Genomic DNA, 228,734 nt, shown 5'->3' with positions numbered 1-228,734 from the left:
AGCAAAGGGCTTAGCCACATGCCAAGCCCTTCGGTGGTTTCTCAGGTTGAGCAGCTTAGTTGCGCAGACGTGGTGCCTGCAACTGCTGGCGAATAGACTCCGCCAGTTCGTCCAGCGATGGCTGTTCTGGATGCGCCTCCTGGGGCTCACTTGCCAGTTGCGCTTCCGCCAGATAAGTGTGAACTGGTTGACCCGCCTCATCTTCCATCACCACGTGATACCAGGGAGCGAGTCGTAACGCGTCATTTGCCCCAATTTCGTCCGCTTTTGGTTGTTCCAGCGAGTACTCTGGGTCGATATCAATAACAACACCCAAATACCCTAGCAGTTTATGACGAACCTGCTGTCCGATACCGAATTTGCTGGCAATCATGATGACCTCCTGAGAAACAGTGCCTACTCTCGATATGAGGGCAAAACAGCGTATTTCAAGTTACATCACCCGACACGCAAAACCTTTCAAATATAAACCCTCAGGATAAGTCGCGATAACCGGATGGTCAGCAGCCTGTCGGAACTGCTCTATAAATTGTACATCACACCCGGCATCTACAGCGGCATCGGCCAAAATTTTCTGGAACAAATCGGTTGGCATCAGGCCTGAGCAGGAGAAACTGAGCAGAATTCCGCCGGGGTTAAGCAGTTGTATCGCTAACATATTAATGTCTTTGTAACCGCGGCAGGCACTGGCCAACTGATTCTTGTTTTCAACAAACTTGGGAGGATCCATAATGATTAAGTCGAATTTTTCACCTTGCGCGCGGTAGTTACGCAGCAGTTGGAATACGTCATCACGGATAAATTCGGCTTTGCTCAGATCTAATTGGTTCAGTTCGATGTTCTGCTTGGCGATATCTAACGCGGCCTGCGAAGTATCCACGCTAATGACTTGCTTACAACCGCCCATCAAAGCTGAAACTGCGAAAGCGCCGGTATAGGAGAAACAGTTCAGGACGCGGCGGCCAGCAGAATAGTGGCGTGCGGCAAGGCGACTGTCGCGCTGGTCGAGATAGAAGCCCGTCTTGTGACCGTGTTCAATATCTACCAGCAGTTTCATACCGTGTTCGGTGATCGGCAGTAGGGCAGGAGGCAAATTGCCAAGAACCGGGCCCTGTGCCAACGGCAACCCTTCTTTCTTGCGCACTGAAACGTCAGAACGATCATAGATAGCACAGTCGGGATAGCAGTGTTGCAACGCCGAGAGCAGTGCGGCACGTTGGTATTCAGCCCCTGCAGAGAGTAACTGTAGAACCAGGAAGTTTTGGAAGCGGTCGATGGTGATCCCCGGCATGCCGTCAGATTCCCCGGCAATCAGACGATAGCTGTCCAAACCGTCACGTTTCGCCAACCAGTCACGCCAATTTTGGGCCTGCTGCAGGCGGCGAATAAAGAACGCTATGTCGATCTCTTCGTCCTGCTGGAAGCTCCAGACACGGGCACGAATTTGTGATTCTGGTGAATAGGCACCACGCGCCAACCATTTCCCCTGGCTGTCGTGGATATCAATGGTTTCACCAGAAAGAACTTTGCCTTCAATACGTTGAACAGCACCAGAGAAGACCCATGGGTGGCGACGGAGTAAGGACTTTTCACGTCCTTTGGCGAGAAACAAGCGCATAATTTTTACCGTTTAAAATCAATCATTTAAAACTAACAGGTCACTATTAGTCACTATTAGGTCATAATTACAGGGGTAGTTCCATCCACTCGCTACCCCTTGAGTCTTGGTAACGAGCTGTCATTTCTGCAGATTTATGCCCAAGAAGCCGCTGGGCAAACTTCCCCCCGCGCAATTCAGTATGCAGTCGAGCGGAAAGGCTTCTAATCTCATGGAATGATGGCGGATCACCCGCCCACGACAAGCCAAACAGTTTACGCGATTTCATGAAATAATCCGACCATTGTTCCTTCCACTGCTCAAGTAGGCCATGCGAGTTGGATCGCTCTATTGCAACTTAACCGTATCAGGTTTGTTTAGCTAACCTGTGATACTAAGTACCGCGGACTTTCATGTGAGAAGAAGGGAACATAAGCCAACCAAGCGTTGCAGTGATAACTGCTGCCAAAGAGTCTTACAAAACTAGAAAGGCGGCTCCTATTTTTTAACCGCTTACTGGTTTATCAGGCCTAAAAGGAAAACGCATGACATTGCTTAAATATATAATTATTTCAATTATTTGCTTAATATCCTCGCTATTTTTCTACGCAAAGGCAAAGGAAGTTTTTTGCCAAGAAGTATCATTTTATCTTGACCCAACGCTCAAGTGCGGAACTCTTGAGTGGTGATAGGTTATTGAAACAGATTGCGATAGATAGAATCGTATTTGCTGCGGCCATAATTAGGTATGCTACCAAACAGAGAATAAAGGTGACGCTCTGAGCCTATGTGCAGAAAATATCATCAGTAAAATCAAAGAGTAGCGGAATATGACACAGGTTTGTACTGTCGCGTACGTTTATGGTGTAGTGCAGGGCGTTGGGTTTCGCTATAACACCCAGCATAAAGCAACGGCGTTAGGGGTGACGGGGTATGCCCGCAACTTGGACGATGGCAGTGTAGAAGTACTTGCCTGCGGTGAGCAAGAGGCAGTTGATCGTTTAGTTGAATGGCTAAAGGAGGGTGGGCCCCGCAGTGCACGCGTTGACCGCGTGCTGGTAGAACCGCGGGGACCGGCAGAGCATAAAGGATTCAGTATCCGCTACTAGCGGTTAAATACATTTGACCGGTTTTGGCAGCCCGGCAATTTTCGTTGCCTGCTTGGCTGGGCCTTTGGGAAACAGACGATACAGATATCGGCTATTGCCTTTCTCTTCGCCATACTTTTGTGCCATTGCTTTTACCAACATTCGAATGGCCGGTGATGTATTAAACTCCTGATAGAAAGCACGTACAAATTTCACAACTTCCCAGTGTGCTTCGCTGAGTTCAATCTCTTCTTGAGCTGCCAGCAAAGGTGCCAATCCTTCGTGCCAATCGGCACTGTTTTTCAGATAGCCCTGAGCATCGGTCTCGATGGTCTGCCCTTCAAACTCCAACATATTGCCTCGATAACGGGTAATTCATTGCAGGCAGTAGTTTAGCAAACTTTTATCCAGGCAAAAATAAAGCACCTTAATCAGTTGATGTTCAACTTTTGGGGTGCATTTTATTTACGTCTGTGAGTTGTTAGCCTAGAAATCAGTTGCTGCGGGCGAAGCCCAGAATACTCAACAGGCTGATAAACATATTGTACAGGGACACATACAGGCTGACGGTTGCACGGATATAGTTGGTTTCACCACCATGAATGATGTTACTGGTTTCCCACAGAATCGCACCAGCAGAGAACAGTATAAACAGTGCGCTAATTGCCAGATGCAACGCCGGGATCTGCAGGAACAGGTTGGCGATAACGGCGACCAGCAGAACGACAAAACCGGCCATCATCATTCCGGACAGGAAAGACATGTCCTTACGAGTGGTAAGCACATAGGCTGAACAGCAGAAGAAGACAACGGCTGTTCCTCCCAGAGCCACCATAATCAGATCGCCAGCACCGGCATTAAGGAATGAGCTCAGGATTGGGCCGAGGGCATAGCCCATAAAACCTGTGAAAGCGAAAGCAGCCAGAATACCGGCAGGGCTATTTGCCAACTTATGCGTCAGGAACATCAGCCCATAGAAACCGACCAGCATCAACAACAACCCTGGCGCAGGCAGGCCCAGCATGGTACTGGCTGTAGCTGTCAATGCAGAGAAGGCCAATGTCAGTGAAAGCAGGAAATAGGTATTACGCAATACTTTGTGTGTACTTAGTAACGAGTCACGCGAAGTGGATGAGACGACAATGCGGTCCATAATGATCTCTCTTATCAGGTCATCACAATAATGATCATGATGATAGGCAGCATAGTGATTTGATTAAAGATTGTTTACCAATCTTTACCCTATGAGATGATTGCATAATTGGTAAACATCATTCGGTGTTTTCTTCAGCGAATGGTTGCTGTGTGCCTGTTTTTCGCTCGGTTGAACAGTTTCAGGCTTTACAAGCGGATCGGCTGTGTTTATAGTTCGCTTCGTTGCGGAGGGGTGGCCGAGTGGCTGAAGGCAACGGTCTTGAAAACCGTCGACGGGAAACCGTTCCAGAGTTCGAATCTCTGCTCCTCCGCCATTTCTTCCTTGATGTTGTTTATTCAGGTTTTTTTCCCCAAGAATTCCAATTGCTACACACAGATGTTACACAGGGCTTTCTTATGTGCACTCATCTGGTTAAACGTGGTTCTCGATACTACTTCCGTCGTCGCATTCCTTTATCTCTAATCCCTCATTTCCAACGTACAGAAATCGTCAAGGCTCTAGGTACGTCTAATCGCCCCGAAGCGGAAAGATTGGCCCGGTTAGAAGGTTGCCGCTGGGACAACGAATTCGCTCGTCTGCAAGGTGAGGCCATCCAGGCATTACCAGAATACAAAATCATCCAGGCCACGGGGCCAAAACTCACAGATCTCTACCAGCAGTGGCTATCCAGCGGTGAAAAAGCACCGAAGACCCGTAATCTTTACCTGAGGGCATTGGAGCGGTTCGCCGCTATCGTTGGCAAGGAGCATGTATCCGTCATTGGTAGAACGGATTGCAGGGCCTTTCGGGATGCTCTTAAGGAGCAGGGATTAAGTGTCGGAACGGTAAACAGCTACTTGGCCTCGTTGAGCAGCTTGTTTACCTTGGCGATTGATAATGATCTGCTGGAACGTAATCCGGTAGAAGGGCTCAGCCTGAAAGAAGATAAGCGGGCCAAAGAGAAGCGATTACCGTTTGACGAGGTATCACTCAAAAAAGTCTTCACTTCCCCGGTGTTCAAAGGTGATAGGCCGAAGGCTGGGGCCGGAGAGGCGTCCTACTGGCTACCACTGTTAGCACTCTATACTGGTGCCCGACTGGAGGAGATTGGCCAGCTACACCCGTCTGACGTCCATCAGGAGACTTACCAAGACGGTTCCGCCTGGGTGATAGAAATTAATGACCGGCAGGAAGGGCAGCACCTCAAGAATGCAGGTAGCCGCCGTCGGATACCGGTACATCCTGAACTGATTAAGCTCGGCTTCATCGATTTTGCCAAGAAGCAGAAGGGTGCTCGGGTCTTCCACCAGCTAAAAGCTGACGTATTTGGTACCCTAGCGGGTAACTGGTCAAAGTGGTTTGGTCGCTACCTCCGTAATGTCTGTGGCGTTACCGATAAGAGAATGGTATTCCACTCGTTTCGTCACACTTTCAAGGACATGTGTCGACTGGCCGGTATCGATGAGGCTGTGCATGATGCTCTTACCGGCCACTCTTCAATCTCTGTTTCTCGTAACTACGGTGGGTTAAACTACCCGCTGGGGCCGCTTGTTGATGCGGTGGAGAATCTAAAAGGTATATACAAATATGGAAACTAAATATTATCCCCTTGAACTTTTTGAACGATTAGAAGATGAGTTGAGAGAAACAGAGGCAAGTCTTCGTTCTGAGTTAAAAATGAGATTTCGCCAATTGCAATTTTTCAATGGATGTTATCCTAAAGTTGAGTTTTTTGACTATTTGGAAAAAAGTCCAAAATTGAAAAGGCAAGAATTTAAACCTACCAATGGTAGCGAAAATGCAAATTTAGATGGCCTTATTGCTACTCTTTATGAAATACACATTAGGATACAGTATATAGCTAGAAAGTATCTGCTAAATAACTGGCAGATGCCCAAGCATTTGCGGGTGTACTTAGTTGATATGATGGAAGGATTATCGAGTCCCGGCTTGTTTCAGCTATATGAGTCTAAAAAGAGGAACCCAGAAAAAGAGGCAATTGAGAAGTACATCGTATTCCGTGTCATGCTATGTGAATACTTGGGGATACCCCAAGAAAGCAAAGAGGGAAACGTGTTTGAAGATATATGTGATGAAGTGAAATGGACCCATAATTATTCAAAGTTAAAAAATGCTAGCTTAGCGAAAAAGAAATATTTAGATAACAAAACGCTAGGTATGCCACTACACGAGTTTATTTTGGAGTACCTCAATGAATGGGAGTTGTATAGGAATTATCTCATAAATAATAAGAAGGATGGGAGAAGATTGCGGGATCTATCCACACTCATCGCGTCTTTGCACACCGATCCTGATATTTTGAGTAAAGTCAAGGCTAGAAAATAAGTTTAGAAGCACTCCTTACTCATCAGTGCATCTCCTATAGAGTTTATCTCGCCAGCATGATTAACCATCTGGTCACAGATGAAATTGGAGATTTGATATGTTTAAGTATGAAAAATCAATGAGTAAGGTTAGTGTTAACGGCGGTCAAAACTGCAAAGAGATCTATCCTCCACTGAGATTAAAGTCGATTAGCAAGGCTGTGTATGAAACGCAGCCATCAATCTCTCATGGTGAGGTTTTCGAGATGTGTTGTGCTTATAATCAACCATTATCGCAGTTTAACTTCACTTCTGATCTGGAGTGGTCTTATGAATTACATGCAGATGTATCTGATTATGTTCATCAGATGAAGCAAAGAAATGAAGGACAAACTGTATATTTTACTTCTGGTTATACCACTTTAGTTAACTGTAGCAACAGCAGCACATTAGTTGTTGAAGGATATTCTGGTGGTGGGTTCGATACGTTGACTATTCACTCTGAAACTCCTAAAGGGATAATTATTATGAATCAACGCTTTGACCCTAAAGTTGATATTTTAAATAAATTTTTCTGGGAGGAGTTTAAACGACTTGAGAATATATCAGGATATGTCAAATACTCCCAGAGAGATGGTACATATCGTATCGATGAGTACTACGATGACAGAGTCATACGTGTTGTATTTGACCCATGGGGCGTGATAAGCGAAATTTATATTAGTATCAATGACCCTGTTTTTGATGGAAGTAACATAATAATTAAGTGATATCAGTTAAACAATAAATTATTAGGCTTCACCCATTAGGGGGAAGTCACTGGTCCCCCTTTGCTCTGAAGCCTAGCTAGGAGCAAAAATGAATATAGATGAACACAACGAAAAAGCGTTTGAGGAAATATTACAACTTGCGAAAGATAATAATATCGCAGCAGAGGATGCTGAACTTAAATACTTGGATTCAGAATATCCCCGGTTCAAGGATTCTTTAGACAAGAAAGGTGGTACAAGCGGCTATATTAAAAAATTATCTGATGAAGAAGGTAAGATTCACTGGATAATAGCAAAAAGCTATCATGAAGAGTTAGGTGAGATCATTTGGCGTAGTGATGGCCTAAATTCGTTATCGACAGAGAAGCAGGAGGAGAAGGTAGATGAATTAAAAAAGTTAAAAAGCCAACGAGATGAAGAATTGCAAATCCAGTTGGCGGAAAATAGGTTAGCCTTGGGTGAACTCCTTAAGACGCTCACTAGTGCCTCGGAACAGCACCCGTACTTGATAAAGAAACAGGTATCAAGTCATGGCATATTAATGCGTGGCAATGAGCTGGTGATCCCTCTCCATGAATATAAAGGGGAGTTAATTACCGCTCAACGCATCAGGCCTGATGGGACAAAGCGTTTCTTTAAAAATTGTGGTAAAAAAGGTGCCTGCTACGTTATTCCTGGCGATAACAGCACCATACTGATTGCTGAAGGATTCGCTACGACAGCATCCTGTTTCGAAGCTACCGGCTACACCTGCATTATGGCTATCGACAGTGGCAATTTACCTGAGGTTGCCAGGAGGGTTCGCTCTAAGACGGATGTACCGATAGTAATTGTTGCTGACAACGACAAATACAAGGAGAAAAATGCTGGGGTTGATGCCGCAGAGAAGGCTGTAAAGTTGGTTGGCGGTGCCATTTTCATCCCAGAATTTCAAGATGAAACTACAGAGCCGACCGATGCAAACGATCTGGCACTGTTGGAAGGAACGGATGAACTCAAGCGTCAACTAGAACCGGTTATCACTCATGCTCGAATGGGGATACCACCGGGTTACTTTTTTGCTAATGGTTGGCTATGCCAGAAACGGGAAACTGAAAAAGGGGAGTATGTAGTACAAATCAGTTCGGCACTTTATCCGGTAGCTTTATCCCGAGATAAGTTTAATGAAGAGTGGGGATTGGTTCTCAAGTTTGCTGATTTAGACCAGCATGAGCATGTCTTTGCGTTACCGAGGTCGGCTCTGGTCAAAGATCCATCGGCAGTTTTGGAGCCACTAGCATCCCGCGGGTTGCAATATGATCCCAATGAAAGCAAGGCATTAATTGGCTTTATATCTACGGTTCAACCGATAGACCGGGCTCGAAATGTGTCGCAGACGGGTTGGTACGGTGATGTTTTTGTTCTGCCCGATGAAGCTATCGGTGCTAGTTCTGAAACGGTTATTTATCAATCAATGTCGAGGGCTCCTGCAGGCTATGAGCAATCCGGTACACTGGAAGAGTGGCAACAGGAAATATCATCCCACTGTGTAGGAAATAGTCGGCTGATTTTGATGGTTGCAGCGGCATTTGCTGGCCCTTTGTTGGAGTTAAATCAGTCACTGGAGTCTGGCGGCTTTCACATTCGTAGTGAAAGTAGCAGAGGTAAGACGACGGCATTGAGGCTCTGCAAGTCGGTCTGGGGGGCGGCTGATAAGCTTGTGACGTGGCGGGCAACTTCCAATGGTTTAGAAGGCGTTGCCGTTGCCCACAACGATTCGACGTTGCCTATTGATGAGTTGGGGCAGATGGCGGATGAGAATCCAACGGAAGCGGCTAATTCGGTTTATATGATGGGTAATGGCTCTAGCAAGCAGAGAGCCGATCGAGGAGGGAAAGCTGCGAAGTTGAGAACATGGCGGCTCATCTTTGTTTCGGCAGGGGAGGTTTCTTTGTCGAACCTGATGCGGCAGGGCGGGCGGCAAGTCAGAGCAGGACAAGAAGTTCGCTTTATCGACATCCCGGCGGACGCAGGGAAAGGATTGGGCCTCTTCGAAGAACTGCACGGTTACCCCGACGCTGCCAGTTTTGCCGAAATGCTGAATACCAATAGTAAAACTTACTATGGTACAGCGGCCCGTGCTTTCTTGGCTCAGGTAGCGTCGGACAAGGTTGGTTTTGCTCATAAGCTGAAGGTGTTAATGGCTGAATTCTTGCGGTTAGTGCCAGAAGGTGCCGACGGGCAGATCAAACGGTCTGCCAATCGGTTTGCTCTGGTGGCAGCAGCAGGGGAGTTAGCCTCAGATGTCACTGGATGGCCCGAAGGTGAGTCGTTCCGTTGTGTTAAGCTCTGCTTCGACGCTTGGCTAGTTGAACGTGGAGAAGGCTCGCATGAGTCCACCCAGGCAATCGAGGCTGTTAGGGGGCAGTTGTTGAAGTGGGGTGACTCGCGTTTTGGGCAAAACCTCAATGGTCCGACTTGGGGAATAAAGACGGACCAAGATTTTTGGGTTTACCCAGAGTCCTTCAAAACAGATCTCTGTCATGGTTTGGATCATCGTAATGTTGCTAAAGTGTTACATGAAAAAGGTTTTTTACCGAGTTCTGCCGCCGTAAACAAGCGGATACAAGGGGAGAAAACTCGACGGGTCTACCCAATCTCAGGGGCGATACTAGGCCGCAGCGAGCCAGAACCTGAAACTGTGTTTGAGGAGGTGCCATTTAAGGTATAACCCATCGGGAGCTTCGGCTCCCTTTGTTACGCTTGTAACGAAATTGAAAATAAATCGTAACAGAAAAAACGTTGAGTTGACGGCTTGTGGCGCTGTTACGAGTGTTACTTCTAAAAACAACCTATATCTACACCGTCTGGCTGACAGGATTCAAAATCAGTCAGAAAGCGTTTAAAATACAACCAGATAGGAACCCACGCCTCAGTGGCTGGCCCTTTTGCTTTGAACACTAATTTTCCTGTATTGATTTTCAGCCCTGAATTCGCCCTTGCCGTCAAAATCACCACTGACATCGATAGTTTGAGTAAACACCGTAGGTTGCACCTTGGGCGTGTTGCCACAGGCCAGCAATCTTGGCGGTAGTGGGAGCTATCTAATTGGTTCTGACGGTAAGACCAGAGATATAAAATTCATCCTATTCGACAAGGGTAGGTCATTGATTCTTTTTAGAAGTATCAATCGTAACAGCGTCACAAGCCGTCAACTCAACGATTTTCTGTTACGCTCCCCTTTTCGGGTTTCGTCACAAAGTAACACCGATACCATGCCAACCTTCCCGGCAAACGCTCTAACCAGCCACTGGCAAGGAGTAGCCTCAGATGCCTCTTGGCGGTCCTCTGGCTGATGTCGCAGTGGTTGGCTAGCCGCAGGGATACGGAGCAAGGGTAAGGCCGTATGATCCCGTTATCGGCCATCCTGCTCAACTCCCAGCAACTCCGTTTAATACCGTTGGGTAATAATTCGAACTGGTTCATTTACGATCCTCATTATTCTCTCTGCCAAGTATCTGGCTTCGTAGTCATGCAGTTGCTGCACGAACAGGCCCCTAGGCGTCTTGCAGTTCAGGCCAGCAGAGTTGAAGCCCTCGGTCAGTCTTTTCAGCTTTTCAATTTTTTTCTTCTGGCAACTCGCTAAAGGCCAGATCTACGGCGGATTCTTCGCCGTCTTCAATAATAATTAAGTCCATGGTTCCTCCGGGTGACATCTTTTGTCACTATCTTTATTTTACACTTACTTTCCAGCCTAATGTATATGTTACGGGAAATAATCATAAACTGATTCGCTATCATAAATTTGATATTTGATAGTATCAAGAAAAGGTCCTGATACTATCAGGATATATTATTCAGCATTTACACTCATGGAGTCTTTTCTGATTAATTCCTCCTCAGTTATGCCAAGTGTAACTAAATCTTTTCTACATAGTTGAGAAATGTAGCTGCTGGTGTCAACTCCTGACTCATTTAACAAGTCCAGAGTTTCATCCAAGGATGTTTTATATGTATCGAGATTACTTGTTAAGATACTGTCTACATTTTTAGTTTCATATATTTTTTTTAGGCTTCTTTTGGCAAGCTCTGGTTCAGTTACATTTACTTGATTGTCACAGGGGGTAGTAACTCCCGAAGGATCATGCAAAGGGCGAATGTCTTTTTTAAACGACAGGCACATCGACATCATATCATTACTGGATGTGTCATCAATATCATATCGTAAAATACTCAACAACTTACCGGAACACTCACATGCTACAGCTAACCCAAATAGCCATTTAACAAATCCTATGACTACAATATTGATATGGTCGTTTTCGGTAATATTGGCAGTGCTTATTATTTTATTAGTGGTGGGTTCATGGATCTCATTATAGTACTTTATAAATTCATCTTTAAAATCAGCGTCTTGAAGATTTCTATCTAACAATTTACTAAGCCTTTCGAAAGCTTCAGCAGAGTTAGTATTTTTAGCAGTTCGCGTTGTGATGAAAAGAAGCCAGTTTCCAGATGAAGTTTTTAGTTGATAGTTAAGTAGGTTCTTGATTGCATCTAAGCGCTTCATGTCAAGCAATTTTGATATTACTGAGTCACAAAAGTCTAAATTAATGACATCGAAAGGACCATTTTTTTTGATGTTCTGCATAGCAGTTGGATTCACGTGGTGTAGTTCATCAAAGTCATGGAGGCCAATAGATGAACTTTTCACAACAAGCCCGTTATCAATATCTAACACTTGTGATAACTGTACTTGAGCTTTACTCCAAGAGTTATTTGAATTGTTGATACCATAAAAGAAGAATGATTTATTATGTGCCTTCAATTTAGACAAGAAAAATCGTATATCTAATAACCGTTCGCCAGGCAAGCCAAAATATCGTAAAGGAATTAAAGCTATCTGTTGAGGCTGATCCTGAATTAAATGCCTCTCGATAAGATTCCACCACTGGCATTTTCTAATCCACTGTTTTCTTGGTTTTTCCCAAGGAGATAGCTCAAAGTTACATATAGGTAAAGCCGCAAATTCAGAGGAAATTCCAAAATCATCCTGATTAGGACTAAAATCGTCAAATTGATTAGACATTTATTATTCCTCCGTGCTTAAGACTTTAACAATTGCTTGGAATAACTCTGACTGCCTTTGTTGTGTCAAATTATCAAGCAGATCGAACAATCCTAAAACTTGTATAATTGCTCTGGTTTTTTGTTCAGTATATTGAATGGATATACTTCTAGACTTACTGCTTTCAGACCAAGAGCTAAAGTCACTTTTTTTAATGAATAGCGTACCTGAATTGTCATTATTGAATTGTACGTTGTCTTCACTAATATTTACTGGAATTATGTCATCGATGTCCTTCTTTACGATTATAGATACATCTTTTACTATTCTATCAAGATTTCCAGAAAATGTTGCGTTCTTTTCATCTTTATTGCTAGATGTTACGGAGCGTTTTATTTCTTTATATTTACCAATAACCTGACGAAGAGCCTCATGAAGCCAACGTGTTATTATTTGATAGTGAGGATGTGAAATATTGAATGATTCCCTATCGATGTTCAGGGCTGAGTCTAAACCTTGCCTAACAAAAATTTCAATAGTTAATTGTCCTTTTATTACATGTTCAGCCACTTGATATTTCATGAAGTTAGAGTCAAAAAGTACTCCAGAAGCATTATGTATCCTTAATATTACGCCATTATGTTCACGAGGAATTACACGAGGACACCATAAAATATATGCCTCAAAGGCTAAGTCTCCACCGGAGTCAGTTTTTGATATTTTAGATAGATCAGGATTTGCAGAACCAATAAAAAGAATGGGTTTTTTGACTGCTGCATGTGTTGATGGGATATTACTGAATTTTATAGGTCTAAATAACTGAATTCCATCTATTCTTACATTAAATCCCGTAGAAGTGACAGGTGTTTTTAACGAGAATTTCTCAGATATAGACTCATTTGGTAGCAGAATTATTTCCTCAGCTTTGCCTTTTGGTAGGTTACTAATCTTATAAACTGATGGGTAATCATTACCTGTAAGCAAGAACGGATGTATTTCTATGTAGTCGATAGGAACGGAAAGACTGAGAGTCCAGATCATATTTAGATAATTATCTAAATCTGTTTCCAATCTCGGAGCAACTGTAGTTGCAGCTCTTTGTACTATTGAACTATAAAGTTTTGCAAATTTATCTTTAGGTTCGTCATTATCTGACCACGGAATTGACGGATCCCTAAATATTTCGGAATCATCAATGTTATGGCTACAACCAATATGGAAGGATGGCGTATCAACTAATGTTTTTGTTTTAGTGGTCGTTGGTTCATCTGATTCAATTGACGATTCCTGCATCCAAACTTCTACACTTTTTAACTGATCTCTAGCACTTTTCTTTATATTTTTTAAAATTATATCAGTACCATGAGCTAAAGTATTTTCTGTATGCTCAGTTCTTATTTTTACTTGACCAGTTTCGAAACTGCTCCCCCTCTTTTCATATTCATCAAGCTGTTGCTCTGAGTAGTTATTTAGAAATACATCTGCAATTAAGTAGTAATCTGTATTTCTCTGCTTTGTAACTATCGTGAATTCCCTTGTAAGTTGGGCAACACTAAATAAACCTATGCCAATTTTCCCGATTAATTTTCTTTTTTTGATTGGGCTTCTAGTTACATCTTGATTATCAGTTATTCCTGTTACTCGTCTAGAACTATTGTTCTTGACGCTTCCTCCAATATGATAAATAAGGTTTGTCAATGACTCAACTGACATTCCATTTCCGTCATCACGGATGATCATATTTGAGAATCTTGGAACATCTGTTTGTATTTCGACATTTTCAGCGTCAGCATCATATGCATTAGATATCAGCTCTCTCAACGCTGATGCTGGTTGTCTGTATATTCCATCAGTTACACGAGCCAATACTTTTTCGTCAGTCGACAATGCCGCCTCAGTAACTTCTCCTTTCTTTAATTTATCATTTATATCCTTTATTAAATTTTCTGTTTCCTGATATTTTAAGTGAGGCCTATTCTCGGGAATTTCTTGACTCATGGGTGCTCTCCTATGCTTATTGTTACCCTATAGTTTCTGCATTAATTAGAAAGTGCAAGTTTGCCTTTGACTTTTTAATGTCATTTAAACGGGATAAAACAATTTTTCCTATAGCTTCAGACAACAGTGGTGGAACCGCATTTCCAATTTGAGTGTATCTAGGACAGTCTTGAGTTCTCTGTTTTCCACCTGTCGTGTATTTTCCCGTAAAATGAAACCAGTCAGGGAAGGATTGTAGTCTTGCATTCTCGCGTGCAGTTAAAATTCTGGCTTCTGAATAATGTAATATATCGTCAGGTAAGGTGGTAACTGTCGGAGAAGGGGTGGTTGCGGATAAAACAGTCAAAGAATGTTTTTTTGATCCTAGACTTTCTCGTTCTGCCTTAGATAAGCATCTTCCTGGGCGGCAAATATCATGAACTGACTTGAAATAGTTGACTGTCTCTATTTTATGCTTTGGTAGCCTGAGACTATTCATTCGGCTATTATTAAAGTCAGCATGCATCAATGATTGATAAAATGTAGGCTTACATGGGAATGCGTAATCTATTTCATAATATCCACTTAATCCAGAATCGATATTCTCGATGAGTACTCTGCCTTCTGTCTCAAGATCTGAAAGTGCATCTTTAGCAGATGTTTTCTGATTGACATCGAAGCCTTTATATTTTAAAAAATCAGCTTTAGAATTTTCTAGAGACTTAAATAAATCACATGGCTCAATTTCATCACATCTAAGTTCACAAATCATTATGAATCTATTTCGGGTTTGCGGAACACCAAAATCAGCACAATTAATGAGCCCAGAATAAACGTTATATCCTAAAGACTCTAATTTTTCTTCTATGTATTTGGCGTAAGAAGTTTTACAGTTTTTATTGATTATATCCCGACCTTTTTCAAAGCACATGTTAAAGCCAGATACATTTTCAATAACTAAAAACTGTGGTTGAATCAAATCAACCATCCGTAAATACTGTTCCGTCATTGCATTACGGGGATCCGACGGGTTTCTTTTACCAGCAGTGGAAAACCCTTGGCACGGAGGGCCTCCTACTATTAGCTCAACCTTTCCATTTAGCTTCATGAGTTGATGCGAGTAGTTTTCGAGCAAAAATTCACAGCTCATAGATTTTTTATGCAGCCACTCAGGCCAATCAAACTGGAATTTATCTCCATCGACTAGGTTTAAACGCAGGGTTTCGAAAGCTAACGGGCTCTTTTCAACTGCAAAAAGTCCTGTCCATCCAGAGTATAAGAGGCCTAGTGAGAGGCCGCCGCAACCAGCAAAAAGATCAATGAATCGGGATGGAGTGGACATTTTAACCTCAAATTACTCTATAATTTCAACTGGTTACTTGTAATCATGTTAAGCAAGAAACAGTAACGATGCCACATGCCAGAACATTTTAAGAATATTGTTTCATATTGTACACATCCTTTACATAGTTACTATATCTCAGATGGTTAGAGGTTGGTTAAGTATGCTGGTGAAAATTTAAGCGATTTGCTAGGTGCTCATTTGTAATATATATCCGCTGTCTGTCAAATGGTCATATTAATGACTTGATTGTTATTATAACGAAGGTAGCAAAGCTTTATCTCTCTTATACCTTTGTGCCGATTCAATATTGGCTCTCTTTACCGGTACAAGAAACGTGCAGATCAACTTAGGAGAAAATCATGCACGATCGAATTATTAATAAAGCCAGAGAGATATTAACTCAACGGCTGTATCGCTCAGAGTCATTATTGTCATCTAAAGAAACTGAAAGCTTTCTTGCTCTGAAGCTGGGTGAAAGAGGGCAGGAGGTATTCTCCGTCATTTTTCTGAATAATCAGAATCAGGTGATCCAGTATCAGGAGATGTTCTTCGGCACTATCAGGGAAACCAGCGTCTACCCCAGAGAAATTGCCAGGAAGGCTTTGAAGTTGAATGCTGCTGCCATTATCTGTTCCCATAATCATCCTTCTGGTAATCCTGAACCGTCTCAGGCTGACAGGGCAATTACTGACAGGATTCGTGAGGTAATGGGGCTGGTGGAGGTTCAATTATTGGATCATATCGTTGTTGGTGGCGGTAAAACAGTATCTTTTGCTGAAAGGGGTTGGCTATGAAATGTTCACTGCCATTACAGAAAGGCTTTATTGCTATTCTGGAAAAGTACCGTAAGCCTGTCGACGAATTAATCTTGAACTTCCGTTCACCGGATTACTCGCCGGAAGGGGGATATCGGCCAGTAGAGATCCGGTTATTTGGTGATACCTTGGATTATGTCACCGAGTTTGCTTATTTCGGTCTGTATCCTGAGTTGGAAAAATCACTGGATTTCGATTTCGGTCAAGGGGCAGGGTTTCAACCGTTTACCGGCTATAGCGATATTCGCCGCTACGGTGAACTATTCCAACTCTGGCAGAAGAACTTCATTGCCTATTACCGTGCTGGTGTCTATCGGGTGACATCATGAATTGGGGAATGTTACTGCTTGAAGCCCTACTGGCCGGGGTAGCCGCCTTTGTCACTGTATTCTTCCGGGGACTGATGGCCCACTATGTACCTGAAGATTACGGTCTTTGAGATCCCCCAAATTATCACTTCATTGTTCACATCTTAATCAGGTTGTCTCGACCTGTCATCGTCAGGGCCTTTCTCAAACGGGAGGCCTGATTTCTTAATAAGCACTAGGCAAGTGCAATAGACCAAGGTCATGTGACGCCCGAAAAAGACGGTGATTTTACCAGTCAATTAAGCGGGTTTCAGCATTTTGACCGGTTCAGTCAGTGTACCTTGCCCTATTGACCATAGGAGGCCTTATGGCTCGGGTTGGATATGCACGGGTCAGCACCATTGGGCAAAGCCTGGAAGCTCAGCTCAAGGCGCTACAGGACTGTGAGAAGGTCTTCCAGGAAACCATCAGTGGTTCGAAAGATGATCGCTCACAGTTGAAGTCGATGCTTGAATTCGTGCGGGAAGGTGACACGGTTGTTGTCACCAAGTTGGACCGGTTAGCCAGGAACACTCGACACTTATTGGAGATTGCCGAATTCCTACAACGTAAGCGGGTATCACTGAAGATTTTGAACTTAGGGATCGACACGTCAACACCAACGGGAAAATTGATGCTGACCATGATAGGAGCAATAGCAACGTTCGAACGGGAACTGATGCTGGAGCGCCAGGCGGAAGGCATCGCAATCGCTAAAGCAAAGGGGAAATACAAGGGCAGGAAGCCTACAGCGATGGCTAAAGAAGATGAGGTGCTGGTATTACTGAATGAAGGTTTGCCGAAGGCTGAAGCTGCAAGGCGTGTTGGCATCAGTATCTCCAGCGTTCAGAGAATATTACGGAGACAGTAGAGGGAATTATGTTGAGGTTGATATTTTTCATTATCGTAATGATTCCAGCAATAAGTAGTGCCCAAGTGATAAATAGAGGTTTCATTTGTTCAAAAACATCATTGCTTCTCCATCTTGATACTGAGCTTCCTTCAAGTTCATATATAATGTTGAATGATGAAAGGTTAGCACTTGATGAAGTCGAAGAAGATGGTGATGCAAACTTAATGAAATTCGTCTTGGTGTCAAAAGGTAAAAAAGTTACAGAGGTTATACTGAATATACAAGGTTCCGGCAAGGTGTATATACGTGACTTTAAAAATAATAGTTGGGAGCCTTGTGTACAGTAGTGAAGGTACTATTCAAAGTCGTGATGGAAGCATTATGTTTATCTGATATAACGAGGGGTAAATGAGAGTTTCAATTGATAGAACCAATGGAATAACTCTGGTAATAATACTTGTATTGAATATCATTCTGATAACGGTGTTATTCAATGGTTCCACTGAGTTAATGATGTGTGCGATCACAACTTTAGTTGGGGCACTATTAGGGATGACAGGGCGGATTATTTATGAGAGTGTGATATTTAGAGATATAGTGTTAGAAAGAACCAATTGTACATTACTACCAGTTCTATCAGGCTGGGCATTAATTGTAGTGGCTAAAACTAACATTGGTGGTCTGAATGAAATGCTGTTGGTGCTCTCTACGTCGCTTGCAATAGGAATTGCTGGTGCTTGCCTGAATAAGAACATGTCATTACCTGATGATGATGCTCTATATTTCGGTATTGTACTTTTGGTTATGTCAGTAGTTGCCATGACTTACAGATTGAGCATTCCTGAATACTATTGGTATGCCTGGATGGGAATAATTATTGCTATGACGTCATTAAGTGGTGTCCTGATTAAAGGTTATATTGTTAAAAGGTTTGGGGATAACAATGCAGAAAGCTAAAGATCCTGCCCTTGCGGCTATTCTGTCGTTCATCATCTGTGGTAGTGGCCAGATTTATAACGGCGATGTTACCAAAGGGTTATTCTGTTCGTAGTAGCCTGTATCTGTGGGCTAATATTTCTACCTCTGGTATTGATTCCAGCGGTCTATGCAACATTTGATGCCTATAACTCTGCTAAGTTGAGGAATGGAGACGTGGAAATTGAGGAACAAAGAAACAAGGATTATATTGACGTTGCTGACTTTACCGAAAAGCTAAAAAGACTATCATCTTTTCTCAATGCTGGCATGATTAGCCAAGAAGAGTTTGAGGACAGAAAGAAGAATCTGCTTGCTGATATCTGTATGAAGAAACTACAGGAAGACCCTCTGGACTTTCTTGCAGCTTTGGTGCCATTGAAGCAAGGAGAGATATTAACTGATGATGATATCTCAGTGATTAAAAAATTAGTATAAACTAGCGGGTCACTTCGGTGGCCCGTTAAAATTACAGTATGAAAATCCTAACCTGTATTTCCACTCTAATTTTATGTCTGCTCAGCATACAAGCTTGGTTGCTTGATGATAGTACCTTGGTGTTGATACTGAGGGTTTTGCCTGTAATTATTCTACTGACGGCGGCAGTAGGTTATATTATCTGTTTGTTACTTCGTTACGAAACTAAAAAGTGAACCGTAACAGCGAACTCTTTGGTATTTAAAGGGTGTTACGCTGTTACGATTGTTATTTTATTAAATCACTATAAAGAATTATCAATGATTGTTTTCTTCCTCTGTGATATTTCCTCGGTAATATGTCGTGCTAATTTCTGGCATAAGTGACTTTCTTTTATTGGTGTTAAAAATTCGAAGGTTGAGGTCTTTAAAGTGTGTAGATAGCAACTTTGAACTATTATAAGCTGGTTGGTGGGCGTGGATTAATAATGACTCTATTGCATCTAATATGTTTTTATCAATAGGTGCATATTTTTCTATCTCCCACATTTTCTCCCAGCTTTCAAAGATTCCACATGATCCAACAAATATTTTTACGGACTCACATTCAAATGAATATCTATTGCTATGCTGCCAGAGTCTATTGGTCATATTTTTTGTCTTACCAATGTACAAGAGTACATCTCTACCATAACATGGATGGTCACCATAAATTTGATATAAACAGTGACCTTCATGAATTATACGGTTATCGCCTTTTTTACTTTTAAATTCATCTATAGTATAAGGCCCCTCCCAATAAATATCATATATTGTGCTGTTTGACATAGTATCACTCCTTGATTATGCTATTATTTAGCTACTTTATAATCTTATTACTTTCAGACTGCCTATTGGTAAACACACAGTCTACCTATGCGTTTTTGTCCTGCTTGTAATAGTAATGCTACTATATATTTTACAAAGTGATACTACACGCAGTGATCCCTCAGAAAGACGGTGAGTACATCTTTGGGTGGGGTCACTTTGCATTCAGACAATAACCATCCAACGGCACCACGATGGTATGTACCATGATGTGAAACATGGTTCAGCATATCTATTGCTTTCATCTTTCCTTGCCCGCCATCAACAAATGTAAAGCGAATGATCCTAGAGAGGGAAAAGTCGTCCAAATTTTCGATATAACTTATGAACCATTCGTCACAGGATAACATTTTGTCCATCAACTTTTGGCATGATGGTGTCTCTGGGGTGTTTAAGGCTGTGTACCCATGAGCTAACCCTGTTAAATTTGCCTTAAAAATCTCATCCACGACATGAATGTGGTTCATCAAGCGGAGCATCAAGTGATGATTCTTGGGGGAGGCTAAAACATCAACTTTAGAGATAGCTTGAAGAGTCTCAGTGTCTGCCCATTTTTTAAACCTAAACAGTTGAATAAGGGTGTCTGCCTGGGGCATGTTTAAAACCTGTAAAAATTTAGTTAATGCATCATACATCTAGACGCATAAAGTATGCTACTTCGATATTTTGGGAAGGTGTTTTTTATCAGTAACAATTGTAACAGCGTTGCAGCCCGTCACATCAAGGTTCTCGGCGTTACGGTATGAAGCCACTTGTCGTAACAGCGTAACAAAATCAATAGGGTAGGATTAAAAGATGCTCTTGGCGGGTCTGCTGGCATCTTGTAGACTGATTACGGGTGCTACACACAGGCTATCCGTGTGTAGCAAAATCGGATTAACAATTTGCATCTGTGAGTGGGTTTCAAGTAGCGAGAATAGAAAGGCAACCGGTTGATTACCGGAGGAATATCCGAGTGAAAGGGTTTTAAACCGTCGACGGGAAACCGTTCCAGAGTTCGAATCTCTGCTCCTCCGCCATTTATTCCTCTAGTAATGTCTCCTAAAGTCTACAAAACCCACAGCCAGCAAGGCTTAAAGAAGAAATTCACTATCCCCTCGTCTACTGAAATCTACCTAAATCTACTCAGGGTTATGCATAGTTTTGTGTATAGTTTTCTGTTCTACAGGCGTTCTACACATCCGTTAGGAAAACTATACACATACCGCCGCTTTCCGACCTCCAAATCAAGCGTTCCAAGTCTGAAGCCAAGACTTACAGCATAACGGACGGGTTTGGCTTATCACTCATCATTGAACCCAATTGCTCTAGAGCTTGGCGTTTCCGCTATCGCTTTGCCGGAAAGGCGAAGATGATTTCCTTGGGACATACCCCTTGGTTTCCCTAGTCGATCAGACAGAACGCCAATGTCGGATATTCCCAACTGGCGGGCAATAAACCAATGTACGTTAACCTGTGCAGTTGTCAGATCACTTTATTCAGTTAAGTGCCAAAATCGGTAGCTGACCAGATGTTGCCATGACCCATCAGTGTTCAATGAGTCAATGTAGGCTGGGTCAGACATTTTCGCTTAAGTCCTGAAACCTCGGGCGACCGCTCAGTTCTAAGTTGCCGCGGTAAAACGGCGCGCATTCTGTGGTCAATGTTAGTGAAGGGAACGGAATATCGACCTGGAACTACCCATTGAGACGAGCTCAAAGGGCGCTTCTGGGTCAGTAAAGATAAAAATCAGTCCGGCAGTTGCAAGGTAACAAATACATTTCAAGGCTTTGTAATATACGGTTTGAGTGATTTTCAGACCAGGCGCGAGCCACCTCTTCCAGCGTATTATTCACCTTTCTGGCCTGTTGCATGTTTCGGCCCAATCCGACCATCGATTACGGTTTTAACCGATCACTGATTACGGTCTTATCCGATCAAATTTGGTCTTTCGCCGAAATCGATGATCTTGATCCCGTAATCGATGCTTCTGAATCCGAAACCCAGCGTTTTCTGTTGATAAATCAATAGGTCGACTACCAGAAGCTTCCTTTACCTCCGCAGCATCACATTCGGAATGGTGACACTTTGAAACAAGCTATCATTACTACCTCCTATTACTGCCGCGCGCTCTCTCTTTTTTGCCGTCATGCCAGAACAGTCGACACTCATTTGTGATCCAGCCTAAAAAATCAACCATTGTCCCGTTCGAGGAGGTTTACGTCGGCGTTGAGGGTGATTAGTATCTTAAAATATAAATAAGAACACTGTTCTATAATGTAGAACAAAATAATTAATGATGCTATTCACACCGCGCAACCTAAGGAGATCTCATGCCGCAAACTGTTAATTTTTCGGGGATAATTCCGCCTGTTTCGACTATTTTCACTTCAGATGGTCAACTCGACAAACAAGGAACTGCAGCACTTATTGATGACCTGATTGCTGCAGAAGTCGATGGGCTTTTCTTCTTGGGCAGTGGAGGGGAGTTCTCGCAGCTCTCCGCTAAAGAGCGCAAAGAGATCGCCGAATTTGCCGTGTGCCATGTTAATCGGCGTGTACCTGTATTGATTGGCACCGGAGGCACCAACGCCAGGGAGACGTTGCATCTGAGCCAGCACGCTGAAGCTAGCGGGGCGGATGGCATTGTGGTGATTAATCCTTACTACTGGAAAGTCTCGGAACAGAATCTGATCGATTATTACCAGCAGGTGGCTGATAGTGTGACGTTGCCGGTGATGCTCTATAACTTTCCAGCGCTGACAGGGCAGGATCTGACACCTTCGTTGGTTAAACGGCTGGCTGATACCCGTGAAAACATTGTCGGAATTAAAGATACTATCGACTCGATCGCCCACCTGCGAGCGATGATCATTACGGTGAAGTCTGCCCACCCTAATTTCTGTGTGCTAAGTGGTTTTGACGATCATTTGTTCAACACGTTACTGCTTGGTGGTGACGGTGCTATCTCCGCCAGCAGTAATTTTGCTCCACAGCTCTCAGTATTGTTGCTGCGAGCTTACCGCTCGGGTGATCTTGATCTGGCAGCAAAATACCACCAGACACTGCTGCAAATTCCACAGATCTATCAGTTCGACACACCCTTTGTGAATGTTATTAAAGAGGCCATCGTACTCTGCGGTAGAGAGATTTCTACATGGACATTACCGCCCTCACGGCCACTGGCGCCGCAATCCCGTGCGCGGTTAAAACAGCTCCTTGAGCAACTTGAATTGTGTTGATGGGGAAAACTGACTATGTCACTTGAGAACCTGTTTACCGCCCAGGATGACTATTTTTATGCTATCCGCACCCATGCGTCTGGTCCCGAGGGTGCATTACCGTTGACACCGCAAATGCTGATGGAATCGCCCAGCGGTAATCTGTTCGGTTTAACACAAAACGCGGGTATGGGCTGGGATGCCAACAAACTTACCGGGAAAGAGATGCTGCTGTTGGGAACCATGGGGGGGATCCGTCACTCAGATGGTCGGCCTATCGCTCTTGGCTACCACACTGGGCATTGGGAAATAGGGTTGCTGATGTCAGCCGCTGCTAAAGAGGTCACGCGGCTTGGTGGCATTCCCTTTGCCGGGTTTGTCAGCGACCCCTGCGATGGGCGCTCACAGGGCACCCATGGCATGTTTGACTCTTTACCTTTTCGCAATGATGCCGCGATTGTGTTCCGCCGTCTTATTCGTTCATTACCCACGTGCCGGGCGGTCATCGGGGTCGCGACCTGTGATAAAGGATTGCCAGCCACTCTGATCGCACTGGCTTCAATGCACCACTTGCCCACCATACTGGTACCGGGTGGGGTGACGCTGCCTCCCACTGTAGGTGAAGACGCCGGTAAGGTTCAAACCATAGGTGCCCGCTATGCCAATCACGAACTCTCACTTGAGGAAGCCGCTGAACTGGGGTGTCGGGCCTGTGCTTCACCGGGTGGTGGTTGCCAGTTTTTGGGCACTGCCGGGACGTCTCAGGTTGTTGCTGAAGCGCTGGGGCTGGCTTTACCTCACTCGGCGTTAGCGCCATCTGGTCAGGAGGTGTGGCTGGAGATTGCGCGTCAGTCTGTCCGCGCGGTCTCCGCCTTGGATGAAAAAGGGATCACCACGCGTGATATTCTGACGGACATGGCTATCGAAAATGCCATGGTGGTGCACGCCGCTTTTGGTGGCTCGACCAATCTACTGTTGCATATTCCGGCAATTGCCCACGCTGCGGGTTGTAAACTTCCCGATGTAGAACACTGGACGCGGATAAACCGTAAAGTCCCGCGTCTGGTTAGCGTTTTGCCCAATGGCCCGGAATATCATCCTACCGTACGCGCCTTCCTGGCAGGTGGCGTTCCTGAGGTGATGTTACACCTGCGAGAACTGGGCTTATTGCATGAAGAGGTCATGACCGTAACGGGGAAAACTCTGGGTGAAAACCTGGACTGGTGGGCCACGTCAAAACGGCGACAAAAATTCCGCCAATGCCTGAGGGATCAGGATGGGGTCAGCCCTGATGATGTGATTATGTCGCCAGGATTGGCCAAAGCCAAAGGGTTGACGCCGACCATCGCTTTCCCAGTTGGCAACATTGCGCCTGAAGGCTCGGTGATTAAAGCGACTTCAATTGATGCGACGGTGGTGGACAAAGACGGTGTTTACCGCCATACCGGTAGAGCTCGGGTGTTTGTAGCAGAAAAACTGGCGATCAATGCGATTAAGAATGGTGACATTCAATCGGGCGATATTATGGTAGTGATCGGTGGCGGGCCATCAGGAACCGGCATGGAAGAGACATATCAGCTCACTTCTGCATTGAAACATCTCTCTTGGGGGAAAACGGTCTCGCTGATAACCGATGCCCGTTTTTCTGGCGTCTCGACCGGAGCATGTCTGGGGCATATCGCCCCAGAAGCATTGGCAGGCGGGCCAATTGGCAAGCTGCGCGATAATGACATGATTGAAATTATTGTCGATCGGTTGACCCTCAGTGGCAGTGTAAACTTTATCGGCAGTGAAACTCAGCGTGTCACGCCTGACGAAGGGCGTGAAATTCTGGCGGCGCGTCCGCCGCATCCGGCCCTGCATGCACATGATTTCTTACCCGACGATACCCGGTTATGGGCAGCATTGCAGGCGGTCAGCGGAGGAACCTGGAAGGGATGTATTTATGATACCGATAAAATTATTGAGGTCATTAATGCTGGGAAAAAAGCGCTGGGTATTTAAGTGTAGATTGGCTGCGTAATTTATTATCGGGTATTATTGCCCGGTAATAAACTCATTTCTCAATCAGAGAGTTTTCGACTTATTGAAAACTCTGCTTTTTTACATCTGAATATTTTAAGTAATATTGCATGAGTTATCTAAAGTATTCAAGTGTTGGTGTTATCACAAAAACTAAAAATCATAATTATCAAATTAAATATTGTCATTGTTGAAGTTTGCCTGAAATTCCTATTATTGCATCGTCAAATAGATAATGAGTAAAAGCACTACCAAGGGTTTTTTACAAAGTGCTGGCTGTTACGTTTTCTCATTTTGTAGATACCTCCGTTGACATTCAATGCCACATCATAAGTGGGGGGTTAGAAATGCAATTAACCATGAAAGATAAAATCGGCTATGGGTTGGGTGATACCGCCTGCGGTTTTGTCTGGCAGGCGACAATGTTTTTATTGGCCTATTTCTACACAGATGTTTTTGGACTTTCAGCAGGGATTATGGGAACGCTGTTCCTCGTTTCCCGGATTTTGGATGCAGTCACCGACCCGTTGATGGGATTACTCGTTGACAGAACGCGTACGCGTCATGGGCAGTTCCGTCCCTACTTGTTATGGGGAGCAATTCCTTTTGGCGTAGTTTGTGTTCTGACTTTTTATACGCCTGATTTTTCACAACAGGGAAAAATAATCTATGCATCAATTACTTATATATTGTTAACGCTAGTTTATACTTTCGTTAACGTGCCATATTGCGCTATGCCTGGTGTACTAACGGCAGATCCCAAAGAACGACATGCGTTGCAATCCTGGCGTTTCTTCCTCGCAGCAGCAGGTTCGCTGGCGATTAGCGGAGTAGCCTTACCATTGGTCTCTATTATTGGCAAAGGGAACGAACAGGTCGGTTATTTCGGTGCTATGGGCGTATTGGGTTTAAGTGGCGTCGTATTACTTCTCATCTGTTTTTTTAATACCAAAGAACGCTACCAATTTGAGGTTCAACCAAATTCATCGGTGTCAAAAGACCTTAAGTTACTGTTAGGTAATACCCAATGGCGAATAATGTGTGTGTTCAAAATGATGGCAACTTGTTCTAACGTGGTGCGCGGCGGGGCTACTCTTTATTTTGTCAAATATGTTATGGACCATCCTGAGCTTGCCACGCAATTTTTGTTATACGGCAGTATAGCCGCCATGCTGGGTTCGCTGTGCTCTTCACGGCTTTTAGGCCGTTTCGATCGCGTTACATCATTTAAAGGAATTATTGTTATTTATTCATTGCTTAGCATACTGATATTTTTGACCCCAATAGAAAATATAGCCATGATCTTCGCGTTGAATATTGTGTTCCTGTTTGTCTTTAATACCACCACACCATTGCAATGGTTAATGGCGTCAGACGTGGTCGATTATGAAGAGAGCCGGAGTGGGCGTCGTCTTGATGGTCTGGTGTTTTCAACCTATCTGTTCAGCCTGAAAATAGGCCTCGCCCTGGGGGGAGCACTTGTTGGCTGGATCCTGGCGTTTGTGAACTATTCTGCCAGCAATACCGTCCAGCCCGACAACGTATTATTCACCATCAAAATACTGTTCTGCATTGTGCCGGTCGTGCTGTATGTGGGGATGTTCATCATGCTCTCCTTCTACAAACTGACCAGCCAGCGGGTGGAAGAGATAAGCCAGGAACTCTTAAGAGGCCGGGCGCGGAAAGAAGAAGAGCGTCTGGTTGCTGCTACGGCGACATCGAACTAAGGGAGACATGCTATGTATCAGATTCAAAACCCGATCTTAACTGGATTTAACCCCGATCCTTCATTGTGTCGGCAGGGGGAAGACTATTACATTGCTACTTCGACTTTCGAATGGTTCCCTGGTGTCAGAATTTACCATTCACGGGATCTTAAGCACTGGTCGCTGGTCAGTTGCCCTCTCGACCGCGTCTCGATGTTGGATATGAAGGGCAATCCCGATTCCGGTGGCATTTGGGCCCCTTGCCTGAGCTATGCGGATGGCCTGTTCTGGCTGCTATACACCGATGTGAAGGTTGTGGACTCTCCGTGGAAAAACGGTCGCAATTATCTGGTGACCGCTCCATCGATTGAAGGGCCGTGGAGTGAGCCCATCTCGATGGGGAATGGTGGTTTTGACCCGTCGTTGTTTCATGACGATGATGGGCGAAAATACTACATTTATCGCCCGTGGGGGCCGCGTCATCACAGCGATCCACACTGCACGATAGTGTTACAGGAATATTTTCCGCAGCGGCAGGCGCTGTCCCCTGAGCGAAAAACTCTGTTCACCGGTACAGCCCTGCGCTATACCGAAGGCGCACATCTCTATCGGCAAGGCGGTTATTACTATTTGATGGTAGCTGAAGGGGGAACCAGCTACGAGCATGCCGTAGTGGTGCTGCGCTCGCGAACCATTGATGGCCCATACGAATTGCACCCGGACGTTACCATGATGACCAGTTGGCATCTTCCGGAAAACCCATTGCAGAAGAGTGGCCACGGCTCATTGCTGGAAACGCACACCGGCGAGTGGTACATGGCCTATCTCACCAGCAGACCGCAGCGCTTACCTGGCGTGCCACTGCTTGCTTCCGGTGGGCGCGGATATTGTTCATTGGGCCGGGAAACCGGAATTGCACGGATCTACTGGCGCGATGACTGGCCGTGGGTTGAGGGGGGGAAACAGGCCGCAGTAACGGTTGCTGGCCCGCAAATGAAAGAGCAGGAAGCGGTAGTGGAAGCGTGCTGGTGTGACGATTTCGATTCTGCTGTGTTGAATCCTCACCTGCAGACGTTGCGCATTCCTTTTGATGAACAGCTGGGTTCTCTCACCGTGCGTAAAGGATTTCTGCGCCTGTACGGCAATGATTCTCTGATCTCCACCTTTACCCAGTCTACCGTTGCCCGTCGCTGGCAGCATTTTGCCTTCCGCGCCGAGACGTGCATGCAGTTTTCCCCGCAACATTTTCAGCAAAGTGCGGGTTTAACCTGTTATTACAACACCAAAAACTGGACTTACTGTTTTGTTGACCGGGAAGAGGGGGTTGGAAGAACGCTCAAGATAACGCAGTTGGATCGCAACGTACCCAGTTGGCCACTGCACGAAACGCCAGTTCTTGTACCTGAGGATGTTGAGACAGTTTGGCTAAGGGTAGACGTGGAGCCGCTTCACTATGGCTATAGTTATTCGTTTGATGGTGAGCACTGGCAACCGATCCCGTTGCGGTTTGAGTCATGGAAGCTTTCAGACGATTACATCGCCGGGCGAGGCTTCTTTACCGGGGCGTTTGTCGGCTTACATTGCGAAGACATCAGCGGAGACGGTTGTTACGCGGATTTTGACTACTTCAGTTACCAACCAGCGGCTGAACAATAACCTGTTGCCGGATGGGCTATCTTGGTGATGTACCGGGATAGCCCAGTTCGAGCGATAGCTGGTATCCCGTCTCTTGAAGTAGTTGACGATAATGCATCAGTTCACTGTCATTCACCCGCGAGATCAGCGTAGACAGGCTCAGGGCGGCAATGACTTTTCCTTCGTGATCCCAAACGGGTACCGCAACGCAGCGCACACCCGGTTCATTCTCTTCGTTATCGATGGCGTAATGCTGCTGACGGACCTGAACCAGCGTTTCCAGCAATGCAGCTCGCGATTGGAGGGTCGCTTGGGTATACAGGGTATAGTCATAGTCCAGTAGTAAAGAATCACGCTCTGCATCGTTCAGCCAGGCAATCAATACTTTACCCATTGCGGTGGAGTGAATGGGCAATCGCCGCCCAATGCGTGAATAAGCGATTGCCGCCTGCTTCCCTTCAATTTTTTCAATATAAACACCTTCGCCTCCTTCCAGGATCCCCAAATGTGTGGTTTGCCCCGTTTTTAGCGAAAGGTCGGTAAGCCAACCTTTGGCCTTTTGCCGAATATCCATCGATGCGACAACGAAGTAGCCACGCTCGACCAGTTTCATACCAAGACGGTATTTTTCATTTTCGCGATTCTGGTCGATATAACCGTGCAACTGCAATGTTTTGAGAATTGAGTGTAGGGTACTTTTACTCAGCCCCATCAGCTTGCTGATCTCGGTGATTTTTAGCTCTGTCGTCTGTTCATTAAAAAGATCCAGGATCTTCAAAGCGCGTTCAATGGATTGAATTATTGGCATATGGGATCCTGTATTCGGTAAAATAATTCACGTTAAAGTACTATTTTTATTGTAAAAAATCAATTTAACCTATTTACACTGCCAGTGTGAAATGCTGGCAGGTAGCGACGGGGCTTTAGCTGCGGCTGCATGCTTGAGGCATCATTTTACTTCCGTCAGGGGAGATCCGTATTTTTGCATTATGCCAAGTGATCCCTCAGGAAAACGGTGAGCACATCTTTGGGGGGATCTCAGCGAGTGGAACGCGTTGTGTGATATCTGCTTTTGCGATACTTACGCTGGGATAACGGTTTAACACGCCCTTTACTTGAACAAAAAACGTTCATAGCACTGCCCTGATAGTGATCCTTTTGCTAAAAATTTAGCGAGTTGGAGGTAAAAACTTGAGCTCTGTCGCGAAAAAAAGATAACAACATGCTTTAATGAAACGATGTTTTATTATTTGTGGTATTTTGTTTTTCCTGCTTAGTTAAGAGGGGTTTATAAGTGGGTGTGATGGGTGGGATATTTCTTACCTAGTGGTTGCCGGTAAAACCATATTTTTATTTTCACTTTTAAATAGGTGTGAAAAAACGTTTTTTTGAGAATGCGATAATATTTCGTAGGGTTTTTTATTCTATTAAAAAAGTACTCTGATGTTGTTGTGCTGTTAATTTTACTTTTAACCTTTTTCTAAAAATTTGTTATTACGTCTCGCCCTGAATAATTTGCGTTGCAGGTAGAAAGTTATGGCGCGCGGATTGGAAGGTAACGGATATAAAAGAAGAGGGCTCTTAGTGCGTGATAGTCATCATACAGGAGGTTGCATGTTTTATTCTTTACCCAAACCAAGTCTGACTCTCGGTGCCGTTGTGGTTCTCAGTGGCTTACTGATGGGATGTGATAACGCTTCAAACAGTGATAACGTTTCGAACAACAGTAACTCTTCGAATAGCAATAACTCTCCGAACAACAATAACGGCTCGGACAACAATAACACTCCAGATAACAACAATACTTCGGGTGGTGGCGACAACAACGTTGTAGATCGTTCTAAGGCACCGCAGAAGGTGCAGGTGCCCACTCTGGCCTTCGATGAGGGCAGTGTGGTTTTAGTCTGGGAAAAACCGGAGCAATATAGCGATATCAAAGATTACAACGTTTACGTGAACGGCCAACTGATTGGCAGCGCTAATGCCAATCACGATCTGCACTCACCAGCCAAACCTTATATTGATAATTTTTATCAGCATATCGACAGCGAAGATTGGCACACCAAGATTGGTCTGCATAACTTTACGGTGACCGGCTTAACACCAGCAACCGAATACAGTTTCACCGTCCGTGCAGTTTATGCCGATGGTAAAGAGTCGGTAGACAGCGAAACTGTGAAACAGCAAACCACGGCCAAGCCCTATCTTATTGACGTAAAAGACTTTGGGGCAAAAGGCGATGGGGCGACGCTGGATACGGCTGCGATCCAGAGTGCCATCGATGCTTGTACGCTTGAGCGCTATTCTCAGGGCTGTAAAGTGCAACTGACTGAAGGCATATACAAATCCGGGGCGTTGTTCCTGCACAGCAACATGACCTTTGAAGTGGCCGAAAATGCCGTGCTGCTGGGTTCTGCCGATGCGGCTGACTATCCGTTGGAAAAGGGGTATACCTTGTATCCTTATACCTCACCAGCACCGCTGCCAAAACGCCCGCCATCGCTGTTGAACGTATTGGAAGCGAAAGATCAAGGCAGCACCCATGCGGGGACTTTTGAAAATATCCGTATCGTGGGTAAAGGCACTATCGATGGCAATGGCTGGACGCGTGGCATCAGTGCGGGCGGTGTAGATGAGATCGCCGATGAAGTCGGCAATAAATTGCCGCAGTACCGCGCCAGTAAAGAAGACAAAGTTCACAACGACGGTATTCTGGCGAAGTCTCAGGTTGCGGTTGCCGTGGATGAGGGGATGTCGTTGACAGAGGCGTACAAAAACCGCCGTTCCAGCCTGATGACCCTGCGCGGTATCCGTAATTTGTACGTTGATGGCCTGACAATCCTCAACCCGGCGTTCCACGGTGTGATGGTGCTGGAGTCTGAGAACGTGGTGATGAATGCGTTATCGCACACCACCTTTGATGCCAACAACGCCGACGGTATTGAGTTCGGTAATAGCCAGAATGTGATGGTATTCAATAACTTCTTTGATACCGGCGATGACTGCGTCAACTTTGCCGCGGGCTTTGGTGCTGGCGTGCAGGAGTTTTCTCAGAAAGCGCAGAGCGGTGCCTGGATCTTCAATAACTATTTCCGTAACGGCCATGGTGCGGTGGTGGCGGGGAGTCATACCGGTGCATGGATTGAAAAGATCCGTGCAGAAGATAATGTGATGTACCTCACTTTTGTCGGCCTGCGTATGAAGAGCCGCCCTTACTATGGCGGTGGTGCGCGTGACGTGTTGTTCCGTGATAATGCGATGGTAGCAATTAACGAACAGCCGTTTGTTTTCACCATTAAATATGCTGCTGATGTTAATGACACAGTGCCCGCCAGCGAGCCTGCACAGTTCCGCGACGTGACGGTGAAGAACGTGACGATCGACGGAACTAGCAAGAAAAACAGTATTCTGGTTGACGGCATGACTGTTGCCGAGATGGAGAGCGCTTACGGTTTTGCTTTTGAGCGCGATGCTTTCCATCGTGGGTTACATTTCGAAAATGTGAAATTCAAGAATACCAAAGCGACAGATATCTCATTTCTGAGAGATAGCCAGTTCAATCAGGTGGTATTCGAAAACGTGCCAGCGGCATGGAAATTCATGCAGGCACAAGCTATCATCTTGAAAGACAGCGCTAACGATGATGTGGTTAACGTCTCTGGGGATGAAGTGATAACGCTTGAAGCCGCGACTGAGTAGTGAAGGTTATCCCCGTGCTTTTGGCGCGGGGTTTAATCCGACTAAATCACGTTGCTACTCGGATTCTTTCCTTGGTCCGTGATTAGGCGATGGCCTGGCCAAGCATAGGCGAAGGTGCAAAACTGCCTATCGTAACAAAATCAATGGATACTCAATTTCGTTACAGGCTAGCACCAAACGTTCTGCTCCACGCTCCAGCAAGGCTGTCGCCAATTCCTGTAGCAGTTCGTTATCCCCTGTTTTACGGGCGAAAACAGCGTCCTAAGTTCCAATTCATTCGGTAATTACTGGTTCCTTTGCTCTTGTGCAGTGCCCGCTCAAAGACTCATTTACAGAAGCCGGGTTGATATTGATAAACCCAGTTAGTTTTCATCATACTCTCAGGTGCAGCCCATTTATTCATGTCAGAAATTGTGCTCATTATTTTTTCTGCACCACTTAACGATTCGGCAGAAAATTTACCCGTAGGTTCGGTAATTTTGTAAGATAGCTCAACTATTACCGGTTTGGTTTCATCAGTTACATACCAGATTGATAAATCAAATTTAAATGACTGACCATCTAATTTCAGTTCGGGCCCTTCAAATGAATGTTCAATGATAGAAAGGTTGCTGACTTTAGCTAATGCTCCTGTCTGTTTGAAATTTAGCTCTAAATCAGGGAAAAGCTTATCGAGTGACTCAATAGAGTCAAGAGGCTCAGTACCCACTGTCTGTTTGGTGGAAATTGAATACACCACTTTACCTGGAACGATATCAGTTTCAACCTTGCTTGATGAATCAGGGGAGGCCCCTGCCAAGGTAACACCCTCTAATTCAGCCAAAGTATTGGTGCGGCGCTTCATCATTATTTCACGCTTGCTGCTTTTTACCTGAATACGTTCACGAACCACATAGTTATCAGCCTTTAATTTACACGTTCCTGGCGTGTCATAAAACGAAACAAGACGCACTTTATCGGCTTTAAATTCTTTCTTAACGGTATCCGCTAAGCCTTGTTTTTTTAGCTCTGTGTTGAAATCATTCAAAAAGTTTTCGGTTTGATTTTTAGCTTGATCTTTACCACCAGAGAAATGAGCTGGATCGAGCAATATTTTATATTCGCGACTCTCTATCAGCGGTTCAGCTTGCACCATGCCAACAAAGAGTGCAGGTAATAAAATCGGAGTAATTAATGTCTTTACATGCATAACAACAGCTCCTTTATTGTTAAGACTAACTAAATTAATATGCACTCGAGCGTGTTTGGCGTATATACCCTTCATACTTCAAGTTGCTTGGGTGTTGGCCGCGCTTACTCACCCCAGTCACATAGTTATCTATGCTCCTGGGGCCTCGCAAGCTTGCCGCGTTACTCGGCCCAAAATTGGGCCTCGCCCCTACGGGGCCAGCGCAAGCGCTGTTCAAAAACGCATTGTGTTTTTGTCAAGCAACTCGAATTTTTTTGGGTATAGATCCTCGTTGTTGCTTTCTTATACTGTGAAATAATCAGCTTGATATTAATTTAAATTCTATTAGCTCATTAAGGAAAGATTATGTCAATATGCTTTTTTATTGTATTTTAAAATAAAAGGCATAAGATATCTTTATAAGTTGATTTTTAAATTAAATGCTTTTCCATCAGAGAGATAAATTCCGCTATTCAATTCGGCTATTTTTGGTGCTAACCGTTGATAGATAATATTCTACTTTTTCATGGCAATATCGACGGAAATAATAATGGTCGCCATGTTTTTTATTCTGATGGGCTTTACCTTGCACGATTGAAAACTGATTGTATCACTCTGGTTCTGTGGTATCTGGCTTAAGCAGTCAGGTCGGTATGCCCGAATACCTCTTATCAGCGTCGCCGTTGCTGAAGCCACCTAAGGGAACCCACGATCAGTATCGTGCCCCATGATTTAGCGCCTGATTGTTTGCCAGTGGCAGTAAGCCATTGACGATAGTTTCCTCTATCCACGCGCTACCAATGACTCGCTGGGGTAAGAGTGCAGGCATTAACAAATGTAGGCTGTTCACTAATAGAGTTAAAAAAATTAATATTATTTAATCAAATAACATTAATGACTTATATTTTTTTATCAGTAGTTACACTGTGGCTTATTAAACCGTTTTACACACCTAAAAAACCCCAATAATCGATATTATTATCTAATTTAAGTTGTTTTTGTGGAGTATTTGGCTATGTTGCTATTTTATATAGAGTAAAGTTCCAACTTGGGGTTTATTGAACTGCCAGACTGGCGTTTTAAAAGTAAAACTATTTAAAATCATTGTGTTAAGTTTGTTTTTTTGCTCTAGGCATATTATTGACAATAGCGGGTTATTAATGAATATTAACGAGGCTCAGATATAGACTAACGATGAAGGGATGGCTCTGTTACTGTTTTATCTGTGAATGATAGTCACGCGAAGGTGAGCGTTTTTTATGTATACTCGTCATACTTCAAGCTGCATGGGTGTTGGCTTTCCTCGCTCACCCCAGTCACTTACTTGAGTAAGCTCCTGGGGATTCACTGCGTTGCCGCCTTCATGCAACTCGAATTATTTAGAGTATATTGATTATTTTTAGCGAGTGTAATGGGGCTACCAGAGAGCTCCAATTTATCGCATTCTTATCTGCCGTATATGCTCTTAATCATGCAAGTTGCACAACAAAAGCGCCATGCGTTTTTGGACAGCACGGGTGTTGGCCCCGAAGGGGGACAGCCCAGACTTGGACCGAGTAACACGGCAACGATCAGGAGCGAACTGAGTAACAAGCCAACGCATGTGCAGCTTGAAGTATGACGAGTATACCTACTGGTAAAGTCATTACGAGTACTTTAAGGATATCCTTATATAACATGGACGAAAGATTTGGATAATACACCCTCATTGAGTTAGGTGCAGACGGATTGAAACGTTAATACTGCATTATGCCCAATATCATTAAATCCGCTAAGAATTAATGAAAACACCAGAGGCGATCATTTTATGGTCCCCTATGGGGAAATTGCTTTCTGTTTTTTTAATTAACGAATAACAGAAAGTATTAAGAGAAAATACACATTTATTTAAATATGAAAGACTATACACAAAGGAATAGTACAATGCGTAAAGCAATCTCCACCTTGACTCCTGCTGCTCTGCTGTTAATTGTTGCGGCAGGAAGTGCTCAAGCTGCGTCTAACGCTCAATTAACCGTCACGGCTAACGTAGTTGCTGCCACCTGCGACGTTTCTCTGTCTACCAATAGCCTTGATTTGGGTAACTATACAGCGACCCAATTTACCGGTGTTGCAACCCCTATTCCTGCCAGCCAGAAAACCTTCACCGTGGGTTTGAATAACTGCCAGATACCTCTACAGGCTGCCGATACAGCCAATCTGGTGGTCAGTGGTCAAACGCTGGGGGGCAATCCTAACCTGTTTAACTCCACCGGAACTAACACCGGCATCATGTTGAATGAGTTAGCTACGCCAAATACTTTCATCACCAGCGGTCAGAAATTAACGGTAGCTACTGCAGGTGGAACGCCAGCAGCGAGCGATTTCAATACTAAAACGTTAAGCCTGCAGGCTGGTTTGGCCTCAACCACTACCACAGGCATAAGCCTTGGTGGCGTTAACGCACCAATCCTGTTCAGCTTTTCTTATAACTAAGCGTTTTTACAGGCAGTTCTGCTGCCTCAGACTGCTGACAAACCCCCGTTATTAGGGAGAGCGTGCCGATGGGGTCGTAACGGCGTAAGCCGTCGGAGCGCCCCTCGGTGCGCTAGGCCCGAGTATCTCGGGTCAGAAGGCGACTTTTTCATCAACCTCAGGCAGTTCTGCTGCCTGTTTTTTTCCACCAGGAGTAAGTCAATGAAGCGTCTGAACCTGTTTTTTCTCTCGATGATGGCGCTGCTGTCCTGTTCGTCAGCGGCACTGGCGGATGGTTTCGGTATCAATGCCACGCGGTTGATCTACCCGCAGGGGGCGGACAGTATCTCGGTCTCGGTGCGGAATACCCAACCTACCATACCCTATCTGGTTCAGGTCTCCCTCAGCCAGAGTGCAGAGAGCCGCGACTCAACACCTTTTATGGTGACACCGCCGGTTTTTCGCTTGGAACCCAAAAGCGTGAATCAGATCCGCATTGCCGGTAATGGCGTGGCGTTACCCAAAGATCGCGAGTCAGTTTTTTATTTTAAAGCCACCGCCATTCCTGCCAGTAAAGGGCCAACGGCCAAGCAGTCGAATACCGGAGTACAGGCGGCGGTGCAATTTGGGGTAGGGAATATCATCAAAATGTTTTATCGCCCAGAAGGCTTGCCATCAACCTCTACCGAAGCACAGCAAGGGTTGCAATTTTCCCGGGAGAACAATGGGCTGAGGGTTAATAACCCATCACCGTATTTTGTCAGTCTGGCTGGCATCAAATTTGGCGGTCAAGACCTCAAGTTGGATTCGCCTGCTGCGTTGATGATTGCGCCATTTGATTCTCATGTATATCCCACCTCGGTGAGAAGCGGGGCTATTGAGTGGCAAACGATTAACGATCAGGGTGGCGTCGATGAATTTAAACACGCTCTGCCATAGGGCGATGGTATTAGCCGTTCTTACGCTGTTCAGCCTGGGAGCACAAGCGGTGACATTAAATTTTTCCGCTTCGATTGTGCAGGGTACCTGCACGTTGAGCCTCGACAAAAGCGTGCTGCCTCTGGGTGAGGTACCGCAAGCAAGCTTGCGCAGCGGTGTGCTGACCAACCTACAGCCTTTTACCCTGAGGGCGGAAAATTGCGTGGGAGTTACCGGTAATGCGCAGCAACCTGGAATTGCTCTGCTAGGGGCTGGAGCGACCCAGGATGGTAAGTGGTTATTTCGTAGCAGTGATTCTACTGCAGGGGGTGCAGGAGTGATGGTGGTGCAGGGGGCAACTTCGCCAAGTTACGCCGCAACGGAGGTTAAATCCGGTGACTTTTTCCCGTTGGCGGCAGTGGGGCAAGCGCCTACCGATCAAGCATTGCCGTTTTTTGCTGGCGTCAGTTGTGGTGGCAGCGCGGGTTGTGCCACGGCCAGACCAGGAGCGGTGACAGCCAACTTGATGTTTGTTTTTGCTTATCGCTGAGGGAGCTATGCCACGCTCATATTTTTCACTTATCCCCCTGCTGCTAATGGTTTTTTCAGCAGGAGCAACGATGGAGGCAACCCGTGGTGGTGTCAGTTTAAGTCAGACGCGTGTGATTTTTTCCGCCACTGATAAAGCGCAAACCATCGCGGTAAAAAATACTGGGGCGAAAAATTACCTGATCCAAAGCCGCGTTCAGTCTGAGCTGAATAATGACCGAGTAGCTCCCTTTGTGGTAACGCCGCCGTTATTTAAATTAGGCCCTGAGAGTAACCAGTTGTTGCGGATCCTCAAACAGGATCACCCATTGCCAAGCGATCGTGAGTCACTGTTTTATCTTTCAGTGTCGGCGATACCGGCGCAATCCGAGCCGATTACCAATGAAGCCCGTTTATCGATGGGGTTCCAGTTTGTTATCAAACTGTTCTATCGACCAGAAGGGCTGAAGATTACGCCAGATAACGCTTATTGCCGAATGAGAGTGGCCCCTACGTCGAAAGGGGTGCGCATTGAGAATCCAACACCTTATTTTCTCTCATTGGCTGATTTGAAGTTTGATCACACCGTCATCGATTTGGATGTTCAGCCTTCAATGATTGCACCGATGAACAGTGAAGTTTATCCGGTAAGCAAGCCGGTCAGGCAGGTGTATTGGCAGGCGATTAATGACTTCGGTGGATTGTCTGGGCAGTGCCAACAGGCAATGCCAGCCAAGCAGGAACAATCAAAATGAAACGACCGATTCGAACCGTGATGCTGTTTATTTGCTGCCTGTTGTCGCTGTTTGGCGCCAAGGCCGCAGTGCCTGGTTCCACAGGGATCTCCTTTCATGTACTGCGGGTGATTTACCCAGAGAGTGAGCAGAAGGGCGTGACGTTAACCGTAAATAACAAAAGTGCTGCTCCTTACCTGATGCAGTCCTGGATCCGGCCAGTCGATCCCAATAATGGGGATGTTGACCTGAGTTACAACGGGCAACAGAAGATGCCTTTTATTGTTACACCGCCGCTGGCTCGTTTAGAGGCCAACAGCGAACTGACCCTGCGTATTCGGCGCAATGGTGAACTGCTGCCGAACGATCGTGAGTCAGTGTTTTTTATCTCTATGAAGGCGATCCCGGCGAAGCAAGAAACCAGCGAACGGGAACCTGCGGGCCAGATGGCACTCACCGTCGTGAGCAATATGAAGCTTTTCTATCGCCCGGCAGGTTTGGCCAAGCGGGCAGTGGCCGATGTGGCCTCGCAACTGCGATTTCACCGTGAAGGGGACAGGTTGCTGGTGGAAAACCCGACACCCTACTGGCTGACCTTTTCGCAACTGAAGGTTGGCAGCATCGAGCTGGGGAAACCCGCATTGCGCCTGATGGTACCGCCTAAAGGGCAACAACGTTATTCATTGCCTAGCGGTGCCGTAGGCACCGTGGCGTGGAAATTGATTGATGAAGATGGGTGGGATACCCCAATTCAACGACAGACTTTGTGATTTTTCTTGTTATTAGGGGCGTACGGCCGATGGACAGAATAATAATGAAGAGACGCCTTAATAACTCAGCAGTATTTCCAACGCTGGCAGGCACTTTGTTAATGATTGGCTCTTTACCCGTTGAAGCGCGTGACTATTTCGACCCAGCGCTGCTGGCTTTGGGGGGCGACCAGTCCGTAATCAGCGATCTGAGTTCCTATGAAACCACGGGTAGTGTACCCGAAGGGCGTTATCTGGTTTCGCTATGGGTGAATCAGGTTGATCAAGGGCAGCAGACCATGGTGTTTAAAAAGAATACTCAAGGGATAATCCAACCTGAATTGACACCGGCTTTGTTGAACAAACTGGGGGTTAATACTTCGGCATTACCCCAATTTAACGGCCTGGCGGATGAGGTTCCAGTTAATGATTTGACCACGCTGATCCCTGATGCTCAGGTGCATTTTGACCTGGCACAACTGCGTCTTGATCTCAGCATTCCGCAGATAGCCATGCAGCAGAATGCCAGAGGCTATGTTGATCCCGCGCAGTGGGACGATGGGGTTCCTGCCATGCTCATGAACTACAGTCTGAGCGGCAGCCGCAGTTGGCAAAGCGCCCAGCCAGGTATGGGCAGCAGTGAGCAAACCAATCTGTTTGCCAATCTGCGCGGCGGGTTGAACTGGCAGGCATGGCGTCTGCGCAGCGACATGGCTTACATCCGTAACGGCAACAGCAGTGATTCGATATCGCAAAGCACCCAGAGCACCCGCTTTAGCAACACCTACTTGCTGCGAGACATCCGTGCATGGCGTTCAGAGATACTGGCTGGTGAAAGTAGCACTGGGAATGAGGTGTTTGACAGTGTTCCCTTTCGCGGCATCAAGCTTAATTCCAGCGAAGAGATGTTGCCCGGTAGCCAACGCGGTTTTGCCCCGGAGATCTCAGGGATTGCACAGACGAATGCACGTATCACTGTGAGCCAGAATGGCAGTGTGGTCTATCAAACCTATGTTGCACCAGGGCCTTTTCGTATCGATGACCTGTATCAGACGGGGCAGGGTGGCGATATGACGGTGAGCATCACCGAAGCTGACGGCAGTGTGCGTACTCAAACGGTCGCGCTCTCTTCCTTACCCGTGATGCAACGCCCTGGCGCGCTCAAATATGAGTTCACTACCGGGCGCTACAACGGTGGAATTACCCAAGGATCACGCGAAGCGACCTTTGGCTTGGGCACTTTTATGTATGGCTTGCCGCAGAACGTCACCCTTTATGGCGGGGGGCTGATAGCGGAAGACTATGTTTCTCTGGCGGCAGGGGCTGGAGCTTCATTGGGTGCGTTGGGGGCGCTATCGGCTGACGTGACAACGTCCAGCGCCAAACTGAAGGATACGAATGGCAGGCAGCAAGGCGAATCCTATCGGCTGCGTTATGGCAAAAGTCTGTTGAGTACCGGAACGTCGGTCGATCTCACCGCTTACCGTTATTCAACCCGCAACTACTACAGTTTTGCAGATTTCAATAATCATGGTTTTCAGCTTAATGAGGGGCAGGTGCCGTGGTCTTTGGAACGCCAGCGCTCTAACTTTCAGGTGCGACTCAGCCAACAGTTGGGGGCGCAGGGGGCTTTGTATCTGTCTGCCTCACGTAACGACTTTTGGGGCAACGATCGCGTGAACAATAACGTTTCGGCGGGTTACAACGGCAGTTTTCGCGGCGTGAGCTACGGGCTTGCCTACAGCATTGACCGAATCAAGGGGAATGACAGCTGGCCGGAGAATCGCCAGTTATCGTTCAACATGCAGGTGCCCTTTAGCCTGTTCAACTCCAGCCCGGCGCTGAACCACAGCTATGCCAATTATCAGATGACGCATAACAATCAGGGGGATGTGCAACAGCAGGTGGGGATCAGCGGTAACGCGATGGACGATCGGCTTGCTTACAGCGCCATGCAAGGGTGGTCGAACAGCGAAAGCAGCGATAATGGAACGCTGAACGCCGGGTATCAGGGGACTAAGGGCCAGGCAAACATAGGTTACAGCTACGGCAGCGCGTTCCGTTCGCTGAATCTCAGCGGCAACGGCAGCGTGGTGATACATCCGCAAGGCGTAACGCTGGGGCAAATGCTGGGGAATTCCGTCGCGGTGGTCAATGCGCCAAGCGCGGGCGATGTCGAAGTGATGAACGGAAACGTGCGCACCGATAGTCGCGGTTTTGCACTGGTGCCTTATCTATCGAACTACCAGAGCAACAATATCAGCCTGAACCCGGCAACCTTGCCTGACGATGTGGAGATAGTGCACTCCAGTCTCAACGTCTATCCCACTAAAGGCGCAGTGGTGATGGCCAAGTTCGATACGCGGGTGGGCTATCAAGCGCTGGTGACATTACAGCGGGGCAAGACCAGCATCCCGTTTGGCACGCTAGTAACGCTTGAGGGCGGTGCAGCGGGTGAGAATAACACCGGTATCGTCGGTGAGGCGGGGCAGGTCTACCTGAGCGGTTTACCGCAAACGGGCCAACTGAGGGCGAAATGGGGCAATGAGGCGAGCCAACAATGCCGTGCAGCGTTCAGCTTTACCGAGCAGACGTCCACCCCGGTACGCCAGTTAACGGCGCGCTGCGAGAATAGCTGATAGGAACGAGATTAATGAAAACAGAACATCAAACCTTTTGGCGTGTTGCCAATAAACTGAGCCTACTGGCGCTATTAGCAATATTGACAGGTAAATTTGCCCAGGCTGAAACCATTACTATTGGTAAAGGCAGCGGTATTGTGTGGGAAGGAATGCCGTTTAATGTAACAAATAGGGTTCCTACGACAACGCCCAACTTTCCGAATCCCGATTTATACGCTTATAGCAGCGTGGCATATATTGTGCCTACAGGCGTCACAACGTCTCAATGTATACCAGAAAGTGCGCTGACGGTGATAGCAGGGTATAAGGCTTTCAAAATAGCACCCGGCGTTGGAATAATACCCAGAGCAACAATTTCTGCTGACTATGTATTGGCTAACGGTAACCCGGAAACGCTCAGTGGAACGATTGGCTTGCCCAGTACGCAAGGAAATACATCCGGCGGGGCGATAATCACCAATCCGTTAATGGGCGGAAGTTGGTGTTTAGCACCGAGAATGTCAAGTGTGGCTAATTTTTACAAACCCAGTACCTATATCAATGCCACGGCCACCGGCACCTGGGTAATGGTGGCCGATGGAACACAAAAAAAGCAGGACAATATTTCACTCACTAATGTAAATTTCACCACTTCTGGAAATGGTTACGTCGGTTTTTCTCCAATATTTGCCAGGAATATGACGCTGCGTATTTCGACATTGGAATGTACAGTGAATACGCCCGTGCAGATTAATTTTGGTGCGGTAGCCAAAAATATTCAGAGCGGTGCTGAGCTAGGTTCGCAGACCAACGTGTTGACGACTTATTGTTCGCAAGACAGTGCATCTGAAATCAATGCCAATATCAATGTGCAATTTAGGGCGCTAACCGGTTTGTATCAAGGATCGCCAACGCGTTTGTCGCTAAGCCAGGGCGGCGGCTATATTACGGGCGAAATTGATCGTGGCGTGACGGGCAGTGGCAGCTGTACGGGCAGCAACGGTGTGCCGTTTGATAATACCCTGCTCAAGATTGGTAATATTACCAGTGCGCAGACGACACAAAATACCACTAACCAGATCACCTGGCGATTATGTTCGGGGGGGAGCAGCTTGCCGGTCGGCAACGTGGACGCTTCTGCCGAAATGTTGGTGACTTTTAACTGACCTATACACTAAATAATTCGATTTGCTTGTAGGCGGCAAGCACTGGAGACCCCAGGAGCATAGCCCACTATGTGACTGGGGCAACAGGGCACAGCCAACACCCAAGCAACTTGAAGTATGAAGTGTATAAGTAAATTATTAAACCTTGGATATTACACAATGAAAATACTTATAGTGGATAATGATAAAATTTTCTCAGAAGGACTTAAGCATGTTTTGATTGAATACTTTGGCAGTAAAAGCATTCGGGTTAAGTTCGAAGAAACTGTTAATATAAACACGAATTACTCTATGGCGTTTATTTCCAGTGATAAACTGGCACAATACCGCTGTGCTGACACCATGATAAATTCTGATGTGGTATTTATTATTCAGTCGAGCATGGTGCCAACACGTGACGTGCATAATGCCAGAGTGCAGTATATTCAACGCAATCAGTCTGCCAATACTATTCTCAGCCAGATAGATATGATGTACGCGCAGCCGGTACTTCAATACGGCATTGAATCGATTAGGCCTTTGACTAAACGTGAAACAGCGGTGTTATCCTATTACTCCAGAGGATTAACCAATGTTCAGATTGGGCAGATACTTGGCATTAATCAAAAGACGGTAAGTACACATAAAACCAAAGCTATGACCAAGTTAAACTTAAAACATAAAGGTGACTTCAGATGCTGGCTAGTCGCCCACCCTAGAGAAAAGGCATGAATATACTCATCATACTTCAAGTTGCGTGCTGGTGGCTGTCGGTCTTGTCGCCAGCGTATAACTTGAATTTTCAGAGTATACGATTGTTGAATTACGCGATTAAATATAATATCCGTTTAACCCAGGCTGGGTTTAATTATTTCGTTTTTGCTAATATAGAATAATATGAAGTATATCATTAATGCCAGATTAGTATTTGATAGCGATAACAGAACGCTGTTTTTGCAAGAGTCGCCGGAGCAGAGCATAGAAATAGGCTTTACTTCATCTAGGCTACTTGTTGAGATGCTTGAAAACATTGCCGGTGTGGACCGTGAATACCTGTTGGAAACCGTATGGTCTAACCATGGGTTAAGGCCATCGAATAATAATCTCAATAATCAGATCAGCCTGTTAAGAAAGAGTATTTCCAGCCTTACCGCGTATGACGATCTGATCATTACGCTGCCAAAAAAAGGCTTTATGATTAACAAGAGGTACGTGATTGACGTCGAGAGTGATAAGCCTGTGAAAGCCCCTCGTGTGAAGTGGAGAAAAAACGGTCAAGCGAGCACCTTTTCCATCTCATTCTGGATACTTTCAATCATGGTCATCGTTTTGACTTCTTTACTTGGCTATGTTGTCTCTCATGAGCACTCATCTATTTTCGGGCTTTGCTGAAGAAAACATACTCAATGCGAGTTATCCTGAAAAATGTGCGCACAGCCTAGCTTAGGTTGAGGCAATTTCAGACCCTATGAATTATTATTTAACAAACGAACCTTGCATTCCGTTTTGACAGGTCTTCCACTTGAGAGGTAGCCGAATTCTATGCTGGAAACACCGTTTAGTCGGATCGCGCACACTTCTCGTAGGCAAAACTGGGTGCTACTGGGCCTTATTGCGCTGGCTATCGTTCTGGCTGCGGGTTTCTATTGGGGCACGCAGCGCATCATTAAGCAGGAAGTCAATCGATTCACTCTCGATTTCTCTACGCTGGTGGGCTATGCCCATGAACAAGAGATTTTCCTGCGTCAACTCCGTAACCAAAACGGACAGTTGTATTATCTTTCCGTACCGCGTGTGAACAGCTTTAAGCAAATCCCCACTTCGTCAGAGTGGGGAGGCCGTCTGTTTGAAGGCCGCGAGTCCAGCGTCGATATGCCTTTCTCGTTATTCTGTGATAAAGAAGCGGATTGTCCTAAAGCACCCGGTATGCTGTTTGCGCTAGGGAGCTATCTTGTCGATTTTTACTCCTCGTTCTGGGCCTCGTCCTATTTTCCTGCTGCTGCCGTATTCTTCGTTAATGAAGGGGACGGAATCAGCGTCAGCGTTCCGGCAGTAAACGTCAGCGCGGGTTATGAACCGATCAATATGCAGACTTACCGCGCCGTGACTGACGCTGTGCGCAAGCGGCTGCGTAGTGCTTCCATGAATGACTGCCAGCAAGAGACAGGGGAAAAGGCAGCCAGTAGCGATATCGTCTGGTTCAGGGAGGCGTCGTTACCCGACCAACTGATTGGGCTCATTCCCGCCGGATTTCCCCCCAATATCTGGAAGGGTTCTCGCAAGGGGCCAAAGACGTGCATTTATGCAGCCACATTATTAAGTCGTTCGCGAATAGGTGTGCTAGAGAGAAACGTCAATCCGGGGCCGCGCCATCAGTTTTGGCTGCAACGTTTCGACCAGGTCTGGCTGAGCCATAAAGAGCATGGTTTACTGATGGGGCAAGGTAGCGTCCCGGATTTTGAACAACCAGGGCTGCACTATACCCTGAAGGGTGTGGTGTTCAAGATCGAGGACCAAAGCGGTAAATGGGCTGGCTACTATTTTGCCAGCTATGCTGGCTTCTTCCAGGAGAATCTGTGGTTACCGATTAGTGCGATGTTCCTGTTGTTTATCAGTACGTTGGGTGGTTTGGCCTATACGCGCTGGTATAACCGCCGTGTCATCATTCCGGCTCAAGTGGCTCAGCGTGAGATCGTTGAAAGTGACGCCTTTAATCGCACCTTGATCCAGACCGCCCCGGTTGCCTTGTGCCTGATTTCCCGCGCCGATGGCCACTTGATGTTTGGCAACGCGCTGGCATTGGATTGGTTAGGTGCCACCGTCGGTCAGGAATTACCTCCTTCGGCCGCCACAACCAGTCTGTTGAGCCAAGTGCTGGTGGCCGAACACTCTGGGGCAATAGAACAACTTGAAGTGGCCGGAGGAAAAACACTTTACGTTGCCTATGCACCAACCCGTTACATGCAACAAGACGTGATCTTATGCGCTTTTGCCGATGTCAGTGCCCATGCGGAAATAGAGCGCCAGCTTGCACGCGCCAAGGCAGTTGCAGACGAAGCCAGCGCGGCCAAATCCACCTTCCTGGCGACAATGAGTCACGAAATTCGCACACCACTTTACGGGGCTCTCGGCACTTTAGAACTGTTGGCGATGACTCAACTGGATCACCAACAGCGTCAATACGTGGATCGGATCGACGATGCGTCGCAAATGCTGCTGCAACTGATCAGCGATATTCTCGACATTAGCAAGATTGAAGCAGGGCAACTGCAGCTGGAGATGGCCGAGTTTAATCCGCGCGAGTTGGTGCAAAATATTACCGGTACCTTTGCTGCTATGGCTTATCGCAAAGGTTTGCTGCTGTTCTCGACGGTTGCTACAGATGTGCCTGCGCTGGTCGTTGGCGATGCAGCGAGGATCAGGCAGATCATGAGCAATCTCATTAATAATGCGATCAAATTTACCGAGTCTGGCCATGTGATCGTCCGGCTTCGCCTGGTTGCAGGGTTATCAACTGAAACCCGCCTGCAATTGGAAGTGTGTGATAGCGGAATTGGCATCTCCAGTGCACAGCAGGAAAAGCTGTTTACCCCGTTTTACTTGGCTGATGCCAGTCAGAGCTCATTAGGAGGGGCCGGTTTGGGCCTCTCTATCTGTAAACGCCTGGCAGACCTGATGGGGATGGATATCCATGTTAACAGTGAACCGCAACGCGGAAGCCAATTCTATCTGACCCTGGCACTGAAACTGGCGGTAACTCCGCCGGCAGCTGAACCGCAATTGCAAGGTGCCACCCTGTGGGTACGCACGCCTCATCCAGAACTAACCCAAAATCTTTGCGCCTGGCTACGGCACTGGGGGGCTCAGGCTTCGCCGCTGGCAACACCTATGCTGCCGGTTGATCCGCAGGATATTCTGTTGGATGTGCAGCAGCAGAGTCAGAGTGCTTCCGTCGATTGGCCAGGGCGTATCTTGGGTGGAACCTTGGCTGGTGAGATGACCAGCCATTGCTATATCGATGCATACAGCCTGAGCAGTATCGGGTTTGGTGTCGAAAGTCTGCTTCATGGCCAGCCGCTGAGCGAAATGCGTGAAGCGCTACTGCCACAATTCAAGGCTCGTATTCTGGTTGCCGAAGATAACCCGATCAATCAGGTTACGTTGCAGGGGCAACTCGAGCTGCTTGGTTGTGAGGTTACCGTGGCGGGAGATGGTGAAGAGGCACTGGCTCTTTGGGATATCAGTCCACATGACCTGGTATTGACCGACGTGAACATGCCTTACCTGAATGGCTATGAGCTTGCCCGCAGCCTGCGTAGTGAGGGGGTAGCCATTCCGATCATTGGGGTAACTGCCAACGCGATGCTGGATGAGGAAAAACGTTGTGTTCAAGCTGGTATGGATGCCTGGCTGGTGAAACCGATTGAGTTGCGAACGCTGGTGGAAATCTTACGCAAATTTGCACCCGTGAGCGATGCGCTATCCGAAGCGGCTAATGATAACTATGTGGCACATCATAAGCCAAATGTCCTCGATAAACACCGCGATATCTTCCTGAAGAGTATGCAGGACGATCTGATCGAATTGGAACTCGGCGTGGCTCAGAGTGATGCCGATCGGGTTGGTACCGCCCTGCATCGTATGCGGGGAGCGTTAGTGTTGGCGCAACGCCGGAAATTGGCTTCAACTATGGAAGTGCTTGAGATAGCTATGCAGACACATGGCTTGGACCAACAAGGAAAAGACAGTTTGGCCGTGATTGTGGCTGAGCTTCGTCAGTTTTTAACCAGCATTGAATTAAGCTCATAAAAAGGGGATAACACCGTGGAAAAACTCCGGGTAGTTCTTGTGGATGACCATCAGGTCGTACTGGCAGGGTTGAAAGATTACCTGCAAGATGGCTTCAATATTGAGGTGGTTGCCACCTTTGCCACTACCTCGGAGCTAGTTAGCTTCACCAAAGCCAATCCGCCAGATGTGATAATTACCGATTACAATATGCCCAACGACGAAGTACACAAAGACGGCTTACGTTTTGTTGATTATCTGGTCCGGACTTTCCCGCAGGTTAAGCTATTGGTCCTGACGATGATTTCCAATCCGATGATCGTCTCTGCGCTTTACGATGCAGGTGTTGCAGGCGTGGTGTTCAAGCAGGATCCACTTAGTGAGGTACGTGCTGCACTACAAGCTATACGTGCCAACATTCGTTACTATCCCCCATCATTTCAGAGCGACGGGCGCCGTGATGAGCGTGAGATATTTTTGCAACAACGTATCAATAGCCTCTCCCCAAGAGAGTTTGAAGTGCTACGTTATTTCGTTGAGGGAAAATCCATCGCACAGATTGCCGAACAGCTTAACCGCAGTGCTAAAACCGTGAGCCTGCAAAAAAATTCGGCAATGCGTAAGTTAAACGTTGAGAGTAACCAGGAACTGATCCGTTTCTGCGTTGGTAACCATATTTTTGACTGAAAGGTAAACATAGAACCCTGTTTAATCATAGAACAGGCCGGTGATATCAGTGACACTTGCGCCTGGAATTGAGGGGGGTACCTCTCATATGTTATTTTTGGTTTATTAATCTATTTTTTATGAATAAATAGATTTAAATATCTAAATGTTGGTTTTTTATCAGTGTTATTGGTTTTTTATATTGAGTTGTTTTTCACTGACTTTACTGTTTTATGGTTTTGTTACTTTTATATTGTTTTTAGTATTTTTAAATTGATTTTTTATTTAACTTAAACAGGGCTATCCAAGAGTGTATGCTTGATTAATAAGGGTTTCTGTTAGATTATGTTTTCGCAGATAGGACCCTGGTGTTATTTTTAACCTAATGATTTATTTTAATTTATGTTGTTAAGAGAGTTTCGTTAATATCGTGCTAACTTATTATTCAGTATGGAAAACATTAAAAATTAATAAATCCTTTATCAGTTCTTCAATGTTCATATCCCTGATGAAATGATAGGTGAAAAATGAAGTATATAATCAATGAAGTGTTAAGGTTTGACGCGGAAGAGGGCGTATTATTTTCTGTAGAGAATAATATGACAATTGAAATGAGTGCTATTGCAGTGCGTTTACTTTCAGCGCTTTTGGAGAATAGCTCTGGTGTTACTCGAGAGTATTTATTGAGTGCCGTATGGTCAGATCATGGGTTAATAGCATCGAACAATAATCTTAATAATCACATCAGTCTATTGAGAAAAAGCCTGGATGAGATCGCCGGGATGGGTGATCTGATAAAAACATTACCCAAGAAAGGGTTTGTTATCAATAAGACTTATAAAATAGAAACGCTAACTGAACGCGAGAGTGAGCCGGATGATATTACGCAACCTACTAATACCACTCCCAAGAGGGGGGCAAAAATAAATAAAAAGAGCGGCATTGTTTTTTTGATGCTCATGTTTATTTCAATTTCTTCTCTTTATAGTAAAGAAATTTATTATTCACTTTTTTCTGTTAAGGCTGAAAGGATATATAAGTACAAAAGATGTGCATTGAGAACACTGCAGGAAATTCCGAGGAATAATAAAAAGAAAGTAATATCAATGGTGATTGAAACAATAAAAAAAAACGAGGTGGATTGTGATAATGATAACTACGACATATTTTTCTACCTCAGTGGAAAAGAGCAAAGAAAAAACGAATTCAAAATGTTCTCTTTGTGCAGAACTGATAGTGATGGGTATTACTCATCCTGCTACAGCATCAAAATGGTCTCTAGCAGTGATAGTTCAAGCTGTCGGCGTGTTGGTTCCGCGTACTCACTTCAATCGTCTAATTCTGCAGGTGACTGCAGGGTGGTTGCATTCTTGCTTTCTATTAACTCGAGGCATTTAGGGTATAGCTAAAATGAAGAGGAAATGGACTTACTCTCTTGTCACCATTTTTTTATTTTCCGTTTTTGGTTTTTATTTTCTTATAACAAAAAAAGGTAATAATCAATTTTTTAAATGTAATGCCGAGATCCATTTTGAGATTTCAAAAAATAAAAGCCTGATTGAAGCTAATACATCGCTATTATTGGCAAGCAACAAGGTTGCCATTCTAGATGTAAAAGGAATAATTACCAAACAGGGTATGGATTTTAATGTGGAACGTAAGGTTTATTTTAATTACTCCCGGGAATCAGAGGGTGGTTATTATTACTTTGAAATTCTAAAAGAAGAGGATTATGCCCTTGAAAACAGTGCATCGGATGAGTTATTTAACGAAGTGATGTTTGGTAATAAAAAGAGTTTCTATATGTCAATTACCCCAGTAGGGAGCGGCGGGTTCGAGCTCAGTGAGATGCTCTTCCCGGTTGCAATATGCTATACCACAAGAACATGACTACTCCCCACCGTAAATAAACTGAACCCCAAAAGATGATGCAGCCTGGGGATAGTTCAGATTGGGTGAGAGTTTGCAGGGTATTTACCAGGCTGTGTTCGCAGCCTATGCCTGCCTTCGCAGGCCAACCGCTTGCGGTCTGTAATCGATATCAGTATTACCTGAAAGGCGGCGAAGCATTGGCCAATATATCCTGCAAAAACGTGGCCACCGCGCGAATTCGTGCAGAGGCCCGCAGATCGGTATGGGTGACCAACCAAAGCTCCTCGGAAAAAACTTTTTCAACAGGGACAACTTCAACCAGTGTGTTATCTGCGCGCGCGATAAAGCAGGGCAGTACTGCTAGGCCAATACCGGCTCTGACAGCAGCATACTGTGCAGCAACACTGGTGGTCACCAGCGCCGGGTTGTGGTCATAATGCTGTTTTTCTAGCCACTGCGCAGTGGGTAAATGGGCGTAGGCTTTATCCCAGATAATGAAAGCTCTGCCGCTAAGAGGATCCTCGGCTATTGCAGGATGGCGGTTAAGGTAGTCGGCACTGCCATAGATAGCCGAAGCCATAGAGCCAAGTTTCTGGATCACTAGATTGCCATACTGCGGGCGTATCAGGCGCAGAGCGAGGTCGGCTTCATAGCGCTGTAGATCCGCCATACCAATACCGGTGATGATTTCGAGCTGTAGCTTGGGGTATTGCTCAAGCAATCGCGGTAACGCAGGCATGATCAGATGCACAGCCAGTGTTTCTGCCGTGGCCAGTCTGACGACACCCGAAGTATTGGCGTCCAGTGCCGCAGCCCTTTTTGCCAGAGCCAGCATACTCTCTTCAATCACTTCAGCCTGACGCAGCACATCACGCCCATGGTCGGTCAGAAAATAGCCGGTAGCATGCCGCACAAAAAGGTGGGCACCAAGACTGTTTTCCAGCGTCGCAATCCGTCTGGCGACCGTTGATGGGCTAACTTCAAGCGCCTGTGCCGCGCCGCTCAAACTGGCGGTGCGGGCAACGCTGATAAAGTAGCGCAGATCATTCCAATCCATATCTTCCATTTTTAGAAAACCTCTTGCCATTTATGTCTGTAGTTTTTCAAAAATAAAATAGAAATAATCATATCAACATAAACACCTGCTGCCGATTGAAACACGCGCTGTGCAGCTTTCTCTATTTATTCATCAGGAAATACGATTATGACAATGGTGCCAACAATATCTCACACTGCCTTATCGCCAGTCGAACTGGTCGGCAACTACTTCGCCGCTTTCGCAACTGGCGACATCGAGGCCGCCCTTAAACTGATGACTGAAGATGTCGTCTGGCATATCGACGGCAGCACCCAGGTATCGACGGTAGGCTTATTGCGCGGCCACGCGGGCGTCCGCTCGTGGCTGGGGTCTTTTCCACAGAATTTTCAGCCACAGGCCTTTGCTATACGGCAACTTATTGAATCAGCAGACACGGTTGTCGCACATGGATACTTCAGGCATAGCGTGATCTCTACTGGCAACGCTTTCAGCGGTGATTTTGTCATCCTTTTCACCATTCGTGATGGTTTGATTGCGCGTTACCAGATTTTTGAGGACTCTGCAGCACTATCGCGGGCATTTGACCCTGACAGTGGCTGGCAAAAGCAGCGTGTACGTCTGAAGGGTGTTGAGTATGCCTATTCAGATAGGGGGAATGGCCCGGTAGTGATGTTCAGCCATGGGTTATTTGTTGACCGCACTTTTTTTGAGGCGCAGGTTGCCGCGCTGGAAAAACATTATCGTTGCATCGTGTTAGACATGCCTGGCCATAGCGAAAGTGGCTTCGAGCCGCAGGGGTGGGGTCTTGATAGCATCGCAGAAGATCTGGCGCTGATGATAGAGGAATTGTCGCTGGGGCAGGTAACATTCATCGGTCATAGCCAGGGGGGAATGGTAGGAATGCGTTTGGCTGCTCGTCATCCCGAACTGATTTCACGTCTGATCCTCATTGGCAGCAGCGCTCGCGCTGAATATCCGCAACGTGTCCCCAACTGGCAGGCGCTGCGGCATACTCTTTTACAGGGTAGCGATGCAGAGCGGACCAGCGCATTTAAAAAAGTTCAATGCCTGGTCTGCGCGCCAGAATGGTTAAGCGCGAATGATAAATTGTTGGCTGAGGAATTGGCAATCATGCTGGCACATGATCGTATGGGCCTTACTTTGGCGCTTGATGCTGCAACCATTTCACGTCAGGATTGCAGACCTTTGCTGGCTGGCATCCAAGCACCCACTCTCGTAATCTGCGGAGATAGGGATATAGCAACACCGTTCGAACTCAGCCAGGAGATCGCCGAAGCGATCCCTGCTTCCCGCTTGGAAATCATGGCAGGCATCGGGCATCATCCGCCACTCGAAGCGCCTCAGGCGTTGTCTTTACTGATCGCGGAATTTTTGCAAAGCGCACTGTAGGGAGTGTTTGTGGCTGAAGAAAAGATCGCTATACGATCTTTTCTTTATCTCAATACGTTTTCCAAGGGAGATATTGATTGAAAATTGTGCTTATGAGACACGGAAAACCTCTAATCAACCAGCAGGGTAGACTGAATGCTGCAGAGTTCGGGGCTTGGGTTGAAAAGTATAATGTTGCTGGTATCGATACGAAATATCCGCCGCTACCGTCGGCAATTGAGCAAATCAGTGAATCTGCATTTATCGTTTGTAGTGACTTGGTACGTTCGTTGGAGTCGACGAAAATTTTGGGTGCCGAGCGTATAGATGAGTGTGCGTCTTTATTCCGCGAGATGGATATGCCCCATGCAGCCTGGCGCTTGCCGAAACTCTCTATACCACTGTGGACGGCATTTTTTAGGCTGGCCTGGGTATTGGGATACTCTGCCAATGTGGAGTCGTTCAAAGCGGGCAGGCAACGTGCACAATGTTGTGCCGAGCATTTGGTCAGTATGGCTTCGACTCATGGCTCCGTGTTGTTTGTTGGGCACGGCTCATTAAACTGGCTAATTGCCAAATATCTAACAAAAATGGGCTGGCAGAGTTCGGGAAAGTCGCTCAGAAATTATTGGCAACATACGGTTTTCACTGCCAATACGATCCCCTGAGTCGCCGTATTGAACGCAGCTAAAATGTGGTCAATGAGGGAGCAGGCACTGGCTGAGATTTCTCATTAACCACAGAGAAGCACAAATTAATATTTATAGTGGTGCAACACCAGTAGGATAACAGTTGTAGCTCATTTTATGGATAAATGCGCCCGCGCGAGAAGTTTGTATATCACCTTTGCTGGTAACGCCCATAATTTTGCCTGTACACCGCCCAGTTACATAATCGAAGAAGAATACCGAGCAGACTGGCATGATTTTGTCTCTGAAAGTAAAAACATACATGTCTTCTTCAAACTTGTAGCAAGTGGCGTAGTCCATGTCACCATAACCAAACTGCTCACCCCGCAAGTTTTGCCAGGCATAACGCTCTGAGTTGACATAGAAGTGTTCGTAATAATGGTTAGGACTATAAACGTTGAGCGTTCTGTAACCGATGAGCTCACGGGTCGGTTCCGGTTCGATCCCAGTTACAGGCCCCCCAAGAATGTAGCCTGCCTGAAAGTGTTGTACCAACCGAGAGCGACCACTGAGCTGCTCCTCCAGTAACAGCGTACTGCGTATCGCTAATACTCGTCGGGTCGCTGAATTTAATATCAACGTCAAACTCTCGTTCGGCATATCACTGAATTGTATGTCGAAGAAATAATGATCTTCTGAGGTGCAAACCTCTTCATAAGGATCACAACCCTGTTCGCCTTTATAGCGCCAGTTGACCAGCGTCTGATTTTGATTTCCTTGAATGAATTGTAATGCCATAACGAAGCCATCTGCGTATTCAATGGCCACTTCTTGCGTTAACCAGTCTTGCGTATTGGGTAATCTGTTGGTGTCGATGCCTTCGGCAAAGTCATCGTAATTCTTCCAACCGGGTTCAGCATTTTGACTTAGTAGGTCTTTTTCTTCTGCTGCTGACATATCCATATTCCTTTTTGTTGGGTGCCTAGGCTGTGTCCCTTAATTGCCCGTGGTGCCGTCGCAGACCCAAAAGCCCGTTATCAAGGCGTAGGGTGAAGGGCAGAGTGGCCCTCTGTTCAAACCCGACTTTACTTCGAACGGGCTTTTGGGGCGCGACCCAACGGGCTGGGGCCATTTGCGCGCATTGCGGCGTTGTTCGCCGCTTATTTGGTCCACCAAACCTCGCGGCTCACGCCTTGCCCTGTGCGCAAATGACCGCCAGCGGCGCTCGCGTACAATTAAGGGACACAGCCTAGTTACTCAGTATTTAAATGTAATACCGGGGCGGTCACGGAATCAAAAGCCCCCGATCAAGCGGCGGCATCTGCTGAAGCATGGCAATGCAAGGGTGCGATTTAGCTGTGTGCCTCTTTTTCTAGCCGAATGATTATGAACATGCTGTTGCGTTTTTCATCGTTGGCATGGTTCGCCAAACCTTATGGCTTACGTCTGTCTGACGTACCAGCGGCACTCAGGTATAACGGGTTGCTGTTGTCTTACATAAATCGTTAATATATTATCGATTCGGTTAACTTAATTTAGTCCCGCCTCTGTTGTCAACATGGCAGCAACAAGATAGCTCATTAATTTCAACATAATGATAAACTTGGATATTCATATAAATGCGAAGATTTTAAGTGGAGTAATATTCTTAGTTCATGTTTTTATTAATATTTATGTATGTCTGTTTTGGTTTTTAATGCTTGATTCATGTCACATAATTTGAAGTATTATCCCAATGTTAATTTTATTAATCTATTAACAACTTTTTGGCAGGGGTAATAAAACCGATGGCGGGTGTTATCTTGCTAAATTGGGGAGGAGAGGCAGATCCCCAGATTGTCGTGCTTCAGGGGCTCTGCTTTGTTAATGGTGATACCAGTACCTGTTACGTAGCGACCCTCCTCACTGGCAAGCCAGGCGACGAGCCCTGCTATATCACGTGGTTCAGCATAATGTGGGATAGACATTTTACTGCGCTGCATATCCGCAAAATCACCCTTCGCGGGGTTCATGTCGGTATCTGTCGAGCCAGGGTGAATGATGTTAGCGGTAATGCCACGCTACCGTATCTGCGTGTGACTCAGTGGCGCAAAAATGAGCCAGTGCCAACATGTTGAACTTTGGCTGAGGACTGAGATGCAAAAAAGCCAACTCAAAAATCGGCTGGAGGAAAGCAACAACTTGCACATGTATAGCAGCAAATGTCAGTTTATTACTTAGGGATCTACACTGACTAGGCGTCAACAGCAAGGGAAATCCCAAGGGGAAAATCCCTTAAAAACAGAAAAAAATCATGTTGGTAACCCAGTAAATATGCATATTCTTTCGGGGGCTAGACGTTCCCATAACTGATTTACAGCTGTAGAGTAAACCTTAATTTTCAAGAGCGCTTTGTCCGGCGATGTCGTGATGAAGATAAAAAGCAAACAGGGATAACAAAAGTGGAAGTCGGACTGCAAAACGGCAGCTTGTTCAATGATAACCCCATACTGCATGCTACCTGGCTGTACTATCAGGAAGGAAAAAGTCAAAGCGAAGTCGCCGATTTAATGGGCGTGTCGAGAGTGACCGTAGTTAAGTACCTGCAAGCAGCGAGAGAGAGTGGTCTGGTACAGATTAGTCTTGACGTAAATGTCTTCGGGGCGATAGATGCTTCTTTGCGCATCCGCGAAAAATTTGGTCTGCATCGGGTTATTATTGTGCCCGATGGTGAGCATGTGGGTAAACGCAATGATAGACAACTGATGCAGGAGCGGCTTTCACGTGCTGGCGGTATGTATCTTAACCAGGTAATAGAAAATAATGATGTGCTCGGCGTTGCCTGGGGAAGAACTATCCACCAGATGAGCAAAACCATGACGCCGAAATCGTGTAAGAACGTTACGGTTGTTCAGATGCTGGGATCTATGCCTTCACAACCCGATCTCACTATTATCGAATCCTCTTCCCAAATTGCTTATAAGCTCTCTGGTCGGGTCGCGTCATTACATGTGCCAGCAGTGGTTTCCAGTGCCAGGCTGGCGATGGAGCTACAGGCCGAACCTATCATACGAGCTAATTTTGATGTACTAACTCAATGTACCAAGGCATTTTTCGTTGTTGGTAACGCGCTGGATGAAAACCCGCTTATTCGCGTCGGTGTGTTAAGTAAAAAAGAGATGCAGGCCTATCGCGATTTAGGGGCTGTGGGTGTGATTTGCGGGCGGTTTTACGATAAAAATGGCATGCCGGTTGTGGCCGATGTTGATCAACGCATATTGGGAATTAGCCTTGCCCAGTTGCGGCTAATTGAACGCAAAATTTTCCTGGCCGGTGGGGAGCAGGGATACGTTGCTACGTTGGGTGCACTGCTTGGCGGCTATGTTACAGACCTGATTATTGATGAAGGCACCGCAGAGTTTTTACTGGCTTGCGAATTGGCAACATCCTGACGGTTGCCCCACCGCAAGGGTGGGGCCGAATGTTTACTGGTTGGCAGCGATGATCAGGCCAATACCGACAATATATGAGACAAACATGGTAAATATCAGTTTATTGGTGCCTGCAGGGGCATGGGCAAATTCGCGCCAGATAAAGACACCCCAGATGACGGCTATCATGGTTGCACCTTGCCCGAGGCCATAGGAAATAGCATATCCTGCCTGGCCGGAGGCAATCAGGCTAAAGCCTAGGCCAACACACCAGATAACCCCACCAATACCGCCGCAGATGTGATCCCTGAAACTGCCCGAAAAGTACATTTTCCCGCTGACGGCCTCGCCGGTTATCGGCTTTTTCATCACCAGCGTGTTGAAAACAAAGTTGGATAAGAACAGCCCTAGAGCGAACAACACCAGTGCTGAATAGGGTGTCAACAGGCCGGTAACCGGTTCACTGAAGTTATCGGACATTGACGCAGCCAGAAAGCGGAAAAACCAACCCATAATGATCCCCGCCAGGATTGCGGTGATCAGCCCCTTGTTTCTACGGGATTTGTCAGACTCCTGCGTAACACGGCCGTAGGCGATGGCGGTCAAGATAATGGCGACAACAATACAGGCCACGCCCAGGAAAAGGATTTGTGCATCCCCCTGAGGGTTACCGATATAAGTAGTGATAACGCCAAGTGCCAGAGCCAGTCCTACACCTACTGGAAAGGCAACCGCCATACCGGCCAGGTTGATTGAGGCAACCAGCAGAATATTCGAAATATTAAAGATGACACCGGCAAGCAATGCGGCGAACAGGCTACCGGTATCCGCCTGTTGAATATCCACTATAAAACTGCGGCCAGACTCTCCCATCGACCCGAGAGTAAAAGCGAAAAGCAGAGAGCACAATAAAAGACCAATCGAATAATCCCAGTAGAAAAGCGGAAATGCCCAGTTTTTATTGCTGACGAGTTTAGTGGTATTTGCCCACGATCCCCAACAAATCATGGTGATGAAACACATGATTATTGCAACGGTATAAGATTCCACGATAAACATAAATAACTCCTTGTGGTAGCTATTAAGTATTTCTTCTATATAAGACACTACGGTAAATGCCAATAGTTCCTGGTGGTGGTCGCAATAATTCTCTATGGATAAAATCTGTAATATCTACTAATTAAGGTGGTTGGCGTGTCTTTATAGAAGCTTTAAATGCTTACTTCTCGGTTTTTAAACCGTAATTTTTAAACTTCTCGATTACTCTGTTCATTTCATCAGTTGCCAGCACTGGCGGATCGTAGTGTAACCCACCTATTTTTAAATAGAGTTCGGCGAGCGTTTCAGTTTCACCGGCAAGCCACAGCGCCTTCTCCAGATTAATTTCCATTACCAGCATGCCATGATGCTGCATTAATAGGGATTTACTTTCTTTTATTCCTAAAAATACGCTTTCTGCCAGTTCTTTTGTCCCAAATGTATCATAGGGAATACACGGGATATGATCGCAACCGGTTACCGCCACCATATAATGAATTGCTGGAATGGCGTGATTCATTATTGCTACCGCTGTCGAATTGACGGCGTGAGTGTGGATCACCGCATTGAGCTCAGGCCTGGCCCGGTAGCAAGCCAGATGAAATAACCACTCAGTTGATGGTGTTTTTCCCGGTTCAGGTATGCCATTCCCATCTACATACACAATCATTTCTGTTGTAAGTTTGACATAAGGAATACCGCTGGGGGTGATCAGCATACCATCCCTATAACGGGTGCTGACATTTCCTGAAGTGCCCTGATTTAGGCCAGAGGCATTCATTTCCAGACAGGTATCAATAATGCTTTGCGCTAACCAATTTCTTTCCATCTGAGATCCTTACGGCAGTGGGGCCCCACTGCCGGTCTGTCATGCGAAGTTCGATTTCAGGTCAGCAAACATATCGGCCAACGCAGCTTCACTGGCGGCACACACGCCCCGTTCGGTGATCAAACCGGTGATGTATCTGGCAGGAGTGACATCAAAGGCATAATTGCCGCATCTAGTGCCCTCCGGTACCGTATTGACCCAACTCAGTTCACCCTGCGGGTTAATACCGTAAACATGCGATTGTTCTTTTCCGCTGCGTTGTTCGATAGGGATTTCCTTTAATCCGTCCTTAATCGTCCAGTCGATGGTAGGGGAAGGTAAGGCCACGTAGAACGGCACATTATTATCGTGGGCCGCCAGCGCTTTCAGATAGGTACCAATTTTATTGCAGACATCGCCAGTGGCGGTGGTGCGATCGGTACCCACGATGCACAGATCGACTTCACCGTGTTGCATCAAATGCCCGCCAGCGTTATCGGCAATCAGCGTGTGTGGTACTCCATGTGAACCCAGCTCAAAGGCAGTTAGCCCACCCTGGTTACGTGGCCGCGTTTCATCTACCCAAACGTGAACGTTAATACCCGACTCATGTGCTTTGTAGATCGGGGAAAGTGCTGTACCCCAGTCCACTGTCGCGAGCCAGCCTGCATTGCAATGCGTCAGAATATTCACCACGCTGCCCGCGGGTTTCTTCTGCGCGATAGTGCGAATAATATCGGCTCCGTTTTGCCCGATTTTTTCGCACAGGCCAACATCTTCGTCAGCAATTTCAGCCGCCAGGCTCCAAGCTATTTTCCTACGTTCTGCTGGCGGTGTGTTCTGCAATATAGCCAGCGTTCTATCCAGGGACCACTTGAGATTAATGGCCGTAGGACGGGTTTTGATCAGCAGGCTATAGCAGCGCTGCAGGTTTTCATCACAGGTGTCTGTTTTCATGCCTAATGCCATGCCGTAAGCTGCGAGCACGCCAATCAGAGGTGCGCCACGTACCCACATTTCCTTGATTGCCGTTGCTGCCATTTCAACGGTAGTAAGCGCTACCACCTCAAATTTAAAAGGAAGCTTGGTCTGATCGATGATTTCTACCGCTTCTCCATTATCGGAAACCCAGACCGTCCGGTAGTGTTTACCATTAATATTCATAATTCCCTCTTAACGAGTTTTAGCGAACTGGCCTACAGAAGACATGCTGCCAAATAGGCGAGCGTTAACGATAAGTTCGCGCGCCATAGCCAGAGCGCGGCGTTCGCACTGCGCACGTAAATCAGCATCATTTATCAGTTTAAAATCTGCTACACCGGCAAAACCAATAATTCGGCGGTTCATTTCCATACCAGCATTGACCAGGGTGTCTTCAAAGAGCGTGGCGAAGAATTGCGACTGTGCTTCTTCCCGTGCATCGTGACCCAGATAGTGCTGATAGATTTCAGAAGGCCAGGCTTCGCCCTGTGTTTTTTCATTCCATAGCTGCCGGAAATGGGTGACAAAAACAGCCCAGGTTTCCTCCATCTGGTCGATTAGCCAGTGCTGGTATTCTTCGCAGGCCTCTGCGGTGGCATCCCAGCCGGGGCGAGAGAAGAAAGAGAGCAACAGATTGCCAATATAGTTGCCGATATCGAAAGCCATCGGTCCCATAAAGCCAAATTCAGGATCGATAACTTTGGTATCGCTTTCCGTCACCATAATTGAGCCAGAGTGCAAATCGCCATGTAATAGCGCCTGCGCTTCAGTCATAAACTTGAATTTGTAACGCATCGCGACCTGGATCATTTCCTTGTCGTGCCAGACTTTCTCCATGTCAGCGTCAAGTTGAGGTGACGTCCAGTCATTCCGCTCTGCAGGGTAGTACGGCTCGGTGAAAATCAGATCTTCAGTAATTTTGCATAGCTCATGATTAAGGGAAAACTCAGCGGTGAGTGCTTTCTTCTCCTCTGCAGGCATCCCGATATCAGAAGTATGAAAAAGGGTTCTGGCGATAAACGTGCCGACATCTCGTGCGAGGTTCGGGAATTTTTTACCGGCAATCAACTCCTTACGCAGGATAACGTGCGGCGTCAGGTATTCCATAGCAAAAACGGCCATTTCCTGGTCGTAGAAATAGACCTCGGGCACCAGATTGTGACCGGCGAACTGCGCTTCATGACACAACACGTTGTATTCGAAGCCAGCGCGGGTCAGGGATAATGGCCAACCTTCCCCTCCGGCTCGAAGCCAGGGCAGGGCCTGCTTAACAATGATGGTTTTCGCTGAGCCTGATACAACAAAGACCATGTTCAGGTTTCCATCGCCAACTTCTGTCACCTGCCATTGTTCTGGCATCCCTCCCAGGTTGAGCTCTGGGGGAAGTTTTTTGGCGAGATAGCCGGACAATGTTTCACTTGTCTGTGGTTTATAACCTGCGGGTATAGCATTCGACATGGTGGATCTCCTTTCTATTCGCAAGAGTTTTGATAATCCAACTCGTTTTCCGTCTTTACATGTGTCTACTATAATATTACATGTGTAAAGTATAGTGTGACATGTGTTCGGTTTTTGGATTATCACTGGAAATATTTGAAAGGGTGCTTGCAAGCATGCCAAATGAATTCAGGTCGCAGTACCAAGTGTACGGACGTTTGATTAGCTTAAAAGTTGACCTGATATACCATATGTCGCCGCTGCGCAGCGACACATGGTATGGACAGTTTTGAAAACCATTGGCATGGTGCTTATGCGTGCCGATCGGCGATGGAAGTAAAGCAGTTGTTATCAAGTGTTCTTTGTAATTATCATTTGTTTGGCGGGGGTGATGAAATGGCGGCTAATGCTAATGTTGGGGATGAACTGAACATGCCGAAACTGACTATCAACCATTTTGGATGGGTTTAGCGCAGAGCTTGGCATTATGTCTTGAAATTTGGTTTAGGGGGTTTTAGGAATTTCTGCGGGAGCTAATTAAGCAGGCCTCTATGAGGCTTTAGATATACTGATACTCAAAAATGCTGCATGCAACAGGGAAGACCCAATTGCTATATAACAAGTTTAATTTTGATTATCTATGGTATTCGTTGGAATATCACAGAATTAAATTGGCTCCTCTGACTGGACTCGAACCAGTGACATACGGATTAACAGTCCGCCGTTCTACCGACTGAACTACAGAGGAATCGTGTGAACGGGCTGAATAATAGCGGGGTGTGGGGGGGAAGTCAAAGGGGGATTACGCATTCTGCGACTGTTTGCTTACAGAATGCGCAACCTGTTGAGTTTTTGACAAATTTAGGCTGCTGGCAGGGGTTTTAGGCGCAACGGATAGGGTAGTCATCAGAATGCCTTCATGCATATTTAAGCTCCTGCAATCGCCTCTAATATGCTGGACTGAGTGAAATGAGTGTTCACACTGTGCCATAAATGCGCTGAGCACCCTGGAAAGGTGAATAAATCCCCGCCCCAGTTACAGAACGGGTACATTCCTTTGCGTTACTCGTCGGCCAGCACGAACATACCGAACGGGTGGATTTGCAGATAGTAACTATCCCCGGGTTCCGGCTGCAGTTGGGTGGCGTTTACCTGCAACAGCAATGACTGATCGTGCCAGTCAACCTGCACTTCATATTGTGGCCCCATATAAGCCACCTTACTGATGGTGCAGCGTTGGCTGGGTTCTCCCTGCTGGCTGAGGGTGATCGCCTCCGGCCTGACGCCGACTGTACACTCGATTAAACCAGGGGCAAATCCCTGTGGGCGTGGTATCGGGTAACCAAAGATCTCAACGCCACTGCTGGTAATTTTCGCCGGGAAGATATTGGCATCGCCCATAAAACCGGCCATAAAGCGTGAAGCTGGGTAGCGATATAGCACCTGCGGAGAGTCGATCTGCATGATCTTACCCTTGTTCATCACCAATACGGTGTCCGAAACCGCAAAGGCTTCGCTCTGATCGTGGGTAACATACAGCGAGGTGATATTGAACTTTTGCTGCAACTCGCGGATCTTCTCACGCATGCTGCGGCGCAGGTTGGCATCCAGGTTGCTGAGCGGTTCGTCGAATAACAACACCTTAGGCTTGAGAATTAACGCACGTGCTAAAGCAACACGTTGCTGCTGGCCCCCGGAGATCTGATCGACATAGCGCTCCTCAAACCCCTCCAGATCCACCAGCGTCAACGCTTCGCGCACCCGATCGCGGATCTCTGCCTTGGGTCTGCCCAGCATCTTCAGGCCGTAACCGATGTTTTCCCCCAACGACATATGCGGGAATAGAGCATAAGACTGGAACACCATGCAGATATCCCGTTGCTGAATGGAGCGGTCGGTCACATCTTCTCCATCGATAAAGATCTGCCCGCTGCTGGGTTTTTCCAGCCCGGCCACCAGGCGCAGTACCGTAGTTTTGCCGCAGCCGGAAGGGCCAAGCAGTGTCACCATATCCCCGCGAGGGATCGCTAGGCTGAGGTTTTCAATCACGGTATTGTTGCCAAAACGCTTGGCGATATTTTTCAGTTCAACAAAGTGTTTCTTGTCTTGCATGTTAGACATGTTGTTCATCCTTATCCGCCTCTCAGGCCGCATTCCGGGCTTTGGAACGCGCCACTCGCGCCTCCCCAACCAGGGCATCAAACAGGAAAATAATCGCCAGCATCACCACTATCAGGATTGAACCGTAGGCGATGGCTACGCCGTATTCGCCATCTTCGACCCGGTTAAGGATGTAGGAAGTGGCGACGCGGGTATCTGGCGTGACCAGGAAAATAATAGCGCTGACGGTGGTCATGGCGCGTACGAAGCTATAGACCAGCGCCGAAAGGATCGCTGGGCGCAGCAACGGCAGCAGGATATACAGCACGGTACGTAACGAACCGGCACGCAGGCTCAGTGAGGCTTCATCCAGCGATTTGTCCAGTTGCCCCAAACCGGCGATACCCGCACGGATCCCCACCGGCACGTTACGCATCACCATCGAGATAATCACGATAGCCGCCGTGCCCGTCAGATAAACCGGCGCGCTGTTGAACGCCAGGATGTAAGAAACACCGGCAACCGTGCCAGGTACCGCAAAACACAGCATGGTGCTGAATTCGATCACCTTTTTGCCGTGGAACTGCTGGCGAACCACAATGTAGGCGATCAGCAGACCAAAGATGGCGGTGATCGGTGCGGCTATCCCGGCATACAGCAAGGTGTCGAGCAGAGAAGGCCATGCGCCGTCGCTAAAGCCTTGGCCGAACAGTTTGCTGAAGTTATCCAGCGTCAGGGTATAGTCCACGCCCCAGTTGACGGTAAAACTGCCATAGAAAATGCTGCCGTAGAGCAGAATGTTGAAGGCGATCCAGACATACAGCATCAGTGACACTCCCCATACCAGGGTCACCGGCAGCGGTTGTACATCGCCCCGGTTGGATTTACCTGAAATGGTGACGTAGGAGCGTTTGCCGATCCACATGTACTGCACGCAGAATACCAGCAATGAGAACAGCAGCAGGATCACCCCCAGCGTACTGGCCGCCTGGTAATCAAGCTGCGCACCGGTAATGTAGAAGTAGATCTGCGTAGCCAGAACGTCGAAGTTGCCGCCCAATACCAGTGGGTTACTGAAGTCGGCCAGTGATTGCACGATAACAATCAGGAACGAGTTGGCCAGCGCCGGTTTCAGCAACGGCAAAAAGACCTGGGTAAAGGTCTGGAAGCGGTTGGCACGTAGGGTATAAGAGGCCTCTTCCAACGAAGGATGGATGGTCTTGATGGCCCCGTCGAGGATCATAAATGACATCGGGGTAAAGGCCAGTACTTGCGCCAGCCAGATACCGGTAAAGCCATACAGCCAGTTGGTATTGGTCAGGCCGAACCAGGTCACCATAAATTCGGTAACGTAGCCGGAGCGGCCCATCATCAGGGTGACGCCCAAGCCGACCACAAAAGGTGGCGTTACGATGGGCAGGATCGAGAAAATGCGGCCAATCAGCGCGGAGCGTTGAGCAATACGCGTGGTGTAAATAGCCAGTACCATGCCAAAAAAGGTACAGCCGATACCTACCGCCACACACAGCAAGATGGAGTTGCCGATCACCTGCAGAATATGCGCTTGCCCCAGCGTTTGCATAAATTGCAGTGGCGCAAAACCGCCAGCCTCATCGGTGAACATGGGAATAAAAATGGCGATACTGGGGTAAATGATAAACAGGGTGATCAGGGCAATCACCGCGACCAGCGAACCCAGAACAAAACGGTCACCTCCCAGCCAATCCATGCGTGAGAGCGCAAACGTGATCACTGCCCCCAATGCCATCAGTAACGGTAGGGTAGCGAATCCCATTCCGGTGTCGGTTACGGCAGCGCTGATAAATACCAACAATGCGCAGGCTAAGGCGTAGCCTGCATCGAACAGGTGGCGGGTGCGCTGCTCGCGGCCTGCGGCTACCGCTGGGCGCACTGCCAGTAACAGCGGTGCGGCAAACCAGAGCAACGCTAAGCCAGAATGCGACCAGCCGTAGGCGGCCAGGAGTTCTTCACGGGTGGCCTCCAACAGCCCGTAATCCAGGCTGTAGGACGGCAACAGGATGAAACCGGCTAGCGCCAGTAGCAACCAATAGAAAATAGGATCCCGCCTCTGCGCAGTGCGCAAGGCAATGGTTTCAGACATGATGTTCCCCGGAATTGACTAAATATCAATCGGGCGTGTTAAACACGCCCGGAGTTTGCCCAATGGGATCAGTTGCCCATCTTCACATCGTTAACCCACTTGGAAATTAGCTTTTTACGCATGTCGGATGAACCGTAGGTATCCATGTCGTAATTGATCAGTTTCAGTTGATCCAGCTTCAGCGAGTTAGGTGAGGTTTCTGCCGTGGTGTTGGTCAGGATCTGGTAAGACTGACCTTTCTTCCAAGCCAGTTCCTGAGCCTCTTTTGATAGTGCCCAGTCAACAAACAGCTTGGCGTTTTCCAGATTGCGGGCGTTTTTGATAATACTGATGCCGCCAATTTCATAGCCGGAACCTTCACAAGGGGAAATTAGCGTCAGCGGTGCGCCTTTTTCTTTCTCTAGCGAGTAGTCGTGCAGGAAGCCGATGCCGATGGTGATTTCACCGCGTGCGGCGTTGCGCGCCGGGGCGATGCCGGATTTGGTGTACTGCGAGATATTGCCATTTAGCTGTTTCAGGTAATCAAAGGCAGCATCTTCACCCCATAGTTGAGCGAAGGTGGCTAACGCTGTGTAGGCGGTGCCTGAACTCTGCGGATCGGCGATCTGGATCTCCCCTTTGTAGATTGGGTTGGTCAAATCTTTCCAGCACTTCGGCTCAGGCAGGTTTTTCTCTTTCAGGCGTTGGGTGTTGACGCCAAAACCGAGAATGCCAATGTAGACCGCAGAAGAGTAGTTGCCTTTACGCTTTGCCGGATCGCGGAACTGCGGCATGATCTGGTCCAGATTTGGCGAAGCGTATGCTTCCAGCAGGTCCATTTCACCAGCCTGAGATTGTGGATCCAATGTGCCGCCATACCAGACATCGGCCTGCGGGTTTTTCTTTTCGGCTTCCAGCTTAGCCAGCGTGCTGCCGGAGCCGTTGCGGATAAAGCTGGTTTTAACGTCGTATTTCTCCCCAAAGGCTTTGGCTTCTTCTTCACACATCGCATTGGTGGCGCTGCAATAAATCACCAGTCGTCCTTTGGCCTGGGCGCTACCGGCCAGTGTGGCCAGCGCCAGGGTGGTCGCCAGTAAGGTGTTCAGAGGTGTCAGTTTCATGATGATGTCCTTTTGTTGTTGTCTTTGTAGGTAAAACGAACTCGAGCGATCCCTTTGCTGTGCGGCAAGCGGTGTCTGTCAAACATTCTGCGCGCTATTGCCGTATCTGCCCCGCCATCAACAGGGGCATCAGTAGTAAGCCAACGCAGGTAGCGGCCAGCGTCAGTAGGGCAAAAAAACCGTACCAACCGTAATGCTGTAACACTTGCGCCAGCGGCCAACCTGCTAACGCCGCCCCCAGATAGGCGAACAGGCCGAGAAATCCGGTGACCGTACCTGCCGCATCCTTGTGGCAGTGCTCAGTCGCGGCGAGGCCGATCAACATCTGCGGGCCGAAAACAAAAAAGCCGAGGCTGAAAAAACAGGCCGTAAGCAAGCCATAGTGGTGTAATGGGGCCAGCCACAGCGCCGTCATCGCCAAAAACAGCCCGATGGAAAACAGTAGGATCATCGGGGCACGCAGGCCACGGAACAGCAGATCAGAACCCCAGCCAGCAAACAGCGCACCTAACAACCCGCCCAATTCAAAAACCGACAGCGTAGCGTTGGCTCTCATCAAGTTGACGCCGTGGCTTTCTGCCAGCCAGATGTTGCCCCAATCGTTCAGGGCAATGCGTATCAGATACACCAGAATGTAGGAAACGCCGAGCAACCAGATGGTTGGGTTGCGCAAAATGGTGTCATACAAAATACGCCGCATCGGCATTGGCGGGCTCTGTTGCTCCTGCCACAGTTCCAGCGGGTCGCGCCGCCAATGCCCCACGCTGGGTAGCCCCTGTTGCTGTGGCTTGCCGCACAGTTGCCTACACAGCCACAGCCCGATTAACATCCCAATGATCCCCGGTAGCAGCAGGGCCGCTTTCCAGCCGTAGTGCGAGGCCATAAAACCCGACAGCAGTGGGACTAATGCGCCCCCCAGGCTGATCGAGGTATTCCAGCCTCCCCACCATAAACCACGCTCGTTACGCGAGTACCAACTGGTGAGGATCTTGGCGCAGGGCGGCCATCCCCAGCCCTGAAAAAATCCGTTCAGTGTCCAGACCACCAGCAGAGCGGTCAGAGAGTGACAAAAGGCAAACAGAATGTTCAGCACGCCGGTAATAAACAGGCCGACACCCATAAACCAGCGCACCTGACTGCGGTCGCTGACGATGCCGGAAACAAACTTCGAGCCGCCATACGCCAGATAGAACAGGGTGCCGAGCAGGCCGATATCGCCTTTATCCAGCCCCAGTTCGAACTGCATCACCGGCATGGCATAACTGACGCTCTTGCGTGTCAGATAAAACGCACCGTAGCCGACGATCATCGAAAACATCAGGCGGGGCCGCCAATAGCGGTAACGGGCGCTGACTTGTTCTGCTGTAAACGTGACCAATGTATAGGGTCCTCCGGTCGATGGATGCAGTGTAGGGAGTGAATAACAGGAAGGGATGAGACAAGGCTTTAGACACCTAAGACTTATTCCTAGTCAGGGGAGGGTTTTGTTCAGTTTTGTGGGCAGATTAACAATTATGCGGGTGCCGTTACGCCGCTGAAGCAGCCAATCACCCCCGAGGGCACGTACTCGCTCTTCAATACCACGCAAACCGAATCCGGCGGCGGGCTGCTGCGGAATGCCCTGACCATCGTCACGCACTTCAAGAGTAATCATTTGGTTGGCTTGCGTCAGGCTCAGACGCACGTGGCTGGCACAGGCGTGTTTGCTGATATTGTTAAGCAATTCCTGTGCGACACGATAGAGCGTAATCACCAGAGTTTCATCGTCTGGGGTGGCAGGCAGACGGTAGTCGAGACGAAAGTCGATCCCCTGCTCGGTGAACGAAAACTCTTCGGCCAGATGACTAAGTGCTTTATCCAAGGCCATCTCATCCAGTACCGGCGGGCGCAGTTGCCGTAACAACGAACGGGTTGTCTGGTGGATGCGCTGTGAAAGCGAATCGATTTGCTCGGCAGCCTGGCGGGTTGCTGTAGCCGTGGCGCTGCGGCTGACCAGCATCGCCTGGATCTGAATCGCGGTGATGTTCTGGCCGATTTCATCATGCAACTCACGGGCGATGGCTTTACGCACCTCTTCCTCGGTACCCACTAATCGCTCCATCAAATGCCGCTTGGCTACCAGTTCTTGCTCCAACTGTTGGCGGTAACTCTGTAGCTTCTGCGCCAGTTGCTGTTGGCGGCTGATGGCAATCCCTAATCCGATCCCCAGCAGCGCTTGAGTGGAGAGGAACAGCTCCAACTCACGCAGATCCTGAAAGGCTCCACCCGCCTGCCGCGTAAGAGTGATCATCACGCTGCCAAACAGCGCCGCCAAAACTCCGCCTTGCCAGCCAAACAGATAAGCCATGATGACGTTGGGCAGAAAGATAAAAATCAGCAGCAGGCGTTCCATTTCAGGTGCAATCGCCACCTGCACGCAGATAGCGATGGTGAAGAACAGTGAACACCAGAGCAGCAACGATGTTCGCAATGGTGGGGCAGGCGACAGAGGAGTCTGCAGCGCGGAAGCCTGTTGCTGCTTCAGGTAGGTGTAAATCAGATAGATGAAAGGCACAGGCAATATGCCACCGGTAAAGGCGGTCAACAGCGTTTGGCTGACAGGGACGGTTAGCCAAGGTCCGGCCAGCAGCCCACAAAGCAGGGCATTGGCGCTGATGGCGGCCAGTAACAGTGACAAGCGCTGCCAGTAGAGGTGATAACGATACCAGAGTCGCTGACTACACCAGGCGGGTAACAGGCTTAACCAGGGTAATACCAGCAATAAGTAGTCGCTCAGCAGCTGTTGGCGATACAACCAGATTAGCGTGGCACTTTCAGCCATAAGCAGTGTAGGCCAGTAGCGCTTTGGCAACAGGATCAACAGCGCTAGGCGTAACCCCTGTGGTAGCAGCAGTACGGCTTGCTGACCATCGTGGCTCAGGTACAGGCTAATGGTCCAAAGCGCTAGCCAACTGAGTGTGAAAAACAGCGCCAGAAACAGCGAGAGCGCCAGACGGCGCAGCCTCAAACCCACCCTTTAGCTCCCAGCAAGCAACTGATGCTGCAAGGCGAAGTGCACCAGTTCAACGGTGGTGGTGCATTGGAGTTTGCCAAGAATATTGGCACGGTGCACCTGCACGGTCTTGTGGCTCAACGTCAACTGTTGGGCGATGGTTTTTACGCTCAAGCCATTAACCAGTAAATCGAAAATCTCTTTTTCACGTGGGGTAAGTACTTGCAGCTCTTTGGGGAGCTGTTGCGTGTGACGCAAGGCTCGTAGTGCATCGGCGCATAGATAAAGCCCACCGCTGCTGACGGCTCGCACTGCCTGTACCAGCTCATGCGGACCACAGCGTTTTGTCAGATAGCCGCCGGCTCCAGCATCGATAGCGCTTTGCACAAAGGCGTTGGTGTCATAAATACTGAGGATGATGGCGCGAAACGTCGGGCGCTGTTGGCGTAAGCGCTGGAGCAGGCTAAGGCCACTTTCACCCGGCATCGAGATATCCAGCACCGCAACATCAATCGGATCCCGCAGCAAATGCGGCCATGCCTGCACTGCCGAATCGAACTGACCGACAATACGGATATCGTTTTCCAGCGACAGTAATTGAGCAAAACCAGAACGGACCACCACGTGGTCATCTATCAGCGCAACGTTGATCATAAACCTGTAACAAAATAGAGAAATTCCCCGCATCATGCGCAGGAAAAGGCCTATGGGCAACTGTTGCGCCGCAAAATGGAAGGGAGTTAACAGTTCGAGAATAAAAAGGCGCGTAGTAGGTGAATTTGCCGTCAACCGCCGCTCGCAGAACGATAAATCCGCTGCGGTCTGCCCACTTTGCCGTAAATAATCTCCGCAATCAGCTGATTGTTGGCAGCGAAAAACTCCAGGTAACGCCGCGCAGTGGTGCGGCTGAGACCAATTTGTTGCGCTACGCTCTCAGCCGTATGACGAATCTGAGGGTCTTCGAACAAGGTACGTATCTTCATTAGCGTCAATTCATCAATACCGGTAGGTAAGGGAGCCCGATCGCCGCCACGGGCGTAAGTATTGAACATTTCATCGATGCGGCGCTGGCTGAGCCGGGCTTTGTCTTTCAATGCTTCGCGCCGCTGGCTGAAGCGCAACAGGGTTTGCGCCAGACGATCATAGGCTAACGGCTTGATTAAATAATCAAATACGCCGTAGCGCAGCGCCTCGGCGACGGTGTCCATATCGCTGGCAGCGGTAATAAACACAATGCCGCCCTGGTAGCCACTGAGCGTCAGCTCTCGCAGTAATTCGATACCCTGACCATCAGGCAGGAAGTTATCCAGCAGGATAAGATCGGGTTTGAAACGGTCTGTCATGGTGCGGGCCTGGGCCAGAGTGCCCGCCAGCCAGATTTGGCGGCAGCCGCCATTTTGTTTGATAAATTCCGCATGCATTTCTGCCAGCGGTGTCTCATCTTCAACAATCAAAATATTAAGCCATTCCAATTTAACTCTCCATCGTGGAATAGTTGCGTTAAGGAACTGTAAACGAGATGACTATTTTATTAAAGCAGGTAGCGATAATAAATATGATAAAAATAATTAAGTAAATAAAAACCATAAAACAACTTATTAACTTCAGGGTGTTTGTGAAATAGGTCAATAATTGGCGGTTTTTTTCTGTTTACCATAATGCCATTAATCTTTATCTGATGTTTGTATCCATTTCAAATTGTGGTTTTGAATATCATATTTATTTCGATGTTAATTGTGGTGGCCATTTGTACATTAATTGTTGCCAATAAGTTATTTCAGAGAGAGTGTCATGTTAGGCAATAGCGTATTTAATCGCGTTAAACGTTCGGATCATAAGAATATAGCGGCTATTAATGCTTTCTTACGAAGTAACGATCTGAATATAGACACTACGGTCGAAGTTTTTATTACCGTCACGCAGAATGAACAATTAGTCGCCTGTGGAGGGATCGCTGAGAATATTATTAAATGTGTAGCCATCAGCCCCCAAATGCGTGGTGAAGGATTAGCGCTGTCTTTGGCGACCGAATTGGTCAATCTGGCCTATGAGCGCCATCATACTCAGCTGTTTATTTATACTAAAGTGCAGAATGAACCCTTATTTCGCCAATGCGGCTTTTATCCTATTGCCCATGTGCCTGGGATTGTGGTGCTGATGGAAAATAGCCCTTGCCGCCTGAAACGCTATGCTGCACAGCTGGCAAAGTTGCGCCAGCCTGGTAACAGAATTGGCAGCATTGTGATGAATGCCAACCCATTTACCCGTGGGCACCAATATCTGGTGCGTCAGGCCGCAGCACAATGCGATTGGCTGCATCTGTTTCTGGTTAAAGAAAACACCTCACGCTTTCCCTATGAAGATCGCCGCGAACTGGTGCTGAAAGGCACAGAGGGGATAGCCAACCTGACGGTGCATGAGGGCTCACAATACGTTATCTCCCGCGCCACATTCCCTTGTTATTTTATTAAAGAGCAGGGGGTTGCGGATGACTGTTACACCGAGATCGACCTGAAAATCTTTCGTCAATATCTGGCCCCCGCTTTAGGAGTGACGCATCGATTTGTCGGCACAGAGCCGTTCTGTGCCGTAACGGCAAAATACAACCGCGACATGCGTTACTGGCTGGAAACCCCGGCACTCTCCAGCCCACCGATCGAACTGGTGGAAATTGATCGGCTGCAATATCAGGGCACAGCGATTTCCGCCTCTTGGGTACGCAAGTTACTGGCTGCCGGAGATTTCCATGCGGCAGCTCCCTTGGTGCCAAAAGATACCCTTTATTACCTGCAAGATCGGCAGGCTCTGCGCCGAACAAAACCGACGCAGCAAGAATTTGAGTCCGCACAATCAGGTGAAAGATGAAAATAATCCGAGAAGCAATGGCTGGCACGCTGGAATCCAGCGATGTGATGGTGCGCATCGCACCAGCAGAAGGCCCGCAACACGACCTGCTGATTGCCAGCAGTGTGGAAAAACAGTTTGGTGAGGCCATCAGAAATACCCTGCTCGAAGTATTGCAGCACTACAAGGTGCCGCCGGTACAGGTGATTGTTGACGATAAAGGTGCGCTGGACTGCGTACTGCGTGCCCGGCTGGAAACTGCGCTGATGCGCGCCAGCGAAACCGCCACACTGCCGTGGGAGGAACGCCGTGAAAACGCTGAATAAATGCCGTATGCGCCGCAGCATGCTGTTTGTTCCGGGGGCCAATGCCGCCATGGTCAGCAATGCCTTTATCTACCGGGCCGATGCGCTGATGTTCGATCTGGAGGATTCGGTGATCCTGCGTGAGAAAGATGCGGCCCGGCGTCTGGTCTATCACGCGCTGCAACATCCGTTGTATCAGGAAGTGGAAACCATCGTGCGGGTGAACGCGCTGGATTCGGCCTACGGGTTGGCAGATTTACAGGCGGTAGTGCGCGGGGGTGCCGATATTGTCCGCTTACCGAAAACCGACAGCGCGCAGGACGTTATTGATATGGAACGCGAGATTGCGACCATTGAACGTGACTGTGGTCGCCCGGTTGGCAGTACCGGTCTATTGGCGGCTATCGAATCCGCTCAGGGTATCACCAACGCAGTGGCAATCGCCCACGCCTCACCACGGTTAATCGGTATTGCGCTGGGGGCTGAAGACTATGTACGCAACCTGCGTACTGAACGCTCGCCGGAAGGTATCGAGCTACTGTTCGCTCGCTGTTCATTGCTACAGGCGGCTCGTGCTGCGGGGATCCAGGCGTTTGATACTGTCTATTCCGACGCCAACAACGAAGCGGGTTTCCTGCAAGAAGCCGCCCTGATCAAACAACTGGGTTTTGACGGTAAATCCTTGATTAACCCACGTCAGATTGAATTGCTGCACAACTTGTATGCGCCAACCGGCAAAGAGGTAGCCCACGCTCAACGGGTGGTGGATGCCGCCGAAGCAGCGGAAAAAGAGGGGCGCGGCGTGGTCTCGCTGAACGGCAAGATGGTTGACAGCCCGGTGATTGAACGGGCTCGGTTGGTACTGCAACGCGCAGCGCTCTCCGGCATACGTGAAGAATCCAACCACAGCGAGGAAGCATAATGAAACGCCAACAACGCCTGATGACATTAAATAATCACGCCGATGTGCGGCTTTATCAGGATGCTTCAAAAGCCAATCTGCAGGCGCGTAAACCGCGCGATATCAAGTGCTGTGATTCGCTGCAAGAGGCGATCCGCCGCAGTGGCCTGCAGGATGGCATGACCATCTCTTTCCACCATGCTTTTCGTGGTGGCGATCTGACACTCAATCAGGTGATGGATGCCGTGGCGGCAATGGGGTTCCGCAACCTGACGCTGGCCTCCAGCTCTTTGACCGATTGCCATGCGCCACTGGTCGGCCATATCCGCAATGGGGTAGTCAGCCGTATTTACACCTCAGGCCTGCGTGGGCCGCTGGCGGATGCGGTCTCCCGTGGCCTGTTGAAAGAGCCAGTACAGGTTCACTCGCACGGGGGCCGCGTTCAACTGATTGAGTCAGGTGAACTGCAGATTGATGTCGCCTTCCTGGGGGTGCCGAGCTGCGATGAGTTTGGTAATGCCAATGGCTATAGCGGTGAAGCCTGCTGCGGTTCTCTGGGTTATGCCAAGGTGGATGCGGCAACGGCACGTAACGTGGTGCTGCTGACAGAGGCGATCGTCCCTTATCCCCATAATCCCGCCAGCCTGGCTCAGGATCAGGTCGATCTGATCGTGCAGTTGGAACGGGTAGGGGATGCCGACAAGATCGGTGCCGATGCGACGCGTATGACCTCGAATCCCCGCGAGTTGCTGATTGCCCGCCGTGCCGCTGAAGTGATTGTCGGCTCCGGCTACTTTACCGAAGGGTTCTCCCTGCAAACAGGAACCGGTGGTGCCTCACTGGCGGTAACGCGTTTCCTGGAAGACAAGATGCGTGCCCGTGGCGTTCGCGCCGGTTTCGCTCTTGGTGGTATTACCTCAACCATGGTGGATCTGCATGAAAAGGGGCTGATTGGCAAACTGCTGGACGTACAGAGTTTTGATCGCGCCGCAGCCACGTCATTAGCACGTAACCCCAACCATATTGAGATCAGCGCAAATCAGTATGCCAATTTTAATTCTAAAGGCGCGTCGGTAGACCGTCTGGACGTAGTGGTGCTGAGCGCGTTGGAAATTGACACTGGTTTTAACGTCAACGTGTTGACCGGATCGGATGGCGTGATCCGAGGTGCCTCTGGTGGCCACTGCGATACGGCGGCAGCGGCAAGATTAGCCATTATCGTTGCACCGCTGGTGCGTGGGCGCATCCCGACGCTGGTGGAACAGGTCACGACCTGCGTTACCCCGGGTTCGAGTATCGACATTCTGGTTACCGATCACGGTATTGCCGTTAACCCGGCGCGCCCTGAGCTGGCTCAGCGGTTACGCGAAGCGGGGCTGGAGGTGGTCAGCATTCAATGGCTGCGTGAACGCGCACTGTTGCTGACCGGTGAGCCGCAGCCCATTGCCTTTACTGACAATGTGGTTGCCGTGGTCCGCTATCGCGATGGTTCGGTGATCGACGTCGTCCACCAGGTTGCGGAGTAACGCTATGCAGCACATTGACCCCGAATTGGCCGCCAGCCGCGCCGTAAGTTTGCCGGAACTGCTTTCCAGCCGTGAATGCCGGCAGGCACGGCAACAGGCGTGGCTGGCGCGCCATCCCACAACGCTATTGGTGTTGACGTTGGTAGTACCTGGGGCGGTGAAAGATAGCCCATTGACCCGCCAGATTTTCAACCTGGGGTGGCATGCCTTGCAGCAAATGCATCGCCAGCAGGGCTGGCACTGCTTGCAGGCAGAGACAATAGCGCTGCCTACCGGTTGTGAGGGCTTTCTGTCACTGCAAGCGGAAGCCCACCAGGTAAAAGACGCGGCTATCCAGTTGGAAATAGGGCAGCCGCTTGGTCGCCTGTGGGACATCGATGTACTTACCCCGCAGGGGCATATTTTATCGCGACATGAAATCGGCTTACCTGAACGCCGCTGCCTGCTGTGTGCTCAACCGGCCAAACTCTGCGCTCGCCAGCGCAGCCATAGCACCGAACAACTGCTCGGCGAAATGGAAAGGATGCTCAATGCTGCGCTCTCATCGTGATTGTCAGCTTTTGGCAACCCCACCGGTCTGCCAGCAGTTTGCTCGCGATGCGTTTCGGGCGCTATTGGTCGAGGTCAACCTCACCCCGAAGCCGGGGTTGGTTGATCGCTACAACAACGGTGCCCACCGCGACATGAATATTGGCCATTTCTACCGCAGCGCACGGGCAATCGATCTGTGGCTTCCCCAGTTTATCCGCCAAGGTATGGCCGATGCCGTTTTGCCGGTTGACCGGCAACTTTCGCGCCTGCGCCCGTTCGGCATGGCCTGTGAGAAACAGATGTTCCATGCAACCGGAGGCGTGAATACCCACAAGGGTAGCGTGTTCTCCCTTGGGCTGTTGTGCAGCGCTATTGGCCGATTGCAGCAGCAACAACGTGAGATCAATGCGCACAGTCTGTGCCACGAGGTGGCGCAGATGTGCAGTGGGCTGGTCGATCGTGAACTGAGGCATAACAACGCCGGGCAAACTGCCGGGCAGCGCTTATTTAGCGAGTTTGGCCTCAGTGGAGCGCGTGGTGAGGCCGAGTCAGGCTTTCAACGGGTACTTAACGGAGCGCTGCCATTGTATTGCCAAAGAATGGCCGATGGGGCCGGTGAGCAGGTGGCATTGATGGACAGCCTGCTTTGGTTGATGGCGCATAACGACGACACCAACGTGGCATCGCGAGGTGGCATTAAGGGGCTGCGCTGGCTGCAGCACTATGCCCAGCAATTATTGACGCTGGGTGGTTCGGGGGGAGCTCAGGGTATCGCACGCTTGCGGCAGTTCGATGCCGCTTGCATCGCCCGCAACCTGAGCCCGGGCGGTAGTGCCGATCTATTGATAGTCACCTGGCTGTTGGCGCAGTTGCCACCATCGGGTGCTTAGAAAAATAACAATGCCTTTAGGAGATGTGTTGATGTCCGAAACCAAAGAAAAAATCTGGAAAGCACTCGCCCCGTTGGTGGTGCTTGCAGTCATTTTATTGATTCCGACGCCGGAAGGCATGCCACCTCAGGCATGGCGCTATTTTGCGATCTTCGTGGCGATGATTGTCGGTATGATCCTGGAGCCGATCCCGGCCACCGCAATCAGCTTTATCGCTGTTACCGTCAGCGTTCTCAGTTCCAATTGGGTGTTGTTTGGTGCCCAGGAGTTGGCCGACCCTACCTTCAAAGCCGGTAAAGAGGCTCTGAAATGGGGATTGGCCGGTTTCTCGAGTACCACGGTCTGGCTGGTGTTTGGTGCCTTTATCTTTGCACTGGGTTATGAAGCCACAGGATTGGGGCGGCGCATTGCGCTGTTTCTGGTGAAATTCATGGGCAAACGGACGCTAACGCTAGGTTATGCGGTGGTGATCATCGATATCCTGCTGGCACCCTTTACCCCATCAAACACCGCGCGTACCGGGGGAACCGTGTTCCCGGTGGTGAAAAACCTGCCGCCGCTGTTTGACTCGTTCCCTAACGATCCCTCTTCGCGCCGCATTGGTGGTTATCTGATGTGGATGATGGTGGTTGGGACCAGCATCAGTTCCTCAATGTTTGTGACCGGTGCTGCGCCAAACGTGCTGGGTATTGAATTCGTAAGCAAGATTGCCGGCGTGCATATCAGCTGGATGCAGTGGTTTCTGGCCTTCTTGCCGGTTGGTTTGCTGTTGCTGATTATTGCACCGTTGATTTCCTACTATCTGTATAAGCCGGGTGTGACCCACAGCAGCGAGGTGGCCAGTTGGGCCAACACGGCGTTAGGGGAGATGGGTAAGCTAACCCGTAAAGAATACACCCTGATCGGTTTGGTATTGCTCAGCCTCGCACTATGGGTGTTTGGTGGCAAGTTGGTGGACGCAACTGCCGTGTGTTTGCTGGCGGTGTCGTTGATGTTGGCGCTGCATGTGGTGAGTTGGAAAGACATTACCAAATACTCCAGCGCCTGGAATACCTTGGTTAACCTGGCAACATTGGTCGTGATGGCCAGCGGCCTGACTCGGTCAGGATTTATCGACTGGTTTGCCAACACCATGAGTACGCATCTGGACGGTTTTTCGCCAAAAATGACCGTGATCCTGTTGGTGCTGGTGTTTTACTATGCGCACTACCTGTTTGCCAGCCTGTCGGCGCACACGGCCACCATGTTGCCGGTGATCCTGGCGGTTGGTAAAGGTTTACCGGGTGTGCCAATGGAACACCTTTCCATCTTGTTAGTGCTGTCTATCGGTATCATGGGTGTGCTGACACCTTATGCCACTGGCCCAGGTGTGATCATCTACGGCTGCGGCTATGTGAAATCCAAAGACTATTGGCGGCTTGGCGGTATCCTCGGTGTGGTTTACATCGCCGCGCTGTTGCTGATTGGTTGGCCAATTCTTAGCCTGTGGTATTAAGTTAATCGGCGGCCATCCCAGGGGGGCCGCTTTGCAGTCCTTAGCCGTGACACCCATCACACACTTTCCTCCCGAATGCCGCCATCATGCGTTGGCGAACGTTAACCTATTAAAAATAATCATTTTCCTGGAGCTTCTGCGGATGAGAATAAAAACGTTACTACTGTGTCTACCGCTGTTATTCAGCGGCGCGGCGCTGGCTGATAATGAAGGGTATCAACTGGAGCAAGTGTTGGTGATGAGCCGCCACAACCTGCGTGCACCGCTGGCAAACAATGGCAGTGTGCTGGCACAATCCACCCCGAAAGCCTGGCCACAGTGGGAGACACCGGGTGGACTGCTGACCACCAAAGGCGGGGTGCTGGAAGTGTATATGGGCCACTATTTTAACGCCTGGTTAAAACAGACCGGCTTATTGCCAGAGGAAGGATGCCCAGCCAATGACAGTGTCTATGTGTATGCCAACAGTCTACAGCGCACCGTAGCGACCGCGCAGTTCTTTACCAGCGGCGCCTTCCCTGGATGTGATATTCCTGTCCATCATCAAGACAAAATGGGGGAAATGGATCCCACGTTTAACCCGATTATTACCGATAACAGCGAAGCCTTTAATCAACAGGCGCTGAGTGCTATGAACGCCAAATTAGCTTCTCTGAAGCTGGATGGCGCTTACAAGCAACTGGCGCAGATTATCGACTACAAAGATTCTGCCGCCTGTAAAACAGATAAACATTGTGATCTAACCGCCGAGCCGAGCAAGATGAGTGCCGTGCCGGGGAAAGAGCCGGGCGTTTCAGGGCCGCTGAAGGTAGGGAACTCGTTGGTAGATGCGTTTATGTTGCAATATTACCAAGGCTTCCCAATGAAAGACGTAGCCTGGGGCAAGATCGTCACGCCGCACCAGTGGCAGCAGTTAGCTCTGCTGAAAGACGGCTATCAGGATTCCTTGTTTACCTCGTCGATCATTGCCCAGAACGTAGCTAAACCTTTGCTGACTTACATTAACTCAGCGTTGGTCGGTGAACGCAAAGCAGACACGCCAAAACTGACCGTGCTGGTGGGGCATGACTCCAATATCGCTTCACTGCTTTCAGCCATGAAATTCAAGCCTTACCAGTTGCCGAATCAGTATGAGAAAACCCCGATTGGTGGCAAGCTGGTATTCCAGCGCTGGCACGACGGCAAGGGGGAGCGCGATCTGCTGAAGATTGAGTACATTTATCAATCTACCGAGCAATTACGTAATGCAGATCCGCTTACGCTACAGGAACCGCCGCAGCGGGTTACGCTGGCATTGGAAGGTTGCCCAGTTGATAAAGACGGTTTTTGTGCCTGGAAGGATTTTGAAAAAGCCATGAAGGAAATTCTGTAACAACCTAGGCTGTGCCCCTCAAATGACCGCCAGCGGCGCTCGCGTGCAAATGAGGGACACAGCCTAATACCGTAGGGACGGTATCCTCCGTCTCTACGGCTATATATACTGAGCTATCAGCTTCTTAACCTCGGACGAAACGTGCTCTCTCCTTTTGTTACCCACGTTGAAATTATCCCTGTATCTGCTTTCTCTGGAGTGATTGCGCAATGCCACTTCTCTGTGGCGGATTATCAAGACGATCTGTTTGCCCTGGCCGGGTACTATTTTCCTGAACACTTGGCATCTGCGGTGGCAAAAAGACGAGCTGAATATCTGGCTGGCCGTTTTTTGGCTCGGCAAGTATTGGCATCATTCGGGCACCAGAATTTCATCCTGCTGCGAGGCGAGGATCGTGCGCCAATATGGCCAAACGGTATCGCCGGAGCAATCAGCCATAACCTTGATACGGCACTCTGTGCTGCGCAGTTTGACCATGGAACCACAGGTGTGGGTATTGATGTCGAGACACAAATGCCACCCAAACGAGCGGAAGAGTTGTGGAGTGGTATTGTTGACGACGCCGAGTGCCTGTGGTTACGCCAGCAGCCGCAATCTTTCAATCTGTTACTAACGCTGGTTTTCTCCGCTAAGGAGAGCTTGTTCAAAGCGCTTTATCCGCAGGTACGCTGCTACTTTGACTTTCTGGATGCGAGGATAGTTGCGCTGGACATGCAGCAATGTACCTTCGAGCTGGAGTTAAAGAAAACACTGACGCTATGCTACCAGGCAGGGCAGTGCTTCACAGGGCGATTTTGGCAAAAGGGTGACAACGTCACAACATTAATTCACTTTTAAGACGGTGTACTTGCTTTCCTTCGCGACAACAAATGTTTCGCGCCTTCCAACATCAGCAATACTACAGCCAGCCAAATGGGAATATAGGTTAGCCATTGGTTGTGGTTGATAGTTTCACCCAGCAGCAGGGCAACGATCACCAGCAACACGGGTTCCACATAGCTCAGCAAACCAAACAGGCTCAACGGCAGCATACGGCTGGCCAAGATATAACATACCAGCGCCAATGCGCTGATAATCCCCAGCAGCGGGATCTGCAGATACAGTAATGGCTTGGTCGTCAAGGCCACCAATGGTTCGGGTCCCCCAAGAGCAAACAGAATAGCGACAGGTAACATCAATGCCAATTCACACCATAATCCGCCCAGATTATCGGTTCCCAACTGACGGCGTAAAATAAAGTAAACCGGGTAGCCGAGGGCGACCACCAGCGTCGGCCAGGAAACCCCACCTACCTGAATAAGCTCGTTGCCAACACCAACCAATGCACACATGGCGGCCAGTTTTTGCAGCAAAGACAGGCGATCGCGGAAAAATACGCGTCCTGAAAGCACCATGGTTAAAGGCAACAGGAAATAACCGAGAGAAACATCCAGCGCCTTGCCGTGAAGAGGTGCCCACAGGAATAGCCAGAGCTGTACGCCCAGTATGGTAGTGGTAAGCAGCAAAAACATGACATGCAGTGGGCGCTGTCTGAGCCAGAACAGCATATCTCTGACCCGCTGCCAATCCCCTGAAAAAAGCATAAACAGCGTCAGGAAGGGCAGCGTCAGCAAAGTGCGCCAGCCGTAGATTTCTTCCCCGTCGAGTGGGGTGAGCATTGAGGTGTAGTAATACATCACGCCAAACAGAAACGAGGCAATGATGGAAAGAGTGATGCCCTTGATCACGAGCGATCCTGGTTATGGATAAAGTTCTTTGCGGCTACTGTAGTGAAGTTTTCTTGCGATAACAATGTAATACACCGGACTGTACAATTTTCACCTAACGGTTAAAATTATATCTGTTTATTTATACAGGTTTTGGGTAATGACGATCGATTTGTTTGAGGATCTACCGCAGCCGCCTTGGCGCGAAGAGATTGCTCCGGGCGCGGTGGTAATGCATGGCTTTGTCCGTGAGCACGCTGCCGCTTTACTGGCTGCGGTTAACAGCGTGGTGGTTCAGGTTCCTTGGCGGCACATGACAACGCCCGGTGGCTTCACCATGTCGGTGGCGATGAGCTGGTGTGGCAATGGCTGGAACAGTGACAGCAACGGCTACCGATATTCGCAGCGTGATCCTGGCAACGGGAAACAGTGGCCTGCCATACCCGATATCCTGATGGCATTGGCTGATGAAGCCGCCCTACAGGCCGGATTTGGCCACTTCGTTCCCGACGCTTGTTTGATCAACCGTTACGATCCGGGCAGCAGGCTTTCGCTGCATCAGGATAAAGATGAATGTGATTTTACTGCACCTATCGTTTCAGTGTCGTTGGGGCTACCGGCCATCTTTCAGTTCGGGGGTTTGCAACGCAATGACAAAACTAAACGCATTCCCTTGGCACATGGTGACGTTGTGGTCTGGGGCGGCCCGTCGCGCTTGTGTTACCACGGCATTATGCCAGTGAAAGAAGGTTACCATTCGCTGGTGGGATCGCACCGCATTAATATCACCTTACGCAAGGCATTCTAACGCAGGTTGCTGGCCAGGGCAGGCCACCAGATAATCGATAAATACCCGCAGCTTGGCAGGTAAATATTGCGTAGGGGTATACAGCAGCCACAGATCGCCGCAGTAGCTACTGAGAAAATCCCACTCAGGCAACACCTGCACGATTTCGCCGCTCTCCAGCTCCGGCCGGGGGAAGGGCGCATAACTTTTGCATCAGGCACACAGGCGAAAGTGCTGGAACAAGAGTATCTGCAGAATGAACTGAATAACTTAATCACTGCTGATTTGCCGCGAGTGCCACTTGCGGTCATTTGCGTGCAGGGTAAGGTGTGTTATTAAGAAAAATCCGAATGCAATGCTCCCCATTATCCTATACATCCATTTTTTAAGTTGCAGGCAACCAACGCCGCGGCAGTTATATTTAGTTGGGCAATTACTGCGTCTTTTTATCTTGCATTTTCAGACGTTATAAATTAACTGCACTAGGATACTGATGTGTTTCTCACCGGCCAGCTATAGGTAGAACTGAGAATAAAATAAATCATTTAGGCTTTCACAAAAGCTGAACTGCATACATACTTGCAAAAAAGAGTATGTTTTTGAAACTCTCACATACGCCAGTGAGTAACAGCAACGATATCTTATAAAATCATGAAGTTATCACAGAATAGTGAGTTGCGTTTTTCTGGCTAAGCAAGGGAGAATCGTTATGAACGAAAAGAAAACCATTGTTCTTGTTGAGGATGATACTGGCCTTGCAACGCTGATTCGTGATTTTTTAATTAATCATATGTTTGAGGTTATCGTGGTCAGCGATGGCAATGCAGCAGTGGAGTGTATCCGGCAGCATAATCCACACTTGGTACTGCTGGATATCATGTTGCCTGGAAAAAGCGGTATGGATATTTGTAAGGAGATCAGAGAGTTCTATCATGGTCCTGTCATCATGTTAACCGCGTTGGGGGATAGCCTTGATCAGGTTCTGGGATTAGAGCTTGGTTCCGATGATTACATTGTTAAACCGGTTGAACCCAGAGTTTTGTTGGCACGGATCAGGGCACAACTACGTCGCGTTAATAAACCTGTTGAAGCGGAAAGCAAAACGGTTGCCAACCCAGTCCTGGACCTAGGGCAACTGGTTATTTCCCCGGATTCTCGAACGGTTTTTCTCTACCAGCAAGAAATTCCTATGACAACTGCAGAATTTGACCTGTTAATGCTGCTGGCCAAAGATGCAGGCAAGGTGTTGACCCGCGATCAACTGTTGATGGCTCTGAAAGGCATTGATTTTGATGGGCTGGATCGTACGATAGATATTCACATATCCCGGTTGCGTAGAAAGTTGGATGATAATACCGAACACCCGAGTAAAATAAAAACAGTCAGGGGAAAGGGATATCTTCTTAACCGCGATGGCTGGCAAGAATAGAACAATTTGGGCATTTGAATATGAAGATAAAAAGCTGGCCTAAAATAGTGATGTTCCTGAAGTTCTACTTATTTTGCCTGCTATTTGGTTCGGGTGTCTATGCTATTATTGATTATGTAAAAATACGCACTTTAGAATCGTTAACCGCTCAGGCACGTTATGAAATCATTCGTGATTCCGCTAATTTGTTAGAAAGAAAATATCTTTTATATAGAGATGCCGATATAGATGCTAAGTTCAATGCGTTAAGCGAATACTCTATTTACTCATTAAGAATAGAAAATGTTTTGAAACTACAAGAAATACTTCCGCCCGAAAAATATGCCAGAATGCTTACAGGTGAGACGGTCTTGCTTGATAATGATGTTGCGTTTAAAAAAATAGAAGGAACTAACAAAGTACTCTCTTTTAATGTAAGGGATTTTAATATCGACTCTTCCAAGAGTAAAGGCGCTATCCGACATCGCGTGTATATTAATGGCATGATATGGCTTTCCCTACTACTTGCTATATTCTGCTACACTTGGTTGAATCCTATCTGGCGTGACGTTAAAAAAGTGCGTGAAAAAGCCTTGCTCCTGAGCGCCGGGGACCTTAGCGCGAGAGTGGGAAAGGCTTCCTCTACTGTATTTCATCCGATAGCTTCGGCGTTGGACGAAATGGCAGATAAAATCAAGGACGCAACTTTGATGCGCCGAGCGATGACAAACACCATGGCTCATGAATTACGTACACCGATTGCCAGAATACGCTTTCACCTTCATAACTATCTTGAAACGACGGATGATAATAAAAAAGAGCTGATAATAGATAATATCTATCAGGAGATTCACGATGTAGAGTCATTGATTGACACTGCGTTGAGTTATGCCAGCGTGGAAAATTATAATAAAATTCTATCACCACAGAAACAGTATATATCAACCTGGTTTGATGAAAAAATAAATGGTGAGCTAACGGGAAGTAGGAGCATAATATTTATAAAGAATTATGGCAGCGATTTAGGATGGGTTTATATGGATATGAACCTGATGGCTCACGTGTTGAGTAACCTACTAGGGAATGCTAAAAAATATGCTAAAAGTACGATTAGAGTGAGTGTGAAACGCACCGAAGATATGCTTACTTTCTCTGTCGAAGATGATGGTAAAGGTGTCGCAACAGAGGATTTAGACAATGTTTTTAAACCCTTTTATAGAGGGAAAGGGAATAAGAAACTGGGGATAAGAGGTTTTGGTCTGGGGTTGACGATTGTGGATAAAATCGTTTCCTTACATCGGGGATATGTCTATGTGACAACGTCCGAACTAGGGGGGGCGTGTTTTACGGTTGAAGTGCCTTGTGATTACCAGCAGTAATTTTACAATTAGAAATATCAGCTACAAAACGCAACATAGGTGCATCAAAATACAACCAATAAATAACCAAATCTACCGCCTAGAAGCAGTTTGAACCCGTAGCATAAGGGCACAAATCAGCAATAGGAAGCAAATGGTGAGAACAAGAAAGTATTTGAATGAAGATGAAGTGAAGCGTTTGCTGGCTAGTGTTTCACAAGGGGATAATTACTATCGCGATAAATGCATGATCTTGATGTGCTATATCCATGGTTTCCGCGTGAGTGAGTTGACTGCGCTGAAACTCTCTGACATCGACCTGGTCAACAGAAAGGTTCACATCAACAGGTTAAAAAACGGTTTCTCAGTTCAACATCCGTTACACGATAGCGAAATCGAGTTGATCAAAGCCTGGCTTGCCCAGCGTTCAACTTATCTAAATGCCGATAGCGAGTGGCTATTTCTTTCCCGTCATGGGACTCGCATCTCGCGCCAAAGGTTCTACAGAGCGATTAAAGGTTTTGGTGAGGCGGCTGGAATTAGTGTTGTCGTGACGCCGCACATGTTACGTCACTCTTGCGGTTATGCGCTGGCAGAACAGGGGGTGGATACCCGTTTGATTCAAGATTATCTCGGGCATAAAAATATTCGTCATACTGTGCTTTATACCGCCAGCAATGCTGCCAGGTTCAAGACAATTGTATTTTAAACACCAGCAGTACCGGAGCAATTGACAGCATACTTCTGTTGTCAACAGGATCAGGTTATCAGCAGCCTTCGGCCCATATACTCGAAGTCCGGCATACTTTTGCTCGTTTCAAGCCTGCAACATAAGGAGCTTTCCGTATAATATAGTTATACTGACTTTTTAGCGGATGACGCAGCGTGAATTGGAACCGTTCAATGAATGAGATGACTTCCAGCAGGAAGCCGCAGTGGGCTCGTTTCAGGTGTTTAACTGCTATTGGTACCAATATGAGCCGTGGAATAGCCATTCTGGTACTGGCTAATACCCTTGGTGGTTGCGCGCGCGTTGCTGCACCTTCTTTTTCGCTGTTGGGCTCATATTTTCCTTCCTGGCTGGCATGCGCCTTTATCGGTGTGATTGCAGCGGTGATAACGCGGGTGGTGTTTATTCGCGTTAGTATCGATGAGGTGCTGCCATGGCGATTATTTGTTTATGTCTGCCTAGCGCTTACTGTGGCATTTGTCTGTTCTCTATTACTGTTTGCGCGGTGAATAATGAATAAATTACTCAGCGGTGTGAACAAACGTAAACTGGCATTAATTGTCTCGGGGTTGGTGATCCTTGCCGCAGCGATAACAGGGTGGCTTTCAGTGCGGCAGACGACGCTGAATCCATTGTCTGAAGATGCGGTACTTGGAGCCAGCGTGGTACATATAGCCAGTTCGGTTCCAGGGCGGATTACTTCATTAAATGTGCAGGAGAACAGTAAAGTCAGCAAGGGCGACCTGCTGTTTACTATTGAACCCGATCTCTATCGTCTTCGAGTGGAACAGGCGCGTGCCGAGGTGAAAATTGCCGAGGCTGCGTTGGATACGCAAAATAGAACGGTCGTTGCAGAACAATCCAATGCAGCGGTGACCAATCAGCAGATTGTTCGGGCACAGGCCAATCTCAAATTAGCCACACAGACGCTGTCAAGGTTACAGCCTTTGCTAGCTAAAGGGTACGTGACGGCACAACAGGTAGATGATGCTGCAACGGCTAAACACGATGCCGAAATCAGCTTAAAACAGGCATTGAAGCAGTCTTCTGCTGCAGAGGCTTTGGTCAGCAGCACGGCAGCGGCAGAAGCATTACTCGCCGCGCGCCGCGCCGCCCTGGCGATTGCAGAGCGTGAGCTGGCAAATACCGAAGTTCGAGCCCCGAATGATGGCCGGGTTGTCGGCCTTACCGTATCTGCAGGAGAGTTTGTTATATCCGATCAGGCAGTTTTTACGCTGATCAATACTGAACACTGGCATGCCTCAGCATTTTTCCGTGAGACGGAGTTGGACAATATCAAAGTGGGTAATTGTGCCACCGTTTATGTGATGGCTTCACCCAAGCGCGCAATTCAGGGGCGGGTTGAAGGCGTCGGCTGGGGCGTCAGTACTGAGGATTTGTTGAATATTCCGCGCGGTTTGCCTTATGTACCGAAGTCGTTGAATTGGGTTCGTGTGGTTCAACGCTTTCCGGTGCGCATCAGCCTGGATAATCCACCAGAAGATTTGATGCGTGTAGGAGCAACCGCAGTGGTTGTAGTCCGAAATGACCACGACTGCTGAAAGCAGGTTTGGCGGCATGATCCGCCAGGCAAAAGCGGATTTGGTTTTTTTCCCTGGCAGATTCGCTATGGCCTGGCGCGTTGCGGCACTCTGTGCGCTTATGACACTGGTTGCCATGGTTTATGGGATCCCGGAGTCTGCGATCAGCTGCTATCTGATTCTTTTCGTCATGAAGCCGGATGCGGTAGAAAGCATGGTAATGGCTATTGCGGTCACCATCCTGGTGACACTGGTTGTCGGGCTGGTTTTTCTCCTTATACATTTCACGCTGGATGCTGCCCCGCTGCGTATCGCCACTCTGATAATCAGCTCGTTTCTATTCCTCTATTTAGGCTCTGCGAGCAAACTTGGCCCGGTGGCGAGTATTGTTGCGCTGGTCATCGCTTTTGTGATGACGTTACTTAGCGATGTTCCTCTGGGCGAGGTAGCCACGCGGGGGCTGCTCTATGCCTGGCTAATGGCCGTTTCCCCGATGTTATTGATCATCGGGTTTAATCTTTTCCTTGGCCGCGCACCACAGCGGTTACTGCGCGTTACTCTTTCCGAACGGTTATTGGTTGCCGCAGAAGCGTTGCGGCAACTCGATGCCAGCAACCTGAGCAAGATCGGCGAACAGTTGCAGGAAGGGCAAAGCGAACATCGGAAACGGGCGCTTTTTGTCCGTATTTTTCATCTGCGCCCCGTTGCAGAAGCTAAATGGCTGGAAAGTGCCGTACAAAGTAGCTACCGATTGTTGCTGGCAGTCTCGGCTTTGCCCTCCACCACGCCGGAGAAGGTGAGATTAGAACTTGCCGCCTATTGTACTGAAGCTGCGCGGCTGGTTGCCGCAGGGCAGCTTGCTGCTGAACCACATTTCACCTTCAGGTATGAAAGTGATGTGGTTGAAGAAATCAGAAACACGTTGGTTGCTTTGGCTTGCCCGGATCCTGATCAGGATCCTGAACGCCCAAAAACCTCATTCTTTGCTGCCGATGCATTTACTAATCCTGTCCATCAGCGTTTTGCATTAAAAACGACGATTGCTGCCCTGTGTTGCTATCTGATTTATACCGCATTGGACTGGCAGGGTATCCATACTGCATTGATTACTTGTTATGTTGCGGCCTTGGGCACTACCGGCGAAACGGTGCATAAACTGGTGCTACGGATCGTTGGCTGCTTGTTAGGAGCCTTGATGGGTGTGCTGGCGATTGTTTTCATTATTCCGCATATTGCTGGTATTGGTGAGCTGATGGCTCTGGTTTTTGGCGGAGCGCTGGTGGCGGCATGGGTTTCGTGTGGCAATGAGCGCATTTCTTATGCTGGGGTACAGGTCGGGCTGGCTTTTCTACTCACGGTTTTACAGGGCTTTGGGCCAAGTACTGATATGAACGTCGCATCTGATCGGGTGATCGGTATTCTACTGGGCAATCTGGTGGTGTATTTGATCTTCACCCGCCTGTGGCCGGTCGCCATTGTGCAGTCTGTACGCATGCGTATCGGCACTGCCTTGACGGGGTTGGCAAACCTCGCGGCGCTGTCATTGGGTGCTCGGTCAGCCGCTCTGAGGGAGGCAACAGCCATTGAGGCAGAGATCACTCTGGCACGGCAAGAACTGGCACTTGTTCCCTTTGAACCGGCACAATTAAGGCCCAGTGCGGATGAACGCGCGCGCCTAAAGGCAATATTGGAAGATGTAGAAAAATTGTGTATCAGTCTCTTTATACCAACTGAAAAGCTGGCGTCTGATGTTGAAAAACTTCGCCGTCTTTCGATAGAGGGAGGGAGTAGTTTGGTATCCGACGGGCAATACCCTGAGCAAGAATCTTCGCCGGATGATCTGACTGTTCAGCAGCGTATAAAACGACTTGAGGCATTACTGGGAACTTGAAGAGATGATGAAGCTCGCTGCAGCCAAAATATGCCTTACTTGTACGGTGATAAGCCTATGCACCATGATTGCGGGTTGTGCCACCGATCGTTTAGATCTTGCACCTGCATCCTATTCCGAACCTTGGCGATCTGGTGCGAATGTTGCCGCCGCCGCTGATTTTTCTGTACCGCCTAATCCAGCCGTGGCTGAAATTGCGCAACCACCGCAAATAAACCGTGCGCATATTTACTCGCTTCCTGAGTTGATTGATATAGCCCAGAATCAGAACCCTGATACACGAATTGCCTGGCAGCAGGCTCGACAGGCTGCGCTCGCGGTAGGAATGGGGGAGGCGGTATTTTTACCGATGATCTCGGCAAGTGTTATTGGCGGCTACCAAAGTACCAGAGCGTCATTGCCTTACTCTGTCGGCAGCATCAATGATGTTAGTACAACGGGGAGTGCTGTCGTTCCCGCTCTGGCATTGCAGTGGCTGCTGTTTGACTTCGGGCAACGAAGCGCGTTGCTTGACGCAGCGAAACAAGTCTCTTTCGCTGCTAACGTGACGTTTAATGGTATGCACCAGAAGTTGATCTACGATGTTACACGCACTTACTTCCAGTATGGTGCGGCGCAAACCCAGACACGGATAGCGCAACAGACGCTACAAAATAGTCTGAAGATTCAGGATGCAGCTGAGCAACGCCGGAAAAATGGTATTGCCACGGTGGTTGAGGTTGCTCTGGCGCAACAGCAGGTTGCACAGTCTGAGTTGCGCCTTGTGACTGCCAAAGGCAGCGAACGCGATGCCTATCAGGCCCTGCTTGGCGCAATGGGAGTTTCGCCTTCATTGGCTATCAAGGTGGACTATGTTGATGATCGTACTCTGCCGGAGGTCGCTAGCTTGCCTACGGAGAAGATGATCCGGCTGGCCCTTTCGCAACGCCCCGATGTGCTTGCCAGCTACGCCGCGGCTAAAGCTGCTACGGCAGGTATCAAAGCCGCTGAAGCTGATTTCTTGCCGAAGGTCTATCTTGCCGGTGCTGTTGCAGGTGGCGATGGACGTTTTGATGTTCAGGGATTACCGGGGATCAGCCAGCAGACTTCATCTTCCAGCATTTTGCTCGGTGTTAGCGTGCCGCTCTACGACGGTGGCATACGCGCTGCACGCGTCAAAGAAGCGGAGTCGCGTGCGGCCGTTGCGGCAGAAGGGTTCAAGAAAACGCAAGAATTGGCTGTGCGTGAAATTGTGGTAGCAGCCGATACATTGAGTTCGGCACTGGAGGCTAACCGTGCGGCATTAAAGCTGGTTAAAACGTCACTAATTGCTTACGACGCCGCACTGGAATCATATCGCAATGGCGTCGGTACCATCACGGTGGCCAATGAGGCGGCAAACGGTTTGTTGAACGCCCAACAAATGAGCACTGATGCGCATGCCGCGTCTTTGGTCGCTGCGGCCAATCTGGCTTTTGTTATGGGGAAAATGACGAACTCTTCAGAGTCGTTTACGCAAACTCGAATAGATCCCCTGATGATAGATAATATACAGCCGCCTAACTGAAGTATTACCGGCACCGTCAAAAGCCTCATTGGAGCATAATACTATTCCCAATTGACTGAATTGATTAGATTATATGCAGAGTAGTCAAGTATTGAGCAAACAAGCGCAACTTTGCGGGCAACGAAAATTTTTTAGTTGCCAACCTTTTTTAATTAGTACATAATCCCGCACATCGAAAGCACGGGTGGGTTGGAAATATAAGTGTTTTCAGAGAGATAGAGCTCAAATAAGTGCATGTCTCATAAAAGAATTTAGTAAAGCTGGTAATTACGAGCTTAAGCCTGAAAAGGTAAACAGAATTAAGGCGCGTTAACAAAGCGGTTATGTAGCGGATTGCAAATCCGTCTAGTCCGGTTCGACTCCGGAACGCGCCTCCAACTTTCCCGAGCCCGGGTGGTGAAATCGGTAGACACAAGGGATTTAAAATCCCTCGGCTTATGGCTGTGCGGGTTCAAGTCCCGCCCCGGGTACCACATTGATTTATAAAGAATTATTGACCGCCTTAACGGCGGTTTTTTTGTGCTCTAAATCACGTTTCAGAACATTTTCAGAAGATGATTTCAGAAGATAAAATCTGGAATCAGCATAGAAATTCATTTTTTCTGATTACCTACCACTGGCACAATCTTAACTTTCCTGTCGTAAATAGCCGTTTGGCTCGAATTCTTGTGGCCGGAAATCGCCTGTTTTTCACTGAGTGAACCTTCTAAATCTGAAATGCCTTTTGCCTTCAAATCATGAAATGTGAAATCAATGTCGAGGCTAGGATCGGCAGCTTTGGCCGCTAACTTTGCGTTGCGCCATTTTGAGTTAAACCCGTCACGCGTGTAGCGGCTGCCGTTATGCTGGTGTATTACGTAGACGCTAGCTATACCGTTTGAAATGGGTACCGCGTCAGCCAGTGCCACGGCAGCGCGCAGCCTGTCAGACCATGCTTTGATCTGCTTGGCTCCCGTTTTACCCTGGCAGATATAGATCCCGGTTTCTAGAATCTGGTCGCGGGTTAACGCAAGCACGTCGCTTTGTCTGGCACAGCAGAGATAAGCCAGCTCCATTACTGCACGAACAATATCTGGAGCAACGGCGTAAACAGCGGCGTATTCGGCGTCCGTGATGTAGCGTTCCCGGCTCTTTTCCTTGTATTGCCGAACCCCCTTACACGGATTCCCCTTCACGTATCCGCGTTCATAACCCCAACCAAAAACCCGCGACATAAACGTTTTTTCTCTGTTAGCCTGCGTCTTGCTTTTTAATCCCCGTTTATCCATATATCGACGAACATGTTCTGGTTTAATATCATCGGGCCGCACATCGCCAAATACCGGCATTAATTTATTCGCGTACTTGTGATAATCCTTCTGGGTTTCAAATGCCAAGTCGGTAAATTCTGCAGATGTTAGGAACCGATTCGCCAACGTATTAAAAGTTTCATCATCCTTCTGTTGCTCGATATATTTTTCATATGCTGCCCATACAGCAGACTGAGCGCAATCGAGGGCACATAGCCTTATCACACGGCCATTATTATGTTTGAATTCATAAGCAGAGCGGCCGCGATAAACTCGCGGCGGCATCCAGTGATCAGCGGGGTTTTTTCTTTTACCGGCCATTACATTGCCTCGAAATTAGGCTCTTTCGGGGCCGGTTTCTGTGGTTCGTTGCGGTATTTGACAGGGTTTAAGAAATGCCCCCAAGTGGTTTTTGGGTGACCGTCCGGGCGCTCAATGAAAAATATCCCGGCACGGCGCAGAGCCTCACACTGCTTAGATTTATAATGATGACCGGTCAGTTCGATCATCTCCTCCTTGGTGATTATGTCGTGGTCGTTTCGCATTTTGGTCTTTCCTCGGTTTCATCACTCTGGCGATTGCGTCGTCGGTCACACGACACGCCCGGGTGATATCGTCTTCACTAAGTTGTTTTTTCCGTACGCTTGCGGATAAACGGCCTATCTTGATATCGAAATCTGAGAGTAGGCGCGCGCCTGGCTTCCATGGCTGCATTGTGGTTTCCCGGTTATTGAGTGGGTAGCCACAATGCAGGTGAAGGGCGGTTATTTCTGATTAGGCTTAATCAACTTTGGTGGCGGTGTGCCGCTGATCTTCACATCAGCCGGCAGCTCGTATTCAACATCACAGCGACGATCGGTGCGGATGGTACCGGTGCGCCCATCTGGCAGCGTGATGTATGCAGGTTCGCCACGCTTCTGGTTTCGTCTTAACATGGGTTACCTCACCATTAACGTACGTTCGCCGATCTCAATGTGCGCGCCCTTGACGTCCACGCCGTTCTCGAGTGCTTCCTTGATAGCTTTTTTATCCGGAGCTACCAGGGTTTGCACGGCTACCAGATCATCAGGTAACAAATCGACATTATCGATCACCACATTGGCGCGCCCTTTGGCCGCTGTGAACGTATTGCTTGTGGTCTTAAGCTTGTCCTGACCGGATGCCAGCAGGCACGTCAGCACATATTGGCGAATGGATTTGGCGCGGTTCTCGAACGATCGCTTACGATCCGCCAGGCGCTTAACTTCCTCATCAACGGTTTTTGCCAACCCTTCGAGATTACGCACGTAGGTATAGGCGGCATCCAGCTTATCGCCTAATGCGCCCTCGATACCCTCCAGCGTATCGGCGATCATTTCCGGCGTCAGTTCTTCGGAGGTTTCAACCAACTGTTGCAGTTTGGCGTAATCAGATGCTAATGCGATTGCTGTAATGCTCATTGCGCGTTCTCCTCGGATTTAGACAGGGTGGCGATACGTTCATCTTTCAGAGTGGTTAAGCGGCGCAGGCGTCCGGCCAGATACTTGGCGTGTTCCATATCGCCTTTGGCTTCGGCTGCTTTGCGGTGGGTTTCAACCTCGCGAGCGATTGAGGCGTGTACTTTAGCGGCCTCGTTAACGGTAACCGCGCTACTAATAGTTTCCGCAACCTTGGCAAGCTTCTCGTCCAACTCCTCGCGCAACCGAGTAACATCCTCGGCTTTATCGCTTGCGTTACGTATAGCGAATTCAGTGGCGTTCTCTTCTCTGTACTCAGCCAGATCATGCCACCCAAGGAATACGTCAGCAGAGAAGCCCAACATAGACAGGGATTTTTTGATCGCATCTGTGAGGCTTTTTTTCATGACTTCACTGTCAGCCATGAAACCGCGCTTGGTTTTGTATATGTACGGCGTCGCACCGTACGCATTAAGGAACCCTTTCTTGCCGTTTAGCACATACCAAAACTCGATCTGCAAGCTGTGGTTTTGTTCGCACAGGATTGATCCGTCAGCGTCACGTAGAATATGGTTACCGACAATTTTACCGCCCTCAAAAACCGCCTCAGACATTGGCGCGCCGGTAAACATTTTTTCTTCAACGATGGTGTATCCCCAACCGGTGCCAATAGGACCGAAAACCTCGGTTGCTCGCATGAACATGTATTCACTGTTGATACTGGTACCGATGAATCCTGCACCCTCGATAGGTTTCGTGTAGCGCGGATCCGTGCGCATTACTCGCTTCCAGATATCAAGGTTCGCCTGCGCTTCTTTTGGCTGTTCGGCTATTGTCTGTTCAACCTGTGCAGCACGCTGCTGGAAATCATCGGCTTTTAACTGATCAACTAGTCCGTTAGCATCGGCCAGCGTTTTTTCAGCACGCTGCAGGTGTTCTGATTTACCGCCTGTATCTGTGCCGTATACGCCATAACCCAACTGATCCAGGGTTTCTTTTGACTGCTGCGCTACTTCATCGGTTATTGGGGCAGTGGTGGCCGCTTCTTGTTTTTCAAGCTCATTTGAGGCGGCGTTGGGTTGTTCGCCGGCCAAACCATCAACAGAGAACTTACCGCCGCCGAGATTTTTTACTGCTGTCTGCGATTGCGTTTGGTTTACCTGCTGGCCATAGTCAGCCAGTTCTGGACATGCAGGGTTACCCGCCAGGCGTAATTTAACAAAATGCAGTCGTGCCTGATCGTCATTGAACATTTCCAGATTTTTGAGACCATCAGCAATAATTGCGTGACGTGTATCTGTATCAACGTCGAGAATGCCAGTAATGACGCGAAAGGTTTTATCAACGCCACGCCATAAAGGATCGCGCGATTCCATCATCTCTTTCGCGTTTCTCACGTCAGAGGGTTTTGCGCTCAGCGGATGCACGCCCATTATTGACAGCATTGTGTGCATGCTTAGCGTTGTGTAATTCATCGGATCGTTGTTACTTTCGCTTCTGGCGCGGCTGCTTTTCACCAACTTTTCGCGGTCGCCTGGATTGCTCACCCATTTAGCTATGAACTCATCAATCTCCTGTTCTGTTGGATTTTGGTTTTCAAAATGAGCAAAGATACCAAGCAGTAAATTATTTATCCCTTCCGGATGCATTTTGGAAACTTGGCTTACCGCGCACATTGCGTTGATGATAGTAGCCAGTCCGGTTTCGTCCTCGGTTTCGCCAGGATTATCAAGATAGTCGCGGATTGTAGATAGGCCGCTTTCATCAATTGGATTCAGACCGAACAGCGCTATAGCAACCACTCGTTCTTTGTCTCCAAGATGCATCAAATCAATTTTCGCCGCTGGAGGTGCGGTTGTTTCTTCAACAGCTTCACGCGGCTGCCAGCATTTACCATCAAACTCGTTATCGATAGCAAACTGCTCATCAAAAACACCGAGAGCAGGGCGAGGGCATCCGGGGGTATCTTCAACAATTTTGGGGTTAAAGAAGTTATCACCGGCAGCAGGATAAGCCTCCCACAGTTTGCCAATAAATATACCTTCAGCGGCTTTTTTGTTTGGGGCTTTGTCAGCGTAGACAAGAGGTACGGCACCATTTTTTTGTGCCGATTTTTTTGGCTCGAATAAGCCAATAAATACGGGTGCAGTCATTATTGGTCTTTCCTATGGTTATTTAGCGCTGGTCAGGCGCTGTTTTGCTATCTGGCAATAAGCCAGCGACAATACGTTCAGCGGTTTCTTTTGCATCTTCGAGCGTCGCTAGTTCAACTTCTAATGCCTGTTTTTGGCAAAGTACGATTTCGCGTATAAGCTCTTTATCCAAAGATAAGTAATAGTCATTGCCTCTTTCTGATTCTGCAAAAACACCGCCACGGCGAAAATTGCTTTCGGTAATTGAGAGGATGTTTTTAGCTGAATTTAATTTTTCGCGAATACTTTTGATTCTTTCTAAAAGTGTTTTTATGTCCATGGTCTTTCCTTTTGGTCAGGTGCGGTTAATAAGGCAGTTCATGTTCATCAACTGGTGAATGCTCGATACAAAGCAACTGCTGAATTTTGTCGTCAATAACGGATTGCTGACGGTGTGATTCAGCCGCGATACGTTCTTTTTGAGCGCGCAGGGCATCAACCTGTTTGCCGATCACATCAATCGGTTCAGGTTCGATTACTTCAATGCTGATAACGCGAGTTTCAAGAAGAACGTACACATCTGAAATATTGGTCAGATCCGCAGATGAAATAACGTAAGGTAATTCAGCTTGAGAGGGCAGAGGGCGCGTAAGCGCGTGGATGTACAGCTTGACTGGTATCTGTAGTGCTTTCATAGCAACTCCGATATAATTGTTTGGCCGATGTGCGCAAGCATGTTGGTCTTTCCTTGGCACGGGGTTGGTCCCTCGTGCCACTGATAAGTGGGTTGGTCCCCACTTGTCCATCTCCCCGGGATGTAAAACCGGGGTAACTAGCCCGCCTTGAGCGGGCTTTTTACTGCTTAAAATTAGGTGCCGGTTACGTTATCCGGCGCCGTTTCGCTTGGTCAGAGCTAGCGGCCGTATAGCGCCCTGGTGAGGCACATTGGTCTTTCCATTTGAAACTGCTTTATCTCTGGTTCCTTCGCCAGTCTGTAAAACAGACCGCCTCCCCTAAAAGCCGTTTCAAATGGTTGCCGGTTACGCTTTCCGGCGTCGCTTTACCTTTTCAGGAGTTACGACCGTATGCTACGAGGCGTAACGTTTGGGCTGCTGTGGCTTGGTAATCATGGACTTTATGCACCCGGCGATAAGAGGTCGGTTCTCCGTCGCCACAACATCCCGAATTCATTTAACGCTTTGGTACTACCTGATAATCACGCCCTGTTTTACGGGCATAATCCTCGGCTTCTTTGCGGGTTGGGTAGGTATTACCGTTTACCCATATTCCGCACTGGCGATACTGGATTTGAAAACTTTTTGCTGCTTTTTTGGTGGCTCTCATAGCTCTCCCCTCTGTGTTCTTTCACACCGTCAGAACTTGTTTATCTGAACAACCGCTGCATGTTTCTGCGCTGTTGATGGAAATGAGCTTAACTAAAGGTAAGTAACTGGTCAATAAAAAATACTTGCAATAAGTTAAGTTAATTGCAGGTAGTTAAGTAATGCATTGATAAATGGGTTATTTTTTCTTTGAATTTTTTCTGGCTAAAAGTAATTCCTCAAACAAAGCATTGAAGCCATCGACCTTAAGCTCAAGGTCTGACAGGTGCCTATCTTTCTCAGATTCGGGAAGAGAATCAAATAGTTCCAATAACTTTGTTTGTCGATCATCCAGCTCTACAGGTAAATCGCTGGCCGGAAGAGGGGCTTGATCTTCATCACCATAAAGTAACCAAGTTGGGGTACATCTTAGTGCCTTACTCAAGCGAAAGAGATTTTTACCCTTAGGCTCAGTGTCGCCATTCTCCCATTTGAACACAGTGACGTGTGAAACCTTCACAGCATCTGCAAGCTTCTGCTGTGAAATGTTTAATTCTATTCTGCGCAATCTAATGCGGTCACTAAGTGCGGTCATGTTCATCGGGTTAATATAAATTAATTTGACTTAGCTTTTGTTAAGTTGTAATTTCCAAACAAACGTTAACCATTGGAGGTGAATGTGCTCAAAGAAGAGGCAATAAAATTCTTTGGCAGCAAAACCAAGCTAGCCAAAGCGGCGGGAGTATCTCAGGCATCTGTATCTCGATGGGGGGAAATCATCCCCGAACGTCGGGCTGCACGTTTGGCAGATATTACCCATGGAGCCCTTAAGTACGACCGCACGCTCTACAGCGATGAGCAGCAACCAGGTATAGCCTAAGGCTGTTCACACCAAAAATCTGATTACGCGTAATCAACTTTTCGAGCGACAGGAGACGCGAAGAAGTGGACATCGAAAAACTGAAAGACGAGATCGCCCAATGGGCGGCAGAACGTGGGCAGGAACATGTAGCCATTGAGATCAGCAAGCAATGGTTGCTTTACGGTACCGGTACTAAAACTGTTCGCCTGTACCCAATCGAAGATAACGGCGTTGCAGATTGGCGCGCTATCAATACCAACCGCCAGGCTATTTTCCGCTGGCTGCGTGGCGAGTCGAAAGCATCTGAGGCAAAGATCCGCGAACTGGCTGACGCAATGGCCGCAGCACTGCCCGTAGAGCGACGCGCAAGGTTAAATGGGGAATCTGTACAGTACTTACTATCCGTGGCCATCCGTGAGTTTGCAGCCGCGATAATCGCGATCTTGCTGGGGGCCAGTGATATGCATCAGCAGATCGCCGGAGCGCTGCACGCTTTACAGAACACACAACGCCTGACCAGCGTTTGATAACCAACCGGCTTAGGAAAGACCAATATGTTGAACTCTATCGACAGGATCACATGGCGTAACGGGTACCGGTTAAACGGTGATCCTGCGACGCTGGAAGATATCGAACCCATTTTCGAAGGGCGGCGGGTTGCAGCCCTATCCATTTGGGAGCAATACGAGCAGAGCAAGGAAGCATTGCGCGGACTCATATTAACGCCGGAGCAGTACCAGGAAGCCTGCCGCCAGATTGCGGAAGCGCTGGGGGTGTAATCATGGAACTTTTACGATTGCTTGATCGGCCTATCGCCTTTCAGCGTAGTTTCGTACGCATTGGCGCTGGCGTTACTGGGGCTTTATTGCTATCTCAACTCGTCTATTGGACAAATCGCGCCGAGAACGAGGAAGGTTGGGTATACAAAACCCAGGAAGAATGGGAAGAAGAAACCGGGCTTTCCCGTTACGAGCAAGAGGGCGCACGGAAGAAATTACGTAGCCTTGGACTGTTGTTGGAACGTAAACAAGGCCTGCCTGCAAAGCTGTTTTACCGTATTGACATACCCGTTTTATATCAGTTACTTGGCGTCACATCCTTGGATGGGGAATTTCCGCATACTAGCATGGGGAAAAACAGCAAACCTGTCAGTGGAAAACCCGCAAACATTCATACAGAGACTACTACAGATATACCCCCTAACCCCCAAGGGGGAGGTGAGGCCAAAATTTCTGAGCCTGTCCATAATTCTGTGTAACTGCCAACCTATTAAAGGTGACCGTCTAAGCGGTCACCGAACTCGATAATAAAACGACTCATCGCCAACCGCCAGTTCTGGATCGGCATACTCCATTTTTTCGACGCCGCCTGGATGGCCAGATAAATCACTTTTCTCACTGAGTCATCTGTCGGGAACACTTTACGTTTCTTTATCGCCTGACGGATCACGCTGTTCAGCGATTCTATGGCGTTGGTCGTGTAGATCGCTTTGCGGATATCCGCGGGATAACCGAAGAACGTGTTGAGATTTTCCCAGTGAGTACGCCAACTCTTGCTGATTTGCGGGTATTTTTCATCCCACACACCCGCGAACTTGTCCAACGCCATCAGTGCCGCTTCCTCTGTCGGGGCCTGATACACCGTTTTCAACCCGCTGGTGACCGCTTTGTAGTCTTTCCACGACACGTACTTCAGGCTGTTACGCACCATGTGGATAATGCACAACTGGATGTGGGTTTGCGGATAGACGCTGTTTATCGCCTCTGGGAAGCCCTTCAGGCCGTCTACACAGGCAATCAGGATGTCCTGAAGCCCCCGATTTTTTAGCTCGGTCAACACGTTAAGCCAGAACTTGGCCCCTTCATTTTCTGCCAGCCACATGCCCAGAAGTTCTTTCTGACCCTCGGTATTGATGCCCAAGGCAAGGAACACGGCCTTGTTGATGACGCTGCCATTTTGACGCACCTTCACCACGATACAGTCAAGGTAAACAATGGGATACAGTGAGTCCAGTGGCCGGTTTTGCCACTCGGTAACCTGCTCTTTAACGGCATCGGTGACTTTGGATATCAGCGTGGGCGACACGTCGGCATCGTACATCTCCTTGAACGTGGCGACGATTTCCCTCGTCGTCATCCCTTTGGCATATAAGGATAAAATCTGGCTGTCCATCTGCGTGATACGCGTCTGGTTTTTCTTTATCAGTTGGGGCTCAAAGGAGCCTTCACGGTCACGGGGTGTATTCAGTTCGAACTCACCATCATCAGTGAGCAACGTTTTAGACGAGTAACCGTTACGGGTATTCGAGCCTTTTTTAGGGGTATTTTTTTCATGACCGAGGTGGTCAGTCAGCTCGGCATTCAAGGCAGTTTCGACGGTGAGCTTGGTCAACATACGAGAAAACGCATTGAGATCGGCTTCTGTTTTAATGCCTTTGGCCAGCTCAGCAGCGAGTGCCTTAAGTTTCTTTTCGTCCATAATTTGCCTGTCTCCATTGTCAGGAAGAACATATCAAAAACAGGCAATTACACAATTTAAATTACAGTCTCAAATTTCTTTTGGTGATGTAGTAATGGCGTTCAATGAAATTCTTGGTGATCGACTGCCTAAGGTTCAACAACTCAACGACAAGCGGAAACGCCAGATCAAGAAACTGGTGGCGGAGCTTCACGAACCCACCATTGAAGCTGTTAGAGCCTATTTCGAAACCTTTTCAGAATCAGCCAACTCGTTTTATTTTGGCGATAACAAGCGCGGGTGGCGTGCAAGTTTTGATTACCTCCTGCGTTCTGACACGCTGACTAAAACCCGAGAGGGGGCGCTATGACTCCCCAGGAATTGGAGTCCGCAGTATTGAGCGGCTTACTTGTCGGGGGCGCAACACCTGATGCGCTGGACGTGATCGCCACTATGCCGGAAGAAGCATTCAGCATCCGTTTTTTGCGTGATACGTACATCGAAATCAAAAAGCAGGCGCTGACGTACGGTGTGATCGATGTTGTTCTAATCAGCGAGGCTATGGGCGGTGATAGCCTAGCTTCACTGGTAGAAATCAGCCGAACCCCAGGAACGTTAGCCAACCTGAAAGGCTTTGCAACTCTGGCCATAAAGGGATGGCGTAGCCGTGAAATGGCCGCACTGCTGCAAAGCGGTGCCGATGGCATCCGAAGCGCTCGCAATCAGGAACAGCGCGATCAGGTTATTCAGGAATCAGTTTCCAAGCTGATCGAGATGACAGCCGACAGTGGCGGTGTGATGCCTGTGCACCTGGGCGAACTGCTGAGTAGCTACATGGATGTTCTCGATAAGCGGATGAGTGGCGAGGCTGGCTCTCGTAACCTGTATACCGGCATTCAAGAACTGGATGCTATTACCGGTGGTTTTAACCCGCAAGATCTCGTTGTTATCGCTGGGCGACCCGGTACCGGTAAAACGGAGTTCGCTTTAAAAGTGATTGAGGGGGCAACCCGTAACGGTGCTGGCGCGTTGGTTTTCAGCATGGAAATGGCAGCCATGCAGATGGTAGAACGCTCGGTTGCCGGAGCTGGCAACCTTTCAGTATCAAAACTACGTAATCCGAACGCGTTATGTGATGAGGATTGGGCCCGCATCCATAGCGCCTTAGAAATATTGAATAACCGCGATATCTGGATCGTTGACGCTACCGATTTAACCATCGATCAGATACGCGCAGTTGCAGAAACCCACAAACGCCGGTATCCGCATCTTGGCGTTGTGATGGTTGATTATATTGGCCTTATCGCCAAGCCTAAGGCAGAACGTAACGACCTTGCCGTTGGCCACATATCCCGCAGCCTAAAAACTATGGCCATGCGAACAAAAACCCCCGTACTCGCACTAAGCCAACTATCGCGAAAAGTTGATGAACGCCCTATAACGGCGCGCCGCCCGGTTATGTCCGATCTCAGTGAGTCCGGACGCATAGAGCAGGATGCAGATCGGATCATCATGCTGTATCGCGATGGTATTTATAACCCCAATGGCCCGGCTGCACGTTTCGCGGAAATCATTCTTGGTAAAAACCGATTCGGACCAAACGGCGTGGTTTATCAGGAGTTTAAAAACGGCCACTTTGTGCCGGTTGATCAGTTAGTGGCCCAAGAAGCAACACGCATGCACCAGGAGACGCAGCAACAGCAACCAAAGCAAAAACCGTACTCAACCAAGAAATTCTAACCGCGCCTGACCAGCGCTAAATAACCATAGGAAAGACCAATATGCATACTGAAATTGTTTTCGCTAAATCCCCGCACGTTATCGATGATGGCTGTGACCACAGCGCGCTGATTATTTGGCGTATGAATGCAAATGCGCGGGCCTGCACACGTTCGGCGTTTGTCCCTGCACCAGTGCCGGTTCAGGTCGTAGCGCCAAAGTTCGATTTAAATGCCTACAAGGGCAAAGCCGCAGATAAGAAAAAAGCCAAGAAAGAGGGTTTCCCCGCTGAAAAGCTGGTGGCTATCATGCTCGGTAATACCTTATCTCATTCCAGCATACTGGCTGCCCTTGATGCGCAAATCCCTGACCACGGATTAACAAGGCATGTTCTGCAGGCCAGAATCACCGCAATGCTGAAATCCCCCCACTGCGAAATTACGCGCCACGAAAAACCGGTACCGGAATTTACCCTAACCCGCGTTGAACCGCAGTTTTACCTTAACTCGAAACGCGCCGCCAAAGTTCTGAGGTAACCCATGGCCGGGCAATCGGATTACCTCCCGCCCGGCTTACCGTTCAATCGCGGAGCCTGGCCGCAGGAATATCGGGATCTTGAAAATCTCGACCTGCGCGCCAGTGGCTTAATCAAAGACCTGTATGAGCGGAAGGTGACCCGCACAGTCGTCGAAGAAGCGATTAAAGCGGTACCGGAAAACTACCGGGAGCATTTCAGAGCACGCCTGAATTACTGGCGTGAACGGAAAGAGAATAGGGGGATTTCATGAGGAAATTATCAATCGGGGTATGGGTGTTTTTAGGGTGCCACATAGTGGCGCTGGTGGGCTGTGTAGTTACATTGGTGGTGATTCTATGAGCATGGACAATTTAAAAATACTGATAGAGCAGGCGCAGGGCAAATCAGCTAATCACTTTTGGCTTGCAACCGGTAAGCGGCCGACAGATGTGATTGTTGAGCTGGCAACGGCACTGGAAGAGGCACAACGCGAACTTATCAAGCCTCTAAGTATTGGTGAACTGATACAGCGTTTGGAAGAGCAGACGGGGGAAAAGTGGTCGAACATCCCCGCCATTCCTGTGGCTTATACGTTGCGGTTTAAAAATGATGATGGGACTCCAGAGTCGCGGATAAATACTAATACGACATTTTCAAACAAAGAAGCTGCTCAGAAATACTCGCCGGGAGGTCGGTATAAAGCCGGCACTGATGGAAAAATTGAATGGATACGCGACAAAGCGTTAGATCCTGATGTGGTTGAACTCTACTCGCAAGAGTACGTAGCCACATTGCTGGCAGCGTTAAAGCTGGAACAAGAGCAATCAGCATACTACGAGCGGTATATGTGGCATTTCCATGGAATAGCCGAATCTGAAAGCCAACGCGCAGAGGCCGCAGAGCAGCGACTACAGCAGCCAATCAATTTGCCAGATCGTTACTCTGTCGATTGCGGCGTGGTTTGTGACCCTAACGGGGATTGGCTCTCTCTCAGTGACGTTATCGCAGCACTGAAGGAGCAAGGCTTCACGGTTGAGGGGGAGTGATATGCCTAATCCTATCGGAAGAATCAAAGCTACTAAAAACGCTGGCACTGAAATTATGCATTCAGGTAGTCAAAAAGTGATGTATCGAATGGATGCCAAGCTCAACGTGTTTGACGCTGAAATGCTGCGGCAAATGACTGATATGGCGTACAGCGCCGGGATGGAGGCTGGAGAGCGAAAATTACAGTCCGAGCTGAAGCAGTTGTTGGGGATCGAGGTCGAGGAGGGGTGATGCAGACAGAAATCAAAGCTCCTGCCATACGTTACCACGGCGGCAAGTTTCGGCTGGCAAAATGGATTACAGGTTTTTTCCCCCCACACCGTTGTTATGTGGAGCCATATGGCGGCGCAGCGTCAGTATTACTGCGCAAACCGCGTTCGCATGCTGAGGTTTATAACGATCTCGATGGTGAGATCGTTAACTTGTTCCGTGTATTACGTGATCCGCTTGATAATCATCGACTCCGTACGCTTTGCGCGCTGACACCGTATAGCCGGGATGAATTTAACCTGGCCTATGAGCCAACGGAAAACCGGATTGAAAAAGCACGTCGATTAGTTGTTCGCGCGACGATGGGGTTCGGTTCCGCTGCTGCTACCGCTGACAATAAAACGGGGTTTCGCTCAGATACAAAACGCGAGTATTCGACAGCACAACAAATATGGGCCTCATACCCGGATAACCTGGCGGCAATTGGTGAACGGCTGATAAGCGTTCTAATTGAGAACCGGCCAGCTCTACAGGTGATTAACGATCACGACTCCGAAAAAACTCTGCATTACATCGATCCGCCGTATTTGCCGCAAACCCGGCACCGTTGGCGCAGAACTGGCTATGCGTATCGGTTCGAAATGACAGAACAGGAGCACATCGAATTACTCGAGCCGGTCGGAAAAGTTAAAGGCATGGTAATCATCTCAGGGTACGACAGCGAACTATACAACGACATACTCACGGGGTGGAGGAAGGAAACCAAAATAGCACAGGTAAGTGCAGGTACTGGCGGAACGTCTAAGAGAACAGAATGCCTTTGGATAAGCCCTAATTGCAAAGAACAGGAGCGTGCAGCATGAGCATATGGCCAACAGAAGTAACTCAGTGCGCATCCTCAGTAATCCCTGTTCACAAACTGACACCGGAGCGCCAAGCGGCGCTCTTATCAGAAATGAACGATATGTTCCTCCGGCGAATGCATCCAACAGAGATTCAGCAAGCTGCGCATAAATGGGCACGACGGCAAGAAATCGAGGTGGCTAGGCCAGATACTGAGAATGGACTGGTTGTCGTTGGGTTTGCCGGGGGCGGTGGTAGTTGCGAGGGCATCAAACGGGCGCTGGGATATGCGCCACATATCGCAATGAATCACAATAAAGTTGCGATGGCTATGCATGCCATGAATCATCCTGAAACCCTGCACTATCCAGAGGATATTTTCAGCGTCGATCCTGTAGCGTCTACCGGGGGAATACCTGTCTTGTTGGGTTGGTTTTCTCCTGACTGTCGCGATTTTTCAAAAGCAAAAGGTGGAACCCCGGTACAAAAAGAAATCAGAGGTTTGGCCTGGGTGGTGCTGCGTTGGGCATTGGCAGTGCGCCCCCGCGTATTGATGATGGAGAACGTTGAAGAATTTAGGATGTGGGGGCCGTTGATCGAACGTGCAGGCAAATACTACCCAGACCCAGATCGTCGCGGGGAGACTTTCCAAGGTTTTATCGGGATGCTGGGGAGCGGTATTCCTGCAGATCACCCGGCGCTAAAGGAGTGTTGCGAATTTTTGGATATTGATATCAACAGTCCTGATGCCGGTCGGCTGGTTGCAGGGCTTGGTTACAACGTCGATCACCGGGAGCGTAAAGCGTATATGTCCGGTGCGCCGACCATCCGTAAGCGTTTGTATATCATCGCCCGTTGCGACGGTCGGCCGGTGGTATGGCCTGAAGCAAAATATGGCGATCCAAAATCAGATGCGGTGAAATCCGGTAAGCTGAAACCGTGGAGAACGGCGGCTGATTGCATTGACTGGACACAGCCGACACGTTCAATTTTGGGACGAAAAAAACCGCTGGCAGATAATACGTTGCGACGCATAGTGCGTGGCCTGCAGCGTTACGTAATCGATAATCCTGAACCATACATTGTCCGTATTGGGCAAACCGGCTTCGGTGGAGATCGTCTTTCATACCCTACAGAACAACCACTCACAACGGTAACAAGCAAAGCTGAGCATCTATTGTTGGAACCGTTCGCAGTGAAATGTAACCACACGAGTAACCGCACAAGTTACGACTGTTTCCGTGGGCAATCACTCCATGATCCGTTACAGACAATAACCCAATCTCATGGTTTCAGCGTGGCGGCTCCGGTGGTGGTCCGGCAATTTGGCAATAGCACTGGGCACCCGGTAGACGATCCGCTCGGAACAGTCACCGCTGGTGGGGGTGGAAAAAGTCAGCTTATGTCTGGGGTACTGGTCGGGGCTGGTGGTCCAAAATATTCAGGCAAACCGCGTGCTGTTGATATGCCAATGATCACCTTGCCGGCAACATCCCATACAGCACTTGCTGCAGTTAACATGGTTAAGCACTACGGTGGAAATTATGATGGTCCAGGTCTAGGTGTAGATGAGCCATTCCACACTGTGACGCAGGTCGATCACCATGCACTTTGCTCATCACACTTAGTTCTTCTGCGAGGTTCTTGCAAAGATGGGCGGCTGAGTACTGAACCCGCACCGACAATAATGGCTGCTGGGCAACATATCGGCCACGTCCAAGCTTTTTTACAGAAGTATTATGGCACAGAGACTGGCGGGATCGACATTGACGCCCCGATGCATACAATTCCAACGCGTGACCGATTTGGATTGGTAGAAGCGCAATGTGATTTCGAGCCGTTGACGGACGAGCAACGGTACAATGCATGGTGCGTTGCAAGGCTTGTGGATGAGTACAGCGATCTGCCGAATGACTCGCACCTGTTCCCAGAACCTAGGCGGCAGTATATCCGCGTAGGTGATTACGTCATTGTCGATCTCTGCATGCGTATGCTAACCCCACGTGAGCTATACAACGCTCAGGGATTCCCACCGGACTACATCATTGACCGTGATCCAGATGGCAAACGTATATCACAAAAGGACCAGGTAGCCCGTTGTGGAAACGCTGTGTGCCCGACAGAAGCATGTGATTTGGTGCGGGCAAATCTGCCAGAGTTGTGTGTATTGCAGATGGCTGCATAAACAAACCTCATGGACGAGGTTAACAAGTTCAATCATGTGGTTACATTCAAGATCAAATATTTCTAAAGTAACGATTGATCAACAGCATAGATGTTGTTACTGTTTTTATATACAGTACGTTTGCGGTGATGTTCGGTGAAACCGTTCGATAACATATAACTGATCTATATATCCTATTTATTAAGGCGTTGAAACAGGACTTAGCTTTAGTAGCGAGCAGGGAAGAGAGGGATTATAAATCTGATTTATCGGGGTTTGCTCATGGTTGGTATGACAGATGCTATAAAAACACTCCCTGCCGATTGTTACGTTGCTATTCGAATCGTTGATAACAAAGTTATTGGTATTAGGGATATCAAAGAAAATGAGTTCATTTTAACGTTTAAGGCATTGATTGAGTTGCAAAAAATGGCAGGTTATAAAGTTGTGTCGCCCGATGGTGATGAGTTATAATTAATAGGCTGGGCTGAACACCCAGCCGCATTAAATCTGAACAACTGCTGCGCCAATAGGGGATAACTAATGGCGCATTATTCATTTGTAAAATCAGCAGGTGGTTTACTGGTACCGGCAACACCGGATGCCAGGGATTTCCTGAAATCAAAAGTCAAGTTCGGTGCGGTCCTATATGCTGATTTCAAGCAGGTTCGTAACCCAGCATTTCACCGTAAATTTTTCTCCCTCCTCAATCTTGGCTTTCATTACTGGCAACCAACAGGCGGGACAATATCGCCAGCCGATAAAGAACTCATTCGCGGTTACGTTAAATTTCTGGCGTATTATGCAGGTAGTGAAGAATCTCTGCAGGCTGCAGCCGATGAGTATTTACAGGATATAGCACTAGACCGCTCCGCAAATATCAGCATTACAAAATCATTCGAAGCATTTCGTTCCTGGGCAACCATTGAAGCCGGTCATTACCTATCCCATTACATGCCTGATGGCTCAATCCGAAAAGAGCCAAAAAGCATTTCATTCGCAAAGATGGACGATATCGAATTCGCCGAGCTCTACAAAGCTACTATCGATGTACTGTGGAACTTCATTCTTTGCCGTACGTTCTCCACACCACAAGAAGCGGAAAACGCCGCATCCCAGCTTATGGAGTATGCATGATGGCTAATTTACTCAAAGAAGCCAAAGGGCGCGACTGTCAGATCCGTTTGCCTGGTGTATGCAATTTCAATCCTGAAACCACCGTTTCGGCGCACTACCGCATGGCCGGTACATGCGGTACTGGGATTAAACCTGATGATTCGCAAGCTGCATGGGCATGTAGCTGTTGCCATGATGCCATCGATGGCCGATTAAAAACCGAATATGACCGTGAAACTCTGCGTCTTTACCACGCTGAGGGTGTATTCCGCACGCAAGCAATTTTGAGAAGTGAAGGAAAGTTATGATGCGTGACATTTATAAGATCTTATCGCGCTGGGGCGTGTGGGCACGTGAAGACAGTGGTATTGATTATTCAACTATAGCAGCTGGTTTCAAAGGGTTACTGCCGCCTAAATCCAGTGGTAAGCAGTCGTGTTCTGATGATGATGGACTGTTGATTGATGGCTGTGTGGCCAGGCTGAAGAAGTACAAACCCGATGAGTACGATCTGATCGTGCTGCATCATATTTACGGCTTATCATTGCGCCAGATAGCCAAGATGCGTAAATGTTCAGATGGAACTATCCGGAAGGAAATGCAGACGGCTGAAGGGTTTGTAGGGGGATGTTTGGCAATGTTGGATGTGGAACTCAGTTTCGATTAACTAGATCAGAGACTAATGGGCGGTACTGTTCCCTGTATCGCTCAATATAATATCAAGATCGTCAAAACTTCCAGGCAAAGGCCAGCGTGATTTTATTGCATCAGTGCTTATCGTCATAGATAACCAATACAGAAAAAGTATACATGGTTGAGAAAATATGTGCCTTGCTTCAGATCTTTGCTTTATTTTTATTATTATATATTTCTTGTTGTTAACTAAAATTGATATTTTATTTATAGACTCTCCGTCATAACAGTCTCTGAATTCATCTAATAAGAGATAGTTTATTTTTAAATCGCAATTCAAATAGTGGCTTCCGATTTTTTCTTTAAATAAGACTGCAAGATCAGAAAGGAAGTCATTTCTAAATTTATTTACATTGGTTAACATTACCATCGTGTTACAAAATAACTCATCAGTGGTTTCCATAAGCGCCATGCTTCTTGCTATTTGTCTTTCAGCCGCTTTTGGGACTTCTCCTACTGGCTTGTAAACACTATCGTGGACTAATTCAGCATAAGCATGCTGCAGTAAAGTTCTTATTTGAACTTCGCAGCAAATATTTTTGTTTATATTAACATCATTGTAAATAAAATCTTTAATAGGCCGAATTTCATAATGTTTTGATTGATAATCAAAGAGTTTAGGGTTTTTATCTATTTCAGAAAGATAATCTTTTGACAATGATGCTTTCCACTCTACAGATGATTCCACCATCGAGCTGATAACTTCAATATGGCTAGAAAGCAATACGACAAATCTAACCCCAACAAGATCAGTCATTTGGCTAACTGGGTCTTCATAACCCTTCCGGCTTACTTTCCCAAGCGCTGAGGAAACTGTTTTGACTCTATGAATTGCAGGAATCTTCAAAAACATACAAGCTTCATCTTTGCCTAGTTTTTGAGTGATTTTTTCATTGATTTTTGAGCTAACAAAGGTACCCCAAGCAGCAAAAGCTGCTTGGTTTTCAATTAAATACCTTTCAAACTCATCTTGTTCCATCATTCTTGGCTCTTCAATTTGCCTTTAATTTTCAAAATAGTGAAATTATTATCGTCTGATTCTTCAAATTGGACAAGGTCTTTCATTTTATCCGGTGGAACAGAGACCCATACGTCACTGCTGAATACTAATTTATTTCTTCTTTTTAACTTTGCTTGGATATACTCAATGTCTTTTGAAACTGCATGCTGAGGGAACTTTGTCAACCTCATGAAATCTAAGTACTTATCTTTTAGGTCTTCTGGTAAATGTTCTTTTGAAAAATCGGATGTGCTTATTATTGCTTTCTTGGAGCGTAGTTCACTCCTTAATGCTTCGTGTAATTCTAATTTTGAATCATCATCTAATAAGGCAGTATTGATGAATTTTTTAGTGTTTTCAAAAAAATCCTGTGTTAATTTTTTTGATGATTTCTCAATGCTCATGCCAAGAAAAGTAGAGTAAAAATACCCTGCTGCTTTACTGCTTTCAGTTGATGACATTAAATGATCAAATAAGAAGGCTCGATGATTTTCTACTAATTGTCCTGTACTGCTTGATACTACTTGAGCGAGAAAGCCAATTTTATAAAATCGTTGTGAAGGTGTAAGTAAAAGCTCTGCAATATATTCTATTGTTATTTGTTCACTGGTTTCATTAGTTCGGAATCCATTCTGCGTCTCTGCTTTAATTGCGGCGATGAAGGGTAATGCATCATCTCCAACTCTACCACTGATAACCGCCAGCAAACCACCTGGAGCATTTGAGCTAAACTGACTAAGGGTTAGTTTATTAGCCAAGCGCTGCGTAACTGCAATGAATGTTTGCTCATCCGAATGAAGTATTGATGAAGCTAATGAAAAGAAGCTATCAGCATCACTGTCACGAATGGACATTTCTAAACCATGTGACTTGTTGGCCAATGCTTCAGTAATGCGAAGCTGCAGCGTATCCATTGCATCTTGCTTAAAGTGAATAACCTTATTGCTAAGCTTAGCTGGTGTCATCTGTTTGTCGGCAGTTTTAGGTAAGATCTTGTGAGCAATAACACGTTCGATCATTAGACCTTCAAAAGAGAAAGCAGAGATAGACATATTTATTCCTTTGTATGCTGTGTATCCATGAGAGTACAAAAAAAACAATTAAATTTCATTAATGCGTACGCAAATATTGTTGTATTGTGATAAGTGTAGTTACGCAGTCGGTAGCTTATCCACTTAAAAAGCCTCGTTTCGATTGGGTTTTGTTTTTTCTGGGGCCGAGCGGCTTGTTACTGTTGTGTAACATCAACAACAAGGACGTAAATATGAGTAACGAAGACACAGTACAAAACTTTGAAGAACGCGTTGATGCCCTAGCTGAAGAAATCCTGATGCGCTACGTGATGGATGGCATGGCAGCTAAGGAAGAGGTTAAGCAGCTCTTAATAGAGTTTGCAGAAAACGAGAGAAGTAAGACCCACTAAGCAGAATCAAATGAGCATTAGCAGCTTGGCATGGACCAAGACTGCTAATGTGGTATGAACCATAGATAGAACATGCAAACCACGAATAAAAACAAGTAAATACTTGACCAAAAAATCACTCTTTTGTTTTGCTTTATTGCACCATATAAAAGTGCCAATGCTCCGGGACCTGCAATGAACGGCCAAAGTATCATCGAATAAATCATCCAAGATCCAATGTCGTATGGGTTAAATGAAAAATCCATATATCACCTGTAAACAGCATTGATTTTTGGCATTGTCTCGGTTTTTTGAACGACATACAAACACAACTTAGCCTGGCAGATGCCGGGCTTTTTCATTTCTAGCGCCCAACGGGTTAAGGATATATGCAAATGCCTGCAAAGAACCCAGACGTCTGGGCAATCATTTTCGCGTGGCTGCTATCTGTAAAAGAACAGGGCATCGCCGCAACGTTGGCCGGTGTAATGGCGTGGTTGCGCGGCAGGTATGAAGGCGAGGGTAAGTTAAAGTCCCTGCTCGATTCCCTTATGTGCTCAATTTTTGGATGGTTCGTTAAGGATGGATTGACGCTGATAGGACTGAATGCCGATTGGGCCTATCTCTCCAGCGTCGTTATTGGGTTCCTTGGAACCAAGTATTTTGGCAAGCGCCTTAGATACATCGCTGACAAGAAAACAGGGGCGATAAAATGAACATTAGTAACAAAGGAATTTCACTGATAAAAGGCTTTGAAAAACTGGAACTGAAAGCCTATCCCGATCCTGCAACTGGCGGCAAGCCTTGGACTATCGGCTGGGGCCACACGAAAGGGGTTAAGCCCGGTGACCGGATCACAGAACAGCAGGCCGAACAATTTTTTCACGAAGATTTGGCTGTATTTGAGTTGACCGTTAACTCTGCGATTAAGGTCCCCATGACACAAAACCAATTCGACGCGATGGTCGCATTGGCTTTCAACATTGGTGGCCCCAGTTTCGCAACATCCACGCTGGTGAAAAAGTTTAATGCTGGCGATGTTCGCGGTGCTGCTGATGAGTTTCCTCGGTGGAAGTTTGCAAATTGCAAAGTGAAGAACGGATTGATCAAGCGACGAGCTGCCGAACGGGAGTTATTCCTCTCATGAGCAAATATGGATTAATTGTTGCGTTGCTTGTGGCTATCTGCCTCGGCTGGTATGTGTCTTCGCTGTTAGATGATTTGGATAAAGTCCAACAGGAAAACAAAACGTTGACCCAATCACTGCGTATTCAGTCCGACCTACAAATCCGTGCTAACGCAATTGACATGTCGCGAACGCGAGAACTAAGAGATGCTAAGAGTAAAATTGATGATTTGCAGCGTGCTGTCGCTGATGGTGTTAAGCGGTTGCACATCAACGCCACCTGTAAAGCCCCAACAGCTACCACCACCGGCAGCGTGGCTGATGGAACCCGCGCCCGACTTACTGACGCCGCTCAACGGTATTATTTTACCCTCCGACACAGAATAGAAACTGCACACAGCCAGATAGCTGGACTGCAAGATTATATTCGTGATGTCTGTTTGGCTAGGTGAGCATTACAGATGGCTCCATAAATAGTGCAAAAAATAGGCTGGGTTGCAATAATTGTACTTCTGTAATTGTGATAAACTATTGCCACATACACAAATTGAGATAATGATTATGGAAAGTACCGATGTTGCATTTTGGTCTATGGTAGGAACAGGCATTTCAGCAGTGGCAACTGCAGTAGGGGTAATAGTAGCGATATGCACATTATTCTCATGGCGCAAACAATATATTGAAACCTTGAAAGATAATTTCATTTCCTCATTGGTTAACTACTCCACAAGCCTAACTTATTTGCCGAAAAAGATAGACCAAACAAGCAGCGCTGCTATTGCAAGTTGTGCATACATTTCAGAACGCTTTCATATATGCCAAAAAGAATGGACCCTTTTAGAAAGAACTATGAGTAAAAGTAAAAAATATAGTGAGTATATTTCAAAGTGGCGTGGTGAATTGCACGATTTTATTGATGTGCATAATAAATACATATATGGCGAGTGTGAAAAAGAGTTACTGAAAAAATTTACCCAAGAGATGTATCAAAGAAAGAGAGAGTAATTAAATGTAATGTATTACACCAAAGGTAAAGCAATCGATAACTTAAACCTGCATTGTCAAAGCCATTAACAGAGTTGCTTTGACAATGTGTTATACTCATCAGAGTTTTGGATAAATGATTCGAGCGAATAATTCGGGCTATTCTACTGCAGAACAAATAGACAAAGTGTATACCGAACTGATTACTTCTTTTTTTATGTTCGTGTGGTAGCAATGTGCTGAAATGAAAATATGAGATCTGATTGACTTAATAAATTACCATATAAATAAATTCAATATATATGGCTGTATAGCCCATCAATAGATGGGCTGTTTTTTACAGCTAATCACGCATGAATTTTTCTCGTTGGTAATCTTGAAAGTTTACTTCTTCCCTACAAGATTCGCACAAGATTGCCTCATGTTCGCTAAATTCTTCATAGGCTTCCGAAAGCTCGCTCCCCTCTAGTGTGTTTGGGCAGTCATGGTGAAATCCACCCGGGTCAGTATAACCGTCACATTCGTGAGACATAAATGGTTCAAGAACTTTTTTTTGAGCAGCTGAAAGTGAGGAAAATCCTTTATCAATAGCTCGTTGCGCAATTCCAGAAACCTTTGCTTCTTCATTATGGAAAGTATCATTTCCAATAAGAGTGGCTAGCAGTTTTTCTTCATCACCCATAAAACCTCCTTTTAATATGAGTAATTAGTATGGCAGAAAGTCAATGCAGCGCCATTTGTCATGCGTTTGGTAGATCACAAAAATGAATGAAATAATAATGAAAGTACATTAATTAGGTGCTGCATTTTCACTTGTTAAAAATAAGTAAAAAATTAGATATTTTTAACCAAAAAATGTAATTTAAATGTATTTGAAAAATATAACTTGTGTACCAATAAAAGATACGATCTTTAATCTAACTCTAAGTAGTTATTGAGATTTTTCCTTAAAAACTTCGACTTTAGTTTTTGCCAATCACAGAGCAGCTTCCCGAGCGAGGCTGCTGCGTAATGCGCATGTAAAGCCGCCGGCAACTCCCATCGTCCACCTAGGGCACTGGTTGTCAGTGGCTTTTTTTATTTTCTTCTGCCTTTTCGAGTTGGCCATGCAGGAATTCAGCACAAACGATCTGTTTTTGAATGTGGCGGTTAAAAATTTCTCGGGGTCAGTATCGAAGAGGCTAGCAGAAAATTCTATTAGGAAGGTGGGCGACCGTCAGTAGCTGCGAACTACTGACAGCCATTCATACCCACAGATCGTCATGATGAGTACGAACCAAGGCCCACTTGCTCTCGAGAGCAGTGCCATATTATTGGATCCTCAGAAATGACCACAGGAAAATATCAAAAAAACCTTTCAATCGTTTATAAATCACTCAAATCGTTGGTGGTTTACGCGAAAAATGCTAGGACACACTCAGAGGAGCAGATAGAAAAAATCGTCGCGAGCATAAAAGAGTTCGGGTGGACTAACCCGATCTTGCTCGATGAAGCCGGAGAGGTGATCGCCGGGCATGGCCGCATTCTGGCGGCGGAAAAAATCGGCTTTGACCCGGTCCCCACCATCACCTTATCCGGTCTGACAGATGCAGAGAAAAAAGCCTACCGGTTGGCAGACAACAAATTGCCGCTCCATGCTGGATGGGATGAGGAATTATTAAAGCTGGAGTTAAGCGATTTGCTGGACAACGGTTTTGACATTGACCTGACTGGATTTACTGAAACTGAGATTGATGCACTGCTTGATGATGTTTCAGAAATCAACTTTGAGCGTGAAGAGGACGCTGCCGGGGTTAATATCAGCTATTTGTCTTTTAGTAGAAAGCGCATCCCGCTGACGGAAATTGAAGAAGCAGGCTTGTTGAATGCCCTGAATGATTATGTTGATGAAAACGGCTCATACTTCGGCTTCGTGTCTTCCCTAATCGGAGGCGACGACGATGCTTGAACTAAATTATGACATCACAAATCTTCATGGCGCCAAATATAACCCTCGCCACATCGATGATACTGACCTGCAGTTACTTGCTGAGAGCATTCGCACCCTTGGGCTCGTAAAGCCGCTTATTGCTCGCGGGAATTTGCTGGTGGCCGGTCACCAACGGACAAAGGCACTGAGAGTCAATGGTGTAACCACAGCTGCTGTGTACCAGCTACCCAGAGAGACCAATATTTACGATGAGATCCGTTTTAACCAGTTACATAACGGTACGGATATGGATTCAGGGGATGAGGATTGCTGGATCGACGGTCTGTCTGGAAAATCCGGTTTCGTGATAGTTGATGCGTGCCAGATTACCGGAAATATGCGTGCACGTATGGCTTATATCCGCCGAGAAATCAGCGAGATGATCATGAAATACGGGCCGTGGGGTGGCTGCGTTGCAACTGAATCCGGAGAAGTGATCCACTGTGCGCAATATGCCCTTGCCTCTAAAGGGACAAAATCACCCCTGACGGTTTTTGTCATCCCTAACAGCGAAAAGGCTCGTTATAAAAAATACCTTGATCGGCAGTATGGGGTATTCAGCTACGGCCACCTTGAGAAAAAAACCTACGTTCAAACGTACGCACAAATGATGCGATTGAGGGAAGGGAGCAGGAAAGACAATCGTTCAAAACTCTATGAAACGCTTGTCATGCCATACCTTTCGAATCACGCAAACGGCAAAAAATTACGGGGTATCGATTTCGGCTCCGGCCAGGGCGATTACGCCAATTTTTTACGCGGTAAGGGTTTCAACATCCTCGATCTCGAATTGTTTCGACGTCGTGGTGCTGGGAACGTCATAGATCGGCGGAGCGTTCACCGAATGATTGACGCAATGTGCCTGTCACTCAGAAATCATGGTCTGTTTGATTACGTAGTCTGTGACAGCGTACTAAACAGCGTTGATAGCTTAGAGGCCGAACGCTCGGTTATGACTTTTATCAAGGGACTATGTAAACCTGGCGGCCAGGTGTTTTTTTCCGGTCGAAGATTAGAGTTTGAGCAAGCCTCATTGCGGTTGATGAAAGCGGGTTCAAAAAAATCCAAAGTTTATTTTCTCGACCAAGATAACTTCACCGCGAAGTACCGAAAGGGAAATTGGTTCTATCAGCATTTCCACAGCGCAGCAGACGTAAAGCTGTTGGCAAAGAACCATGCGCTGAAAATCGTTCACCACGCAAACACCGGGTCATCATTCCAGGTGCAAGCAACCTCAGAGCAAGTACCATCCCGAGAAAGTCTATCTCAAGCAATACGGTACGAATTCGAGTTGATACTGCCAGATGGGGAGCCACTGGGCAGATCTCCTGATGTGATAGAGGCTTTCTGGTCGCGGGGTGAATATGGAAAAGCTTGATTACTCGAAAATCGAAGCGCTTGCCGCACGCCGCTTAACCGAGCAGCAAATTGCCGATGTGATGAATATCTCGTTAGACCAACTGAAAAAGGACCGAAACCAAATCTCCCGATTCAGAGAGGCGATCAGAAAGGGACGGGCAAAAGGTGAAGCTGAATTAAGAGGTGCGCTATACAAGCGTGCCAGAACCGGGGACATACAGGCTTACAGCGAATTGCTGAGGCGGGAGAAACAACAGGGTAACGACTGATGAAAAAACCGGACTGGGAGGCTATCAGGCGTGAGTATGAAACTGATGGACTGTCAGCCCGGAAGTTAGCGGAAAAGTACGGCATCAGTCATACCGCCATCAATCAGAAGGCAAAGGCCGAAGGTTGGAAAAAGCCGGCAAAAGTTGCCACCGAAAAAGTTTCCAAATCTGCGAAAGGTGGAAACAAAAAAGTGGAAACCCGGAAGGTGGAAACCAGACCGGTTAGCCAAGCGCGCAAATCAGTCGGCGAGGCGGAAAAACTGACACTGGTGGAGACAGGTTTAGGCTTCGAACCCGCTCAGTTCGGGCTTTCTGACCAGCAGGCGCTTTTTGTTTACTGGTATATAAGAACGAATAGCAGGGTAGAAGCCTATCGCCGCGCCGGATACCAGTGTGAGGGTAAAAACGCTTATTTTGGTGCATCGCAGATATACAGAAATATACAGGTTTCAAAAGCTATCCGGGAAATGCAAAAACGTCTTCGACAGCGTTACACCGCCGACATGGATGAGATTGTCGATCAACTGGTGGCAATAACCCGCGCAGATCCAAATGTGCTTTCTCAATATCGTCGGCTTAATTGCCGTCATTGCTGGGGTGAGAACCATCTTTATCAGTGGCGAGATATTCGGGAATTCGACATCGCTGCAGAAAAAAACATGAAGGACGGGAAAGCGGAACCTGAATATGGAGGTTTGGGATTTGTTGATAATGCGGATCCTAACCCGGATTGCCCCCGCTGCCATGGTGAAGGGGTAGGGGAAGCATTCTTCGCCGATACGCGTGATCTGCATGGTCCTGAATCCCACTATTTCCTGGGGGTGAAAGAGAACAAGTTCGGCATTGAAATCCTGACCGAAGATAAAAAAGCCGCCCGGCAAATGCTGATCCACTTGTTAGCCCCACCGCATTCAGGGGGGGCTAAAAGTGACCGTCCTCCTGCCAAAAACTACACCCCGGAAGATTATCGCAGCGCGGCCAAATCATTGGATGACGAATTCAAGGATCTTGATTAATGAGAATACTCGAATGGGAGGATCTCGATTTTCCTGCGCGGGTAGCATTGAAAGCAAAATCTGAAAAAAGCTTCCTGAATTTTACCCGGTTGCAGTTCGAACTCCAGACCGCGCAGCGCATGATGATCAACTGGCATCATCGCCTGATGGCCTCGAAAATCGATGATTTAATTAATGGGGAGTTGCGGCCACGTAATCTGATAGTCAACATCCCTCCAGGTGGTACGAAGACGGAGTTCTTCTCTATCCATCTGCCAGCCTACGTCAATATGCTGGTACAGACGGGGCGACTGCGCCGCTTCCGCAACCTGAATATTTCCTTCGCGGATACGCTAGTTAAACGCAATTCCCGGCGCACTCGCGATCTGATCTCGAGCCGGGAATATCAGGAGTTCTGGCCGTGCAGCTTTGGTGTCAACCAGGCGGAAGAATGGGAGATTGTTGATCACCGTGGACGCTCGATTGGCCAAACCGTTTCCCGGTCGAGCGGTGGGCAAATTACCGGGGGGCGTGGCGGTTACCCAGGCTCTGATTTTTCCGGCTTCGTCTGTCTGGATGATTACAATAAACCCGATGACATGTTTTCGGCATCGCGTCGGGAGGCGGCAAATCGGCTGCTGGTCAATACCATACGCTCACGTCGTGGTGATAAGTCTAAAGACCACCCAACGCCGTTCGTCAGTATTCAACAGCGTTTGCACCTCAAGGATGCCACCGGCTTTATGCTGGCCGGGGGGATGGGGGTAGATTTCCATCACGTTGAAATCCCCGCGCTGGTCAGCGAAGAATTTATTGAGGCGTTGGCAGAGCCTTGGCGTTCAATGTGCTGGGCGCAGGTCAAAGACACCGAAAACGTGCTGGTGAATGGTGTCCGCTATTGGTCGTATTGGCCCGAGAACGAGTACATCGGTGACCTGCTGAAGCTGTGGGAAAGCGACGAGTACACGTTCTGGAGCCAGTACATGCAACGGCCCCGCGCTTTGACGGGTGGGCTGATTGATACCGGCTGGTTCAAGCGTTATGAAACCCTGCCCATCCTGACGCACCGGGCCATCTATGTGGATACCAACTCAGGGAAAGTGGAGGACTATAACGACTATACGGTTTTCTCGCTGGTGGGCGTTGATCGAGCCAAAAACCTGTTCATCATCGATAGCGTACGTGGGCGCTGGGACCCGGAAGATTTACTGCAGCAAGCCTGTACGCTGTGGGAGAAATGGAAACCGTACAACCCACGACAGCCCGCCCCATTGCGCCATATGGCTATCGAAGACAAGCAGGCAGGGCAAGGCCTGATCACCACACTGAAAAAACGCAAAAGCATCCCAATTTTGGAGATCCCTCGCGGCGCTGGGCAGAACAAGCTGATCCGCTGCCTGAACGTTATCCCACAAATCAAGACCGGCACGGTTTACGTTCCGGCCATCCTGGCTGATGACGGCAGAAAAATCACACATGTGAAGTATCACGATGGTCGGATAGCTGCGCCCACGGATTGGGTACTGCCGGCACTGGCTGAGTGTGCCGATTTCTCTGCGGACGACAGCCACGCACATGATGACATGTTGGATACCTTCATGGACGCGATAGACATTGAACTGATTTCTTCCTTGGCAATATCGGAAAAAGACTGGATATAAAAAATGACAAAACGGTCACTACCAGATGTTGGCGGCAAGCCACGCATTCGACTCACAGCTGATGGGTTAGCAAACGTTATGACCGGGATGGGAACCGAACGGGACCGTCGAACATATGGCCGGTTCATGATTGGCACCCTGCAAGACTTTGCGGAAATGGAATCCGCGTACATTGAAAACTGGGTAGCGCGTGCGATTGTGGATTTCCCCGTTGAGGATGCAACGCGGGAATGGCGAAATTTCTCAACGGATGACGCCAAGCGGTTGCAGGAAGCGGAGAAAAGATTCTGCATTCAGGCCATTACGCAAGAAGCCTTTAAATGGGCCGGTGTTTATGGCGGTGCCGGTGTCTTGATGATCACCGACCAGGATTTGGCAAAACCGTTAAACATCAAAAAAATAAAAAAGGGCTCACTGAAAAAACTCAAGGTACTGGATCGCATGTTGATCAGCGGCCAGAACTACAACGTGACGGACATAATGGCTGATAACTACATGCGGCCTGAAATATTCCGCGTCAATGGTGGCCAACAGGATATTCACCACAGCCATTTTGTCATTGCCCCCGGTGCCGCACTTCCGTTACGCCTGCGCCTGATTAATGGCGGCTGGGATGATAGCCAATTGCGTCGGTGCCTGGAGGACATCAAAGACTCTGTTTCTGCCAAGGGCGGAATTGCCTCGTTAATTCTTGAAGCCAACGTAGACACCATCAGCCGCCAAAACCTGAGTAATGACCTTTCATCTGGCGACATGGATGAGGCCATTGCCAAGCGCTACCGGCTTTTCGGCATGATGAAGTCACTTTTCCGTCTGGCCCTGCTGGATTCTAACGAGGTATTCGAGCGCAAGCCCATCACGTTTGGTGGCCTGGGGGAAATCCTCTCTGTGCTGATGGAATGGACCTCAGGCGCATCAGGGATCCCCATGACGCGGCTTTTTGGTGTGCAGGCGAAAGGCTTGGGTGACTCAGGTCAGGGGGACATGAACAACTACAACAACAGTATTCGGGGGCAACAAAACACAAAATTCCGGCCTTTCCTCACCAAACTGGATGCGGTGTGGATCCGTTCAACGCTGGGCGCGATGCCCGAGGGCTTCGATTTTGAGTTTTCACCGCTGGCGCAGCCCACAGACAGCGAACTCCACGACCAACGTCTGGCAGACGCTCAGGCTGATGACCTGCGTTTGCAGCAGCGCGTCATTCTCCCTTCTCAGGTTGCGCGAAAATTGATGGATCAAGGACTCTATGGCATCAACGAATCTGATATTACCCGCATCGAAAATGATGAACGGGCAGAACAGGAAGGAGACTATCGTTTCCGGATGGGACAAGCTGAAGGCAAGGATGGCGACGATACCGCAGCACCGACGTCAACCGATCCGGCCAGTGGCACAGAATAGGGATTTAGAAAAATTCTATAACGGCCAGCTGCGCGGCTTAATTCGCTTGATGGCCAGCTCGGTGGAGTCGGCATTAATTCCGGTTCTGCGACGCCACTACACCGCTGACAGCTTTCTTACCGATTTGATTAAAGTTGCCCTTCAGCAGGCTGCCGAGCAGTTTTTTTCCTCCACCCTCGGGGACCAGTACCGCCGCCTGGCACAAACGGTGGTCAGCCGTGCGGACTCTGAATCGTCAGAAGCCTTTGTTGAGCAGATTAACCGTGCGATTGGCATCGATATGTCGCAACTGATGACGCGGGAAAGCCTGGGGGATTACTTCGACGCTTCGGTAGAAAGCAACGTTGCCCTTATTCGATCGCTGACCTCTGATTATTTCGATGATATTCAGCGTGAGGTGATGGACAGCATTCTGCGTGGCGACAGTGTGACAACGCTGACGCGTAACCTGCAACACGTCACAGGGGCCACCTACCGACGTGCCGAACTGATTGCGGTCGATCAAACGGTAAAGATCCGCAGTGATATTACCGGTCGTCGCCAGCAGTCCGCAGGTATCACCCGGTTTCGCTGGTCAACATCGCAAGACAGTCGCGTGAGCGGTAACCCGGTAGGCAAATACCCCAGCGCCAAAATCAAGTGCTTTGTTATTGCGCGTGCTGATGTGGGCTATGGCCCCGGCGTTTATCTCTGGTCACGTGGTGCGCAATTCAACGGCGAAACCGGTCTTTATCCCGGTCGTGCGCACATCCGATGCCGCTGCGGCGCAATTCCCCAAATCCAGGGGCTTGATTACCAATAGGACATTCAATGCGGATCACTCTCCATGATCGGCAGTCCTTTCCTATTAACACCCAACGCATCATCACTGAGAACGGTTATTTACGGGTACCGGGGCGGGTCGCTCGCTGCGGTGTCCAGCAATACCTTGCCTCCGAGCTTGGGCTAAAGGACAGGGCGCCAAACAGTATCGTTAACGTCTATCGGCCCCCGGAAGAAGTATTTTCCCCGGCCAGTCTGGCGAGCTATGACAATTCTGATGTCACCGAAGAACACCCTGACGATCTCGTGGATTCCACCACCTTTAAACAGGTGTCAGTGGGACATGCGATATCGCCCGGACAGCGTGACGAAGAGGATGAAAATTTTGTTGTCGTTGACCTGCTGATAAAAGCGCAGGAGGCCATCGACAGCATTAATCGCGGTAAGGCCGAACTCTCTGCAGGTTATACGGCTGAATACGTCAATCGCCCCGGCATTGCCCCGGACGGCACCCCTTACGAGTTCGTGCAAACGAATATCACCATCAACCACATCGCCCTTTGTGACCAGGCACGCGCCGGTCACCTTGCACGATTGTTTGACACTAAAACCACGGAGAACCCCCCCATGCCAAAAGTAACGTTGGACAGTGGCGTCAAAGTTGAAGTTGCCGATGAGGCGGCGCAAACGCTGATCCAGACCACTATCGACAGCCTGAGGAAGCGCGTCAAGGATGCCGAAGAGGAAGCCAAAAAGGCGGAAGAAGAAAAAGAGGCGGCAGAAGCCAAGGCGGACGCCAAAGATGAGGAGATCGAGGAACTCAAAGAAAAAACCTCTGAAGATGCGATTTCACGCCGTTTGAACGAGGTGATTTCAGCGATGGATTCAGCGGTGAAAATTGCCGGTAAGGAATTTACCAGCGACGCCGTTGAGCCGATGACCATCAAGCGGGAAGCCCTCGATGCGGCCGGTATCAAGTGCAAGAAATACGCCTCATGGGATAAAGCGCCGGATGCCTATGTCAGCGCCTATTTTGACGCGGAAGAGGAGCGCAAAGACACCGAGGATGAAGAGGAGGACGAAGAGCGCCAAGAGGCCCAAGACTCCGTGCGCCGTCTGGGTGGCGAACTGGGCAAGAAATTGAAGGTCGGGGATGCCGAGGCGCAGCGTATTGCTTCACGCCAAGCGTTCCTGGACAAACGTTATGGCAGGACAAAAGAGGGTAACCAGTAATGGCAATTGCGCAGAGTGATTTCACGTTATTTCGTGGCCGTGGCTATGAGGGGCAGATTTCAACCATCGAATTGGCCGAGGTCAAGTCCCGCATCGTGACGGTCGATTTTATCCCGTATGGGCGCGCGGTGGTCCGTGGTGCCGAAAAGCGTTCTTGTGCCCCCGTATCTGCCACCAGCAAGCCGGGCGACATTATCGGCTTTACCGTGCGCTCTATGGCAGAGGCCAGCCCAACACCGCCGAATGTGAATGGCGAATATGCCACCGGCTACCCAGTTGACCATGTGGCGTCGATCCTGCGCAGCGGCCCGATGTACGCCCTGTGTGTTGATGGCGCCAAGGCCGGGGAAGCGGTCGTGGTGATCACCAAGGCGGGGGAAAACCTCGGACGGCTCACGGCGAAGGTGGAGGGGGTAAAACTCGATTTCGTTAAATGGGTGGATGACGTGATTGCCGGGGAAATTGGCGAAATCCAGACCGACGGCGTTTTAGCCGCCAGCTAACGACCTGTTTTATATTTTTCAAACTAAGGAAGAACCATGCCAAGAGCAACGTTTGATATGTCGCCAACCGCCGCGCTTTCGTTTCTGGTGCAGCAGGCCGCCTACATCGAAAGCGAGGTTTACCGCCTCGAATATCCTCAATTCAATTACAGCGGTCTGGTACCGCTGGATGACAGTGCGCCTGACTGGACAAAACAGGTTGTGTTTCGCTCGGTAGATGCCCGTGGTGAGCTGAAATTATTTGGCCCCAGCTCTACCGATGTGCCAACCGTGGATATCGCCATGAGCCAAGGCTTCCACGAAATCAAAACCGCTGCGTTGGGTTACACCTATTCGCTGGAGGAAATTGGTTTTGCGGCACTCAATGGCGTCAATCTGGACGTGGAGAAGGGCCAGGCGGTGCGCGACATCGTGGAGCAGGGGCTGAATAAAATCTACCTGCTCGGCCATGATGAGGTGGGGGAAGGCCTGTTTACCAGTAAGCAAGTATCGAAAGAGGCTGCACCTGCCACCCTGAAACAGCTGGTGGCAGACATTCCAACGAAAGGCACGCAGCCGATCATCGACCTGTTCGGGGCGGCTTACAATCAGGTTTACCTGACCAATACCAAAACGGTGCATCGTCCTACCGACTTTGTTCTGCCGCCAGAGCAAATGCAGTTGTTGATGCGCACGATGCTGAACTCGGCCAACGCCTCCAACTACACGCTGCTGATGTTCCTGCAGGAGAACTTCAAAGACATGACGTTTACCGATGATCTGTTGCTCAGCAAGGAAGGCGGCCATGCGAAAGATCGTCTGATGGTTTATCAGAAAAATATTCGCGTGGTAAAAGGCCACGATGTTATGCCGTTGCAGTTCCTGGCCCCGGCCACCGCTGATAACGTCAATTTCAAGGTGCCTGCGATCTGCCGTACTGGTGGCACGGAATGGCGCATCCCGAAAGCGGCCCATTATCTGGAGGGCGTATAAATGGCTGAACTGATGAACTGGACCAACGCGCCGATTGTCGTCACCGATAAGCACGGGGAGCGCCACACCATCCCCTCGCTGGCGACCGCAACGGTCGAGGGAGATTTTACGCATCACCCGTATGTGAAAACCGGGGACTTGTCGCTGGACGGGCAAGTGGTGATCCCGGTAACACCGGCCACATCCCAACAGGATGAGATGCAACAGCTCCGCACCCGTTTTCAGTCCATTTTCGGCAGACATGCGCCACCAGCAGCGAAAGCCGAGACGTTGCGCCAGCGTATTGAAGAATGGCAAGAGCAAAATGAAAACCCGCAGGATGATGCTGAGGAATAACCCGCTTTTGTACCAACACCGAACCCGTCCACCGTGGCGGGTTTTTCTTTGGAGGGTGCATGGAAATCAATGCACAGATCATGGCTGATTTTCGGGCCTATTACCCCGAATTTAAGGACACCACGACGTGGCCCGATCCCGAGGTCACGTTAGCGTTGGAAGAGGGCGATTCCGAAACCGGCAAACGTTGGCAGGGATACAACGATCGCCCCGCGTCGATAAAAAAGCGCGGCATGTTTGCCTTTGCCGCTCACACCCTGGTCATGCGCCGTCGGGCGCAAGGTGAAGATGGCGAGGGGGGCGATGCCGGAGCTGCCTACGCGATTTCGGCCAAATCGGTCGGGGATGAGTCAACGTCCTACGCGGTACCGTCAACCTCGATGGAGGAACAGACGATCAATGGCGATCTGCCGTTAACGCGATACGGCGTTGAATTTCTGCGGTTGCGCCGCCGTGCCGGTACAGGAGCGATGATGGTATGAAAATCCGAACGGAAGTCAGAGGCGGTAATAAAGTCGCTCAGGCGCTACGCCGTATTCAATCACGTGTGATGGCGCGTCGGCGCGTGCTGGTTGGCATACCGTCTGGGGCCGGTGTTTACGAGGATGGGGTACCGATTGCCGTGATTGCCGCGGTACAGGAATTTGGTTCTGCTGATGGCCGCATTCCCGAGCGTTCGTTTTTGCGCGTTCCCCTGCGCCGTAATCAAGACAACATCAAGAAAGCGTTCCGTGTGCTTTCTGCTCGCGTGGTGCGTGATGAAATCACTGCGTTTCAAATGCTCGATCAGATTGGTGCCCGCGCTGCCGGGTACTGCAAAGAAGCTATCGAAACCGGTATTCCCCCGGCAAATGCCCCCTCGACGATAAAACGCAAAGGCTCGGCTACCCCGCTGATTGACCGGGGGATTTTAAAAGAAGCCATCACGCATATCGTGGAGGATTAGCGATGTTTGGTAATGCCTTAGACATGCGCGGCCACGTTGATTCGACATTCAACTCCGCGATCCCGGGCGGTGTGCGGTTAATCCGCCCGGCAGCAGGCGGTTTTACGGGGGAGGGGGGCGTTTGGGAGGAAGGTCAGCCGTCAATCGTCGAACTGCCTCTCGTCAATATTCAACCGGCCAAATGGAAAGACCTTCAATTTCTCATCGGCCAGGGAGGAACGGCAAACCCACAGGATGTGCGTTCAGTACATATCAATGATGGGATCCATTACCTGTACCCGGACGATGCCGGGAAGTTTAGCGACATGCTGGAGTTCTCAGACGGTCAGACCCTGCGGCGCTGGCGGGTGATCAGTTGTGATAACCGCCCGTGGCGTAACTTCTGCCGGGCGCTGGTTGAGCGCTATCGCGGGGAGGGGTAATGCAGAATATTGACGAGCTTAACCCCCTCTTTCGGCAACTGGTTTCGCTTGCCTCGGGGGTGATGCCTGAGCACGTCATTTTGGCCGATCAGGGCCGTTCTACCGAGTTGTTTGGCCTTGAATTGTACGCGACATACAACCCGATACCGATACGCGCCTACGGGCAGACCCGGCACGTTCGGGAAGTTGTCGCAGCGGTTGAGCCGACAGAACCCACCCTGGGCGATGATTGGACCGATTTTAGTGAAAGCGCCTGTACCGCGATGGAGTTCATGCTGTCGGTGAATTTCTTCAATGCCGGTGCCAGCAACGCCGCCATGAAGCTACAAAACGCCAATTTTCGCGCGCCAATCAGTGAATACCTTTTCCTTAACCAAATCGCCTGGCGGTATGCCAGCGCACCGCGCTATCTGAGCGCTCAATGGCAAGCAGGGATCCAACCCCGCTACCAAACGGATATTCAACTTTTCGTCGAACACGCTGTGCCATACAACGTACTGCGTGCGGCTGGGGTGGATATCCTCACACATGAATAACAGGAGATAGCGCACGATGGCCTATCCAGTTGATGACATTATCCCAATCAATTTGATCCTTACTTCGGCAGGTCTTGGCTATGCCAATTTCTCAAGCGCCTTCATATTCGCTGATGCCAGCGATCTGGCGAGTGGAAGCCCCGAGACCGAAAAGGGCAAGACCCCTGTTAAGGCGGGGGCAAGCAAGATTCGAACAGCAGCAAACGGGTTTCTGCCTGACACCTATCGTGACTATGGCGATCTGGACGAGTTACGCGAAGATTTTGACGTTGCCAGCGATGTTTACCTGATTGCAAAACGGTACTTCGCGCAAATACCACGTCCTCCGCAGATTTCCGTGTGGATGAAAAATCCCAAGGATGGGGCCATTGAGGTGACGGCCAGCAAGGCGAATGAGGCCGTTTGGCGTTACCACTATTTCTTCAAAAATAGCGACTTGAAAGACAGTACCGCATTAACCGCGCTCAGTGATTGGTGCGATGCAACAGAACATCCTGTCTGGTTCACCTCCAGCGACGACAAAGCCCTCGATCCTCAAGCTGTTGATGCCTTGGCGATGCTGGCTAAAAAAGGGAATCGCCATATGTTCGGCGGTTACAAAGCAAAATCATCCATCGAAACCGATCCGTCGCAGGCGTATGCCATGGTGCAGTTGGCTGCGGCGTTTCACAAATTCCGGCCGGTGGGTACCAACACCTCGATCACCGGGGAATATCAGGTTTTGCCGGGGATTACGGGTGATGATCTAAAAACTGCTGGCTATAACGCGCTCAAGGCCAAAAAAGCGGTTTTCTTTACCCAGATCGAACTCGCGGGTCAGTTTGATAACAGCCGCGTGATTAACAGCCGTTCAATGTCATCTTACGACGAGTTTATCGACGACGTGGTGAATCTGGATGTGTTGAAAAACCACCTGCAGGTCGATGGCTATAACTACATTGCGAATGTCGGCACCAAGCGCGGTCTGACAACTCGTGAGTACGGTGGGCTGCTGGATACATTAGGTAAGACCTGCAAGCGGTTTTACGACAATGGTGTGCTCGGCATGGGGGCGTATACCGACAGCAAAGACGGGTTAGAAAAGCTGGCTCGGTTTGGTTTTGTCATTCGCTCCAAACCAGAAGATCTCCTGCGACTTTCCCCTGCCCAGCGTAGAAAGCGGGTATTCCCGCCTACAGACATTCTGGTGATCCTTTCCCGAGCCGGACATGTCGCTGAAATTAACGTTACCGTGGAGTGATTAAATGACAATGCACAGGTACGGTGCCGATGGTGCCAATTTAACCGTTTTTGGTATTCCACTGGACGAGTTTGGTGATACCGACCCACCGATCACCATTGAAGATCTGGAACCCCGCGCCGCGCTGAAACGTGGCATTGGGGCAACATCCGTTCGTCTTGATAACAAGACCCGCGCCAAGCGCCTGACCGTGAATCTGCTTCCCGGCTCCGTGCAGGTGCGGCAACTGATCGCTGCCGAAAAATCGGGTATCGATGCCACATTCACGTTTTATCAAAGCGGTACGGATGAGTATTTCGCCGGGTTCGATGGCGTGATGGTCAACCGTGGCCCTGCGACGCGTGCGGGGAAAAGTAGCGTCTCGGATGAGCAATTTATCTTTGAATTTGCCGATAGTGAGGAAACCTGATGAAACAGCTGAAAATTCACACTGTTAAATTTCAAGACGGGATTTATATTCACACTGAAAAGACGGATGGCTTCTGGATGTTTCTTGGTGAAAAGATTGGGTGGGGGTATTTCACACCGCAATATCACAGCCCTGAGTTATCGCCTGAGGGGTGCGAATTGTGCCTTACTGAAATCCGCGCCTTCTCGGAGGGGGAACCCGATTCGACAAGAAAAATTGTCGACCAGTTTTGGGATCTGGAAGCGGCGCTTGCTCTTGAGGCTCGCGCCGGTATTTATGCTGATAAATATCAGGTTAATCAAATCTAGCACTTATGGTGAGTCAGTTGGTCAAGAACTGCCTGAGCACCGAAGCGTTTGATTCCTTCAAACCCTTCTTTTGTCAAAACAGGATAGAACCGCTTAGGACTACCATCAATTGGGAACGTCTCGACAGTTATTAAAAGCCGACGACTGGCAAGATATGAAACTGCATCATTATATTGCTGCTCATCCCCAGCAATTTCGATGCCTTTCTTGCGGTTTTCCATATGCTGATTAATACCATGTGTTTCAAAGAGAGATTGTAGAATTTTCGCGTAAATTTCTTTGCTGTTATCCATTTAATGCTCCTTGTTTATTGCATCCGGCATGGCCTTGCCGGCCCATAAACAATGGAATATCACCACAGTAAATACAAGGAATGACAATGGCCCGTAATATTGAAATAGATATTAATCACGTTATCTACTGCGGCGTTACCGCTCCGGCAAAAGACCAGGTGGAGATGTTGCAAATCGCCTCACGCAGCGGATTGCTACCTGCAATTTCCGATACGGTGACCAAGATGGGATTGGTTGCTAGTCTGGCGGCGGTAGATGCCACCAGCTTTAACCGATTGAAGGTGTTGTGCCTGACGAACGGCAAGATCGTCCGTCAGAGTGATAATGTGCCTGTTGCAGAAAACCTGTTTCAGGACGATGCACATAACTTTCTGATGCTGATAGGGAGGGTATTGAAAGAGAATATCGGCCCTTTCTGGCAACTCAGCAGCAGCGAAGGGGCAGACGAAGGTCCCAACAGCGAAGCAGTACAGGCTCAAAAGTAAACTGGTTTTTGTGGCGTCCTTGTGCCGGTGCCGGGCAAATATGCCCGCCGCTGGCTGCATGGTCTGACATGCTTGATGGCACGTATAGCCTTGAGGATGTTCAGGCCATGCACGACGTTATGGATGAAGTGATCGAGGCTGTTGAGATTGCCCGGAACAATAAATAATAACAATACGTTTTAATTTATATATTGTGATTTTTAAGTGTGAAACTATAAGTTTATAAATGGTTTCTGATTGTTATTGATATTCCGAGGTAGTGGTGATTAGTTGGTTAATAATGACTCAATGGATAATGGGTGGTAAGATGTTGTCATTTTTATAAAGGGAGCTATATTGATGAATAGAGTGGTGAATTTATTGATTATTATAGCAGTATTATATTGCGGGTATAAAGTAATTGAATCAAAAAATAATAATGACATCCTCTTGGGGGTTGCGGGGAAAAATGACGTCTGCCTCATGGATAAAATAGAAGTGACATATATTGATTTTAAACGATTTTCAATTTATGAAAATGGACCGAAGTCGTGGCGTGGTTCAGCATCTATAAAAAACAAATGCAGAGACTCTATTGGTGTACAGATTAGGCAGGTGGCTGTTGATAAAAATGGAAACCCAATCTCTGTTGAAAATTATTGGCCAGCAAGTATAAATAACATTCCGCCTGGGAGGTATGACTTTTCATTAAAGCCTATTCCATATGATGAAAGAATTGTTAATTTCATTGTGACTCCAGAGTCAATAAGAAAATGGTAAAAATACACTAAACCGCTTCGGCGGTTTTTATATAATTTAAGGTGAAAAAATGTCAGCAGAGACAATAGATTCGCTGTTGGTTTCGCTTGGTCTAGAGACTGATGCAAAAAGTTTTCAGAAAGCCAATGATGCGATTAAAGGAGTAAAAGATACTGTATTGCAGCTCGGGGCAGCCTCAGGAACAGCATTGTCTTTTAATGCGTTAACTGCTGGTGTTGCTAAAACCACTCTGGAAATGAGCCGTCTGTCGAAAAATACAGGCTTTACGATAAGACAGATTGACGGCTTGCGGTCTGTGATGAACTCATTGGATATTGAAGCTGACAGTGCCTTTGGGATTGTGCAGAAAATATTTAATCTGCAAGAGCAAGCAAAATTTGGTGAGTTAGGAGATAGGGCTTATTGGAGCGGTATTTTTGACCCGCAGAAATTTGCTGGCATGAAAGATAAGATGGAGGCGCTAAAATACTTAGTTGCATCCTATGAAAAGATGGATGCTTCCCAAAAAAGAATTTTTCGTAGTGGGATGCCTGAGGGGGATGATTCCCCACTGGTACGCACTATGGAAATGGGGATAGGTAAGTTAAATGAAAGGCTTGAGAAATTTTATTCCCTTCCTGGGTCTGGGGTGATAGATCAAGGTCTTTTGGATAGTTCGCAGAAATTTAATGATGAGCTAGGCACCCTCAAAAGTAACTTTGAGCTACTGGGGCGGAGCATGGCTAAAGACTTGCTTCCACCAGTAAATGCACTATTAAAGGCGGTGAACGGTTTTGCAAAAGAGCACCCCGATGCAGCTAAGTATGGTCTTTACGCGGCGGGTGCTGGGGGGAGCTATGCTGGTTGGAAGTTATTGCAAAGATTCTTGCCAGGTACCGGTAATGGCGCTGGAACGTCTGGTTCTAGCTGGATTTCAAGGTTTTTGATGAACCCTGTCACAATCTCAGCCGCAAGTGTGTTTACGCCGGGTAATATTTTTACCAGTGCTGAAGATGCACGATCAATGAGTAATCCTGAAGCATTAAGGCGTAGAAATTGGGCTCTAAACAATCCTGGTGTTCCTTACCCTCGAAACGATATGTCACCTCAATCATTGTATAGCGGCAATGCACCCAGAGGGATAAGAAACAATAATCCTGGTAATTTAAATTTTGCTGGACAGTCTGGGGCTTCTTTAGAAAATGGACCAAACGCAAGATTTGCGAAATTTGAAACTATGGAACAAGGTATTGCTGCATTACATAGGCAGATTGGGCTTTATCTGGCGCGGGGGGAAAATACTCTTTCGGACATTGTAAATACTTATGCTCCGGCATCCGATAGTAACGATGTTCAAGCCTATATTTCTTCACTATCTAATGCCACTGGGCTTGGTGCTTTTGATAGAATTAATCCTGATGATAGCGAGACTTTAATTAGGTTAGTTAAGGGGATTATCGATTATGAAAATGGTACTGGATATGTATCACTTGCTGACGTTGCGGGTGGAGTGAACTCTGGTCCCGATTTGTCTAATTATCAATATCTATCATCTACTCCCCCTAATCCTATTTTACGTAATAATACCAATAGTGGAACAGTTATCCAACAAACCAACCACAATACTATTAATGCGAATGGTGTTGATGCTGAAGAGGTAATCAGGCGCATGGATGAAAGAAACACATTAAGCTTAAACTATGCATTATCATTAACTAAAACGGATAACTACTGATGGCTATCACAGGGTTGTTCACTCGTAATCGTCCTAAAATCGGTAATCTCTATTTTGATGCAACTTTGCGTGAAACGTCAGAATTGCATACCGATGTGAGCGAATTCCCATTAGAGACAGCAGAAACAGCACATGACAATGCTGTGACTCGCCCATTGTCACTGACTATGACGATCGGTGTGTCTGACAACTGGTATCGGGAATTGATGGCGCAACAGGAGGATAGTTTGGCGGGGTTGTTGGGGGTGGGTGCCAACATCACTACCGGCATTGCAGCATCAATTTTAGGTGGACGCGGGGCGATGTTAGCGGGCATTGGTGCCAGTATTGCCACGAACTTCTATTCCGGTGGTCAATCAACGTCTTCACGGTCACAGAATTTGCTTGAGCAACTGAGGGAACTTCAACGCTCACATACCCCGTTTGAGCTGGTATCGAGTCGCGGTTCTACCTATAAAAACTGTCTGATTACTAACACCCGTACTGAAAACAGCAAAGAAACGGAAGGGGGTATGGAAATAGTCGTGGATCTGCTGCAGCTGACGATCATTCACGACACCGTAGCAGAGACAAATGCCAATTTGCCGTATGGCGATACCGCCGCTACGCAGGCACAGAAAGAGGTATCCCACGGCGAAGTTGTTGTTCAGGAGGTAAAAGGTGAATCTTACCCACTCGGCAGACCGCATCACCCCCCAAGTATATAAAATCATCCCCTTGAATAGTGGCGCAGCTGTGCAGCGATTTCGTGTGCAATTGGGGGATCGGCTGTTGATCTTTCGTCTGCGTTGGTTGACTCGTTACGGCTACTTTTGTGCAGATATTTTCGAAGGGGAGATACCAATTACTCTCGGGAGAGCGCTTCACCCAGGGGTTGATTTATTGGCTGGACTGAACACCACTATTGGTCGATTAGTCCTTGAAGGAGAAAGTCCGAACGTTGACACGTTGGGAGCAAGCAACCGTCTTATTTGGTACTCAAGCAATGAGCAGGTTATTTAATCGAAATTATGAGTTGATTGTTACTGCCAGTAATGGGGAAATCTTAATATATCGCCCTCCTATGGAGATGAAGTTTTCGATTACTAATTATCCAAATAACACATTAGCCATTTCCCAGATATCCATTTATGGGATTTCAGCACGGGCTAGAGATGTAATTCAAATCAGAGGTGAAAATGGAAAGGGTTACGGAAAAGTAACGCTTAAGGCCGGGTATGGTGACGATCTGGGTGTAATATTTGATGGAAGAATTAACTCCGTCCAGGTAGCAAAGGACGGTGTAAGTACCTATATAAGTCTGTTTTGCAGTAACATTACATCATCATGGGATAATGCCTCATTTCAGGCGTGGGGCGAAGGAACGCCTTACATTGAGGTATTGCGAGACTTAGCGGCTAATTTTGGTTTGCCTGTCGAGGTGGTTGGGGATTTTTCGGACCTACCTAGGTTACCCGTCGGTTGTAATGGTGGTGGCCAGTTATGTCGCGACCTTCTTAATAGTCTGAAACAACACTTTCGTTTTGATTGGATGATTACCCCATCAAAAACCATTTTGAGCCGTCACGGGATAGCCAGAGAAGGGATTTCATATGAACTTTCCTCTATGAATGGTATGGCGGGGGTTCCCAGATGGTATACCGACTCAATGGAAGTTGATATTAAACTCAATTATCGAATACAGCCCTTAGATATCGTTAATATATTGTCTGATTTTTGGACTTTGAATTTTAGCGGCGCGTATTTTACCGACCTAAACGACCTTGCACATATGCAATTAAAAACAGGTAAATTTAATGTGTTAAAAACTCGCCATGAAGGGGCATTAAGCGGTGATATATGGAACACGACAGTAATTTGCCAATGGCGGGGAAAATAAAGTGATTGACGACAATCCATATCTTACACTTTTAAACAATATACGTGAAAGCATGATGCGCGGGGTAATGATTGGACTCCCTGGGCAAATTGTCGCATATGACGATTCTTTGCAGCGTGCTGTGGTTGAGTGTGGGATCCAACGACATGTTGGCAAAGGGGAATATAAAACACTACCAAAAATCTCGCACGTCCCCGTTCAGTTTTCAGGATCCACTGACTGGACAGTTTTCCATGAGTTGCCAGCCGGTACCGAAGGTTTTATTCACTTCAGCCAACGCGCAGTGGATTACTGGCTTGAACAAGGCGGTCCCGTCCAGCCATTAGATGCGCGGATGTTCAACGCCAGCGATGCATTTTTTGCACCAGGCTACCGTTCGATGAAAACGGTCATCCCCGGTCTGCCTACCGATGGTATCGGCATGAGTAACGCCAGCGGGACTGTGCGGCTTCATCTCAATGATGAAGGCATAGAGTTGAAGGTTGGGGGGCAGCGGTTGTCGCTGTCCTCTGATGGACTACGGCACAACGGCGTGAATATTGGCAGCGATCACCGACATGGTGGTGTTCGTTCCGGTCCTGATAAGTCAGGAACACCAGAGTAATCATCCGCCCCGGTATCGGGGCGTTTTTTATGGTGAGAACATGATCCGTAATTTTGTGAATGGTGACATTGTGACGAGTGGGGCGCATTTTGCGACGGGCAAGGAAGCCACGCGGCAAGCCGTTATCTGCAATCTTCGCCTGTTTCTGGGGGAATACTTTCTTGATGCCACCAGAGGCACGCCGTGGTTTCAAAGCATTCTCGGGAAAGCTTCACGCGATATTGCCGAGGCTAATGTAAAACAGCGAATAGCGACGACGCCTGGCGTAGTGGGCATAAGCCGGTTTGAAATGACGAATGATGCAAAGGCCCGAAAAATAACGGTGTTTGCGTCATTAGTGGACATCAACAACGAGCAGTTTGATTTTCTGTTCAATGAGGAATTGCCCTGATGGCTGAGATCACAAAAGACGGGGTTACCGGGACCACCCTGAGGGAGTACCTGGATGCCATGCGGCAGACGTATCTGGGTATCGATCAGGGTTGGGACATTAACCCAGAGTCACCAGATGGATTGGCGATCGCTGCGTGGTGTGAAATGCTGGCCAACCTCGATGAAGGTGTAGTGGCTGCATACCATGCTGCAGATCCAAACGCGGCTATGGGGCGAGCGCTGGAAAATATAGCCGCATTTGCCGGGGTTAAACGTCGTAAAGCGTCTTTCTCTACCGCAGTCGTTGAGTTTGTCGGGGATGGTCTGATCGAGGTGCCTGCAAATACGCTCATCCGGCATCGTATCAATGATACTTTGTGGGCAACCGACAGCGCGGTGGTAACCAGCTTGTCCGGGGTAGCGCATGTTGGCGTCACCTGTTTAGCCCCTGGCGCCCAAGGGGCAAACATCGGCACACTGACACGCATCGCCACTCCTGTTCCGGGCATTCGTGCGGTAACAAACCACGAAGTGGCGTCGTTGGGGCTTGATGAGGAAAAAGATAACGCCTTTCGCATCCGGCGAAGTGAGTCGGTAGCGCTGCCGGGCAACAACCAGATCGACAATATGTATGCTGCCCTGGTCAACGTACCGGGAGTTAAGCAGGTAAAAATCTTTGAAAATGTTGAGTCAGTACCCGACGAACACGGCATTTATGGCCACTCAATGGCGCTATTTGTTGATGGCGGCATACCAGAGAACATTGCCACTACCATTGCAACGCATAAGAACCCCGGCTGCGGCCTGAATCGATATAACGCCATCCCAAACAAGGTGACGCTGAATACCTTTACCCCGAATGGCCAGCCGTTCGCAGCGACCTTTTTCCGGCCTGATTACGTTTCTATTTTTGTTCGAGTAGAGATAGCCACCAGCACGCTGACCGAGGACGACAAGCCGAAAATTAAGCAAGCCATTGTGGATTACACCCTGCAAGGGTTCGATGAAACTGCCGGCTTCGCCAAAAAGGGGGTTCGTATTGGTGAACGCTTGGCTGCCGGGCGACTGTATACCCCCGTAAACTATTTTGTCGCCGGTCATGAGTATGTCGCAGGGATCACCATCGGCACAGCGCCAGGTCGCGTAGATAAAGGGGTTATTGATGTGGCCTTTAATCAATTGGGGGTGTTTGATGTTGGGAACATCGAGGTGATTTATGTTTGATCATAAAGCCAAGTTGTTATCTCGGATTTATTGGCAGTACAAGAATGCCCCCAAATTGGTGCAATGGTTACTTATTCTTCCTGATATTGCGCAGGCAAGGCTTGAAGCGCAGATCGAAAAGATTAGGCACATGCTTCATATCGATACTGCCGAAGGGGAACAGCTCAATATCTGTGGAAGGATTGCAGGTTTTAGATCTCGGCCCGTTGGTCGGTTCTATCCATCATGCGAAATAGCCGAAGTTGATGACCACCTTTTTCGTAAGATGATTAAAGCCAAAATCTGCAAGAACAACGGTATTGCGACCATTGATGATGTTAAAGCCGCGGCGGATTACATTTTAGACGTCGATGCCACCATACTCGATGGGCAGGATATGACGATGCGATTAGTGTGGCAGGAGGACCGCGTTAGCGTCGCTGTGCAGCAATTAGTGGCTGATTACGACCTGATCCCAAGGCCCCAAGGCGTAGGGATGAAAAAGCACCGGATCGTCAAATACAAACCGTTTGGCTTTGGTCCCCATAATGCCAACTTCAATCGTGCGCCGTTCTGGTATGGCGATGGGATCCAGCCGATGAAATATTACGGCAAGATTAGCCTGCGCTGGGAGGCAAACACGCTTGTTGGTCAAGTGTCCGTTAATGTCCTTCCGGTAAATGACCTTGATGTGACATTGATTATCACTGACAAAATGGGGAAAACCACGCGGCGTTATGTTGTCACAGATGCCAATGGTGGATTCACTGAGAAAGGGATCAATAACCCTAAAAATATCACGGCAAAAACCCTTCTCGTCACCCTGCATTGCCAAACTTTAGAGCTGACAGGTTCTATCGCGCTTTAACTTTCCGAGCTTAATGAAGGAATGAAATGACGAAATAAAATTGTCGTCAGGCAGGACTGCGCCTATTTCACGCGTGCATTACCTCGATTACGTGAATGTGATTTATTGAAATTAAAGTAGGGAATCTCAATGCAACAAAAATTCTTCCGCATCCCCTTTGCCAGCAACGGGGATAAACAAGCCGTGCCCGATGATAAAAACGCAGAGGGTTACGTGAGCTTCACCGAGGGGTGGGGCGAAGATTACCAAAAGGATATGTTAAGTGATGCCCACGCCAAAGCAGTAGAGCGCAGCGCTATGAACGGGATCCTTAATGCTATTACGCTGGCGCTACGTCAATACCAGACTGATGCATTCCCTGAGTGGATCACGCCTGCGAATAATGGCGGTACTGCATACCCTTATGGCGCAGGTGTTGTTGTACGCCACCGGCAGGGGAACGGTGCCTTTACATCTTACGTCTCGTTGGTCGATAACAATACGGCAGAGCCGGGCAAGGATGCGAATAAGTGGCAGGGGTTTATTTATCGAAAAGCGACCCAGGCAGAAGCCGATGCGGGTAAAAACGACGCGGTGATCATTACGCCGCCAACCTTGCAGCAGTCGATAAAGAAAGCCATTGGGGATGTTACCACCGAACTTGCTCCGTTCCTGTTGCCGGTGGGCATAGTGGTTTCCTGGGGTGGCATCGTGCCACCTGATGGATGGATCGAGGCCAATGGGCAACGGTTTGATATTGCGAAGAACCCAAAACTTTACGCGGTTTATCCCTCTGGGCAGGTTCCAGACCTGCGCGGTAGATTTATTCGTGGCTGGGCACATGGCTCTGCGGAGGACGCCGATAGTGGCCGTGGCATCCTGAGTTTTCAGGAGCGTTCTGATTTGAATCACTACCACCATACCGGGCGGTTTGGTAATAATTGGGGCCCACAGAGTGATGATGGCTATTTCCCGCAACGTGGTGATAGTTGGGATGGTGAGTCGTATTCAGGTCGAGCTATCTGCGGTGACCATCAGGCCATACTCACTGCGCAAATCCCCGAAAGTTTGCAAGGGCCAGCCGCGAGAACGTTTTCTACGAGTAACCCACGTTGGATCGTTTCTGGTGAAACTCCAGTTCAACCAGACCTTAGGCCCAAAAACATTGCGATGATGTTTATTGTCAAAACCGATCAGGCAGACAACATCAAACCCGATCCTACACCAACGAATATCGTAGTAACGCCAGCGTCGCTAAATATTGGGGTTGCCAGTCAAAGGCAATTTACCGCTCAGGTGTTACCTGCCGAACTTGCGCCTAAATTTCCCGTGACGTGGATAAGTACCAATACCGCAGTGGGGACTATTGACAGAAACGGGCTGTTGCGTGCCGTGGGTCCGGGTAATACAGATATTATCGCCAGCGTCAGTTCGGGCCTAAGCGTGCGAGTGACAGTGCGAGTTGATGTGCTGCTAACTTCAATTGCTATGGGGGCGATCCCTGACAAGGTGGCTGGGGACAGTTATTCGCTTTTGGTGAGTAAAACACCGAACACGGCAACCGAGCGCCTTCTGTTTGAATCCAGTGATAACGCGGTGGCGAGTGTTAATGCTGACGGGCAACTTATTGCTGTGGGTGAGGGTTCGGCAACCATCAGCGTTACTGGTGATATTTCGAGGAAAAGTGCCAGTAGGGTAGTAAAAGTGACCGCTGCGCCAGTAGTATCGGATTATCTGGCAATCAAAAATAACCTGTCTGAAATCGCTGCAACGGGTGTAAAAGCGCAGGAAGCGTCACGTGCAAATCTGGGACTCAAGGCACTGGCCATAAAAGACAGCCTGACCGCAGCTGATGTAGGCGCGGTCAATCTTGCGAGTAAACCCTTACCGGCAGGTACGAACCTTAATAGCATCAGCGCACCTGGGCAGTATTTCCAAAATGTGAGCAGCAATGCCACGCTTGCCTTGAATTATCCAACTGCGGTGGCGGGGACATTGGTTGTTTATAAAACAGTTGATGATGCTGGTGGATGCCGACAGGTCTACATGCCTTATAACTCTACTGTGGAGTACCGGCGCTTTGCGTTTGGCAGTCCTCTTACATGGTCACCATGGAGTGACAAAGACGATCCGGATGACCATGGGAGCACGAACGTAGAAGTTGACGGATCTTCACTTGTTGGGAAAGGCACTACTGAAAACCCGCTTGCCGTTAAAATCTCCACGGCTCCCGGCAATGCATTGGTTGTATCAAAAAGTGGCTTGTGGGCAACGAACACTGTCGAATCGCTCACACGCAATGCGGTAGGGTATAGTTTTCCGCTTGAGGTTCCTGACCTAATGGCGGCATTAAATTCGTGCGGCCCCCTGGGTAAAGGTGGATGCTATTTTAGATCGTCTGTGCCTGTTATGGAGGATACCTATAACATCATGGCGACCGTGTATCTTGAGAGCCTGCCATGCCTCGAAGACGGCACACTCGTTTCATACAACACCTGGTGTGGCCCAGTGACTAGATCCGATGGTTCGTATAGAGTTCCGGTGTGGCTTATTTGCCAGACAATCCCAACTCACACATTAAACCTTTCTACAGGGGTAATTGCACCTATTACCCGTCGCAAAGGTGCTTCCGGGCTGCCAAACTATCCTGTTGTTTCTGATGGTGGCAGAGTCAATATAATCAATTACATGGTTCTTCAGTTTTACGGCAAAGTAAAAGCGTGACACATGTTTTTTTGATTAGTTGGTTGGGGGGGACTGGCTGCAGAAATGCTGGGAGCGATATAGGCTAAACATCGAGTATTAATGCATTATGGGTACTTGTGTATGAAAAGGAGAACAGGGAATGAGGCCAGGTATCAGTAAAGAAGAAGTCACACTGTTTCTTGATGATCTCGCCATGCTTTTAGGGGAAGGAATCGACAAGGCAGACGTTTACAACGTGTTACGCATCTTGGAGCTCAGGCGGCAAACGGCAAAGCTGGAGTTTATTAAGCGTTCCTTAGCCGCTTCAAGTCGTGAGGATCCCGCCAGTTGAAATCCTGAAAACTGCCACTACATAGTAAGCGCTGCCCCGTACCGGCTTCGTGATGTTCGTTTAGGGTCGGAGAACATCGGGAGGGGCAGCAAATTGTTTAAGTGTCGCAGTACTAATTAGATGCTATATCGGGAATGATACCCTATACTCATGCTGCATAATATTTTATTTAAAACACTAAGATTCTATGTATTTAAACTTGATATTTTGCAAATTCATCATATGCAATTTGTATTTTTTTATAGTGTTTATCGGTATTGTCAGCTATTAGCTTAATGTCACCTTTAACTATATCAAGATCTTTTTCTTCCCATCGCCACATTAACGTGCTTAAAAAAAGACCAGAAAAACGAATCATGCTATTTGCATCATTTCTTACTGAATCAAAATACGTGTGTATATCTTTTTCTAATTTACCCCTAGCTAATATAGTCATTGATTCTTTATCAATGACTATTTGTTCCCATGCTGACTCTATTTTAGTGAATTGCCTTTCCATCATTTTAATAATGTTCTCATTTAGTGAGTTTTCTTTTATGTATTCACTTTTGTCATTAATCATTTTGATTATATTTCTAGTCCTAGAAGATAACATGGTGAATATTAAAATATTTTCAGTGATTTTTTGCCTTTTATTAAAGATCTCTTCCTGCTCTCTTTTTTTTAACCATTCCCTTGCGCTTTTAACACCCAAGCAAGCAGCTAAAGCCATTATAACATTAGCTATTGCTATAATAATATCTGCGAAACTACCAAATCCAACAATATGATATTTTAAGATGGAATAGAAAATGCTTGAGATGATGAGTAAAACTATGACTAGTAACGTTGCATTTAATTTCACAAGAGAATTCATTATGATTTACACCCCTAAATAATGATATTACATACACTTTACTGGCTCAATAGATTACTAACATAAAATTAAATGCTAATCTGGTATTAGTGTTTTTTAAAACTTAATGTATTGATTTTTGTGAATTATACTTAAATATGTGTTCATTTTAGTATCGTCTCGAGTTCTTGTAATACGTCACAGCAAATATCCACCATACGCTTACTGACAATCGGTTCAGCACCATGAATTATGGAATTTCTTAAAGAAATTAAATCTCTAATTTTATTAAATAATTCTTGATCTATTTTGTTGGCTTGAAGGATTAATCTAGCGAGTCTTATAATTGAAATTCCTCTTTTAGAATGATACTCATATCCTAATTGGGACTGGTGCATCTCGAAATATTCACGGATTATGTTTTCTAATTTATTGTAATTTGTTAGGAAATCTTCAAGAGTACCTTTATCTTCAATATCAGGAGTGGGATCTACTTTTTGCTGGATAGCTTTACTTTCTTTTTCTATTCTTTTTGGTGCGATAACGTCAAAAATAAAATATGCAATTGATAATAAACATACAAAGAAGGATGACTGTGCTATATTCATCAGAATAGTATTAATGGAATTGTGTGTGCTACTTTCTGCAGAAATTACGAGATTAGATATCATTAAAGTAAAAATAGATAGTGCTGTAATAAAAATTAGTATCTTAAAATATCTATCCTTAAGACTTTCAACTGCAACTGTTAAGGTGTTATCTTCAAACTCCTCTCTACTTAGCTCATTTCTGAAAAATATAAAACCGGTCAGAGTTAATCCATAGATACCAGCTAAAACCTGTGCTGAAGTAGAATACAAATAGAGTATTTGCCCCTCGTTAAGACTTACTAATGGACTATTTAACCCTATCAAACTCGTAGCTATCGAACTCGATACGAAAAGTATTAAAGATGTTGATACTACTTTAGCAGGTGTCAAGAGAAAAATCCTTTTCCGAATAAAACCAACCGTCCACTTGTCTACAGCGTAAATTAATCCGTCACAAGCTTCAACTCTTAACAGGAGTTTCTTTGAGATCAACCGCGATACTTGGCTTTAAACCTACAATTGATCTACTATCGGCGACCTTCAGTTATTAAATCAATGCATCTAAGTGATTGTTAAAACTTGTTTTTAAATGATAAAGTCCACTAAGCATGTAATTGTTTCACGTAATATCTCTAGAGGTTGTATCCCTCAACTACACGCAAGCCCTGTTTAGGGATACAGCCTTGAGTAATGATTCAGCGATAAATGATGACCGGTCACGGTAAAGTAAGGTGGTTCTTGCTCAACCCCCCGAAATTTTCCCGAATAAAAACGAAAAAACTTATAACTATATGAATTTTTTGGATTTAAATAGAAGGTATTGGAAGGTGTCTATTTTATGAGATTTTAGTTTAACTAATTAAATATAAATGATTTTCTGTCTTAAAAACTCATAAGGGATTCGTATTCGGTAGTTTACAGTAGTGCACGGCCTAGAATATCTGGATGGTTCCGGGAATGTGAGGCTTGTAGATGAGGGCGATATGTTAGATGGCGGGGTGGTAGAGGTTTTCGGAATCGTCACATACGCGCTCAATGACATGCGTACATGTGAGTTTGATGATCTTGTTGTGTGATGAGCTGGGAGCAATCCCGGCTGTAGTTTTACACCGCTCAGTTTTCAGGCATAAAAAAACCAACCGTAACAGGTTGGTTTCTATGCACAATATTATTAAGCTTCTTCAGATTCAAATTCAGCAATTAATTCTTCAATTTTATTTTTATGCTGCGGATTTGCTTCCAGAAACTCCTCGATAGAGTATGCTGATTCATCACCTTCCCATTTCAAATATGATACCTCAGTAGAGGTTCCCTTTCTTACTTGGTAAGTACCATCCTCGAGCCGATCCAGAAAAATATAGTCCTCATTGTCTCTCCCGGTAACGTGGTTACTGACTTTTTTGCTATTCATATCATTACAACCCCTAAAGTGAGATGTGCGGAGTTAGCATTATACCCAAAATAATTCGAGTTGCTCGTGTGGTGGTCAAAATGTGATTATTTCAATTGTACGATAGGAATATCAGTAGGTTATGGTGGTTGTTGGGTGGTGTCTAGAAGGGGAAAAAACCCACCACAAGTTTCCCTGGTGGTGGGTAAAAAGGGATTGCTATATGAGCTTGTTAAGTTACTACTTGAGGGCCTAACACTTTCTTAGTACTCCTTCCTCCAGTAGGAGTAAGAACACAATTGATCAAAAAATGATCAATATCAATTCTTAATTTATCATAGCGTGATAAGCATCATGTTTTGGCTGGGTAGCTTAGCAGATACAAAGCTGGGGGTAAGATGACGTTCGGCAGGCACAAAAAACCCGGCTCGGTGGCCGGGTTCGTGGTGGAGATCAATGCTTATTTGGAAGTGCTGGTTTTTTTATCGACTCCAATAGCTCGGAGGCGTTACTAAGCTTCTTGTTCCCAAGGTAATTGGGCAATTTTTCCATTGCGTAGTTATCGTGAAGCCATTTTCTGAACACGCCAAGTGCATCAATAGGATAAATCCAGGCGGTTATATACTTATTTGCAGCTGACTGCCTGTAGTTTTCGGGAAACAGATGTTGGTGTTGCACCCTTTCCCCGAATCTCTCGGACAGTCCATTAGCTGACCAATACTTTCCCCAATGAATCCCAACGCTTCCATCCAAAGATGTGGTGTCATCCATAGGGAATCCTCCACCGATCAAGTTCATGGCAATGTCGGCTATCTCTCTGAATACTGCAAAATGAGTTGTTGGTATCTGATCGTTCAGCTTAATCCTTGCTCGATAGTTCTCGAATGAGGTATCTATTGAAGCATTGGGATTGTAATTTGACTTTTCATAAATCATCCGCTTAAGCGTGTACTCAGCCAAGCGAACAAAATTACCTATTGCGACTGATCTATCAAAATTCGTGGCATCTAGAGCGTAATAACGAAGGATGGCCATGCAAACATAGTCAGGATAAGCATGAGTTTCCACGTTTGAGCTATTTAAAACGCGAGTGTAAAGCCTATCGACGTTATGAAGCCCTTTCTCCGCTAAATACGCAGCTACTTTTTGACCTCTGGGTTTATTTTTCTCTGTGTCCCAGTTTGATGTGAACACCCTCAAAGGTGTGTCATCAATGCCGCATAACTTTGCGAGACCGTAGAGAGTTAGGTAAGGAGTTCCATCATTGAGAACGCCCATAGGAATATCATCAGAAACAACCTCTACTACAGGGAAAAGCTGCATTTGGTGCAGGGATCCGTCATTGCTATTAATCGACATATCTTCATGATTTCCTTATTTTTGTTGTAGAGATCTGCTATTTTTATTTCCTACATCTAGATGCGTATAAAGTCTCTTATCGCGGACTCACCCAAACGTCTCTTCCTCCCCCCCCCTAAACCAGCCTCATCTTAGTCTCTATCCCGTAACCGATGAATGGTTACTGATAACACTATGATAGAATGGATCTCTTGCTTCTCATATGCTGGAGTTTTATTCAGTGGTTGCAAATGTCGAGATCGGCGGGAGTTCTGGCGTTCGCCGGTCGCAGTTCCTGCGTTTGCTGTTGACCAGTTGCAGATCGGTGCGTCTATCGATGTACAGATGCGTGCGCTACGTGCAGAACGACACCAGCGGATCGGGTACGAGCGGGAGTTGTTGGCGGCTAATCAGGCATGCAATTAGTGTTTCGGAAGATGCGCCACCTAGGCTTTGTAACTCAATGATTTAATTGTGTACGTTAAATAATCTATGTTCCGATATTTTCCATAACCACATGTTTTTATTGATGTTAACCATGAATTTAAAATCCCTCGGCTTATGGCTGTGCGGGTTCAAGTCCCGCCCCGGGTACCATTACGAAATCAATAGACGTCAACAGACGTCTATTTTTTTGTTTAAAATCAATCGGTTACTCGCTTTTCCCTCATCTTCTACTCTACGTAAGTCAATGCAATTCAACCCACATCAAGTAGCTTGTAAGTATACATTTGAGTATATAAGCTGGTTCTATAATGCTTTGTATACTCACTACAAGCACATGCGAGGACATGGATATGGATAATGGCCCTGACTGACATCAAGCTACAACACCAATTTACGGCTCTTAGGGGATCGCCAGTAACCTTCTACCCCTACTCTAACTCAGAAGGTGTAAATGCCTACTATGTAAGTCTGTAGCGAGGTTTTTTGTTTAACGATAGGACTATCCGCTGATTCGCCGATTAAATGACTTGCACCCAGAAACGAAGATAATGACCACCTTTTATTTATGCCGTATACCCATTCGATGCCTGTATCTATCTGGCCGAAACCGGCTTTAGGTGTGTACTCTTTATATTTAGATTGAATGCTCTGGTCATTGGTAACACCAAAGTAAGTCTGGCTAAATTTCCTATCGAAGTAATAACCTGTGCTTTTAATGCTGACTGCATGTTCGGATAATCTGAGTACAGGAATGGAAACGGATAAGTAGTAATTGGCTCCGTGGTCGCGTTCACTTAGCGTAATATTAGCGCCAGCATGAAAAACGATGTGCTGATATAAGCCAATGCCGACATCCAGTCTGTTAAACACAGAACTCTTGATTTTCCCCATACCTTTCAACTCATCTTCATCTTTGCGTTCTTGTTGATAGTTAAATGTGGTTCCGGCAGAAAGCGTTATACCGTTATCCAGCGGATGAATATAATTGAAACCAACACCTTCGGTGGTGCTGGCAAGAAAACCATTACCGAAGTCGTAGCTGAGATGGATGATCGGGGATGTTTCCAATTTTTCACTTCCCAAGCACTTCGGAGCAACGACAATACCGGTTCCAACAGAAAATACAACGTTGTTTGCCCCTGATTCTGCCAGACAAAAACCCGAAAGGATCAGAAGCGGAAAACTATAACTTAACGCTATTAACAGGCGGATAGAACATTTCATTTTTTAACCTTTTGTTGTGGTAATGTAGGCTTGTATCACAGTAATAGGAGCATGGTTTCTAAGCTCTGGCATTTCAGTGCTGGTTAGCAGACTAGCACTTTAATAATTTGAAAAATGTGGGGAAATTGCACAGAGTTGCACCCGATTGTAGGTTATTGTACGTAAGTGTACTGAATTGCACTGAATTGTATCCAAGGGTTCTATTCTGGTTTTTGGTTTGTATAATCAAGGCTTAAGACGATAGGGATTATGACAATGTATAAAGTAATGTTAGTAGAAGATGATCACCGCTTAGCTTCCCTGATCGATGAGTACCTCTCTGACTATGAATTTAACGTCAGCATTGTTAGCCGCGGAGATACGGCTTTATCCTTTTTTAATAAAATCCTGCCAGATATTGTGATCCTCGATTTAATGTTACCCGGCCTGGATGGCATGGCGGTATGCCGGCAAATAAGTAATGTAAGTAATGTGCCAATTATAATTGTGACTGCACGTGAGGACAGTTTTGATGAGGTTTTGGGGCTAGAGCAGGGGGCAGATGATTATGTCAACAAACCGGTTAAGCCCCGTATTTTATTAGCCCGACTGCGAGCATTACTGCGGCGAGGGAGAATGGAAAAGCTCCAGATTAGCGAAGAGTTGACTATCGGTAAGCTGTCTATTTCTAAGCGAAATCGGCAGGTTTTCTGGCGAGGATTGCCGGTTGAACTCAGTAATTCTGAATATAAGCTGTTGCTGACGTTGATCGAATCTGCCGGTAGCGTACTGTCACGCGATGATTTGCTTAAAAAAATACGCGGGATTGAATTTGATGGCATGGACCGCAGTATCGATAATAATATTTCGCGCTTGAGGCGTAAGCTTGATGATGACAGCGCCCAGAAAATTAAAACCATCTGGGGCGAGGGTTATCTATTTAGCCCTTCGGCATGGGATTAAATTATGTGGCGCTTATTAATCCGTATTTTCCCAGTAGTTTTTATTTCTATGTTGTCGGCAATAGTCGTAGTGATTTGTATTTTATATTATTCTTTCGACAATTGGCTAGTGAGGGAGTCGTTAGATTATAATAAAAGCCATGTTTTTTTACTGAAGGAGTATCTGTCAAAAAGTCAGAGCCAACAAGAGCTACAACAGCGTTTTAAAAATTATCAGCAGCAACATTTTGGTACTACTTATATTATTCCGATTGATGGCCTGACAATGCTTTCACCGGAGATGAAACAGCGGTTACTTGATGGTGAAACCGTCTCGCAGCTTAGAACGAATTATTTGTCGTGGATATATCCAGTGCTCTATTTTAGGCTCGGAGATTCAGATAAGGCTATTTTTATTGATTCTGTAAAGTCTCTTGAAAACCCAGATGACGTCAACGTAATTATTTATGGTTCTATTCTGTTGGTATTTCTATTCTTTCTTTCACTCTGGTCATCTTTTCATTGGGCAGAACTTAAAAAATTGATACGGGCGACAGAGCAGATAACCCAAGGGGACTTTTCTGCGCGAGCCAAGGTAAATAAGTACGCGAGTACGTACCTTGTGGCATATAAAGTTAATCAAATGGCGGCTTACATTGAGCGATTAATCAACGGTCAACGTGATTTGATTCATTCCGTTTCTCATGAGTTAAGAAGCCCGATTGCCAGGCTCAGTTTTGGTATGGAATTATTGCAGAAAATAAGTCAAAAAATCGACCAAAATGATCAACTGAGGCCCAGAATCAGTGAGTTGGATAGGGATGTTACTGAGCTCAACGATTTGGTTAATGAACTGCTTCAGCTTGCCACCGTTGGGCAGCAATATCTGACTAATTTTCAGCGGTTTGATTTAGGTGCTATGCTACACGACAGTTTAAAAATATTGAAGAACAGCCGTCACGCTGGATATATTACAACCTCATGGCCGGCTGAGCTAGGTGACTATAACGGTGATGAGCATCTTCTGGAACGGGTGGTTACTAACGTTCTGCACAATGCAGATAAATATGCAGTACAGCGTATTAGCCTATCGGCGAAAAAACTGCCTAATGGCGACTATGAAATTGTGATTGAAGATGACGGCCCCGGAATAGCAGTTGAAGAACGGGAGCGTATCTTTGAGCCATTCTATCGGCTAGAAAATATTTGGGATAAGAAAATCAGTGGTTACGGCCTAGGATTATCTATCGTTCACAAAATAGTTCTGGTTCATCACGGCAGCGTCGATATTGAAACCTCAACGCTGGGAGGGGCTAAGTTTATTATCCGGTTGCCAACGCTGTAGGGGAGCAGGGACGACTAAAGGAAGGGGATATTAACATTATTGGGTGCACCGAGTTGGCATCCATTTCATTTGTATCAGCAGGAGGCTTAGCCCTATCAACGCTGCGCAGGTCCCCACTATCGGTATATAAACAAGGCCAGCACAGTTGATGGCCATATTTGCAACAGCACTATACTTTTAGCATCAGCATTGTTTAGGCATTAATTTATGCCGCCAGGCATAAAGGCACACCATCTCCATGGCTAGAGTAGCTCCGACCAAAGACGTCATTTCTGCATGATCGTAAGGCGGTGATACTTCGACGAGGTCCATTCCAACAATGTTAATCCCGCGCAAAGCACGTAAGACCTCTAGCGCCTGAAAGCTGGTTAACCCCCCTGCGACTGGAGTTCCGGTACCTGGCGCATAAGCAGGATCAAGACAATCGATATCAAAAGTCAGGTAGACAGGATGTTCACCGACCCGATCAAGAATAAGTTTTGCAATATATTCTGCTGAGTGGCGATGTACCTTGCGAACGTCAACTACTTCAAATCCCATCGTCTCATCGTTTGTCGTACGGATACCAAGTTGGATAGAACGAGAGGGGTCAATAATACCTTCACGCGCCGCGTGATAGAACATCGTCCCGTGCTCAACACGTTTGACATCAGGGTCTGGCCAGGTGTCGCTGTGCGCATCAAAATGAACAAGTGAAAGTGGACCATGGATTTTTGCATGGGCTTTTAGTAACGGATAACTAATAAAATGGTCTCCGCCCAACGTTAGCATGCCGCAACCGTGTCTGAGTATGTTGTCAGCATGAGCCTCGATGGCGGCAGGGATTGTTTCCGGCAGACCGATGTCGAATAAACAATCACCATAATCCACTGCAGCCAACAATTCGAAAGGATCAAACTCCCAGGGCCAGTGTCGCGCCCAGGCAATACCACTTGAAGCAGTGCGTATCCCTCTTGGACCAAAACGAGTCCCAGGGCGATGCGTTGCCGCAGCATCAAAAGGCACTCCGCTGATAACTAAGTCAACATCGCGCAGATCCCTGCTGTAGCGTCGCCTCATAAAACTCAGGATACCTGCGTAGGTCGGCTCGATATGCGTTCCGTAGAGACTCTGGTGATTAAACGACTGCTCGTTGTCATTCATTTTCCTTTATCACCTCTTCCGTGTAGTTAATTATCAATTTTCGATAATAGCGAGGAAACTTACAATAATCGAAAAATATGCATAATAAATAATGCTAACTTTGATCTTACCCACGAACTATGGATACACGACAAAGCGAGGTTAAAGTTTTCAAACTGTACTGGGCTGAGGCCTTCACAAGCACTATGACAACACCTGAAAAGTCTGCAACACGGTGATGCACAGCATAAGCCATGTTTAGCGGGACAAATATGCACTCAGTACAGCCGACTAAAACTGAAACTCATGCCCGTTGCATTCCTAGATGCAGGTCTAACGTATCAGAGGCAACTACAGGTGTGTATAATTACCGTATCCCAACATAAAAACCACTTGAATTATTAATGGGATATCAGTAAATCAAAGGGGGTAAAGAAATGTACATATCTTCCCATTTCTTTGCGGATTAAATGCATGTTTTGTCGTTTTTTGCGTTGTCGATGCTAGGCTGTGTCCCTCAATTGCCCGTGGTGCCGTCGCAGACCCAAAAGCCCGTTATCAAGGCGGAGGGTGAAGGGCAGAGTGGCCCTCTGTTCAAGCCCGACTTTACTTCGAACGGGCTTTTGGGGCGCGACCCTTCGGGCTGGGGCCATTTGCGCGCATTGCGGCGTTGTTCGCCGCTTATTTGGTCCACCAAACCTCGCGGCTCACGCCTTGCCCTGCGCGCAAATGACCGCCAGCGGCGCTCACGTGCAATTGAGGGACACAGCCTAATCCTTGGAGTGAATAATCACTCTTTCACAAAATATAATTAACGAGTGTGTTATGGCTAAAACAGTTGCTTTCAAGCAGGTTGATGTTTTTTCCCAATTGCCTTTTAGCGGCAATCCGTTGGCAGTTATTCTGGATGCTGATGGATTAAGCGGTGACGAGATGGCTGCCATCGCCCGCTGGACGAATTTATCTGAAACTGCCTTTGTGTTAGCCCCTACAGATAAACATGCCGACTATCGGGTGCGTATCTTTACCGTTGAAGGTGAGTTGCCGTTTGCCGGTCATCCCACGTTAGGTACCGCACATGCGCTGCTGGAAGCCGGGCTTGTACCACAAGCGTCGAATCAAATCGTACAAGAGTGTGGTGTCGGTCTGGTCACGATCAAGATCGAGTCTCAAGGAACGCTGGCGTTTATGGCACCAGAGGCGGTTCTTACGCCGTTTGACGATGCACTACTCGGAACTGTGTTTGACCAAGAGGTATTGGATACTGAACAGGTGGTAACTATCGCCGATATGGGGATTCGTTGGTTGTTGGTACCGATGAAATCGGCGGAAGCTGTGCTGAAATTTAAACCCAATGTTAACGCCTTAGAACGTTTACTGAAACACGCGCAGGTGAATGGTCTGATGCCTTTTGGGCCACATAACGATGGCGATGAGCAATTCGAAGTTCGCGGTTTGATGGTCGAACATGGGGCTCTTACGGAAGATCCTGTCACCGGCAGCGCTAATGCGTGTCTGGCACAGTATTTCGCTTCGCGCGGTTGCGTGGAGGATTATCACGTTCGTCAAGGTACCGCAATTCAACGCTATGGCCGTGTAACGATCCAGTATCGTGAAGAGGGTATTTGGATTGGCGGTCAGACGTTAACCGTTATTAACGGCACTATTAATCTTTAACAGCGGCATAGATTAACGAAGTGACTATCTTCAGCCGTTTATAGCCTGTAGCGATATACCGAAGAACGGCCCCAATAACAGCAAATGCGTCGGGGCCGTTCTTCAGATGGGAGTAGTGGGCGTTCAGGTGCGGCGCGAAACATGCGCAGCGGCGGCTTGGTTGGCGTTTGCCACGGCCTGAGCTAAAGGCTGCCCTTGAAGTAATGAGGTGCAGAGCATGCCCATAAAGCAGTCCCCGGCGCCATGGGTACTGATCAGCTCAACTTTCTGAGCAGGTAAGGATTGGCTGTTGTTGCCTGCTTCACAAAAGGCCACGCCGTGTTCACCTGCGGTGACCACCACGGCTTTAAAACTGCCGCTCAGGACTTCTGATGCCTGACAGGCCTGCTGCAGAGCGTTGACTGTAATACCACTCAGATCCCGCGCTTCAACCGCGTTGACTACCAGCAGATCGATGCAGGCTTGTAACGGAGCGCACAGATCGCGTGCCGGAGCCGCATTCAGGCATACCAGTGCGCCATGCTTTTTAGCCGCTGTTGCCGCTTGCAGGTTGATCTCTTCGGGCACTTCATTTTGCATTAACAGCATACTAACGTCTTGCCACAGGCTCGCCTGTGCGAACTGCTGTGGGTCAATACAGTTATTGGCGTTGGAGACCACGACGGCACCATAGTCACCCTCGGCATCCATAATCGCGACGCTCATGCCGGAGGGTGCCGAAGTGGAGACTAAAACTTGCTCGGTATCAACGCCGTTTTCCTGCAACACGGAGAGCAGAAACTTGCCTGGCTCATCGTTACCTACTGCGCCAACGAAGCTGACCTGTGCTCCGGCTTGGGCAGCAGAAACCGCCTGATTACCGCCTTTGCCACCAAATTTATAAGAGCAATGGCTGCCGATCACCGTTTCGCCCTTTTCTGGCCGGTGGTGTGCCTGAAGCATAATGTCATAATGAAGACTGCCAGTGACTAGGATCTTGCTCATGCTAATATTCTCTTAAATCACGGACCGCCTGCTGGGTTTTCATCAGATTCTTTTCAGCTTTTTTCAAATCTTTTTGCGCAATTGCCACGAACAGAGCATCCAGTATATTAAGTTGCGCAATGCGTGCCGCTGCGTTTTCCCCAAGCAAATGCGAGCCCTGTGAGGTTGAATTAAGAACCACGTGCGCATTACGCGCAATGGGCGATTCGGAATAGTTGGTAATGGCAATCACTTTGGCACCGTTGCGCGCAGCCAGCTTGATAGGATCGTTGACTGCGCGGGTAGCGCCGGAATGGCTGATTGCTATTACTGCATCATCATCCGATAAGATCGCTGCAGACATCAGCATGGTATGGGCATCATCGTACACTGAGGTTTTAACCCCTATTTTTAGCAGTTTATGCGACAGATCGCGTGCGACAGTGGCAGAACCGCCAACGGCATAGAGATCGATGTGCCTGGACTTAAACAGAATATCTGCAGCGCGGTTGAATTCAGAAACGTCCAGAATAGAAATGGTTTCTTCTATTGCCTGAATAGAAGTTCTGAATACCTTTTCCAGTAATTGTTCCGATGAGTCATCAGGTTCAATTTCTGCATGCAAGCTAGCTACTTCAGAATAATTATAATAAATCAGACTACTTCTGAATTCGCGGAACCCAGAGAAGTTGAGTTTTTTTGCCAGCTTAACCACCATGCCTTCCGAAACTTTATTTTCCAGCGCAATTTCTTTTAAAGATGTTTGCTCAGATAAATCGGTTTTAGAAGTAATCGAGTCCACTACTTTTCTTTCCAGTGGCGTCAGTTGTGGTAATCTCATGCGAATTTGAGCGCCTATTGCTCGCGGATCCTGCTTCATTACTTGCCTCGTGTCGCCCGGTCAATCAACATCGCTATGATAATAATAAGGCCTGTTGCAAGCAATTGATAAAAAGCCTGAATATTAAGAAGCGTCAATCCGTTACGTAACGAGCCAAGAATGATGGCACCGATCAGCGTACCAATAACGCTACCCTTACCCCCCATCAGCGAAGCGCCACCAATGGCAGCAGCGGCGATAGCGTCAAGCTCCCACAGGTTGCCCATGGTCGGTTCAGCGGCACCCAGGCGGCCAATCAGGATTAGAGAGGCCAGTGAGGCCAACACGCCTGAAATAACAAAGACGGTCACTTTGGTTCTTTTCACTGGCACACCGGCCACGCGAGCTGCTTCTTCGTTGCCACCCACCGCAAGAATGTACTCACCCAGTGGGGTTTTGTTCATTACTACCCAGAGGATAATGGCGATAGTGACCACAATAACGATTGGGCCAGGTATGCCGAATATCTCGCTATTGATGAAGCTGCGGAACTCAGTAGGGATGCCAAAAATTGGATTGCCGTTGGTAAAGATCAGCGCCATTGCCCGGAACAGCGAGAGCCCGCCAAGGGTAACAATGAAGGGCTGCAGCCCTGCGTAGGCCACCAGCGATCCGCTGAAGACCCCACATAATGCGCCAACCCCCAAGGTTGCCATCACTGCCAGCGGTACAGGAACCCCCGCTACCATTAGGGTGGCTCCCAGAATGGCGGATAGTGCGGCGGTTGGGCCGACCGAAAGGTCGATACCGCCGGAGATAATCACCAGTGTCATGCCCAGGGCGATAATTCCATTGATTGAAGATTGCTGCAAAATATTCAACATATTAGGCAGCGTGAAGAAGACTGGAGAAAGCAGCGAAAAGGTAACAACAATAATCAGTAAACCAATAAGCGTACCCGCATCACGCAGATTAAACTTGAGTAGTTTTGAAGGCGGTACTTTAGGCTGAGTATTACCCTGTGTCATCATAATAATTACCCTAATGATAAATGTAAGTTACAGAAGCTGTTTTAATTTAGATCGCTAATCGCATAACGAGCGATATTCTCTTCTGTAATATCGTCGCCTTTAAGTTCCATAGTTACTTTCCCTTCGCGCATCACCAGTACCCGATCAGAGATACGAATAATTTCTGGCATTTCGGAGGAGACCACAACAATAGCTTTTCCCTGTTTGGCTAATTTCTCAATTAAATTATAGATTTCAGATTTGGCACCTATATCGATCCCCCTGGTGGGTTCATCAAACAGAAAGACTTTGTTATCTGCGGCAACCCAGCGGCCAATAATCACTTTTTGCTGATTCCCACCGCTTAAGGTACCAATGGTTTTTTCTATATTCAGCGGGCGCAGGTTTAAGTCGGTCATCACTTCTTGGGCCAACTGGTTTAATTTCTTGGTTTTTAATAGCCCATAGCGGGTGAAATTGCTCATGGAGGGGAGCGCCATGTTCATTTTCACTGCTCGCTCTTTGATAATTCCCTCTTTCTTACGATCTTCCGGCACCAGTCCAATCCCTGCCCGAATGGCGGATCTGACATTGAGGTTTTTTACTGCTACCCCCTCAACCAACACCTGGCCGCAGCTCTTGGTATCAATACCGGCGATCAGTTTCAGCAATTCGGTGCGCCCGGCACCAACCAGACCGGCAATCCCCAGCACTTCTCCTGCCTGTACGCAGAAACTCGCCGGCAGGACAACCTTGTCGCGCCCAAGCCCTTCCACACGCAGGATCTCTTTATCGGTGATGAATGACTGGTGTTGTACTTTCTCAATCTTGCGGCCCACCATTTTGGTGACGATGGTTTCTTCTGTCTCGTCACAGATATTGACCACGCCGACCTGTTTACCGTCGCGCAAAATAGTGGCGCGGTCGCAAACTTTAAAGATTTCATTCATTTTATGTGAGACATAAATCAGTGAGACGTTCATCGATTTAAGATCGGCGATCAACTCTGCGAGCCGCTCAAACTCACGCGGCGTCAGGCTTGACGTTGGCTCGTCCATGGCAATGATTTTTGCATCGTCAAGTAATGCCCTGGCAATTTCCACAATTTGCTGCTGTGACACTTTCAGATTCTTGATCGGTTCATTGGGATCAATGGTGGGGTCAAGACGCCGAAGGATCGCTTTAGCCCGGGCATATTGGGCCTTTTTATCCACAAATAACCCGTTGCAATGTGTCAAAGGGCGCCCAAGAAACATATTCTGTGCTACGGAGAGTTCAGGAACATGCTGTAGTTCCTGATGGATCATAGCGATACCTGCCTGGCGAGCAGAAAGCGGGTTTTTCATCTGAATCACCTGCCCATCCACTTTGATTTCGCCAGAGTCCGCCGCGCGTACCCCAGAGAGAATATTCAACAATGTCGATTTTCCAGCACCGTTTTCCCCGATCAGAGCGTGGACTTCACCATGTCTTACCGAAAAATCTACATCCTGGATCGCGATTGCATTGCCGTAGGTTTTATTGATGCTACTCATCGTCAAACAAAACTGTTCCATAAACCCTCCGCAGACTGGCCTATTGCTGTGCCAGCAACTGGCGCAGTTTCTCATTATCTTTGGTTAAGAAAGCCTCGGCATTTTCTTTGGTGATCAGGGCTTGCGGCGTAGCGACCACGCGTGAAATCTTCTGCCCGTCGATCAGGCGCAGCATGACTTCCATTGCCACTTCACCAGTCAGCACCGGAAAACTGTCTACCGTACCGGTCAACTCACCGCGTTTGATGGAAGCGTAGGCATCAGAGATCCCATCGGTACCAAATACCGCTACCTGCTTGGATTTACCCTGTGCGTGTACCGCTTCCACAACCCCGAGTGCCATGCCGTCATTGTTGGCATAGAAACCCACTAAATCAGGGTGTTGCTGCAAAATGGTAGCGGCGGCGTTGTAGGCATTTTCACGGCTCCAGTTGGCGGGCACACTGGCAACAATAGAGAACTTTCCGTTGGCCCCCAGGGTTTCTTTGAATCCTTTGGTGCGCTGTGTAGCAGCATAAACACCAGCCTGGCCTTCAATAACCGCGACTTTTCCGCCTTCAGGGTGATGCTTGATAAACCAGTTGGCGACCCGCACGCCGTTGTCTTTCTGCACGTTGCCGACATAATGGGCGGCACTTGGCATCACGGCGTCATTAACGTTAACCACCGGGATGCTCTTGCTTTTGGCCACTTCATAAGCGGGCTGCAAGTTGGCATCCGTTTGCGGTGAAACCAGCAAGCCGTTAAAGTCTTGAGAGATTAATGTTTCCGCGATGGATAGCTGGCCCAACTGATCGTCTTCATTCGCTGCGGCCTGATAGGCTACGGAGAAGCCGTACTTTTTAGCGGTGTTTTGATAGCCTTCGCCAAGGGAGCGCCAATATTCATTGGTCAGCGTTTTGGAGACGCCGCCAATTTTCAATTTACTGTCCACTGCGGGCATCGGGCCATATTTAGCCGTTAGCTCGGTCCAGTCGGTCCGATCCGGCTCGGTATCTGACTGCAGCGGCGGTAGGTCGGCAGCATAAACGCTGGTGCAAAACAGGGCAGAGGCGAATACAGAGAGTAAGTGCTTTTTCATCTTCTATCCTTGGTGCTGTTAGTTATTATTAGAGACACCCATTGGGTGCCGGGTTACTGGCGCTATTTCGCCAGCATAATGTCGTTAACAATTTGCTGTGAAGCGACTGCATCCTGCCTGCTGATGGCATCCATCAATGCTGGATTGTTGTCGAGCTTTTTACACAGTGTCAGTAAGCGGGTTACTGTCGCGATGTTGGTTTCGGCTTCGCGCACCGGATCCAAGCCACTGGCGTCAGGGAAAGTGTCGAAATAGTAAGCGCCTTTATAACCATCCCGCTGCATCTGCCAGAGGAATTCCAGCGTTGCCCGTGGGTTAACCGAAGCGGCCATCAGGCCATCATCACGTTTTCCCCAACCATCGTTCAGATCCAGACCCAGCAGGCGTGAACGGCGGGCAACCATAGCTGCGGCATAGGCAGGGATCTCGTTGGCGTAAAGCACATGCGCGAAATCGAGAGTAATACCCAGATTTGCACAACCCGCTTCCTCTACCGCCAACAGGCAGGTGGTGACGTTCGGGAAAATACTGTAGGCACGCGGTTCGTTGGGTTTGTATTCAATGCTGACATCAATATCCGGCGCGTACTCTGCGATTTCCCTAACCGCGCCGACGGCGTCTTCCCACATTTTTTTGTAATCTGCTTGGAAGCAGTAATCAAAGCCATCCTGCCCCATCCACAATGTCATTAAACTGGCACCAAATTCACGGCCTGCGTCAATACCGCGCTTGGTTAATTCGATCGCTTGACGGCGGATCTTGGCATCAGGGTTAGTGAACGCACCGATCTTGAATTCTGGCGCATCCCAGCGCATTTGCATGCCATTTACTGCCAGACCCACATCTTCGATTTTCTGACGTAGGGTTTTCACGTCTTCATTGATGTGCTGGGGGTAGTTTAAGTCCAGATGAGTCAATCCCTTGACCGTTCCTGCACGCTCAATCATTTGCAGGACTGAGGGTTTGCCTTTCAATTCTGGCCAGTAGCGATTGGCACCTGAGGCAAAAGAGTTCAAACGTGTGGCAAATTTAAGTTCCGACATGAGGTGTCCTTCGTCAACGGTTCTGTAATGTACTTTCCTTCTTTACGATAATTTGTAAAGTGGTATTCTAATATCATTGACGACAGGTGGCTGCAAGCTGAGCTTCCGTTTGATTGATCACTTTGCGAGGTTATTCACGAAATTTCCGTGTGGGTAAACGTGTTTTGCAGTAAAGCGGTTAAGCCAAGATGACTCTTTAGACGGAGTAGGGCGGTTACATGCGATTCAGTGGGCAACAGAGAGAGTTTTTCTCGGTAAATGTGCTGTAAAAACGTCGTTGTGTGATCCACGTCTCTTTTTGCTTCTGACAATCACAGTTTAATGAAACCATGAATTATTTAAATTGAAACACTGTTTTATTTTATGAAATAAAGTGGACAATAACAGGTACAGGCGCATTTTGGGGCGTGCAAACTTACTGGGAAGTTGCTCTCGGTTGAGGGACTTCTGTAGGGGTATTGGTAGCTTCAACCACGATGGTTAATTTCTACGGTATTTGCCATGACAGATATTGATAATAAAAACAGTGAATTGGCTCACTTTGCATTTTGTGCTCAAGTTGCATTAAAGTTCGCGGAACAAGAGGGGAAAATCAGTTCATTGTTAGACGAACACTTGTTCTTGTTACGCTGGCTGGTTACTGCACAAAAGCAAAAACGTTTTTCCAAGCAAGTTGCGCCAGAAATAGCCTGGCTGATTTCGCGTGGGCGCAAATTAGGCCTGCAGAGCAGACTCCATGAGCGGGTACGACATTTGTACCTTTCATGGGTAGACCCTATCAACCAGCAACCGGACTTGCATCGGATCACCTATATTATCGAGGCATTGAAAAATGCGGGCTGGCGTTATTATGTTCTGACTCCAGAGGAGTGGCTCACGGGGGAAGTGCCTTCGCGTGTCAAAGGAATCAATGTGCTTATGGTGGAGATGAACCACCTTACCAGCGTCTTTTGTAAGGAAGGTTCACAGCTGGAACCTCTTGAGATCAGAGTATTGGGTGATCTACAGGTCTTTGGCATATTGTTGTTGGAACAAAAATTCCACGTTTTTCAGGTTCTCGAGAAAACCACTTATGCCCGCCTGTATATCAGTATCGATGAGAAGATCCCTGAGGTGGCCTAGGCGGTGTCCATTAACTGCAGGTGAGCGGCTTGGCCCGAAAAGCGAGTTCGGGCAGCTTAGCGTGCTATCTTCAACTGTAGCATGGCCTTAACATCCGGCCATTCGCTGGCGATGATGCTGTAACGCACCGAATTGCGTAGGCGGCCATCCGGCATGATGCGCTCGTTACGGACAATACCCTCCTGTTTGGCACCAATACGCAGGATCGCCGCCCTGGATTTTTCGTTCAGTTCGTCGGTGGTTAACTGCACACGCACCATTTGCATGACTTCAAAGGCATAGGAAAGCAGAAGATATTTGGCTTCTGTGTTAATCCCAGAGCGCTGTGCTGAGGCGGAAAGCCATGTATGACCGATTTCAAGTTTTCTATTGGTTGCGTCGATTTTCCAGAAACGCGTACTGCCAACAATCCGCCCACTATCACGCGCAACAATGATAAAAGGCATCACGCTGCCAGCCTGTTGTCCCACCAAGGCGGTTGCAATGTATTGATCTATGCCGGCAGCACCTGGCACTACCGTTAACTTCAAATCCCACAATTGGCCATCTGCAGCCGCGTTCAGTAAAGCGGACGCATGTTCTTGCTGCATAGGCTGTAATTCAACGATTTGGCCGATCAGTGTCGGTGGTATAAGTGGCAAACAGTGAACGTTCATCGAGGAGTGATATCCATATCAGCAGGGAATTGAGTGACCAATCGCGAAGTCACAATCACCTTAAGTATGCAGGGGATTACTGTCTCACCCTTTATTAAATCGGGCAACCTGTGTTACTTGGCGCTAATGATCCCTTTGGTGCCTGCATCGCTGTCCACCCAGACATCCTCACCTTTGAGGCGACGATCCCCTTGAATGGTATAGGTGATGAAGCCATCACGAAACACCAGTGCACCATCGGATTTCTTTGCTTTGACTTTTTTGCCATTGACCCAAGCGTGGTCCTTAGCATCAATGCGTATCGTTGCTACCGTCGTACCAGTTTGCGGGAAAGTGGCAACCCACTCACCGGTATAGGGGCTGTTAGTTGCTGTAGTTTCCGTGGTGGGTAATGTACCAAAGCCATTTTTAGCGTTCTCGGCTTTGGTTTTGTGAATATCACACCCTTGAGACTCGCTCACCTGGGTACAACCAGAGCGCTCTAGCTGTTGGGCGTATTTCGCGTTAATTGCGTGTGCTGGGGAAATGGCAAATAGAATGAGTGTCGCAACAAAAGCCGCATTTTTTGACATTTTATCTCTCCAAAAATGAATCGTTCGACTGCGGCAGTAAAATGAATGAGGTCTCAATGACTGACCGCAAAAAATACGAGTCAATTAACATATTTCAATTTAGCACCCAGTAACGATATGTACCAATCCACCTGCAGCGGCGCTCGCGCACAGTTATGGGACACAGCCTAAAGTATCCACACTTAATCCGGCAGCATGCAATATCGTCCTGGTACGGTGCCAGGCCTCACACTGATGTGCGTTGCACTGGTCGCGGTAGGCGGCGGTATTGGACTCGGCTGGCCGCATTTGCTCACACAGGTGATCACCATCGCGCCTGACGGGCAGAAAGACCTGGCATCGACTTCGATTACCACCGTGCAGTTGTATGCGACAGCCATTGGTGCTGCACTGGCGGGTATCGTAGCGAATCTGGCCGGATTCTCTGATCCAGGTGGTTTGGCAGGGGCGCAGCAAGCTGCCTTGTGGGTGTTTGCCGTCTTTGCCATTGCTCCGTTACTGGCCACACTGGTCGCGCGCCGTGTGCGTCTCTAATAAGCACCGCGCGCTTTTTCTCTCCTCGCCATGGTAAATAATGTGCCGGCATTCACCGTGACGCTGGGTACCGTGGGCCGTACCATAAGCATGGCACTGTTCCAGCAGGAACCACAGGTGAACACGCCGTTGCTGCGCCGAGCCACGACTCGGGCACGACGAAACGCACTCAAGTAATCTATCGGCAGAAACAATTTTGTACCAACTGAAGCGATTTCTGATGATGGCCCCAGCCCGAAGGGTCGCGCCCCAAAAGCCCGTTCGCAGTAAAGTCGGGCTTGAACAGAGGGCCACTCTGCCATTCACCCTCCGCCTTGATAACGGGCTTTTGGGTCTGCGACGGCACCACGGGCAATTGAGGGACACAGCCTAGTGCAGAGGAGAAGAGCTAGGCAGACAGTTGGAATGTGATAAAGTTGTTAAACAAATAATCGGCCTTTATTACCATAACTGAACGATAAGTAGAGGGAACTATGGAAAGTCCGCACCAAAAGCTTGCCTTGCAATTGCGATGCCCAGAGGGGGAGGAGGGTAGAGTATTAGGTAATGTAATGAATTTGCGCAATCTGCCGGTGATTGATCTGGCCTAATAATCGGTGACACCGACTTAAGAGGATATAATCCTTGAAACGGAGGTGCATATGACCAGAACAACACGTAGAAATTACAGTAAAGAATTCAAGATTGAAGCCGCCAAACTCGTTTGTGAGCAGGGCTTTTCATGTGTCGAAGTGGCTCGTCAGCTGAATGTCGCTGACCAGAATATCAGCCGCTGGGTGACGGCTTACGAGCAATCCCTGCAAACGGAGCGCCTGGGTGAAAGGCCCCGCAGCGAGCTGGAGGCTGAATTACGCCGCCTTCGTGCTGAGAATGAAGAACTCAAACAGCAGAAGGACATCCTAAAAAACTGTCCATGGGTTAAACCCCGCCCTGAGTCTCAGAAACTCCCCGGAAAAGTTGGCAGGCTAATTTAGCGAAGGAAGCAGCCGTCGGCCTTTTGGTGGTATGACCCCGTAAAAAAACATGGTTCAGGGACTGTGGCGGATCCGACAGTGGTGACTTTGATCCCGTTCAGGAAGGTGATTTCTCCGTCGTCCCCTCCTTCGTTCATCGAAAAATGAGCAAGGAGATTTCCATGAAAAAATCCTTCCGAATGTCTATTATCCATCCTCATGCTGCTGGCGTTGATATTGGCGCTGAATTCCACGTTGTCGCCGTACCACCGGATGCTGACGCCGCGCCGGTCAGAACTTTTCAAAGTTTCACAGGCGACCTTCATCGGATGTCCGATTGGCTCAAAACCTGTCACATTACGACCATTGCCATGGAGTCCACAGGCGTTTACTGGTTGCCTGCTTTTGAGATCCTTGAAGCTGCGGGTTTCAATGTGATCCTTGTTAATGCCAGAGACGCAAAAAATGTTCCCGGTCGCAAGACTGATGTCAATGACGCACAGTGGCTGCAGAAGCTGCATTCATTTGGCCTTCTCCGGGCCAGTTTCAGACCTGAACACGACATTTCCGTACTCAGGTCTTATTTGAGACAACGGGAACGCCTGACTGAATACCGGGCTGCGCATATCCAGCATATGCAGAAGGCGTTGATGCAGATGAATGTTCAATTGCATCATGCCGTATCGGATATTACTGGCGTTACCGGTCTTTCAATCGTCAGAGCTATTGTCAGTGGTGAGCGCGATCCTTCAGTATTGATCCAGTATCGTGATGTCAGATGTAAAAAGACGCCAGAGGTTCTTCAACAGGCACTGACAGGGAACTGGCAGCCTGAACATCTTTTTGCACTTGAACAGTCGGTGGCATTTTTCGATTTTTACCAGGAAAAGATCCGCGAGTGTGATGATCAAATCGAAACTTCATTATTGCAGCTCAGTACCGGAATCAAAGAGCCTGAAGGAGCATTGCCTTCCGCCAGACACCGTACAAAGCAACCCAATCAACTGGCCTTTGATGTCAGACCGTTACTCTGGAAAATTACCGGGGCAGATCTGACACAGATACATGGGTTTGGACCTTATCTGGCATTAAAATTCGTTGCCGAATGCGGTACTGACATGAATCGATGGCCGGATGCGAGCCATTTTACCTCGTGGCTGTGCTTGTCCCCGGGGAATAAGATCTCCGGTGGAAAAGTACTGTCCTCGAAAACACGGCGTTCATCCAGTCGAATTGCTGCTGCACTAAGACTGGCAGCCACAACAATTGGCCGGAGCGATACCGCGCTGGGTGCTTTTTATCGTCGATTATCATCCCGTATCGGGAAAGCAAAAGCAGTCACTGCAACGGCAAGAAAACTGGCAATACTGTTCTACAATGCCCTTAAATATGGTCAGAAATATGTCGATCCTGGCGCGGATTATTATGAAGAGCGCTACCGTAATCGCGTACTCGACGGGCTTAAACGAAGAGCAAAATCACTGGGTTACTCTCTCCAGCAAGATCCTGAGTTATGCGTGTGAACCGGGAGTTTCTCAGGAAGGCCACGGCCTTCTTTGCAAAAGAACAACGCTGAGGTTCGCGTTTATTAATGAGCATCGCCGGTTCTGGCCGGTGGCGCTGCTTTGCCGAACCATGACGGTGAGCCGTAACGGATTTTATCGTTGGTTAAAGGCAAAAGACCGCCCGGATACCTCATTAAATGCTGAACGGGATGCCCACGCTTTAGCCTGCTGGAAAGCCAGTCGCGGAAGCCTTGGAAGCCGGGCATTAAGTAGCGTGTTGCGTAAAGAAGGCTTTAACCTGGGACGTTACGCAACTCGTAACCTAATGAAAAAGCTTGGGTTATCAGGCCATCAGCGCAGACACAGATATGTTGTTGCTAAAGAGATTAACGCCGCTGTGCCTAACCATCTTGACAGGGAGTTTAACGTTGAGGCACCGAACAGAAAATGGGTGACGGATATTACCTATATCCCGACACGTCAGGGCTGGTGCTATCTGGCCGCCGTTGTCGATCTTTACTCGCGCAAGGTCGTGGGCTGGGACGTCGCTAAAACGATGACGGCGGAGTTAGCGCTAAGCCCACTGCGCATGGCAAAAATGTGGCGGCAGCCGAAGGGCAAAGTGCTGGTTCATTCTGATCAGGGTAGCCAATATACCTGTGCGGCATGGCGGCAATATGCTGAAGATAATGATATCGAACTGAGTCAGAGTCGGCGCGGAAACTGCTGGGACAATGCCGTGATAGAGCGCTTTTTTGGCAGCCTAAAATCAGAGTGGGTAAAAGACCGCTGTTATGAGGATGTCGAAAGCGCAAAGCGTGACGTTAATAAATACATCATTGAATACTACAATATGTGGCGACCTCATACCCACCTTGGTGGTCTTTCACCAAACGAATATGAAGTCGCCACTTAATGGGGTGTCAACTTTTACTAGACCAGATCAGATATTGCATGGCATCAATAGCCTCTCTTTGGCTGAGGGGGATCACCTCCTCGAATTGGGTTATGGAAATGGCGGGTTACTCGGATACATTCTGTCCATAGCTGAAAATCTACGATATACCGGATTGGAGGTTTCGCCGTTAATGCATCAGGAGGCGCTCGCATTTAATCATGCTTATATTCGGGCTGGTTGGGCGAATTATCTTATGTATGATGGTGTTGTACTCCCCTCGGAGGACGCAATTTTTGATAAAGTATTAACAGTTAACACCATTTATTTTTGGCGTGAGCCTGAGGTATTGCTAAAAGATATTAGTCGAGTGCTAAAAGTTGGCGGCCATTTTTGTGTCACCTTCTGTGAAAAAGCCTTTATGGAAAAACTACCTTTTATCGAGCACGGATTTCAACTTTATAACGCACAAGACGTTAACAGATTAATATATGGCTTGCCGTTAAAACTGATTTATGAAGATCGTAAAAAAGATAAAAGTATCAGTAAAACCGGCGAGATAGTGGATCGGGAGTTCATCAGTATGGTTTTTGAACGAATCGAGTAATCCTGCAATCACCGCTCGTAGGGCGGTGATGGGTGCGTATTTTAGGCTGTGTCCCTCAATTGCACGCGAGCGCCCCAAAAGCCCGTTCGAAGTAAAGTCGGGCTTGAACAGAGGGCCACTCTGCCCTTCACCCTCCGCCTTGATAACGGGCTTTTGGGTCTGCGACGGCACCTTGGGCAATTGAGAGACACAGCCTAGTATAAAAACGCCAATTCATGCCGCAAAAGGCTGTCCGTATCGCTTGGCCAGATACGAACGTTAAGGTAATTTAAGTTTGTGCGAATAGTTTCCTGTTTAACGAATATTTCCCCTCTAATCCTGCGGCCTTTCCCTCTGAAAAGTGAGTTGTTTTGTACTGCCAGGATGCATATTATCTTCACGCCCTTTTGGCGGTAGGGAGGTCTTTGGTGTTGGCTGATAATAAAAAAGGAAATATGATGAAAAGGCGTAATTTTCTCAAAGGTGCTGCTGCATTATCCTCTTTTGGATTGATCAATCCGGTCTTGGCGGAGTCGCAAAAAACTGCAATCTCGGCGTCGACCTGTGTAGATAGCAGAAGACGTTTTGTGATGACCCAAACGTATCGATTAAAAGCGCCCGCAGGTTCCGAAGGCAAGGCTAATTTATGGATCCCTGTGCCAGAAGACACCGCCTTTCAGCAACTGAAGAATATTTCCTTTTCTGGTAACTATCAGCAGGCCTATCTAACGGCTAATAACAGTTATGCCGCCAAAACGTTGTTTGCATCTTGGCCGGATTCGAAAGGCCCAATGGAGCTAAAGGTGGAGATGCTGATTGAAACCTTGGATTGGGAACCGTTAAAGAGCAACCAACTGTCTGAATGGCGTCTCCCGGATACTGAGCTGGTTTTCCCCGCAACGGTACAGCCTTACCTTAACGCCACTCCCCACATCCCGGTTGATGGTCTGGTGAAAGAAACGGCGCTGAAGATTATTGGTAATGAGAAATCACCTTTGCAGCAAGCAGGGTTAATCCATAACTGGGTGAGAACCCATATGCATCGTGACGATTCGGTTATTGGCTGTGGAAGCGGTGATGTGGGCCAGATACTTAAAACGGGTAATCTGGGCGGCAAATGTACCGATATTAATTCCGTGTTTGTTGCCTTGTGCCGCTCCTGCGGGATCCCGGCACGTGAAATGTTCGGTATCCGCCTAGGGGCCTCCCGCAAGCTGGAAAACTATTCGAAGAAGGCATTCGGTAGCGCTGATGAACATGGCGTTGCGAAAGTCAGCGGTGGGCAGCACTGCCGTGCCATGTTCTGGCTGGCGGGTTTCGGCTGGTTGCCAGCCGATCCGGCCGACGTCACCAAAATGCGTTTAACTGAGAAAAAAGAAACCGGCGATCCGGCGGTTGAGGCTGTCAGCGATTATCTGTTTGGTAATTGGGAGATGAACTGGGTTGGTTTTAACTACGCCCGTGACTTTGCCCTTTCGCCAGTAGCGGAGCAGGGGGATCTCAATAACTTCGGTTATCCCTATGCCGAAGTGGATGGCGATCCGTTAAACTTTTACGATCCGGCTGAGTTTAGCTACGAATATGTCTCCGTCGAACAGCGTTAAGGGAACCTTGGCGACGTTGCTGGCGGCTCTGTTTGCAGCCGCAGCATCGACTCTCTGCTGCCTTGGCCCGCTGTTATATCTGGTGTTTGGCATTTCAGCGGCCGGATTGACTGGGATACCGGCGTTGTCTTGGCTGCAGTTCCCGATGATAGTTTTATCTGTCGGGTTGATGCTAAGAGGGTTCTGGCGGCTTTATTTGTCGCCGCGTCCTGTCTGCGTCAATGTCGTCAGCCGTCGTGCATTACTCTGGCTTTACTGGCTATCGGTGCCGTTACTGGTGGTGATAATGTCTTATCCGTATGTATTACCCTGGTTTTGGGAGTGGATGGAATAATGAAGAAACGTTTTTTTCTGATGATGGCTCTGGTGTTAATCACGCCGCGTATATGGGCTGAAAACAAAAAAGTAACCATAGATATCAAAGAAATGACCTGTTCACTCTGCGTTATCTCCATCAATAAAGCGCTGCGTTCTACTGATGGCGTCCTTAAGGCAAAAGCCTCGTTGAAAACGCATCAGGCAGAGGTGATAGTGCCGCAGGAGTTCGATAATCAGGTATTGCTGACGGCGATTTCTCGTACCGGATATACAGGGGAAATTCAGGACGTCACTTCGGTACCGTAAGGTGACATTAATAACCCCGCCATTCACTTGAGTAAATGGCGGGGAATTTCTGCCCTTAATGCTTGGCAATTAATGCTGCTAAAATCACCGTAAATTTAACTTTTTATTGCATCATCGTCTATCTGATATGCGAACTGCGCAATCTGTTAGAATTGATACGTTAAACCTACGCCAACGATATTATCAGTGCTGATACCATTCGCCTCTGTAAAACCGTTGTCGTTTAGCAGGTTGATTTTATAATCGACGTATGCAGTCATGTTTTTATTAAAATAATAATATGATCCTACAGTTATATATTTAACCAAATCCTGACTATTACCATAAATGCTGTTCAGATCTTCTCCCTTCGACTGTAGATAAGCGAGTGAAGGGCGTATGCCGGAGTCAAACTGGTACTGAGCGGTGATTTCTACGTTTTTGGTTTTTCCGGCAATGCCACCTTTCCCGTAAGAGGTCATATTCAGCGTTTGCGCGTACATTGTTGCAAGGTAAAGCTGGTTGGCGTCATACTTAGTTGCAACAGTCCATACTTCCGCTCTGCTACCAGACGCAAATTCACTGTTAAGTGTTTTCCCTGCGTTTTCCTGATCGTAAGTACGATCGGAAGAAGCATAGGCGGCGGCAAAACCGACCCCAGAGTCATGTTTATAGCTGCTGGATATGCCAAAGCCATCACCATTCTGGCTTACAAGAGAATCTCTCCCGTTGGCGCTTTCAGAAGCATTGTCGTTTTTCCCCTGATACTGGATCCCGATGTTCCAACCATCAACCAGGCCAAAGAAATCTCTGTTACGGTAGGTCAGAAGATTGTTGGCTCGCTTGGCCATAAAGTTATCCACTTTGGTATAACTGTCACCCCCAAAAACTGGAAGCATATCGGTCCAAGCTTCGACATCGTAAACGACACCATAATTTCTGCCATAATCCAGCGAACCAAAGCGATCAAATTTCAATCCTGCAAATCCCAGACGCGTGGCGTTGCCTTTATCGCCCTGTGATTCCGCATAGTTAGCCTGGAAATTATATTCCCATTGACCGAAACCGGTAAGTTGGTCCGTTATTACTGTAGCCCCTTTAAATCCAAGGCGAGCATAAGTTTGGTCACCATCTTTACTGGCGGCTTTGCTAAAGGTATGACGCGCATCCAATTTCCCGTACAGGTCTAATTTGTTTCCATCTTTATTATATATTTCTGCTGCACCCAAGGTACCAGAAAAAATAATTGCAGAGATAATGATAAAACTTTTTTTAATTCTAAACATAATGAAAATTATCCTTTTTTGAGTTTTATATTTACAGCTCTTCTGTCCGGTGTTTCCAGCGTATTCATGAATAAATACTGCCCAAAGGTCTACCTGGCTCACTGCACCGCTTCCTGGCGATCGCGCACGTTTCGCTCATAACGCGGCAGTGATACTAACAACTTAAACCATACCATTTTGTGATCTGTCTCAAATCAGTAAATTTTTGTATTTAATTTGTATTAAACAAATGATGATGATGGTATTGATTGTTGCTGAGGAGGAAGGATTTGAACCTACAGTTGACGGCCAACGAACCAGGGCCAGTTGAGCACGTAACTGCGTTGATCGCTGCTGAGTGGATCAAATCGCTGCGGGTATTGCTTGTGCGGTTTATGCAGCCTTGGTGGCCGACGAACTGATGAGTTTTACCAACAGCAAAAAAATTATTTTTCGGCGAATCCTTTTCGGCGATCTGACCCTCTTTGTCTTGGTAGGCGCAAATAGTTTGCTCCGCTAATCCATTTCTCACCCCAAAGAGAGTCTTCATGTTGAATCGCAAAAATGTAGGAAACAAAGAAAGGATCGCCCGAGTATTAGGTGGCTGTCTGATGATACTGTACGGACTGATCGGCCTTGAGGGTAAGTCGCTGGGGATAACCATTGCCAGCGTTGGCTTTGTTAGCCTGGTCACTGGAGCATTGCGATACTGCCCGATGCGCGCTGTGTTCGGCTGTAAACCTAGAGGTAACTGAACGAGAACCTATGTTGATTCAAGAAAGCCAATTTGCTGCGGCCCAGGCGGGTGATCCCGTAGCGCTAGAGTATTTGCTAGTGAAGCTACATCCTGATATCCAGCGTTATGCTCGTTACCAGTGTCAGCGGTCTTCCGCGGTAGATGATGTGGTACAGGAAGCGCTAATCATTCTGTATCGAAAAGTAGGGACTGTGCGCGCAGCATCATCACTAAAGGGATGGCTGTTCAAAATAATCACTCGTCTCTGCATGCTGCCAGCCCTGAAGTTGCTGAGTGGAATGGAAGATCTGAAGAACGTTGAAAACTCTGCCTATCTTGCTCAGATCCCGGTCGATGAACTGCGTATCGATCTGGTCCATGCGTTGGAGTCTTTGTCTGCTGTGCATCGAGAAATCATTCTGCTGCGAGATTTGCAGCAAATGACCATCAGTGAAATTGCCGACCATCTGGATATTACGCAAGGGGCGACAAAGAGTCGGTTGCATCGAGCTCGCGCCCAGGTCAGGGAATATCTGCTGGCCGAAAAAAGCGCATAAGAGCGAGCCGGAGAGGGATGGTTCCAAAGCTCCATCAAAGTAGGGTTGCATGGCGATGACACCGAACCGCAGATTTTGGTCTTCTTCCAGATCCAGAATATGCTCAAGGCAGTTGCTCAAGTAAAGGCACTGGGAGGCCAAGCTGGCGAACCGACGCCAAATGAGCCGGGTTTTGGAGCCTTTTGTCTGCGTAGTGATCCACAAGGCGTTCCCTTCGGCCTACACAAACTATGAATTTACTTCAGACTGGCGGCGTTACTTTCGCTAGTCGCTGGTAACAAAAGTAGACTGATGAAGGTAAGTCCATAAGCAGCACTTACCAACAATAGTTCGGCTTGAATTTAACGAGGTATCTTTAAGATGACTGTTTGCCGGTACGGCAGTCATCGAGCATTACTTTTTCCACGGTAACATTCTAATCAGGGTGTTATCACGCATGATGTAATGATGAAATATGGCAGCTAAAGCATGGATCCCGATAACGAAATAACCTGCACTGGCAATGAATTCGTGAATTTCTTTTAATGTATGTCGTATATTGTCATTCGGCTCATTACTTACCGGCATAACGTAAGAGAAAAGAGACCACTCAACCTTCCCATAATAAAGAGTCAGGATCCCGAGTAAAGGTAGTGCGATAAAAATAAGGTAAAGAATGCCATGTACAGCTTTTGATAGCGTTATCTGCCAATGCGGGGGTGTTGGGATAATATCAGGGTTTTTATGTATAATCTTCAGCATTACTCGAATCAATGTTAACATCATAACGCTGACACCAAAAGTATAATGCAGCGTTTTCATCCACTCGCGTGTGTCACTACCTTTTGGAGCAATCCCTTTTAACTCCATTGTTGCATAAGTCAGTACGATAAAAATGAGAATAATCCAGTGAAATAAAATCTGACTAGGTGAAAATTTCTTATTCATCATTCATCCTCTAATGTGTGACAGTCAAATTTATATACTCTAAATAATTCGAGTTGCAGGAAAGCCAACGTACATGCAACTTGAAGTATGACGAGTATACTATTTATAAACGCAGGGCCCAGGATTACGCAGTCCTCATCCTTTGGGTGGCAGAGCGTGCCATTCACTTATCCAAACGCCTAAACGCGTTGGGACTCAGCCTAGGATTACTTGTCGACTGCTTAAATCGCAACTCCAGTTTTGTGAGTCTAACCCAACCTTCTTAAGAAGTTATTAAGAAGGCGGATATCTATAATTAATAATAATATATTGCCGATGAGTTTCTGAAAACCGTATGGAAAATGCAAGTGACTAGGCTGTGTCCCTTAACTGCACGTGAGCGCAGCTGGCGGACAGTTAAGGGACACAGCCTAGAACACCTGACTTATTTCACAAACCAACGGCGGTGGAATTGGATACTCTATTACAAGAAAAGCTATTTCCTCATGCACGGTCCGATAATACCGATATTTACCCGATTCTTGCCGGTCTTCTGGGGGTGACGATTGAATCGCATCATCAAGGCTATGCCGCGGGATGGGAGCCCGAGCGCAGAGGCAATAATCGAATTGCAGCGCTATTTATACTCTAAATAATTCGAGTTGCATGTAGGCGGCAAGACCAAGAGTCGCCAGGAGCATAGCCCACTATGTGACTGGTGCGATTGGTCGCAGCTAACACCCATGCAACTTGAAGTATGACGAGTATATACGGCCTTGAGGCTATTTTGCGTTTGCACATTGCTCAGGGGGGGGGGGGAGATTTACCAAAATATTGAGTGAGTGGCACCGCCGATCCTCGGCCCGCCCGTGGCCTGAGCTGTCGGATAACTTCCCGGTTTGTGACGGGTTCGCCGAGCAGCGGATATTATGCTATGGGCATTACCACTGTTGAAAATCATCTGGCTCACTCATGCCGTTTGCGATGATATGAAAAAACCCGGCTGCGCCGGGTGATACTTATTTCTCTACACGTTTGCCTTGCGCATCCACCACGCGTTCACCGTCTTCCTTGGCGAAGGCACCACGCTGTGCTTCGGGCAAAATGTCCAGTACCAATTCAGAAGGGCGGCACAATTTGGTTCCCAGTGGCGTGACCACAATCGGGCGGTTGATCAGAATGGGGTGCTGCAGCATGAAATCGATCAACTGGTCATCGCTGAAGTTATCTTCTGCCAGCCCTAGTTGCTCGTAAGGCTCAACATTCTTGCGCAATAACGCCCGAACCGTGATCCCCATATCGGCGATCAGTTTCACCAGCACCTCACGACTTGGCGGTGTTTCCAGGTACAGGATCACCGTGGGTTCCGTGCCACTGTTGCGAATTAACTCCAGCGTGTTACGCGATGTTCCGCAGGCCGGATTATGATAAATAGTCACATTGCTCATCGTGATGCTCTCTCATTGAAACGCCAGCGGTTATGCCTGCTGGCGTGGTTGTTTAAAAAATTAAAGGGAAATGGATAGTCGCAAGGCTAATGCCGCCAGCGTGACCAACAGCACCGGGATCGTCATGACAATCCCTACCCGGAAGTAATACCCCCAGGTGATGGTCATATTCTTTTGTGATAACACATGCAGCCACAATAATGTGGCCAGGCTGCCTATCGGGGTGATTTTCGGCCCCAGATCGCTGCCGATCACGTTGGCATAAATCATTGCCTCTTTGATCACGCCGCTGGCATCACTGCCGTCAATCGACAGGGCCCCTACCAGAACGGTCGGCATATTGTTCATGATGGAGGACAGGAACGCCGTCAGGAACCCGGTGCCCAGCGTGGCCGCCCACAGTCCTTGTTCGGCAAACTGGTTCAGTAGGGCAGAAAGGTAATGGGTCAAACCGGCATTGCGCAGGCCGTACACCACCAGATACATGCCCAGCGAGAACACCACGATTTGCCAAGGCGCACCGCGCAGCACCTTGCCGGTATTTATGGCATGTCCTTTTTTGGCGACGGCAAACAGGATCAGCGCTCCCACGGCGGCGACCAGACTGACGGGGACACCGAGCGGCTCCAGGCCAAAGAAACCGACAAGCAATAGAACCAGCACCAGCCACCCGGTCTTGAAGGTGTTTAGGTCGCGGATGGCCTCTTTCGGTGCTTTCAGCAGGGACAGATCGTAAACTGCCGGAATGTCTTTGCGGAAAAACAGATGCAGCATCACCAGCGTGGCGGCAATCGCGGCCAAGTTAACCGGCACCATCACCGCTGCATATTCAGTGAATCCGAGGTTGAAGAAATCCGCCGAGACAATATTCACCAGGTTTGACACGATCAGCGGCAAGCTGGCGGTATCGGCAATAAAGCCCGCCGCCATCACAAAGGCCAAGGTTGCCCCACGGCTGAACCCCAGCGCCAGCAGCATGGCAATAACAATCGGCGTCAGGATCAGTGCGGCACCATCGTTGGCGAAAAGCGCTGCCACCGCCGCACCCAACAAGATGATGTAGGTAAACAGCAAACGGCCACGGCCATTGCCCCAGCGTGCCACATGCAAAGCCGCCCATTCAAAGAAGCCCGATTCATCCAGCAACAGGCTGATGATGATCACGGCGATAAAGGTTGCGGTGGCGTTCCAGACAATCTGCCAGACCACCGGAATATCACCGAGATGAACCACGCCGGTCAGTAACGCCAGTACTGCACCCAACATCGCGCTCCAGCCAATGCCCAACCCTCTGGGCTGCCAGATGACCAGCACAATGGTCAGGACAAAAATAGCACCTGCCAACAACATAACGCCCCCAAAAGGGCAAGCACGGACGCTTGCCCTGAAAAAATGAAACTGAGTTAAACTTCGCCAGCCAGATGGCTCAGACGCGCAATACCGATTGGCTCCTCTTCCTGCAAGGGAACCAGCGCCAAGCGTGAAGACAGTGAGTCTCTGACTTTTTTTATCTGCTCGACTTCGTGTGATGCACGCAACTGCAGCAGCGGTGAAGAGGTGGCCGCAGCAACCAGACTGTTATTGATAACCCATGCCCAGGGTTCAATACCTGCCCGACGCAGATCTTCCTGCAGGTTGGCGGCTTCCAACACCGGTGTCGTTTCAGGCAGCGTCACCAATAGTACTTTGGTGCGTTTCTCATCCTGTAACTGCATCATGGGCGTCAGGTAATGACCTTTTTCCCCCATCCGTTTGGCGACCTCACGGTGGTAAGCACCGGTAGCATCGAGCAATAGCAATGTATGGCCGGTCGGCGCGGTATCCATCACCACAAAGCGCTTGCCAGCTTCCCGTATCACCCGGGAAAAAGCCTGAAAGACCGCAATCTCTTCGGTACAGGGGGAGCGGAGATCTTCTTCCAGTAACGCCTTGCCCTGCGCATCCAGATCCTTGCCTTTGGTGGACAAGACATGCTGACGATAACGCTCCGTCTCAGCCAGCGGATCTATCCGGCTGACGGTCAGATTTTGCAGTTGCCCATGCAAGGTATTCTCCAGGTGCGCGGCGGGATCAGAGGTGGTCAGGTGAACATCCAGCCCTTTCTCAGCCAGTTTTACCGCAATCGATGCGGCCAAAGTGGTTTTGCCGACGCCACCTTTTCCCATCAGCATCACCAAACCGTGCTCATCGGTGGCGATCTCTTCAACCAAGGAGGATAGTGCGGGTAATCGGGGTAACGCTTCGGCCCTAGGATGCGTTGAGGCCGAATGGTGGGCTTCGCTTTTCACCAACAGTTGGCGTAGCGCATCAGTTCCCACCATATTCACCGGTTGCAGCATCAAATCATCTCTGGGCAACGCAGTGAGGACAGCGGGTAGCTCACTCAACGCCCGCTGCTCGCGCAGATACAAGGCACGAGCCAACTTGTCTGCCTGCGCTTCAGCTTCAGGCAATATCCCATTGATGACCAGAAACTGGTTGCGTAAGCCGACCTGTGCCAGTTCGTGATGGGTTCTGGCGACTTCAGCGAGTGTGGATTTTTGCGCCCTGGCGACCAGTATCAGGCGGGTTCTTGCTGCATCGGACAAGGCCTGTAATGCCTGAGCATAACGGTCACGCTGCTTTTCCAAACCGGCCAGCGGGCCCAGACACGAAGAACCCTCCGGGTTACTGTCGATGAAACTGCTCCAGGCCCCCGGAAGCTGCAGCAAACGGATGGTATGCCCGGTGGGGGCAGTATCGAAAATCACATGGTCAAAATCATTCAGCAGTGCAGTGTCAGTCAATAAACCGGTGAACTCATCAAAGGCGGCAATCTCAGTGGTACAGGCACCTGACAACTGCTCTTCGATACTGCGAACCACCGCTTCTGGCAGCAAGCCTTTGACGGGGTCAACGATACGGGAGCGGTAAAGCTGAGCCGCTGCCTGCGGGTCAATTTCCAGCGCAGATAATCCCGGCACGGTTGCGATCGCGGTAATCTGGTTGCCGATGGGCTGATTAAACACCTGGCCGACATTCGAGGCCGGATCGGTACTGACTAGCAAGACGCGCTTACCGGCATCCGCCAGGGTAATCGCGCTGGCACAGGAAATGGACGTTTTACCGACCCCGCCTTTCCCGGTAAAAAAGAGAAAAACCGGTGGATGTTGTAAGAATTTCATGACCTTCCCTCCATGCGTTGATTAACAGCAGGACGTGTTGCCACCACAGCAGCTTTTCGGGGCGATGCCGGTGATTTCCAGCGGCAGTTTGCACCAGCGAGCCAGGTCAGCACGGGTAGGGTAACGCCCTGCCATTACAAATTCGCCATCCAGCAGAATGAGCGGCAGGCCTTCAGCGCCTGAGTTTTCGAGGAAGTTTTTGACCAGCGTATTGTCGATAAAGGCCATAGGTTGTTGGGCGAGATTGTAACGTGCAACGGTGACACCGCGTTTTTTGAGCCATTCAGCATCGGCCGAGAAGGTGACCAAGGCCTGATCAACATCGGTGCCACACACTCCGGTACTGCAACAGAGTGCCGGGTCATACACTGAGAGCGTTTTCATCGATTCCGTCCTTTTGCGTAATTTAATCAGTTTTTTATTTTGCTCAATCAAATGTGAAAAAACAGATATGAAAGAGTAAATTTTTTTAGTACATCAAAGACAGGCAGTCTTACTGCTTATCGTCCCATTTCCGCGTGCCAGCAAAACGATTTCGTCTCGTTGACTGAGATAGGCCTGCTCAATCACGGCGGCAGCCCAGGCAGGAATATGTGGTGACAGGCGATAATGGATCCACTTTCCTGCACGGCGATCCAGTAACAGCCCCGACTCTCTGAGCATTGCCAGGTGTCTGGAAATCTTGGGTTGAGACTCATTGAGCGTGTTACAGAGCTCGCAAACACAAAGTTCGCCGGATTCTCGCAGCAGCAGGATGACATTCAGGCGGGTTTCGTCTGACAGGTTTTTGAACAGCTGTAACGGAGTGAGTGTTGTCATGATGGCTCCAACTCAAATAACTCACACCATCTTAAAACTCTAGCCAACAAAGTCAATTTTATATCTGATTTTTCGAATATGAAGTGAGTGGGTGTTTTGTTAACTCAAAAATCATGCCAGGCGAGATTTCTTTGTTTATCGGTGAAACCGCGAGCAACACGTAACGCTCGTCTTCTACTTGGCTGATAATTCTCAATGATAGGTTAAGGGTTTTCAGTCCTTCATTGAGAATGGCGTAGTAAGTTGCCCCAAGCCGGCAGCACCTGGCTGAATCGGCTGATTAATCATAATCGGACAGTTTGGGGGTTATCCTGCCTTGCTCCTGGATGAAAAGAGTGTGAACCCAGCTATTATCCTTGTGACGGTAGTGATGGCACACAAGGCGGCAAAACCATAGGCCAGCCAAGAGAACCGGTCAGGGAGCAGGCACATCAGTACAAACAGCAACAGGGTTTCACTGCTCTCCGTCAAGCCTCCCAGATAATAAAATCCTTTATTGGGATAAGTGCTGCTGGCAATGCCGCGTTTTTCGGCGATAACAGCAAACGCGAGAAAACTGCAACCGGTCCCAATAAAACTGTAGATTAAAACGCTGGCCGGGAGGGCATTGTTAGCGGGATCGGCAAAGGCAAAACCCAGCGGAATGGAGGAATAGAATAAAAAATCCAGAGTAATATCCAGAAAGGCTCCCCGGTCGGTTGGGCCGTTTAATCTTGCCAGAGCGCCATCAAGCGTATCGGCCAGTCGGTTCAGTACGATAAATAACAGTGCCCAAGAGTAGGCATGTAGCACAATTAAAAGAGGCGCGCACAGGCCCAGCATAAACCCCAACCAGGTGATCTGATCGGCTTTGGCCCCCATCCGTTGAAACTTTCCAGCGACGGTTTCACGTACTTTTTTACTCTTTTCCAGCAGGTAACGATCAAACATGGTGATTTTCTCCTAACAGGATGACCCGTCCATTAGGAGGGATATCCTGCGCATCATGAGTCACCAGCACCGCCGGTATACCCTTGCATGCAATGTGTTCAAAAACAAACTGACGAAATCGTGCGCGCAGAGGCCTGTCCAACCGGTTGAACGGTTCATCGAGTAACAACGCTTCCGGTTCAGCCAGCAAGGCACGCAACAGGCTGACCCGGGCACGTTGCCCACCGGATAACGTTGCCGGATCCCGGGTATAAAATCCTGCCAACTCTGCCTCATCCAGTTGGCGTTCAATACATTGCCTGCGCTGATCTTTACCTGTCAGGGTTGCGGGTAGCGCCAGGGCCAGGTTTTGCCCGACACTCAAATGCGGAAACAGTAAATCATCCTGAAAGAGGATACCGATGCGCCGCTGCTCTGTCGGGCGTCCATCCCGCCGAGTCCCGTTCAACCATAACTCTCCCTCCGCGCCAAAAGCCGGTGGGAGTTCACCAATCATCCAGCTGAGCAACGTTGATTTTCCTGTGCCTGAAGGCCCCATCAGGGTCACAACGTGACCGGAAGGCACATCGAAAGTGATCTTTTGCAACAACGGATGTGTTGAGCGGGTGAGCGTAACCGCACGAACAGACAGCATATCAGCGTAATCCTTGTCGATAGTAACCGGCCAGCAGGCCGGACAAAACAGCAACCAGAAACACCATGGCGGGTAAGAAGAATTGCAGCAAGGCCTGAACGGCCAGCGTTCGGGGATCGCCACCACTGCTCAAAGCGACGGCCTCGGTGGTCACGGTAGCAAAACGGCCCGCGCCGGCATACAGTGTGGGCAAATATTGGGCAATACTGACGGAAAAACCGATTGCCCAAGCGGAGAGGAGGGGGCGCAATAATGATGGCCACTTCACCCACAGTAAAACCTGCCAGGCAGGCAGCCCCAAAGAGCGCGCTGACAGCAGGAGACGGGGATCAACCTGACGGTAGGCCGGAGCCAGAACCAGCAACATATACGGGATCATCCAGAGCAAATGACTCCATGCCACGGCAATGAACGTGCCATCCCATCCCCATCGCAATAACACACCGTATTGGCCTATCACCAACGGCAACGCAGGCAGTATGAGAGGTAACCACAGAAAGAAACCGTAACGCGAGGTTCCCCATTCAAGCCAGAAAACCACCATCACTAGCGCACAGAGACTGGTCGTGAGCCCCAGCATCAGTGCAGTCAAAAGCGGGGTCAAGTCTGTGAGCTGCCAGGCTGCCAATGACCAGCGTTGTGGTAACAGCGCTGGGTAAAACCAGATGCTGGCTAATGACCAGACCAGCAACATCAGCAACACCATAACCCCTACCAGGGTCATCAGACCTGCCAGCCAGGAGAATGCTTGAGTGCCAGACGCCAGATAGCGTTGGCCAGAATGAGGGAACAGGCGGCTACGCCATACCCGCCAAACCAGATATCCTGCCAGCGAAAATCCAGCGAGCAGGGCAATCAGCAGCAATGCAGCCATCATACCTTTCGCCTGGATGGCTGGCGAAGCGTCATTGAGCCACTGCCAGGCCAACACGGCTAATGTGGGGGGATTACCTGGCCCCAGGATAATCGCCACATCCACCACCGAAATATTGTAGGCCAGCACGGCCACTATCGCCCACCCCAGAGAGGGCAGCAATTGGGGAAGCAGCACCAGCCAACTGCTTTGCAGGCGCCCATATCCGAGGCTGCGCATGATCAGCAATTGAGGCTGCAAGTCAGTCCGCTTCAACTGGGCGCTGGCTACCCATAATAAAAACCAGCTCTCTTTCAGCGCGAGAGTCATACCAAGCCCCACACCATAAGGATCGTATAGGTTTTCCCCGCCGCTTGCCGCCATCAGCCGAGCCAGCCACCCTGTTGGGGAGAAAAGCAGCAGACTTCCCGCAGCGAATGCCACGTGCGGCATTGCCAGTAACACAGGCAATCTGCGCATGTACCGCTGCCATCCTGCTCCTGGGTATAACCCCAGCACAATGGACAGGCAAAGTAACAGGGCACCCAGCGTGCCGATGGCAGAAGAGATGAGGGTTGTCAGCATGGCCGGAAACCATTGGTCATCACCCCAGAACGACACCCAATTCTGCCCAGAGAGGGTGGGTTCCAGCATGAAACCCAGCCCCGGCAAGACAGGAAAAAACACCACCCCTACGCCACTCCAGGCCAACACTTTGCAGCCCAATGCACGCCCAGGTTTCAACGCACACCGTACCGTTTCAACCATTCAGCCTCCAAAGCTGCAATCCAGGCTGAATCAGGCTCAGCCAGAACAGGTACCGGCGCTTGAGTGCCGGGCAGGTTGCTCTCCAGTTCGGCTTGCCAGTGCGGAGGAAGTTTATGAGGATCGAGGACGGTCGGATCGCCCCAGACCGTAGGGTCAGCTTTGCGCAGTTGTGCCTGAGGGGAAAGAAGAAAGTTGGCCACGACCTGGGCACCCGCTTTGGCGTTGGCATTAAAAGGGATCGCCACAAAATGGACGTTACCCAGCATCCCCCGCTGAAAACCAAAGGCATAGGCACTGCCAGGAAGTTGTCCATTTGCAATCAGGTTGGCAACATGTGCCGGATTGAACGTCAGAGAGAGCCTGACCACACCATCCCCCAACAGGCGATCAATACGTGCAGCAGAAGCCGGGAAGTCTTTGCCCTGACGCCACAGTAACGGATGGAGTTGGTCAAGGTACTGCCACAATGGGGCCGTGAGTGTGGCAAACTGTTCTGGTTGGGGGGGCGTGTTGAACGCCTTGGGTGTTGAGGTCAGTGACAGCAACAACTGCTTCAGAAAAGCCGTTCCGATAAAATCCGGTGGGCGCGGGTACGTCAGTTGCCCGGGATGCGCCTGTGCGAACGCCAGCAGACTGGCGGGATCGCTGGGCGGTGTTGGCACACGTTCACGATCGGCAATCAACATCAGTTGTGCTCTGCCCCAGGGAGACTCAGCTCCTTCAGTGGGGATGGAGAAATCTTCCCGTACCGGCAGAGTAGTATCGACGAACTGCCAATTGGGCAATTGCTCCGCCCAGCCGGTATGCAATAACCCTGATATTTTCAAGGCCTTGAAATTTTCGCCATTCAGCCAGAGCAGGTCGACGGAGCCTTTTTCGCGCCGACCTGCGGCAGCCTCTGCCTGTATGCGCCGCACGGCATCTGCTGTGTCAGAGAGAGGAACCAGCTTCACGGTAATGGCGTACTGCCGTTGCATTTCTGTCGCTACCCAACGTAAATAGGCATTGGCAGCGGCATCACCGCCCCATGCATTAAAATAGACCGTTTGTCCCTGTGCCTGTTGTTTGACCCGCTCCCAATGAGACGTTTCCGCCGTCGCCTGAAAGGTCAGGCCCAACATCAACATCACGATTGCGCTTTGCAGTTGTCTCATCAACTTCATTTTATGCTCTCTCCTCATGCCCATTTGTCGATGCTGTGATGCCGGATAAACCGCCGGTCGAGAAAATCCTTCCACCGTCCCGCCAAACGTCCTTCGCCAGTCAAGGGCCCCCAACTCATCAGTGCGCCGCCTTGCCCGTCAGCCAGGAGTGCCAATGGCGAGGTGGCGGGTTTAAAGCGACCAAGGGGGTGCTTCGTGAACAGATGCGTCAGGTTATTCGCCAATACTTCTCCCTGGCGTACCGCATTCACGCCATTTTTGGGTGTCCCGGCGATGGTGGCACAATCGCCCGTGGCAAAGATATGGGGATGGGAGGGGCTTTGCAGCGTGGCTGAGCTCTGAATAAACCCTTGCGGGTCACACTGCAGCCCCGAATTCTGCCACCAGGCCAAAGGTGTCGGTCCGGTCGCCATGATCACCCTGTTTCCCTGCCACACGGTCTGTTGTCCCGACATCAACCTGTCGCCGGTAAGGGTATCAACAGCGCAGTGTTCATGCACTTGGATGCCCCTTTGGTGCAGATGACGCAGCGCCCGTGTCCGTAGCGTGGGAAGATGACCACGAAGCAGGACACCGCCACAAAACAGTGCCAGAGAAGGGGTTTGATGGGCCAGTGCCAGGGCCAATTCTACACCCGCTGCTCCGCCCCCGACGATCGCCACGGGGGCGGGATTTTGCTGCCAGCGCTTCACTGTCAGCAGAAAATCGGCAAAGGGTTTCACTGGACATATCTCGATAGATGACTGCTGGCGCTCAGGCAACCGGGGAACCGAACCGGTATTCAGGGATAACCACTGTCCTTGCAGCCAGGTCTCGTCTACCAACCGGACCTTTTTTTTGTCCGCCTCCAACGTATCCAGTGTTCCCTGGATAAATTCAACCCCCGCCGCCCGACAGAGAGGGGGTAAATGAATACGGCACTGTTCCGGTCGATAGTGCCCGGCCAATAACCCCGGCAGCATACCGGAGTACCACGCATAGGGCGATGGGGAAAGCAAGGCGATGCGCCTTGCCTTGACAGGATGGGCTGCCCACTGACGCAAGACCACCACATGCGCATGGCCTGCACCGACCAACAGGATATCGAACGTTGCTGCCATCAAGCCTTACTCCCCAAACGCCAGCGATGAAAACGTGCCAACCCCAGTATTAACCACTGCGGCGTGTGCGCCTTTTTCCAGGCTCCCGCAACGTATTTATTGGCCTCACTCAACGTTGGGTAAATATGGATAGTTGCCAATATCTTGTTTAACCCGTAGCCGTGCTTCATGGCGGCGACATATTCCGTGATCAGTTCTCCGGCCTGTTCTCCCACCACAGTGACTCCCAGAATACGGTCACGACCCGGCTCGGTTAACACCTGTATATAGCCGTGCGCTGCGTTTTCGGTGATTGCCCGATCAAGTTCACCCAGTTCAAACCGGGTAAGTTCATAAGCAATGCCTTGCCGTCTGGCTTCCTGTTCATTTAATCCAACCCGGGCGACTTCGGGGTCGGTAAAGGTCGCCCAGGGCATCAGTCGATAATCCACTTTAAAGCGTTTTATCTGCCCAAACAGGCCATTGACAGCGGCATACCAGGCTTGATGCGCCGAGGCGTGCGTGAACTGATAAGGTCCTGTGACATCCCCCACGGCAAAAATGTGCGGAAACCGGGTAGCCAGATATTCATCGGTTTCCAAGGTGCCATTCTCCCTGACAGCCAGGGAGAGCGTCTCCAGGCCAAACCCACTCACGTTGGCCAAGCGCCCCAACGCCAGCAGCACGCGATCAAAGGGCAGAGAGACTTCCGTGTCATCGGCCTGGCTATGGCAGATGAGCTGGTGCTTGCCTGCGTCTGTCTCAAAACGCACCGTGTTATGCAGCAGGCGGACATCCACGCCATCGGCTCTCAGTGCCTGTATGACGGCCTCACTGGCCTCGTGGTCCTCGCGCTTCAGCACCCGCGTCCCTCGCTCAACCAGTGTGACCGCGCACCCCAGGCGCTGAAACGCCTGCGCCAACTCACACCCGATAGGGCCGCCCCCCAGGATCAATAGCCGTTGGGGTTGTTCACGCAGTGTCCAGATCGTGTCGGTCGTCAAGGCATCTACCTGTTCCAGGCCAGGAATATCCGGGATGATTGGTCTGGCACCGGTTGCAATCACCATCGAGCGAGTACTCAAGTGCTGACCGTTGACCTCCACGCTCCAGGGGGACGTCACCGTCGCTTTTCCCTGGATCACCTCTACGCCGAGTTGAGAATAACGCTCAACAGAATCATGGGGTTCGATACGTTGGATAACCTGTTGGACCCGCGCCATCACCGCCGCAAAATCGACCTGAGCGGAGACCTGACGGAAACCCAGTTGCTCAGCATGTTTCAGATCGTTTGCCAAACGGGCTGCACGGATTAACGCCTTAGAAGGCACACACCCGGTATTCAGGCAATCTCCACCCATGTCACCTTTTTCAATCAGCGTCACTTTTGCCTTGACGGCTGCCGCGATATAAGCCGAGACCAGACCGCCGGAACCTGCACCGATCACCACCAGATTCCGATCAAAGTGTGCCGGTTTGCGCCAACCGGCCAACGGTTGACGGCGTTTAAACGCGTTCAATGCGCTTCGGGAAATCAGGGGTAACAGACCGAGCAGCGCAAATGCCCCGAGCAACCCGGGTGTGACAATCCCCGCCAGAGAGGTGATCTGCGCCAGCTCGCGGCCTGCGTTCACATAGACCAGCGTCCCCGGCAACATGCCCAACTGGCTGACCCACCAGAAGGTCCGTGCTGGCAGGCGGGTTACCCCCATCGCCAGATTGATCAAAAAGAAGGGAAAGACCGGGACCAGCCGCAATGCGAACAGGTAGAAAGCCCCATCCTGTGCGATCCCTTTATCAATGGCACCAAACCGATGTTGAAAACGCCGCTGTACCCAATCGCGAAGCAGGAAACGGCTGATCAACATGGCCAGTGTTGCCCCCAGGGTTGAGGCAAAGGAAACCAGTACGGCACCTTGCATCAGGCCAAACAAGGCCCCGGCAAGCAACGTCATCAGGACAGCGCCCGGTACAGAAAGCGCGGTGATCAGCACATACAACAGGAAGAAAGCGCTGCCCGCCAACCAAGGTTCCTCTGCCACCCAGCCATTCAGCCTTGCCTGATGGCTTTTCAATACCGCCAAATTCAGGTACTCCGCTGGTGGGAAGAGAGTGAGAAGCGCCACGGCCAGCAGGATGCTCACCAGCAAAAGCGTGTTTTTCTTATTCATTGCCATGTTCAACATCCTTTGACTGAGAACCAAAGTGAAGCGTTTTTGGCCACCCAGAGATTCCTGCAGGGCGCAAATTCCCGGAATTTTTCCAGGCAAGGTTTCTTCTTGGAATGGGTATCTGGCCAGCCAGATAGACAGAGGAATGTTTCATACGCCCTTTAACCTCAGTCTGCAAGATATCCCCTCCTGGGCGGCTTGGATCAGTTCAGGACGCTGTATCATGGTGTATTCCTTTTCAGTTTTATGCTGTTGAGTATAGGTAACGGTCACTGTTGTCCTAGCCACATAGTGTCGAATTATTTTGTGTATAGAGAGGGGAAAAGAAGAAAAGGATTTAAAAAATTATTTTTTGATGAGCCCTTTTATCCTTATTGGTTGTTGCCTGTATTTTCTTGTGGAGAGCACCGGTATCAAGATGACGGGTGAAGGCGAGTAAAAGATGAAAAAATGTACCTAGGTGTTGATGCAGAAACGCTGGAAATCCAGGCTATAGCGATCAGAGACAACCGCATTGGTGGCGCCAAAATTTATCGTGTTTTGTCATCGCCATTGCGGCGATCATTGACCTGTTGCTGTTCAAACCCCAGCAGGGGGCAGCACATGATCCATTACCGATTGCCATACGGCGTCGGGTTGGCTTTTTCTGGGCGACGCTGTTCTTTGCGTTGCTGACTGATCTTACCCGCTACAATATTTGGCGATAGCTTATTCACGCATCTCCCACTATGAGAAATGAATGTACTGCTCGATATCTAAGATGGCGGTGTCGGCATTTTTTTAGGCACGAAACATGCCAGAAAGTTATTTTTATATGCGGCTTGGAATATTGGTTACTGAACTAAATAAAGGTATAAGCAATTGATAGAACGCAAAAACCCCGCTTAGTTTCCTAAGCGGGGTTTTCTAAATTTGGCTCCTCTGACTGGACTCGAACCAGTGACATACGGATTAACAGTCCGCCGTTCTACCGACTGAACTACAGAGGAATCGTGTGAACGGGGCGCATCATATCCAGCTACTCAGAGAGTGTCAACGCTAAATTTCCTTTGAGGATGCAAATGCTCATCATCTGAGCAACATTAGTGAGACAGCGGCTCATTGTTGGCATACCAACGTTGTAAACGGGCCAGCGGATTTTGTTTGTAAAAGCGGCAGAAGTGATCATATAAAGCAGGGAAACGGTTAGCCAACAGTTCTGGGGCGCTGAAGAAGTACTCCGAGAGCACGGCAAAACACTCGGCAGGGTCACTGGCGGCATAGGCATCCATACTGGCAGCCTCTTCACCTACCATATCAATCTCGTCTTGCAGGTTCTCCATCGCTGCGTGCAAGTCATATTCCCAAGCAGCAATATCACGCAGCGGGATGGGAGGAACGCCTGTCGCCGTGCCACCATTGCGCATGTCGAGTTTGTGCACGGCTTCATGGATCACCAGGTTAAAACCCGAAAGATCGAAAGAGTCTTGCACGTCCAGCCAGTTCAGGACTATTGGCCCTTGCTCCCAACTTTGGCCGGCCTGCACGACTGGCCCAGAATGTACCAGGCCAATGTCATCCTGCCATTCATCTTCCACAACGAAAGGGGAGGGATAAAGCAGGACTTCGTTGAAGCCATCTAGGCATTCAGCGCCCAACTCCATTACCGGCAATGCAAACAACAGCGCAATACGTGCCTGCATCAAGGGGGTGAGTTCCAACCCTTGTAAAGGCAAGATACGTTTGTTCTGCAAAATCTGGCTGGCGACAGTCACCAAACGCCGCTGCTCGGTTTCATCTAAAGGAGAGAGAAGGGGAATTGTCAGGGCTTCCTGCCACTCGGCAAACGTTTCCTCTTGCGCTTGATGTGTTTTCCACGGCCATTTAATCATTGCGTTGCTCGTAAAGGTCACTTGAACATTCGGCTGGGATGGACATTATCAACATGCCACAAAAAGGAGCAACATAGCTCACATTTCACAACGTGTGCATGGGCGGCTGAACAGGACGGCTTCGGAGCCATTAAAAGGAACAGTCCTTTCGAATGGTTAAATCCCTCCATTCGATTATTCAAACACTTACGGGCAAGATTGTCTGTGACCAATATCCCAGCAAGAAAAAGAGGGCAAACAGACTGTTCAATGGCACTACATGGTTACCATTAAATAGTCGCACTTTCTGTTCAGCGGGTAGGGAATAAAATCAATTTAACTATTTATACCCTTCATACTTCAATTTGCTTGGGTGTTGGCCGCGCTTACTCACCCCAGTCACATAGTTATCTATGCTCCTGGGGCCTCGCAAGCTTGCCGCGTTACTCGGCCCAAAATTGGGCCTCGCCCCTACGGGGCCAGCGCAAGCGCTGTTCAAAAACGCATTGTGTTTTTGTCAAGCAACTCGAATTTTTTTGGGTATATAGAGTGATAACCAGAAATCCCCGCATTAGTGCGGGGATCGGCGGGGGTGTTACTTGGTGGCTACGTTCTCTGCCTTTAGAATTTTATGTATCTCATCCTTGATATGCAGTTTTTCTTTTTTCAGCCGTACCACTTGATCAGAATAACCAGTGCCGGAAGGCCCTTCTAACCGGGAAATTTCATGGTCAAGTTGATTGTGCTTTTCGAACAACGACTGGAAACGAGGGTGGCTTGATTTGAGTTGCGATATTAAGTCACGATATTCAGGAAACATACTCAATCTCCTTTGAGTCGAACTGAAAACTGGAGGGCATCTCCGCTTTTACATTAACTCAGTGCGGATATTTTTGGAATGGTATTACTAAGCAAAAAAATATCGTGCTGCACAACCAGCAAAAACCTAGTTAACCCGAGGCCAGATCCCTGTGCGCAGCGTTGTGGGAGAGAATGCAACGTTTCTGCCACGCCAGGTAAATGCCTGGCGAAATCGCCATACACGGGTGATATCAAAACGCCAGTAACGTTCGGCCCCTTCGACGATAACATTCTCCGTTCGCCATAAAATTTGCGTTTCCCCCTGCAGGTGCAAAATATCGCCTTGTTCAAAATCGATAAACAGCAGTGCGGCGCGTGGTTGCGCCAGCAAGTTCCCTAACGTGTTCATATAGCGGTTGCCACGAAAATCCGGTACCCATAATGTTTCGCCAGCAAGATAAATAAATCCTGGGCGACCACCACGGTGAGAAATATCAATTCCCCCAAGGCGAGATCCACCGTGTGCGTAACTGGCGACAAAGCAGGTATCCGCCTGTTGGATCATTGTGCGAGCTTCATTATCCAACTTGCCGAGTCTCTCAATGGATTTGATTGGATCAGCAACGGCGGTGAGTTCCCGCTGTTGGATGTACTGCGGGCAATTACCGAAGCTTTGTTGAACCGCAATTTCTACACGGTTTTTATCCGTACGGCTGATAACGCCATTAACCCGGTTGCGTCGCCGATTACTGAAATCGAGCCCCAATGCGCCAACAGGTTGCCCAGGATAAAGTGCTGCCTGTGCAGGATCGTCAGCCCGGCGTTGCGAACTGATCCGCAAATGTTCTGGGTCTGGGGAACGCAAAAATCCCTCAGGGCCGCTAAAAACAGTGGCAACGGGCCAACGATTTTCGTCCAGCGTGGCAACAAACAGATAAGGTAGAGAATGAAAAAACTCACGATGCTGCTCAGGCATCACGGGGAAAATATTACCGCTGACAGCATCGAACCCCGCCAGCATTTGCGCACGAACCTCATCAGGATGAAACCCGAGCATTGCCATTTTATCGGCCCTCAGCCTGAGCAGGCAGAGGCAAAACTGGCATCGGGAAAAAACCGGGTAGCGCTTCAATACGCTTAATCCAGCGCTTTATCGCCGGGAACGGCTCGAGTGAAATCCCGCCTTCGGGGGCTGCTGAGACATAGCTGAAGCAAGCTAGATCGGCGATGGTAGGCTGAGGTGTGACTAAAAATTCACGTTCGGCCAGATGTTGTTCCATTTTAGGAAGAAACCGCGCGCTGATAGCCAGCGCACTTTGGTAATCTTCAGGCACTGAAAATTGTACAACCATCCTACAGGAAGCTGGCCCGTAGCGTATTTCTCCGCTTGCCTTGGAAAGCCATGTTTGTACTTGTGCGCTTGCCAGCGGAGCCTCTGGTAACCAGTGGCTATCTGGAGCATAACGTTTTACCAGATAAATCATGATGGCATTGCTGTCAGTCAAAATAAGCTCATCGTCCAACAGTACTGGAATTTGTCCGAGGGGATTCAACCGAAGAAATTCCTTGCTGCTGCGTACTGTTGCTGGTGCCGGACAATACTCATAAGGCAGGTTGAGCATTTTTAACAGTAATTCAACGCGATGAGAGTGGCCGGAAACGGGTATGCCGTAAAGTTTCAATGTTTGCATTGCGGATCTCCTTGATGTGCTGGTATTAGGCTGTGTCCCTTAACTGCACGCGAGTGCCGCTGGCGGTCATTTGCGCGCAGGGCAAGGCATGAGCCACGAGGTTTGGTGGACCAAATAAGCGGCGAACAACGCCGCAATGCGTGCAAATGGCCCCAGCCCGTAGGGTCGCGCCCCAAAAGCCCGTTTTCTGTGTTGTCGGGTTTGAACAGAGGGCCACTCTGCCCTTCACCCTCCGCCTTGATAACGGGCTTTTGGGTCTGCGACGGCACTACGGACAGTCAAGGAACACAGCCTAGGCTGTCTCCCACAAATAACCGCAGACGAGCGATTCAGGGAGTCGGCCTACAATACTCTTGCGCAATGCAGTGTGAATCAGTAAAGATGGCAATTGATAATTTCAAATAACGGAATAATCAATGGACCGTTTGGATGAGTTGGCGATTTTTGTCGCGGTAATACAGCATGGCAGTCTGGCGGGGGCGGCGCGTAAATTGCACCGTTCAGCCCCGGCGGTAACCAGAGCAATCGCTTCGTTGGAAGAACGTTTCGGTTCGAGGTTGCTAGAACGGACTACCCGGCGTCTAGCGCCAACGGAAGCGGGGCAGAGGTTAGCTGAGCGCGCCCGCATATTGCTTCATGAGTATCAGGAAGCCGTGAACGATACGGCAGAAAGTCAATTGAACGGTCTATTGCGTGTAACCTCGCCAGTGCAGTTCGGGCGCAAGCATGTCGCGCCTGTGGTGATGACATTTCTAGAGCGCTATCCGCAACTCCAGATCGAAATGCGGCTTGATGATCGTAATCTTGAGCTAATCGATGAAGGGATAGATATTGCGGTGCGTATCGGCCGTTTGCAGGATTCTTCCATGGTTGCACGCAAGTTGGGCGAGGTCACGTTGGTGACGGTTGCCAGCCCAGCCTATCTGGCGCAGCGCGGCGAGCCTCTGCAGCCTGCGCAACTGGCGGAGCATGATACTATTTTCGGCACTTCACACCCATCATTGCCTGAGTGGCGTTTCGGCCCCTATGAAAACAGCGGACGAGTACGTTTAACGCCGCGTTTGTTGCTCAACGAAGTAGAAACCCAACTGTTGGCTGTGCGTGCAGGCAAAGGCGTCGCTCGGTTATTATCGTATCAGGTCGCGGATGACCTTGCTGCCGGTACATTGGTGCGATTGCTGGCGGAATATGAACCGCTCCCGATGCCGGTACAACTGGTGGCAAATAATGTCCACCGCATGCCATTGAAGGTTCGTGCTTTCTGGGATTACGCCTATCAGCAACTTAGTCAATTAACTCACATTAGGCTGTGTCCCTTAATTGCCCGTGGTGCCGTCGCAGACCCAAAAGCCCGTTATCAAGGCGGAGGGTGAAGGGCAGAGTGGCCCTCTGTTCAAACCCGACAACACAGAAAACGGGCTTTTGGGGCGCGACCCTACGGGCTGGGACCATTTGCGCGCATTGCTGCGTTGTTCGCCGCTTATTTGGTCCACCAAACCTCGCGGCTCACGCCTTGCCCTGTGCGCAAATGACCGCCAGCGGCGCTCGCGTGAAATTAAGGGACACAGCCTAATCCGCAGCAAAAATAACTCTTATTCAGACTGCTGACAAAGCCCGTTATTAGGGGGAGCGTGCCGAAGGGGTCGTAACGGCGTAAGCCGTCGGAGCGCCCCTCGGTGCGCTAGGCCCGTGTATCTCGGGTTAAAAGGCAACTTTGTCATCAACCTCCTCTTATTACTTACTGTTTCATTGGTGGAACAGTAAATAGTTTCACAGGTAAAACTATTTAGCTGAAAAATAAAATTTATATCGATAAGCACGCATTGCTACGATCGCTATCTTGACAATAATTTAACCAATTGCTAATAGTTAGACTACATTTTAAATAATAAACAAAGTTTAATATATGAAACTCCTTGCTGGCAGTTATGATAACGGCGCCACGGTAGATGATGAAAAAGCGATATTGCTGTCATTTCAATCGCAGAGCCGTGAGATTTACCAGAAGCAATCTCATCAGCGGGATATTACCTATGGGGATTCATCGCGGGAAGTTTTAGATTGGTTTTATTCAACGGCGGAGCACAGGGGAACATTAGTATTTTTGCATGGCGGCTATTGGCAGTTTTGTAATAAAGAAGACTTTGCTTTTATTGCCAAAACCCCGTTGTCATTAGGCTTCGATGTGGTATTAGTGGAATATACTTTGGCACCGATTGCCACGCTGGAAGATATTTGCCAGCAAATCGGTGTGGCGTTGGATGTTATCGAGCAACATGCACAACAGCGCGGCGGAAAACCAGTCTATCTGAGTGGCCATTCAGCTGGGGGCCAATTAGCAGCTTACTGGCAACACCATTCATGTGTACATGCGGTTTTTGCTATTAGCGGGATTTTTGAATTGGAACCGTTGCTTAGTACTTATGTTAACCAACAATTAAAATTGACGACACCGCAGATAAAAAACTTAAGCCCGGCACGTAATATTCCGCAATCGCTAAAACCGTTAGTCCTGTTTTACGGTACAGAAGAATTACCCGAGCTTATTGGTCAGTCGGTTTACTATCATTCAGTATTGCAAAGCAAAGACCTACCCGTCCGTTGCTGCCCGGTTGGCGGCGCGAATCATTTCAGCGTGCTGCAAACCCTGTTTGCCGCCGACGGTATGTTGTGCCGCGAACTGCTTACTTATGGAGAAAAATCTGATGCGAACAATCATTGAGACTGGTTTGCCCGATATCGGCCAACCCTTTTCCTGGGCCACCAAAGGGGGAGGAATGTTATTTACTGCTCATGGGCCGGTAAAACAGGATGGGACGATTGAAACGGGGCCAGCAGAAAAACAGATCACACTGACGTTTGATAATTTAGCTAAGGCATTGGCGGCAGCTAATAGTCACAGTGGTAATGTTTTACAGGTTATTGTTTATCTTACCGATGTCAATGACGTTAAACTTCTCGACAGTATATACAAGAATTATTTTAATCACCCATATCCCAATCGCTCAACCGTTATTGTTGAAAAACTGGTTGTACCTGGCATGAAAATAGAAATTACCGTTAGCGCCGTCGCTTAATAGCTAACACTCATTATACTTCAAGTTGCATGGGTGTTAGCTGCGACCAATCGCACCAGTCACATAGTGGGCTATGCTCCTGGCGACTCTCGGTCTTGCCGCCTACATGCAACTCGAATTATTTAGAGTATATGACTCGCGTCTATTCAGCTCCGCGAACTGAATGCTCAGTTGCAACTTGAATTATTTTGAGTGTTTTAAAAAAATAACATTCACCTGCTAATTCATTTAACTATGAATTAAGGATACCCTATGTTTAACCATATTAAACCCTCTTCACCCGATCCTATTATGTCGCTAATGGAGGCGTACATGCAGGATCCCAATCCACAGAAAGTCAATTTAGGTATTGGCTTGTATTACGATCACCAAGGGAAGATCCCTTTGGTGCAAGCCGTACATATTGCCGAGCAGCGTTTGCTGGAGCAACAGCGTCCACATAGTTACCCGCCAATTGAAGGTTCTGCACTGTTTGCCGGTCAGATCCAGACGTTATTATTTGGCGAGCAGTCTGCCCATATTGCTACAGTGCAGACGGTGGGCGGTTCTGGCGCGTTGAAACTGGGTGCCGATTTTATTTATCACTTTCTGTCACGCCGTGAAATCTGGGTATCTGATCCAACCTGGGCCAACCACTGGGCGATATTTGAAGGCGCAGGGTTAAAAGTGCATACCTACCCCTATTTCGACGATGCTTCTGGTCAGCTTCGCTTTAACGCCATGATCGACACCTTGTCTTCCTTGCCCGAAGGGGCGGTGGTGTTACTCCATCCTTGCTGCCATAACCCTACCGGAACGGATCTCAACCCAGAGCAATGGCGGGCAGTACTCGATGTTGTGCAACAACGGCGCTTGCTGCCTTTCTTTGACATTGCTTATCAGGGCTTTGGCGATGGATTGGATGAGGATTGTTTCGCCCTGCGCGAAGTGTTGAAGAGCGATGTTGATTTTCTGGTCAGCAACTCTTTTTCAAAGAATGTGGCGCTGTATGGCCAGCGCTTGGGTGGCTTATCGGTGCGCTGTGGCTCGGTGGAAACAGCCAGCAATGTCAAAGGTGCATTGAAAACCCTGATCCGTCGCAGCTATTCCTGCCCACCGACTCACGGTAGCCAGATTGTCGAGACGCTACTGGCGGATCCGCAGTTACAGCAACTGTGGGCCGGTGAGTTGGCGACGATGCGGCAACGTATCAAGCAGATGCGCGCCAGTCTATCCGCAGGGCTGGAGCAGGGTGGGACTACGCTGGACTATACGCGTATTCGCGATCAGAAAGGCATGTTCAGCTATACCGGGCTGACGGAACATCAAGTCAGCCAGTTGCGCCAACAATACTCAATCTATCTGGTCGCTCCCGGCAGAATGTGTTTGCCCGGTCTTAACCAGCAGAACGTTGACTATGTTACTGCCGCCATCCTGGACGTTACCCGCGCAGCGTGAAAAAGGTGAGCAATCATGAAAGATATAAAGCGTTTTGATGAAATTGCGCAGCGGCAAGGTGGGCTGAAGAAGCAACTGACCGCAGGCCAAATGTCGATGCTGGCGATCGGCGGGGCGATTGGTACTGGTCTGTTTCTTGGCAGCGCCTACGCCATCCAGATGGCGGGGCCCAGCGTCCTGCTGAGTTATTTCATCGGCGGTGTCATCGCCCTGTTGTTGATGGGGTGCCTGGCAGAAATGACCTCCGAACACCCCACGCCGGGGTCGTTTGGCGACTACGCTGAGTTTTACCTTAGCCCGCTCTTTGGTTTTCTGGTGCGATACTCTTATTGGTCTTGCGTGGTGCTGGCGGTGGGGACCGAAGTCACCGCCATCGGTATGTACATGCAATTCTGGTTCCCAGGAACACCTATCTGGCCGTGGGTGCTGCTGTTTTCCGCCGGGGTGATTGTCATCAACGTGGTCGGGGTTAAGTCTTTTGGTCAGGTTGAGTATGCCCTTTCCACCGTCAAGGTGGTGGCTATCTCGGCGTTTATTGTCATCGGTATCGGTATTCTGGCATTTTCCGCCAATCCGACCTTTGGTATCCGCAATTTTACCGACAACGGTGGCTTTTTCCCATTCGGGGTCAAGGGCATGTGGTTTGCGGTGATCGTGTCGATCTTCAGTTACCTGAGTATTGAGATGATCGCCGTCGCGGCGGGTGAGGCTAAAAACCCGGTAGTTGCGGTAAAATCGGCGTTTAAGGGCACTATTCTGCGGCTGTTCATTTTCTATATGATGTCGATAGCCCTGATGCTGGCCATCGTGCCGTGGCGGCAGTCCGGTACGGGAGAAAGCCCTTTCCTGGTGGCAATGAATGTGATCCATTTGCCTGCCGCTGCTGGGATCTTTAATTTTGTTGTGCTGGTTGCCGCGTTGTCGGCCATGAACAGCCAACTGTATATCACCACGCGTATGATGTTTTCACTGTCGCGTGCTGGTCAGGCTCCCGCCGCGCTGGGGCGGATCAGTAAACGCGGTATCCCGGTCAATGCGCTGGGGCTTTCCTGCATTGGTATTGTTGTTTCTATTGTGCTGAGCATTGTCTACCCGGAGAAATCATTCGCGGTAATGATGTCGATCTCGGTATACGGTGCCTGCTTTACCTGGTTGATGATTTTTGTCACCCATCTCTCTTTCCGCCGCCACCATGCGCAGACACACCTGAAATTCCGCATGTGGGGATATCCTTACTTTACTTTGGCGGGAGCGATACTGATGGCCGCGTTGATGATAACCACGCTGTTCACAGACTTCTTTAGAATGACGCTGTTGTTTGGTATTCCCTTTACCTTGTTGTTGGTGGCGATTTATTTTTATAGCCGCTCGGCACAGGGATTGGTTAGCGACAAAGCCCCCGCAGCGGGAGTGGAATGATGGCTGGCCGGGTTTAGGCCCGGCCAGGGTTTAAAGCTGACTTTTGGCTACTATCGATTCCTGGAAGCTCATGCGTTGGCGGCCTGGCTCTATCGCGCTGAGCGGCTCAACTTCTCGCAAGCTGTTTTTGCAGCGGATCACCAGAGCTTGATACTCCGCCGTACCGGCACGCTTCCAGGCCAACTCCTGTTCGGTCAGGTCACGGATTACGCGTGCCGGGCTGCCTAGCGCCAGTTTGTTGGCCGCGATTTCCGCCATCGCCTTCACAAAAGAACAGGCGCCGATAATGGTGTTCTCACCAATATCGGCACCGTCCATAATCACCGCATTCATGCCAACCATTGCGTTACGGCGTACCCGGCAACCATGCAGGATGGCACCGTGGCCGATATGCCCATCTTGCTCCACTACCGTGTCATTTTGCGGAAAACCATGCATTACGCAACAGTCCTGCACGTTGGCACCGTCTTCGATCACAATACGGCCAAAATCACCGCGCAGGCTGGCATTGGGGCCGATGTACACCCCTTTGCCAATAATGACATCACCAATCAGCACTGCGGTTGGATGAACAAAGCTGCTGGGATCGACTACTGGGGTCAGGCCATCAATCCGATACACAGGCATAGCGTAAGCTCCTTAGAATGTAGCATGATCGCGTGGCAGGCCACCGAACCGCCGGTAGTATCCCACGCCGGGGGCAGGCAAGGGTCCAATGGTGGTTTCTGCCAACGCACTGACATATTCGGTTGCGGCGTGATCCACCTGTTGATAGATATTGATGCACAGATTGCGAGCAATCTGCCCCTCCCACTGGGCGGGTAACAAAGCATCGGGCAGCAGGGGATCTTTCAGAACGACGCGGCGGTAGAAGTGGATCAATAATAACTTAATCTGAAAACAGCGCTGGGGTGTCAGCGTTTCACTGCTGGCTTCGCGCAACAAGGTCATCAAAGGGCGGAAGGAGACAATAAACTCATGGTAGTAGCCAGCAACCTCATTCAATGACCAGCAGTTGGCAACCATTTGCCGCAATGTCTGTTCGGAACGATTATAGGGATAATCGGCACGAAAGTAGATCACCTGCTCGCCAGCCTGAAGCTCACCCAACAGGGTTGGCACATCGGTTTGGCTATGGGTCGGGGCGGCCATCAGGTTGTTGGCAATTTGGCCGAAGCCCAGCCAACCTAACTCCTTCTTCAGCCGTGCGCGTTGATCTTTTTCAGCATTTTCCAACAGCAGCAACTCCCATTTTCCATCCCATTCCGGTTGCTCGCTGAGATAGATTTTTGATTCAGCGTGCCGGAACTGGCGCATGCCTTGCTCGGTAACCCGATAGTAGCTGCGGCGTCCGAGTTTCTCGACATCCAGCCAACCCTCTTTCTGCAAGCGAAATACCGAGGTACGCACAAAACGGTCACCGAAGCCGAGTGCTTCCAATAGCGTGCTTAAACTGCCAAGCCAAATTTCTCCGCCACGATGGCTTAATGCATCGCCGTACAATGAAATAATCAATGAGGTACCGCTGATCGGTTGCGCGCTCAAAGCATGGCGAATAAATTCGTCCAGTTTATGTTCCATATTTTTCCATGGGTTGGCCCTAACTGAAGCACAACATTAACATAAACAATGAGACAGTGAATATCTGCCTCCTCAACCCAACCCTCAGGAACGGAGGGTTGGGAGATGGGCAACCTAGCGCGGGCGCAGGTCGATAACCCGTTGAGCTTTGCCTTCCGAACGCGGAATGTCGCCGCAGTTAGCAATACTGACATCGGTACTGACACCGATAATCGATTTAATATGGTGGCGCAGTTGGTGACAGATATCGCAACGCTGCTGGTGGCTGAGTATGAGTGCCGATTCTTTCAGTTCCACCCGCACTGCCAGCGTATCCAGATGCCCGGCGCGGCTCACCTGTAACTGATAGTGAGGCGACAGGTGTTCGAATTGCATAATCTGTTCTTCCACCTGCGAAGGGAAGACGTTAACACCGCGAATGATCAGCATGTCATCTGAGCGACCGGTGATCTTACCCATGCGGCGCATATTACGCGCATCCCCAGGTAGTAAGCGGGTGAGATCGCGGGTGCGATAGCGGATCACCGGCAGCGCCTCTTTGGTCAGCGTGGTGAAAACCAACTCACCGTGCTCACCGTCCGCGAGTTGGCGGCCTGTTTCTGGGTTAATGATCTCAGGCAGGAAGTGATCTTCCCAAATAGTCGGGCCACCGCCTCCTTCAGCACACTCCATTGCCACGCCAGGGCCCATGACTTCGGAAAGGCCGTAAATATCCAGCGCTTTGATCCCCATGCGCGTCTCGATTTCGTGACGCAAAGATTCAGTCCAGGGTTCCGCACCGAACACCCCAAGCCGCAGAGAACATTGACGCGCGTCACCGCCCATTTTGCGTTCCAGTTCGTCGATCAGCGTCAGGCAATAGGATGGCGTCACCATGATCACATCGGGCTTGAAATCCATGATCAGTTGCACCTGTTTTTCCGTCTGGCCACCAGACATTGGGATCACCGTGGCACCAAGGCGTTCTGCGCCATAGTGTGCACCCAGTCCACCGGTAAACAGACCATAGCCGTAGGCAACATGAATTTTGTCGTTGGCTGTTGCTCCGGCAGAACGCAGGCAACGGGCGACAATATCGGCCCAGTTGTCGATATCCCGTTGGGTATAGCCCACCACCGTTGGCCGACCGGTAGTGCCCGACGAGGCGTGAATACGTACCACTTGGTTCATCGGTACAGCAAAGGTATCGAAGGGATAATTGTCACGCAGATCTTGTTTGGTGGTGTATGGGAATAGCGCCAGATCGCTTAACTGTTTCAGATCGCTGGGGTGGACTCCAGCCTGATCGAATTTGCGTTGATACATTGGTACGTTGTTGTAGGCATGGTGTAGGGTCCATTGCAGGCGTTCCAGTTGTAATGCTTCTATTTCGTCGCGTGAAGCAAATTCAATCGCGTCGAGTGGCCGTGGATTTGTAGTCATCTTTTTAGCCTCAGGGGTTAGACACGCTCAATAATCATGGCAATACCCTGGCCAACACCGATGCACATAGTGCACAGCGCATAGCGGCCAGCTCGCCGTTCCAGTTCGAACAGGGCGGAAAGCGCCAGGCGCGCACCGCTCATACCCAATGGATGGCCGAGGGCGATGGCGCCACCGTTGGGGTTGACCTGTTCTGCATCATCCGGCAGGCCAAGCTGGCGCAATACCGCCAACGCCTGTGCTGCGAATGCTTCGTTAAGTTCAATAACATCCATTTGTGCCAGGCTCAGCCCCGCGATTTGCAGCACTTTGCGCGTTGCTGGTAACGGGCCGATCCCCATCAATCGAGGTTCTACGCCGCAGGTGGCGGTGGCGACAATCCGCGCCCGTGGCGTCAGCCCTTGCGGCAGTGCCATGGCTTCGGAAGCGACAATCAACGCAGCGGCACCGTCATTGACGCCAGAAGCATTACCTGCAGTGATGCAGCCAGGTTGGCGGAAGGGCGTCTTTAGCTTTTTCAGTTGCTCCAGCGTAGTTTCTGCGCGTGGGTGTTCATCCGTGCTGAATTGGGTGATCGCACCGCGTTTATCCGTCAGGCTTACCGGAATAATTTCCTGCGCCAGTATCCCGCGTTGTTGTGCCAGCGCGGTGCGTTGCTGACTGCGCAGGGCAAAGGCGTCCTGATCGTCGCGGCTGATGCCAAACTGTGCCGCCACGTTTTCTGCAGTTTCAGGCATTGAGTCGGTACCGAAAGCCGCGTGCATCAGTGGGTTAACAAAGCGCCAGCCAATGGTGGTGTCGAATAGCTGTGCCTGACGGCTAAAGGCACTGTCGGCTTTGCCCATTACCATTGGGGCGCGGGTCATGGATTCTGCGCCACCGGCCAGTAACAGGTTGGCTTCGCCGGCTTTGATAGCGCGAGCGGCCATCGCCAGAGCATCCAGCCCAGAACCGCACAGCCGGTTGATGGTGGTGCCGGAAACCTTCTGTGGTAACCCGGCCAGCAGCGCAGCCATGCGGGCCAGATTGCGGTTATCTTCCCCAGCCTGATTGGCGCACCCGAGGATCACATCATCCACTCGAGACCAGTCGACATCCGGGTAACGTGCCAATAAGGCGCGTAGCGGCAGTGCTGCCAGATCGTCAGCTCGCACGTTTGCCAATGAGCCACCATAGCGGCCAATCGGTGTGCGGACACCGTCACAGATAAAAGCCTGATTCATGGCTGCTCCCCTAGAATGGTGTGTCCCAGGCGATGGGCACGGCCACGGAACCAGGCGACGGTTTTACCTGACTGGTTGACGATCTCAACGTCGTACAGCCCGGTAGTTTTTCCCTGGTGCAGCACCTGTGCGCAGGCGGTGAGACGATCGCCAGCCACGGCAGGGCGAATAAAATCAATGGAACAGCCCGAGGCTACGGCTGCCATTCCCTGGCTATTGCAGGCGTAGGCAAAGGCGGTGTCCGCCAGGCTGAACAACTGACCGCCGTGGCAAGTCTGGTGGCCATTGAGCATTTGTGGGCCAACGGTCATGCTGACTTTGGCCATACCGGCATCCAGGGCGTCGATCTGCATCGCCATCGCTTGCGCGCAGGTATCCTGGCTAAACATCTGTTCGGCGCAACGCTGGGCCAGCGCGCGGGGAGTGTTGGCATTCATCAGCATTTGGCTCCTGAATAATTTGCGGCATAACGGCGAAGTAGCGGTGTGGGTCGATAGCGAGTCTCGGCGTAATAACCTTGAAGATTTTCCAGTGTGGTGAGGATATGTTGCCAACCGAGCTTCTTGCCCCAAGCGATGGGGCCTTGCGGATAGTTGACGCCAAAGCGCATGGCAGTGTCGGTGTCGTCGGCGTTGGCTACGCCTTGGTTAACCACATCGAGCGCCGCGTTACTCAGCATCGCGACGGTACGCATGACTAGCAGGCCCGGGTAGTCCGGCAAGTGGATAACCTGCTTGCCGAACGATTGCAGCAGACCAATGACTTTGGCCGTTTGCGCCGCCGTGTTCTGTTCGGCGCTGCTGATGGCGATTACCGGGGCATGCTGATAGTTGGCTGACAGATCAAACAGCACCACTGGCGCTCCGGTTTCTTCGGCAACTTGGCTAGCTGTTTTACCATTTGTTAACATAATTGTAACTTCATCAAGGGTGGCATAGATGCTGGTATGACCATGATTTTTGAACGCGGCCCCACTTCCTGCTAATAAGCGGGCAAACTCCGCCATCGCTGACCAGTCGCCATACAGTGTTACCGCCTGAGGGAGTGGGCCGGATTCGGCTTTTGCCAAGGCGGCTTGCGGGATAGCCTGCTTATTGTCATAACGATAAAAACCGCGCCCACGTTTGCGCCCCAGATGCCCAGCGCTAACTAACTCCTGCTGTATCAGAGATGGGATAAAACGGTCGTCCTGAAAAAAAGCGTGGTAAACCGACTCGGTGACGGAGTAGTTAATGTCTTGCCCAATCAGGTCGGTCAGTTGCAGTGGCCCCATAGCAAAGCCGCCAGCATCGCGCAGTACGGCATCCAGCGTAGCGGGTTCGGCAATCCGCTCCTCTAGCGCCCGCAATGTTTCGGCATAAAAGGGCCGCGCTACGCGGTTGACGATAAAACCTGGCGTAGAACGGCAGATGACGCTGTGTTTACCCCAATGCTGCGCCAATGCTTGCAGGGTATCGAGTGTCAGTGGGCTGGTTTCCAGCCCACTGACGATCTCCACCAGCTTCATCAACGGAGCCGGGTTGAAAAAATGTAGCCCGGCCATCCGCTGCGGGTGTTGCAGCGCACTGGCGATGGCGGTAATAGAAAGCGAAGAGGTGTTGCTGGCAAAAAGGGTATCGGGCGAACAGAGGGTTTCCAGATCGCGGAACAGGCTTTGTTTGATCTCCAGCTTTTCCGCTACGGCCTCAATCACCAGAACACTGTCGGATAGATCGCTTAACGAACTGGCCAACTTAATGTTGCCCAACAGGGTTTCGGTGCTGGTGGCATCGGCTTTCCCCGCATCGACCCGCTCGCGCAGCCGTTGCCTAAGCTGCTCAAGTGCACGTGCGGCGGCGGGCAGGGCGATGTCATACAGTTTGACCGGATGCCCTGCCGATGCCGCCACTTGGGCGATGCCAATTCCCATGGTTCCGGCTCCAATCACGGCGACCGGCGCGGAAGCTTTCACAACGTTCATGGCTATTTCCCGCTGAAGTTTGGTGAGCGTTTGGCAAAGAAGGCGCTGACGCCTTCACGATAGTCGGCACTGCGGCCACCCAGACGTTGCAGGTCGCGTTCCAGATCGAGTTGCTGATCGAGGGTGTTGCTGGCAGAGCTGTAAAGCGCTTTCTTGATCAGCCCCAGACCGTAGGTAGGTTGGGTGGCTAAATGCCGGGCCATGCTGGTGGTTTGCTCGGCCAGTTCAGCCGCCGGGACCACTTGCCAGATCATTCCCCATTCCAGGGCTTGTTGGGCACTGATTTTGTCCCCCAGCAGCGCCATACCCATGGCCCTGGCATGCCCGGCCAGCCGAGGGAGATACCAACTGCCACCAGAGTCTGGTACTAACCCAAGCTTGCAGAAAGATTGGATAAAGCTGGCATTGTCGGCGGCAACTACGATATCGCAAGCCATGGCTAATGCGGCGCCAGCCCCGGCGGCCACGCCATTGACTGCACAGACTATCGGTTTGGGCAGCGCACTCAAACGGCGGATCAGCGGGTTATAAAAGCGTTCTACCGACAACCCAAGGTCTGGCGCGGCCTGTTCCACACTGACGTTACGGTCGTTCAGATCCTGCCCGGCGCAAAACCCACGGCCCGCTCCGGTGATCAGCACACAGCGCACCGCTTGGTCACGTTCGGCCAAGGTCAGCGCTTCGCTGAGTTGATGGTGCATTTCATCATTGAAACTGTTGAGCCGATCGGGGCGGTTAAGGGTGATGGTGAGAACCCCGGCTTCAATGTGACTAAGAACGAATGCGTTTTCCATAAATCAGCGCCCTTGATAGTTGGGTGTGCGTTTTTGGAAGAAGGCGGCAATGCCTTCCTGGCGATCTTCGGTGGCGGCCAGCGTGACAAACTGCTGGCGCTCCATCAGCAAGCCTTGGCTAAGGCTGGTTTCCTGCGCCTGTTTCAGCGCCTGTTTGGCTGCGCGCAGCGCCAGCGGAGCCTGTTGACTGATTCGTTGGGCAATCTGTTGCGTTCGTTCCAACGTTAATGCATCCACGCAGACTTCACTCACCAGCCCAGCCTGCGCGGCGCTGCGGGCGTCGATAGCCTCGCCGGTCAGTACCATTTGATAGGCGCGGGATTTCCCGACGCAGCGGATCAACCGTTGTGTCCCGCCTGCACCGGGTATCAGGCCCAGGGTGATCTCCGGCAGGCCAAAGCGGGCACTTTCACCACAAAGGGTGATATCGCAGGCCAGCGCCAGTTCACAACCGGCACCCAGCGCGTAGCCATTGACGGCTGCCAGCAGCGGCTTGCTGAACTGTGTCAATCGCTGCCACAACAGCGGACGACGATCGAGCAGGGCGCTGGCGACATCCTGCTGTTGGAGTTCATGCAGATCGGCACCGGCGGCGAAGAAACGCAAGGCACCAGTGATCACCACCGCGCCTACGCTGGCATTGGCATCCGCCTGTTCCAACTGATAAATAAGCTGTTCCAGACACGCAGTGCTCAGGGCATTGCGGGCCTCGGGGCGGTGCAGCGTTAGCGTCACCACCCGTTGGTGCTGTTGGTGCAGGATCCAAGGGGTTTCCATCGTCAGCTCCTATACGTCAAAGTCCAGCACCACGCCTTCACCGCGTGGCCAGGACTGGCAGCTTAAGATATAACCGGCAGCCAGTTGATCTGGCTCCAGACTGTAGTTGAGCGCCATATCCACTTCACCGGCCTTTAGCTTGCATTTGCAGGTAGCGCAAACGCCGCCCTTACAGGCATAAGGCAGGTCTGCCCCTTGGCGTAATGCGGCATCAAGAATGCTGTTATCTTCACTGCCTAATTCGATCTTCAGACGGCGGCCATCGAGCTGGATCTCAACCTGAGTGGCGCTGCGGCTGGCACTGTTGGCCGGGCGGGCGGCAATTGCGCTGGTGTTGAAGCGTTCACTGTGGATGCGTTCGGCCGGCATCCCGGCTTGTTCCAGCACGGTATGGGCATCATCCATCATCGCTTCAGGGCCGCAGATGAAAGCGTGGTCGAAATCGCTATAATTCAGCAGCGTCTTGCCAATCGCGGTGAGATGTTGGTGATCGATACGGCCACTCAACAGTGGACTCTCCAGGCTTTCCTGACTGAACAGGTACAGCGGTTGAAAGCGCTGCGGATAACGGTTTTTCAGATCCGATAACGCTTCTTTGAACATGATCGAACGGCTGGTACGGTTGCCGTAAATCAGCGTGAATTGGCTGTGTGGTTCAAGTTGTAAGGTGGTTTTGATAATCGACAGCATCGGCGTGATGCCAGAACCGGCGGCGATCGCCAGATAGTTGCCTTGAGCCTGTGCCTGCGGCTGGTAACCAAAACGGCCCTGCGGCAGCATCACTTCCAGCTCATCACCCACTTCCAGAGCCTGATTGATAAAGCTGGAGAAACGCCCTTGATGAACGGCCTTGATGCCGATTTGCAAGACGCCATCCTGCGGCGAACTGCAGATGGAATAGCAGCGCCGTAACTCTTCGCCATCGACCCGTGCCTTGAGCGTCAGGTGCTGGCCGGGAGAGAAGACGTAATGTGTTTTTAATTCATCCGGGACGCGGAGGGTAATGGCTACCGCCTCCGGTGTTTCTCGTTCAATGGCTGCGACATTCAGGCGATGAAAGACCGTCATGGTTTTCTGCGCTCCTAAATACATTTGAAATAGTCGAAGGGTTCCCGGCATTCGCAGCAGCGATAAAGCGCTTTGCAGGCTGTGGAACCGAACTCGCTGATTTTTTCCGTTGTGCTGCTACCACAGCGTGGGCACTGTACCGGTCCTTGGGCCAAGGGTTTCTCACAGGCTTGCCCTTGGGGTGGGGCAACGCCGTACTCGCGTAACCGCATGCGGGCATCGGCATTCATCCAGTCGGTGGTCCAGGCTGGGCTGAGGCGGATAGTGACCGTCACCGGGCTGAAACCCGCTTGGTTCAGGGTCTGTTCAATGGCATTCAGCAGAAACTCGGTGGCGGGGCACCCGGAATAGGTCGGGGTAAAAGTGATATGCCAACCTGCACCTTCACGCTCCACGCTGCGTACCATGCCGAGATCGGTAATCGACAATACTGGCAACTCGGGATCGCTGATCTGCTGTAGGCATTGCCAGATTTGCGGGATTTCTGCGGGTTGCAGTTGGGTGATATTCATATTGGTGGCTACCAGTTGCAGTTCGGATAGGCGCGCTGCAGGAACTGCATCTCTGCCAGCATCGGGCCCAGATGTTCACTGTGCCGTCCCTGTTTGCCACCGTGGCGGAATGCCTGCTCCGTGGGTTGCGTGAGGGTAGCCTGTTGCAAAGTGTCACTCACCAGAGCCTGCCAAGGGGCTTGCAGTTGGCGGGGATCGACGGCGATACCCTGTTCGGCCAGTTGCAGTTCAATCTCGTCGGCATGGAACAATTCTGCGGTGAAACGCCAGAGATCGTTTAATGACTGCTGGATTTTCTGGTGGCTAACGTCGCTACCATCCCCCAGGCGAATCATCCAACCCCGGCTGAAGCGTAGGTGGTAATCCGCTTCTTTCAGCGATTTGGCAGCAATAGCGGCCAGTTGGCTATCAGCGCTGCGGCTTAACTCGCGGTGAAGCAGAACATGGTAGCTATCCAGCAAGAACTGGCGTACCAAGGTGTCGTTAAACCCGCCGTTAGGCTGTTCTGCCAGCAGCAGGTTATGAAAGTCACCTTCATCTCGGCCAAAAGCCAGGTGGTCTTCGTTGTATTGTGGCCCAGCCAGTTCAGCGGCATAGCCCAGGAAATTACGTGCCTGCCCCAACAGATCGAGGCCGATGTTAGCCAGAGCGAGGTCGATCTCCAGCTCTGGAGCATGCCCGCACCAGCCACACAGACGCTGCGCCAGGATCAAGGGCGTGTCTCCCAAACGCAGGACATAACTGATTTTTGCATCGCTTAATGTTGTCATTGCCTGCCTCTACATGTTCTTGATGCCGTCTGGAATGGTGTAGAACGTCGGATGACGGTAGATTTTGTCGTCTGAAGGATCGAAGAATGCCGCGCGATCTTCCGCTTGTGAGGCGACCAGATGGCAGGATTGCACCACCCAGATTGAACACCCCTCGTTACGGCGGGTATAAGCATCGCGGGCGTTCTCCAACGCCATCTGATCGTCTGCCGCATGGAGGCTGCCAACGTGGCGATGTGCCAAGCCCTGCTTGCTGCGGATAAACACTTCATACAGTGGCCATTGTGCGTGTGTCATTTTCTCTCCTCGATTAAGCAGCATCAGCCGCACGTTTGCTGGCATGGGCCATGGCACCATCTCTTACCCAACTACCTTCTTCCCAGGCTTTGCGCTTGGCTTGCAGACGCTCGTGATTGCATTGCCCGCGTCCGTTAATCACTTCATGTAACTCATTCCAGTCGATTTCGCCGAAGCGGTAATGACCACTGGCTTCATCCCAGGCCAGATCGGCATCGGGCGCAGACATCCCCAGTGCCTCTAACTGGGGGACGGTATTGTCGACAAATTTTTGTCGTAGCTCGTCGTTGCTGTGCCGTTTGATCTTCCAGGCCATGCTGCGAGCACTGTGGGGAGAATCGGTATCGCTCGGGCCAAACATCATCAGAGCGGGCCACCAGAAACGGTTGATGGCGTCCTGCAGCATGGCTTTTTGCTTGCTGTTGCCCTGTGCCATGACCATCACCGCTTCATAGCCTTGGCGCTGGTGGAAACTCTCTTCTTTGCAGATCTTCACCATCGCCCGCGCATAAGGGCCGTATGAAGCGCGACACAGAGCGACCTGGTTGACGATGGCGGCCCCGTCAACCAGCCAGCCGATAACGCCGATATCAGCCCAGTTCAACGTTGGGTAGTTAAAGATCGAGGAGTACTTCATCTGTCCTGCCAGCATCTTTTGATAGATATCCTGACGGGAACAACCAAGCGTTTCTGCCGCGCTATAGAGATAAAGGCCGTGCCCGGCTTCATCCTGCACTTTGGCCAGCAATACGGCTTTGCGCCGCAGAGTGGGGGCGCGTGTCAGCCAATTTGCTTCTGGCAACATGCCGACCACTTCGGAATGAGCGTGCTGGCCTATTTGGCGGATCAGATTCTGACGATAAGCATCAGGCATCCAGTCTTTAGCCTCGATGGAGATATCGGCGGCGATCTTGTCATCAAAATGCTGCTGATGCTGTGTAGCTGTTGTCATTTCAACCTCTGATGATTCGCATTTGTGTTTTTTTAATTTAAAAATGAATCACTTTGATAACTCGTAACTTACAATTTGGTAACAATAAAATCAAATGAGTAATAGACCGTTATGCGACGTGAGTCACATGTGTGTTGGTTAATATATTGATTTTTATTGATTTTAAAATCTGGTGCCTTGGTGCTGGGCGGGTGTCCTTTCTTGCTTTTGTTTTTATTTTGTTAATTAACCTTGGCAATGTTTATAAAATATGTGATACGTAAATACTGTGTATTGAAATAAATAATGAATTTATGGGGGGTAGGATGCAGCAGTTAAACAGTTATCTCAGTGGCCGCTGGGTATATGGACAGGGTGAATCCCGCGAAATCTATCATGCCGCCAGCGGTGAGCCGTTGTTTCAGGTATGTTCAGAAGGATTGCCACTGGCAGATAGCCTTGACTATGCCCGAAAGCTTGGCGGCAAGGCATTGGCGGGGATGACGTTCCAGCAGCGTGCCCAGATGATGAAAGCAGTGGCAAAGTATCTGCTGGTCCATAAAGAGGCGCTGTATCAAATCTCCTATCAGACTGGCGCCACCCGTAATGACAGTTGGGTGGATATTGAGGGGGGAATAGCGACGCTGTTTTCCTATGCGGGGTTGGCTGGGCGGGAATTACCTGATGATACGCTGTGGCCTGAAGACGAACTGATCCCGCTATCCAAGCAATCGCAGTTTGCTGCGCGGCATGTGCTGACTTCGCGCCCTGGCGTAGCGCTGCATATCAACGCCTTTAATTTCCCTTGCTGGGGTATGTTGGAAAAGCTGGCACCTACCTGGCTGGCGGGTATGCCAGCGATCATCAAACCGGCGACCGCCACTGCACAACTGACTCATGCAATGGTGAAGTTGATTACCGATAGCGGGCTGGTCCCTGAAGGTGCGATACAGCTGATCTGCGGTGGTGTCGGGAATATATTCGATCATCTTGATTACCAGGATGTAGTGACCTTCACCGGTTCAGCACAGACCGGGCAAAAACTGCGCGCTCATCCGCGTCTGTTGGAAAAATCTATCCCCTTCACCATGGAGGCTGACTCGCTAAACTGCTGCGTATTAGGGCAAGACGTTACCCCTGAGATGCCAGAGTTTTCGCTGTTCATCAAGGAAGTAAGCCGTGAGATGACGAGTAAGTCGGGGCAAAAATGTACCGCTATTCGGCGAATTATTGTGCCAGCTGCACGGGTCGAAGAGGTACAACAGGCGCTGCTACAACGCTTTGCCAGCGTGAAAATCGGCGACCCACAACGCGAAGAGGTCCGTATGGGGCCGCTGGTCAGCCAAGAACAGCGCGATGACGTACAACAAAAGGTGGATTTTCTGCTGCAAAATGGATGCGAACCGTTATGCGGTGCTGCGTGGCAGCAGATGGCACTCATCGATGATAATGTGCAACAGGGGGCATTTTATCCCATCACGTTGCTGTACTGTGCGGATCCATTCAATCACCAGGCGGTGCATGGTACCGAAGCTTTTGGTCCGGTAGCCACGCTGATGCCCTACCAGGATAGTGAGCAGGCCATTGAGCTGGCGTTATTGGGGCAGGGTAGTCTTGCCGGATCGCTGGTTACGGCGGACGAAGCGTTGGCGACTCGCTTTATTCGAGCAACCGCCTGTGCCCATGGCCGTCTGTTGGTGCTCGACCGCCATGCCGCAATCGAGTCAACCGGTCACGGCTCGCCATTACCGTTGTTGGTGCATGGCGGCCCCGGGCGTGCAGGAGGGGGCGAGGAGCTTGGAGGACTACGTGCGGTAAAACATTACATGCAACGCACGGCTATCCAGGCAAGCCCCTCGATGTTGGCGGCGATAGGGGGCGAGTGGGTGCGTGGTGCCAATGTGGTTGAGGAACAGGTGCATCCATTCCGCAAGTATTTTGAGCAGTTGCAAATTGGCGAAAGCCTGTTGACGGCCAGGCGGACGATTACCGAGGCTGACATTGTGAATTTTGCCTGTCTAAGTGGCGATCATTTCTATGCCCATATGGACAAGATCGGCGCGGCAGAATCGCTGTTTGGCGAACGGGTGGCGCACGGCTATTTTATTGTTTCTGCCGCAGCTGGACTGTTCGTTGACCCCGGCGTCGGCCCGGTAATAGCTAACTATGGTATGGAAAACTTGCGTTTCATCGAGCCGGTGAAGATTGGCGATACCATCCAGGTACGGCTGACGTGTAAAAAGAAAATCCGTAAACCGCAAAAAACCGCCGAAGATCGCCCGCATGGGGTGGTGGTTTGGGATGTGCAAGTGTTTAACCAACATCAGCAGGCGGTAGCGCTTTACAGTATTCTGACGCTGGTAGCACGGCAGGAAGCTGATTTCGGTGTGGCAGAGTAAAACCGGGCAAGCGGAGCACCAGAGAAGAGTGCTCCGCTACTCACTGAGTCATTTGGTGCAAACCTTGTTTTTGCCACTTTTTTTTGCGTTGTATAGGGCATTGTCCGCCAAATTAACCAAGCCGATCGGCGTATCGTTATGCGGATGTGGGATCTTGGCACTGGCACCAATACTGACGGTGACTATTCCCATCGGGCTACCGCTGTGTGCAATATTGAGCTCGCGGATACCTGTTAATACGCGTTCAGCAAAGAGTTGAGCGCCCTGCATGTCAGTGTCAGGCAATATAACTGCCAACTCTTCCCCACCGTAGCGTGCCATCAAATCACCGGAGCGGCTGGCCATGCCTTTCAGCATTCTGCACAGTTGCTGTAAACACAAGTCACCAGCGACGTGGCCGTAGATATCGTTGTATTGCTTGAAGTAATCAATATCGAGCATCAACAGGGCGATACTGCGATCATTTCTCGCCGCGCGTGTCATTTCATTCTTCAGCGCGATGTCAAAGTGGCGGCGGTTGGCCAAGCCGGTTAAACCATCTAACAGGGCCAGCTCTTCCAACGTATGGTTCATTAGAGTTAGTTGATCGCGCGTGCGGGTCAGTTCGGCTTCGGTTTGCACGCTGTAATTTATCTGGCGGATCAGAACCAGGCCTAGAGCAACCAATATTGATAGCAGCACACCGCCACCGATAATAAACAACGCCGCATCACTGTGCCAGTCGGCCAGCACGTCATCTTTTGCTAATCCTGCCGTTATCACCAACGGATAGTGCTCACCCCGTGAATAACCGTAGATCCGCTCTAGATTGTCATATACTGAGGTGATTGTGGCGGTGCCAAATGCTGAATACGGCAGTATTTTTTGGAATAAAACCCCTTGCGAGATGTTTTTACCGATAGCATCCTCACTATCAGGGCGGCGATACAGAATAGTTCCGTCGGACCGTAACAAGCTGAGTGAAGTATTATTTTTAAGGGCAAAGTTGTTATAAAACTGCCGAAAATAATTTACATAGATCGTAGAAACCACCACGCCAGCAAAACTGCCGTCTGGGTGATTCAGCCGACGGGAGACAGGGATAACCAAATCGCCGGTCGTCCGGCTGCGAATAACAGCACCGATATATGCGGTATTGTTGTTATGACTGACGTGATATTGGAAATATTCCCTATCGGCATAATTGCTATGGCCAAGCGGCTTTCCACTGGATGTCAGGATCCAATTGCCCTGTGCGTCGTAGATAAAACTACCGTGCAAGTGTGGAAAGTTACTTACCTGGGCACGCATGACTTTTTGTAGACGCGCTTGCTGCTGTTGGCCTAACCCTTCGGTTTCAATACGTTCATTCAGTTCTATTAGGTTATTGTCTACCTGGGCAAAAGTATCTTCGGCATGTTGTGTTAATGAGCGCGCAAGATTTTCGGCATCTTTTGCGGCACTTTGCAGATTGCGTTGATGTGCATTCCAGATTTGCCAAGTATTGAAAGCTATCAGTGTGACGACCACAATAACGACAAACATAGCTGCCTGAAAGGGCAATGGGGAAAGGCGAACGTCACGTGAGGATTGGACTCGTTTCTGGAGGTCTTGCAACTGCATAAAGGCATCCCAGCTTGTGGAGGTTATATTGCATATGCGGCGAGAACAATCTTAACCACTCTTTCGCATCCTTGCATGTTTTTCCATACATTTACCCTAAACAAATCAAAATACGATGGGATGGAAACCAAACCAGAAATAATCGGGCTCCTATTTGAGTAGACATGCTTACAGGGTAGCGAATACCAGAAAATGAACATGCCGCCTGATAGCCTACTGAAGTTGATTACTCAGTTTGTTCTGGCAAGTAACTACTCATCACATAAATAGTAATGTTGCTGAACCGTCGCACACTGAAGCAATGGCGTAGACGAATACAAGAAATAGCATGAAAGGAGGATTATTGATTGCGTTAGCCTCGGCGAAAACTCAATCATGCACAATGGGTTTAAGGTATGGGGCGCGCCCCGCTGGGCTGGGGCCATTTGTACGCATTGCTGTGTTGTTCGCCGTTTATTGGGTCCACCAAACCTCACGGCTCACGCCTTGCTGTGCATACAAATGTCCGCCAGCGGCGCTCGCGTCCAGTTAAGGGGCACAGCCTAGATGGTCAGGACTATCTTACCGATATGCTCACTGGACTCCATCAAGGTATGAGCCTCTGCGGCCTGCTTCAGCGGGAATGTTTTGAAAATCTGTGGCCTTATTGAGCCCTGTTCTAGCAATGGCCAAACGTTTTTAGCCAAATCAGCGGCGATTTGTGCTTTGTCTTCCACGCTGCGAGCTCGCAGGGTTGATCCGGTATGGGTGAGCCGCTTATGTAGTAAAGGCATCAGGTTCAGTTCCTTGACTACGCCGTTTTGCGTCCCGATCTGTACGATACGCCCATCAAACGCTGCGGCCTGATAGTTCTTCGCGACGTATTCCCCAGCGATTAGATCGACAATCACATCGGCACCTTTGCCGTTGGTAGCGAGCTTGGTCTGTTCGACAAAGTCTTGGTCGCGATAATTGATTGCCACATCGGCACCCAGCGCCAGACTGGCCTGACGCTTCTCTTCTGAGCCAACGGTAGTGATGACAAATGCTCCAAACGCCTTGGCCAGCATAGTCGCCACCGTTCCAATGCCGGAGGTACCCCCATGGATCAGAATCGTTTCCCCGGCTTTTAAGTGGGCGCGTTGAAAGACGTTAACCCAAACGGTGAAAAAGGTTTCAGGGATTGCTGCTGCTTCAACCATGCTGAAGCCTTTCGGTACCGGCAGTGCATTACTTTCATGCACTGTACAGTATTCGGCGTATCCCCCACCGGCGATCAATGCACAAACCTGGTCGCCGGGCGCAAAGCGTTGTACATCTGCGCCAACGGCAACTACAGTACCTGCGACTTCCAGCCCTGGAATATCTGAGGCTCCAGGGGGCGGTGCATATTGTCCGCGACGCTGCATTACGTCAGGGCGGTTAACGCCAGCTGCGGCCACTTTAACCAGTATTTCATTCTGCACCAGTAATGGCAGCGGGCGTTCTGCCTGTACCAGAACGTCAGGCGTTCCAGGGTTGGTTATCTCTATGACTTTCATGCTGTTAGGCAGCTGTGTATTGGCTGACATGCCATTCTCCTTATCTGCGTAAACGGGCATATGCCCCATCCATTAATAGAGATAACAGTTTTGGCATGTGAACGATAGCAGGAGTTTACACCGACAGGAGTGGCCGCCGCTGCGGGCGGCATGAGCCTAATCGTTAGGGGGAATGCGGAAACCTTTCAGGGATACGATAAAGTGCTCTTTTCCTTTTGAAATTTTCGCACCCTGGTCACACCACAAACTGGCCAGTTGGAAAAAGTCATCGCTATCAATATCATAAGCTAGCTCAATCTTTTTAGCGGTGCCGGAACGGATCAGCGTTTCTGCTTGCTGGTGATTTACTGCTTTAACGATAGTCATGATTGAAATCCTTGGAGTCGACCTTATGAGGATAGTCGCTGGTTATGATATGGCCACGCCGTGACGGTTTTGTGACGAAAAAATGACAGATGAGCGATTTGTGGACTTGCGCACGTCATGCGATGTAACCAGGTTGGATACGATGCTGAGGCAGAGTTTTGTGAATAAAGTGGTAATCGATTATCCCTTGCAACAGCCAAAGCGGGAAGATAACGTCGATAATTTCAGCAACTTGGGGTGAATATTGTGCAGTCGAACACGTTTCTGTATTCCTGTGGATAAAAAGAGTTGCTATTAAACACCAGGCATGAGTTAATACTTCTCGGCCTGTGGTACAGACCTATTTATGCACGACATTTTGAGTAAAGTAGTTCAAATTAAAAGCGTTATCCTTGATAGCACTTCTCTGACGAATTTCCTTTCTAGTGCCTCCATAAGTAACTGATAACCGGCTATATCGCGCCTATAGTGGCTTAAATTTATTATTGAAGGAATTAGACATGTCTAACATGATCAAAGGTCAAGTGAAGTGGTTCAATGAGTCTAAAGGTTTTGGTTTCATCACTCCTGCAGACGGTAGCAAAGATGTGTTCGTACACTTCTCTGCTATTCAAGATCAAGGCTTCAAGACCCTGGCTGAAGGCCAGAATGTACAGTTCTCTATCGAGAACGGTGCTAAAGGTCCGTCAGCGGCTAACGTTACCGCTATCTAATCGGCTATTAGCTGATTAATAAAACCCGCTAAGGCGGGTTTTTTTGTGCCTGTAGTTTGGGGGAGAAGGCTTCACGCTGCAAGTCCGCGAATGCTGTTTGATGGGGCAGAAGCGTTACGAGACCATTCTGCTAAGCTTTAGCAGTAATCCTCGCTTAGCCTGCCTTTGCGAGGCAATCGACGGGGGTAGCGAGTGGCTACAATAAACTCAAATCCAGGATCCAAGATTAGTGATGGAGTAAATCATGAAAGTTAACGATCTGGTGACGGTAAAAACCGATGGTGGTCCGCGTCGCGAAGGCGTAGTTTTGGCGGTGGAAGAATTTAGTGAAGGAATTATGTATCTGGTGTCCTTGGATGATTATCCTGCTGGAATCTGGTTCTTCAATGAGATAGATAGCAGCGACGGTACTTTCGTTGAACCGCGCAGTTCAGAAGATAAGTAAACCTCACTTTCTCGCATTTCTGCTCAAGCAAAGTTGGCTAAGATGGATTAAAAGTACTATTAGGATAATTCTTGGTGAAAATAACCGGGGGGACGCCAAGGAGCGATAATACCCGTCGCGACAGAGTATGCCCATACGAGCAGGTATTTCGGATCCACTAGGTGGTTATTGCACTCAGTTAATTTTCATTTAGCTGATGCCTTGCGAACTTCTTACATCAACGGCTATTGACGAATATACCACTGGTAAGAACGTCGGTCAGGCGCACAACATGGTAGATAATCTGTTTATTGTGCGTTTTGATTTTCCGCTTGATGTTGCCTTTGTGCGAAGAGACGGTCTTTACTTTGATTTGCATCTGATCTGAAATTTCTGTCGTACCTTGCCCTGACATCCACATGCGTAGCATGTTTGACTCGGTTTGGCTCAGTGTGACTGGTGTCTGGTCAAGCGGACCTTTATCGACGCGGTTGCTTTTGCTCTCCAGGTAGTGGCAAAGCAGCTGGCTCATGGTTTGCGGTTTGATTGATTTCGAGGAGATGATCACATTTTTGCGTACGAATAAGTAGTCGTCAAAATGTACGTTGGTTATAGCCATGAAGATGAAGAATAATGTATCGGGGTTAAGAGAAATCACCCGTTTTATTCTTTCTGTAGCGTCCGCTTCATGTATAAAACAATCTTCGTTCAAAAATACCAAGTTAGGCTTTAAATCATTGCACTTTTCTTGCAGATCATCGATATCAGCGACTGCATTAATATGGCGTTTTTTTACCCCATGAGATATCAGGTAATCAGAAAGCCCTAGCCTAGTATAACTGCATGAATCCATTATGATTGCTGGCATATAGCACCTTACTTAAATCCGTTTCCTGCGGTGTTAGCGATAAAAAGCCTGGAGTCTAGGCTAAAATATACAAATGAATTACTTTTTAAGTAGCCTAGATTTCTATCAATAAAACAGCCACGACTCAACGTCTTTTCGGATTAATTTTTTTAACGTGGTAAACCCATCAGTTTGGCTTAAGTTGCTACATTTTGCTGTCAGCCATTATGGATGCTCGTAATATCATCATGTATCACCTAAATGACGGTATTGTTACCGTTCGGCTTGAATGTCATTGTGTGATCTTAATTCAACTGGATGAGGATAACTCTTAAAAATAATTCATGTCTTGAATTTTTCGTTTATTTGGTTTTTTTTTAGCCATTTTAGTGGTCGAGCAACATCATAAAATGCTATTTAACCTGCTTATTCAAATGATTATATCAATACATTCACTGAAATGATAATGATTATTTATTGGATTGCTGTCATGTATCTTTATCAGTTGTTACATTTTTCATGCTGAAAATCTATACCGAGTCACAAAATCCCTGCTCAAACAATTAATTATATGAACTTATCAACCATTCAACTTTTGACTGCGTGGTGCTAACTGATTGATTTATAAAAATACCTCACTTGCTTAGCCATTCTTATAGCGACACAGCCAAGCCTGTGACAGCGAACGAATGAGGTTGCTACGCTTAGCGGTGGTCTGAAACAGGGGCCGAGTTTAAACATTGATTTTGTGAATGAGTTCATTCTGTTGTTCGAGCGCCACTGCGGATATTCAGCAGTGGCGGTAGACAAAAACAGTGTTATCAGGCTTTGCGATACTACTCTTCAAGCAGTGTTCTACAGGTTTGCATCGAGGCTAATGCCAGCGCAATATCCCGATCTTCGGTCATCCAGTTGACCAGAGCTGCACGAATGGCTGGCTGACCGTTAAAGTGGGTCGGGGTACAGCGCACGACACCATGCAAATCCAAAAGCCGAATAAAGTGGTTACGTGTAGCTTCTGTGTCACCTGAAATATCCTCCAGTGCGAAGCACACCACATTCAGATTTACTGGCGCCAGCAGGCGGAACCCGTTGCTGGCTGCCAAACTGTCGCCAAAACGGCGTGCCAGCATCACGTTACGTTCGACAATTTCTTGCATCCCACTGCGACCATAAGCCTTCAGGGCCATCCATAAAGGCAGAGCGCGAAAACGCCGGGAATTCTCTGGCGTCAGGTGTAGGTAGTCGTCTGGACGTAGCGATGGCGCTTCCAGATAAGCAGAATTATTCTGGAAAACCTGCATTTGGGTACTCATGTGCCGGGTAAACTGGATAGCACTGTCATAAGGCACATTCAACCACTTGTGAGCATCAACGGTAATAGAATCGGCGAACTGCCACCCCTCCAAAAGGTGGGAATAAGAAGGCGAGCATGCCGCTATGCCACCGAAGGCCGCATCGACATGTAACCAAAACGGGTAGCGCTCGCGGAGTGCTAACAGAGCAGGCAGATCGTCATAACTCGCGGTGTTTACCGTACCTGCGCTGGCAAGAACTATCGTTGGTAGATCCGATGTTGCGGCAAGATGGCGTTCCAAAGCCTCGGTATCAATAACCTCTGAATCAACCAATCTCGCGATACTCTTCAGCGCATCACGCCCTATGCCAAGCATACTGAGCGCCTTTACACTGCTGGAATGGGCATTGGCAGACAGCACCTGTACGTGACCTAATGCGCTCAACCCAAGTTGTGCGACATCGATACCGCGTTGTTGCCCTAACCACTGGCGGCCAATAGCCATACCGACAAAGTTGGCCATAGTGGCGCCACTGACAAAGCTACCGGTGAAACTTGCAGGCAAATGCAGCAGTGCTTTTAATTGCTCGATGGTAGCCAGTTCGATAGCGGCGGCGATGGTGTCATTGCTCAACAGGCTATTCTGGTCAATAGTGCTAACCAACCAGTCCGCTGCCAGTGACGCTGGCGTACTTCCCCCGGTAACAAATCCAAAATAGCGTGGTCCGGCACTGCCGGAAATTCCCGGAGCATAACGTTGCCAAAAGCTATCTAATGCCGCCAGTGCGCCACAGCCCTCTGCAGACAGCTGTTCATCACCCGCTTTAAGCTGTTGTTCGGCTATCGGTGGGCACACCGGGCGTCCGTCCAATCCGGCTAGAAATACCTGCGCCAGTTGGTTTGTGTGGTCAAGTATGCTGGGTAAATCTTCAAGGTCCTGCTGGAGAAGCGGGTGCATCTGTTTTGCCTTTGATTGATAAAGTGTATGACAGAACTATAGGCTTTTTGAGTTGGTGCTAATATCGATGAAAAGTCACCCTTTTGGATAGTAAGGCTAACCAGTAATGAATGAGCGTATTCCCCTACATGTTCTACCGACCTTTGTGCTTGCCGCACGGCTGGAGAATCTGCGTGCAGCCGCACAACAGATCCATCTGACACATGGGGCGGTCAGTCAACAAATTCAGTTGCTCGAACAGGCTATTGGGTGCCCCTTGTTTGAGCGCACGGGGAGAGGGGTACGCCTGAATGCCGCAGGCCGTGAACTGCTGGAAGTCGCCGAACCGGTATTGCTCTCTTTGCAGCAGGGAATCAACAGGGTTAGGCGGATTGCCAGCAGTCAGATGTTACGGCTCAGTGTATTACCTTCATTTGCCCACTACTGGTTGCTACCCAGGTTGGGCGAGTTTCACCGAGCTTGCCCAGGGATCACCTTGGATATCGACGCTTCCCTGGCGATACAGAATTTGGAGCATGAAGGATTCGATGCCGCGATCCGTATCGGTAAAGGCCAATGGCCTGGCGTAGAGGTAAAGTTCATCGCTTCTGGAGAAGTGCAGCCGGTGGCTTCCCCTGCATTAGCCAAGCTATGGCAGCAGGCTTTTACTGCCGGAGATGCTTCGATTCCGCTGCTAGAGCATGATGTTACCCCTTGGCGCAATTGGTTTCAGTTAGATGGTCAGACGGGATGTGGGCAACAGTTGGCGATATTCAACGATGCGGGGCTATTGCTCCGAGCCGCAGAACAGGGATTTGGTATTGCTCTGTTGAAAACGATACTGGCGGGCGATGCCATTGCTGCAGGCAGGTTGGTTCCGTTAGCGGCACCTAGGCGGTTGGGTGACGACGATATTTATCTGGCATGGCCGCGCACCACCGGCCTCACACTGGCGGTTGAGGCACTGCTGAATTGGCTACAACAACAACTGATCTAAATAGCTATTTGACTTATTCTCGCTGTCAATCAGGGGCAGAGGTACCTAGTGCCGTTGCGGGTAATTCCCATAATAGTGCGGTTCCTGTCAGGTGGAGTGGTGTGCGCAGGCCAACCCAGCGGCTCCCCAGCAAGCTGTAGCTAGTTCGCTGACCGGAAACACGCTTGCCAATGCCCCTTCGCCGCAGAGCGTGATCTGCTCCAAAGGGGCGGGATTATGAACCAGGCTTTTCCAGATTTCATTTAGCATGATTTTGGAGACTGTTTCCATCAGGTTACTCCTTGATTGAAAATAATAGGGGAGCATCAATGCAGGCAACGAACCAATCTATACTCGCCCAAAGTCTGGGCCTCGCTTTTAAGGGGCAACGCAGACGCTATTCAGAAGCGCATTACGTTTTTATCATCTAATTCAAATTATTCAGATTGTAAGGGCATAATTCAGTTTAGTATTCGTTTAATAAATTAATCTTTACTTCGTAACACCATGTAACTATACTCCAACGAAAATTTCAGCGAGGAAAAATAATTGGACAGTTGCAGTAGTAGCGTAATAATTAAGGCAAGTTGACCAATCCTCCTGATTTGTTGCTTGCCGAACACGGCGGGCAGCACCCTTCTCAAGTTATTCTGATCTGTGCAAACCCGAACACTATTGTCGTACCCGAGGCATAAATGCATCGGGAAAATTGATTCGGATATTATTATGGTATTTAGTCGCCACAGCCTTTTCCCTCCGGGTATTAATACGCTGACCAGCTGATTTATTTCGGCATTGTTACGCGTGTGCTTAAAAGCACATGATTCAACCTCATGTTGTTAATGAAGGGGAAGATCATGGCTATGACTCCTTTTGTTTTGAATTTATTACTGGCGATGAGCCTGGGGGCCGTGATTGGTGCCGAGCGGCAATGGCGACAGCGGATGGCTGGGTTGCGGACCAATTCATTGGTGGCGACCGGGGCTGCCGTTTTTATCCTCAGCTCTGTTGCAGCAGAACCGTCCAGTGCCGGGCGTATTGCCGCACAGGTGGTTTCTGGTATCGGTTTTCTGGGGGCCGGTGTGATTATGCGGGAGGGGCTCAACATCCGTGGCTTGAATACGGCGGCCACTCTGTGGTGTTCGGCGGCTATCGGCGTTCTGTGTGGCCTCGGGCAACATTGGGAAGCCGTATTGGCGACGCTAGTTATCCTGTGTGCCAATATATTGCTGCGTGAAGCGGCACAGCGTATTAATTTGCAACCGCAGCAGCAAGCGGTAGATCTGGAACTGCGTTATCGCATTCAGGTGATTTGTGGCGAGCAGGATGAAATCCTGGTCCGCACACTGATTCTTCAAGCGTTAAACGGTGTGGCACTGCACTTGCAGTCACTGCGCAGCGCCGACATTTCCGTTCCCGGTCAATTAGAAGTCTGCGCAGAAATTATTGCCAACCCGGCAGCTCAAAAAGATATTGAAGGTATTGTCTGCCGTGTCAGTTTAGAGCGGAGCGTGAGTGCGGTTAATTGGCGTATCGCTTCGGAATTACCCATTTAGTTATTATTCGCCTATAAGGTGATAAGGAAGTGATATGGATGTTCCTCCCGGGTTAATTATTACTCTGCGCTGTTAACGCAATAATAATTACGTAAGCAGCGCTTATTCAATATACCCAAAATAATTCGAGTTGCATGACAAAAACGCAATGCGTTTTTGAACAGCGCTTGCGCTGGCCACGCAGGGGCGAGGCCCAGAATTGGGCCGAGTAACGCGGCAAGTCTGAGAGTCGCCAGGAGCATAGTTCACTATGTGACTGGTGCGAACGGACGAAGCCAACACCCATGCAACTTGAAGTATGAAGGGTATAAATTCCACTTTGCGCATATTCACCCTTAAATCTGGGCGGGTTTCCCCTGTGCGTAGAGTAAAATAAGAGAATAGTGTTATGACCTACATTAAAGATAATATGCGTCGCCGAGATAAAGGCCGCACGCCATATGCCATCGCACTCGAGGCAAAAAATAGTCTCGATCAGACACTGGCGAATTTAAACTGTAATCGCATCGGGTTAACGACAGAGGATGCTCAGGAGCGCTTGCAACATTTTGGTGCCAATCAGGTTGCCCATGAGAAAGCACCGCATGCATTAGTGCAATTGATCCGCGCATTTAACAACCCGTTTATTTTTGTATTAATAGTATTGGCAGGGATCAGTTTCTTTACCGACTATTGGTTACCGGTTCAGCACGGTGAAGAAACCGATCTTACTGGTGTCATCATTATTCTGATCATGGTCACGCTAAGTGGGTTGCTGCGCTTCTGGCAGGAGTATCGCACCAATAAAGCAGCCGAATCCCTAAAGTCGATGGTGCGAACTACGGCAACGGTATTGCGCCGCAGTGACTTCGGTGCACAGGCACAGGCGATAGAAATCCCGATCCGCGAACTGGTGCCGGGTGACATCATCCAGCTCTCCGCTGGAGATATGGTGCCAGCAGATGTGCGCTTGCTCAATTCCCGCGATCTGTTTATCAGCCAGGCTATCTTGACCGGGGAAGCCATCCCGGTCGAAAAATATGATGCACTGGCTAATGTGAGCCAGAAATCGACAGAAATTGATGCATCCAGTGAGAGTGAATTGCTCGAGCTATCTAATATTTGTCTGATGGGGACCAACGTTGCCAGCGGTACGGCCACGGCGGTGGTAGTCGCGACCGGAGATCGTACCTATTTCGGATCTCTTGCAAAATCGATAGTGGGTACGCGCTCGCAAACTGCGTTTGACCGAGGTGTTAACAGCGTCAGTTGGTTGCTGATACGCTTTATGTTGGTGATGGTGCCGATTGTCCTGTTGGTTAATGGCTTCACCAAAGGAGACTGGACTGAAGCAACCCTGTTTGCGTTGGCGGTAGCTGTTGGTCTGACACCTGAAATGCTGCCGATGATCGTCAGTTCAAACCTGGCGAAAGGTGCCATTGCGATGGCACGCCGTAAAGTGGTGGTCAAACGCCTTAATGCGATCCAGAACTTTGGTGCGATGGATGTACTCTGTACTGATAAAACCGGTACCCTGACACAGGATCGCATTATTCTTGAGCATCATCTGGATGTTAATGGCTGCAAAGATAACCATGTACTGCATTTGGCCTGGCTGAACAGCTTTCACCAGAGCGGTATGAAAAACCTGATGGATCAGGCGGTGATCCGTTTTGGCCGAGGAAAACCCGGGGTTGAGGCTCTAGGGCGTTATAGCAAGATTGATGAACTGCCGTTCGACTTTGTGCGTCGCCGCCTGTCGATTGTGGTGCAGGATGAACAACAGAACCAACTGCTGATTTGCAAAGGGGCAGTTGAGGAAATGCTGGAGATCGCCACCCACATTCGAGAGGGACAACAGATACATGAACTTGACGATGCTCGCCGAAGTGCATTGCAGGCCTTGGCTCGCGAATATAACGAAGATGGTTTTCGCGTCCTGATGCTGGCAACACGCGATCTGGGCCAAGAGGGATGCACGCTACCACTCAGTATCGCGGATGAGCGCGATTTGGTGATTGAAGGACTGCTGACCTTCCTCGACCCGCCTAAAGAAAGTGCTCAAAAGGCTATTGCGGCATTGCAGGAGAATGGTGTGACGGTGAAGGTACTTACCGGAGATAACCCAGTTATTACCTGCAAAATTTGCCGTGATGTTGGATTAGAACCGGGTGAGCCACTCTCTGGAACAGAGATTGAACAGATGGATGATACCCGTCTGGCGCGTGAAGTTGAACAGCGAACGGTATTCACCAAGCTGACGCCGTTACAGAAATCACGCGTGCTGAAAATGTTGCAGGCGAATGGCCACACGGTCGGTTTCTTGGGTGATGGCATCAACGATGCCCCAGCATTACGAGATGCGGATGTGGGGATCTCTGTCGATACGGGAACTGACATTGCCAAGGAATCAGCCGATATTATCCTGTTGGAAAAAGACCTGATGGTGCTGGAAGAGGGGGTTATCAAAGGACGAGAAACCTTCGGTAATATCATCAAATACCTGAATATGACTGCCAGTTCCAACTTTGGTAATGTGTTCTCTGTGCTGGTGGCGAGTGCCTTCATTCCTTTCCTGCCAATGCTGGCGATCCACTTGCTGTTACAGAACCTGATGTACGATATTTCCCAGCTTTCTTTGCCGTGGGACAAGATGGACAAAGAGTTCCTGCGCAAACCACGTAAGTGGGATGCCAAGAATATTGGCCGCTTTATGTTGTGGATCGGACCTACGTCTTCCATCTTCGATATCACCACTTATGCGCTGATGTGGTTTGTATTCGCCGCCAACAGTGTGGAGCATCAGGCATTATTTCAGTCCGGTTGGTTTATTGAAGGGTTGTTGTCACAAACCTTGGTAGTCCACATGCTGCGTACTCAGAAGATCCCGTTCATTCAGAGCACGGCAGCATTACCTGTTTTGCTGACCACCGGGATTATCATGGCATTCGGTATCTATATCCCGTTCTCCCCGCTTGGCGAGTGGGTCGGGTTGCAACCGCTGCCGTGGGAGTACTTCCCTTGGTTAGTCGCAACCTTGGTTAGCTACTGCGCCGTGGCACAATTGATGAAACGTATCTACATCCGTCGATTTGGTACGTGGTTCTAGGCCGATTTTCCGCCGGGTGCAATGCCCGGCGGAACGCACTGAATTCAGCAACCAAAGCCTAGGCTGTGTCCCTTAATTGCCCGTGGTGCCGTCGCAGACCCAAAAGCCCGTTATCAAGGCGGAGGGTGAAGGGCAGAGTGGCCCTCTGTTCAAGCCCGACTTTACTTCGAACGGGCTTTTGGGGCGCGACCCTTCGGGCTGGGGCCATTTTCGCGCATTGCGGCGTTGTTCGCCGCTTATTTGGTCCACCAAACCTCGCGGTTCACGCCTTGCCCTGTGCGCAAATGATCGCCAGCGGCGCTCGCGTGCAATTAAGGGACACAGCCTAGAGCTATACGCGAACCTATACAGCCAGGAGTAATCCTTGCTCTGGCGTAGTGACACGCTGATAAATAGGTATAGGTTCTGCGATGCTGGTCTTATCTTTTTTGTTAAATATATGTTAATCAAATGAGCGGTTGTTTTTCATGATTTCGCTAACAAGAAATATCATTCACCTGGGTGAAGACCAGGGCATTATGGAGAGAAAAGATGAATCAGCGGGAATTAGAAAGTGCCATCGTGACCGATTTTTCGCAACGAATGAGCTACGGTGACTATCTGTGCCTGGATCAATTACTTGCTTGCCAGAACCCGCTTTCCAACCCCCAGCACCATGATGAGATGCTGTTTGTGATCCAACATCAGACCTCTGAGCTATGGATGAAGCTGATGCTTCATGAACTGCTTGCTGCCAGGGTGCTGGTTCAACAGGATAAATTGAGCCATTGTTTTAAAATTCTGGCCAGAGTAAAGCAGATCCAACGTTTGCTGTTTGAACAATGGGCGGTGTTGGAAACGCTGACGCCTTCGGAGTATGTGGAATTTCGCGGTGTACTGGGTAACTCGTCGGGTTTTCAGTCTCATCAGTACCGCTCAATCGAGTTTTTATTGGGTAATAAGAATGCCGCCATGCTGGCGGTCTTTAGCGATGATGCCGAAAAATATGCTGCGCTAAAGGCGATCCTCGAGGCTCCGAGCTTGTATGACGAGTTCCTGATTTATCTCTCCCGCCATGGTTTTCCGATCCCAGAGGCGTCTACTGAACGTGATTGGACTCAACCTTACCAGCGTAATCCTGAACTGTTACCGGCGTTCAAACAGATCTATGATAACCCGCAAACTTATTGGGAAGCCTATGAAATGGCAGAAAAGTTGGTGGATATCGAGGAAAGTTTCCATCTGTGGCGTTTCCGTCATATGAAAACTGTAGAACGCATCATCGGCTTCAAATCAGGTACCGGAGGTTCCAGCGGTGTCAGCTTTTTGAAAAAGGCGCTAGACCTGACCTTTTTCCCTGAACTGTTGGATGTGAGAACCGAGATTGGCGCTTGACGGCGTTAACCAGACTGATTGTGAGAGGAAAACAGCACGTGAGTATAAGAATTGAACAAAAATCAGCTGAAAAAGTAGTGGGGCTAAGGGTGATCGGGCCTTATGCTCAATCGATTCCACCGGGCTGTCAGCGTCTTATGGCTTGGCAACAACAGCATGGTGTACCCCTGGGAAAATGGCTGGTCCTGTATTGGGACGATCCGGCTGAGGTTGATCCGAAAAAATTACGTGCCGATGTGACGTTCACGGTTGCGGATGACTTTGTACTGCCTGAAGGTAGCGAAGCGCTGTCGATACAAGAGTTGCCCGCTGGAGAGTACGCTATTCACCGTGTTCGGATCACCGATGGTGATTTTGAAACGGCCTGGAGCAACTTCTACCAAAAGGTGTTGCCTGCCAGTGGTTATCTGCCGATAGACGGTGTGTGCTATGAACACTATCTGAATGATTCTGATGCCGATGGCTACTATGATCTGGATATCTATCAGACGGTTAAAAAATGCTGAATGGCAAAAGTGTCTAATGATAGATGCTCAAGGCGCAGCGCGCCCTGAGCATTGGATTACTCACTGGCAACGCGGATAATCAGTTTGCCGAAGTTTTTACCTTGCAGCAGCCCGAAAAATGCCTGAGGGATGTTCTCAAATCCTTCAACCACATCCTCACGGAATTTGATCTTGCCCTGGTCAACCCACTCGCTCATCTGTTGCAAAAACTGGTCGAAATGGGGGGCATAATCGTCAAAAATAATAAAACCTTGCATTTTTATCCGTTTGCGTAAGATCAGGCCCTGTAACAGTGGCAAACGGTCCGGGCCATCGGGTAATCCGGTGGAGTTGTATTGAGCAATCACACCGCAAATGGGGATCCGGGCTTTAGTGTTCAAAAGAGGAATAACCGCATCGAATACCTTCCCCCCAACGTTTTCAAAATAAATATCGATACCTTGTGGACAGGCCGCAGCCAACTGCGTCGCAAAATCGGCTGAGTAGTGATCGATACAGGCATCGAAGCCAAGTTCCTCCACGACATAACGGCACTTTTCTTTACCGCCAGCGACACCCACTACGTGGCAACCTTTCAGCTTGGCAATTTGCCCGACCACTGAACCTACCGCACCACTGGCGGCGGCAACCACCAGAGTTTCACCCGCTTGCGGCTGACCGATATCTAACAGGCCCATATAGGCAGTAAAGCCCGGCATACCCAGCACGCCAAGTAAGCGGGTAGGGTGCTGCAATCCATCCCCCAGATTACGTAGCCCAATACCGTCCGATAAGGCATATTCCTGCCAGCCGTCATACCCAAGAACCCAGTCACCAGGCTTGAAATCAGGGTGTTGTGATGACTGAACACGGGATAATGTACCGCCGACCATGACTTGCCCGAGTTGAACCGGCGGTGCATAGGAGGGGGCATCGCTCATACGCCCACGCATGTAGGGATCGAGTGAGAGATAGACAGTGCGGAGTAGTAACTGGCCGACGGCGGGTTGAGGAATGTCGACGGTTTCCAGACGAAAGTTTTCCGCCTGCGGTTCCCCATGTGGGCGTGAGGCTAAAACAAAACGGCGACTTTGCTGTTGCTGAGACATCGTTTGCTCCTTAGAGGTGGGAATGAGTTGGATGGCTGAATCACACTATACTCCAAGCTGCTGGGTTTTTTGAGCCAACTTCTTGCCGCCACATGCAACTGGAATTATTTAAAGTAGACGTACTATTATAAAACCTGCGGATGATTAACAAGAGTTTCATAGGTAACAAACGAAAATATTAGGAGATAATATCTAACTTAATTATGGAATCGTTTTTATATGCTCGCCATGCTCTAAGCAAACCGTGCTAACATTTTGGCATCCGACATTTTCTGACATAAATCCTCAACGTTTGGATTGTTACCTTTTTGTAACTGTAATTATTTAGAATATGGCGGCAATGCCTAACCTTGATTTACATATAAAAATTTAATTACTAATTAAAATTTATACTCTAAATAATTCGAGTTGCATGTATGCAGCAAGACCGAGAGTCGGCAGGAGCATAGCCCACTATGTGACTGGTGCGAACGGACGCAGCCAACACCCATGCAGCTTGAAGTATGACGAGTATATAACTGGAAATGATAGCTTAACTATTATAACGGAACGATCAGTACATCAATACGGCTGGTATTAATAAAACGCATGGCAGAACAGGCGACTTTGCTCATCATGCTGTTACTGTGGTTGCCGCAAATAACCAGATCAAACGGTTGCTGTTGATTGGCGTAGGTGAGGCAATCGCCAAGTTCCCCATGAATAATCTGCGTATGGTTGATGGGGTAATCGGCACGCATGCAAAGCTCTTCCATGAATAACAGGGTCTCTTCTTCCATCAGTGCGCGCATGTCGCCAAGCATAGGGCCAGCAAAGCTGTTATAGATTTCAGGGTTGGCAATCATGCTTACCAGGGTAATCTGACCATTGTAAGGACGTACGATAGAAACTGCTTTTTTCACCAACCGATGGCTGTCTGCGGCGACGGCAACTGCAACCAGAACGTTGCGATATTCCATGTTCTACTCCTGTTGCTCAACAATTTCCTATCGTTACAATTTGTATTTACAATTACCTAACCTAACCTAACCTAACCTAACCTAACCTAACCTAACCTAACCTAACCTAACTTAACCTAACATTAACACGCCTGCTGAAATCAGATTTGAACGCTGCATTCAGTGACCCTAAAGGGTGAGGTTACTGAGCTCAACTAGTATACCAGTAACTTGAACAGCTAAAAGAGTAGAGCTTTATCCGCGAAATAAATGTGTTTTGTATCACGTGCAACGGTAAATCTTGCAGCTGAAAAAAATGCTATGAAAGTTAAAAATGCTGTGTATGGAAATAGTAATAAATTAAACAACCTGCGCCCAGAGTGACTTCGGTACTTTCCCTAAGTCGAACAGCTTTCCTGAGACCAACTCTGCACGGCGATGATCGGCTGCGCGGTACATATTGCTAATTTCACTGTCGTCAGCAAGTGAGTAATTAAGCTTGTCATAGACTTTTTCCAGGCTGTCTAAACTGGAGCATTTACGGAATGTCATCAGGTAATCGATAGTACTTGTCATAATTGCATTTTAGCCTGTTGATTGCTTAAGTCGGAAAAAACATCGCATGCCTACGACTCGAACCGCAAACAGGGATGCGCCTTTAGATAAATAAAAATCCAAACGAATCGCACCGGGCTGTAATAAACCAAATGAGATCGTGAGCATGTTGTGAATGATAATATGTGCAGGTCTTCTCGGCAATATATCTGAACATTTAAATTATCAATTAGGCAAAATCTTAGAATAGTCGTCCTGTTGCAAGTTGCATGCAACGTTTACGTTAACTCTCCTGTTGGAGGCTAATATTAAGTGATACGGGGAGATTAAAACCTGATGCTTTTACTACTATACCCAAAATAATTCGAGTTGCTTGTAGGCGGCAACTGAGCGACAAATCGGTCAGGAACCGATTTGAACAGCGCTTGCGCTGCCCGCAGGGTGAGCCTCAGGGATGAGGCTCATTAACCCCCAGGAGCTTACTCAGGTAAGTGACTGGGGTGAACGACAAATCTGCTTGGCAGATTTGAACGCTGCTTGCAGCGGCCCCATGGGCCGAGTAACGCAGCCAACACCCAAGCAATTTGAAGTATGAAGGGTATAACTGTGTAGGCAAACGATAGAGAATGATATCAGACTGCTGACAAACCCCGTTATTAGGGAGAGCGTGCCGATGGGGTCGTAACGGCGTAAGCCGTCGGAGCGCCCCTCGGTGCGCTAGGCCCGGGTATCTCGGGTCAGAAGGCGACGTTGTCATCAGCCTCAATGATATCGAATTTTGTGTTGGTCACTAAACGTAGAATGCCACTGAACGCTACATTTAATTCAGGTTGAAAAAAACGCTAGAAGTGATCGAAATTTAGGTGGAGTTAAACCAGATTCTCTACGTACGTCAGTGGAAAGTGCTGAATGAGATTGTGTTCGCCACTTATTTGGCCCGCCAAACCTCACGGCTCAGGCCTTGCTCTGCGTGCAATTGACCGCCAGCGGCGCTCGCGTGCAATTAAGGGACACAGCCTAGTGGTTTGACTTGGATAGCTCCGAATTTTTCTTCCCTTAAGAATAAAGAGTGATAATTCATAGCACATCTGATAAACCTATCTTTTAGACGTTATTATTCTATACCTCGGGGGAAGTTGTGAATCTGCAACAGCAACTGGCGCAGTTTCCGCGCATGGATTTTGTTGGCCCAGCCACGCCGCTTGAAAAGTTATCCCGTCTCTCTGAATATCTTGGTCGTGATATTTATATCAAGCGTGACGATGTTACGCCGATGGCGATGGGCGGCAATAAACTGAGAAAACTGGAGTTTCTGGCTGCTGATGCGTTGCGCCAGGGGGCCGATACACTGGTCACGGCCGGTGCAATTCAGTCTAACCATGTACGTCAGACAGCCGCCGTGGCAGCCAAACTTGGGTTGCAGTGCGTAGCGCTGCTGGAAAACCCTATCGATACCAAAGCTGAGAATTACCTTACTAACGGTAACCGCCTGCTACTCGAGCTTTTCAACGTCGAAGTGGTTATGTGTGATGCCTTACACGATCCCCAGGCGCAGCTGGCGGATCTCGCCACTCGTCTGGAAGCACAGGGTTTCCGCCCCTATGTTGTCCCTGTGGGTGGCTCAAACGCTCTGGGTTCACTGGGTTATGTGCAGTGTGCACTGGAGATTGCAGCGCAAAGCCGCGAGATTAACTTCAGTTCAGTCGTTGTGGCCTCTGGCAGTGCCGGAACTCATGCCGGATTGGCTGTGGGGTTGCAACAACAATTACCGGATACTGAACTGATTGGCGTCACCGTCTCGCGCAAAGTCATTGATCAACTCCCTAAAGTGCAGCAATTGCAAAAGGCGGTTGCTTGTTTGCTGGATATTGAGGTGCAGGAACCGATCACCCTGTGGGATGATTACTTTGCTCCGCAGTATGGTATGCCAAACGAGGAAGGTATGGCGGCGGTAAAACTGTTGGCGCAGAAGGAAGGGGTATTGTTGGATCCTGTCTACACTGGCAAAGCCATGGCCGGGCTTATTGATGGTATTACCCAGCAGCGCTTTCGTGATGAAGGCCCAATCCTGTTTATTCATACGGGCGGGGCACCGGCGTTGTTCGCCTACCATCCTCAGGTATAAAAATAACCTAGTTATTCCATTTAGAAGTAAGCTATACCCAAGTTACTTCAAGTTGCATGTAGGCGGCCACTGAGCGACAAATCGGTCAGGAACCGATTTGAACAGCGCTTGCGCTGCCCGCAGGGTGAGCCTCAGGGATGAGGCTCATTAACCCCCAGGAGCTTGGTAAACCAAGTGACTGGGGTGAGTGACAAATCTGCCAAGCAGATTTGAACGCTGCTTGCAGCGGCCCCGAAGGGGCGAGGCCCAGCATGGGCCGAGTAACGCAGTCAACACCCATGCAGCTTGAAGGGCGACGGGTATAAGTAAATTATATTACTTTATGAAAGTAGTGCGGCTGTTAATGTCCGGATATCAAAATAATAAACAACAGATGGGGTGTGTATGATCTTTTCTAAAATGCGTCGTCAATTGCTACTCGGGGTGATGGCCGTTGCGCTGACCACTGGGTTGAGTGTTAAAACCTATGCGGCAGATAATCTGTTAGAGCAGGTCAAACAGCGTGGCTCGCTGACTGTCGGTCTTGAAGGAACCTATCCTCCTTTCAGTTTCCAGGGTGAGGATGGCAAACTTACCGGTTTTGAAGTGGATTTTGCCCAGGCGTTGGCTGAACACTTGGGTGTGAAGGCCAAGCTGGCCCCAACCAAATGGGATGGCATGCTGGCTTCTCTGGAGTCTAAACGTATTGATGTGGCGATCAATCAGGTCACTATCTCCGACGAGCGCAAGAAAAAATACGATTTTTCTACGCCATACACGGTTTCTGGCATTCAAGCGCTGGTAAAAAAAGGCAATGAAGGCACCATTACCAAGGCTGAAGAACTGAAAGGCAAGAAAGTGGGTGTCGGTCTGGGAACCAACTACGAGCAGTGGCTGCGTGATAACGTGCAGGGCGTTGATGTACGTACCTACGATGATGACCCGACCAAGTACCAGGATCTGCGAGTAGGTCGTATTGATGCCATTCTGGTTGATCGCCTGGCGGCATTGGACCTGGTGAAAAAAACCGGCGATACGCTGGCCGTAGCAGGTGAAGCATTTTCTCGTCAGGAAGCGGGTGTAGCGGTGCGCAAAAACAATCCGGAGCTGTTGGCAGCGATCAATCAGGCGATTGCTGAAATGCAGAAGGACGGTACGTTGGCGAAACTCTCTGAAAAATGGTTTGGCGCGGACGTAACTAAATAATGCATGAGAGTATCCAACTGGCGCTGGACTCAGCGCCATTTTTATTGAAAGGTGCACTCCTGACCCTCCAGCTCAGTCTGGGAGGCATGGCACTTGGCTTAATGCTTGGTTTTCTGTTGGCGCTGATGCGCCTTTCGCCGTTATGGCCGATATCCTGGCTTTCACGCATCTATGTTTCTCTGTTTCGCGGTACTCCGTTGATCGCCCAGCTATTTATGATCTATTACGGTTTACCGCAGTTTGGCATTGAACTGGATCCATTCCCTGCGGCACTGATAGGGCTCTCGCTGAATACTGCTGCTTATACGTCGGAGACGCTGCGTGCAGCGATCTCGTCGATCGATAAAGGCCAATGGGAAGCGGCAGCCAGCATCGGTATGACGCCTTGGCAAACCATGCGCCGGGTGATCCTGCCGCAAGCGGCACGAACGGCGTTGCCCCCACTGGGTAACAGCTTTATCGGGTTGGTTAAGGACACCTCGCTGGCAGCCACCATTCAGGTACCGGAGTTATTCCGACAGGCACAATTGATCACCTCGCGTACGCTAGAAGTGTTCGCCATGTATCTGGCGGCATCACTGATCTACTGGGTGATGGCAACCCTGCTTTCCGCGCTACAAAACCGCCTGGAAGCGCACGTTAACCGTCAGGATCAGGAGTAACCAACCAATGAGTGCTATCGAAGTTAAACAGTTGGTTAAACAGTTCAAAGGACAGACGGTGCTCCACGGGATCGACCTTGAGGTAAATTCAGGAGAGGTGGTGGCCATTATCGGGCCGAGCGGTTCCGGCAAGACCACTTTGCTGCGGAGTATCAACCTGCTGGAAGTCCCTGATTCTGGCACCATTCGCGTCGGGGATATCCTGATCGACGGTGCACGCCCGCTGAGCAAACAGAAGAATCAGGTGCGGGCCCTGCGTCAGCAGGTTGGCTTCGTTTTTCAGAGCTTTAACCTGTTCCCGCACCGTTCAGTGTTGGAAAACATCACCGAAGGCCCGGTGATCGTTAAAGGAGAAGCAAAGGCCAGCGCAGAACAGCGTGCCCATGAGTTGTTGGCAAAAGTTGGGCTGAGTGGCAAAGAACACGCTTATCCTAAACGTTTGTCTGGTGGTCAACAGCAGCGCGTAGCGATTGCCAGGGCGCTAGCGATGCAGCCAGAGGTTATTCTTTTCGATGAACCTACTTCGGCGCTGGATCCTGAACTGGTTGGCGAAGTGCTCAATACCATTCGCGCACTGGCAGAAGAGAAGCGCACGATGGTGATTGTAACGCACGAGATGAGTTTTGCCCGTGACGTTGCCGATCGCGCCATTTTTATGGATCACGGTCGTATTGTGGAACAGGGCCCTGCGAAAGAGCTGTTCGCTAATCCGCAGCACCAGCGCACCAAGCAGTTTCTGGATAAGTTCCTTAATCAGTAACCTAGCCAAGGGGGGATAATCCCCCCTTGGCCGCGCGGCCAAGTGTTTAAGCAAATTGAATTTCAGTTGCCGCTACGAACTGCCGCTGGGTTAAGCGAAAGCAAAGGAGAGTTCGCAGACCACATCTTTGGCACTGCGGATCTCTTCAATGCCTCCGGCGGATTCGGAAACCGTGATCACACCATTCAGATGATCCCCATCAAGCATGCCTTTTTTGATGATGCCCACCTCGCTGTCTCCACGGCCAGCCAGGATGCTCTCGGTAGCGATAACGCGGACATCTCCTGCAGGCGTATTTATCTCTACCAGTTCTTGAGAAAGCACGTTAACGATCGCTTGCTTAGTATTGAGACTGGCTGGTGACTCAAAGGTGGTAATAAAGCGTGTACCCACGTAGACCCCAGCGGCCCCCATTGCCCTAGCGGCTTTTGCCGTTTTCTGGTTATAGATGCCCCCAGCGGCAATCACCGGGATTTTTACTGCATCGGTAACCTGGGGCAGCAGAGTCAGGGTGCTTATGCGGTGTTCGCTCAAGTGCCCGCCCGCCTCATGCCCGGTAACAATAATGGCATCAACCCCCATTTTTTCTGCCAATATCGAGTTTGCAACTGTAGGGGATATTTCACGGTGGATCACGATAACCCCCGCCTCTTTTAGCCGCTTAATATAGCGCTCACCTTTTGTTATATCCTTACCACTGGTTATAACGATGTTCACTTTCTCCTGTAGAATGACCTCCAGCAGCGGCTCGGCATACTGAAAACTGATTTCGACACCCTCAATTGGTAGCAGATAGTTAATGGCAAAAGGCTTATGGGTTAACTGCCTGGTTTTTTTTATTTCCTGACGGAAATCTTCAACAGTACTGGCTATCCCACCGTTGGCGTTTTTCCGCCCGGCGTTGGGGCCCAACACGCCTAATCCACCTGCGTTTGATACGGCAGCCGCTAATTCGGCAGAGTTAAGCCACACCATAGAAGCCTGAATAACTGGCGTTTCAATACCCAGCAATTTCTGTAATCTCATGATTCCTTTCCTCTTATCACAATTAGCGGTAAATCACTGCGCTGGCATGAAGTTTGTTATTGCCGGTAACAGCAATAATTCTGTAACGGCTGGCATTCATGGCTTTTGCTTGAGCTGCAATGCTCTCTTCAACCTCAGCCAACG

The 228,734-nt window shown here is 48.8% G+C and carries 230 protein-coding genes, 6 tRNA genes and 4 pseudogenes (1 of these 240 cut by a window edge); 141 read left to right on the top strand and 99 right to left on the bottom strand.

Features of this window, described 5'->3' with window-relative positions:
- Positions 1-55: 55 nt before the first annotated feature.
- From hspQ to SAQUA_RS14670, 3 genes and pseudogenes are all read right to left on the bottom strand, one after another.
- Entirely contained in the window at positions 56-373 is a 318-nt protein-coding gene (gene hspQ, locus SAQUA_RS14680) for a heat shock protein HspQ (protein ID WP_380677025.1), read from the bottom strand.
- Positions 374-433: 60 nt separating this feature from the next.
- Complete coding sequence (gene rlmI, locus SAQUA_RS14675; RefSeq protein WP_380677027.1) at positions 434-1,618, bottom strand: 23S rRNA (cytosine(1962)-C(5))-methyltransferase RlmI; 1,185 nt, start codon at positions 1,616-1,618, stop codon at positions 434-436.
- Between the two features lie 67 nt (positions 1,619-1,685).
- Positions 1,686-1,898: pseudogene (locus tag SAQUA_RS14670) on the bottom strand (tyrosine-type recombinase/integrase); the annotation flags it as partial.
- A 529-nt stretch (positions 1,899-2,427) separates the two neighbouring features.
- On the opposite strand from SAQUA_RS14670, the gene yccX reads away from it, so the two are divergent.
- On the top strand, positions 2,428-2,706 hold the full coding sequence (gene yccX, locus SAQUA_RS14665; protein ID WP_380677029.1) for an acylphosphatase: 279 nt from the start codon (positions 2,428-2,430) through the stop codon (positions 2,704-2,706).
- A 3-nt stretch (positions 2,707-2,709) separates the two neighbouring features.
- Here yccX and tusE read toward each other — a convergent pair whose 3' ends face one another.
- A complete protein-coding gene (tusE, locus tag SAQUA_RS14660; protein WP_380677031.1) occupies positions 2,710-3,039 on the bottom strand; it encodes a sulfurtransferase TusE in 330 nt (109 codons plus the stop codon).
- A gap of 139 nt (positions 3,040-3,178) precedes the next feature.
- A complete protein-coding gene (yccA, locus tag SAQUA_RS14655; protein WP_380677033.1) occupies positions 3,179-3,838 on the bottom strand; it encodes an FtsH protease modulator YccA in 660 nt (219 codons plus the stop codon).
- Positions 3,839-4,066: 228 nt separating this feature from the next.
- On the opposite strand from yccA, the gene SAQUA_RS14650 reads away from it, so the two are divergent.
- From SAQUA_RS14650 to SAQUA_RS14630, 5 genes are all read left to right on the top strand, one after another.
- A tRNA-Ser gene (locus SAQUA_RS14650) sits at positions 4,067-4,154 on the top strand.
- Between the two features lie 82 nt (positions 4,155-4,236).
- Positions 4,237-5,418 carry a DUF6538 domain-containing protein gene (locus tag SAQUA_RS14645; RefSeq protein ID WP_380677035.1) on the top strand — a complete coding sequence of 394 codons (1,182 nt, stop codon included), beginning with the start codon at positions 4,237-4,239 and terminating at the stop codon, positions 5,416-5,418.
- Positions 5,408-6,166, top strand: coding sequence for a hypothetical protein (locus SAQUA_RS14640; protein ID WP_380677037.1), 759 nt, complete (start codon positions 5,408-5,410; stop codon positions 6,164-6,166). Before SAQUA_RS14645 ends, SAQUA_RS14640 begins: the two co-directional genes overlap by 11 nt.
- Positions 6,167-6,263: 97 nt before the next feature.
- Positions 6,264-6,914: a hypothetical protein gene (locus SAQUA_RS14635; RefSeq protein ID WP_380677039.1), complete on the top strand. Its 651-nt coding sequence runs from the start codon at positions 6,264-6,266 to the stop codon at positions 6,912-6,914.
- Between the two features lie 88 nt (positions 6,915-7,002).
- Positions 7,003-9,624 carry a DUF927 domain-containing protein gene (locus tag SAQUA_RS14630; RefSeq protein ID WP_380677041.1) on the top strand — a complete coding sequence of 874 codons (2,622 nt, stop codon included), beginning with the start codon at positions 7,003-7,005 and terminating at the stop codon, positions 9,622-9,624.
- 1,122 nt (positions 9,625-10,746) lie between these two features.
- Here the strand turns inward: SAQUA_RS14630 and SAQUA_RS14625 are convergent.
- From SAQUA_RS14625 to SAQUA_RS14615, 3 genes are read right to left on the bottom strand one after another with little or no spacing between them, the layout of a single operon-like run.
- Positions 10,747-11,982 carry a PP_RS20740 family protein gene (locus SAQUA_RS14625; protein ID WP_380677043.1) on the bottom strand — a complete coding sequence of 412 codons (1,236 nt, stop codon included), beginning with the start codon at positions 11,980-11,982 and terminating at the stop codon, positions 10,747-10,749.
- A gap of 3 nt (positions 11,983-11,985) precedes the next feature.
- Positions 11,986-13,959, bottom strand: coding sequence for an ATP-binding protein (locus SAQUA_RS14620; protein ID WP_380677045.1), 1,974 nt, complete (start codon positions 13,957-13,959; stop codon positions 11,986-11,988).
- A gap of 22 nt (positions 13,960-13,981) precedes the next feature.
- Positions 13,982-15,280: a DNA cytosine methyltransferase gene (locus SAQUA_RS14615; protein WP_380677047.1), complete on the bottom strand. Its 1,299-nt coding sequence runs from the start codon at positions 15,278-15,280 to the stop codon at positions 13,982-13,984.
- A gap of 362 nt (positions 15,281-15,642) precedes the next feature.
- On the opposite strand from SAQUA_RS14615, the gene radC reads away from it, so the two are divergent.
- From radC to SAQUA_RS14585, 6 genes are all read left to right on the top strand, one after another.
- On the top strand, positions 15,643-16,077 hold the full coding sequence (radC, locus tag SAQUA_RS14610) for a DNA repair protein RadC (RefSeq protein WP_380677049.1): 435 nt from the start codon (positions 15,643-15,645) through the stop codon (positions 16,075-16,077).
- Entirely contained in the window at positions 16,074-16,427 is a 354-nt protein-coding gene (locus tag SAQUA_RS14605; RefSeq protein ID WP_380677051.1) for a DUF2787 family protein, read from the top strand. The genes radC and SAQUA_RS14605 overlap by 4 nt, the downstream gene beginning before the upstream one ends.
- A 346-nt stretch (positions 16,428-16,773) precedes the next feature.
- On the top strand, positions 16,774-17,316 hold the full coding sequence (locus SAQUA_RS14600; protein ID WP_380677053.1) for a recombinase family protein: 543 nt from the start codon (positions 16,774-16,776) through the stop codon (positions 17,314-17,316).
- Between the two features lie 8 nt (positions 17,317-17,324).
- A complete protein-coding gene (locus SAQUA_RS14595; RefSeq protein ID WP_380677055.1) occupies positions 17,325-17,645 on the top strand; it encodes a hypothetical protein in 321 nt (106 codons plus the stop codon).
- A 61-nt stretch (positions 17,646-17,706) separates the two neighbouring features.
- On the top strand, positions 17,707-18,255 hold the full coding sequence (locus SAQUA_RS14590) for a hypothetical protein (protein WP_380677057.1): 549 nt from the start codon (positions 17,707-17,709) through the stop codon (positions 18,253-18,255).
- A 195-nt stretch (positions 18,256-18,450) separates the two neighbouring features.
- Positions 18,451-18,711: an SHOCT domain-containing protein gene (locus SAQUA_RS14585; protein WP_380677059.1), complete on the top strand. Its 261-nt coding sequence runs from the start codon at positions 18,451-18,453 to the stop codon at positions 18,709-18,711.
- A 296-nt stretch (positions 18,712-19,007) separates the two neighbouring features.
- On the opposite strand, the gene SAQUA_RS14580 is transcribed toward SAQUA_RS14585, so the two are convergent.
- Positions 19,008-19,517 (bottom strand): GIY-YIG nuclease family protein, encoded by a 510-nt coding sequence (locus SAQUA_RS14580; RefSeq protein ID WP_380677061.1) that lies wholly within the window; start codon positions 19,515-19,517, stop codon positions 19,008-19,010.
- 143 nt (positions 19,518-19,660) lie between these two features.
- The gene (locus tag SAQUA_RS14575) at positions 19,661-20,152 is read right to left on the bottom strand and encodes a DinB family protein (protein ID WP_404413021.1); all 492 of its coding nucleotides are present in this window, start codon (positions 20,150-20,152) and stop codon (positions 19,661-19,663) included.
- Between the two features lie 345 nt (positions 20,153-20,497).
- Here SAQUA_RS14575 and SAQUA_RS14570 point away from each other — a divergent pair.
- The 6 genes and pseudogenes from SAQUA_RS14570 to SAQUA_RS14545 all read left to right on the top strand — a co-directional run bounded on the left by SAQUA_RS14570 (position 20,498) and on the right by SAQUA_RS14545 (position 28,140).
- Positions 20,498-20,575: transfer RNA gene (locus SAQUA_RS14570), tRNA-OTHER, on the top strand.
- Positions 20,576-20,757: 182 nt separating this feature from the next.
- A pseudogene (locus SAQUA_RS14565) lies at positions 20,758-20,963 on the top strand (Arm DNA-binding domain-containing protein); the annotation flags it as partial.
- A gap of 905 nt (positions 20,964-21,868) precedes the next feature.
- Positions 21,869-22,777 (top strand): dihydrodipicolinate synthase family protein, encoded by a 909-nt coding sequence (locus tag SAQUA_RS14560; RefSeq protein ID WP_380677065.1) that lies wholly within the window; start codon positions 21,869-21,871, stop codon positions 22,775-22,777.
- A gap of 15 nt (positions 22,778-22,792) precedes the next feature.
- On the top strand, positions 22,793-24,760 hold the full coding sequence (locus tag SAQUA_RS14555; RefSeq protein ID WP_380677067.1) for a YjhG/YagF family D-xylonate dehydratase: 1,968 nt from the start codon (positions 22,793-22,795) through the stop codon (positions 24,758-24,760).
- 365 nt (positions 24,761-25,125) lie between these two features.
- Positions 25,126-26,505 carry a glycoside-pentoside-hexuronide (GPH):cation symporter gene (locus SAQUA_RS14550; protein WP_380677069.1) on the top strand — a complete coding sequence of 460 codons (1,380 nt, stop codon included), beginning with the start codon at positions 25,126-25,128 and terminating at the stop codon, positions 26,503-26,505.
- Positions 26,506-26,517: 12 nt separating this feature from the next.
- The gene (locus SAQUA_RS14545; protein WP_380677071.1) at positions 26,518-28,140 is read left to right on the top strand and encodes a glycoside hydrolase family 43 protein; all 1,623 of its coding nucleotides are present in this window, start codon (positions 26,518-26,520) and stop codon (positions 28,138-28,140) included.
- Between the two features lie 16 nt (positions 28,141-28,156).
- On the opposite strand, the gene SAQUA_RS14540 is transcribed toward SAQUA_RS14545, so the two are convergent.
- Positions 28,157-28,927 carry an IclR family transcriptional regulator gene (locus SAQUA_RS14540; RefSeq protein WP_380677073.1) on the bottom strand — a complete coding sequence of 257 codons (771 nt, stop codon included), beginning with the start codon at positions 28,925-28,927 and terminating at the stop codon, positions 28,157-28,159.
- Between the two features lie 806 nt (positions 28,928-29,733).
- Between SAQUA_RS14540 and SAQUA_RS14535 the strand changes: the two genes are divergently transcribed.
- The gene (locus SAQUA_RS14535; protein WP_380677075.1) at positions 29,734-31,818 is read left to right on the top strand and encodes a glycosyl hydrolase family 28 protein; all 2,085 of its coding nucleotides are present in this window, start codon (positions 29,734-29,736) and stop codon (positions 31,816-31,818) included.
- Between the two features lie 325 nt (positions 31,819-32,143).
- On the opposite strand, the gene SAQUA_RS14530 is transcribed toward SAQUA_RS14535, so the two are convergent.
- On the bottom strand, positions 32,144-33,007 hold the full coding sequence (locus tag SAQUA_RS14530) for a hypothetical protein (RefSeq protein WP_380677077.1): 864 nt from the start codon (positions 33,005-33,007) through the stop codon (positions 32,144-32,146).
- Between the two features lie 1,902 nt (positions 33,008-34,909).
- Here SAQUA_RS14530 and SAQUA_RS14525 point away from each other — a divergent pair.
- From SAQUA_RS14525 to SAQUA_RS14465, 13 genes are all read left to right on the top strand, one after another.
- The gene (locus tag SAQUA_RS14525; protein ID WP_380677079.1) at positions 34,910-35,461 is read left to right on the top strand and encodes a fimbrial protein; all 552 of its coding nucleotides are present in this window, start codon (positions 34,910-34,912) and stop codon (positions 35,459-35,461) included.
- A 201-nt stretch (positions 35,462-35,662) separates the two neighbouring features.
- A complete protein-coding gene (locus tag SAQUA_RS14520; protein WP_380677081.1) occupies positions 35,663-36,379 on the top strand; it encodes a molecular chaperone in 717 nt (238 codons plus the stop codon).
- Positions 36,354-36,908 (top strand): fimbrial protein, encoded by a 555-nt coding sequence (locus SAQUA_RS14515; RefSeq protein ID WP_380677083.1) that lies wholly within the window; start codon positions 36,354-36,356, stop codon positions 36,906-36,908. Before SAQUA_RS14520 ends, SAQUA_RS14515 begins: the two co-directional genes overlap by 26 nt.
- A gap of 70 nt (positions 36,909-36,978) precedes the next feature.
- Positions 36,979-37,641 (top strand): molecular chaperone, encoded by a 663-nt coding sequence (locus SAQUA_RS14510; protein ID WP_380677085.1) that lies wholly within the window; start codon positions 36,979-36,981, stop codon positions 37,639-37,641.
- Entirely contained in the window at positions 37,638-38,390 is a 753-nt protein-coding gene (locus SAQUA_RS14505; protein WP_380677087.1) for a molecular chaperone, read from the top strand. The genes SAQUA_RS14510 and SAQUA_RS14505 overlap by 4 nt, the downstream gene beginning before the upstream one ends.
- Positions 38,391-38,434: 44 nt before the next feature.
- Complete coding sequence (locus SAQUA_RS14500) at positions 38,435-41,008, top strand: fimbria/pilus outer membrane usher protein (protein ID WP_380677089.1); 2,574 nt, start codon at positions 38,435-38,437, stop codon at positions 41,006-41,008.
- Between the two features lie 14 nt (positions 41,009-41,022).
- Positions 41,023-42,156: an adhesin gene (locus SAQUA_RS14495; RefSeq protein ID WP_380677091.1), complete on the top strand. Its 1,134-nt coding sequence runs from the start codon at positions 41,023-41,025 to the stop codon at positions 42,154-42,156.
- Between the two features lie 159 nt (positions 42,157-42,315).
- Positions 42,316-42,867, top strand: coding sequence for a helix-turn-helix transcriptional regulator (locus tag SAQUA_RS14490; protein WP_380677093.1), 552 nt, complete (start codon positions 42,316-42,318; stop codon positions 42,865-42,867).
- A gap of 165 nt (positions 42,868-43,032) precedes the next feature.
- Positions 43,033-43,527: a transcriptional regulator gene (locus SAQUA_RS14485; protein ID WP_380677095.1), complete on the top strand. Its 495-nt coding sequence runs from the start codon at positions 43,033-43,035 to the stop codon at positions 43,525-43,527.
- A gap of 150 nt (positions 43,528-43,677) precedes the next feature.
- A complete protein-coding gene (locus tag SAQUA_RS14480; protein ID WP_380677097.1) occupies positions 43,678-46,944 on the top strand; it encodes an ATP-binding protein in 3,267 nt (1,088 codons plus the stop codon).
- Positions 46,945-46,959: 15 nt separating this feature from the next.
- Positions 46,960-47,610 (top strand): response regulator, encoded by a 651-nt coding sequence (locus SAQUA_RS14475; RefSeq protein WP_380677099.1) that lies wholly within the window; start codon positions 46,960-46,962, stop codon positions 47,608-47,610.
- Between the two features lie 506 nt (positions 47,611-48,116).
- Positions 48,117-48,998, top strand: a complete 882-nt coding sequence (locus SAQUA_RS14470; protein WP_380677101.1) for a transcriptional regulator — start codon at positions 48,117-48,119, stop codon at positions 48,996-48,998.
- A gap of 1 nt (position 48,999) precedes the next feature.
- The gene (locus SAQUA_RS14465; RefSeq protein ID WP_380677103.1) at positions 49,000-49,479 is read left to right on the top strand and encodes a hypothetical protein; all 480 of its coding nucleotides are present in this window, start codon (positions 49,000-49,002) and stop codon (positions 49,477-49,479) included.
- Positions 49,480-49,636: 157 nt separating this feature from the next.
- Here the strand turns inward: SAQUA_RS14465 and SAQUA_RS14460 are convergent, their stop codons facing one another.
- Entirely contained in the window at positions 49,637-50,518 is an 882-nt protein-coding gene (locus SAQUA_RS14460) for a LysR family transcriptional regulator (protein ID WP_404413016.1), read from the bottom strand.
- Positions 50,519-50,665: 147 nt separating this feature from the next.
- On the opposite strand from SAQUA_RS14460, the gene SAQUA_RS14455 reads away from it, so the two are divergent.
- Complete coding sequence (locus SAQUA_RS14455) at positions 50,666-51,910, top strand: alpha/beta fold hydrolase (RefSeq protein WP_380677107.1); 1,245 nt, start codon at positions 50,666-50,668, stop codon at positions 51,908-51,910.
- 86 nt (positions 51,911-51,996) lie between these two features.
- Positions 51,997-52,557, top strand: a complete 561-nt coding sequence (locus SAQUA_RS14450; protein WP_380677199.1) for a histidine phosphatase family protein — start codon at positions 51,997-51,999, stop codon at positions 52,555-52,557.
- Between the two features lie 93 nt (positions 52,558-52,650).
- Here SAQUA_RS14450 and SAQUA_RS14445 read toward each other — a convergent pair whose 3' ends face one another.
- Both SAQUA_RS14445 and SAQUA_RS14440 read right to left on the bottom strand, forming a co-directional pair.
- The gene (locus tag SAQUA_RS14445; protein ID WP_380677109.1) at positions 52,651-53,475 is read right to left on the bottom strand and encodes a MoaF C-terminal domain-containing protein; all 825 of its coding nucleotides are present in this window, start codon (positions 53,473-53,475) and stop codon (positions 52,651-52,653) included.
- A gap of 848 nt (positions 53,476-54,323) precedes the next feature.
- Positions 54,324-54,530, bottom strand: a complete 207-nt coding sequence (locus SAQUA_RS14440) for a hypothetical protein (RefSeq protein ID WP_404413014.1) — start codon at positions 54,528-54,530, stop codon at positions 54,324-54,326.
- Between the two features lie 420 nt (positions 54,531-54,950).
- Between SAQUA_RS14440 and SAQUA_RS14435 the strand changes: the two genes are divergently transcribed.
- On the top strand, positions 54,951-55,949 hold the full coding sequence (locus tag SAQUA_RS14435) for a sugar-binding transcriptional regulator (RefSeq protein WP_380677203.1): 999 nt from the start codon (positions 54,951-54,953) through the stop codon (positions 55,947-55,949).
- A 33-nt stretch (positions 55,950-55,982) separates the two neighbouring features.
- Here SAQUA_RS14435 and SAQUA_RS14430 read toward each other — a convergent pair whose 3' ends face one another.
- The 4 genes from SAQUA_RS14430 to mtnK form a co-directional block, all read right to left on the bottom strand.
- Positions 55,983-56,987: a multidrug DMT transporter permease gene (locus tag SAQUA_RS14430; RefSeq protein ID WP_380677111.1), complete on the bottom strand. Its 1,005-nt coding sequence runs from the start codon at positions 56,985-56,987 to the stop codon at positions 55,983-55,985.
- Between the two features lie 160 nt (positions 56,988-57,147).
- On the bottom strand, positions 57,148-57,795 hold the full coding sequence (locus SAQUA_RS14425; RefSeq protein WP_380677113.1) for an L-fuculose-phosphate aldolase: 648 nt from the start codon (positions 57,793-57,795) through the stop codon (positions 57,148-57,150).
- A 39-nt stretch (positions 57,796-57,834) separates the two neighbouring features.
- Positions 57,835-58,938, bottom strand: coding sequence for an S-methyl-5-thioribose-1-phosphate isomerase (gene mtnA / locus SAQUA_RS14420; RefSeq protein WP_380677115.1), 1,104 nt, complete (start codon positions 58,936-58,938; stop codon positions 57,835-57,837).
- Between the two features lie 9 nt (positions 58,939-58,947).
- A complete protein-coding gene (mtnK, locus tag SAQUA_RS14415; RefSeq protein ID WP_380677117.1) occupies positions 58,948-60,213 on the bottom strand; it encodes an S-methyl-5-thioribose kinase in 1,266 nt (421 codons plus the stop codon).
- A 258-nt stretch (positions 60,214-60,471) separates the two neighbouring features.
- Between mtnK and SAQUA_RS14410 the strand changes: the two genes are divergently transcribed.
- Positions 60,472-60,663 carry a hypothetical protein gene (locus tag SAQUA_RS14410; protein ID WP_380677119.1) on the top strand — a complete coding sequence of 64 codons (192 nt, stop codon included), beginning with the start codon at positions 60,472-60,474 and terminating at the stop codon, positions 60,661-60,663.
- A gap of 201 nt (positions 60,664-60,864) precedes the next feature.
- On the opposite strand, the gene SAQUA_RS14405 is transcribed toward SAQUA_RS14410, so the two are convergent.
- From SAQUA_RS14405 to dpiA, 8 genes are all read right to left on the bottom strand, one after another.
- Positions 60,865-60,940: transfer RNA gene (locus tag SAQUA_RS14405), tRNA-Asn, on the bottom strand.
- Between the two features lie 314 nt (positions 60,941-61,254).
- Complete coding sequence (gene fbpC / locus SAQUA_RS14400) at positions 61,255-62,304, bottom strand: ferric ABC transporter ATP-binding protein (RefSeq protein WP_380677205.1); 1,050 nt, start codon at positions 62,302-62,304, stop codon at positions 61,255-61,257.
- Positions 62,305-62,335: 31 nt separating this feature from the next.
- Positions 62,336-64,414: an ABC transporter permease subunit gene (locus SAQUA_RS14395; RefSeq protein ID WP_380677121.1), complete on the bottom strand. Its 2,079-nt coding sequence runs from the start codon at positions 64,412-64,414 to the stop codon at positions 62,336-62,338.
- A 68-nt stretch (positions 64,415-64,482) separates the two neighbouring features.
- Positions 64,483-65,514: an ABC transporter substrate-binding protein gene (locus SAQUA_RS14390; RefSeq protein ID WP_380677123.1), complete on the bottom strand. Its 1,032-nt coding sequence runs from the start codon at positions 65,512-65,514 to the stop codon at positions 64,483-64,485.
- 94 nt (positions 65,515-65,608) lie between these two features.
- Positions 65,609-66,832: an MFS transporter family glucose-6-phosphate receptor UhpC gene (gene uhpC / locus SAQUA_RS14385; RefSeq protein WP_404413213.1), complete on the bottom strand. Its 1,224-nt coding sequence runs from the start codon at positions 66,830-66,832 to the stop codon at positions 65,609-65,611.
- Positions 66,833-66,985: 153 nt separating this feature from the next.
- Positions 66,986-68,527 carry an MASE1 domain-containing protein gene (locus SAQUA_RS14380; protein WP_380677127.1) on the bottom strand — a complete coding sequence of 514 codons (1,542 nt, stop codon included), beginning with the start codon at positions 68,525-68,527 and terminating at the stop codon, positions 66,986-66,988.
- Positions 68,528-68,530: 3 nt separating this feature from the next.
- On the bottom strand, positions 68,531-69,160 hold the full coding sequence (locus SAQUA_RS14375) for a response regulator (protein ID WP_380677129.1): 630 nt from the start codon (positions 69,158-69,160) through the stop codon (positions 68,531-68,533).
- 131 nt (positions 69,161-69,291) lie between these two features.
- On the bottom strand, positions 69,292-69,978 hold the full coding sequence (gene dpiA / locus SAQUA_RS14370) for a two-component response regulator DpiA (protein ID WP_380677131.1): 687 nt from the start codon (positions 69,976-69,978) through the stop codon (positions 69,292-69,294).
- Positions 69,979-70,297: 319 nt separating this feature from the next.
- Here dpiA and citC point away from each other — a divergent pair, with 319 nt between their 5' ends.
- The 9 genes from citC to SAQUA_RS14325 all read left to right on the top strand — a co-directional run bounded on the left by citC (position 70,298) and on the right by SAQUA_RS14325 (position 79,207).
- Positions 70,298-71,371, top strand: a complete 1,074-nt coding sequence (gene citC / locus SAQUA_RS14365) for a [citrate (pro-3S)-lyase] ligase (RefSeq protein WP_380677133.1) — start codon at positions 70,298-70,300, stop codon at positions 71,369-71,371.
- Positions 71,368-71,676, top strand: coding sequence for a citrate lyase acyl carrier protein (gene citD / locus SAQUA_RS14360; protein WP_380677135.1), 309 nt, complete (start codon positions 71,368-71,370; stop codon positions 71,674-71,676). Before citC ends, citD begins: the two co-directional genes overlap by 4 nt.
- Positions 71,677-71,683: 7 nt before the next feature.
- Positions 71,684-72,577, top strand: a complete 894-nt coding sequence (gene citE, locus SAQUA_RS14355; RefSeq protein WP_380677207.1) for a citrate (pro-3S)-lyase subunit beta — start codon at positions 71,684-71,686, stop codon at positions 72,575-72,577.
- Entirely contained in the window at positions 72,577-74,082 is a 1,506-nt protein-coding gene (gene citF, locus SAQUA_RS14350; RefSeq protein ID WP_380677137.1) for a citrate lyase subunit alpha, read from the top strand. Before citE ends, citF begins: the two co-directional genes overlap by 1 nt.
- Positions 74,083-74,086: 4 nt before the next feature.
- Positions 74,087-74,632 carry a citrate lyase holo-[acyl-carrier protein] synthase gene (gene citX, locus SAQUA_RS14345; protein ID WP_380677139.1) on the top strand — a complete coding sequence of 182 codons (546 nt, stop codon included), beginning with the start codon at positions 74,087-74,089 and terminating at the stop codon, positions 74,630-74,632.
- Positions 74,613-75,503 (top strand): triphosphoribosyl-dephospho-CoA synthase CitG, encoded by an 891-nt coding sequence (citG, locus tag SAQUA_RS14340; RefSeq protein WP_380677141.1) that lies wholly within the window; start codon positions 74,613-74,615, stop codon positions 75,501-75,503. Before citX ends, citG begins: the two co-directional genes overlap by 20 nt.
- A 31-nt stretch (positions 75,504-75,534) precedes the next feature.
- Positions 75,535-76,998, top strand: a complete 1,464-nt coding sequence (locus SAQUA_RS14335) for an anion permease (protein WP_380677143.1) — start codon at positions 75,535-75,537, stop codon at positions 76,996-76,998.
- Between the two features lie 142 nt (positions 76,999-77,140).
- Entirely contained in the window at positions 77,141-78,370 is a 1,230-nt protein-coding gene (gene agp, locus SAQUA_RS14330; RefSeq protein ID WP_380677145.1) for a bifunctional glucose-1-phosphatase/inositol phosphatase, read from the top strand.
- 141 nt (positions 78,371-78,511) lie between these two features.
- The gene (locus tag SAQUA_RS14325) at positions 78,512-79,207 is read left to right on the top strand and encodes a 4'-phosphopantetheinyl transferase (protein WP_380677147.1); all 696 of its coding nucleotides are present in this window, start codon (positions 78,512-78,514) and stop codon (positions 79,205-79,207) included.
- On the opposite strand, the gene rarD is transcribed toward SAQUA_RS14325, so the two are convergent.
- Positions 79,204-80,097, bottom strand: coding sequence for an EamA family transporter RarD (gene rarD / locus SAQUA_RS14320; protein WP_380677149.1), 894 nt, complete (start codon positions 80,095-80,097; stop codon positions 79,204-79,206). The genes SAQUA_RS14325 and rarD overlap by 4 nt on opposite strands.
- A 139-nt stretch (positions 80,098-80,236) precedes the next feature.
- On the opposite strand from rarD, the gene alkB reads away from it, so the two are divergent.
- Positions 80,237-80,884: a DNA oxidative demethylase AlkB gene (gene alkB, locus SAQUA_RS14315; RefSeq protein ID WP_380677151.1), complete on the top strand. Its 648-nt coding sequence runs from the start codon at positions 80,237-80,239 to the stop codon at positions 80,882-80,884.
- On the opposite strand, the pseudogene SAQUA_RS14310 reads toward alkB, so the two are convergent.
- Positions 80,867-81,052, bottom strand: a pseudogene (locus tag SAQUA_RS14310) (transcriptional regulator); the annotation flags it as partial. The gene alkB and the pseudogene SAQUA_RS14310 overlap by 18 nt on opposite strands.
- Positions 81,053-81,572: 520 nt before the next feature.
- Between SAQUA_RS14310 and SAQUA_RS14305 the strand changes: the two are divergent.
- From SAQUA_RS14305 to SAQUA_RS14265, 9 genes are all read left to right on the top strand, one after another.
- Positions 81,573-82,292: a winged helix-turn-helix domain-containing protein gene (locus SAQUA_RS14305; RefSeq protein WP_380677153.1), complete on the top strand. Its 720-nt coding sequence runs from the start codon at positions 81,573-81,575 to the stop codon at positions 82,290-82,292.
- A 20-nt stretch (positions 82,293-82,312) separates the two neighbouring features.
- Entirely contained in the window at positions 82,313-83,650 is a 1,338-nt protein-coding gene (locus SAQUA_RS14300) for an ATP-binding protein (RefSeq protein WP_380677155.1), read from the top strand.
- Positions 83,651-83,786: 136 nt separating this feature from the next.
- On the top strand, positions 83,787-84,338 hold the full coding sequence (locus tag SAQUA_RS14295; RefSeq protein ID WP_380677209.1) for a tyrosine-type DNA invertase: 552 nt from the start codon (positions 83,787-83,789) through the stop codon (positions 84,336-84,338).
- Positions 84,339-84,532: 194 nt separating this feature from the next.
- Entirely contained in the window at positions 84,533-84,868 is a 336-nt protein-coding gene (locus SAQUA_RS14290; protein ID WP_380677157.1) for a YtcA family lipoprotein, read from the top strand.
- Between the two features lie 3 nt (positions 84,869-84,871).
- A complete protein-coding gene (gene mdtN / locus SAQUA_RS14285; RefSeq protein ID WP_380677159.1) occupies positions 84,872-85,921 on the top strand; it encodes a multidrug transporter subunit MdtN in 1,050 nt (349 codons plus the stop codon).
- Entirely contained in the window at positions 85,905-87,791 is a 1,887-nt protein-coding gene (locus tag SAQUA_RS14280) for an FUSC family protein (RefSeq protein WP_380677161.1), read from the top strand. The genes mdtN and SAQUA_RS14280 overlap by 17 nt, the downstream gene beginning before the upstream one ends.
- Positions 87,792-87,795: 4 nt before the next feature.
- A complete protein-coding gene (locus tag SAQUA_RS14275; RefSeq protein WP_380677163.1) occupies positions 87,796-89,337 on the top strand; it encodes a TolC family protein in 1,542 nt (513 codons plus the stop codon).
- A 303-nt stretch (positions 89,338-89,640) separates the two neighbouring features.
- A tRNA-Cys gene (locus SAQUA_RS14270) sits at positions 89,641-89,714 on the top strand.
- A 10-nt stretch (positions 89,715-89,724) separates the two neighbouring features.
- Positions 89,725-89,810: transfer RNA gene (locus SAQUA_RS14265), tRNA-Leu, on the top strand.
- A gap of 120 nt (positions 89,811-89,930) precedes the next feature.
- Here SAQUA_RS14265 and SAQUA_RS14260 read toward each other — a convergent pair.
- The 9 genes from SAQUA_RS14260 to SAQUA_RS14220 form a co-directional block, all read right to left on the bottom strand.
- Positions 89,931-90,947 carry a tyrosine-type recombinase/integrase gene (locus SAQUA_RS14260; RefSeq protein WP_380677165.1) on the bottom strand — a complete coding sequence of 339 codons (1,017 nt, stop codon included), beginning with the start codon at positions 90,945-90,947 and terminating at the stop codon, positions 89,931-89,933.
- Entirely contained in the window at positions 90,947-91,135 is a 189-nt protein-coding gene (locus SAQUA_RS14255) for a DUF4224 domain-containing protein (RefSeq protein ID WP_380677167.1), read from the bottom strand. Before SAQUA_RS14255 ends, SAQUA_RS14260 begins: the two co-directional genes overlap by 1 nt.
- Positions 91,136-91,390: 255 nt before the next feature.
- Complete coding sequence (locus SAQUA_RS14250; protein WP_380677169.1) at positions 91,391-91,561, bottom strand: hypothetical protein; 171 nt, start codon at positions 91,559-91,561, stop codon at positions 91,391-91,393.
- A 3-nt stretch (positions 91,562-91,564) separates the two neighbouring features.
- Complete coding sequence (locus SAQUA_RS14245; protein WP_380677171.1) at positions 91,565-92,065, bottom strand: siphovirus Gp157 family protein; 501 nt, start codon at positions 92,063-92,065, stop codon at positions 91,565-91,567.
- Positions 92,062-94,215, bottom strand: coding sequence for a hypothetical protein (locus tag SAQUA_RS14240; protein ID WP_404413009.1), 2,154 nt, complete (start codon positions 94,213-94,215; stop codon positions 92,062-92,064). Before SAQUA_RS14240 ends, SAQUA_RS14245 begins: the two co-directional genes overlap by 4 nt.
- Positions 94,216-94,237: 22 nt before the next feature.
- A complete protein-coding gene (locus tag SAQUA_RS14235; RefSeq protein ID WP_380677175.1) occupies positions 94,238-94,534 on the bottom strand; it encodes a hypothetical protein in 297 nt (98 codons plus the stop codon).
- 25 nt (positions 94,535-94,559) lie between these two features.
- Entirely contained in the window at positions 94,560-94,889 is a 330-nt protein-coding gene (locus tag SAQUA_RS14230) for a hypothetical protein (RefSeq protein WP_380677177.1), read from the bottom strand.
- Positions 94,890-95,385: 496 nt separating this feature from the next.
- The gene (locus tag SAQUA_RS14225) at positions 95,386-95,538 is read right to left on the bottom strand and encodes a hypothetical protein (RefSeq protein ID WP_380677179.1); all 153 of its coding nucleotides are present in this window, start codon (positions 95,536-95,538) and stop codon (positions 95,386-95,388) included.
- A gap of 177 nt (positions 95,539-95,715) precedes the next feature.
- Positions 95,716-96,117 (bottom strand): helix-turn-helix domain-containing protein, encoded by a 402-nt coding sequence (locus SAQUA_RS14220; protein WP_380677181.1) that lies wholly within the window; start codon positions 96,115-96,117, stop codon positions 95,716-95,718.
- Between the two features lie 78 nt (positions 96,118-96,195).
- Between SAQUA_RS14220 and SAQUA_RS14215 the strand changes: the two genes are divergently transcribed.
- From SAQUA_RS14215 to SAQUA_RS14200, 4 genes are all read left to right on the top strand, one after another.
- Positions 96,196-96,396: a Cro/CI family transcriptional regulator gene (locus SAQUA_RS14215; protein ID WP_380677183.1), complete on the top strand. Its 201-nt coding sequence runs from the start codon at positions 96,196-96,198 to the stop codon at positions 96,394-96,396.
- A 65-nt stretch (positions 96,397-96,461) separates the two neighbouring features.
- A complete protein-coding gene (locus tag SAQUA_RS14210) occupies positions 96,462-96,905 on the top strand; it encodes a toxin YdaT family protein (RefSeq protein WP_380677185.1) in 444 nt (147 codons plus the stop codon).
- A 27-nt stretch (positions 96,906-96,932) separates the two neighbouring features.
- On the top strand, positions 96,933-97,157 hold the full coding sequence (locus SAQUA_RS14205) for a hypothetical protein (protein ID WP_380677187.1): 225 nt from the start codon (positions 96,933-96,935) through the stop codon (positions 97,155-97,157).
- A gap of 2 nt (positions 97,158-97,159) precedes the next feature.
- A complete protein-coding gene (locus tag SAQUA_RS14200) occupies positions 97,160-97,636 on the top strand; it encodes a hypothetical protein (protein WP_380677189.1) in 477 nt (158 codons plus the stop codon).
- Positions 97,637-97,647: 11 nt separating this feature from the next.
- On the opposite strand, the gene SAQUA_RS14195 is transcribed toward SAQUA_RS14200, so the two are convergent.
- The gene (locus tag SAQUA_RS14195; protein WP_404413008.1) at positions 97,648-98,856 is read right to left on the bottom strand and encodes an IS256 family transposase; all 1,209 of its coding nucleotides are present in this window, start codon (positions 98,854-98,856) and stop codon (positions 97,648-97,650) included.
- A gap of 94 nt (positions 98,857-98,950) precedes the next feature.
- Between SAQUA_RS14195 and SAQUA_RS14190 the strand changes: the two genes are divergently transcribed.
- From SAQUA_RS14190 to SAQUA_RS14135, 12 genes are all read left to right on the top strand, one after another.
- Positions 98,951-99,205: a hypothetical protein gene (locus SAQUA_RS14190; RefSeq protein ID WP_404413007.1), complete on the top strand. Its 255-nt coding sequence runs from the start codon at positions 98,951-98,953 to the stop codon at positions 99,203-99,205.
- Positions 99,202-100,575: a replicative DNA helicase gene (locus tag SAQUA_RS14185; protein ID WP_380675988.1), complete on the top strand. Its 1,374-nt coding sequence runs from the start codon at positions 99,202-99,204 to the stop codon at positions 100,573-100,575. The genes SAQUA_RS14190 and SAQUA_RS14185 overlap by 4 nt, the downstream gene beginning before the upstream one ends.
- 41 nt (positions 100,576-100,616) lie before the next feature.
- A complete protein-coding gene (locus SAQUA_RS14180; protein WP_380675986.1) occupies positions 100,617-101,090 on the top strand; it encodes a hypothetical protein in 474 nt (157 codons plus the stop codon).
- Positions 101,091-101,093: 3 nt separating this feature from the next.
- On the top strand, positions 101,094-101,342 hold the full coding sequence (locus tag SAQUA_RS14175; protein ID WP_380675984.1) for a hypothetical protein: 249 nt from the start codon (positions 101,094-101,096) through the stop codon (positions 101,340-101,342).
- Between the two features lie 85 nt (positions 101,343-101,427).
- Positions 101,428-102,117: a hypothetical protein gene (locus tag SAQUA_RS14170; protein ID WP_404413005.1), complete on the top strand. Its 690-nt coding sequence runs from the start codon at positions 101,428-101,430 to the stop codon at positions 102,115-102,117.
- A 1-nt stretch (position 102,118) separates the two neighbouring features.
- On the top strand, positions 102,119-102,349 hold the full coding sequence (locus tag SAQUA_RS14165; RefSeq protein ID WP_380675980.1) for a hypothetical protein: 231 nt from the start codon (positions 102,119-102,121) through the stop codon (positions 102,347-102,349).
- Positions 102,349-103,191: a DNA adenine methylase gene (locus tag SAQUA_RS14160; protein ID WP_380675978.1), complete on the top strand. Its 843-nt coding sequence runs from the start codon at positions 102,349-102,351 to the stop codon at positions 103,189-103,191. Before SAQUA_RS14165 ends, SAQUA_RS14160 begins: the two co-directional genes overlap by 1 nt.
- Positions 103,188-105,356: a DNA cytosine methyltransferase gene (locus tag SAQUA_RS14155; RefSeq protein ID WP_380675976.1), complete on the top strand. Its 2,169-nt coding sequence runs from the start codon at positions 103,188-103,190 to the stop codon at positions 105,354-105,356. The genes SAQUA_RS14160 and SAQUA_RS14155 overlap by 4 nt, the downstream gene beginning before the upstream one ends.
- 261 nt (positions 105,357-105,617) lie before the next feature.
- A complete protein-coding gene (locus SAQUA_RS14150; protein ID WP_380675974.1) occupies positions 105,618-105,809 on the top strand; it encodes a hypothetical protein in 192 nt (63 codons plus the stop codon).
- A gap of 69 nt (positions 105,810-105,878) precedes the next feature.
- Positions 105,879-106,472 (top strand): DUF1367 family protein, encoded by a 594-nt coding sequence (locus SAQUA_RS14145; RefSeq protein WP_380675972.1) that lies wholly within the window; start codon positions 105,879-105,881, stop codon positions 106,470-106,472.
- Positions 106,472-106,759, top strand: a complete 288-nt coding sequence (locus tag SAQUA_RS14140; protein WP_380676040.1) for a DUF1364 domain-containing protein — start codon at positions 106,472-106,474, stop codon at positions 106,757-106,759. The genes SAQUA_RS14145 and SAQUA_RS14140 overlap by 1 nt, the downstream gene beginning before the upstream one ends.
- The gene (locus SAQUA_RS14135; protein ID WP_380676038.1) at positions 106,759-107,118 is read left to right on the top strand and encodes an antiterminator Q family protein; all 360 of its coding nucleotides are present in this window, start codon (positions 106,759-106,761) and stop codon (positions 107,116-107,118) included. The genes SAQUA_RS14140 and SAQUA_RS14135 overlap by 1 nt, the downstream gene beginning before the upstream one ends.
- Before the next feature lie 12 nt (positions 107,119-107,130).
- On the opposite strand, the gene SAQUA_RS14130 is transcribed toward SAQUA_RS14135, so the two are convergent.
- Together SAQUA_RS14130 and SAQUA_RS14125 are read right to left on the bottom strand one after the other, a co-directional pair.
- A complete protein-coding gene (locus tag SAQUA_RS14130) occupies positions 107,131-108,126 on the bottom strand; it encodes a GTP pyrophosphokinase family protein (protein WP_380675970.1) in 996 nt (331 codons plus the stop codon).
- Positions 108,123-109,196, bottom strand: coding sequence for a nucleoid-associated protein (locus SAQUA_RS14125; RefSeq protein ID WP_380675968.1), 1,074 nt, complete (start codon positions 109,194-109,196; stop codon positions 108,123-108,125). Before SAQUA_RS14125 ends, SAQUA_RS14130 begins: the two co-directional genes overlap by 4 nt.
- Before the next feature lie 212 nt (positions 109,197-109,408).
- On the opposite strand from SAQUA_RS14125, the gene SAQUA_RS14120 reads away from it, so the two are divergent.
- The 5 genes from SAQUA_RS14120 (at position 109,409) to SAQUA_RS14100 (ending at position 111,677) form a co-directional block, all read left to right on the top strand.
- Entirely contained in the window at positions 109,409-109,567 is a 159-nt protein-coding gene (locus SAQUA_RS14120) for a hypothetical protein (RefSeq protein WP_380675966.1), read from the top strand.
- 374 nt (positions 109,568-109,941) lie between these two features.
- The gene (locus SAQUA_RS14115) at positions 109,942-110,262 is read left to right on the top strand and encodes a phage holin, lambda family (protein WP_380675964.1); all 321 of its coding nucleotides are present in this window, start codon (positions 109,942-109,944) and stop codon (positions 110,260-110,262) included.
- Complete coding sequence (locus tag SAQUA_RS14110; RefSeq protein ID WP_380675962.1) at positions 110,259-110,693, top strand: lysozyme; 435 nt, start codon at positions 110,259-110,261, stop codon at positions 110,691-110,693. Before SAQUA_RS14115 ends, SAQUA_RS14110 begins: the two co-directional genes overlap by 4 nt.
- The gene (locus SAQUA_RS14105; protein ID WP_380675960.1) at positions 110,690-111,124 is read left to right on the top strand and encodes a lysis protein; all 435 of its coding nucleotides are present in this window, start codon (positions 110,690-110,692) and stop codon (positions 111,122-111,124) included. The genes SAQUA_RS14110 and SAQUA_RS14105 overlap by 4 nt, the downstream gene beginning before the upstream one ends.
- A 109-nt stretch (positions 111,125-111,233) precedes the next feature.
- The gene (locus SAQUA_RS14100; protein WP_380675958.1) at positions 111,234-111,677 is read left to right on the top strand and encodes a hypothetical protein; all 444 of its coding nucleotides are present in this window, start codon (positions 111,234-111,236) and stop codon (positions 111,675-111,677) included.
- Between the two features lie 322 nt (positions 111,678-111,999).
- On the opposite strand, the gene SAQUA_RS14095 is transcribed toward SAQUA_RS14100, so the two are convergent.
- The gene (locus SAQUA_RS14095) at positions 112,000-112,338 is read right to left on the bottom strand and encodes a hypothetical protein (RefSeq protein ID WP_380675956.1); all 339 of its coding nucleotides are present in this window, start codon (positions 112,336-112,338) and stop codon (positions 112,000-112,002) included.
- Positions 112,339-112,983: 645 nt separating this feature from the next.
- Here SAQUA_RS14095 and SAQUA_RS14090 point away from each other — a divergent pair.
- The 18 genes from SAQUA_RS14090 (at position 112,984) to SAQUA_RS14005 (ending at position 126,980) form a co-directional block, all read left to right on the top strand.
- Positions 112,984-113,604 (top strand): ParB/Srx family N-terminal domain-containing protein, encoded by a 621-nt coding sequence (locus tag SAQUA_RS14090; protein WP_380675954.1) that lies wholly within the window; start codon positions 112,984-112,986, stop codon positions 113,602-113,604.
- The gene (locus tag SAQUA_RS14085; RefSeq protein WP_380675952.1) at positions 113,597-115,003 is read left to right on the top strand and encodes a ParB N-terminal domain-containing protein; all 1,407 of its coding nucleotides are present in this window, start codon (positions 113,597-113,599) and stop codon (positions 115,001-115,003) included. The genes SAQUA_RS14090 and SAQUA_RS14085 overlap by 8 nt, the downstream gene beginning before the upstream one ends.
- Complete coding sequence (locus SAQUA_RS14080) at positions 114,990-115,253, top strand: hypothetical protein (protein ID WP_380675950.1); 264 nt, start codon at positions 114,990-114,992, stop codon at positions 115,251-115,253. The genes SAQUA_RS14085 and SAQUA_RS14080 overlap by 14 nt, the downstream gene beginning before the upstream one ends.
- The gene (locus SAQUA_RS14075; protein WP_380675948.1) at positions 115,253-116,269 is read left to right on the top strand and encodes a terminase small subunit; all 1,017 of its coding nucleotides are present in this window, start codon (positions 115,253-115,255) and stop codon (positions 116,267-116,269) included. Before SAQUA_RS14080 ends, SAQUA_RS14075 begins: the two co-directional genes overlap by 1 nt.
- Positions 116,269-117,909, top strand: a complete 1,641-nt coding sequence (terL, locus tag SAQUA_RS14070; protein WP_380675946.1) for a phage terminase large subunit — start codon at positions 116,269-116,271, stop codon at positions 117,907-117,909. Before SAQUA_RS14075 ends, terL begins: the two co-directional genes overlap by 1 nt.
- Positions 117,910-117,912: 3 nt before the next feature.
- Positions 117,913-119,313, top strand: a complete 1,401-nt coding sequence (locus SAQUA_RS14065) for a DUF1073 domain-containing protein (RefSeq protein WP_380675944.1) — start codon at positions 117,913-117,915, stop codon at positions 119,311-119,313.
- Positions 119,258-120,115, top strand: a complete 858-nt coding sequence (locus tag SAQUA_RS14060) for a phage head morphogenesis protein (RefSeq protein ID WP_380675942.1) — start codon at positions 119,258-119,260, stop codon at positions 120,113-120,115. Before SAQUA_RS14065 ends, SAQUA_RS14060 begins: the two co-directional genes overlap by 56 nt.
- A gap of 8 nt (positions 120,116-120,123) precedes the next feature.
- On the top strand, positions 120,124-121,308 hold the full coding sequence (locus SAQUA_RS14055) for a DUF2213 domain-containing protein (protein WP_380675940.1): 1,185 nt from the start codon (positions 120,124-120,126) through the stop codon (positions 121,306-121,308).
- Positions 121,308-121,811, top strand: a complete 504-nt coding sequence (locus SAQUA_RS14050) for a hypothetical protein (protein WP_380675938.1) — start codon at positions 121,308-121,310, stop codon at positions 121,809-121,811. The genes SAQUA_RS14055 and SAQUA_RS14050 overlap by 1 nt, the downstream gene beginning before the upstream one ends.
- 36 nt (positions 121,812-121,847) lie before the next feature.
- Positions 121,848-122,783, top strand: a complete 936-nt coding sequence (locus SAQUA_RS14045; RefSeq protein WP_380675936.1) for a DUF2184 domain-containing protein — start codon at positions 121,848-121,850, stop codon at positions 122,781-122,783.
- Between the two features lie 12 nt (positions 122,784-122,795).
- Positions 122,796-123,119 carry a hypothetical protein gene (locus SAQUA_RS14040; RefSeq protein WP_404413003.1) on the top strand — a complete coding sequence of 108 codons (324 nt, stop codon included), beginning with the start codon at positions 122,796-122,798 and terminating at the stop codon, positions 123,117-123,119.
- A gap of 80 nt (positions 123,120-123,199) precedes the next feature.
- On the top strand, positions 123,200-123,601 hold the full coding sequence (locus SAQUA_RS14035; RefSeq protein ID WP_380675932.1) for a DUF4054 domain-containing protein: 402 nt from the start codon (positions 123,200-123,202) through the stop codon (positions 123,599-123,601).
- On the top strand, positions 123,598-124,065 hold the full coding sequence (locus SAQUA_RS14030) for a hypothetical protein (RefSeq protein WP_380675930.1): 468 nt from the start codon (positions 123,598-123,600) through the stop codon (positions 124,063-124,065). Before SAQUA_RS14035 ends, SAQUA_RS14030 begins: the two co-directional genes overlap by 4 nt.
- A gap of 2 nt (positions 124,066-124,067) precedes the next feature.
- Positions 124,068-124,487, top strand: a complete 420-nt coding sequence (locus tag SAQUA_RS14025) for a hypothetical protein (protein WP_380675928.1) — start codon at positions 124,068-124,070, stop codon at positions 124,485-124,487.
- Positions 124,487-125,023, top strand: a complete 537-nt coding sequence (locus SAQUA_RS14020) for an LIC_12616 family protein (protein WP_380675926.1) — start codon at positions 124,487-124,489, stop codon at positions 125,021-125,023. The genes SAQUA_RS14025 and SAQUA_RS14020 overlap by 1 nt, the downstream gene beginning before the upstream one ends.
- Before the next feature lie 16 nt (positions 125,024-125,039).
- A complete protein-coding gene (locus SAQUA_RS14015; protein WP_380675924.1) occupies positions 125,040-126,263 on the top strand; it encodes a DUF3383 family protein in 1,224 nt (407 codons plus the stop codon).
- A gap of 4 nt (positions 126,264-126,267) precedes the next feature.
- Positions 126,268-126,672 (top strand): hypothetical protein, encoded by a 405-nt coding sequence (locus SAQUA_RS14010; RefSeq protein ID WP_380675922.1) that lies wholly within the window; start codon positions 126,268-126,270, stop codon positions 126,670-126,672.
- A complete protein-coding gene (locus SAQUA_RS14005) occupies positions 126,672-126,980 on the top strand; it encodes a hypothetical protein (protein WP_380675920.1) in 309 nt (102 codons plus the stop codon). Before SAQUA_RS14010 ends, SAQUA_RS14005 begins: the two co-directional genes overlap by 1 nt.
- On the opposite strand, the gene SAQUA_RS14000 is transcribed toward SAQUA_RS14005, so the two are convergent.
- Entirely contained in the window at positions 126,977-127,273 is a 297-nt protein-coding gene (locus tag SAQUA_RS14000; protein WP_380675918.1) for a hypothetical protein, read from the bottom strand. The genes SAQUA_RS14005 and SAQUA_RS14000 overlap by 4 nt on opposite strands.
- Positions 127,274-127,359: 86 nt before the next feature.
- Here SAQUA_RS14000 and SAQUA_RS13995 point away from each other — a divergent pair, with 86 nt between their 5' ends.
- From SAQUA_RS13995 to SAQUA_RS13940, 12 genes are all read left to right on the top strand, one after another.
- Positions 127,360-127,758 carry a phage tail assembly chaperone gene (locus SAQUA_RS13995; RefSeq protein WP_380675916.1) on the top strand — a complete coding sequence of 133 codons (399 nt, stop codon included), beginning with the start codon at positions 127,360-127,362 and terminating at the stop codon, positions 127,756-127,758.
- Between the two features lie 339 nt (positions 127,759-128,097).
- Positions 128,098-128,517 (top strand): hypothetical protein, encoded by a 420-nt coding sequence (locus tag SAQUA_RS13990; RefSeq protein WP_380675914.1) that lies wholly within the window; start codon positions 128,098-128,100, stop codon positions 128,515-128,517.
- A gap of 49 nt (positions 128,518-128,566) precedes the next feature.
- On the top strand, positions 128,567-130,231 hold the full coding sequence (locus tag SAQUA_RS13985; protein ID WP_380675912.1) for a lysozyme: 1,665 nt from the start codon (positions 128,567-128,569) through the stop codon (positions 130,229-130,231).
- On the top strand, positions 130,231-130,938 hold the full coding sequence (locus SAQUA_RS13980; RefSeq protein WP_380675910.1) for a phage baseplate protein: 708 nt from the start codon (positions 130,231-130,233) through the stop codon (positions 130,936-130,938). The genes SAQUA_RS13985 and SAQUA_RS13980 overlap by 1 nt, the downstream gene beginning before the upstream one ends.
- Entirely contained in the window at positions 130,892-131,233 is a 342-nt protein-coding gene (locus tag SAQUA_RS13975; RefSeq protein WP_380675908.1) for a phage baseplate plug protein, read from the top strand. The genes SAQUA_RS13980 and SAQUA_RS13975 overlap by 47 nt, the downstream gene beginning before the upstream one ends.
- A complete protein-coding gene (locus tag SAQUA_RS13970; RefSeq protein WP_380675906.1) occupies positions 131,172-132,110 on the top strand; it encodes a hypothetical protein in 939 nt (312 codons plus the stop codon). The genes SAQUA_RS13975 and SAQUA_RS13970 overlap by 62 nt, the downstream gene beginning before the upstream one ends.
- Positions 132,111-132,177: 67 nt before the next feature.
- Positions 132,178-132,714, top strand: coding sequence for a Gp138 family membrane-puncturing spike protein (locus SAQUA_RS13965; protein ID WP_380675904.1), 537 nt, complete (start codon positions 132,178-132,180; stop codon positions 132,712-132,714).
- Between the two features lie 40 nt (positions 132,715-132,754).
- Entirely contained in the window at positions 132,755-133,105 is a 351-nt protein-coding gene (locus SAQUA_RS13960; RefSeq protein WP_380675902.1) for a hypothetical protein, read from the top strand.
- On the top strand, positions 133,105-134,310 hold the full coding sequence (locus SAQUA_RS13955) for a baseplate J/gp47 family protein (RefSeq protein ID WP_380675900.1): 1,206 nt from the start codon (positions 133,105-133,107) through the stop codon (positions 134,308-134,310). The genes SAQUA_RS13960 and SAQUA_RS13955 overlap by 1 nt, the downstream gene beginning before the upstream one ends.
- Positions 134,303-135,157 (top strand): DUF2612 domain-containing protein, encoded by an 855-nt coding sequence (locus tag SAQUA_RS13950; RefSeq protein WP_380675898.1) that lies wholly within the window; start codon positions 134,303-134,305, stop codon positions 135,155-135,157. The genes SAQUA_RS13955 and SAQUA_RS13950 overlap by 8 nt, the downstream gene beginning before the upstream one ends.
- 129 nt (positions 135,158-135,286) lie before the next feature.
- Positions 135,287-137,860, top strand: a complete 2,574-nt coding sequence (locus SAQUA_RS13945) for an Ig-like domain-containing protein (RefSeq protein ID WP_380675896.1) — start codon at positions 135,287-135,289, stop codon at positions 137,858-137,860.
- 121 nt (positions 137,861-137,981) lie between these two features.
- The gene (locus tag SAQUA_RS13940; protein ID WP_380675894.1) at positions 137,982-138,173 is read left to right on the top strand and encodes a hypothetical protein; all 192 of its coding nucleotides are present in this window, start codon (positions 137,982-137,984) and stop codon (positions 138,171-138,173) included.
- Between the two features lie 193 nt (positions 138,174-138,366).
- Here SAQUA_RS13940 and SAQUA_RS13935 read toward each other — a convergent pair whose 3' ends face one another.
- The 4 genes from SAQUA_RS13935 to SAQUA_RS13920 form a co-directional block, all read right to left on the bottom strand.
- Positions 138,367-139,029 (bottom strand): hypothetical protein, encoded by a 663-nt coding sequence (locus tag SAQUA_RS13935; RefSeq protein WP_380675892.1) that lies wholly within the window; start codon positions 139,027-139,029, stop codon positions 138,367-138,369.
- 143 nt (positions 139,030-139,172) lie between these two features.
- The gene (locus tag SAQUA_RS13930; protein ID WP_380675890.1) at positions 139,173-139,988 is read right to left on the bottom strand and encodes a hypothetical protein; all 816 of its coding nucleotides are present in this window, start codon (positions 139,986-139,988) and stop codon (positions 139,173-139,175) included.
- 781 nt (positions 139,989-140,769) lie between these two features.
- Complete coding sequence (locus tag SAQUA_RS13925; RefSeq protein ID WP_380675888.1) at positions 140,770-141,009, bottom strand: hypothetical protein; 240 nt, start codon at positions 141,007-141,009, stop codon at positions 140,770-140,772.
- A gap of 432 nt (positions 141,010-141,441) precedes the next feature.
- The gene (locus SAQUA_RS13920; RefSeq protein WP_380675886.1) at positions 141,442-142,347 is read right to left on the bottom strand and encodes a hypothetical protein; all 906 of its coding nucleotides are present in this window, start codon (positions 142,345-142,347) and stop codon (positions 141,442-141,444) included.
- Between the two features lie 174 nt (positions 142,348-142,521).
- Between SAQUA_RS13920 and SAQUA_RS13915 the strand changes: the two genes are divergently transcribed.
- A complete protein-coding gene (locus SAQUA_RS13915; protein ID WP_380675884.1) occupies positions 142,522-142,752 on the top strand; it encodes a hypothetical protein in 231 nt (76 codons plus the stop codon).
- A 459-nt stretch (positions 142,753-143,211) separates the two neighbouring features.
- Here SAQUA_RS13915 and SAQUA_RS13910 read toward each other — a convergent pair whose 3' ends face one another.
- Positions 143,212-143,997, bottom strand: a complete 786-nt coding sequence (locus tag SAQUA_RS13910; RefSeq protein WP_380675882.1) for a MipA/OmpV family protein — start codon at positions 143,995-143,997, stop codon at positions 143,212-143,214.
- 255 nt (positions 143,998-144,252) lie between these two features.
- Here SAQUA_RS13910 and SAQUA_RS13905 point away from each other — a divergent pair, with 255 nt between their 5' ends.
- Both SAQUA_RS13905 and SAQUA_RS13900 read left to right on the top strand, forming a co-directional pair.
- The gene (locus SAQUA_RS13905; RefSeq protein WP_380675880.1) at positions 144,253-144,939 is read left to right on the top strand and encodes a response regulator; all 687 of its coding nucleotides are present in this window, start codon (positions 144,253-144,255) and stop codon (positions 144,937-144,939) included.
- A gap of 3 nt (positions 144,940-144,942) precedes the next feature.
- Entirely contained in the window at positions 144,943-146,262 is a 1,320-nt protein-coding gene (locus SAQUA_RS13900) for an ATP-binding protein (RefSeq protein WP_380675877.1), read from the top strand.
- 183 nt (positions 146,263-146,445) lie between these two features.
- Here SAQUA_RS13900 and speB read toward each other — a convergent pair whose 3' ends face one another.
- Complete coding sequence (gene speB / locus SAQUA_RS13895; protein WP_380675875.1) at positions 146,446-147,405, bottom strand: agmatinase; 960 nt, start codon at positions 147,403-147,405, stop codon at positions 146,446-146,448.
- Between the two features lie 804 nt (positions 147,406-148,209).
- Here speB and SAQUA_RS13890 point away from each other — a divergent pair.
- Positions 148,210-149,061, top strand: coding sequence for a PhzF family phenazine biosynthesis protein (locus SAQUA_RS13890; RefSeq protein WP_380675873.1), 852 nt, complete (start codon positions 148,210-148,212; stop codon positions 149,059-149,061).
- 123 nt (positions 149,062-149,184) lie between these two features.
- Here SAQUA_RS13890 and SAQUA_RS13885 read toward each other — a convergent pair whose 3' ends face one another.
- The 6 genes from SAQUA_RS13885 to SAQUA_RS13860 all read right to left on the bottom strand — a co-directional run bounded on the left by SAQUA_RS13885 (position 149,185) and on the right by SAQUA_RS13860 (position 155,513).
- Complete coding sequence (locus SAQUA_RS13885) at positions 149,185-150,045, bottom strand: ribokinase (RefSeq protein WP_380675871.1); 861 nt, start codon at positions 150,043-150,045, stop codon at positions 149,185-149,187.
- Position 150,046: 1 nt separating this feature from the next.
- Positions 150,047-150,904, bottom strand: coding sequence for a MurR/RpiR family transcriptional regulator (locus SAQUA_RS13880; RefSeq protein ID WP_380675869.1), 858 nt, complete (start codon positions 150,902-150,904; stop codon positions 150,047-150,049).
- On the bottom strand, positions 150,904-151,875 hold the full coding sequence (locus SAQUA_RS13875; protein ID WP_380675867.1) for an ABC transporter permease: 972 nt from the start codon (positions 151,873-151,875) through the stop codon (positions 150,904-150,906). The genes SAQUA_RS13880 and SAQUA_RS13875 overlap by 1 nt, the downstream gene beginning before the upstream one ends.
- Before the next feature lie 41 nt (positions 151,876-151,916).
- Positions 151,917-153,410 carry a sugar ABC transporter ATP-binding protein gene (locus SAQUA_RS13870; RefSeq protein WP_380675865.1) on the bottom strand — a complete coding sequence of 498 codons (1,494 nt, stop codon included), beginning with the start codon at positions 153,408-153,410 and terminating at the stop codon, positions 151,917-151,919.
- A gap of 19 nt (positions 153,411-153,429) precedes the next feature.
- Positions 153,430-154,470 (bottom strand): substrate-binding domain-containing protein, encoded by a 1,041-nt coding sequence (locus SAQUA_RS13865; RefSeq protein WP_380675863.1) that lies wholly within the window; start codon positions 154,468-154,470, stop codon positions 153,430-153,432.
- Positions 154,471-154,532: 62 nt separating this feature from the next.
- Positions 154,533-155,513: a TIM barrel protein gene (locus tag SAQUA_RS13860; protein WP_380675861.1), complete on the bottom strand. Its 981-nt coding sequence runs from the start codon at positions 155,511-155,513 to the stop codon at positions 154,533-154,535.
- Positions 155,514-156,014: 501 nt separating this feature from the next.
- Between SAQUA_RS13860 and SAQUA_RS13855 the strand changes: the two genes are divergently transcribed.
- Positions 156,015-156,635 carry a DUF2913 family protein gene (locus tag SAQUA_RS13855; protein WP_380675859.1) on the top strand — a complete coding sequence of 207 codons (621 nt, stop codon included), beginning with the start codon at positions 156,015-156,017 and terminating at the stop codon, positions 156,633-156,635.
- A gap of 56 nt (positions 156,636-156,691) precedes the next feature.
- Here SAQUA_RS13855 and SAQUA_RS13850 read toward each other — a convergent pair whose 3' ends face one another.
- Both SAQUA_RS13850 and SAQUA_RS13845 read right to left on the bottom strand, forming a co-directional pair.
- Positions 156,692-157,291 carry a GNAT family N-acetyltransferase gene (locus SAQUA_RS13850; protein ID WP_380675857.1) on the bottom strand — a complete coding sequence of 200 codons (600 nt, stop codon included), beginning with the start codon at positions 157,289-157,291 and terminating at the stop codon, positions 156,692-156,694.
- Between the two features lie 113 nt (positions 157,292-157,404).
- A complete protein-coding gene (locus SAQUA_RS13845) occupies positions 157,405-157,863 on the bottom strand; it encodes a hypothetical protein (protein ID WP_380675855.1) in 459 nt (152 codons plus the stop codon).
- A 195-nt stretch (positions 157,864-158,058) separates the two neighbouring features.
- Here SAQUA_RS13845 and SAQUA_RS13840 point away from each other — a divergent pair, with 195 nt between their 5' ends.
- The 9 genes from SAQUA_RS13840 to SAQUA_RS13800 all read left to right on the top strand — a co-directional run bounded on the left by SAQUA_RS13840 (position 158,059) and on the right by SAQUA_RS13800 (position 164,564).
- Entirely contained in the window at positions 158,059-158,397 is a 339-nt protein-coding gene (locus tag SAQUA_RS13840) for a hypothetical protein (protein WP_380675853.1), read from the top strand.
- Between the two features lie 42 nt (positions 158,398-158,439).
- Positions 158,440-158,574 (top strand): hypothetical protein, encoded by a 135-nt coding sequence (locus SAQUA_RS13835; RefSeq protein ID WP_380675851.1) that lies wholly within the window; start codon positions 158,440-158,442, stop codon positions 158,572-158,574.
- Between the two features lie 464 nt (positions 158,575-159,038).
- Positions 159,039-159,371 (top strand): transposase, encoded by a 333-nt coding sequence (locus SAQUA_RS13830; protein WP_380675849.1) that lies wholly within the window; start codon positions 159,039-159,041, stop codon positions 159,369-159,371.
- Between the two features lie 161 nt (positions 159,372-159,532).
- On the top strand, positions 159,533-160,873 hold the full coding sequence (locus tag SAQUA_RS13825; RefSeq protein ID WP_380675847.1) for an IS110 family transposase: 1,341 nt from the start codon (positions 159,533-159,535) through the stop codon (positions 160,871-160,873).
- The gene (locus SAQUA_RS13820) at positions 160,776-161,771 is read left to right on the top strand and encodes an IS3 family transposase (protein ID WP_380675845.1); all 996 of its coding nucleotides are present in this window, start codon (positions 160,776-160,778) and stop codon (positions 161,769-161,771) included. Before SAQUA_RS13825 ends, SAQUA_RS13820 begins: the two co-directional genes overlap by 98 nt.
- A complete protein-coding gene (locus SAQUA_RS13815; protein WP_380675843.1) occupies positions 161,755-162,357 on the top strand; it encodes a class I SAM-dependent methyltransferase in 603 nt (200 codons plus the stop codon). Before SAQUA_RS13820 ends, SAQUA_RS13815 begins: the two co-directional genes overlap by 17 nt.
- A gap of 437 nt (positions 162,358-162,794) precedes the next feature.
- Positions 162,795-163,940: a transglutaminase domain-containing protein gene (locus SAQUA_RS13810; protein WP_380676036.1), complete on the top strand. Its 1,146-nt coding sequence runs from the start codon at positions 162,795-162,797 to the stop codon at positions 163,938-163,940.
- Complete coding sequence (locus SAQUA_RS13805) at positions 163,918-164,274, top strand: mercuric transporter MerT family protein (protein ID WP_380675840.1); 357 nt, start codon at positions 163,918-163,920, stop codon at positions 164,272-164,274. The genes SAQUA_RS13810 and SAQUA_RS13805 overlap by 23 nt, the downstream gene beginning before the upstream one ends.
- Positions 164,274-164,564 carry a heavy-metal-associated domain-containing protein gene (locus SAQUA_RS13800; protein ID WP_380675838.1) on the top strand — a complete coding sequence of 97 codons (291 nt, stop codon included), beginning with the start codon at positions 164,274-164,276 and terminating at the stop codon, positions 164,562-164,564. The genes SAQUA_RS13805 and SAQUA_RS13800 overlap by 1 nt, the downstream gene beginning before the upstream one ends.
- 146 nt (positions 164,565-164,710) lie before the next feature.
- Here SAQUA_RS13800 and SAQUA_RS13795 read toward each other — a convergent pair whose 3' ends face one another.
- Positions 164,711-165,829 carry a porin gene (locus SAQUA_RS13795; protein ID WP_380676034.1) on the bottom strand — a complete coding sequence of 373 codons (1,119 nt, stop codon included), beginning with the start codon at positions 165,827-165,829 and terminating at the stop codon, positions 164,711-164,713.
- A 337-nt stretch (positions 165,830-166,166) separates the two neighbouring features.
- Here SAQUA_RS13795 and SAQUA_RS13790 point away from each other — a divergent pair, with 337 nt between their 5' ends.
- From SAQUA_RS13790 to SAQUA_RS13780, 3 genes are read left to right on the top strand one after another with little or no spacing between them, the layout of a single operon-like run.
- The gene (locus SAQUA_RS13790) at positions 166,167-166,328 is read left to right on the top strand and encodes a hypothetical protein (RefSeq protein WP_380675836.1); all 162 of its coding nucleotides are present in this window, start codon (positions 166,167-166,169) and stop codon (positions 166,326-166,328) included.
- Positions 166,329-166,356: 28 nt separating this feature from the next.
- A complete protein-coding gene (locus SAQUA_RS13785; protein ID WP_380675834.1) occupies positions 166,357-166,563 on the top strand; it encodes a DUF2892 domain-containing protein in 207 nt (68 codons plus the stop codon).
- Between the two features lie 10 nt (positions 166,564-166,573).
- The gene (locus tag SAQUA_RS13780) at positions 166,574-167,101 is read left to right on the top strand and encodes an RNA polymerase sigma factor (protein WP_380675832.1); all 528 of its coding nucleotides are present in this window, start codon (positions 166,574-166,576) and stop codon (positions 167,099-167,101) included.
- A 393-nt stretch (positions 167,102-167,494) separates the two neighbouring features.
- Here the strand turns inward: SAQUA_RS13780 and SAQUA_RS13775 are convergent, their stop codons facing one another.
- The 12 genes from SAQUA_RS13775 to SAQUA_RS13720 form a co-directional block, all read right to left on the bottom strand.
- Positions 167,495-168,028 (bottom strand): cytochrome b, encoded by a 534-nt coding sequence (locus tag SAQUA_RS13775; protein WP_380676032.1) that lies wholly within the window; start codon positions 168,026-168,028, stop codon positions 167,495-167,497.
- A 998-nt stretch (positions 168,029-169,026) separates the two neighbouring features.
- Positions 169,027-169,455 carry a glutaredoxin-dependent arsenate reductase gene (gene arsC, locus SAQUA_RS13770; RefSeq protein WP_380675830.1) on the bottom strand — a complete coding sequence of 143 codons (429 nt, stop codon included), beginning with the start codon at positions 169,453-169,455 and terminating at the stop codon, positions 169,027-169,029.
- A gap of 60 nt (positions 169,456-169,515) precedes the next feature.
- Positions 169,516-170,805: an arsenic transporter gene (locus SAQUA_RS13765; RefSeq protein ID WP_380675828.1), complete on the bottom strand. Its 1,290-nt coding sequence runs from the start codon at positions 170,803-170,805 to the stop codon at positions 169,516-169,518.
- 53 nt (positions 170,806-170,858) lie between these two features.
- Positions 170,859-172,619, bottom strand: a complete 1,761-nt coding sequence (arsA, locus tag SAQUA_RS13760) for an arsenical pump-driving ATPase (protein WP_380675826.1) — start codon at positions 172,617-172,619, stop codon at positions 170,859-170,861.
- 21 nt (positions 172,620-172,640) lie between these two features.
- Positions 172,641-173,003 (bottom strand): arsenite efflux transporter metallochaperone ArsD, encoded by a 363-nt coding sequence (gene arsD, locus SAQUA_RS13755; protein ID WP_260514200.1) that lies wholly within the window; start codon positions 173,001-173,003, stop codon positions 172,641-172,643.
- Between the two features lie 93 nt (positions 173,004-173,096).
- Positions 173,097-173,438, bottom strand: coding sequence for a metalloregulator ArsR/SmtB family transcription factor (locus tag SAQUA_RS13750; RefSeq protein ID WP_260514201.1), 342 nt, complete (start codon positions 173,436-173,438; stop codon positions 173,097-173,099).
- A 306-nt stretch (positions 173,439-173,744) separates the two neighbouring features.
- The gene (locus tag SAQUA_RS13745; protein WP_380675822.1) at positions 173,745-174,368 is read right to left on the bottom strand and encodes a CDP-alcohol phosphatidyltransferase family protein; all 624 of its coding nucleotides are present in this window, start codon (positions 174,366-174,368) and stop codon (positions 173,745-173,747) included.
- Positions 174,361-175,002, bottom strand: a complete 642-nt coding sequence (locus SAQUA_RS13740; protein ID WP_380675820.1) for an ATP-binding cassette domain-containing protein — start codon at positions 175,000-175,002, stop codon at positions 174,361-174,363. The genes SAQUA_RS13745 and SAQUA_RS13740 overlap by 8 nt, the downstream gene beginning before the upstream one ends.
- 1 nt (position 175,003) lies before the next feature.
- Complete coding sequence (locus tag SAQUA_RS13735) at positions 175,004-176,623, bottom strand: ABC transporter permease (RefSeq protein WP_380675818.1); 1,620 nt, start codon at positions 176,621-176,623, stop codon at positions 175,004-175,006.
- Positions 176,596-177,744, bottom strand: a complete 1,149-nt coding sequence (locus SAQUA_RS13730) for an ABC transporter substrate-binding protein (RefSeq protein WP_380676030.1) — start codon at positions 177,742-177,744, stop codon at positions 176,596-176,598. Before SAQUA_RS13730 ends, SAQUA_RS13735 begins: the two co-directional genes overlap by 28 nt.
- A gap of 56 nt (positions 177,745-177,800) precedes the next feature.
- Complete coding sequence (locus SAQUA_RS13725) at positions 177,801-178,886, bottom strand: FAD-dependent oxidoreductase (protein ID WP_380675816.1); 1,086 nt, start codon at positions 178,884-178,886, stop codon at positions 177,801-177,803.
- Complete coding sequence (locus SAQUA_RS13720) at positions 178,886-181,042, bottom strand: FAD-dependent oxidoreductase (RefSeq protein WP_380675814.1); 2,157 nt, start codon at positions 181,040-181,042, stop codon at positions 178,886-178,888. Before SAQUA_RS13720 ends, SAQUA_RS13725 begins: the two co-directional genes overlap by 1 nt.
- Before the next feature lie 379 nt (positions 181,043-181,421).
- Between SAQUA_RS13720 and SAQUA_RS13715 the strand changes: the two are divergent.
- Positions 181,422-181,561, top strand: a pseudogene (locus SAQUA_RS13715) (IS5/IS1182 family transposase); the annotation flags it as partial.
- 388 nt (positions 181,562-181,949) lie between these two features.
- On the opposite strand, the gene SAQUA_RS13710 reads toward SAQUA_RS13715, so the two are convergent.
- The 5 genes from SAQUA_RS13710 to SAQUA_RS13690 form a co-directional block, all read right to left on the bottom strand.
- Positions 181,950-182,025: transfer RNA gene (locus SAQUA_RS13710), tRNA-Asn, on the bottom strand.
- Between the two features lie 93 nt (positions 182,026-182,118).
- The gene (mtfA, locus tag SAQUA_RS13705) at positions 182,119-182,907 is read right to left on the bottom strand and encodes a DgsA anti-repressor MtfA (protein ID WP_380675812.1); all 789 of its coding nucleotides are present in this window, start codon (positions 182,905-182,907) and stop codon (positions 182,119-182,121) included.
- Between the two features lie 574 nt (positions 182,908-183,481).
- Positions 183,482-183,706, bottom strand: coding sequence for a YdcH family protein (locus SAQUA_RS13700; protein WP_380675810.1), 225 nt, complete (start codon positions 183,704-183,706; stop codon positions 183,482-183,484).
- Positions 183,707-183,832: 126 nt separating this feature from the next.
- Complete coding sequence (locus tag SAQUA_RS13695) at positions 183,833-184,750, bottom strand: pyridoxamine 5'-phosphate oxidase family protein (protein ID WP_380675808.1); 918 nt, start codon at positions 184,748-184,750, stop codon at positions 183,833-183,835.
- A 1-nt stretch (position 184,751) separates the two neighbouring features.
- Complete coding sequence (locus tag SAQUA_RS13690) at positions 184,752-185,378, bottom strand: glutathione S-transferase (RefSeq protein ID WP_380675806.1); 627 nt, start codon at positions 185,376-185,378, stop codon at positions 184,752-184,754.
- 416 nt (positions 185,379-185,794) lie between these two features.
- On the opposite strand from SAQUA_RS13690, the gene SAQUA_RS13685 reads away from it, so the two are divergent.
- From SAQUA_RS13685 to SAQUA_RS13665, 5 genes are all read left to right on the top strand, one after another.
- Complete coding sequence (locus tag SAQUA_RS13685; protein WP_380675804.1) at positions 185,795-186,751, top strand: LysR family transcriptional regulator; 957 nt, start codon at positions 185,795-185,797, stop codon at positions 186,749-186,751.
- 533 nt (positions 186,752-187,284) lie between these two features.
- Entirely contained in the window at positions 187,285-188,100 is an 816-nt protein-coding gene (locus SAQUA_RS13680) for an alpha/beta hydrolase (protein WP_380675802.1), read from the top strand.
- A complete protein-coding gene (locus SAQUA_RS13675) occupies positions 188,084-188,455 on the top strand; it encodes a RidA family protein (RefSeq protein ID WP_380675800.1) in 372 nt (123 codons plus the stop codon). Before SAQUA_RS13680 ends, SAQUA_RS13675 begins: the two co-directional genes overlap by 17 nt.
- 252 nt (positions 188,456-188,707) lie before the next feature.
- Entirely contained in the window at positions 188,708-189,892 is a 1,185-nt protein-coding gene (locus SAQUA_RS13670; protein WP_380675799.1) for an aromatic amino acid transaminase, read from the top strand.
- Between the two features lie 15 nt (positions 189,893-189,907).
- The gene (locus SAQUA_RS13665) at positions 189,908-191,311 is read left to right on the top strand and encodes an amino acid permease (protein WP_380675798.1); all 1,404 of its coding nucleotides are present in this window, start codon (positions 189,908-189,910) and stop codon (positions 191,309-191,311) included.
- 30 nt (positions 191,312-191,341) lie between these two features.
- Here the strand turns inward: SAQUA_RS13665 and paaY are convergent, their stop codons facing one another.
- From paaY to paaA, 13 genes are all read right to left on the bottom strand, one after another.
- Entirely contained in the window at positions 191,342-191,938 is a 597-nt protein-coding gene (gene paaY, locus SAQUA_RS13660) for a phenylacetic acid degradation protein PaaY (protein ID WP_380675796.1), read from the bottom strand.
- Between the two features lie 12 nt (positions 191,939-191,950).
- A complete protein-coding gene (gene paaX / locus SAQUA_RS13655) occupies positions 191,951-192,892 on the bottom strand; it encodes a phenylacetic acid degradation operon negative regulatory protein PaaX (RefSeq protein WP_380675794.1) in 942 nt (313 codons plus the stop codon).
- Between the two features lie 114 nt (positions 192,893-193,006).
- Positions 193,007-194,314 carry a phenylacetate--CoA ligase PaaK gene (gene paaK / locus SAQUA_RS13650; protein ID WP_380675792.1) on the bottom strand — a complete coding sequence of 436 codons (1,308 nt, stop codon included), beginning with the start codon at positions 194,312-194,314 and terminating at the stop codon, positions 193,007-193,009.
- 17 nt (positions 194,315-194,331) lie between these two features.
- A complete protein-coding gene (gene pcaF, locus SAQUA_RS13645) occupies positions 194,332-195,537 on the bottom strand; it encodes a 3-oxoadipyl-CoA thiolase (protein WP_380675790.1) in 1,206 nt (401 codons plus the stop codon).
- Positions 195,534-195,974, bottom strand: a complete 441-nt coding sequence (paaI, locus tag SAQUA_RS13640) for a hydroxyphenylacetyl-CoA thioesterase PaaI (protein ID WP_380675788.1) — start codon at positions 195,972-195,974, stop codon at positions 195,534-195,536. Before paaI ends, pcaF begins: the two co-directional genes overlap by 4 nt.
- Positions 195,974-197,497 (bottom strand): 3-hydroxyacyl-CoA dehydrogenase, encoded by a 1,524-nt coding sequence (locus tag SAQUA_RS13635; RefSeq protein WP_380675786.1) that lies wholly within the window; start codon positions 197,495-197,497, stop codon positions 195,974-195,976. Before SAQUA_RS13635 ends, paaI begins: the two co-directional genes overlap by 1 nt.
- Before the next feature lie 2 nt (positions 197,498-197,499).
- The gene (gene paaG / locus SAQUA_RS13630) at positions 197,500-198,291 is read right to left on the bottom strand and encodes a 2-(1,2-epoxy-1,2-dihydrophenyl)acetyl-CoA isomerase PaaG (protein WP_380675784.1); all 792 of its coding nucleotides are present in this window, start codon (positions 198,289-198,291) and stop codon (positions 197,500-197,502) included.
- A gap of 3 nt (positions 198,292-198,294) precedes the next feature.
- Positions 198,295-199,068 (bottom strand): 2,3-dehydroadipyl-CoA hydratase PaaF, encoded by a 774-nt coding sequence (gene paaF, locus SAQUA_RS13625; RefSeq protein ID WP_380675782.1) that lies wholly within the window; start codon positions 199,066-199,068, stop codon positions 198,295-198,297.
- Positions 199,069-199,077: 9 nt separating this feature from the next.
- Positions 199,078-200,136: a 1,2-phenylacetyl-CoA epoxidase subunit PaaE gene (paaE, locus tag SAQUA_RS13620; RefSeq protein WP_380675780.1), complete on the bottom strand. Its 1,059-nt coding sequence runs from the start codon at positions 200,134-200,136 to the stop codon at positions 199,078-199,080.
- Positions 200,137-200,150: 14 nt separating this feature from the next.
- A complete protein-coding gene (paaD, locus tag SAQUA_RS13615; RefSeq protein WP_380675778.1) occupies positions 200,151-200,648 on the bottom strand; it encodes a 1,2-phenylacetyl-CoA epoxidase subunit PaaD in 498 nt (165 codons plus the stop codon).
- Positions 200,649-200,656: 8 nt separating this feature from the next.
- Positions 200,657-201,418 (bottom strand): 1,2-phenylacetyl-CoA epoxidase subunit PaaC, encoded by a 762-nt coding sequence (paaC, locus tag SAQUA_RS13610; protein WP_380675776.1) that lies wholly within the window; start codon positions 201,416-201,418, stop codon positions 200,657-200,659.
- A 9-nt stretch (positions 201,419-201,427) separates the two neighbouring features.
- Positions 201,428-201,715, bottom strand: coding sequence for a 1,2-phenylacetyl-CoA epoxidase subunit PaaB (paaB, locus tag SAQUA_RS13605; RefSeq protein ID WP_380675774.1), 288 nt, complete (start codon positions 201,713-201,715; stop codon positions 201,428-201,430).
- A gap of 13 nt (positions 201,716-201,728) precedes the next feature.
- The gene (gene paaA / locus SAQUA_RS13600; RefSeq protein ID WP_380675772.1) at positions 201,729-202,667 is read right to left on the bottom strand and encodes a 1,2-phenylacetyl-CoA epoxidase subunit PaaA; all 939 of its coding nucleotides are present in this window, start codon (positions 202,665-202,667) and stop codon (positions 201,729-201,731) included.
- Between the two features lie 305 nt (positions 202,668-202,972).
- On the opposite strand from paaA, the gene paaZ reads away from it, so the two are divergent.
- A complete protein-coding gene (gene paaZ / locus SAQUA_RS13595) occupies positions 202,973-205,045 on the top strand; it encodes a phenylacetic acid degradation bifunctional protein PaaZ (RefSeq protein WP_380675770.1) in 2,073 nt (690 codons plus the stop codon).
- Positions 205,046-205,093: 48 nt separating this feature from the next.
- Here the strand turns inward: paaZ and SAQUA_RS13590 are convergent, their stop codons facing one another.
- The 3 genes from SAQUA_RS13590 to SAQUA_RS13580 form a co-directional block, all read right to left on the bottom strand.
- Positions 205,094-206,647 carry a diguanylate cyclase gene (locus SAQUA_RS13590; RefSeq protein ID WP_380675768.1) on the bottom strand — a complete coding sequence of 518 codons (1,554 nt, stop codon included), beginning with the start codon at positions 206,645-206,647 and terminating at the stop codon, positions 205,094-205,096.
- A gap of 542 nt (positions 206,648-207,189) precedes the next feature.
- A complete protein-coding gene (locus SAQUA_RS13585; RefSeq protein ID WP_380675766.1) occupies positions 207,190-208,197 on the bottom strand; it encodes an NAD(P)H-quinone oxidoreductase in 1,008 nt (335 codons plus the stop codon).
- 126 nt (positions 208,198-208,323) lie between these two features.
- Positions 208,324-208,533: a hypothetical protein gene (locus tag SAQUA_RS13580; RefSeq protein WP_380675764.1), complete on the bottom strand. Its 210-nt coding sequence runs from the start codon at positions 208,531-208,533 to the stop codon at positions 208,324-208,326.
- Positions 208,534-209,033: 500 nt separating this feature from the next.
- Between SAQUA_RS13580 and cspE the strand changes: the two genes are divergently transcribed.
- Together cspE and dsrB are read left to right on the top strand one after the other, a co-directional pair.
- Complete coding sequence (cspE, locus tag SAQUA_RS13575; protein WP_004946278.1) at positions 209,034-209,246, top strand: transcription antiterminator/RNA stability regulator CspE; 213 nt, start codon at positions 209,034-209,036, stop codon at positions 209,244-209,246.
- Between the two features lie 244 nt (positions 209,247-209,490).
- Positions 209,491-209,691, top strand: coding sequence for a protein DsrB (dsrB, locus tag SAQUA_RS13570; protein ID WP_380675759.1), 201 nt, complete (start codon positions 209,491-209,493; stop codon positions 209,689-209,691).
- Between the two features lie 217 nt (positions 209,692-209,908).
- On the opposite strand, the gene rcsA is transcribed toward dsrB, so the two are convergent.
- Positions 209,909-210,538: a transcriptional regulator RcsA gene (gene rcsA / locus SAQUA_RS13565; RefSeq protein WP_380675757.1), complete on the bottom strand. Its 630-nt coding sequence runs from the start codon at positions 210,536-210,538 to the stop codon at positions 209,909-209,911.
- An 815-nt stretch (positions 210,539-211,353) separates the two neighbouring features.
- Positions 211,354-212,772, bottom strand: a complete 1,419-nt coding sequence (locus SAQUA_RS13560) for a pyridoxal phosphate-dependent decarboxylase family protein (protein WP_380675755.1) — start codon at positions 212,770-212,772, stop codon at positions 211,354-211,356.
- Between the two features lie 106 nt (positions 212,773-212,878).
- On the opposite strand from SAQUA_RS13560, the gene SAQUA_RS13555 reads away from it, so the two are divergent.
- Positions 212,879-213,748 (top strand): LysR substrate-binding domain-containing protein, encoded by an 870-nt coding sequence (locus SAQUA_RS13555; RefSeq protein ID WP_380675753.1) that lies wholly within the window; start codon positions 212,879-212,881, stop codon positions 213,746-213,748.
- Positions 213,749-213,835: 87 nt separating this feature from the next.
- Here the strand turns inward: SAQUA_RS13555 and SAQUA_RS13550 are convergent, their stop codons facing one another.
- Positions 213,836-214,018, bottom strand: coding sequence for a hypothetical protein (locus tag SAQUA_RS13550; protein ID WP_380675751.1), 183 nt, complete (start codon positions 214,016-214,018; stop codon positions 213,836-213,838).
- 566 nt (positions 214,019-214,584) lie between these two features.
- Between SAQUA_RS13550 and SAQUA_RS13545 the strand changes: the two genes are divergently transcribed.
- From SAQUA_RS13545 to sbmC, 4 genes are all read left to right on the top strand, one after another.
- Positions 214,585-215,283, top strand: a complete 699-nt coding sequence (locus SAQUA_RS13545) for an MgtC family protein (protein WP_380675749.1) — start codon at positions 214,585-214,587, stop codon at positions 215,281-215,283.
- A gap of 388 nt (positions 215,284-215,671) precedes the next feature.
- On the top strand, positions 215,672-218,371 hold the full coding sequence (gene mgtA, locus SAQUA_RS13540) for a magnesium-translocating P-type ATPase (RefSeq protein WP_380675747.1): 2,700 nt from the start codon (positions 215,672-215,674) through the stop codon (positions 218,369-218,371).
- 531 nt (positions 218,372-218,902) lie between these two features.
- Positions 218,903-219,745: a tryptophan 2,3-dioxygenase gene (gene kynA, locus SAQUA_RS13535; protein ID WP_380675745.1), complete on the top strand. Its 843-nt coding sequence runs from the start codon at positions 218,903-218,905 to the stop codon at positions 219,743-219,745.
- Between the two features lie 38 nt (positions 219,746-219,783).
- The gene (gene sbmC / locus SAQUA_RS13530; protein WP_380675743.1) at positions 219,784-220,251 is read left to right on the top strand and encodes a DNA gyrase inhibitor SbmC; all 468 of its coding nucleotides are present in this window, start codon (positions 219,784-219,786) and stop codon (positions 220,249-220,251) included.
- 56 nt (positions 220,252-220,307) lie between these two features.
- Here the strand turns inward: sbmC and SAQUA_RS13525 are convergent, their stop codons facing one another.
- From SAQUA_RS13525 to ydgT, 3 genes are all read right to left on the bottom strand, one after another.
- Positions 220,308-221,339, bottom strand: a complete 1,032-nt coding sequence (locus SAQUA_RS13525) for an NADP-dependent oxidoreductase (protein WP_380675741.1) — start codon at positions 221,337-221,339, stop codon at positions 220,308-220,310.
- Between the two features lie 539 nt (positions 221,340-221,878).
- Positions 221,879-222,298, bottom strand: a complete 420-nt coding sequence (gene uspC, locus SAQUA_RS13520; protein ID WP_380675739.1) for a universal stress protein UspC — start codon at positions 222,296-222,298, stop codon at positions 221,879-221,881.
- 339 nt (positions 222,299-222,637) lie between these two features.
- The gene (ydgT, locus tag SAQUA_RS13515) at positions 222,638-222,853 is read right to left on the bottom strand and encodes a transcription modulator YdgT (protein WP_380675737.1); all 216 of its coding nucleotides are present in this window, start codon (positions 222,851-222,853) and stop codon (positions 222,638-222,640) included.
- A 1,117-nt stretch (positions 222,854-223,970) separates the two neighbouring features.
- Here ydgT and SAQUA_RS13510 point away from each other — a divergent pair.
- From SAQUA_RS13510 to tcyN, 4 genes are all read left to right on the top strand, one after another.
- On the top strand, positions 223,971-224,957 hold the full coding sequence (locus SAQUA_RS13510; protein ID WP_380675735.1) for a D-cysteine desulfhydrase: 987 nt from the start codon (positions 223,971-223,973) through the stop codon (positions 224,955-224,957).
- 384 nt (positions 224,958-225,341) lie between these two features.
- Positions 225,342-226,142 carry a cystine ABC transporter substrate-binding protein gene (gene tcyJ, locus SAQUA_RS13505; RefSeq protein ID WP_380675733.1) on the top strand — a complete coding sequence of 267 codons (801 nt, stop codon included), beginning with the start codon at positions 225,342-225,344 and terminating at the stop codon, positions 226,140-226,142.
- Positions 226,142-226,804 (top strand): cystine ABC transporter permease, encoded by a 663-nt coding sequence (gene tcyL, locus SAQUA_RS13500; RefSeq protein ID WP_380675731.1) that lies wholly within the window; start codon positions 226,142-226,144, stop codon positions 226,802-226,804. Before tcyJ ends, tcyL begins: the two co-directional genes overlap by 1 nt.
- A gap of 7 nt (positions 226,805-226,811) precedes the next feature.
- Entirely contained in the window at positions 226,812-227,564 is a 753-nt protein-coding gene (tcyN, locus tag SAQUA_RS13495; RefSeq protein WP_380675729.1) for an L-cystine ABC transporter ATP-binding protein TcyN, read from the top strand.
- Between the two features lie 90 nt (positions 227,565-227,654).
- On the opposite strand, the gene SAQUA_RS13490 is transcribed toward tcyN, so the two are convergent.
- Both SAQUA_RS13490 and SAQUA_RS13485 read right to left on the bottom strand, forming a co-directional pair.
- Positions 227,655-228,590, bottom strand: a complete 936-nt coding sequence (locus tag SAQUA_RS13490) for an NAD(P)H-dependent flavin oxidoreductase (RefSeq protein WP_380675727.1) — start codon at positions 228,588-228,590, stop codon at positions 227,655-227,657.
- A 22-nt stretch (positions 228,591-228,612) separates the two neighbouring features.
- Positions 228,613-228,734 carry the 3' portion of a DUF1471 domain-containing protein gene (locus SAQUA_RS13485; protein WP_380675725.1) on the bottom strand. It continues 142 nt past the right edge of the window, so 122 of the gene's 264 nt are visible here — the last part of the coding sequence; its start codon lies beyond the right edge, outside the window — the gene reads right to left on this strand; the stop codon is at positions 228,613-228,615.

The sequence above is a fragment of the Serratia aquatilis genome, assembly GCF_044865145.1.
GTDB lineage: Bacteria > Pseudomonadota > Gammaproteobacteria > Enterobacterales > Enterobacteriaceae > Chania > Chania aquatilis.
The sequence above is the reverse complement of the archived record's forward strand: the minus strand, read 5'-3'. Positions and strand labels throughout refer to the sequence as shown.

Excerpts from the sequence above, each read along its gene's own strand:
- SAQUA_RS13685 (WP_380675804.1), top strand. The coding sequence starts at position 185,795 with ATGGACCGTTTGGATGAGTTGGCGATTTTTGTCGCGGTAATACAGCAT.
- SAQUA_RS13550 (WP_380675751.1), bottom strand. The coding sequence starts at position 214,018 with ATGGAAACAGTCTCCAAAATCATGCTAAATGAAATCTGGAAAAGCCTG.
- SAQUA_RS13825 (WP_380675847.1), top strand. The coding sequence starts at position 159,533 with ATGAAAAAATCCTTCCGAATGTCTATTATCCATCCTCATGCTGCTGGC.
- SAQUA_RS14010 (WP_380675922.1), top strand. The coding sequence starts at position 126,268 with ATGACAATGCACAGGTACGGTGCCGATGGTGCCAATTTAACCGTTTTT.
- SAQUA_RS14035 (WP_380675932.1), top strand. The coding sequence starts at position 123,200 with ATGGCTGATTTTCGGGCCTATTACCCCGAATTTAAGGACACCACGACG.
- SAQUA_RS14430 (WP_380677111.1), bottom strand. The coding sequence starts at position 56,987 with ATGTTTATCGTGGAATCTTATACCGTTGCAATAATCATGTGTTTCATC.
- SAQUA_RS13675 (WP_380675800.1), top strand. The coding sequence starts at position 188,084 with ATGCGAACAATCATTGAGACTGGTTTGCCCGATATCGGCCAACCCTTT.
- SAQUA_RS13875 (WP_380675867.1), bottom strand. The coding sequence starts at position 151,875 with ATGATGACACAGGGTAATACTCAGCCTAAAGTACCGCCTTCAAAACTA.
- SAQUA_RS13780 (WP_380675832.1), top strand. The coding sequence starts at position 166,574 with ATGTTGATTCAAGAAAGCCAATTTGCTGCGGCCCAGGCGGGTGATCCC.
- fbpC (WP_380677205.1), bottom strand. The coding sequence starts at position 62,304 with ATGCAAGACAAGAAACACTTTGTTGAACTGAAAAATATCGCCAAGCGT.
- SAQUA_RS13855 (WP_380675859.1), top strand. The coding sequence starts at position 156,015 with ATGACAGATATTGATAATAAAAACAGTGAATTGGCTCACTTTGCATTT.
- SAQUA_RS14580 (WP_380677061.1), bottom strand. The coding sequence starts at position 19,517 with ATGTCAAACAGCACAATATATGATATTTATTGGGAGGGGCCTTATACT.
- yccX (WP_380677029.1), top strand. The coding sequence starts at position 2,428 with ATGACACAGGTTTGTACTGTCGCGTACGTTTATGGTGTAGTGCAGGGC.
- SAQUA_RS13980 (WP_380675910.1), top strand. The coding sequence starts at position 130,231 with ATGGCTATCACAGGGTTGTTCACTCGTAATCGTCCTAAAATCGGTAAT.
- SAQUA_RS14050 (WP_380675938.1), top strand. The coding sequence starts at position 121,308 with ATGGCAATTGCGCAGAGTGATTTCACGTTATTTCGTGGCCGTGGCTAT.
- SAQUA_RS14290 (WP_380677157.1), top strand. The coding sequence starts at position 84,533 with ATGAATGAGATGACTTCCAGCAGGAAGCCGCAGTGGGCTCGTTTCAGG.
- SAQUA_RS13985 (WP_380675912.1), top strand. The coding sequence starts at position 128,567 with ATGTCAGCAGAGACAATAGATTCGCTGTTGGTTTCGCTTGGTCTAGAG.
- SAQUA_RS14140 (WP_380676040.1), top strand. The coding sequence starts at position 106,472 with ATGGCTAATTTACTCAAAGAAGCCAAAGGGCGCGACTGTCAGATCCGT.
- SAQUA_RS14440 (WP_404413014.1), bottom strand. The coding sequence starts at position 54,530 with ATGAACCCCGCGAAGGGTGATTTTGCGGATATGCAGCGCAGTAAAATG.
- SAQUA_RS14100 (WP_380675958.1), top strand. The coding sequence starts at position 111,234 with ATGGAAAGTACCGATGTTGCATTTTGGTCTATGGTAGGAACAGGCATT.
- SAQUA_RS14085 (WP_380675952.1), top strand. The coding sequence starts at position 113,597 with ATGCTTGAACTAAATTATGACATCACAAATCTTCATGGCGCCAAATAT.
- SAQUA_RS14185 (WP_380675988.1), top strand. The coding sequence starts at position 99,202 with ATGACTCCCCAGGAATTGGAGTCCGCAGTATTGAGCGGCTTACTTGTC.
- SAQUA_RS14605 (WP_380677051.1), top strand. The coding sequence starts at position 16,074 with ATGAAATGTTCACTGCCATTACAGAAAGGCTTTATTGCTATTCTGGAA.
- SAQUA_RS14030 (WP_380675930.1), top strand. The coding sequence starts at position 123,598 with ATGAAAATCCGAACGGAAGTCAGAGGCGGTAATAAAGTCGCTCAGGCG.
- SAQUA_RS13950 (WP_380675898.1), top strand. The coding sequence starts at position 134,303 with ATGTTTGATCATAAAGCCAAGTTGTTATCTCGGATTTATTGGCAGTAC.
- agp (WP_380677145.1), top strand. The coding sequence starts at position 77,141 with ATGAGAATAAAAACGTTACTACTGTGTCTACCGCTGTTATTCAGCGGC.
- SAQUA_RS14395 (WP_380677121.1), bottom strand. The coding sequence starts at position 64,414 with ATGTCTGAAACCATTGCCTTGCGCACTGCGCAGAGGCGGGATCCTATT.
- alkB (WP_380677151.1), top strand. The coding sequence starts at position 80,237 with ATGACGATCGATTTGTTTGAGGATCTACCGCAGCCGCCTTGGCGCGAA.
- SAQUA_RS14590 (WP_380677057.1), top strand. The coding sequence starts at position 17,707 with ATGAGAGTTTCAATTGATAGAACCAATGGAATAACTCTGGTAATAATA.
- citE (WP_380677207.1), top strand. The coding sequence starts at position 71,684 with ATGCGCCGCAGCATGCTGTTTGTTCCGGGGGCCAATGCCGCCATGGTC.
- SAQUA_RS14160 (WP_380675978.1), top strand. The coding sequence starts at position 102,349 with ATGCAGACAGAAATCAAAGCTCCTGCCATACGTTACCACGGCGGCAAG.
- SAQUA_RS14505 (WP_380677087.1), top strand. The coding sequence starts at position 37,638 with ATGAAACGACCGATTCGAACCGTGATGCTGTTTATTTGCTGCCTGTTG.
- SAQUA_RS14640 (WP_380677037.1), top strand. The coding sequence starts at position 5,408 with ATGGAAACTAAATATTATCCCCTTGAACTTTTTGAACGATTAGAAGAT.
- arsA (WP_380675826.1), bottom strand. The coding sequence starts at position 172,619 with ATGAAATTCTTACAACATCCACCGGTTTTTCTCTTTTTTACCGGGAAA.
- SAQUA_RS13910 (WP_380675882.1), bottom strand. The coding sequence starts at position 143,997 with ATGAAATGTTCTATCCGCCTGTTAATAGCGTTAAGTTATAGTTTTCCG.
- SAQUA_RS13940 (WP_380675894.1), top strand. The coding sequence starts at position 137,982 with ATGAGGCCAGGTATCAGTAAAGAAGAAGTCACACTGTTTCTTGATGAT.
- SAQUA_RS14630 (WP_380677041.1), top strand. The coding sequence starts at position 7,003 with ATGAATATAGATGAACACAACGAAAAAGCGTTTGAGGAAATATTACAA.
- paaE (WP_380675780.1), bottom strand. The coding sequence starts at position 200,136 with ATGACGGTCTTTCATCGCCTGAATGTCGCAGCCATTGAACGAGAAACA.
- SAQUA_RS14055 (WP_380675940.1), top strand. The coding sequence starts at position 120,124 with ATGCGGATCACTCTCCATGATCGGCAGTCCTTTCCTATTAACACCCAA.
- SAQUA_RS14525 (WP_380677079.1), top strand. The coding sequence starts at position 34,910 with ATGCGTAAAGCAATCTCCACCTTGACTCCTGCTGCTCTGCTGTTAATT.
- SAQUA_RS14485 (WP_380677095.1), top strand. The coding sequence starts at position 43,033 with ATGAAGTATATCATTAATGCCAGATTAGTATTTGATAGCGATAACAGA.
- SAQUA_RS14515 (WP_380677083.1), top strand. The coding sequence starts at position 36,354 with ATGAATTTAAACACGCTCTGCCATAGGGCGATGGTATTAGCCGTTCTT.
- SAQUA_RS14190 (WP_404413007.1), top strand. The coding sequence starts at position 98,951 with ATGGCGTTCAATGAAATTCTTGGTGATCGACTGCCTAAGGTTCAACAA.
- SAQUA_RS13580 (WP_380675764.1), bottom strand. The coding sequence starts at position 208,533 with ATGACTATCGTTAAAGCAGTAAATCACCAGCAAGCAGAAACGCTGATC.
- SAQUA_RS13735 (WP_380675818.1), bottom strand. The coding sequence starts at position 176,623 with ATGGTTGAAACGGTACGGTGTGCGTTGAAACCTGGGCGTGCATTGGGC.
- SAQUA_RS13635 (WP_380675786.1), bottom strand. The coding sequence starts at position 197,497 with ATGAACGTTGTGAAAGCTTCCGCGCCGGTCGCCGTGATTGGAGCCGGA.
- SAQUA_RS13805 (WP_380675840.1), top strand. The coding sequence starts at position 163,918 with ATGTCTCCGTCGAACAGCGTTAAGGGAACCTTGGCGACGTTGCTGGCG.
- SAQUA_RS13810 (WP_380676036.1), top strand. The coding sequence starts at position 162,795 with ATGAAAAGGCGTAATTTTCTCAAAGGTGCTGCTGCATTATCCTCTTTT.
- SAQUA_RS13700 (WP_380675810.1), bottom strand. The coding sequence starts at position 183,706 with ATGTTTCCTGAATATCGTGACTTAATATCGCAACTCAAATCAAGCCAC.
- SAQUA_RS14575 (WP_404413021.1), bottom strand. The coding sequence starts at position 20,152 with ATGCCCCAGGCAGACACCCTTATTCAACTGTTTAGGTTTAAAAAATGG.
- pcaF (WP_380675790.1), bottom strand. The coding sequence starts at position 195,537 with ATGAATCAGGCTTTTATCTGTGACGGTGTCCGCACACCGATTGGCCGC.
- SAQUA_RS13490 (WP_380675727.1), bottom strand. The coding sequence starts at position 228,590 with ATGAGATTACAGAAATTGCTGGGTATTGAAACGCCAGTTATTCAGGCT.
- SAQUA_RS13745 (WP_380675822.1), bottom strand. The coding sequence starts at position 174,368 with ATGTTTGATCGTTACCTGCTGGAAAAGAGTAAAAAAGTACGTGAAACC.
- SAQUA_RS14645 (WP_380677035.1), top strand. The coding sequence starts at position 4,237 with ATGTGCACTCATCTGGTTAAACGTGGTTCTCGATACTACTTCCGTCGT.
- SAQUA_RS14615 (WP_380677047.1), bottom strand. The coding sequence starts at position 15,280 with ATGTCCACTCCATCCCGATTCATTGATCTTTTTGCTGGTTGCGGCGGC.
- tcyJ (WP_380675733.1), top strand. The coding sequence starts at position 225,342 with ATGATCTTTTCTAAAATGCGTCGTCAATTGCTACTCGGGGTGATGGCC.
- hspQ (WP_380677025.1), bottom strand. The coding sequence starts at position 373 with ATGATTGCCAGCAAATTCGGTATCGGACAGCAGGTTCGTCATAAACTG.
- SAQUA_RS14530 (WP_380677077.1), bottom strand. The coding sequence starts at position 33,007 with ATGCATGTAAAGACATTAATTACTCCGATTTTATTACCTGCACTCTTT.
- SAQUA_RS13960 (WP_380675902.1), top strand. The coding sequence starts at position 132,755 with ATGATCCGTAATTTTGTGAATGGTGACATTGTGACGAGTGGGGCGCAT.
- SAQUA_RS13860 (WP_380675861.1), bottom strand. The coding sequence starts at position 155,513 with ATGTCGGAACTTAAATTTGCCACACGTTTGAACTCTTTTGCCTCAGGT.
- speB (WP_380675875.1), bottom strand. The coding sequence starts at position 147,405 with ATGAATGACAACGAGCAGTCGTTTAATCACCAGAGTCTCTACGGAACG.
- SAQUA_RS14205 (WP_380677187.1), top strand. The coding sequence starts at position 96,933 with ATGTTGAACTCTATCGACAGGATCACATGGCGTAACGGGTACCGGTTA.
- SAQUA_RS14135 (WP_380676038.1), top strand. The coding sequence starts at position 106,759 with ATGCGTGACATTTATAAGATCTTATCGCGCTGGGGCGTGTGGGCACGT.
- SAQUA_RS14460 (WP_404413016.1), bottom strand. The coding sequence starts at position 50,518 with ATGGATTGGAATGATCTGCGCTACTTTATCAGCGTTGCCCGCACCGCC.
- SAQUA_RS13725 (WP_380675816.1), bottom strand. The coding sequence starts at position 178,886 with ATGGCAGCAACGTTCGATATCCTGTTGGTCGGTGCAGGCCATGCGCAT.
- SAQUA_RS13775 (WP_380676032.1), bottom strand. The coding sequence starts at position 168,028 with ATGAATAAGAAATTTTCACCTAGTCAGATTTTATTTCACTGGATTATT.
- SAQUA_RS13880 (WP_380675869.1), bottom strand. The coding sequence starts at position 150,904 with ATGAAGCAGGATCCGCGAGCAATAGGCGCTCAAATTCGCATGAGATTA.
- SAQUA_RS14080 (WP_380675950.1), top strand. The coding sequence starts at position 114,990 with ATGGAAAAGCTTGATTACTCGAAAATCGAAGCGCTTGCCGCACGCCGC.
- SAQUA_RS13740 (WP_380675820.1), bottom strand. The coding sequence starts at position 175,002 with ATGCTGTCTGTTCGTGCGGTTACGCTCACCCGCTCAACACATCCGTTG.
- SAQUA_RS14150 (WP_380675974.1), top strand. The coding sequence starts at position 105,618 with ATGGTTGGTATGACAGATGCTATAAAAACACTCCCTGCCGATTGTTAC.
- SAQUA_RS14560 (WP_380677065.1), top strand. The coding sequence starts at position 21,869 with ATGCCGCAAACTGTTAATTTTTCGGGGATAATTCCGCCTGTTTCGACT.
- SAQUA_RS14130 (WP_380675970.1), bottom strand. The coding sequence starts at position 108,126 with ATGATGGAACAAGATGAGTTTGAAAGGTATTTAATTGAAAACCAAGCA.
- SAQUA_RS13665 (WP_380675798.1), top strand. The coding sequence starts at position 189,908 with ATGAAAGATATAAAGCGTTTTGATGAAATTGCGCAGCGGCAAGGTGGG.
- SAQUA_RS14600 (WP_380677053.1), top strand. The coding sequence starts at position 16,774 with ATGGCTCGGGTTGGATATGCACGGGTCAGCACCATTGGGCAAAGCCTG.
- SAQUA_RS14595 (WP_380677055.1), top strand. The coding sequence starts at position 17,325 with ATGTTGAGGTTGATATTTTTCATTATCGTAATGATTCCAGCAATAAGT.
- SAQUA_RS14500 (WP_380677089.1), top strand. The coding sequence starts at position 38,435 with ATGAAGAGACGCCTTAATAACTCAGCAGTATTTCCAACGCTGGCAGGC.
- paaF (WP_380675782.1), bottom strand. The coding sequence starts at position 199,068 with ATGGAAACCCCTTGGATCCTGCACCAACAGCACCAACGGGTGGTGACG.
- SAQUA_RS14480 (WP_380677097.1), top strand. The coding sequence starts at position 43,678 with ATGCTGGAAACACCGTTTAGTCGGATCGCGCACACTTCTCGTAGGCAA.
- SAQUA_RS13900 (WP_380675877.1), top strand. The coding sequence starts at position 144,943 with ATGTGGCGCTTATTAATCCGTATTTTCCCAGTAGTTTTTATTTCTATG.
- SAQUA_RS14220 (WP_380677181.1), bottom strand. The coding sequence starts at position 96,117 with ATGAACATGACCGCACTTAGTGACCGCATTAGATTGCGCAGAATAGAA.
- tusE (WP_380677031.1), bottom strand. The coding sequence starts at position 3,039 with ATGTTGGAGTTTGAAGGGCAGACCATCGAGACCGATGCTCAGGGCTAT.
- SAQUA_RS13525 (WP_380675741.1), bottom strand. The coding sequence starts at position 221,339 with ATGTCTCAGCAACAGCAAAGTCGCCGTTTTGTTTTAGCCTCACGCCCA.
- SAQUA_RS13925 (WP_380675888.1), bottom strand. The coding sequence starts at position 141,009 with ATGAATAGCAAAAAAGTCAGTAACCACGTTACCGGGAGAGACAATGAG.
- rlmI (WP_380677027.1), bottom strand. The coding sequence starts at position 1,618 with ATGCGCTTGTTTCTCGCCAAAGGACGTGAAAAGTCCTTACTCCGTCGC.
- SAQUA_RS13885 (WP_380675871.1), bottom strand. The coding sequence starts at position 150,045 with ATGAGCAAGATCCTAGTCACTGGCAGTCTTCATTATGACATTATGCTT.
- SAQUA_RS13965 (WP_380675904.1), top strand. The coding sequence starts at position 132,178 with ATGATTGGACTCCCTGGGCAAATTGTCGCATATGACGATTCTTTGCAG.
- paaD (WP_380675778.1), bottom strand. The coding sequence starts at position 200,648 with ATGAATATCACCCAACTGCAACCCGCAGAAATCCCGCAAATCTGGCAA.
- mgtA (WP_380675747.1), top strand. The coding sequence starts at position 215,672 with ATGACCTACATTAAAGATAATATGCGTCGCCGAGATAAAGGCCGCACG.
- SAQUA_RS14445 (WP_380677109.1), bottom strand. The coding sequence starts at position 53,475 with ATGTCAGCAGCAGAAGAAAAAGACCTACTAAGTCAAAATGCTGAACCC.
- SAQUA_RS14250 (WP_380677169.1), bottom strand. The coding sequence starts at position 91,561 with ATGTTAAGACGAAACCAGAAGCGTGGCGAACCTGCATACATCACGCTG.
- tcyN (WP_380675729.1), top strand. The coding sequence starts at position 226,812 with ATGAGTGCTATCGAAGTTAAACAGTTGGTTAAACAGTTCAAAGGACAG.
- mtnA (WP_380677115.1), bottom strand. The coding sequence starts at position 58,938 with ATGAATATTAATGGTAAACACTACCGGACGGTCTGGGTTTCCGATAAT.
- SAQUA_RS14065 (WP_380675944.1), top strand. The coding sequence starts at position 117,913 with ATGACAAAACGGTCACTACCAGATGTTGGCGGCAAGCCACGCATTCGA.
- SAQUA_RS14015 (WP_380675924.1), top strand. The coding sequence starts at position 125,040 with ATGGCCTATCCAGTTGATGACATTATCCCAATCAATTTGATCCTTACT.
- SAQUA_RS14125 (WP_380675968.1), bottom strand. The coding sequence starts at position 109,196 with ATGTCTATCTCTGCTTTCTCTTTTGAAGGTCTAATGATCGAACGTGTT.
- SAQUA_RS14165 (WP_380675980.1), top strand. The coding sequence starts at position 102,119 with ATGCCTAATCCTATCGGAAGAATCAAAGCTACTAAAAACGCTGGCACT.
- SAQUA_RS14495 (WP_380677091.1), top strand. The coding sequence starts at position 41,023 with ATGAAAACAGAACATCAAACCTTTTGGCGTGTTGCCAATAAACTGAGC.
- SAQUA_RS14145 (WP_380675972.1), top strand. The coding sequence starts at position 105,879 with ATGGCGCATTATTCATTTGTAAAATCAGCAGGTGGTTTACTGGTACCG.
- SAQUA_RS14230 (WP_380677177.1), bottom strand. The coding sequence starts at position 94,889 with ATGAAAGCACTACAGATACCAGTCAAGCTGTACATCCACGCGCTTACG.
- cspE (WP_004946278.1), top strand. The coding sequence starts at position 209,034 with ATGTCTAACATGATCAAAGGTCAAGTGAAGTGGTTCAATGAGTCTAAA.
- SAQUA_RS13995 (WP_380675916.1), top strand. The coding sequence starts at position 127,360 with ATGGCCCGTAATATTGAAATAGATATTAATCACGTTATCTACTGCGGC.
- SAQUA_RS14390 (WP_380677123.1), bottom strand. The coding sequence starts at position 65,514 with ATGAAACTGACACCTCTGAACACCTTACTGGCGACCACCCTGGCGCTG.
- terL (WP_380675946.1), top strand. The coding sequence starts at position 116,269 with ATGAGAATACTCGAATGGGAGGATCTCGATTTTCCTGCGCGGGTAGCA.
- SAQUA_RS14520 (WP_380677081.1), top strand. The coding sequence starts at position 35,663 with ATGAAGCGTCTGAACCTGTTTTTTCTCTCGATGATGGCGCTGCTGTCC.
- citC (WP_380677133.1), top strand. The coding sequence starts at position 70,298 with ATGTTAGGCAATAGCGTATTTAATCGCGTTAAACGTTCGGATCATAAG.
- SAQUA_RS14120 (WP_380675966.1), top strand. The coding sequence starts at position 109,409 with ATGAGTAACGAAGACACAGTACAAAACTTTGAAGAACGCGTTGATGCC.
- ydgT (WP_380675737.1), bottom strand. The coding sequence starts at position 222,853 with ATGACAAGTACTATCGATTACCTGATGACATTCCGTAAATGCTCCAGT.
- SAQUA_RS14535 (WP_380677075.1), top strand. The coding sequence starts at position 29,734 with ATGTTTTATTCTTTACCCAAACCAAGTCTGACTCTCGGTGCCGTTGTG.
- SAQUA_RS13720 (WP_380675814.1), bottom strand. The coding sequence starts at position 181,042 with ATGGCAATGAATAAGAAAAACACGCTTTTGCTGGTGAGCATCCTGCTG.
- yccA (WP_380677033.1), bottom strand. The coding sequence starts at position 3,838 with ATGGACCGCATTGTCGTCTCATCCACTTCGCGTGACTCGTTACTAAGT.
- dsrB (WP_380675759.1), top strand. The coding sequence starts at position 209,491 with ATGAAAGTTAACGATCTGGTGACGGTAAAAACCGATGGTGGTCCGCGT.
- SAQUA_RS14040 (WP_404413003.1), top strand. The coding sequence starts at position 122,796 with ATGAACTGGACCAACGCGCCGATTGTCGTCACCGATAAGCACGGGGAG.
- SAQUA_RS14045 (WP_380675936.1), top strand. The coding sequence starts at position 121,848 with ATGCCAAGAGCAACGTTTGATATGTCGCCAACCGCCGCGCTTTCGTTT.
- SAQUA_RS13840 (WP_380675853.1), top strand. The coding sequence starts at position 158,059 with ATGCAATATCGTCCTGGTACGGTGCCAGGCCTCACACTGATGTGCGTT.
- paaX (WP_380675794.1), bottom strand. The coding sequence starts at position 192,892 with ATGGAACATAAACTGGACGAATTTATTCGCCATGCTTTGAGCGCGCAA.
- radC (WP_380677049.1), top strand. The coding sequence starts at position 15,643 with ATGCACGATCGAATTATTAATAAAGCCAGAGAGATATTAACTCAACGG.
- SAQUA_RS14170 (WP_404413005.1), top strand. The coding sequence starts at position 101,428 with ATGAGCATGGACAATTTAAAAATACTGATAGAGCAGGCGCAGGGCAAA.
- SAQUA_RS13730 (WP_380676030.1), bottom strand. The coding sequence starts at position 177,744 with ATGTTGGGCCTGACCTTTCAGGCGACGGCGGAAACGTCTCATTGGGAG.
- SAQUA_RS13815 (WP_380675843.1), top strand. The coding sequence starts at position 161,755 with ATGAAGTCGCCACTTAATGGGGTGTCAACTTTTACTAGACCAGATCAG.
- citG (WP_380677141.1), top strand. The coding sequence starts at position 74,613 with ATGCTGCGCTCTCATCGTGATTGTCAGCTTTTGGCAACCCCACCGGTC.
- SAQUA_RS14275 (WP_380677163.1), top strand. The coding sequence starts at position 87,796 with ATGATGAAGCTCGCTGCAGCCAAAATATGCCTTACTTGTACGGTGATA.
- uhpC (WP_404413213.1), bottom strand. The coding sequence starts at position 66,832 with ATGTTTTCGATGATCGTCGGCTACGGTGCGTTTTATCTGACACGCAAG.
- SAQUA_RS14455 (WP_380677107.1), top strand. The coding sequence starts at position 50,666 with ATGACAATGGTGCCAACAATATCTCACACTGCCTTATCGCCAGTCGAA.
- SAQUA_RS13785 (WP_380675834.1), top strand. The coding sequence starts at position 166,357 with ATGTTGAATCGCAAAAATGTAGGAAACAAAGAAAGGATCGCCCGAGTA.
- rcsA (WP_380675757.1), bottom strand. The coding sequence starts at position 210,538 with ATGCCAGCAATCATAATGGATTCATGCAGTTATACTAGGCTAGGGCTT.
- uspC (WP_380675739.1), bottom strand. The coding sequence starts at position 222,298 with ATGGAATATCGCAACGTTCTGGTTGCAGTTGCCGTCGCCGCAGACAGC.
- SAQUA_RS14020 (WP_380675926.1), top strand. The coding sequence starts at position 124,487 with ATGCAGAATATTGACGAGCTTAACCCCCTCTTTCGGCAACTGGTTTCG.
- SAQUA_RS13845 (WP_380675855.1), bottom strand. The coding sequence starts at position 157,863 with ATGTCAAAAAATGCGGCTTTTGTTGCGACACTCATTCTATTTGCCATT.
- SAQUA_RS13585 (WP_380675766.1), bottom strand. The coding sequence starts at position 208,197 with ATGTCAGCCAATACACAGCTGCCTAACAGCATGAAAGTCATAGAGATA.
- SAQUA_RS14195 (WP_404413008.1), bottom strand. The coding sequence starts at position 98,856 with ATGGACGAAAAGAAACTTAAGGCACTCGCTGCTGAGCTGGCCAAAGGC.
- SAQUA_RS14375 (WP_380677129.1), bottom strand. The coding sequence starts at position 69,160 with ATGATCAACGTTGCGCTGATAGATGACCACGTGGTGGTCCGTTCTGGT.
- SAQUA_RS14000 (WP_380675918.1), bottom strand. The coding sequence starts at position 127,273 with ATGGATAACAGCAAAGAAATTTACGCGAAAATTCTACAATCTCTCTTT.
- paaZ (WP_380675770.1), top strand. The coding sequence starts at position 202,973 with ATGCAGCAGTTAAACAGTTATCTCAGTGGCCGCTGGGTATATGGACAG.
- SAQUA_RS13695 (WP_380675808.1), bottom strand. The coding sequence starts at position 184,750 with ATGGCAATGCTCGGGTTTCATCCTGATGAGGTTCGTGCGCAAATGCTG.
- paaY (WP_380675796.1), bottom strand. The coding sequence starts at position 191,938 with ATGCCTGTGTATCGGATTGATGGCCTGACCCCAGTAGTCGATCCCAGC.
- SAQUA_RS14075 (WP_380675948.1), top strand. The coding sequence starts at position 115,253 with ATGAAAAAACCGGACTGGGAGGCTATCAGGCGTGAGTATGAAACTGAT.
- SAQUA_RS13955 (WP_380675900.1), top strand. The coding sequence starts at position 133,105 with ATGGCTGAGATCACAAAAGACGGGGTTACCGGGACCACCCTGAGGGAG.
- SAQUA_RS13870 (WP_380675865.1), bottom strand. The coding sequence starts at position 153,410 with ATGGAACAGTTTTGTTTGACGATGAGTAGCATCAATAAAACCTACGGC.
- SAQUA_RS14540 (WP_380677073.1), bottom strand. The coding sequence starts at position 28,927 with ATGCCAATAATTCAATCCATTGAACGCGCTTTGAAGATCCTGGATCTT.
- SAQUA_RS13945 (WP_380675896.1), top strand. The coding sequence starts at position 135,287 with ATGCAACAAAAATTCTTCCGCATCCCCTTTGCCAGCAACGGGGATAAA.
- paaK (WP_380675792.1), bottom strand. The coding sequence starts at position 194,314 with ATGACTACAAATCCACGGCCACTCGACGCGATTGAATTTGCTTCACGC.
- SAQUA_RS14025 (WP_380675928.1), top strand. The coding sequence starts at position 124,068 with ATGTTTGGTAATGCCTTAGACATGCGCGGCCACGTTGATTCGACATTC.
- mdtN (WP_380677159.1), top strand. The coding sequence starts at position 84,872 with ATGAATAAATTACTCAGCGGTGTGAACAAACGTAAACTGGCATTAATT.
- SAQUA_RS14280 (WP_380677161.1), top strand. The coding sequence starts at position 85,905 with ATGACCACGACTGCTGAAAGCAGGTTTGGCGGCATGATCCGCCAGGCA.
- SAQUA_RS13555 (WP_380675753.1), top strand. The coding sequence starts at position 212,879 with ATGAATGAGCGTATTCCCCTACATGTTCTACCGACCTTTGTGCTTGCC.
- SAQUA_RS13690 (WP_380675806.1), bottom strand. The coding sequence starts at position 185,378 with ATGCAAACATTGAAACTTTACGGCATACCCGTTTCCGGCCACTCTCAT.
- SAQUA_RS14550 (WP_380677069.1), top strand. The coding sequence starts at position 25,126 with ATGCAATTAACCATGAAAGATAAAATCGGCTATGGGTTGGGTGATACC.
- SAQUA_RS14240 (WP_404413009.1), bottom strand. The coding sequence starts at position 94,215 with ATGACTGCACCCGTATTTATTGGCTTATTCGAGCCAAAAAAATCGGCA.
- SAQUA_RS13905 (WP_380675880.1), top strand. The coding sequence starts at position 144,253 with ATGTATAAAGTAATGTTAGTAGAAGATGATCACCGCTTAGCTTCCCTG.
- SAQUA_RS14465 (WP_380677103.1), top strand. The coding sequence starts at position 49,000 with ATGAAGAGGAAATGGACTTACTCTCTTGTCACCATTTTTTTATTTTCC.
- SAQUA_RS13820 (WP_380675845.1), top strand. The coding sequence starts at position 160,776 with ATGAAGAGCGCTACCGTAATCGCGTACTCGACGGGCTTAAACGAAGAG.
- SAQUA_RS13590 (WP_380675768.1), bottom strand. The coding sequence starts at position 206,647 with ATGCAGTTGCAAGACCTCCAGAAACGAGTCCAATCCTCACGTGACGTT.
- citX (WP_380677139.1), top strand. The coding sequence starts at position 74,087 with ATGCAGCACATTGACCCCGAATTGGCCGCCAGCCGCGCCGTAAGTTTG.
- SAQUA_RS14005 (WP_380675920.1), top strand. The coding sequence starts at position 126,672 with ATGAAACAGCTGAAAATTCACACTGTTAAATTTCAAGACGGGATTTAT.
- SAQUA_RS14090 (WP_380675954.1), top strand. The coding sequence starts at position 112,984 with ATGACCACAGGAAAATATCAAAAAAACCTTTCAATCGTTTATAAATCA.
- SAQUA_RS14545 (WP_380677071.1), top strand. The coding sequence starts at position 26,518 with ATGTATCAGATTCAAAACCCGATCTTAACTGGATTTAACCCCGATCCT.
- SAQUA_RS13990 (WP_380675914.1), top strand. The coding sequence starts at position 128,098 with ATGAATAGAGTGGTGAATTTATTGATTATTATAGCAGTATTATATTGC.
- SAQUA_RS14110 (WP_380675962.1), top strand. The coding sequence starts at position 110,259 with ATGAACATTAGTAACAAAGGAATTTCACTGATAAAAGGCTTTGAAAAA.
- SAQUA_RS13865 (WP_380675863.1), bottom strand. The coding sequence starts at position 154,470 with ATGAAAAAGCACTTACTCTCTGTATTCGCCTCTGCCCTGTTTTGCACC.
- SAQUA_RS14155 (WP_380675976.1), top strand. The coding sequence starts at position 103,188 with ATGAGCATATGGCCAACAGAAGTAACTCAGTGCGCATCCTCAGTAATC.
- kynA (WP_380675745.1), top strand. The coding sequence starts at position 218,903 with ATGAATCAGCGGGAATTAGAAAGTGCCATCGTGACCGATTTTTCGCAA.
- citF (WP_380677137.1), top strand. The coding sequence starts at position 72,577 with ATGAAACGCCAACAACGCCTGATGACATTAAATAATCACGCCGATGTG.
- SAQUA_RS14305 (WP_380677153.1), top strand. The coding sequence starts at position 81,573 with ATGAACGAAAAGAAAACCATTGTTCTTGTTGAGGATGATACTGGCCTT.
- SAQUA_RS14260 (WP_380677165.1), bottom strand. The coding sequence starts at position 90,947 with ATGGCCGGTAAAAGAAAAAACCCCGCTGATCACTGGATGCCGCCGCGA.
- paaI (WP_380675788.1), bottom strand. The coding sequence starts at position 195,974 with ATGAATGCCAACACTCCCCGCGCGCTGGCCCAGCGTTGCGCCGAACAG.
- SAQUA_RS13680 (WP_380675802.1), top strand. The coding sequence starts at position 187,285 with ATGAAACTCCTTGCTGGCAGTTATGATAACGGCGCCACGGTAGATGAT.
- SAQUA_RS13545 (WP_380675749.1), top strand. The coding sequence starts at position 214,585 with ATGGCTATGACTCCTTTTGTTTTGAATTTATTACTGGCGATGAGCCTG.
- SAQUA_RS14095 (WP_380675956.1), bottom strand. The coding sequence starts at position 112,338 with ATGGGTGATGAAGAAAAACTGCTAGCCACTCTTATTGGAAATGATACT.
- SAQUA_RS14335 (WP_380677143.1), top strand. The coding sequence starts at position 75,535 with ATGTCCGAAACCAAAGAAAAAATCTGGAAAGCACTCGCCCCGTTGGTG.
- SAQUA_RS13800 (WP_380675838.1), top strand. The coding sequence starts at position 164,274 with ATGAAGAAACGTTTTTTTCTGATGATGGCTCTGGTGTTAATCACGCCG.
- SAQUA_RS14620 (WP_380677045.1), bottom strand. The coding sequence starts at position 13,959 with ATGAGTCAAGAAATTCCCGAGAATAGGCCTCACTTAAAATATCAGGAA.
- SAQUA_RS13915 (WP_380675884.1), top strand. The coding sequence starts at position 142,522 with ATGATAGAATGGATCTCTTGCTTCTCATATGCTGGAGTTTTATTCAGT.
- SAQUA_RS13850 (WP_380675857.1), bottom strand. The coding sequence starts at position 157,291 with ATGAACGTTCACTGTTTGCCACTTATACCACCGACACTGATCGGCCAA.
- SAQUA_RS13890 (WP_380675873.1), top strand. The coding sequence starts at position 148,210 with ATGGCTAAAACAGTTGCTTTCAAGCAGGTTGATGTTTTTTCCCAATTG.
- SAQUA_RS13830 (WP_380675849.1), top strand. The coding sequence starts at position 159,039 with ATGACCAGAACAACACGTAGAAATTACAGTAAAGAATTCAAGATTGAA.
- SAQUA_RS14060 (WP_380675942.1), top strand. The coding sequence starts at position 119,258 with ATGGCGACGATACCGCAGCACCGACGTCAACCGATCCGGCCAGTGGCA.
- SAQUA_RS13670 (WP_380675799.1), top strand. The coding sequence starts at position 188,708 with ATGTTTAACCATATTAAACCCTCTTCACCCGATCCTATTATGTCGCTA.
- SAQUA_RS14225 (WP_380677179.1), bottom strand. The coding sequence starts at position 95,538 with ATGAGAGCCACCAAAAAAGCAGCAAAAAGTTTTCAAATCCAGTATCGC.
- mtfA (WP_380675812.1), bottom strand. The coding sequence starts at position 182,907 with ATGATTAAATGGCCGTGGAAAACACATCAAGCGCAAGAGGAAACGTTT.
- arsD (WP_260514200.1), bottom strand. The coding sequence starts at position 173,003 with ATGAAAACGCTCTCAGTGTATGACCCGGCACTCTGTTGCAGTACCGGA.
- SAQUA_RS14200 (WP_380677189.1), top strand. The coding sequence starts at position 97,160 with ATGGAACTTTTACGATTGCTTGATCGGCCTATCGCCTTTCAGCGTAGT.
- SAQUA_RS13920 (WP_380675886.1), bottom strand. The coding sequence starts at position 142,347 with ATGTCGATTAATAGCAATGACGGATCCCTGCACCAAATGCAGCTTTTC.
- SAQUA_RS13765 (WP_380675828.1), bottom strand. The coding sequence starts at position 170,805 with ATGTTGTTGGCAGGTGCTATTTTTGTCCTGACCATTGTGCTGGTCATC.
- SAQUA_RS14255 (WP_380677167.1), bottom strand. The coding sequence starts at position 91,135 with ATGATCGAACTGACCGGTCATCATTATAAATCTAAGCAGTGTGAGGCT.
- SAQUA_RS14175 (WP_380675984.1), top strand. The coding sequence starts at position 101,094 with ATGGCCGGGCAATCGGATTACCTCCCGCCCGGCTTACCGTTCAATCGC.
- SAQUA_RS14425 (WP_380677113.1), bottom strand. The coding sequence starts at position 57,795 with ATGGAAAGAAATTGGTTAGCGCAAAGCATTATTGATACCTGTCTGGAA.
- SAQUA_RS14105 (WP_380675960.1), top strand. The coding sequence starts at position 110,690 with ATGAGCAAATATGGATTAATTGTTGCGTTGCTTGTGGCTATCTGCCTC.
- SAQUA_RS14410 (WP_380677119.1), top strand. The coding sequence starts at position 60,472 with ATGGACAGTTTTGAAAACCATTGGCATGGTGCTTATGCGTGCCGATCG.
- SAQUA_RS13750 (WP_260514201.1), bottom strand. The coding sequence starts at position 173,438 with ATGACAACACTCACTCCGTTACAGCTGTTCAAAAACCTGTCAGACGAA.
- SAQUA_RS14635 (WP_380677039.1), top strand. The coding sequence starts at position 6,264 with ATGTTTAAGTATGAAAAATCAATGAGTAAGGTTAGTGTTAACGGCGGT.
- SAQUA_RS14470 (WP_380677101.1), top strand. The coding sequence starts at position 48,117 with ATGAAGTATATAATCAATGAAGTGTTAAGGTTTGACGCGGAAGAGGGC.
- paaA (WP_380675772.1), bottom strand. The coding sequence starts at position 202,667 with ATGACAACAGCTACACAGCATCAGCAGCATTTTGATGACAAGATCGCC.
- SAQUA_RS14490 (WP_380677093.1), top strand. The coding sequence starts at position 42,316 with ATGAAAATACTTATAGTGGATAATGATAAAATTTTCTCAGAAGGACTT.
- citD (WP_380677135.1), top strand. The coding sequence starts at position 71,368 with ATGAAAATAATCCGAGAAGCAATGGCTGGCACGCTGGAATCCAGCGAT.
- mtnK (WP_380677117.1), bottom strand. The coding sequence starts at position 60,213 with ATGTCGAATGCTATACCCGCAGGTTATAAACCACAGACAAGTGAAACA.
- paaB (WP_380675774.1), bottom strand. The coding sequence starts at position 201,715 with ATGACACACGCACAATGGCCACTGTATGAAGTGTTTATCCGCAGCAAG.
- SAQUA_RS14510 (WP_380677085.1), top strand. The coding sequence starts at position 36,979 with ATGGAGGCAACCCGTGGTGGTGTCAGTTTAAGTCAGACGCGTGTGATT.
- SAQUA_RS14180 (WP_380675986.1), top strand. The coding sequence starts at position 100,617 with ATGCATACTGAAATTGTTTTCGCTAAATCCCCGCACGTTATCGATGAT.
- SAQUA_RS14115 (WP_380675964.1), top strand. The coding sequence starts at position 109,942 with ATGCCTGCAAAGAACCCAGACGTCTGGGCAATCATTTTCGCGTGGCTG.
- arsC (WP_380675830.1), bottom strand. The coding sequence starts at position 169,455 with ATGAGCAATGTGACTATTTATCATAATCCGGCCTGCGGAACATCGCGT.
- paaC (WP_380675776.1), bottom strand. The coding sequence starts at position 201,418 with ATGACAACATTAAGCGATGCAAAAATCAGTTATGTCCTGCGTTTGGGA.
- SAQUA_RS13795 (WP_380676034.1), bottom strand. The coding sequence starts at position 165,829 with ATGTTTAGAATTAAAAAAAGTTTTATCATTATCTCTGCAATTATTTTT.
- SAQUA_RS14300 (WP_380677155.1), top strand. The coding sequence starts at position 82,313 with ATGAAGATAAAAAGCTGGCCTAAAATAGTGATGTTCCTGAAGTTCTAC.
- SAQUA_RS13560 (WP_380675755.1), bottom strand. The coding sequence starts at position 212,772 with ATGCACCCGCTTCTCCAGCAGGACCTTGAAGATTTACCCAGCATACTT.
- SAQUA_RS14625 (WP_380677043.1), bottom strand. The coding sequence starts at position 11,982 with ATGTCTAATCAATTTGACGATTTTAGTCCTAATCAGGATGATTTTGGA.
- SAQUA_RS13935 (WP_380675892.1), bottom strand. The coding sequence starts at position 139,029 with ATGAATTCTCTTGTGAAATTAAATGCAACGTTACTAGTCATAGTTTTA.
- SAQUA_RS14555 (WP_380677067.1), top strand. The coding sequence starts at position 22,793 with ATGTCACTTGAGAACCTGTTTACCGCCCAGGATGACTATTTTTATGCT.
- paaG (WP_380675784.1), bottom strand. The coding sequence starts at position 198,291 with ATGGAAAACGCATTCGTTCTTAGTCACATTGAAGCCGGGGTTCTCACC.
- tcyL (WP_380675731.1), top strand. The coding sequence starts at position 226,142 with ATGCATGAGAGTATCCAACTGGCGCTGGACTCAGCGCCATTTTTATTG.
- SAQUA_RS14235 (WP_380677175.1), bottom strand. The coding sequence starts at position 94,534 with ATGGACATAAAAACACTTTTAGAAAGAATCAAAAGTATTCGCGAAAAA.
- SAQUA_RS14245 (WP_380677171.1), bottom strand. The coding sequence starts at position 92,065 with ATGAGCATTACAGCAATCGCATTAGCATCTGATTACGCCAAACTGCAA.